Genomic DNA, 225,667 nt, shown 5'->3' with positions numbered 1-225,667 from the left:
AAGTCGGCGCCGAGCAGTGCCGTGTGCTGAGCGAGAATTTCGTCGAGCTGTGGCAGCTCCGTCACCAGAGCAAGCGGCGGCCTTTGCGCGGGCAAACTCATTTCGGTAAAGCGGCGGGACTCTGGCCAAGCGATTCGAGCAACTCCGCCGTGGTCACGATGGCATGCGCAAACGTCGGTCCGTTGATCTCGTGGGCGGCGTGCATGCCCTCCGGACTGAACGCGGCGGTCGCATCCTTGACCAAGGTGACGTGGTAGCCCAGCTCCATGCCGAACCGGGCCGTGGATTCCACGCAGGTATTGGCGACCATGCCTACCAGGATGATCTTGCGGATGCCGTGGAGCTTCAGCTGCGCATCGAGGTCGGTGTTGGCGAAACCGCTTTGCGCCCAATGCTCGTGCACCACGACGTCGCCTGGCCTGGGACCGAACTGCGGATGGAATTCGCCGCCCCAGGTTCCTGCCGCGAACAGCTGCGTTCGCCTGACCCCGGCCTGGGAGTGGTTCAGGTGCGACCATCCCTCGTAGTCACCTTCGCGCCAGCGCCGGTGCGGGACGATGAAAACGCGGATGCCCGCGGCACGGATGCTGTCGATGACCCGCGGCAGGTTGGCATAGAAGCCGCACGCCGACGCCGTCTCCTTGGTCCTGTCATAGAGCTTTCCGCCCTCGCTCATGAAGTCGTTGTACGGATCGACGACCAGCAAGGCGGTCTCGTTGGCGGCGTAGTTCGTGCTCATGGGCGATCTCCCGCGTGGCCGACGTAGCTCAGGTGGTCGCAGCGACCCGGCGCGAGCGCCGGATGCGCATGACTTGCACTGTCGCGCCGGCTAGATAGACCAGGAAGCCGACGCCGACGAGCGCCTTCAGCGTGGGATCTTCCGGACCGGTGAAGGCGGGATGGCCCAGCGGCACCCGAGTTCCGGTTTCCGTCAGTCCCGGAATCAAATGGAAGAACAGCGTGAGCGAATAGCCGAGCACGGCCAGGTATCGCGACACACCGGTACTGCTGTGGCGTTCGGCGGCATAGGCGATCGCCAGCACCACGAGCGTGAGTATCGCCAGCACGTGCGGTGGGCCGAAGCCGCCATGGTGGAAGATGAAGAGACCGGTGACGGAAGTGGCCGCCGTGAACCAGAAGTACAGCAACCCGGATCGGGTACGCGTACCGATCTCGCCGTAGTTGAACAGCGCGATCAGGCCAGCAACCACCGCGATCAATGCGATCGCGGTGTGGAACATGCCGAAGGGCGTGAGGTTGAGCATGACGGGAGCTCCAATTGCGGCGAACGGCGGCGCTGGCTCAGGACTTCGCGAATGCCAGCAGATCCGCGTTGAGGCGATCCTTGTGCGTGTCGGTAATGCCGTGCGGCGCACCTTCGTACACGATCAGCTTGCTGTTCTTGATCAGCTTGGCCGAGGCACGGCCGGCGGCGTCGATCGGTACGATCTGGTCGTCGTCGCCGTGGATGATCAGCGTCGGCACATCGAACTTCTTCAAGTCTTCGGTGAAATCCGTTTCTGAGAAGGCCTTGATGGAGTCGTAGGTGTTCTTGTGTCCACCCATCATTCCCTGCATCCACCACGCCTGGATGACGCCCTGCGACGGCTTCGCTCCCGGGCGGTTGTAGCCGAAGAACGGGCCGCTGGGGATGTCGAGGAACAGTTGCGAGCGGTTGGCGATCAGGCCGGCGCGAATGCCGTCGAATACGGAGATCGGCAAGCCGCCGGGATTGGCGTCGGTCTTCACCATCAGCGGCGGTACCGCGGAGACGAGCGCGGCCTTCTTCACCCGCTTGGTGCCGTGGCGGCCGATGTAGCGCGCCACCTCGCCGCCGCCGGTGGAGAAGCCGGCCAGCATCGCGTCCTTGACGTCGAGCTTGTCCAGCAACTGCGCCAGGTCGTCGGCGTAGTGATCCATGTCGTTGCCGTCCCAGGGCTGGCTGGAACGGCCGTGGCCCCTGCGATCGTGCGCGATGCAGCGGAAGCCGTTCGCCGCCAGGTGGTACATCTGCGATTCCCAGCTGTCGGCGTTGAGCGGCCAGCCATGGCTGAAGACGACGACCGGGCCGCTGCCCCAGTCCTTGTAATAGATGTCGACGCCTTCTTGGGTGGTGAACGTGCTCATGGTCCGGGTAACTCCTGCGGTGGGGGTGGCAGTGGTGGAGGACGCTACGGTCGCGGCCGGCGGCTCGGAGGAGGAGCAACCGGCGAGCGGAAAGAGGGCGGCCGCGGCGAGTGCCGTGCCCCCGATGAGTAAGTTGCGGCGGTCTGGGTCGACCGGATGCTGTCGCTCTTTGCTGGACATGCTCGCCTCACGGTGGGAGCGGCGACGCCGGTACCGCTGGCATACGCCGGAGAAGCGGTGGGGTATTCGGACGGAAGCATGCTGCTGCCGCTTCCGCCAGTGTGGCTACGTAAAAACGGCAAATGTATGACGGTCGCGCGAGCCGCCCACGGTGCGAACACTTGCCAGATTTACGTAGCGGATCGTGGCGCACGGGGAAACGATGGCGGGGACGGCCGGCCGACTCACGCCTGCGAGACCACCATGGATCGTCTTCCCGCGCGCGACCTGACTGGTTCTGCCAGGAAGGCATCGATGGACAAGGTCATCGGCCTGCTCCGACGGGAGGAAGGGCGAGCGCTTTCCATAGCGGACCTGTTGCAGGTGTCCGGCGTGAGCGAGCGGACATTGCGCTCGTACTTCCAGGAATGCTTCGGCATTGGCCCGCATCGCTACCTCCATATCCGCCGGATGTATCTGATACGCACTGCGCTGATCCTTTCCGAGCTGCACCACGAAACCGTGTCGAACGTGGCGAAACGTTTCGGATACTCCGACGCCGGGCGCATGGCAGCCGAGTATCTGGACATGTTCGGCGAGTACCCTCACCAGACGCTGGAACGGCACCTCAGTGAATAAGCGGCTCCAGTCGCCGGGCATGCGATCCCAGCGCCTGCGACGGCAATAAGCCGAAGTAGTCGCGATACTGCCTGGCGAACCGTCCGAAATCCCAGACGCCATAACGGGCGCACACATTGGTGACAGTTTCGCCGGGAGGCGCGCGTTTCAGCGCGGCATGAATGGCTCTCAGACGATGTCCTATCAAGTATTGATGCGGGCTGATGCCGAGGTGGCTCTTGAAGACATTGCGCAAGGTGCGTTCGGAGGCGCCTGTTGCTGCGCACAGGTCTTCCGTAGAGAGCGCGGTATTGGACATCGAGTCGATCAATTCCAGCGCGATCCGAAGCACGCGGGAGTAGTCGATGTAGCCCCTGGTGTGCAGCACGCTGCGGCCGTTCACCGGCAACAGCAGCGTGAACACCGCGTCCAGCAACTCACTGCGCGCCGCGGCTTCCGCAAGCTCGCCATGGAGTTCTTCCGGCGCGTCGATTTCGACCTGAAAAAGCCGTCGCACCAGGCGGATCAACATGGCGATGCGATCGGTCGAGCGCATCACCAGGTTCTTGCCGAACAACAAGGGGTCGAACTCATCGTCGTGAAGCGAGGCCCAGCGCATCACCAGATCGCTCGACATGGCGATCGTAATCCAGCTCGCGGGCCGGGTGGCGTCGATGTGAAACATGGCGCCGGGAATCATCCAGCCGACGGTACGTTTGTCGAAGCGATTCCCGTCGACCGTGGTCATCTCGTGGCCGCTCAGCGGCACGAAGATGTTGAAGTAATCAGGCAGGCCGGTTCCGTTGTATACCGTGCCCGCACCCTCGCGTCCGGCCATGACGGCAATGCCGCCGAGATCGACGATCCGCAGGCGCCAGTCGCGTTGCTGTCTCGTCTTGAGAATGTAGCGCCCTTGCACGCCGTACAGCGCTTCCTCGAACTCGTCGAACTCGCTGCAGATGAGCTTGAGCATGGAGCCCCTCCCGGAGTGGGTCTCCGAACGCTACTCCGGTCCGCAGCCGGCTTCATCCCCCGCCGGGGGGATCGCACTGCGCTGCCCTACCGCTACGGCACTCGCGCACACACCCACGCATCCACACGCTTTACGCCGGCTCGCTTGAGCGCCTCGGCCGCGGCATGCAGGGTGGCACCTGTGGTCATGACATCGTCGATCAGTACGACATGTGCCGGCAGCGCGACGCCCGGCCTCACCATAAAGGCGCGCCTGAGATTGCGCCGTCGCGCCGCCGCACTGAGTTCCGACTGCGGCGCCGTCGCGCGCACGCGTTGCAGGAGGTCGTCGCGAAGCGGCAGTTCCAGCGCGCGGGCGAGCGGCCGCGCGAGTTCCAGCGCCTGGTCGTAGCCGCGACGACGCAGCCGGGCGCGATGCAGGGGTATCGGGACGAGCGCGTCCGGACGCGGCAGATCCTCCGTGGCTTCCGCCATCAGCTGCGACAGCAAGGCGCCCGCCGCGAGATCACGGTGGAACTTGAACCGCGGCAGCAAGCGGTCGATCGGCGCGGCATAGACGAAACTGGCGTGCACCCCATCCAGCGCCGGCGACAAGTCTGCCGGCAACCGGCCCCGCTGGCGCAAGGCCGCTTCCCGTCGCAGGCAGTCGCCGCAGGTCTCCGCCACTGCCGACGGCAGGGCGCAGCGGGGACAGGCGCAGGCGTTCCAAGGCAGTTCGTCGCAGCAGGCCGGGCACAGATCCATGCCTTCGATACCCGGCGCCTCGCACACCAGGCAGCGGCTGGGCCAGAGCAGGTGGGCGGCATCGACCCGTAGCCAGTGCCCGAGGCGGCGGCGGAGTGCGGCGAGCGAACCGGCATCCGACGATCCGGGGGCGCGCGGGCCCCCGTCAACTGAAAATGCCCTCGCTTGGTTGACAGTGGTGTCCATGGTTTCCAGACTGCCCGCCCCGGTTCGCTTCGTCTGTCGGAAAACCCCCATGCCTGCCGTCAGCAATACCCCCGCCGCGTCCCTCAATGGCGCGCTTCGCCACGACTGGAGCCGCGAGGAAATCCGCGCCCTGTTCGATCTGCCCTTCCCGGAGCTGCTGCACCGCGCCGGCACCGTCCACCGCGAGCACTTCGACCCCGCCCAGGTCCAGGTCAGCACCCTGCTCTCGATCAAGACCGGCGGCTGTCCCGAGGACTGCGGCTACTGCCCGCAGGCCGCGCGCTACCACACCGGTGTGGACGCGACCAAGCTGATGACCACCGAGGCCGTGCTCGAGAAGGCCAAGCAGGCCAAGGCCGCCGGCGCCAGCCGCTTCTGCATGGGCGCGGCCTGGCGCTCGCCGAAGGACCGCGACATCCCCAAGGTCGCCGCGATGATCCGCGAGGTGAAGTCGCTGGGCCTGGAGACCTGCGCCACCCTGGGCATGCTCTCGGGCGAGCAGGCGCAAGCGCTGCGCGCCGCCGGCCTGGACTACTACAACCACAACCTGGACACCGCGCCGGAGTTCTACGGCGAGATCATCCATACCCGTGAATACCAGGACCGCCTGGACACGCTCGCCCACGTCCGCGACGTCGGCATGAAGACCTGCTGCGGCGGCATCGTCGGCATGGGCGAGCAGCGCGAACAGCGCGCGGGCCTGCTGCAGACCCTGGCCAACCTGCCGGCGCACCCGGATTCGGTACCGATCAACCGCCTGGTCCAGGTCGAGGGCACCCCGCTGAACGGGACGGACCAGCTCGACCCCTTCGAATTCGTGCGCACGATTGCCGTCGCGCGGATCCTGATGCCCCGGTCCATGGTCCGCCTCTCAGCGGGTCGCGAGACCATGTCCGACGAGCTGCAGGCCCTGTGCTTCCTGGCCGGCGCGAATTCGATCTTCTACGGTGAGAAATTGTTGACGACGGGCAACCCTGACACCGAACGGGATATGGCATTGTTCGGTCGCTTGGGGCTGGTTCCCATGCCGGTCGTTGAACAGGGGGAGACCGTGCACGCCGACATTCTTGAAACCGCGGGCACCGCTGTCCGCGAAAAAACCATTCCCTGCGCGGTGGCCTGAGATGGCACGCGCGTCCTGGCGTGAGCGCATCGCAGCGGCGCGTGCCGAACGCATCGCCGCGTCGCGCCTGCGCGTCCTGCGGCCGGTCACGCACCGCGATGGCGCGCGCGTCGAAATCCTCGATGCGAACGGCAAACCGCAAAAGCTGTTGAACTTCTGCAGCAACGATTACCTCGGCCTGTCGCAACACTTCGCCGTGGTGAATGCGCTGCAGGACGCGGCCTCGCGCGAAGGCGCCGGCGGCACCGCTTCGCACCTGGTGTGCGGCCACCACGCGCTGCACGAAGCGCTGGAAAAGGAACTGGCCGACTGGCTCGGCGCGCCGCGCGCGCTGCTGTTCGGCAGCGGCTTCATGGCCAACCTCGCTGTGCTCCAGTCGCTGCTCGGCGACGACGACGTCTGCGTGCAGGATCGCCTCAACCACGCCAGCCTGATCGACGCCGCGCGCCTGGCTGGCTGCAAGCTGCGCCGCTATCCGCACGGCGACGCCAACGGCGCACTACGCCTGATGCGCGAAGCCGCCGATGGCGTCGCCATGCTGGCGACCGATGGTGTCTTCAGCATGGACGGCGACGTGGCACCGCTGCGCGAACTGGCGCTCGCCGCCCGCGTGCAGAAAGCGTTGATGTACGTCGACGACGCCCACGGCGTCGGCGTGGTCGGACCCGAAGGCCGCGGCAGCGTCGCCGAAGCGCAACTCACGGCCACACAGGTGCCGCTGCAACTGGTCACGCTCGGCAAGGCGCTGGGCGGCTACGGCGCGGCCGTGGTCGGCGATGCGGACATCATCGAACACCTGATCCAGAACGCACGTCCCTACATCTATACGACGGCATTGCCGCCGGCACAGGCCGCGGCGACGCTCGCCGCGGTGAAACTCGCACGCGGCGAAGACTGGCGCCGCGGCAAGCTCTACGACTTGATCGCGCATTTCAAGGAACGCGCGGCCCAGGCCGGCCTGGTGCTACTGCCGTCGGACACGCCGATCCAACCGGTGATGTGCGGCAGCGACAAGCGTGCGTTGTCGATGTCGGCGACGCTCGAGCAGCGCGGCTACTGGGTGGCGGCGATCCGTCCGCCGACGGTGCCGGAAGGCCGTGCGCGTTTGCGCGTCACGCTGTCGGCGTTGCATACGCATGCCGATATCGACGGTCTGGTGGATGCGCTCGGACGCGCTCGCGACAAGGCGGAAGCCGAGGCACGCGTCGCCGAGATGCTCGCGCAGCCGCGCTGAGGAAGATTCCGATGTACATCGAAACGCGCGGGCAAGGTCCCGCGCTCGCACTCATCCATGGCTGGGCGATGCACGGCGGCCTGTTCGCGCCGCTGGTCGAGCGGCTGCAGGACCGCTACACGCTGCACTTGGTCGACCTGCCGGGCCATGGTTACGCACGCGAAGACGACACCCCGCTGGTGCCGGAAACGCTGGCGGCCGAATTGGTCGCGCGCGTGCCCGATGCCGCATGGCTGGGCTGGTCGCTCGGCGGGCAGTTCGCTCTGCGCGCGGCGCTCGATCATCCGCACGCGGTGCGCGGCCTGATCATGGTCGCGTCTTCGCCGCGCTTCGTGGTGGGCGAGGACTGGAGCCATGGCGTCGGCGCACAACTGTTCCGCGATTTCGGCGAGGCGCTGGCGAAGGATTTCCGCGGCACCCTTGAAGGTTTTCTCGCGCTCGAGGCCCTGGGTTCCGCGCACGCGCAGGAAGAACTGCGCAGCCTGCGCGCGCAGGCGTTCGCGCGCGGCGAACCGGCGGCGCGCACGCTACTGGAAGGCCTGCAGCTGCTGGATCGCCTGGACGTGCGCAGCGAACTGCCGATGCTGTGCGTGCCGAGCTTGTGGATGTCGGGTCGGCGCGATCGGCTCGTCCCCGCCGGCGCGATGCCTGCCGCGGCCGCGCTGGCGCACAACGCGCGCAGCGTGGTGATCGCACATGCCGGACATGCCCCGTTTCTTGGCGCATCGGACCAGGTTGCCGCGGAGATCACGCAATTCATGGAGGCGCTGCCGTGAGCGACCTCTTCGATCACCGCCAGGTCCGCCGCGCCTTCTCGCGCGCGGCGCATCATTACGACGATGCCGCGGCCTTGCAGCGCGAGGTCGGTTCGCGCCTGCTCGAGTCGCTCGACTACTACGACGAACGCGCGCAGCGCGAGGCTGAAGGCGGCAAGCCACGTACGCCGCAGGTCGCGCTCGATATCGGCTGCGGACCGGGACACGCCACGGTCGAAATGCAGAAGCGTTGGCCGAAGGCGCAGGTGATCGCACTCGACCTGGCCTTGCCGATGTTGCAGGAAAGCCGCCGCAACGCCGGCGGCTGGCGCCCGTTCAAGCAGCGCCCGCACGCCGTTTGCGCCGACGCGCGCGCGTTGCCGCTCGCGGATGGCAGCGTCGACGTGCTGTTCTCCAATCTCTGCCTGCAGTGGATCGAGGATCTGCCGGCGGTGTTCGCCGGATTCCGTCGCGTGCTCAAGCCCGATGGCCTGATGGTGCTGTCGACGTTCGGCCCGGACACGCTGTGGGAATTGCGCGAAGCCTTCTCGCATGCGGACAGTGCTCCGCATGTGAGCCCGTTCGCAACGATCGCGCAGTTCGGCGATGCGCTGATCGCCGCCGGCTTCAAGGATCCGGTACTCGATCGCGATGAGTTCCGCCTGCAGCACGACTCGCTCGGCGATCTGATGCGGGAGTTGCGCACGTTGGGCGCCACCAATGCCTTGCGCACGCGCCGGCGCAGCCTCACCGGTCGCGAACGCTTCGCCCGCGCCGCGCAAGGCTACGAGCCGCTGCGCCGCGAGGGCAAGCTGCCGGCGACGTGGGAAGTCATCACCGCGCATGCCTGGGGTCCGCAGCCGGGCACGCCGATCCGCATCGGTGGCGTCGACGAGGTCTCCGTGCCCGTGGCGAAGATTCCGATCCGGAGGCGCGGGTGACGCGTTCGGCGCGCGGCGTCGCCCTGGCGGCGGTGGGCATCGCGCTGTTGTCGGCGTTGTTCTTCACCTGCACGTATGTGCTCAATCGCGCGGCCGCAACGAGCGGCGGCCATTGGGCATGGACGGCGACGCTGCGTTACCTGATCACGCTGCCGATCATGCTCGCGGTGATGCCATGGCAGGGCGGCATGAAGCCGGTCTGGCGCGCGATCCGCACCCATCCCGGTCCTTGGCTGTTGTGGAGCAGCGTCGGCTTCGTCCTGTTCTACCTGCTGCTCAGCTATGCGGCGGCGAGCGGGCCATCCTGGCTGGTCGCGGGGACGTTCCAGCTCACCGTCATCGCCGGGATGTTGTGCGCGCCGTTCCTTTACCGCGATGCGCGCGCACGCATTCCCCTGCCCGCGCTCGCGGCCGGAGTGGTGGTGATTGGTGGCGTCCTGCTGATGCAGATCGGACACAGCGGCGGCCGACTCGATCGCGATGCATGGTTCGCACTGGTCGCCGTCGCCATCAGCGCGTTCGCCTATCCCCTCGGCAATCGCGGCCTGCTTTTGCACCTGGAACGCGTGGGCGTCGAGCTCAACGCCACCCAGCGCGTATTCGGCATGACGCTGGCCAGTCAGCCGCTGTGGTGGCTGGTGGCGGCATTCGCCTTCGCCGGAACCGGCGCGCCGCCCGCGGACCAAGTATGGCTCGCGGCCGGCGTCGCGCTCGGCGCCGGCGTGATCGCGACCGTGCTGTTCTTCCAGGCCACAGGCATGGTCCGCAACGATCCCACCGCGCTCGCGGCGGCCGAAGCGATGCAGGCGGCGGAGATCCTGTTCGCCACGTTCATCGGCGCGCTATGGCTGCATGAAGCCTGGCCGCGAGGCTCCGCACTGTGGGGCGCGCTGCTGGTGATCACCGGCATCGTGTGCTTCAGCATCGTCGCCGCGCGCGCCGCGGCCGGCGACCGCAAGGCGACCCAGGACCTGCGCAGCGATCGCGGCGCCTGACGCCGCGGCTAGGACCGCGACACTCGGAAAATGATGCGACCCTGGTACGGGGTGCCCAATGGCTGCGCGCGATATCCCAATGCAGCGAAGCGGGGCTGCAGCTTCGGCCACAGGGCCTGCTTGCAGATCCAGATCGCGTCGGGCTCGTGCTTCGTCAGTTCCTGCGCCAGGGTTTCGTCATAGCTCGGGTTGAATCGCGATTGCGGCTCGGGATCGAGCGACAACTTCTCGATCTCGGCATCCAGATGCAGGTGCAGGCCGTAGCGGGCCATGTCTTCGACGAACAAGACCTCGTGTACCGGGCCACCGGCGCGCGCGTGGATCTCCCGCGCCCACTCCGACGCATCCTTGTGGGTAGGCCATAGCGACGAAGCGAATTTCAGCGCCAGCAACAGCGCAGTCCAGGCGCCGAGCCAACGCCACGACAATTCCCGCCCTTCGCCCTGGCGCTGCGCGGCCACGATTACGGCCAGCGGCAGGAACAGCGGCAGGATGTACAGCGGCAGGCGCGAACGTGCGATGCAGAACACGAGCAGCGGCAGCAGCAGCCATAGCGCCAACAGCAACATCGCGGCGTCGCGTTCGCGCTGCCCTGCATCGCGCCAACCGCGCACGCGCGCCGGTAGCGCGCGGGCCCAGCGCAGCAGCGCCGGCGTCCACGGCAGCGTGCCCAGCAACAGCGTGGGGCCGTAGGCGACCAGCCAGCCGTACCACTGGCCGTTGCGGCCGAATTCGTCGGTGGTCACGCGATTGACCACTTCGTCGCCGATGAAGTAGCGGAACAAGCCCGGATGATTGGCGATAACGGCGACATACCACGGCAGGGCAAGCAGCAGAAACAGCAGCAGCCCCGACCACTGGAACACACGGCTGCTTTTGCGTGCGGGCATCAGCTGGTCGAAGGCGAGTACCACCAGCAGATGCACCAGTGCCGGCGGCCCCTTGGTCAGGAACCCCAGCGCGAAAGCCATCCACATCAATGCGGTCCAGCGCTTGGATGATGCCCTGTTTCCGAAACGCGCTTCTACGAAGGCCCACATCCCCATGCCGGTGCAGGCCGCCAGCACGTAATCGGTCGTGATCATCTGCGCCGCGCCAACTGCGAATGGCATGGTGGCGTATGCGGCGGCCGCAGTGAGTTCGCTCCCGGGCGCCAGGCGGCGCGCGACCCGCCAGGCCAGCCACACGCACAACAAATAGGACAGGGCTACCGGCAGCCGCGCGGCGAAGGCGTTCTGTCCGAACACGGCCACGCTGGACGCGATCGCCCAATAGGTGAGCGGGGGCTTGGTCCAGTGTCCGACTTCCTCACTGCGGCGCGGGTTCAACCAATCGCCGCTGTCGAGCATGTTCAAGGCGACGTTGGTGTAACGCCCCTCGTCCGGATCCCAGATGCCACGCGAGCCGAGGAAGCCCAGCGCGAGCACGATCGCCATCGCGGCGATCCAGAATGAGGGCCTGCGCAACACAGCGTGCATGCGGACTCCGGAAGCGGGCGGGGCGCAGACTGTAGGGCTGGATCGGAGAAGAATGCGTTACAAGGCGCGCCCGCGGAAGACGGGCGAAGAATAGAGCCCACCATGGGCGGGCTTCTAACCCACTGGGGCGAACGGGGCGTTACGTCCGCCGCAACAACGGTCAGCCCTCGTTCGCGAACAGCGCAGCCAGCGCCGGCAGGTCGACGTTACCGCCGGAAAGAATCACGCCGACGCGCTGGCCGGCAAAGCGCTCGCGATTGGCCAGGATCACCGCCAGCGCGATCGCCGAAGACGGTTCGATCATTTGTTTCGTCCGTTGCCAGAACACCTGCAGTGCGCGGATCGTGGCGCCATCGTCGGCCAGCATCACCTCCACCTGGTGCTGGCGCAGCAGAGTGAAGTTGGGGGCGCCGAGCAAGCCGCGCAGGCCATCGCAAATGGTATCGGGGACGAGTTCGGTGACGCGCTCGCCGCGCTGCAGCGAGGCGTAGCCGTCGGCGGCGCCGGCAGGTTCGGCGCCGAACACGCGGGTGCCGGGCGACACGGCCGCGGTCGCGATGGCAGTACCGCTCAACAATCCGCCGCCGCCCAGCGGCGTCACCACCGCATCGAAGCGGCCATCGTGCCCGACCAACTCCAGCGCGGCAGTGCCCTGGCCGGCGATCACGCGCGGGTCGGTATAGGGATGAACCAGTTCCGCGCCGGTGTTGGCCTGGATCTGCGCGCATGCCGCTTCGCGCGCGGCGATCGTGGGCTCGCAGTAATGCAGCGTGGCGCCGTAGGCACGGATCGCCGCGACCTTCGCCGCCACGGCGTTATGCGGCACCACCACGTGGCAGGGAATGCCGCGGGTGCTGGCGGCCAGTGCGAGCGCGCCGCCGTGATTTCCGGACGAATGCGTCACCACCCCGCGCGGCGCCGTCGCCTGCAGCAACGACCACACCGCGTTGCAGGCGCCGCGGAACTTGAAGGCGCCCGCACGCTGCAGGTGCTCGGCCTTGAAGTGCAGTTCGCAGCCGGCCAGCGCGTCGAGCGAGCGCGAGCGCAGCACCGGCGTGTGGTGCGCGTGTGGGGCGATGCGCGCCGCCGCGGCGAGTACGTCGTCGAAGGTCGGCAGCGCCGCCGGGGCGGCTTCGACCACGTTGCGGCCGGCGGCCGCGAAATCGGGAGCGGAGTTCATGCGCAGATGCTAGCGCGGCGGCCGTGCTTAACGGCTTCGCGCCGGCTTCGCCGGGGGCCGGCGAGTTAAGCCCGAGTTCAAAGCCGCGGACCGAATCTGGCGAACACACACGGGGGCTCCGCCATGATCCGCAAACTTCTTCTACCCACCCTGCTCGTCGGGCTGCTTGGCGGGTGCGTGACCGACTACGGCTACCGCGACGGTTATTACTACGGGCAGCCGAGCGTCGAATACCGCTACTACGACTACGGCTACCCCTACGGCGGCTATGGCGGGTACCCCGGCTACGGCTATTACCCGTACTACGGCTCCGGCTACTACGGCTATCCGTACTACCGCCGCCCCTATTACTACTACAACCCGTACTACTACCACCGGCCGAGGCCGCACGGTCCTGGTCATAACGACAACGACGACGACCACGACAACCCGCCGCCGTGGCGCAACCTCGACCCGCGCCGACGCGTAGAAGACCGGCGTCGCGACTACCGCGCGCAGACGCCGCCGCCCGGCGCGACGATGCCCGGCCCGTCGGCGCCGCGCCATGAGGATCGTGGAGACGGGCCGCGGGTACGCGAGGCTCCGCACCGCAATCAGGAAACTCGTCGCCCACGGACCACGACGCAGGAGCCGTGACCACCCGTCGCCGCAAAGGCGGCAACGCATCACAGAACGGCGCTGCCAGGCGCTTGCGCTACTTCTGAAGTGACGGCAAGCTGCAAACCACTGACCGGTTACGTCGCATTTCGACGCTCCGGGCCAGGTCGGTGGTGGCAAGCGCCCATGTCGGCGTCCGACGGAGAATCACGGATCCCCCCTGTTCCGCCTTCGTTGGACGCCGGCTCCTACCCTCCAGACGCGCCGGCTTAGCCACTCACTCCCGCTTTCGACCACGCGTATTCGCGACACAGGTCGCGCGGCGACCGCCAACACGGTCACGATTCCGGCGTCCGGGCAATAAAAAAGGGGCCGAACGTCCCCCGACATTCGACCCCCGTGCTTCCCCGCGAGCGCTTGGCCAGCCCCTGTTCCAAATCTAGCCGGCGTCGAGCGCCTGCCCCGCTGGGTGCAGGGAGGTATCGCAGGTTGCATGCCAACATTTCGCCCCAGCAGGCGACGGTCGCGACCGAGCCGCAGCGCGGAACCGGCAAGCAACTGATTGCTCTAGTAAAATTGCCAGCCATATCGCCGCTGCCCCGGCGTTCCCACACACAGGCACGACCTTGTCCCAGTCCTTCTACCAATACGACGTGATCGTGGTCGGCGGCGGCCATGCCGGCACCGAGGCGGCGCTCGCCGCGGCACGGGCCGGCGCGCGCACGCTGCTGCTCACGCATTCGGTGGAAACCGTCGGCGCGATGAGCTGCAACCCGGCCATCGGCGGCATCGGCAAGGGTCACCTGGTCAAGGAAATCGATGCACTGGGCGGTGTCATGGCGCGCGCCGCCGACGCCGCCGGTATCCAATGGCGGCGGCTCAACGCGAGCAAGGGCCCGGCCGTGCGTGCGACCCGCTGCCAGGCCGACCGCTCGCTCTACCGCGCCTTCATCCGCCGCACGGTAGAGAGCCAGCCCAATCTGACCCTGTTCCAGTCCGCCGTCGACGACATGCTGTTCGAAGACGGCAAGGTCATCGGCGTCGTCACCCAGACCGGCCTGACGTTCGCGGCGCCCGCCGTGGTGCTCACCGCCGGCACGTTCCTCGCGGGCAAGATCCACGTCGGCCAGACCACCTACGCCGCCGGCCGCGCCGGCGACCCGCCCGCGGTCGCGCTCGCGCATCGGCTGCGCGAAGGCCCGTTCGTGGTCGATCGCCTGAAGACCGGCACGCCGCCGCGCATCGACGGTCGCACGCTCGATTACTCGGTGATGGAAGAGCAGCCCGGCGACGACCCGCGTCCGGTCATGTCCTTCCTGGGATCGACCGCCGATCATCCGCGCCAGGTGTCCTGCTGGATCACGCACACCAGCGAACGTACGCACGAGATCATCCGCGGCGCGCTCGACCGCTCGCCGCTGTACACCGGCCAGATCGAAGGCATCGGCCCGCGCTACTGTCCCTCGATCGAAGACAAGGTCGTGCGCTTTGCCGAAAAGGCCTCGCACCAGATCTTCGTCGAGCCCGAAGGCCTCGACGTCGCTGAGATCTACCCGAACGGCATTTCCACGTCGTTGCCCTTCGACGTGCAGCTGGAGCTGGTGCGTTCGATCCGCGGCTTCGAAAACGCGCACATCACCCGCGCCGGCTACGCGATCGAGTACGACTTCTTCGATCCGCGCGGGCTGAAGGCGACGCTGGAGACCAAGGCGATCGCCGGCCTGTTCTTCGCCGGCCAGATCAACGGCACCACCGGCTACGAGGAAGCCGCGGCGCAGGGCCTGCTCGCGGGCGTCAACGCCGCGCGCTTCGTGCGCGGTTTCGACGGCTGGTCGCCGCGTCGCGACGAGGCCTATATCGGCGTACTGGTCGACGACCTGATCACCCACGGCACCTCCGAGCCATACCGCATGTTTACCTCGCGCGCCGAGTACCGCTTGCAGTTGCGCGAAGACAATGCCGATCTGCGCCTGACGCCGATGGGCCGCGAGCTGGATCTCGTCGACGACGCGCGCTGGGCCGTTTTCGAGGCCAAGCGCGAGGCGATCGAGCGTGAGAACACGCGCCTGTCCGCCGTATGGGCCGCACCCAACAACGCGCTGGGCCGCGAAATCAACGCGACGCTCGGCATCGAGATCACTCGCGAGACCAGCGCGCGCGACCTGCTCAAGCGCCCGGAACTCGACTACGCGAAGCTGATGCGGATCGCCTCGCTAGGTCCCGCGGTCGCCGATGCGGCCGTGGCCGAGCAGGTCGAGATCGGCGTGAAGTACTCCGGTTATCTCGATCGCCAGCGCGAGGAAATCGAACGCCAGCAGCGGCACGAGAGCACGCCGATTCCCGCCGGCTTCGACTACGCCGCGGTGCGCGGCCTCTCCGCGGAAGTCACGCAGAAGCTGCAGCGCGTGCAACCGCAGACGGTGGGACAGGCGCAACGCATTCCCGGCATGACGCCGGCGGCCATCTCGCTGTTGCTCGTGCATCTTGCGCGGCACGGTCGGACGCGGGTCGCCTGATCCGATGGCGGCGTGCGTTACGCTAGCCGGATGAAATCCTCGATCGCATTTCTCCTGCTGCTCACCGCGCCGCTCACTGCCTGCGATCGCGAAGGGCCCGTTGCCGGCCAAGCCACTGCCGCCGTACAGGCTCCTTCCGCACCGGCCAAGGTCAGCGTCAAGACGTGGCCCTTGCCCGTCGAAACGGCCGCGGCGCAGCCCGATCTGATCGCCACCCGCGATGGCCGTCTGCTGCTCGCCTGGGTCGAACCCCAAGGCAAGGACCATGCGTTGAAGTTCGCCACGTATGCGAACGGCACATGGAGCGCGCCGCAACAGATCGCGCGCGGCGACGACTGGTTCGTGAATTGGGCCGACACACCGCACATCGCCGCCACACCGGATGGTGCGTTATGGGCGCATTGGCTGCAGAAATCCGCGACCTCGAGCTACGCCTACGACGTGGTGCTCACGCATTCGAGCGACGGTGGCCACAGCTGGTCCGCACCGATGCGGGTGAACGATGACGGCAAGCCGGCCGAGCACGGTTTCGTTTCGCTATGGCCCGCATCGAACGATCGCGTGGGGATTGCCTGGCTCGACGGTCGCGAAACCGGCGGCGGCGAGGAACATGGCGGGCACGAAGGCCACGGCGGCGCGATGACCCTGCGCGCGGCCGCGATCGATGCGCAGGGACAGCGGCACGACGAAACGCGCGTTGATGCGATGACGTGCGACTGCTGCCAGACAGACGTCGCGACGACGGCGCGCGGTCCGCTGCTGGTGTTCCGCGATCGCACCCCCGAGGAAATCCGCGACATCTACGTCGCGCGCCTGCAGGCGGGAACCTGGAGCGAACCGCACGCGGTGCACGCCGATCGATGGACGATGCCCGCGTGCCCGGTCAACGGCCCATCGGTGGCGGCGAATGGCAACGAAACGCTGGTCGGCTGGTACACCGCTGCCGGCAACGTGCCGACGTTGAAGCTGGCGCGTTCCCATGACGCAGGCGATTCCTTCGCTGCTCCGGTGACGCTGGATTCGGGCGAAGCCGTGCAGGGCCGCGTCGACGTTGCACTGGGCGAAGACTCCGCCTGGGCGCTGTGGCTGCGCGAAGATGAAGCCGGGCAATCGCTGCAGCTGGCGCGCTATGCCACGGACCTGTCGCACGAACTTCAACGCATCGAGGTTGCAAAGCTGCAGGGACGGGGTCGCGGCACCGGTTTCCCGCAGCTGGTCGTGATCGGCGGCCAGGTTCAGGTGGTCTGGACCGACGTCATCGACGGCAAGCCCCGGCTGATGGGCGCGACCGTCGCGCAATAGGAAGCCAAGTCGCTGGATGCACTGCTACTTTTCCTTGCGCCAGTTGACCGAAGCACGGTTCTCCACCGTGCTCGACTCGATCTCGATGTCGAAGCCCTTGCGTAGCAGGTACTTCAGCGTCAGCACCTGGCCGGTGCCTAGCAGCGACACGCCGTAGCCGACGTACATGCGCGGCGAAAGGAACTTGCCGACGCCGAAGACGCTGCCGCCGAGCGCACGGCTCTCCATCACGCCGGCATCGTCGAGGCCGATCTTCGCGCCTAGCTGCGACGCAAGCAGGCTGCCGCCGGCCGACAGTGCGGCGTTGGCGGCGTTGAGCTGGCGGCTTTCGTCGCTGCTCGCGCTCGACAACGGGCGGCCCAACGCGAGATACGACAGTGCTTCCGATTGCGAACTCGCCGGATTGCTCCACACCTTCGCCTGGGGCGAGGCCGCGCGTCCGGTCACGTCGATGCCGGCCGTGACTCCGCCTACTTCGCGCTCGGCGCGGATGTTGAGGATGGGATCGGCGACCGGGCTGTTGGACCACACCAGTTCGCCGCGCGTGATTTGCAATTTCTGACCGTAGGCGCGATAGCGGCCATCCACATCGAGGCGTCCCGACGCGATCATTTCGCGGCCCGGCCGCGCACGCACGCGCATCTGCCCGCCTAGCGTGCCGTCGAGGCCGAATCCGGTCAGCGTGACTGCGTCGCCGAGCTTGATCGTCAGATCCATGTCGAGCGGTGAGGCGCCGGTGTCCTCGGGATTGACCGGATCGAGCACGACCACGTCGGGCGACGCCGAAACACCTTCGTCCAGGCGCTCCAGATCGATGCGCGCCGACGGCACGGTGACCGTTCCGGTGACTTGCAGCGGCTGCTTCGCGGCGTAGCGCACCTGTACGTCCGGATTGGCGACCGCGCGCAGGTCGCGCGTGTCCGACAACAGCACGTTGTCGCCCTTCAACGAAAGCACGAGCGGTGTGTCGTCGCCCTGCCAACCGAGCGTGCCGTTGATGTTGAGCGTGCCCTCGCCCGAACGCACGCTGCCGGCGATGCGCGCGCTGCCGTCGGGCAAAGCATCAAGGCGCACGTCGCCATCGCGCAATTGGATCGCGAGCGCGGGAAGCTCGGTGGCGAACCGAGTCAGTCGAGCGTTGCCGCCGAGCAGCGGCTTCGCCCGCGTTCCGCCGAGCGTGATGTGGCCCTGAAGCTGGCCGGTGGGCTCGACGATGTCGGGCGAGAACAACTCCATCCACGTGAGCTCGTCGGTGTCGATCCCGACTTCGCCCGACAGCGGTGCGTACCCATCCCAGCCCGTCGCGATGCGGGCATCGACGTGGCCATCTTCGTTGAGCGAGCTGTGCAGCTCGGCGGTGATCCGTTGCGGATCGAAGGTCGCACTGAGGTTCAGGCCGCCGTAACGCATGATCTCCGTTCGCGAGCGCTCGCTGAACTTCAGGCCGCCGCTGGCCGAAGTGATGTGCGCGGAGCCACTCCAGTGATTGCCGGCAGGGCGCAACTGCGCGGTCAGATCGATGTCGCCGCGCACGATCCATGGGCGTCGATCGCTGCGTTCAGGCAGATAGGGCACCAGCAGCGTCAGCGGCAGCTTGTCGCCGCGCACGTCGAGACCATGACGCGGCCAGTCGGCATTCGCGCACAGTGCTCCGCCGCCGCTGGAAGCAAGACAGGCATTGGACAACGCGCCGTTGCGGCCATCCCAGCGGAATTGCGCCGGTTGCTGCAATCGCCACTGCGCGCCCTTGACCGGCGAGAGCTGCAGCGATGCCAGCGCGCCCTGCCAGGTGTTGCCGCGCTTGGCGGCGTTGCCGCTCAACGCCAGCGTGCCGATCTCGCCGCGCGCCTCGCCTTGCAGCTGCAGGTTTTCCACGACGCCGCGCGCATCCAGGATGAGCGAATCCACCGGCGTGCCGACATCCAGACCGCTCGCGCGCACGGCGAGCGAGCCATTACCGCCGCGCCACGGCAGGCGACCCTGCGCGCTCATGCTCTGCGCGCGGTAGCCGGCGTAGCTCAGGCCGCTGCCGGTGATGTCGGCATCGACGTTCGGTGCATTGCGCGCGCCGGTGAGCTTCAACGTGCCTTGCAACGTGCCCGCGCCGTCGGGCAGCAGATCGTTGAGATGCAACGGGGCGAAGCTGGCCACGACGTCGAGTGCGTGCGCGACCTTGCCCTTGGCTTCGATGCGGCTGCCGCCGAGCGTCAGCGCGACGTCGCCCTCGTAACTGTCTGAAGCCGCAGGCGTGGCCGCACCGCGCATGAGGAAGCGACCGCGGCCCTGCAACGGACGCCCACGCAGACGTCCGCCGATCTGCGGCGCATCCACGGCGATATCGAGGCCGCCATCGCTGCGGGTCGTGCCGCGCGTGCTGAAGCGACCGCGCAGCGCGCCCGGCCAATCGGGTGCGAAGTAACCGGGGTCGAAACCAGCCAGCGTGGCCTCGATAGTCCAGCCGAGCGCCGGCTTCCAGGCCACGTCGCCGCGCGCATCGAGCGCGCCGCTCGGCATCTGTGCGTGCAGGTTCTTCAGATTCACGTGCGCGTCGTTGCCGCGGCCGTCGAAGTACACCAGCGCGCGCTCGCCATCGCGCGTGAGCGTGGCGCGACCGATTGCCGCCCAGTTCTGCAGAGTTCCGGCCAGGCCGAGGTCGGCATCGGCTGCGATCATCGGCGTATCGCTTGCCGCCTGCGTGGGCGTCTTCGGCGTGGTCTTCGCGCCGCCCCACTTCAGGCCGCGCGCGTTCACCGCGAAGCGCAGCGTCGCGTTCTCCGGATCATTGAAGTCGGCGCGGCCGCGCAGCACGACGTTGCCGTCGAACACCCGCAACGCCAGCGGCTTGGCTTCGAGGATCTGGTTCTCGATGCGTAGCTTCGACGGCAACACGGTCGCGGTGAAGCCGCCGCCCTGCGCGTCGCGCTGCGCGAACTCGCCCTGCAGATTCATCTCGCCGCCGACACCATCGGCGTCGAAGCGAAGGGCCATCGGTGTATCGGATGGCTTGCCTTCGGTGAGCAGCGCGATGTCGAGCGCTTCGGAGTGTGCACGCAGTTTCCAACGCGGCTGCTCCTTGCCGTGCAAGGTCAAGGTGGCGCGCACGGGCCCCGGCGCACGGCCGGCGACGCCTACATCCATGCGCGACAGATCGCCGCGCGCCACCAGACCCAGCCGCGGCGCGGTCGTGCCCGCCTGCGCCGGCAATACGGCCGTAGCGACGAGATCCATCTTATAGTCGTCGCGCGGCGCGTAATCGCCGTGCAGGGTGAAGCGGCCGCGATCGGTGTCGGCATCGAGCGACTCCACATGCAGCCGTCCCGCACTCGCATCGAGGCCGGCGCGCAAGCGGCGCACGTCGATCATCGGCTTGCGCTCCTGCGTCACCCGCAGCCCGTCGATGCGCACGTCGTCGGCTTGCAGCGCGAGCGGGGGGTTGATCGCCGGCAGCGACTCGGGCCAGCGCGGCAGTTCGAACGGCTCGTCGCTCTCGGGGATCTCAAGCGTCGCGCCTTCCAACTGCAGTGCATCCAGACGCAGGCGGCGGCCGAGCAGCGGGCGCAGCGCAGGGTCGAGCGTCACCCGCTGTGCGGTGAATTCAAGCAGACGAGGATGCGCCGGATCGCGCTGGCCGTGCCGGTCGGCCATGACGTAGGTGAAGCGCACGCCATGCAGCACCAGTGGTCCCGAGGCCGGCCCCTCCGCGCGTTGCCACGACAACTGCGCCTCGGCCGGCAAGCGCTGTTTGATCTGCCCCAACAACACATCGCGGCCACCGACGGTCCCCAGTAGCCAGTACAGCGCTGCAGCGAATGCCAACGTCAACGCGCCGGCGGCGATGCTGCTGCGGATCGCCAGCCAACGCATGCGCGCGCGGCGCTTGGCGCGGAGTTCGGCGATGCGCGCTTCGTGCGCGTCCCGCTCATCCTGAGCTTGTCGAAGGAGCTCTTCCGGCGTCATCGTCGTCGGCCGCTTGGTCGCCATCACAGATCCGCGCCGATGTTGAGGTAGATCTCGTACTGCGAATCCGGGTCATACAGGCCGTGCGCGATATCCAGGCGCACCGGCCCCACCGGCGAGCGCCAACGCACGCCGAAGCCGACGCCGGTGTGGAAGTCGGGCGCGTCGTTGTCGAACGCATCGCCGCTGTCGACGAACGCCGCCGCGCCCCAGCTGTCGTTGAAGTAATGCTCGAACTCGACGGAGCCGGTGAGCACGTTCTTCGCACCCAGCGCGTACTTCTTGCCGGTGTCGTTCATCAGCGTCGGGCCGACTTCGCGATACGCGTAGCCGCGGATACTGCGGTCGCCGCCGGCGAAGAAGCGCAGGCTCGGCGGCATGTCGACCAGGCCGTTGGTGAAGGTGTAACCGGCCTCGCCGCGCATGATCAAGCGGTTGCGATCCCCCATGCCGCGATACCAGCGGCCGAGCGCCCACGCCTGCAGGAAGCTCGCATCCGAACCCAGCCCACTGAGGCCGCCGCGCAGCTCGAGCGTGAGGCCGAACGCATCGCGCGGAAACAGACGATTGTCCGCATCGACGTATTCGCCACGCAACGACGGATACACGAAGGTCGCGTAGTTGTACGCAACCGGCGCAAGCGCCGCATTGGTGGTGTTGGAAGTGGTCACATAGGCCCAACGCTCGCGCAGCGCGTGCAGCGAAGCGACCGCATTGAGGCGATCGTTGACCTGGCCGCTGCGGCTTCCCACCAGCTCGATCTTGCGCGTATCGATGTAGTCGGTCTGCTCGTCGTTGAACTGCGCGCTGATGGTGTACCAGCCGTCGAGCCAGGCGAACGCGGGAATGCGGTACTGCACCGTCGCGGTTTTGCGCTTCTCCGCCCAGTCGATCTGGCTGAGCAACTTGTGGCCGCGATTGTTGAGATAGCGCCGCTCGATGCCGAAGCGCACGCCGGCGCCGCTGTCGGTACCGTAGCTGAGGCCGGCGGTATAGATGCTGCGCTTGGCCGGGGTCAGCGTGACCTTGATCGGCACGCGGCCGTCGACGGCGTTCTCCGGTTGCGGCTCGATGTCGATGCCGGCGAAATAGTCGAGCCGCGCCAGCGACTCGCGGAAACGATCGAGCTTGCCCTGGTGGTAGTAGCTGCCTTCGTCCCAATAGATCAGGCGCTCGATCAGGCTGTCGCGAATGATGCGCTTGGGCGTCTGCGTGATCGTCATCGGCCCCATGTCGTAGCGCTCGCCGCTGGTCCACACCAGGTCGATGTCGGCGGCGTTCTCCGCGCGCGTCACCGCGACCTGGCGCGTGGCGAAATCGGCATCGAAGTACCCGCGCTCGGCCAGGCGGCGGGTGACGCGCGCCTTGCTCGCCTCGTACAGGGTGTGATCGAAGACGTCTCCGGTCTGCGGTAGGAACTTGCCCAGGTCCTCGCGCAGGTATTTATCTTTTCCGCCCTCGCCTTCGATGGCGACATTGGCGCGACGCACGGTGACCGGTTCGCCGAGCTCCACGGTAATCGTCACGCTCACCGGCGACGTGTTGGCGCGGCGCTCGCCCGGTGGCGGCGTTTCGCCGGTGGCGGACGGCGGGGTGGCGGCATTCTCCTCCGGTACGGCGCTCGGAGCGGCGGCGCCGGTGTTCGCGCCCGCGGTTCCATTCCCGGCCGGCGCCGGCGTCGATGCCGAATCGTCGACCACCGTGGTCACGCCGTCGCGGGTGCGTTCGACGGTAATGTGCGGCGAGTAGTAGCCGAAGGGCTCGAGTGCTTCGCGGGTTTCGTTCTCGGCTTCGCGCAACAGATAGGCGAGGCGCCGGCCGGAGACGTCCTTGCCGATCGCGTCTACGAGCGACAGCGACACGCGCACGTTCAAGGCCATCGTTTCATCGAGGCCGCGCACGTCGACGCTGGCGACCGTAGCCGCTTGCACGCCGCCGGCGAGAGGCAGAGACAGTAGGCCGGCGGCGAGCAATCGGGGGAGGCAGCGACGCATCGCGCGAGGATACCGGGGGCAGGTCAAGAGAGGATTAACAAGCCGGGATCCATTTTTGATTTTGTCATTCGCGATCAGATCGACAGATGCTCGATCGCCGCCACACTGCCCAGGCGGTCGCTCAAACGCTTCAGCAAGGCCAGGCGGTTATTGCGCACGGCCATGTCGTCGACGTTGACCATCACCTTGTCGAAGAAGGCATCGACCTGCGGGCGCAGGCGCGCAAGGCGGCCGAGCACGGCGACGTAGTCGCGGCTGCGCAGTTGCGCCTCGGTCTCGGCGACCGCAGTGTCCACCGCCTCGGCCAGCTCGCGCTCGGCCGCTTCGGTGAAGCGCGAGGGATCGATCGCGGTGGGCAGTTCGCCTTCGGCCTTCTTCAGGATATTGCGGATGCGCTTGTTGGCCGCGGCGAGTGCTTCGGCCTCGGGCAGGCGCGCGAACGCGGCGATGGCCTTGAGGCGGCGGTCGAAGTCAAGCAGCGAGGCGGGACGCAGCGCCGCCACGGATTCGAACTGCTGCACCGGCACGCCCCGATCGGCGTAGTAGCCACGCAGGCGGTCGATGATGAATTCGCGCAGCTCTTCGATGTTGGCCGGCGCCGGGCCAGCCTTGTCTAGTGCGATCGCGCCGACGGTGTCGCGCGCCTTGGTGAGCATGGCATCGAGATCGAGATCGATGCCGCCTTCGATCAGCGTGCGCGCCAGACCGAGCGCATTGCGCCGCAGCGCAAACGCATCCTTGTTGCCTGTCGGCTTGAGGCCCGCGGCGAAACCGCCGGTGAGCGTGTCCAACCGCTCCGCAATCGCCAGCAACTGCCCCAGCTTCGACGGCGCAATCGCATCGCCCGCAAAACGCGGCATGTAGGCCTCGTCGATCGCATTGGCGACTTCGAGCGGTTGGTTTTCCACTGCGGCGTAGTAACGGCCGGCGATGCCCTGCAATTCCGGGAACTCGTTGACCAGGCGCGACTGCAGGTCGGCCTTGGAGAGTTCCGCGGCACGGCGCGCAAGCTGCGCATCGACGCCGACCTGCGGCGCAATCGCCTCGGCCAGCGCAGCCACGCGCGTGACCTTGTCCGCGACGGTGCCGAGCTTGGCCTGATAGGTGACAGTCTTCAGGCCTTCGGCCATCGAGGCCAGGCCCTGCTTCATGTCCTCGACGAAGAAGAACTGCGCGTCGGCGAAGCGCGGGCGGATCACGCGCTCGTAGCCCTTGCGCACTTCGGCTTCGTTCTTCGATTCGATGTTGGCGATGCCGATGAAGCGTTCGCTGAGCTTGCCGTCGCCGTCTAGCACCGGGAAGAACTTCTGGTTGGCCTCCATCGTCGCGATCAGCGCTTCCTGCGGCACGGCGAGGAAGTCGCGATCGAAGCTGCACGCGATCGCCTTGGGCCATTCGGTCAGGCCGTTGACCTCTTCGAGGATGCCTGCGTCGATGCGCGCACTGCCGCCGCCGGCCTGCGCGCTGTGCTCTACCTCACTGACGATGCGCGCGCGGCGCTCGTCCGGATCGACCAGCACCTTCGCGCCGAGCATCGCCTCCACGTATTCACCGGCGTTGTTGATCCATACCGCCTTGTCGTGCAGAAAGCGGTGGCCGCGGCTCATGCGGTCGGCACGGATGCCGAGCACTTCGCCGGGGACGACGTCCTTGCCCAGCAGCAGCACCAGCCAATGCATCGGCCGGGCGAAACCGTAGTCGTGATCGCCCCAGCGCATCGGCTTGGGGATCGGCATCGCCGCGATCGCTTCGTTGATGATTTCCGGCAGCAGCGCCGCGGTCTCAGCACCGGGCTTCACCGAACGGTGGACGAAACGCTCGCCCTTGTTGTCGCTGGTCTTCGCAAGCTGGGTCCATTCCACGCCCGCCTTCTGCGCGAAGCCCTGCAGCGCCTTGGTCGGTTCGCCGTTCGCGTCGAGCGCGATGTTGAGGTACGGCCCCAACACTTCGGACGTCTGTTCCGGCTGCTGCGTGGCGACGCCGGGCAGGCGCACAGCCAGGCGGCGCGGCGTGTACAGCGGCTTGGCTTCGCCACGGTCGAAGGCGACGCCGCGCTTGGCAAGACCGTCCAGCACGCCGTCGAAGAACGCCTGCGCCAGACCCGGCAGGGCCTTGACCGGAAGTTCTTCGGTGCCCAGTTCAATCAACAGAGGCTGCATGCTCATCACGCGGCCTCCTGCGTCGACTTCGACTTGTTCAACACCGGGAAGCCGAGCTTCTCGCGCTGCGCGTAGTACGCCTCGGCCACGCCCTGGGCGATCTTGCGCACGCGCAGTATGTAGCGCTGGCGTTCGGTCACCGAGATCGCGCGGCGCGCGTCGAGCAGGTTGAACGAATGCGAGGCCTTGCAGACCTGGTCATAGGCCGGCAGCGGCAGGCCCAGCTCGATCAGCTTCTGCGCTTCCTTCTCGCAGGCGTCGAAGCGGTGGAAGAGTTCTTCCACGTCGGCGTGCTCGAAGTTATAGGTGCTCTGCTCGACTTCGTTCTGGTGGTAGACGTCGCCGTAAGTAACAGGCGTGCCATCCGGGCCGTACGTCCAGATCAGGTCGTAGACGTTGTCGACGTTCTGCAGGTACATGCACAGGCGTTCGAGACCGTAGGTGATCTCGCCGAGCACCGGCCGGCACTCCAGACCGCCGGCCTGCTGGAAGTAGGTGAACTGAGTGACTTCCATGCCGTTGAGCCAGACCTCCCAGCCCAGGCCCCAGGCGCCCAGCGTAGGCGACTCCCAGTTGTCCTCGACCAGGCGCAGGTCGTGCACCAGCGGGTCCACGCCCAGCGCCTTCAGCGAATCGAAGTACAGCTCGACGATGTTGTCGGGCGAGGGCTTCATCACCACCTGGTACTGGTAGTAGCGCTGCAGGCGGTTCGGGTTTTCGCCGTAGCGGCCGTCGGTGGGACGGCGGCAGGGCTGCACATAGGCGGCGTTCCACGGCTCCGGGCCCAGCGCGCGCAGGAAGGTGGCCGGGTGGAAGGTGCCCGCGCCCACTTCCAGGTCCAGGGGCTGGATCAGCACGCAGCCGCGCTCGGCCCAATAGGCGTTGAGGCGCTGAATCAGTTGCTGAAACGTGGGCGGCTGCGAGGCCGGCGCGCTGGGTTGTGACATGGATTCGGAAAGGCCGCGGGGCAAAGCGCGGTAGTATAGCCGCGAGGCTCGCCGCCACTGGTTTTCCGCTGCTTTTCCACGCTTTGCTGCCGTCGTGAACTCTCCGTTCCTTATCCTCGAAACCGGCCAACCGGTCGCGTCCATGCGCCGCCATCGCGGCTTTCCCCATTGGATCCGCGTCGCCGCCGGCTTGGAGCGCGACGAAGCGGTGGTGGTGAACGTCGAAGCCGGCGAGGTGTTGCCCTCGCGCGAAGGCTTCGCCGGGGCGATCGTCACCGGCTCGGGCGCGATGGTCACCGACCGCCAGGCATGGAGCGAGCGCTCCGCCGCATGGTTGCGCGACGCCGCCCACGATGGCCTGCCGCTGTTCGGCATCTGCTACGGCCATCAGCTGATCGCGCATGCGCTCGGCGGCGAAGTCGATTACCACCCGGCGGGCCGGGAAATGGGCACTGTGCAGTTGGAGCTGCATCCACAGGCCGAGCATGACCCGCTGTTCGCGGGACTGCCGACGCAGTTCCCGGCGCAGGCCACGCATCTGCAGAGCGTGCTGCGCACACCCGAAGGCGCGACGGTGCTGGCGAAGTCGGATCACGATGCCTGCCACGCCTTCCGCTGGGGCGATCGCGCCTGGGGCGTGCAGTTCCATCCCGAATTCTCCGCGACGCACATGCGCGGCTACGTGCGTGCGCGCGAAGAGGCGCTGACCCGCGAAGGTCGCTGCCATAAGCAGGTGGCGCGCGGCGTAAGCGCGACGCCGCACGCGCGGCTGGTGCTGCGCCGGTTCGTGCGCCACGCGCGCGGGCTGTCGCGCTGAACTGAACTTGGACTTTCCCGAACGTGGCCCCATCTTGCGGCTGCTTCCTTTCCCCCTGGAGCCGATTCATCGATGAGCACTCGCGCCAACGGACCGCTGGCTGGCCTGGCCTGGCTGAAGCGCGGACTCAATGTCGGGCGGTACAACCCGCGCGCGATCTTCGGCGGGGCGGCGGTGCTGATGATGGCGGCCATGGTGCCGACCGTCCTGCAGGTGCTCGCGCATTCCGCGCTGCAGCCGGGCCCGGGCGCCGCGGCGGTCATCGCTGCATTGGCTACCGTGCTCAGCGTGCTCCTGCTCGGCCCGCTGATGGGCGGCTACCTGCGCGTGATCGATGCCAGCGAACGCGGCGCGTCCGCGCATGCGGCCGACGTGCTGGCGCCGTTCCGCGACGCGCACGACCTCCGGCGCATGATCGCCTTCAGCTTCGTCATGTTGCTGGTGCAGCTGGGCGCGTTCTCGCTGCTTATGGCGATCTTCGGCAGCGTGCTGGAGGCGTTGCAGGCGTGGTCGGCAAACCTGGCCGAGCTGGTGCAGAGCGCGAAGCCCGGTCAGCAACCGCCGCAGCTGCCGGCGCCGCCCGAAGGCCTGGGCGGGCTTTTCAGCCTGGCCGGCCTGTTCGCGTTGTTCGTGGCGGCGGTGTTCGCGATCGGACTGGGACAACTGGCCCTGCGCGGCCGCAGCGTCGGCGCGGCCCTGCTGGAAGGGCTGTCCGGAGCCGCACGCAACCTGTTGCCGCTGCTGGTACTGGCCCTGGTCGCCTTCGCCGCGGTGATGGCGGCGAGCGTCGCCGCGGTGCTGGTCGTCAGCATCCTCACCTTGCTGCATCCGGTGCTGGGCGCGCTCGGCCTGCTGCTGTTCTATCTGGTCGCCATGCTGGCGCTCTATGCGGTGATGTTCGGGGTCATGTACCACTTCTGGCGGGACGTGGCCGGCGACACCCCGCCTGCGGCCGCGATTGCCGGCTTCGAGGCCTGAGCGCCCCTCCGCGCGCCGCGTTTTTATGGATCGGGCGCCCCATCGCAGCGGAAAACTCGCGCCCGCCCCGTGCTTCTGGAATAATTCGCGCTCTTTGACCCGTCGGGCGCCGCCCGATCGCGGCCCGGAAAACACGTCTCAGGCATTGCTGTAGGAACCCGTCCCTCGTGCGCAATTACGACCTCGAATTCCTCAAGAAATTCTCCATGGTGATCGGCTTCCTGGTGATGGTCACCTTGGGCCTGATCGTTGGTGCCTACTACGTGCACCAGAAGCTGCCGGTGGAAGTGAACCCGGTCGCGGTCAAGCGCCAGCAGGAGCGCATCGCTCCGGCCGGCGCCGTCTACGCGGGCAGCACCGGCGCCGCGGCCCAGGCTTCGGCCCAGGCGGCCGCCGCCGCGAAGGCCGCTTCGCAGGTCGCCTACGGCGGCACCACCGACGGCTCGGTGATCTTCGGCCAGCTGTGCACCGGCTGCCACACCTCCGGCGCCGGCGGCGCTCCGACCCTGGACCAGGCCCATTGGGGCCCGCGCATCGCCCAGGGCAAGGACACGCTGTACAAGCACGCGCTCGAAGGCTTCACCGGCAACGCCGGCGTGATGCCGGCCAAGGGCGGCAACCCGGCCCTGAGCGAAGCGCAGGTCAAGGCCACGGTCGACTGGATGGTCTCGAACCTGAAGTAAGCGATCGCTTCGCGATCCAGCAACGCCGCCTCAGGGCGGCGTTGTCGTTTGTGGGGAATGGACTGCGCGGGTCAACGCCATGCCCCTGTACAGCCGCGCCCGTAGAATGAACGCCATGAACGCCCCCTCGTTCCCCAACGAATCGATCACGCTCGCCCTGCCCGGTCCCGTCGGCGACCTCGAGACCGCCGTCGACCTGCCCGAAGGCCCGGCCCAGCCGATCGTCGCGATCGTGTGCCATCCGCTGCCAACCGAAGGCGGCACGATGCACAACAAGGTGGTGACGATGGCGGCGCGCGCGCTGCGCGAATCGGGCATCGCCACGGTGCGCTTCAACTTCCGCGGCACCGGCGCCTCGCACGGCCACTTCGACCACGGCCAGGGCGAATCCGACGACCTGCGCGCCGTCGCGCAGTGGGTGCGCGAGCACCGTCCCGACGCGCAGTTGTGGTTGGCCGGCTTCAGCTTCGGCTCGTACGTGACGATCAAATGCGCGGCCGAACTCCAGCCGGGGATGCTGATCTCGATCGCACCACCCGCCGCAGGCCGCAGCTGGGACTTCAGCACGATCACGCTGCCGGACTGCCCGTGGCTGGTGATCCAGGGCGATGCCGATGAAGTCGTCGATCCGCAGGCCGTCTACGACTGGCTGGAATCGGTGCAGCCGCAACTGCGGCTGCAGCCGGAAGTGGTGCGCATGCCCGACACCAGCCACTTCTTCCATCGTCGATTGATGGACCTGCGCGGCGCGATCAAGACCGGCGTGCGGCCGTACCTGCCCAACCCGGTCGCCGATTGATGGCGTCAGGCGCTTCGCTGCCTTCGCAGCGCTACGCCGAAGGCGTTGCGCGCGGCGACTGGAACGACGATCCCGCGCAGCATGGCGCGCTGCGCGAGCTCGACCGCCTGCACGCGCTGCTGGTGCAGCCCGTGAAGCGCGGGCTGTTTGACACCCTGCTCGGCAAGAAATCCGAAGCACCGCGCGGCCTATACCTATGGGGCGGCGTCGGCCGCGGCAAGACCTTCCTCATCGATCTGTTCTTCGACGGATTGCCGATCGCGGAAAAGCGCCGCACCCACTTCCACCGCTTCATGCGCGAGGTGCACACGGCGCTGCGCAAGCACGCCGGCGAGAGCGACCCGCTGGCGAAGATCGCCCACGAATGGCGCGGCCAGCTGCGCGTCCTGGTCCTCGACGAATTCTTCGTCAACGACATCGGCGACGCGATGCTGCTCGGGCGCCTGCTCGAACGCCTGTTCGCCGAAGGCGTCGCCCTGGTCACCAGCTCCAACACCGCGCCGCAGAACCTGTACGCGCACGGCCTGCAGCGCGAGCGTTTCCTGCCGGCGATCGCGCAGTTGCAGGCGCACACAGTCGAACTGCTGCTCGACAGCCCCAACGACTACCGCCTGCGCGCGCTGACCAAGTCGCCCGTCTACCGCGCACCGCTGGATACGCAGTCCGACGACTGGCTGGCCGCGCGCTGGCGCGAGCTCACCGCCGGCCTACCGCAGGATCCGTGCGTGAATGCCGCAGGCATGATCGAGATCGATGGCCGCGAGATCCCCGTGCGCGCCACCTGCGAAGGCCATGCCTGGTTCGACTTCGTCGCCCTATGCGAGGGCCCACGCGCGGCCAGCGACTACATCGAAATCGCGACCGAACATCACACCGTGCTGCTCGGCGGCATCCCGCAACTCGACGACACCCGCAACGATGCGGCGCGTCGCTTCGTCCATCTGATCGACGAGCTGTACGACCGCCACGTCAACTTCGTCTGCACCGCCGCGGCTGCGCCGACCGAGTTGTATGTGGGCAGCAAGCTCAACCATGCGTTCGAGCGGACGACGTCGCGGTTGATCGAGATGCAGTCGGCGGAATACCTGGCCCTGGAACATCGCGGCTAAGCAGCGGCGCCCCACATTCCCTCGTTCGCGGATTGGCAACCTCGTGTTGCGCGAATCCGCTCTATCGAGAACGTTCGGCTCAGCCAGGATTGCTGGGCGGGATGTCCAGTAGCCCCGCCTACATTCGAGCAGAACGACAGGGGATTCCCATGAACCGACCCATCACCGCATTGATCGCCGCAGCACTATTGACCGCCCTCGTTGGGTGCGGTGAGAAGAACGGTCACAAGGGGGGAGTGGCCTCCATTCTCGCCTCTGCCCAGGCTGGCGCGGAAAGCGCCAAAGGCACCGACACGGATGACGCTTGGGACGAGAAGGTCCAGGCCTACATCACGGTGGGCAACGGCATGCGTCCGTCTTACGGAAACGCAACCCTCGCCCAATTTGCTGAAGAACGAAACGCCGAAGGGGCCGCGCAAGTCGCTGCTGGCAATTTCAAGGCGATCCGCCAAAACAACTTTTTCACTGACTTCCACCTGCAGGAACTCAAGAAGGCGAAAGCCATGCCGGGTAAAACCCCGGAACTGGATCACGCCGCCGAGGCCATGATTGCGCTAGTGGACCAGTACGTGCCGGCATGGAACGAGCTGGCCGAATACAACGAGGCCAAGCGCTACGAAGACGACGGCGGTGCCAAGGGCAAGGAGCTACTGCTCAAGTACCGGGAAGGCCTGCCTAAGCTCGACGCCGCCATGGCCGCATTTAGCGCGCAAATCGATGTTGCCTCCAAGATTGCGGGCCAAAAGTCGCTGGCCAAGTTCAAGGCCCAAGGCAAGCTGCTGGAAATGAACACATGGGAGGCGCTGGGATCGGCGGAAAAGGTGGTCGATCTGTTCGACGAGGCGGAAGACTTCAGGAACGAGGCGAAGGTCAAGGAAGCCAACGGCCACATCGCCGCTATGGAAACCAGCTTGACCGGGTTGCGCACTGAGCATGAGAAGCGAAAAGCGCAGAAGGACTCTTTGCCGACGATAGATCACTACGACAGAATCGGGGACTATTTGACCAAGCTCGCTGGCCATTACCGCGAAGCGAGAAAGGATCCTTCAAAATTCAACGACGTCGTGGCTGACTACAACAATGCAGTCGACGAGCTGAACGGGATGAGTCGTTAGAACGGGCGAAACAGCAGTTGCAGGTGTCACGCCCGTTTTCGCTCTGCCGGCGACAATGCGCCAAACTCCACCGGAGCACCCGCATGCCCAAAGACCAAGACGCAATCCGACAACTGGTCGCCACCTGGATGAAAGCGACCCAAGCCGGCGATACCGCCACGGTGCTCGATCTGATGTCCGAGGATGCGGTGTTCCTGGTGCCCGGCCGCCCACCATTCGGCAAGCGCGAATTCGCGCAGGCCGCGCAGACGCAGTCGGCTTCCGCCATGAAGTTCGATGGCCGTAGTCAGATTGAAGAGATCCAGGTGCATGGCGACTGGGCCTTCATGCGCTCGCACCTGACCGTCACCGCGACGCAGCCCGGGCAGGCGCCGGTCGTGCGTGCCGGACACACGCTGACCGTGCTGCGCAAGGAGCAAGGCCGCTGGCGGTTGGCGCGCGACGCGAACCTGCTGGTCGCGCAGCCATCGCCATAGGCGTCCTCCCGCTACACACGGCGCTTCCACCGCGTGGCGGTTGCGCGCGTCGTTCCGATCAGGCGGCGCGGTTGTCCGGGGCGCGATTGCGCAAACGCAGCAAGGCGTAAGTCACTACCAGCACGGCGAGCGCAATGCCGATCGCCGTCCATTCCTTACGCGTGAGCGTGGCAGTGATCGCCACCATGGCCGCGATAGCCAGCAGCGGAATCAGGAAGCCGCCCGGCAACACGAACGGCCGGTCACCACGCTCGCGCAGATCCAACGCCTGCGCACGCCATGCGGCGAGGCTGACCAGGCCGTAGACCAGACAGATCGCGCCACCGGAGATCAGCGCGAGCGCGTCGAAGTTGCCCGCGATCGCCAGCGCCCAGGCCAACAGCGCGTGCACCGCCAACGCCCACAGCGGCACGCGATGCGCCGCGCTCACCGAGCCGAAGATGCGCGGCAGATAACCATCGCGGCCGAGAGCGAACACCAGCCGCGCCGTGCCGAAGAGGTTGCCCATCAGGAAGCCGGCCATCGAAATGCACGCCGTGATCAGCAACAACACGCGACCCGGCGCCCACAACGCGCCGGCGGTGTCGGCGACGGGTACGCCGCTCTTCGCCAAACCTGCACCGAGCAAACCCTGGCCGACGATCTGCAACGTCAGATATAGCAGCACCACCAGGAGAATGGCGATCAATGTGGCGCGCGGCACGTCACGTGCGGGATCGTTGATCTCGCCGGACGGCACCAGCGCGGTTTCCATGCCGGAATACGCGAACATCACCAGCACCATCGACGCACCCAGGGCGCCCCACGACGGCACGTCGCCGATCGCGAAGCTCACCTGCGACCAATCCACGAAGAACAACCCGATAGCGGCCAACGCGAACAGCGGCGTCAACTTCAACGCCGCCAGCGTGGTGATGGCGCGCGCGCCCAGCTTCACGCCGAACGCGTTGAGTGCGAACAGCCCGCCGTACACCGCCGTCAGCAGCAACGCCCGCGGCAACGGCGGCGCCAAGGCCGGCACGAGATTGGCGACCTGCACCGACAGCGCCGCGGCGACGCCCGCGCTGGAAGTGAAATTGCTGATCCACATCAACGCGCCGCCGACGAAGCCAGCGAACGGGCCGAAAGTCGCACTGAGATAGCTGTACGGCCCACCGGTCACCTGCACGCGGCTGCCGACCGCGGCGAAACACAGCGCGATCGGAATGATCGCCAGCGCACCGGCCACCAAGGCCAACGGCGCGGCCGCACCCATCTGCGTCGCCAGTGCCGAGGGCATGCGGAAGATGCCGCCGCCGACGATCACATTGATCACCGCCGCGGTCAGCGCGAAGGAGCCGACCGCGCGCAGCAGCGCCGCATCGCCTTGCAGCGCCGAGGGACGGGGGGATGCGGAATCGTTCATCGGCGGACGCCTGGCGGAATTGCCGGCAGGGTCGCATGCGGCCGCGCCGGCTCCAAGTGCGGACGCAGCATCTGCTCATGCACGATGCCCGCTAGAGGGATTGCAGGAAGCGATCCACCGCCGCCGTGTACGCGGAAGTCTTCCCGAGTTCGGCATTGATTTCGCCGTGGCTGAGGTCCTGCTCGAGCACCTGCGCGCGGCGACCGAGCGCTTGCGCCTTCGCGACGAAGGCGTGCGCCCGTGGGCACGAGTCCGCGCGCCGCGACGAGCACACGGCGAACACGGGCACGCCCGGCGCCCTCAGTTGCGCGTAGGGCGAGGCGGCGCGCCAGTAGGTGCGGTCCTGCCCGAAGGCCTCGTCATACAGTTTCGGGTGCCGTTGTGCCATGAGTGCTTCGGTATCGAGTGCGGCGCTGTCGAGCAGCACCACTCCACGCAAAGGCTTCGCGTTCGCCTGCACCAGCATTGCTGGCGCAGCCGCCAGCAGCGCGCTCAAGTGCGCACCGGCGGAGTGCCCCATCAGCACGAAGCGGCTCGGGTCGCCGCCCCAGCGCGCGCTTTCGCGTTGTGCCGCGCCGATAGCATCGGCGACGTCGCGCGCCTGGGTGAGCGGATCGGCGTCGGGCAGCATCCGGTAGTTGGCCGAAATCACCACGTAACCCTGCGCGGTCCAGTGCTGGACCTTGGCCGCCACCACGTTGGCCGCCTCCTTGTCGCCACGCTTCCAGCCGCCGCCGTGCACCAGGAAGAGCGTAGGGGCCTGCTGCGCGCCACGCGGCGCATAGACGTCGTAGCGCTGGGCGCGATCGCCGCCATAGGCCTGATCGCGCCACACCTGCACGTTGCCGGGAATAGCCGCCGGATCGACCGGCGCCGTGCGTCGCTGGGCCATGCGCTCCATGATCCGTTCGCGCAGGCGGCCACGCGCCTCCGCATCCGGCAGCGAAACCGCCGCCGCGATGCACAGACCGATACCCACCGCCGCTACCCGCCAGGAAATGGCCATCCGCATTCTCCGCTGCGCGCGCTACGCGCCCGACGATGGCAACGCACGGCCGCGCATCCGGTTGACGCCGAGCACGGACCGGCGCTCCGGCCACATCGGGCACGGGCGCACGCGGGCTTTGGCGGTAGCATCAGGCCTTTCCATCCACCGGGATCCCTATGCGCCGCCTTGCCGTCCTGCCCCTCGCGCTGTGTGTGCTCGCCGTCCACGCGCAGACCGCGCAGCGGCCCGAAGTCGCCGCTGCCGCCAAAGCCGAACAGGCCAAGGTGGTCGCGTGGCGCCGCGACTTCCACGAGCACCCGGAACTCTCCAACCGCGAACAGCGCACCGCGGCCAAGGTCGCCGAACACCTGCGCTCGCTCGGCCTGAAGCCGCAGGTCGGCATTGCCCATCACGGCGTGGTCGCGATCATCGAGGGCGGCAAGCCCGGGCCGAAGCTGGCGTTGCGCGCCGACATGGACGCGCTGCCGGTGACCGAACAGACCGGCCTGCCGTTCTCGTCCAAGGTCACGGATACGTTCAACGGCCAGACCACCGGCGTCATGCACGCCTGCGGCCACGATGGCCACACCAGCATCCTGCTCGGCGTCGCCGACGCACTGGTGGCGATGCGCAAGGACCTGCCCGGATCGGTGATGCTGATCTTCCAGCCCGCTGAGGAAGGTGTGCCGCCCGGCGAGAACGGCGGTGCGCCGATGATGCTGGAAGAAGGCGTGTTCAAGAACTTCAAGCCCGACGCGATCTTCGGCCTGCACGTGTTCTCGACCCTGCAGGCTGGCCAGATCGGCGTGCGCCAGGGACCGATGCTGGCCGCGTCGGACCGCTTCACCATCAAGGTGCACGGCCGGCAGACGCACGGCTCGCGTCCGTGGGGCGGCATCGATCCGATCGTCGCGACCGCCGACATGATCGGCACCGCGCAGACGATCGTGTCGCGCCGCACCGACCTGGCGAAGCTGCCGGCGGTGGTCACCTTCGGCACCATCCATGGCGGCATCCGCTTCAACATCATTCCCGACGACGTCGAAGTCAGCGGCACCATCCGCACCTTCGACCTGGGCATGCGCGAGAAGATCTTCGCCGACTTGAAGAACGTCGCCGAACACGTCGCCGCCGCGCATGGCGCCACCGCCGAAGCCAAAGTACCCGACGCCAAGGGCAACCCGGTGACCATGAACGATCCCGACCTCACCGCACGCATGCGCCCGAGCCTGGAAGCCGTCGCCGGCAGGGACAACGTGGTCGAGCCGCCGCTGCAGATGGGTGCGGAGGACTACGCGTACTTCGCCAAGGAAGTACCGTCGATGTACTTCTTCGTCGGCGCTACCGCCAAGGGCATCGACCCGATCACCGCGCCGAGCAACCACTCACCGCAGTTCAACATGGACGAATCGGCGCTGGATCTTGGCCTGCGCGCGATGTTGCAGGTGACGTTGGATTATCTGCATGGCGGCCGTGCGAACTAGCTTCGTCGCAGGGCCGGTACGCGCGTTCTAGCTTAAGCAGATGGTCGACGCTCTGGGTCGAGGCGGCCCAGCGCGGACGCCACGACTAGAGCCACAGCCATGCCCAGGAGTTGCGCGATCACGAACTGCGGCACATCGTCGGGCCGGATCCCGGCAAACGTTTGGGTCAGCGCGCGCGCCACGGTGACCGCAGGATTGGCGAACGAAGTGCTGGCGGTGAACCAGTAGGCAGCGAAGATGTAGCTGGCTACCAGTGCCGGAATCGCCGTTGGACGGTGACGAATGCCCAACAGAATCGTCAGCAGCAGGCCGAAGGTGGCGACCGCCTCGCTGATCCCCTGTGCTACGCCGGTGCGCACGTGCGTACCCGGCTGGAGCAGCGGCAGATCGAACATGGCGTGCGCCAGCAAGACGCCGGTAATAGCGGCCACGATCTGCACGGCGATGTAGGCCACAGCTTCGCCGTTGCCAATTTCACCGCGGAAACGCATCGCCAGAGTCACAGCCGGATTGAAATGCGCGCCGGAGATCGGTCCGAACAGAACGATCAGGACGTACAAGACGCCGGCGGTCGCACCCGCATTCGCCAACAGCGCGATGGCGTCGTTTCCGCCTGCGAGGTTGACGCCCATGATGCCGGAGCCGACCACGGTGGCCAGGAGCAATGCGGTGCCGATGAATTCGGCGATCAGCTTGCGCGACAGGTTCATCACAGCTCCGCCAGCAGCGACTTCACGCGCGACGAGATTTCATCGCGAACCGCGCGGTAGCCGTCGTCATCCATGTGCTTGGGATCGGGGAGACCCCAATCCTCGCGGCGCTTGGCCGGCACCCAAGGGCAGTTGTCGCCACAACCCATGGTGATCACCGCATCGAACTCGCCATCGATCTGGTCGAGCGACTTGGAGTCATGCGTCGTCAGGTCGTAGCCCAGCTCCGACATGAAGCGGATCGCCTTCGGGTTGATCACGCCGGACGGTTTGGAGCCGGCGCTGAGGGCCTCGACTTGGGCACCGCCGTGGATGTGGGCGAAGGCCTCCGCCATCTGGCTGCGGTTGGCGTTCTCGACGCAAACGAACAGGACGCGTTTCTTGGTGGTCATGGAGTCGAATCAAGTGGTTTGGGCAATCTGTAACGGGGTGTTCGGTTCGAATTTTCTGCACGAACGAACGGAGCGTGCTTCATCAGCAGCAGGCCGCCTTCGGCGAGCAGCAGGACGCGCCCTCTTCGACCTTCGGCTTCATCGCGGCGACGTTGGGCGTGCATGCCGCGCCATCGGTGGCGCAGGCCGCGTCGCCAGCGTAATAGGTGGTCGCTTCACCGAAGGTGTGGAAGGTTTCCCAGCGCGTGCCCTGCGGATCTTCGGTCCAGTTCTTGTCGGACCTGGCGTAGCAGCAGATCGTCGCTTCTTCGGGCACGACCGTGCCGCCAGCGCTATCCAGGCGCTTGCCCAGCGCGACGAGTTCGTCGTTGCTGTCGACCTGGAGGCCGAGGTGGTCGACGCCTGGTGTGCGTCCCGTGTTGGAGATGGCGAAGTTGACGCGCGGGTCGTCGAGCATCCACTTCGCGTAGTCGTCCTTGACCACGGCAGGCGGCGCGGCAAAAAGCTCGGTGTAGAAGCGGATGCTGGCGGCGAGGTCAGTGACGTTGAGGTGCACGTGGAAGCGGTTCACTTCGAGACTCCTTTCTTGCTGGGCTTGCAGGCGGCTATCGGATCGCATGCGCCGGAGCCGGCGCAGCAGTTTTCGGTCAGGTAGGCGATCAGGGCGTTCATGCGCTCGTAGTTCGCGCGCACGCGGATCACCCGCCCCTCGCGCTGGTCGATCGCGAGGCCTGCCGCGCGCAGGACGTTGAGGTGCGCGGTCAGCGTCGCGGCAGGCAGTTCCAGGTAATCGCGGAGCTCTCCGACCGACATGCCGTCCGGGCCGGCCTCGACGAGGCGGCGAAAGGCGCGTAGGCGCGACTCGTGGCCGAGTGCGGCAAGGCTGGCGAGGGCATTTGGCATTTCCATAATTCCAGTATTTTGGAAATATTGAATCGAGTCAACCCCCTTGCTGGTGACGCCCTACTGCCGGAAGACTGTTCTCCATGGATATCCGCCTCGCCACCAATGAAGACGCGGCCGCCGTTGCCGCCATCTACAACCCCTATGTCGCGAGCACCTGCATCACGTTCGAAACCGAAGCGGTGTCGGAGGAAGAAATGCGCGCACGGATCGCGGAAGCGCACGATGCGAATCTCCCCTGGCTCGTCGCGGCCGATGACGGCGTCGTGGTGGGTTACGCCTACGCTTCCAAGTGGAAAGGACGCTGCGCCTATCGACATTCCGCCGAATCGACCGTCTACCTGGATCCGTCGAGCAAGGGCAAGGGCATCGGGCGGATGCTGTACACCGCTTTGATCGACCGCCTGCGTATCCGCGGCATTCATGCCGTCATCGGCGGCATCGCCTTGCCCAACGACGCCAGCATCGCACTGCATGAGCGGCTGGGTTTCGAAAAGGTTGCCCATTTCAAACAGGTGGGCTTCAAGCAGGATCGCTGGATCGACGTGGGCTACTGGCAATTGCTGCTCGAGCAATAGCCGGTGAACACGCCCAGTCCTTCATCGCCGCTTAGCGAACGGTGATGGACCCTGTAGCGCCACGATCAGGCACCGCCGGACCGGCGTTGCGCAAGGCGCGTGGGCGATGCTGGCGCTGACCCTGAGCGTTCCGTTCATCCACGAGGAGAACGAAGATGACGCACACCCTCCTGATCTCGGCTGTCCTGGCGATTGGCGCCGTTAGTTTCACCGCCAGTTCGCAAGCCGCACCTGCTCCCTCCGACAAGTGGCCAAGTACTAAGGCCGGCCAGGCTGCGCCGAAAGTGAAGGGAGTCCCCCCAGAACTCGCGAAGAATCTGGCGAACTTCGACGACCTCGACTTCCGCGTGTATACGAACCAGCAATGGCAAGACCTGCACAAGTCACACACCAAGGATGTGATCGTTCACTGGCCTGATGGCCATACGACGCATGGCATCGAAAAGCACATCGAAGACCTCAAGTACATGTGGACGTTCGCACCCGATAACCGGATCGAAGAGCATCCGGTTCGATTCGGGACACAGGATGCCGAGTGGACTGCGGTGACTGGCTGGTTGGAGGGCACCTTCACCAAACCGATGGTTCTCCCGGATGGAAAGACCATCCAACCCACCGGTAAGGCTTATCGGATCCCGATGGCCACGATCGGCCACTGGAACAAGCAAGGCATCATGTTCGAGGAGTATCTGTTCTGGGACAACGGAGAGTTCATGAAGCAGATCGGACTTGGCGACTGATCCCGAAACATCGGATTGCATGGCGAATGGGGGTATAGCGCACGAGCAGATACTGTCCCTTGTCGGCGGTCGTCACGACGGTCAGGTCTGCGCGCAGATCGGCGGGAAGATGGTCGAAGGTGGGGCGCTGAACGCTGATGTAGGCAACTTGGCGTTCCGCCAGGACCTGACGTAGTTGCTCGTTCCCGTCGACATGTTGAGTTCGTCCTCGCGCGTAAAAATCAGCCGAATACTGGCGGCGCTGGTCGAAGATGAAGAGTGGCCGCGTCGTGAGCGACGCCTGATAGGCCGCGACGACATCCTTCTGCGACTGGAAGCCCACGCGCGGCCACACCACCGTGACCAGCAACGCAACGAGAATCGGCGCCCAGGCACTCAATTGCAGTATCCAGGGTGAGGGCCTTTGCGAAATGCGCTGCTCCCACGCTTCGGCCACCAGGCAGCCGAAGCCCGCCAGTCCAGGCAGCACGTAGCTGGGCAGGATGTTGCGGCACATCGTGAAGAAGACGGGTGGTGCCAGCATCCAGCAAATCAGGTAGAGGCTCCATCCATCGCCGGCCCGAAACGGCCGAATCGCGAGGTTCACTCTGCGCCGGAGAAGCTGCCACAACAACCAAGCCGACCACGGCAGCGTTCCGAGAAACGCGTCGACCCAGATCGTGCCCCGCGGGTATGCATGACCGGATCCGTACAGGTCGCCCTTCCATCCACTGATGGTGTAGCGCTGCCAATGTTCTCCGACGAGGAAGTAATGCAGAAACCCTGGACTGCGAACTTCGACCGCCCAGTACCAAGGGACGACCAGAACTGTCGTCAGAATCGCGCCGTTCACCCATGGCAGGCGCTGCCATGTTTCCCGGACGCGCCCGCTCAATAACGCCCAGGCGCTTATTGGCGCCAAGGTCAGTACCGTCGCAACGGGTCCTTTGGCCAACAGGCCGATGACCAGGCCCGCGAAGAACAGATAGCCCCAGGTCCGCGATTGCGTAGTCATCGCCCGCCAGAACGCAGCCATCGACAACGTCGTGCCGAACACCATGGCCGGATCGGTCATCACCGCCCCTGCGCTCACCACCATCAGCAACGTCGTCGCCATCACCAAGCTGGCCCTAAGCCCGAAATCCACGCCGCGCCGGCTGACTGCAAGCAGGTACGTCAGGCCACACGCTCCGGCGCCAAACAGCAACGAAGAAATGCGTGCGGCGAATTCGGTGATGCCGAACAACTTGAAGGAAGCCGCCGTCAACCAGAACGACAGTGGCGGCTTGCCCCAGAACGGAACCCCATATTCGATCTGAGGCACGATCCACTGGCCGGTTTCGAATATCTTGCGCGCGATCTCCGCGTAGCGTGCCTCGGTCGGGTCCGTCAGCGGATAGGCGTCGAGCGTAAGAAGACGCACGATGAAGGCGAAGGCGAGCAGGCCCCACAATTGCTGTCGCGAAGAAAGCCGCATCATTCGACTTGCCCCAGGACGATAACGAGCCCTTTCCACATTCCGATTCGGCGGATGAAGTGGGCGCAGCTGTGCAAGCTGCGCGAACGGTGTACCCACTTTCATTAGTGCGATGTCGTAATTCTGTCGTGCGCTGCCCGGGTCCAGGCTAGTTCACGATCGGCCTCTGACTGCTTTCCGACATGCCATCCAAGAGCATCGGCCCCGGCGAAAAGGGAGGCTTACCGTGGTGGACACCTCGGTTGGTATTGCGGCGCCGCGCGCCGCGACAAGCAAGGTTCCGGAAATCACCCTGGGGTTCTGGGCCATCAAGGTGCTCGCCACCACGCTGGGTGAAACAGGCGGCGATGCCGTTTCGATGTCCATGGAGCTGGGCTACGTAATAGGTACCGCGATCTTCATGACGTTGTTCGTCATGGCCGTCGCGGCGCAAATTTCCAGCAAACGCTTCAGCCCCTTCCTCTACTGGGCGACGATCGTCGCCTCGACCACCGTGGGTACGACGCTGGCCGATTTTGCCGACCGTTCGCTTGGCATCGGCTATTCCGGAGGCTCGTTGCTGCTGTTGGGATTGTTGCTTGCGTCCTTGTTCGTATGGCACCGCGTGCTGGGCTCGGTGGACGTACGCTCCGTGAGCACGCCGCAATCGGAGTTCTTCTACTGGACGACGATCATGTTCTCGCAAACGCTGGGCACGGCGCTGGGCGACTGGACGGCTGATACCGCGGGGCTGGGCTATCTGGGCGCGGCCCTCATCTTCTGCGGGCTTCTGCTGCTGGCAGCGGCGTTCTATTTCTGGACGACGATATCGCGCACCTTGCTGTTCTGGGCGGCGTTCATCGTTACCCGGCCGCTGGGGGCCGCGGTGGGCGATTTTCTGGACAAGCCGGTCGCCAAGGGCGGCCTCGAGATGAGCCGCTATTCCGCGACGCTGGTCCTGCTGGCTTTGATTGCGGCTGGGATCGTCTTGCTGCCGCAACGGGCGGCGCGCGTAGCGCACTGAGCCACACGCAAGAAACGATCTGGACGGCATGGAGCCTCGCTGATGCAATCTGGCGTAGAGGAAGATCGCAAGTTCACCACCGATCCACGTGCCCAGCCGGAGACCCGCACATTCCGACAGTTTTATGCGGGTCACTTGGTGATACCACTGATTGCATTCGCGCTGACGGCATTCGTGCTGGCCTGGTTCGACATCGATCGCTGGTGGGGCTCGAAGTTGTACGCGTGGCAGGGGCATGCCTGGGCATGGAAATCTTCCTTCGTCACCGAGACCGTGGTGCACTCCTGGGGCCGCGTGCTAAGTGTGACGACGTGGCTTGTCGTGATGGGACTGTGGATAGGTGCAATGGCGCGGGAAACGCGCGCCCAGTGGCGGCGGCCCCTGCTTTATCTCCTGCTGGCGACGGCCATGGCCGCGCTGACCGTCGCCTGGATGAAATCCTGGACGAATGTGAACTGTCCGTGGGCACTGACCGACTTCGGCGGTGATCGCCACTACCACGGGCTTTTCGCCGCGCGGCTTGCCGAGCCCAGAGGCACTTGTTTCCCTGCCGCCCATGCGAGTGCCGGCTACTGTTGGTTGTCGCTGTATTTCTTCTTTCTGAAAACACGTCCGCATCTGCGTTGGCTTGGCTTCGGCGTCGCGGCTGGCTTCGGCCTGCTGTTCGGTTTCGTCCAGCAACTGCGGGGTGCGCATTTCCTTTCGCATGACCTTTGGGCGCTTGCCGTCTGCTGGCTGGTCGCTCTCACGATTTACGTCGTGATGCTCAAGGATTGAAACCGGCGAATCAATCTTCGATTGCCTCGATGCCCAATCGTCTGAGGTTCTCGAGGTGCTCGTTCATTGTGCGCAACGCTTCGGCTGAATGTCCCTGCCACTGCGTGATTTCACCCGTGACCAGCAGGGGTTCGCGTGTGCGGTAGGACCGCGTGGGGTTACCCGGAAACTTCTTGTCGGTCAGATTCGGATCGTCCTGGATCGGGCCCGTGGGCTCCACGATGTAGATCCGGCCGCGCCCTTCACCGAGGGCCAGCTCCGCGCCCCAGGTCGCGGCCTCCAGCGTGGCGGTCAAATAGACGTACTTCGCCTTGTTGCGTTTGCCGTAGTTCGAGGGATAGCCGGGCTGGAGCAGATCGCCCGGGCTCAGGTCGGCGCGCGTGCCGTGATAGAAGCGTTGCGGAATCTTGCCGTCGGTAGCGTCGTTCATCAGCTTCTCCCCATCGTCGTGCCAGGTTTGGCCGGCGATTGGGCACTACCGTCGGGGGCTTGCCGCAAGCCCCGGGGCTGGTAGGATATTGAAACGGGAAGACGCCGCAGGGCGCTTCCCGTTTTTTTTTTGCCCGCCGGCGGCGGGCAACCGGACCTAGGTGATCACTGTCCCGTCATCGACACGATCATGCACATCTGGTTCTCGAAGGCACCGCTATCGGGTTGGTCGCCCTTCGGCTCGGCGCGGGCGACGTCTTTGAGCGATTCGCCGAGTGCTGTACGTATGCGGCCGTAACGCTCCTTCAGCGCGGCAACGGTTTCGTCCGCGCTCACGCCGCGACGCCGCATTGCATCCACTTCCGCCTTCATCAGGCCGATTTGCGGGCAGCCCTTCTGGCCCTGCCGGGTGAACGCCTCGCCATGTTCCTTCGCCCGCAGGCAGTCGGCATTGGTGTCGCCCGCCGCGACGAAGACGTCGCGCAGATCCTTGGCGTACACCTGTTCGGTGATGTCCGCGATCAGGGCGTACTGGCCATCGCTGAGCGACGCCTTGCGGCGTTCCAGTTGCGCGTCCTTGGTCTGCCCCTGGTTGCGCAGCTGCACGGTCGAGGCCGCCAAGGCGCTGACGCCGTAGCAGAAGTCGACGTCCTTGAGCAGCTTGTCGATCTTTTCTTTGTCGGCCGCGTCTGCCGCTGTGGCCGACAGAGAAGTTGCAGCCATGCAGACCAGCAGTACACCTGTCACGAAATGTTTCATCGCGTCCTCCCCTTGGATGCTTGGATTATTAACTAGTTGGTGCGTCGCTTCCCCTCACCCTGCGTCGCATTGCGACGCTGTCCCTCTCCCCGCAAGCGGGGCGAGGGAGTCACAGCGAACATCCTTACAGAATCGGCGCCAGCCCCGCGCCAAACGCGGTGAACATGCGCGTGGTCAGCGACTTCAAGCCCAGATTCACTTCGGGGAAATCGCCCACCGGCCGGTAGCACGCGCGGAAGCGCGGGTGGCTGCGCGGTAACGGCTCCGTGCACGTGGGGCCGGGCACGAATTCGTAGCTGGTGGCATAACGCGTCGGCCACAGATCGAACAGCGGCAATTGTTCCGACATTTTGCCGATCGAGTACTCCAGTCCGGAGAACACCGGCGGCTTGTCGCGCGCTGCGATCACCCAGGCGTTCTCGGGAAGGGTGTCGCGGCGGATGCTTTCCGCCAAGGCGTGGGCGAACGCCGCGTCTTCGATCACCAATGCGCTCTCGGTGTTGTAGTTGTCGCCGCGCGGATCGAAGTTGTGGGTGCCGATGACGCCGATGCGCTCGTCGATAACCACGGACTTCGCATGCAGGCCGACGCGCACGCCGGCGCGCTTGAGCGGCACCGGCTCGTTGGAGCGGCGGCGCGCGTAGCGCTTGGCGGCGTACTCGCGCGACAGCGGCGCGTGATAGGGGCGATACAGGGCGCTGCGCCTGTCATACACACCAGGGATGGTTCGATTGCTGGCCTGATGGCGACGCGCTTTCCCATAAAAGGGACTGCCCGGCTCACCGGAGCCCGAACCCGGCCCGGGTCGCGGCAAGACTTCGCTGGGACCGTGATCCTTGCCGAACAGGTCAGGCAATTCCGCGCCCGTCGCGGCGATATCGATCGGCGCGTCCAGCGGGAAAGGCTTGTACTCGTAGATGTCGAAACCGAACTCGCGCAGGTAGCGGCGCTTGTACTTGTACGACAGCGCGTAGGCGATGAAGGCGTCGGTCGAGGCCAGCGAGTTGGTCGAGACCGTCACCCGCGGCCGCTGGCTGCGTTCGCGCGCGTGCATGCGGCGGAACATCGCCTGCGCCGGCTTGGACATCACCAGGTACGGCGTCTGGAGCATCACTTCCTTATTCGCGGTTTCGATCAGTTGCCGCAGCTTGTCCGACGTCCATTCCTTGTCGCGGCCGGAACTGCGTTGTTTCTTCGGCGTATCGGATACGTAATGGACGTCGCCGACCGCGATCGCGTTCGCGGCCAGGCGCTGTGCGACCAGCTCGCTGTCGGCCGCGTCCTTGCGCATCGCCTCGGCGCGTTGCGGGTGTTCGAACGTCGTCGCCGGCAGCGCCGGCACTCCACCTGCTATCAGCAGCTTGCCGACATCGGTGAGGTACTCGATCGGCACGCTGCGGCGGTCGCTCCAGAACGTGACGAAGGCTTCGTCCATGGTCGCCGCGACCGGGCCGGCGACCAGCACGTCACGGTCGCGGAAATTGAATTCATGGTCCCAGTCGTAATAGTCGTCCTGGTAATTGCGCCCGCCTGTGATGCCGACCGCACCGTCGATGAGCAGCATCTTCGAATGCATGCGCTGGTTGAGCTTGCGCCAGCAGCAGGCGGCGGCGAGCGCGTATTGCGGGTAGTTGATGCGGGCGCGGTGCAGCACCGGATTGTAGATGCGCACCTCGAAGTTGGCGTGCGCGCCGGCTAGCGCCGCCAGCGTTTCAACACGCCTGAGGGCGGACAGCTGGTCGAGCAGCATGCGTACCCGCACGCCGCGGCGTGCGGCGGCGATGAGTTCGTCCAACACCAGTTTGCCGGCGTCGTCCTCGTCGAAGATGTAGGTCTGCAGGTCGATGCGCGTGGTCGCGGCACGGATCAGGTTGATGCGCGCGAGCATCGCGTCCGGGCCGCGATCGAGGATCAGCGCGTAATGGCGCGGCTGTGCGGGCGTCGATTCCGCCAGAGCCTGCGTGGCCAGGTCGCGCAACGGCGAAGGCTGCGCGCATTTGTTCAGCGCCTCGCAGTCGACGGTGACGGGACGCGCGGCGGCAATGATCCGCGCGCTGTGGTCGCGCTGCGCCGGCGACAGGCTGGCGCAGGCGGCCAGCGCGAGCGCCCAGATGGCGAGGGAGAGACGAGGGAGGAAACTCATGGCGCGCGATTTTACGGGGACGCTTCCTGAACGCGGACGCGCAGCCGGAAACTCACGTCGTCGGTCAGCGCCCAGCGCCAGCTTTCGACGCCGTAGTCGGTCCGCACCACATGGCCCTGCGCGACCACGTCGCAATCGTGGGCCGGGTGCACGCAAGCACTGGGCGCGACCACGAAAGCCTCGCGGCGGCTGACGCCGTGCATGGTCAGCGTGCCGTACATCCGGCCGCCGTCGATGAGCAATTGCACCGGATACGGATCGGAGCGGAACTCCACCCACGGGTGATGTTCGGCGTCGAGGAAGTCCTCGCCACGGGCGAACCGCGTGTAGCGACGCGAGCCGGCGACTTCGACGGCGCCGGTCGCCAGGCGGATGCGCACTTCATGCTGGCCGTCCGGCCGCTGCAGAACTTCGCCGTCGTAGCGCGGGAAATGGCCCGTGATGGTCTGACCCCAACGCGTCTGCAGGTCGAAATCGATGCGGCTGCGCGAATCCAGCGCCTGCGCCGACCCGACGAAAGGCGCTGCCGCCAGGGCGCAGGCGATCAGCGGGGGCAACAAACTTCGCAGCACTGTCAGGTCGCGATCACGGCCACCAGAAGGCGCTGAGCTGCGCCGCACCCGGCTCCAGCGGGGCACCGATGGGCAGGGTCAGTACGGCGATGCCTGCGGGCGGCATGCCGCGGTAGTCGCCGGACTGGCCGCTGTGCAGCAACGCGGCGAGCTGCTCGAAGCCCGGATTGTGGCCGACCATCAGCAGACGCTCGGACTGCGCATGCGACTCGGCCAGGTCGATCAGCGCGCCGGGCGTGGCTTCGTAGATGCCCGGTTCGATGCGCTGGTCGACGTAGCCGATCGCACCGAGCACCGACTCCAGCGTCTCGCGGGCGCGCCGCGACGGCGAGCACAGCACGCAATCGGGGACCAGCCGGTTCTCGGCCAGCCACCGCCCCGCGGCTTCGGCTTCGGCGTGGCCTTCGGCCGACAACGGCCGGTCGAGGTCGGCCTGGCCGGGCGAGGCCGGTTCGGCGTGGGCGTGGCGGAGCAGGATCAGTTCGCGCATGGGCTTGGAAACCGGGTAGAGGGAATAGTCACTTCTTAAGCCACTTCAGCAACGGCTGCCAATCCGCCTGGTGTTCGCGCACGTTGGCCGAGTGGTAGTCGAACAGGCTCTTGCCCAAGGCGGTCGTGACCACGTAGCCCTGGCTGTCGCGCAGTTGCGCGACCAGCGGATACGGCCACTGCTTGAGCAGATCCAATGCCTGCTGGGAGATGTTCGTCCACGGCTTGAGCTTGTTGCCGACCAGGCCGACGCGCAGTGCGCCCTTGCGCACCCGCGGGTGCTTGGCCAGCGAGTCGAGGAAGGGCACGGTGGCTTCGATGTCGAAGGAGGACGGCACCACCGGCACGATCACGGCGTCGACGGTTTCCAGGAACGGATCGAGCTCATCGGCCATGGCGCCCGCGGCGCCGTCGACGATCACGCGCTGGGAATCGTCGGGTACGTGCTTGCGCCAGGTCTTGCGGCGGGTGCCGTCGACGGCCAGCACCGCGGCATCCAGCCCGGCCCGCTTCTGCGCCCAGCGAGTGGACGAGGCTTGCGGATCGGCATCGACGAGCGTGGTGCGCAGGCCGTCGAGGGCGGCGTGCGCGGCGAGGTGGGTGGCGATCGTGGTCTTGCCCGCGCCCCCCTTGGAAGAGGCCACCAGAACGGTCTTCATCAACCCCCCTTATTGGCACGAGCCCGTTTGGGCGCGAGAGCCCGCAGCGTACAACGGTCAGGCCAGCAGCGGCAGCTCGGCCACCAGGGCCACGCGGCCTTCGCCGTCGGCTTCGGCGCGCAGCTGCCCGTCGTGCTCGCGGGCAATGGCCGCCGCCAGGGGCAGCTGCAGGCCCAGGCCCGGCCCCAGCGCCGCCGGCAAGGGCGCCTCCAGCAGGCGCGCGGGCTCGTCGATGAAGTCCGGCAGGCAGGCCAGGCGCCGGTGCAGGTAGGCGCGGCCATCGCGACGGCTCAGGAACAGTGGCGCCGGCAGCACTTCCTCCGGCGACAGGCGCAGTTCGCGCAGGATGCGCAGCAATTGCAGCAGGCGGCGATCGTCGCCGAGCATCGGCAGGGTCGTCGCATCCGCGTCGGCATCGAGCTTCAGCGGCGCGGCATCCGCGCGGGCGATGCCCAGCGACGCCAACACCATGAGATCGACCTGGACGCGCCTGGCGAGCAGGCTGCCGCGTTCGGCGCGCAGGCAATCGGACAACTCGTCGATCATTCCCGCCAGGCGGACGCCCTGGCGTTCGATCAATTCGAGCATGCGATTGCGTTCTTCATCGCTGATCTCGCCGCTGCGCAGCAAATAGACCGCCGTCTGCAACGGCGACAACGGATCGCGCAGATCATGGGCGACGCGCTGGAACCATTCGGGGTGCGTCATTCCACCTCCGTCTGGCGATCGGAACGCCCAGGTTGGCTGGCACACAGCTGCTTCACGGCTTCGAGGTCGGGTGGCTTGACCAGATGTTGATCAAATCCCGCATCAAGGGAGCGTCTACGATCCTCGGCCTGACCCCAGCCGGTCACCGCCACCAGCTTCATCGCACGGCCGCTTGCCTGCGTGCGCAAGCTGCGCGCGACGTCGAATCCGCTGCGTCCCGGCATGCCCAGATCGAGAAACACCAAGTCAGGTTGCAGGCGCTGCACAGCCGCTTCGACCATCAACGGGTCATAGATCGCATCGGCCTGATGGCCGAGCATGCGCACCATCTTCGCCAGCGTATCGGCCGCATCCTGGTTGTCGTCGACCACCAGCACGCGCAGCGGAACGGTGATCTTGGCGATCATGTCCTGCGGCGCAGGTGCCGCCACGGCTTCATGCATCTCGCCGCTGCAGGGCAGGACCACCGTGAACGTGCAGCCCTGACCCGGGCCCTCGCTGTGCACGGTGACGCGGCCGTCGTGCAGGCGCGCCAATTGCTGCACCAAGGTCAGGCCGACACCTAGCCCGCCGTGCGAGCGCTCCACCCGCGTGTCGATCTGGCGGAAGAGGTCGAACACGCTTTCCTGATCGGCCCGCGACAGGCCCACGCCGTGGTCAGTGACGTGCACTGCGACCTGGCGCATGCCGCCTGGGGCACCGTGCAGCTGCGCGCGCACTTCGATGGGCGTACCCGGCGTGGAGTACTTCGCCGCGTTGTTGAACAGATTGGCGAAGACCTGCGCCAACCGTGCCGGGTCCGCGTACAGCGTTACGACGTCTGGCGGCAGGTCCAGCACCAATTCGTGCGACCAGCGCGAGAACAGCGGCTGCGCCGTGTCGATGGCCGTGCGCAGGATCGCCTGCAGTGATGTCGGTTCGCGCCGCAAGAGCATCTTGCCGCGGGTGATGCGGGCGACGTCGAGCAGGTCGTCGAGCATGCGCACCAGCAGGGCGAGCTGGCGCTCCATCACGTCCTGCAACTCGTCCTCGCTGCCGGCCAGCGAGAGCCGCCGGATCGTCAGCGCGTTCTGCAGCGGCGCCAGCGGATTGCGCAGCTCGTGGGCGAGCATGGCGAGGAATTCGTCCTTGCGCGTGTCCGCGTCCCGCAGCCGCTGCTCGGCGCGGGTGCGCTGCGCGATCTCCATCTGCAGCGCGGCGTTGCGCGTGGCCAGCTCGGCATTGGCGCCGCGCAGCGTGTCGTTGAGCAATTGCAGCTCGCGCGCCTTTTCCGCGCGCAGCGCTTCATTCGCGGCGGCGAGCTGGACGTTGACCCGCTCCAGCTCGCGGCGCTTGCGGTACAGCTCGGCGAGTACCTCGACCTTGCTGCGCAGGATCTCCGGGATGATCGGCACCATCACGTAATCGAACGCACCCAGCGTGTAACCGCGCAGGCGATCGAGGTCGGTGACGTTCACCGCGGTGACGAAGATGATCGGGGTCTTCTCGAAACGCGGGTGCTGGTGGATCAGCGTCGCGGTCTCGAAACCGTCCATGCCCGGCATGTTGACGTCGAGCAGGATGACGGCGAATTCGTCCTCCATTAGCCGCTTGAGCGCCTCGGTGCCCGAGCGCGCGTCGACCAGGTATTCGCCCAGCGGGTCGAGGATGGCGCGATAGGTGAGCAGGCGCCCGGGCTGATCGTCGACCAGCAGCACCTTCACCGGCTCGCGCGCGCCGTCGTGCGGCTCCGAAGCAGCGCCCGGGACGTTGGTCAGCGGTGCAACCATTGCCGCAGCATCCCCAACAACTGATCGGTGACCACCGGTTTGGCGAGATAGTCGGACGCACCCGCTTCCAGGCATTTCTCCCGGTCGCCCTTCATCGCCTTCGCGGTGAGCGCGACGATCGGCAGCGAGCGCGACTCCGGCTGCTCGCGGATCGCGCGCATCGTGTCGTAGCCGTCCATGCCCGGCATCATGATGTCCATCAGCACCAGGTCGATCTCCGGATCGTTGGCGACCTTCTCGATCGCCTCCTGGCCGGTGCCGGCGGTGACCACGTCCATGCCATGGCGCTCCAGCACGCTGGACAGCGCGAAGATGTTGCGCACGTCGTCATCGACCACTAGCACGCGCTTGGAGCGGATCGCATCGTCGGATTCGTGCAGGCGCTGCACCATCTGCTGCTTCATCGGCGGCAGCTCGGCGATCACGCGGTGCAGGAACAGCGCGGTTTCGTCGAGCAGGCGCTCGGGCGATTCCACGCCCTTGATGATGACGCTGCGCGCGGCCTTCTTCAGGCGCTGGTTCTCCTCGGAGGTGAGCTCCTTGCCGGTGAACACCACGATCGGCAGATTCTGCAGATGCTCGATCTCCCTGACCCGGTCGAGCAGGTCGAAGCCGCTCATGTCCGGAAGGCGCAGGTCGAGGACGGCGCAGTCATACGTCCCGCTGCGCAGCGCGGCGAGCGCTTCTTCGCCGGTGCCCACGGTGTCGATGCTGACGTCGTCGTGGCGGATCAGCTCTTCGATGCTCATCCGTTCGCCGGCATCGTCCTCGATGACCAGGAGGCGCTTCACCCGCGGCAGCGTGTAGTCCTTGATGCGCTGCAAGGCCTGCCCGATCGATTCGGTCGTGGCCGGCTTGGCCAGGTACGCGAATGCACCACGCTCGATGCTCTGATGGCGCTCCTCTTCGATCGTGACGATCTGCACCGGGATGTGGCGCGTGGTCGAGTCCTGCTTCAGCCGCGCCAGCACGGTCCAGCCGAGCATGTCGGGAAGGAAGATGTCGAGCGAGATGGCGGTGGGCTTGTACTCGCGCACCAGCTTGAGCGCATCGCTGCCGCGGTTCGCGGCGATGACGCGGAAGCCCTGCGATCGCGCCAGGTCGCGCAGTACGGCGGCGTAGCGCGCGTCATCCTCGACCACCAGCAGTGTGGGCTCGCCGGCCTGGACGACGTCGCGGTCGTCCTCGATCTGTTCCGGCTCGGGCAGCAGGCCGGCGCCTTCGCTGGCCAGTGCCGCCGCCGGCAGGATGCTGGCGGCGCGTGCGGCGTGCGGCGCGTCCGGGCCGACGTAACGCAGCGGCAAATAGAGAGTGAACACGCTGCCCGCGCCGACCTCGCTGTGCAGCCTGAGTTCGCCGCCCAGCAGGCCGGCGATTTCGCGGCTGATCGCCAGGCCCAGGCCGGTGCCGCCGTACTTGCGCGAGGTGCCGGCGTCGGCCTGCTGGAACGCTTCGAACACGATCTTCTGCTTCTCCGGCGAGATGCCGATACCGGTATCGCGCACTTCGAACGAGACCACGGTGGGCGCGTTGTCGAGAATCGTGTGCCCCGGCGTCCAGCCGGTCGCCGCCGCGCTCACGCGCAGGCGTACGCTGCCGTGCTCGGTGAACTTGAGCGCGTTCGACAACAGGTTCTTGAGGATCTGCTGCAGGCGCTTGGGGTCGGTGGTGAGCGCATGACCCAGGCCGGGCGCGACGTCGACGGAGAAGTCGAGGGTGCGGCGCTCGGCTTCGTGGTGGAAGCTGCGCAGCATGTTCTCGCGCAGGTGCTCGAAGGCGATCTCCTCGCTCTCCACCGTCACCGTGCCCGATTCGATCTTGGACAGATCGAGGATGTCGCTGATCAGATGCAGCAGGTCGGTGCCGGCGGCGTGGATGGTCTTGGCGAACTCGACCTGGCGCCCGCTGAGGTTCGCATCCGGATTCTCGGCCAGCTGCTGGCCCAGGATCAGAATCGAGTTGAGCGGCGTGCGCAGCTCGTGCGACATGTTGGCGAGAAACTCGGACTTGTAGCGCGAGGTGAGCGCGAGCTCGGCGGCCTTGTCCTCCAGCGCGCGGCGGGCGTGCTCGATCTGCAGGTTCTTGCTTTCGACTTCGCGGTTCTGTTCGGCCAGCAGGGTGGCCTTGAGCGCGATCTCTTCGTTGGTCTGTTGCAGCTCCTTCTGCTGCGACTGCAGTTCGGCGGCGAGCTGCTGCGATTGCGACAGCAGCGTCTCGGTCCGCATCGAAGCGTTGATGGTGTTGAGCACGATGCCGATCAGGCCGGTCAGCTGCTGCAGGAAGTCGCGCTGGCTGGGCGAGAATTCGCCCAGTGAGGCGAGCTCGAGCACCGCCTTGACCTGGTCCTCGAACAGCACCGGCAGCACGATCACATTGCGCGGTATGGCGCTAAACAGGCCCGACGAAATCTGCACCGAGCCGGCCGGAACGTTGTCGAGCAGGATGATCTCGCCCTGCGCCGCGCACTGGCCGATCAGGCCCTGGCCGAATTCCAGCGTGCGCTGGGCGTCGCTGCCGCTGTCGGCATAGCCGGCCAGCTGGCGAAGCACGTTGCGGCCCGTCACTTCATTGATTTCGACCACGTACATCACGCCCTGCTGCGCGTTGACCAGGGGCGCCAGTTCCGACAACAGCATGTGGCCCAGCGTGATCAGGTCGCGCTGGCCCTGCATCATGCCGCTGAACTTGGCGAGGTTGGTCTTCAGCCAGTCCTGCTCGCGATTCGACTCGGTGGTCGCGCGCAGGGTGCCGATCATCGCGTTGATGTTGTCCTTCAGGTCGGCCACTTCGCCGCGCACGTCCACCTGGATCGAGCGCGTCAAGTCGCCCTGCGTCACCGCGGTGGCCACTTCCGCGATCGAGCGCACCTGGTTGGTCAGGTTGGCAGCGAGCTGATTCACGTTGGCGGTGAGGTCCTTCCAGATGCCGGCAGTGCCGGGCACCTTGGCCTGGCCGCCAAGGCGGCCTTCCACGCCGACTTCGCGCGCCACGGTCGTCACCTGGTCGGCGAAGATCGCCAGCGTGTTGGTCATCGAGTTGATGGTGTCGGCGAGTTCGGCCACCTCGCCCTTGGCTTCCACCGTCAGCTTCTGGTGCAGATCGCCGTTGGCGACCGCGGTCACCACCTTGGCGATGCCGCGCACCTGGGTGGTGAGGTTGGATGCCATCTGATTGACCGAGTCGGTCAGGTCCTTCCAGGTACCGGCGACGCCGGGCACCTGCGCCTGGCCGCCGAGCTTGCCTTCGGTGCCCACTTCGCGCGCCACGCGCGTCACTTCCGCGGCGAAGCCGTTGAGCTGATCCACCATCGTGTTGAGGGTGTTCTTCAGTTCGAGGATTTCGCCCTGCGCATCGACCGCGATCTTGCGTGAGAGGTCGCCCTTCGCCACCGAAGTCGCCACCTCGGCGATGTTGCGCACCTGGGTGGTGAGGTTGGACGCCATCGAGTTGACGTTGTCGGTGAGATCCTTCCAGGTGCCCGCGACGCCCGGCACCTGTGCCTGGCCGCCGAGCTTGCCTTCGGTACCCACTTCGCGCGCCACGCGGGTCACTTCCGCGGCGAAGCCGTTGAGCTGGTCCACCATCGTGTTGATGGTTTCCTTGAGCTGCAGGATCTCGCCTTTCACGTCCACCGCAATCTTGCGCGACAGGTCGCCCTTCGCGACCGCGGTGGTCACTTCGGCGATGTTGCGCACCTGTGCGGTCAGGTTGGACGCCATCGAGTTGACGTTGTCGGTGAGGTCCTTCCAGGTGCCCGCCACGCCCGGCACCTGTGCCTGGCCGCCGAGCTTGCCTTCGGTACCCACTTCGCGCGCCACGCGCGTCACTTCCGCGGCGAAGCCGTTGAGCTGGTCCACCATCGTGTTGACGGTGTCCTTCAGCTGCAGGATCTCGCCGCGCACGTCCACGGTGATCTTGCGCGACAAGTCGCCGCGCGCCACCGCGGTGGTCACTTCGGCGATGTTGCGCACCTGCGAGGTCAGGTTGGACGCCATCGCGTTGACCGAGTCGGTCAGGTCCTTCCAGGTGCCGGCGATGCCGGGCACGACGGCCTGACCGCCCAGACGGCCTTCGGAACCGACTTCGCGTGCCACGCGCGTCACTTCCGCGGCGAAGCCATTGAGCTGGTCCACCATCGTATTGATGGTGTCCTTCAGTTCCAGGATCTCGCCGCGCACGTCCACGGTGATCTTGCGCGACAGGTCGCCCTTCGCCACCGCGGTGGTGACCTCGGCGATGTTGCGCACCTGCGAGGTCAGGTTGGACGCCATCGAATTGACGTGGTCGGTCAGGTCCTTCCAGGTGCCGGCGACGTCGGGCACCTGCGCCTGGCCGCCGAGCTTGCCTTCGGTGCCCACTTCGCGCGCCACGCGCGTCACTTCCGCGGCGAAGCCGTTGAGCTGGTCCACCATCGTGTTGACGGTGTTCTTCACCTCCAGGATCTCGCCGCGCACGTCCACGGTGATCTTGCGCGAGAGATCGCCCTTCGCCACCGCGGTCGTCACTTCCGCGATGTTGCGCACCTGCGAGGTCAGGTTGGACGCCATCGCGTTGACCGAGTCGGTCAGATCCTTCCAGGTGCCGGCCACGCCGGGCACGATGGCCTGGCCGCCGAGCTTGCCTTCGGTACCCACCTCGCGCGCCACGCGTGTCACTTCCGAGGCGAAGCCGCGCAGCTGGTCCACCATCGTGTTGATGGCCTCCTTCAGCTGCAGGATCTCGCCGCGCACGTCCACGGTGATCTTGCGCGAGAGATCGCCGTTGGCCACGGCGATGGTCACTTCGGAAATGTTGCGCACCTGGCCGGTGAGGTTGGACGCCATCTGGTTGACCGAATCGGTCAGGTCCTTCCACACGCCGGACACGCCCTTCACCTTGGCCTGGCCGCCAAGCTTGCCGGCGGTACCGACTTCCAGCGCGACGCGCGTCACCTCGGACGAGAACTCGCCCATCTGCTCGATCATGCGATTGACGATCGTTGCCGAACGCAGGAACTCGCCCTGCAACGGGCGGCCGTCGGCTTCCAGCGGCACCGTGCGGGTGAGATCGCCCTTGGCCACACCGGCCATCGCTTCGGTCATGGTTTCGACCGGGCGCACCAAGTCGTCGATGAGATCGTTGACCGACCGCTCCATGCCCGCCCACGCGCCCTGGCGCGCACCGGCGACCAGGCGCTGGCGGGTCTGGCCTTCGCGGCCGACCTTGACGCCCACGCGCTGCAGGTCCTCGGCGAGGCGGCGGTTGGAGGTGACGATGGAGTTGAACGCTTCGGCCAACTTGCCTTCGACACCGCCCCAGTGCACCGGCAGCGATACCGAGAAATCGCCGGACCTTACCGCCTGCATCGCGGCCAGCAGCGCCAGCAGCGGATCGGTACTGGCGTCCGCTTCCCGCGAACGCACGCGTCGCTTGAGTTCCGTAGCCACGTGTAACCCCCCGTAGGCCCGCCGCCGTGGTGCACGGACGCCGCGGCGGGCCGGTCTAGTCGACAACTTTGGTGAATCGGCGAAACGTAGCGGTCACGGCGTGATGGCTGCCTTCACAGGCCGTGACGCGTGGCTGCCCCCGCTAAAATGCGGGGTCCGCCGTCTGGCGGGAACCGGCCAGCCGCATGTCTGAACTGCAGGATCTCGTCGCCCTGATCCGGGCGAACACGCCATTGATCGTGATCGAAACCCGCGACGAGGCGCGCGTGGTCGAGCTGTTCCGCCAGGCGCTGATGCAGGTCTGGCGCGCGCTATACAGCTGGTCGATCACCGAGGGCCTGCGCCGGATCGACTTCGACCGCGAGGAGGCGACCGACACCGCGCCGGATGCCTCGGCGACCCTGGCCGCGATCCGCGCCGCCGAGCAGCGCGGCATCTACCTGCTGTTCGACTTCCACCCCTACCTGGGCTACGCCAGCACCCAGCGGCAGTTGCGCGACATCGCCCAGCGCCGCGACGGCCAGCCGCACGTGCTGGTGCTGATCGGACACGAGGTGAAACTGCCGCCGGAACTCGACCAGCTCGCGGTGCGCTACACGCCGCGCCTGCCCGATGCCGCGGCGCGCCTGAAGATCGTGCGTGAGGAGGCCGAGGCCTTCGCCCGCGAGAACGGCGGCCGGCGTGTGGAAGCGGACGGCGAAGCGGTGCAGCAGATCGTGCGCAATCTGCGCGGCCTGGACCCGGTCGACGTGCGGCGGATCGCGCGGCAGCTGATCTATAACGACGGCGCCCTCGGGGTGAACGATCTGCCGGAGCTGGCGCGGCTCAAGTTCGAGCTGATCAATCGCAGCGGCCACCTCCATTTCGAGTTCGACACCGCGCGTCTGGACGACGTCGCGGGCGCACGGCGGCTGAAGCGCTGGATCGACCAGCGCCGCAACGTGTTTCTCGGCGCCGAGGCGCCGCCCGGGCTCGATCCGCCCAAGGGCGTCCTGCTTCTCGGCGTGCAGGGTTGCGGCAAGTCGATGCTGGCCAAGGCGGTGGCCTCGGGCTTCGGTGTGCCGCTGGTGCGGCTGGACTTCGGCACGCTGTACGACAAGTTTCACGGTGAGACCGAGAAGAACCTGCGCACCGCGCTGGCTTCGGCCGAGCAGCTCGAACCGTGCGTGCTGTGGATCGACGAGGTCGAGAAGGGCGTCGCCCACGATGGCGGCAACGCCGACGGCGGCGTCTCGCGGCGCGTGCTCGGTTACCTGCTGACCTGGATGGCCGAGCGGCGCTCGCGCGTGTTCCTGGTCGCCACCGCCAACCAGATCGATGCGTTGCCCGCCGAGTTGCTGCGCAAGGGCCGCTTCGACGAAATCTTCTTCGTCGACTTGCCGGACGAAACGACGCGTCAGCAGTTGTTCGCGCTGCATCTGCGCAAGCGCAAGCTCGAGCCGAATGCGTTCGATCTGACCGGACTCGCCGCGGCCAGCGAAGGCTTTTCCGGCGCGGAAATCGAACAGGCCATCGTCGCCGCCCTATTTTCCGCGCACGCGACGCAAGCGACGCTGTCCGACTTCCTGTTGCGGGCCGAACTCAAGCAGACGCGGCCGCTCTCGGTGTTGATGGCCGAACAGGTTTCAGCGCTGCGCGAATGGGCGCGGGGTCGCACTGTGCCCGCGGACTGACGACGTGGGGCCAGCCCCTTACAAGCCCCACTGCGCCCACAAGGGCAGCGTCAGCAACGACAACAGCAGCCCATAGCCGACCATTGCCGCGGCCAATCGCGGCGCGAGGTTGTGTGCGATCGCGAGTGCGCCGGCCGTGACCATCGAAGGCATCGCCGACTCCAGCACGGTCGCGCGTGCCATCGCGCCTTGTAGGCCCAGCAGCGGTACCAGCACGGTAGCCAAGGCCGGCATCAGCACCAGCTTCATTAGGAGGCCCGCGCCGAGCGGCTTGAGTTCCTCGCGCGGCAAGGTCAGGCGCACCGACAGGCCGATGGTGAGCATCGCCAACGGCAGCAGCGCGTCGGACAAACGTTGCAGGCCGCCCGCGATCCACGTCGGCGGATCGACAGGCATCACCGTGAAGCCTGCCAGCAAGGCCCACAGCGGCGGGAACTTCACCACGCGCAGCAACATGTCCCTGGGCGCGGGACGATGCTCACCACCGTAGCGCGCCAGCACCCACAGACCGAAGGTCGACAGGATCAGGAACGCGCCGAACTGGTCGTACACCACCGCATACGGCAGCGCGTGCTCGCCAATCAGGGCGCGGGTCAGCGGATAGCCGAGGAAACTCGTGTTGCCCAGCGCCACCGTGAGCAGCAGCACCGCCCGCTCCTCGTTGCGCAGGCGCAGCCAGCGCGAGATCGCGGCCACGCACACGACCGTCGCCGCCAGCAGCAGCCACGGCACCGCGGCCACGCCGAGCAGCGCGGGCTCCAGATGCAGGCGCGGCGCGTAGCGCAGCACGGCCGCCGGCAGGCACACGTACAACACGACCAGATTCAGCGTTTGCGCGGCGTTGTCCGGCAGCACGCGCAGGCGCTGGAAGACGTAGCCCAGCACCAGCATCGCCAGCACCAGGGCGAAAGCATCAAAAGCCACGGGGCAAACTCCTGGTTAGAAGCGTCACCGCAGAAACCAGCCGGTGATCGCCAGCCTGTCCGCGCCCGCCCACGGCGCCACCAGCGAAACCGCATGCCCGCGGGGCACGGCAAACAAGGACAAGGTATTCCAGCGCGGCAGGAAGGTATCCGCGATGCGGCCGTCGGGATCGATGAACTGCAGCAGCCCACCCCAGTCCGCCTGCCAACCACGACTGAGGTTCAGGACGTAGGCATAGAGGCGGCCTTCCGTCTCGTCTTCATCGAAATGCAGACGCAGGAAATGACCGGGGCGATAGCGCGTGGCCTGCGCATTCACCCGCCGGATGCGCGTATCGCCGGTGAGATGCTGTGCGAACGATACGTAGTCGGGCGAATTGAACAGCTCCACCACCCGGTGCAACAGCAGGCCGGGATCGCGCTGCTCCTTGTATGCCCGGATCATCATGTAGCTGTCGTAGGCGAAGCGGAATTCGTCGTCCGCACCGCCACCGGACCGCGTCGCTGCTTCCTGCAGTAGGCGCGTCATTGCCTCGGCGGACATCGCCCGATAAGTCGCGTTGTCTATCGTGCGCGGCCCCTCGCTATCGCGGATCGCGAGCGTCCAGGGCACCTCCTGTTCGAGGCAGACCCTCAGGCGCTCGGCCGCCGCTTCCTGCAGATAGTTCTCGATCTGCACGCGGCCGTTGCCTTGCAACTGGCCGCGCCATTTGTCCAGGTCGAGCTGCTCGTTGATCACGCGCTCAGTACCCCGCCGCCTGTCCGTCCTTGCGCGACTCACTGGCGCCGATGTAGCCGCCGTTCGGATTCACCATGATCGCCTGATAGCCGCCGTAGGGGCCGTCGGCGAAACGCACGCTGTGGCCCTTGCGCATCAGCGCGCGCACGGTTTCGTAGGAGAAGCCGGATTCCAGATCGAGTTCGCCGCCGTCTTCCATCGCGGTGTTCTGTCCCGCCGGTTCGGTCGAGCCGTCGTGCTGGATGCGCGGCGCGTCGCCGGCTTCCTGCAGGTTCATGCCGAAGTCGATCAGGTTCATCAGGATCTGCGCATGACCTTGCGGCTGCATCGCGCCGCCCATCACGCCGAACGACAGCCAGGGCTTGCCGTCCTTGGTGACGAAGGCGGGAATGATGGTGTGGAACGGCCGCTTGCCCGGCGCGAACGAATTGGGATGACCCGCCTTCAGCACGAACTGCTCGCCGCGGTCCTGGAAGATGAAGCCCAGGCCGGGCGGCGCCATGCCGCTGCCCATGCCGCGGTAATTGGACTGGATCAGCGAGACCATCATGCCGTCGGCGTCGGCGACGGTCATATAGATGGTGTCGCCTTCGTTGAGCTGCGGGATCACGCCGGGCTCGGCGGCCTTCATCGCCTTGTCCATAGAGATCAGCTTGCCGCGCTCGCGCGCGTATTCCTTCGAAATCAGTTTCGCCACCGGGGTCTTGTAGAAATCCGGATCGGCGTAGGACGCCGCGCGGTCGGCGAAGGCGAGCTTCTTCGCCTCGGTGAACAAGTGCACGTGCTCGGGACTGCCGAAGCCGTACTTTTTCAGGTCATAGGGTTCGAGCAGGTTGAGGATCTGCAGCGCGGCGATGCCCTGGCCATTTGGCGGCAGTTCCCACACGTCGTAGCCGCGGTAGTTGGTGGAAACCGGGTCAACCCATTCGCCATGGTGCGCGGCCAGATCGTCATACGACAGGAAGCCGCCGTTGGCCTTGAAGTAGGCGTCGATGGTGCGCGCGATGTCGCCCTTGTAGAACGCGTCGCGACCGCCCTTGGCGATCTTCTCCAAAGTGTTGGCGAGGTTGGGGTTGTGCCACATCTCGCCGGTGCGCGGACCGCGTCGCTTGCCGGCGCCGTCGGCGACAGTGAACTGTTCGGTGAAGCCCGGGTACTGCGACAGCGTCGGCACGCTACGGCCCCAGTAATAGGCAATCACTTCGTGCACGGGATGGCCTTCGCGCGCGTAGCGGATCGCCGGAGCGAGGTCGTCGCTCATTGGTTTGCGGCCGAAGCGGTCGTGCAGGGCGAACCAGGCATCGACCGCACCCGGCACCGTCACCGGCAGCGGGCCGTACTTGGGCACGTCGGCCAGGCCGCGCTTCTGGAATTCGGCCAGCGTCAGCGACTTGGGCGAGCGCCCGGAGCCGTTGTAGCCATAGAGCTTCTTCGTCTTGGGATCCCACACGATCGCGAACAGATCGCCGCCGACGCCGCTGCCGGTCGGTTCCATCAGACCTAGCGCGGCATCGGCCGCGATCGCGGCATCGACCGCACTGCCGCCGCCCTTCATGACGTCGAGCGCGATCTGCGTAACGAGCGGGTGCGAGGTCGCCGCCATCGCATGCGGTGCATAGACCTCACTGCGGGTGGCGAAGGGCTTGCCGGTGATGCGGTCGGCGCACATAGCGGTGACGCTGCTGAGGGTGAGCGGAAGGGCGAGGATGATGCCAGGCAGGAAGCGACGCATGGAGTCTCCGGGTCGGGTGCTTCAAGTCGGAATCCCGCATCCTAACGCTGCGCTCGCGACCCCGCTTTTCTCCATCAGTGCGCAGCGCTGGGACTGCGGTAGCGCTCCTCAATGTGGAGCTTCAGCCGTTCCGCCGCCGTCTCCACATGCGTCACCAGCGGCAGGATGGCGGACCACTCGCCGCCTTGGCCGGCGGCTTCGAGCTCGTCCGCGGCCAACGCCAGTTCGCCGGCGCCGACCAGGCGCGCGGCGCCTTTGATCTTGTGGGCCTGGCGGGTGATGGCGGGAATGTCGCCGTCGTCGCGGGTCTTTACCAGCAGCGCCAGATCGTGGGTGGTGGCGTCGAGGAAATCGCGCAGTACGGCGGCGGCATCGCTCTCGTCGCCGCCGCTGAGCTCATGCAGGGCGTCGTAGTCCAGGAGCGCCGGCGCATCGTCCAGTGCGCCTGTAGCCAGCGCCGCGTTCGCGTTGCCGGCCGCGAGGACATCGTCGAAGCCATCGTCCGCCGGCACCGTATGCGGCAGCCAGCGCTGCAACGTGCTCGCCAGCACGGCCACCGCGACGGGCTTGGCGAGGTAGTCGTCCATTCCGGCGGCGAGGCAGCGCTCGGCTTCGCCTTTCAGCGCGGAAGCGGTGAGCGCGATGATCGGCGTGCGCGGCAGGCTGCGTTGCTGCTCTTCCGCACGGATCCGGCCGGCCAGGGTGTAGCCGTCCATCTGCGGCATGTGGATGTCGGAAAGCACCAACGCGTAACGGCCGCTGCGCCAGCGTTGCAGGCCCTGCACGCCGTCTTCGGCGGCTTCGCTGGCGAAACCGGCGAGCGCGAGCTGGCGCGCGATCACCATGCGGTTGGTGGGATGGTCGTCGACCAGTAGCACCAGGCTGTGCTCGCGTTCGGCTTGCTCGACGGTCGGCAAACGCCGTGGCCGGAACGCTTCACGCTTGCTCTTCGGCAAGCTCTCCGCTGGCAGGTCTTCGACCGCCGCGCGCGGCAGCGTGATCGCCAAGCGCATCGTGGTGCCCACGTGCGACACCGAGTCCATCGTCACCAGTCCGCCCATCAATTCGGCCAAACGGACGCAGATCGCCAATCCCAGGCCGGTGCCGCCATAGCGGCGGGTCGTGTCCCCTTCGGCTTGGGCGAACGGCTGGAACAGCCGCTGCTGGGCTTCGGCGCTGACGCCGATGCCGGTGTCGGTGACGCGGAAGCTGAGCAGATCGGCGCCGAGCGGATGCGCCGCATCGGGCGCCGCCTGCCCGCGCCATTCCAGCGCGACTTCGACGCCGCCCTTGGCGGTGAACTTGACCGCGTTGGAAAGGAAATTGCCGAGGATCTGCCGCAGGCGCAGCGCGTCGGCGCGATGCGCGGGACCCAGGCGCTCGTCCACTTCGCAGGTCAGCGACAGGCCTTTGCTCGACGCGGCGCCGGCATAGTTCGACACGATGCTGCGCACCAGCGCGCCCAGGTCGACCGCGCTGGGCGAGAGCTCCAGGCGCCCGGCCTCGATCTTCGAGAAGTCGAGAATGTCGCCGATGATCTGCAGCAGCGATTGCGAGCTCTGCTGGATCACGTTGAGCGCATGACGCTGATCGTGGTCCAGCTTGGAATGCGCGAGGATCTCGATCATGCCGGTCACGCCGATCATCGGCGTGCGGATCTCGTGGCTCATCGCGGCCAGGAACGAAGATTTGGCCCGGTTGGCTTCCTGCGCGCGCGCTTCGCTTGCGCGCAGTTCCGCTTCAAGCTGCTTGATCCGGGTGAGATCGACGGCGACACCGAGCAGGCCGTTGCCGCCGTGACGCTCATCGGGGATGGGGGCGAGTGCGATCAAGGCGGACACCAGGTGTCCATCGCGATGCAGCATCTGCCCTTCCATGGTCATCACACCCAGTTCGGCGGCGGTACGCATCGCGCGCCAGTCTGCGGGAACCGGCTTTCCGGTCTGCTCGGTGAGCCGCTTCGCCAAGGTGTCATGCACGTCCTGCGGCACGAGCAAGGGCGCGAAGTCGCCGACATGATCCTGTGTGGGCGCGTCGCGGCCAAGGAACTCTTCTGCGCGATACCCCAGCAGTCGCTCGGCCGCCGGGTTGAACAGGAAATAGCGGCCTTCGCTGTCGATCGCGGCGATGGCGGTCGGCGCAGCTTCCATCAGCAGCCGTTGTAGCGCTTCGCGGCGCACCAGTTCGGCGTTGACGCGTTCGTTGCGCGCGAGCTGTTCGGTGAGTTCGGTTTCGAAGCCCAGTACGTCGCGGCGCATTTCCAGGAAGGCTTCGGCGACCATCGCCAGTTCGCCGGTCTCCGGCAGGTAGCGCGGCATCGCGGCGTAGTCGTGCTTGCGCATGCGCCGCGCGAGGAAGGCCAGACTCTCTACGCCGCGGTATGCGTTGCGCAGTACGAAGCGCCCGATCAGCGCGATGACCAGCAGCGCGGACAGCGACAGGCCGATGCGCACGGCGCTGACGCGGCGGTTGTCGCGCAGGTTTTCGCGCACCACGGCGTCGGCCTTGACCGTCGCCAGGTCGGACAGCAGTTTCAGGCGCAGCGTCACCGGATCGATGGCGGGATACAGACGCGTATCGGCGAAGCGGCCGAGCGCCTTGATGTCGTGGCGCTCCAGGATGGCCGCCAGTTCGGCCATCGCCTGGTCGGCGGCGACGCGTTCGCGTTCGGCGGCGCGGAAGTGGGTTTCCTCTTCCGCGGTGCGCGGCAGGTGCGCGAGTGTGGCCCAGCTGATATCGATGCGCCTGCGCGCTGCATCGAGCGTGGCCTCGCCCTCTTCCCAGGTGATCAGGTAATTGCGGGCGCGGAAGGTCGTATCGACCACGTCCAGGCCGTAGGCGTCGGACACCGACTTGATCTCGCGCAGGCCCAGCAGCGAGTCGCCGCGCAGCGCCAGCAACGACTGCCGCGCGCGGTACTGCGCGATCTCGTCCACCACCAGCACCGTGGCGCCGGTCAGCAGGAACAGGCCGAACAGGATCCAGAGCTGGTGACGGATACCGAGCTTCATCGGCGCCTGCGGAGTCGGCTCAGTATTCGGGGCGCCGCCACCGTCCCAGCGCGGCGAGCAGCTCGTTGCCCGGCACCGGCGGTGAGATCAGATGGCCTTGCGCCATGCCGCAGCCGAGTTCGGCGAGCATCTGCCAGTCCTCCACTGTCTCCACGCCTTCGGCGACGACGTCGAGCTGCAGTTTGCGGGCGAGGTCGAGGCTGGCCTCGATGACCGCGCGCTTGCGCGGCTGCGTGTGCGCGCCGGAGACGAAACCCTGGTCGATCTTGAGCTCGGTGAACGGAATCTGCGAAAGCTGCGCGAGCGACGAATAGCCCGTACCGAAATCGTCGATCGACAGGCCGAAGCCTTTCAGCCGCAAGCGCGCCAGCACCCCCAGCCCGCGCGCGGCGTCGGCCATCACCGAGCTCTCGGTGATTTCCAGCACGACTTCGTTCGGTTCGACGCCCTGTTTGCGCACGATCTCCTGATAACGGTCGGCGGCGCTTTCGTCGGCGAGCAGCCGCGGGGACACGTTGATAGCCACTTTTACGCGGAAGCCGTGCTGATCCCAATGACGCTTCCAGCGGCACGACTGCGTGAGCATGTGATCGGTGAGTTCGCCGACCAGGCCTTCGCGCTCCATCAGCGCGACGAAATGCAGCGGACGCACGACGCGGCCATCGCGCCGGCACCAGCGCGCGAGCGCTTCCACCGAGACGGCCCGGCCGTTGCCGAGCTCGACCTGCGGCTGGAACCACGGTTCGATCTCGTTGTTCGCCAAGGCCTCGCGTACGCCGGCGACGGTGACGTCGACCACTTCATCGTCGTCGTAGGCATGCAGTTGGTCGTCGTAGCCGCCGAGCACATGCGCGAGCTTGTCGCGGGTCAGCGGCTTTTCCACGCTGCCGAGCACGCGCAGGCCGTAGGCGCGCGCCATGGTCTGGACCGTAATGAGCAAGGCCGGATCGAGCGCGCTCGCCACGATCACCGCGCGCGCCAGCTGGCGCTGGGCGACGTGGCCGATGAATTCGATGCCGTCCATGCCGGGCATGTCCAGATCGACCAGCAGGACATCGGGTGGCTGCCCAGTGCCTTCGAGCAAGTGCAGCGCGCTATGCCCGTCTGCGGCTTCGCTGACTTCGCCGATCCCCAGGTCGGTCAACAGGCGCAGCGCCATGCGGCGCTGGAAGCCGTGATCCTCGACCACCATGACGCTCAGTTCCGACAAAGACATCCGGTCGCCCCCTGGACCTGGCTGCCGTGCGCCGCGGTCCTGCGGCGCTTTCGGTTCCCTCAGACCGGCACTGTAGCCCGGGTCTCACCGTTGCGCGATAGAAAAATCGGGGGCCTGAATACGGCGGCGCGAAGCCGCCGTGCGAATCCGTGCGGCGGCCCTGCGGTTCGGCGATTCAGCAGGTCACGGCCAGCTGGGAGGATTGGCGACCCAGGCCGCCTGGATTTCGGCGAGCGTGGCGCGCTCGCTGTCGCGCCAGTCGGGCAGCAGGCGCGGATAGTTGGCCGGATCGCGCCACAGCTGCGGCTCGGTGCGGACGGCGGCCGCGTACCACTGCACCGCTTCGTCCTTGCGACCCGCGGCCCACAGCGCGAGCGCCATCGTCGGCGGCGCCCAGCTGGCGTTGTTGCGCCGCGTGCTGACCAGCTGCTGCCACTGCGCCAGGGCGCCGGCGGCATCGCCGCTGCGGTACAGGTCCCAGCCGTAGTTCCACACCAGCGGGCGCCAGAGCGCGTCGCTGTCGCTGATGCGGCCGAAAGCGCGCGTGTAAAGATCCTTGCCCAGGTCGGTGCGCCCGCCTTCCATCGCCAGGTGGGCGAGCTGTGCGTGCTCGGCTTTCGCGCGCGGATTGCGTTCGATCGCCTTGAGCAGCTTCTGCACCGCGGCGTCGCCGGTTTCCTTAATCGCGACGATCGGGCGGGTGGTGGTGGGATCAGCGTCGAAGTAGAACTCGACCGGCTTCGGCAGCGCCTGCGCCGAAGCGTCAGCCGCTATTACGCCCGCGAGAATCGGGCCCGCGAGAAGCAGGCACAGCGTACGGAATTTCATGAATGGAGGCCCCCTGTTTTGCACCCACATCGTAACGCCGTTGCAACATTGGGGCATGTCCCTCCGTCGCCCAGACTTTGCCGAATCTGGTATCAAGGTTCCAAAACGACCTCGTCGATCGCCCACAACGGGTCGTAGCTCCCGGACGCGAAGACGAAGCACAGGTCGTGCCGCCCGGCGTTCGCCGGCAACGGCGCCTCCAGCACCGTCAGCGCATCCGAGGCACGGGCCGGGGCCAGCGGCAGCGTGACCAGTGGCGGTCCGTCATAGCGGTCCATGCGCACTTCCAGCGCGCCGCCCGGCACCGTCGCCGAGCGGGTGACGACCTGCTTGATGTCGCGCCAGAGCTGGAAATTGAACGGCAGTTGCCCGACGCGCACCGACAGCCGCTTCACGCCGTCGAGATCGGCCCGTTCGTACAGCCAGCAGGGGTCGAAGACATCGGCGGTCATCACCGCGCGTGTTCCCTCGCGCGGGGCATCGTCTTCCATGCGCAGGGTCAGCCCGCCTTTGCAGGAGCGCAGCTGCGCACTGTTGCGTGCGCTCAGGCCTTCGCCGTCCAGGCGCAGCCGGCGCGGCGCACCGAGCCTGCGTTCGCCATCGAAGGCGGCCGCGGCGATCGTTTGCCCCGCTACCGCCAGATCCAGCGGCGTTGCGTACGTGGGCGATTGCGCGGTCGGCTCGCTGCCGTCCACTGTGTAGCGCAGCGTGCCGAAGCCGGACTGGTTACTCAGCGTCACCATCGCACGCTCCTTGCCGCTCGGCACGGCATCGATGCGCACCGCAAAGGCGCTGTCCGCAGCGGTGAAGCCGCTGTCGCGATAGCGATCCAGCATCGGCGCCAGGCGCTGCAGGAACCCGTTCCAGTCGCGGCGCGCGGCCGGCGTCCACACCGCTTCGGCGAGCGCCGCGGCACGCGGGAAGGCAGCGCGCTGCACGCGTTCGTTGGTGCGCAAGTGTTCCGTCCACAGATTGGCCTGCGCGCCGAGCACATGGCGCTGCTGCTCCGCGGTGAGCTCCTTCGGCGCGGCTTCGAAGGCGTACACGCTCTTGAGATCCCGCACGCCCAGGCGGCCGGGCGTCTCGTCGGCGCGATCACTCTGCACATGATCGAAGTAGAGATCCGGCGCGGGCGACAGCACCACGTCGTGGCCCGCGCGGCTCGCGTCGATCGCGCCCTGCGTACCGCGCCAGGACATCACGGTCGCGTCCGCCGGCGGGCCGCCTTCGAGGATCTCGTCCCAGCCGACCAGACGGCGGCCATGCGCCTGCAGGTAACGGCCCAGGCGACCCATGAACCAGCTCTGCAACTGCATGTCGTTCTGCAGCTTGAGCGTCTCGCGCTTGGCCTGCACGGCGGCGGACTGCTGCCATTGATCCTTCACCGCCTCGTCGCCGCCCAGATGCACGTAGCGCGAGGGAAACAACTCGATCACTTCGCCCAGCACGTTCTCCAGGAACGCGAAGGTGCCGTCGTCGACATTGAACAACCAGCTATGGACACCCCAGTCCGGCGACACCGGCGGCGTCTGGCCGGTAACGCCCAGCTGCGGGTAGGCCGCGATCGCCGCCTGCGCATGGCCGGGCAGATCGATTTCCGGCACGACGGTGACGTAGCGCTGCGCGGCGTAGGCGACCACCTCGCGAATCTGTTCCTGCGTGTAGTAGCCGCAATACGGCCGCGGCGACCCGTCGTCGTTGCGGCCTGCAGCCCCAGCGGGAATGCGGCAGCCGCCGACGTCGGTCAGGCGCGGATAACGCCGGATCTGGATGCGCCAGCCCTGGTCGTCGGTGAGATGCCAGTGCAGCGTGTTGAGCTTGTGCACCGCCATCTGGTCGATCAGCGCCTTCACTTCCTCGACGCTGCGGAAATGACGGGCGACGTCCAGCATCAGGCCGCGCCAGGCGAAGCGCGGCGCGTCTTCGATGCGTTGCGCGGCGATGCGGGCGCTGCCTTGCTTGCCGTCGGCGCTGGCCAGTTGCCAGAGCGTCACGGCACCGTAGAACAGGCCTGCGGGTTTGCGCGCGGCGATGCGCACGCCTTTGGGCGTGACATCCAGCGTGTAGCCCTCGTCGCCGGACAACTTCGTCTTGGGATCGAGCGTCAGTGTGATCGCTTTGCCCTTGTACGACTTGACGACGGCGGGGGCGAAGCCGCGGCTGCGTTCGATCCGAGCCGCCAGATCCTTCGCGATCCGCGTCGCCTCGCCGCCGTTCGCGACCAGACGCGTATCGGCGTCGAGCACGAAGCTTCCCTTCGCCACTTCGACCTTCGCCGGCAGAGGTATCACCGGTGTGGTTTGCGCCAGCGCTGCGTCCGCATCCGCCGCCAGGGCGTGCGGCGCGGGGGCGATCAGCAATAGCGCCGTTGCAGCCAAGGTCAGGAGTTCATGCCGTCTCATCGCAGCTCCATAGGTTCGAGTTGCCACTCAAAGCAAGCGGGCCCGGCATGCACCGGGCCCGCGGCCACGCACTTACGTTACAGCCCTACAACAGCCCACCGATCAATACTTGAAGCGGAAGTTGAGGTAGTACTGGCGGCCGTTCTCGTAGATCGAGCGCGGACGATCCCGGTTCTCGGCGTAGTACTTCGTCTTCGGGTTGTTGAGATTCATCGCGTCTAGTGTGAGGTTGAAGTTGTCGTTGATCTTCCAGCCGAACGACGCCGACACGCTGTCGATGTCGTCCTGGAAGAACGCCGAGTTGCGATCCAACCCGCTGTAGAACTTCGAGCGATAGTTGTAGTTGACACGCGCGTTGAACATCTCGTTCTCGAACCAAACGCCGACGTTGTAGGTGTTCTTGGAAGTGCCCAGCATCGGCGTACCGTCGTCGACGTCGGCCTCGGTGTAGGTGTAGTTCGCGAACGCACCGAAGTACTGACCGATCGGGCCCTGCCATGCCAGCTCGAAGCCGTTGACCTCGGCCCCGGTGCCGACCGGGATCGTCATGTCGTAGACCACCGGCACGAGCACCGGATTAAGCGGATTGGTGACGCTGTCCTCCGTCAGGTGCGTCTGCTGGACGTTTGTCAGCGACACGTAGTCGTCGATCTCCATATGGAAAGCGCCTACCGACAACAGCGCACGCTCGGCGTAGTACCACTCGACCGTCGCATCGACATTCGTCGATATGATCGGCGCCAGGTTCGGATTGCCGCCGGTGCCGGAGCCCGTGCCTGGGAAGGAGGAAGGCGCATTCAATTGCACCGCGCCGCTCAGCGCCGAGAAGTCCGGGCGGGTCAACGTCTGGCTGGCGGCCAGGCGCAGTACCAGGTCGTCGGTCATGTCCCACTTCAGGTTCGCGCTCGGCAGCCAGTCCTTGTAAGTGTTCTTGGTGACGACGATGTGGTACGGACCGAAGGCCGACGTGTTGATTACGTCCGGCGCGTTCGGGTCGGTGGGGTTCACGTAACTCGAGACTTCCTCCTCGGTGCGCACATAGCGCATGCCCAGGTTGGCCGTCCAGCGCTCACCGCCGAAGTTCAACTGCGCGTAGGCCGCCTCGCTGCGTTCTTCCAGGCCGTATGCGCCGTGGTAGTCGAAGCGCCCGATCGGATCGCGGTTGGCATAGATCGCATTGAACCGGGCGAGCTGGTCCTCGGTGAAGAACCAGATGTTCCGCGGGAAATTGCCGCCCAAGCTGGAGCCGAAATCGCCCGGATAGTTTTGGAAACCCTGCGGCCAGGCGGCCGGATCGAACGGCGAGATCGCTGCGGCGAAATTCGGGCCCTGGTTGGTGAACTGCGGCAGGTTGCGCTCGTGCTTGGCGGCGCGGATGCCGAAATCCACCGACTGCAGTACGCCGCCGTCGGTGAAGTAGGTACCATCGATCTGGCCCCAATCCTCCTTGTCTTCGACGTCGATGTCCTGCGCGCCGAAGATCCAATCGAGGCGGTAGTCCACGTTGGGCGTGCCGGGTGCGCCGGTGTTGGCGTTGCCCAGGTGCCAGTCGGCGGCGCCCACACCGTTGAGCTGCCAGCCGGCGCCGGTGTTGAGGCCCACGTCCCACTCGGCCACGTCCTGCGTCGGTGTCTCACCGTGCCCTTCCGAAGTGCCGGCCTGGCCGCTCAAACGCAGCTTCTCGCTGACATCCCACTTGCCTTCAACGCTGAAGGACTCCGTGCTGGACTTAGCTCCCGGACGCGAGATCTGGTCGTAGACGCCGAAGGCATTGTCTCCGCCTGGCGTCGCCGCGAACTCGGCCGACACCAGCGTGTTGTTGCGGACCACGTAACCAGCCAGTGGGACTTGGCCGTTGGTACCGTTGGTGCCGTTGATGATGCGCCGGCCCCATAGCATGTAGTTGCGGTTGTAGTTGTCCGCGTCCATGTCGGAACGGAAGTAGTTGGCTTCCAGCTCCACGGTGTCGGTCGGCTTCCACTGCGCGCTGATCATGCCGCCGGTGCGCTTGCGCTCCTGTTCGAACATGGCCGAGCCGATCAGCACCGGGAAGAACACACCAGCCAAATCAGGATGGGCCTGGGCCGCAGCCGTGTTGGCGCCGATCTGCTCGTAGCCCAACAGTTCCTGGCCGTCGCGGCGCAGGTGGCGCTCTTCGCTGAAGGCCTGCAGCATGATGCCGAAGGTGCCATCGGCGTTCTTCCAGTTACCCAGCACCGAGATCTGCGGGTCCCACTTGTCCGGCAGGTCGGCGTACACCGCCCCAGCCGTACCGAAGATGCTGAAGCCTTTCTCGAAGTTGAGCGGGTTGCGGGTGATGATGTCGACGGTGCCCGTGGCGCCGCCTTCGACCAGCTTGGCCTCGGACGACTTGTGCACCACGACTTTGTCGACCAGTTCCGACGGCAACAGCGAATAGCTGACGCTGCGGCCGACGGTGCCGGATTGGTTGAGCACGAACCAGTCGCCTGTGCCGATGTTGTGGCCGTCGATCATGGTTTGGGTGAAGCTGGGACTGGTGCCGCGCATGGAGACGCGGTCGTTCTCGTCGAACGCGCCTTCGTTGGCGCTGGCGGCACTGATGGTGATGCCCGGAACGCGCGCGAGCGAGTCGGCGACGTTCTTGTCCGGCATTTTGCCGATGTCTTCGGAGGTGACGACCTCGACACGGCTGTTCTCGCCGCGCTTGCTATCCAGTGACGCCTCGATGGCGCCGCGGATGCCCTTCACCACCACGGTATCCAACGTGGTCGCCTTATCCGGCGCCGCTGGAGTCGGTTGCGGGGTCGTTGTGGTTTCCTGCGCGGCTGCCGCGCCGGCGACGCCGAGGGCAGCGACGATACTTATCGAAAGTGCTTTCTTGCGAAGTTGCATTGCTTCCTCTCCCACGGGCTGTTGTGGCCGCTCCCCCGGATCCGGGTGGTTGGCTCGCTTGTTATGCCGCCCCGGCTTGTTCCTTCAGGCCGGACCAGTGCTGACTTGATCCTCTAGGTGCTGCAGGTACCAGCTCGCCGCGCCGATCACGCCGAGCCGTTCGTTTTCGATGAGCCGCACGGGCATGCGCTCGAGTACGGCGCGCATGGCGCCGCGGTCGACCAGGCGCGTGCGGAATTCGCTTTGCGGCAGAAAGTCGATGAGCTGCGGCACGATCCCGCCGGCGACATGGACGATGCGCGCACTGCTGATCACGGCAAGATCGCCGATGACGCTGCCGAGCAGGTCGCAGAAGGTCAGCACCGCGTCACGCGCCATGGCGTCGCCTTGCCGCGCCGCGTCGCTGATGGCGGCGGGCGCGCGCAGCACCGGTTGTGCGCCACCGATCGCGCACAGCGCTTCATACACGTTGACCAGGCCCGGGCCGGAGACGAAGTGCTCGGTCGTCACGTGCCGGGTGCGCTGCTGCAGCCAGCGCAGCATGTCGATTTCGCGCGCGTTACCGGGAGCGAAACCGGCCATGCCTGCTTCGGTCGGGAGCACCACCGTGCCGCGCGGGTGCGGAATGCAGATCGCCGCTCCCAGGCCGGTACCGGGACCGATGACCAGCGCCGGACCCGGTTCGGCGACTTCGACACCCGGTGTGAGCAGACGCGAGTCGGCCGGATCCAGGCGTTGCGAACCATGCGCGGCGGCGGCGAAGTCGTTGATGACGTGCAGCTCGCGCAGGCCGAGCTCGCGGCGCATTTCCGGCAGGGAGATGCGCCACGGCAGATTGGAGTTGATGACTTCCTCGTCGAGGACCACGCCGGCACTGGCGATCGCCATGCGGTCGACGTCGGCGTGATCGCTGCCGCCGGCCTGGGTGGCGACGAACTCGGCCAGGATCGCGGCCAGGCTCGGGTACTCATTGCAGGGGTACTTGCGGTAGGCGAGCACGGCGATGCGGCCGTCGTCGCCGGCCTGGACCAGGGCAATGCGCGCGTTGGTGCCGCCGACGTCGGCGGTAATGAAGCGCTGGGTGGCCGCGCTCATGCCCGGCCTCGCGACGGCGAACGCCGGCCGCAGCAGGTGCTGCGTCCCCGATGAATCTGCGATGCCCCGAAGCTCGACCACATGCCTGCCCTGCCGTCCCCACGTTGTCAGCGCGGCCGAGAGTGCTCCGGTAATGACAACGTTGTCAACAATCGGACAGAAATACCCCGCCGGGATCGATTGCTCGCGGGAAATCCCGCGTTTTCATGCTGCGCGGCAGCATTGTCTCGCCCTGGCTCAGGCCTCGGTTTTCCGCCCATTCCTCGCGTTTCGCGGGCCCGAAACACCCCTGGCCGCCGCCAGCCCCTGACAACGTTGCGCCTGGCGTTGTCGTGTGCGTCAATCAGGACGGCTGCCACCCGGCAACCGTCACTGCGGGCAGGCCCGCATTCCTTAGGGAGGGGATACCGCAATGTCCACGACGTCTTCCACCGGCAGCTCGCGCACCCGTTACGGGTCGATCGCGATCGTCGGCGCGCTGTTCTTCATCTTCGGCTTCGTCACCTGGCTCAACGGGCCGCTGATTTCGTTCGCCAAGCTAGCGTTCAACGTGAGCGACCGGATCGCGTTCCTGATCCCCTTCGCCTTCTACATCTCGTACTTCTGCCTGGCAGTGCCATCGTCGGTGATCCTGCGCCGGACCGGCATGAAGAAGGGCATGGCTCTCGGCCTGTTCCTGATGGCGATCGGTGCCGTGGTGTTCGGCCAGTACACGACGGCGCGCGTGTATTCGGGCGCGGTGACGGGCATCTTCGTCATCGGCGCCGGCCTGGCCATCCTGCAGACTGCCTCCAATCCGTACATCAGCATTCTTGGCCCGATCGAGGGCGCTGCGCAGCGCATCGCGATCATGGGCATCTGCAATAAGACCGCCGGCATCCTGGCGCCACTCGTGATCGGTGCGTTGGTCATGCACGGCATGGGGGACCTCACGGCGCAAGTGGCCGCGGCCGATCCGGCCACGCGCGAGGCGCTGCTCAACGAGTTCGCCGCACGTATCCATGGGCCGTACATGCTGATGGCAGGCCTGCTGGCGCTGCTGGCGGTCGGCATTCTCTATTCGCCACTGCCCGAGATTCGGCCGGAAGAGGTCAACACCGAAGGCACGGCCAACGGCGACGGCGGCAAGACCAGCATCTTCCAGTTTCCGCACGTGTGGCTGGGTGCGCTGTGCATCTTTGTCTACGTCGGCGCGGAAGTCATGGCGGGCGACGCGATCGGCACTTACGGCCAGGGCTTCGGCCTTCCGCTCGATCAGACCAAGTTCTTCACCTCACTCACGCTGGGCGGAATGCTGTTGGGATACGTCACCGGCCTGATCACGATTCCCCACTTCATCTCGCAGGAACGCTACCTCAGCCTGTCCGCCGTGCTCGGCATGCTGTTGGCGCTGGGCGCCTTCCTCACCAAGGGCTATACCTCCGTGTACTTCGTCGCCGCACTCGGCTTCGCCAACGCGATGATGTGGCCGGCGATCTTCCCGCTCGCGATCCAGGGGCTGGGCCGTTTCACGGAAAAGGGCTCGGCGCTGCTGATCATGGGCATCGCCGGCGGCGCGGTGATCCCGCAGCTGTTCGTGCACCTGAAGCAGGTGTTCGACTTCCAGCTGGTGTTCCTGCTGCTGATGGTGCCCTGCTACCTCTACATCCTGTATTTCGCGCTGCGCGGACACCGCATCGGGCATGGTGCCCCGGCGGTGCGCGCCGCACCTGTGTCATCGAGCTGATCCAAGCTGTCGGGATTCACCGTTTCTGAGAAAAGTCCGGTGGTGCGCTTTTCATCCGTGCGCACTCGCCCTAGGCTACCGGGCCCACGGCGTCGCAAGGCGCCGCGGACCTCGGATGAATCCCCCCACGAGGCCACGTTGCGCAGACCCACGATCAAAGACGTCGCCGCCAGCGCCCAGGTTTCGCTGAAAACCGTGTCGCGCGTCATCAACGACGAACCCAGCGTGCAGGCGCGAACGCGCGAGCGCGTCCGCCAGGCCATCGCCGAACTCGGCTATCAGCCGGACCCGTCGGCACGCAGCCTGCGCAGCGCGCAGTCGTATGCGATCGGGCTGATCTACGACAACCCGAATCCCTACTACGTCATCGCGGTACAGAACGGCGTGCTGTCGGTGTGTCGGGAAACCGGCTACGGCCTGCAGATCCACCCCTGCGATTCCGCTTCGCCCGACCTCGCGAACGAGATCGTCTCTCTGGTCAAGCACGCGCGCCTCGCCGGGCTGGTGTTGGCGCCGCCGATGTCGGAGCGGCACGAACTGGTGGATGAGCTCGTCGCGCACGGCGTGAAGCTGGTGCGCATCGTCTCCTCCACCGCCGACCCGCAGGACGGCAGCGCCTGCATCTATGTCGACGACCGCGACGCGGCGTACGAGATCACCGAGCACCTGATCCAGCTCGGCCACTCGCGCATCGGCTTCCTCTGGGGCGGCAAGTCGCATGGCTCCTCATGGGAACGCTACAAGGGCTACGAGGACGCGCTGCGCGATTACGGCATCGGCGTCGATCCGGAATTGGTGGTCGAAGGCGACTACTCCTTCGACGACGGCTTCCGCGGCGCACGCCGCCTGCTCGCGCTGTCGAGCCGCCCCACCGCGATCTTCGGCAGCAACGACGAAATCGCGGCCGGCGTGCTGGCCGCGGCCCGTTCCAGCGGCATGAACGTGCCCTACGACCTGTCGATCGCCGGCTTCGAGGACAGTCCGTTCTCCAAGCAGAGCTGGCCGGCGCTCACCACCGCCAAGCAGGCCACCGAAGACATCGCGCGCCATGCCGCGCGCCGGCTGTTGCAGGAAATCCGCGAAGACGCGAATGCGCAGCCGCTGCCGAACGAAGGCTTCAGTCCGCAGCTGGTCGTGCGCGGCTCGACCGCGCCGCCGCGACCCAAGAATTGAGGCGCAGCACCGAAGCCTGGCGATGTAACCCACTCTGGGTCGGCGCCATCCTAACCCTTGGCCGTAGCGCCGCCCTACGTTGCACATTACGCAACGAACTGTGACTGAGCAGGCCACCTGCCGCGACTGAAGGCGCGGGTATAGTGGCCGAACATTCGGACTAGGGACCTCGGCCCGCAATGGGCTGAAAAGGAAGGGGATGAAAAAGTTACAAGTGGCTAGCGCCGTAATGGCGCTACTTGTTTCGCCTGTTGTGTTCGGCCAGGCCGCGAAGATTGGCTATGACTACGCAGAGCTAACCAAGCCCAAGGTTGAGTCGCTGGGAACTTCGCTATTTGGGGATCGCACGAACTTGTATTCAGGGGCGACGGAGTTTGTCACCACTGACATCTCGATACCCGGAAACAATGGTTTAAAAGTTGAACTCGGCAGGCGTCATGAGGTGACGGACAGCGCTTATAACCCCTCTCTAAGGAATCTCGGGGATTGGGAGCTAGACATTCCTCATCTTCACGGTGTGTTCTCCACTTCCAAGGGCTGGCAAGTATCAACGTCTACGCCAGACGCCAGGTGCTCGGTAGACAGCGCCGACCCCTCCCTGGGCCAGCCACCTCTTGTCTTTGGCTCCGACAACATGATTGGCTTCCAGCCGTACCAGTACTGGTATGGAAACAGCCTGTACGTCCCTGGATCCGGCGACCAAAAAATGATGGTTATAGCCGGTAACGCCCCGCGACCCAGTGATGGAGCGCAGTATCGTTGGATAACGGATGGCCAGTGGGTGATGTCGTGCTTGCAAAGCACTGCCAACGGCACTGGCGAGGGGTTCCTGGCAACAGCGCCAGACGGAACAAAATATACGTTCAACTGGTTTTCCAAGCGGCCGATGCCATCGCTGAGCGTCACCGCAGGCTCTTTCCCATTTCAAACGCTTTCGTATTTGGATCGTTATGAGATCTACATCTATCCGACACGTGCCGAGGACCGCTTCGGAAACTACGTTACGTATACGTACGATGACGCCCACCCTTGGCAGCTGCTTTCTATTCAAAGCAGTGATGGGCGCTCGATAGCGCTGACGTATAACGCAACGGGACTTTTGGCAACCGCGACCGCAGCATCGCGAACGTGGCGATACACGTATTCCACCGATTTCAGGCTGACCGAGGTCCTGCTACCAGATTCGAGTAAGTGGGTCTACGACTTTTCGCAGAAGCCGGCAAATTTTGGTGGTTCGGGATGGCATGACTGTGCCGATATGTATCCGGTACAGTCAGGGAGCGCGATCAAGACAATTACGCATCCATCCGGGGCGATCGGCGCCTTCACGTTCGAACGCAGGCGCCACGGCAGGTCAAACGTACCCTTCTCCTGTCTATGGGCAGGGTCTAGTTCTGCGCCTTATGATTCTAAGTACGTCGATGCCTTTGCTTTGATTAGCAAGAACATCTCCGGCCCTGGCCTGACTGCAATGACATGGGGCTTTAGTTACGCGCCTTCGACAGGGACGTGGGAATCTGAGTGCCCGGGGGGAACGTGCTCCGCGACTCGCTCCGTCACCGTCAACCAGCCCGATGGCAGTTGGCAGCGCAGCACCTTCAGCAATCGATACGGGGTGAACGAAGGGAAGCTGCTACTACGCGAAATTGGCTCAGGCAGTCAGACGCTCTATAGCGAAAATCTGTCGTATCAAAACGATCCAACTGGTCAGCCATATCCCGCGAAGTGGGGAACCATTCCCTGCTATAGATGTGATCGCAGCGGAGAGGGAGCCGTTCCCCTGAAGTCGCGTTCAGTTACTCAAGACGGGGTGACGTTTAACCGACAAGTGAACGCTTATGACAGTCTCGCAAGAGCGACAAGCGAAGCAAAGTCGAACACACTCGGATATAGCAAGACTGATACGACGGAGTATTTTGATCACTTTGGCAAGTGGGCGCTTGGCCAAATTAGTCGCGCGACGACCAATGGGGTTGAATCTAGTCGTATCGATTATGACTTGGCGTCGGCCCTGCCAATTCGATTTTATGCGTTTGGAAAGCTAACTCAGACTCTTACCTACAATGCTGATAGCACTATTGCGTCTGTGTCAGACGGCCGTGATGGCATCGTGGGTGCGGAAACAACAATCAGTTTGTCTGCGTGGAAGCGAGGCGTTCCTCAATCGGTTCGGTATCCGGCCACGACAGAATCGCCAAGTGGCGCTACAAAGTCGGCAGTTGTGAACGATGATGGAACATTAGCTTCTACCACCGATGAAAACGACTACGTTACCTCCTTCGCATACGACGCCTTGGGCCGACTGGCGCATATCGCCTACCCGCCGAATGACACGGTCGCCTGGAACGCTAAGGACATCGAGTTTCGCCCACTGACGGCCGCGGATTGGAAGCCGGCTGGAGTGGTGGCTGGACAATGGCGTCAGTCCATTACCCAAGGTAAATACGCTAAGGTCACGTACGTCGATGCTATGTGGCGGCCAGTCCTCGTCCATGAGTACGACATCGACAACACCCCAGGCACCTTGCGATCCACTTCGACCACTTACGATGTATCTAGCCGGGTGGCGTTCCAGTCCTACCCGAGTACGGACCTGATCCCCTCGGCCACCGGCACCTGGAGCTTCTACGACGCCCTCGACCGCGTCACCAGCGTCAAGCAGGACTCCGAGCTAGGGCAGCAGCCACTGACCACTTCCACGGAGTACCTGGCGGGCTTCAAGACCCGCGTCACCAACCCGCGTGGCTTTTTCACCACAACTAATTACCTGGCCTACGACCAGCCCATCACGGATTGGCCGGTTGCGATCACGCACCCGGAGGGAGCCTTCACTGACATCACCCGCGATGTCTTCGGTAAGCCCAAGTCGCTGGTGCGCCACAACGCCGACAACAGTCAGAGCGTCGCGCGAAATTACGTCTATGACGGCTATCAGCAGTTGTGCAAGACGGTCGAGCCGGAAACCGGCTCGACCGTGATGCTCTACGACGAGGCCGGCAATCTCACCCACACTTGGTCCGGGCTGCCGCAAAACAGTACGGCCGACTGCAGCTATGACGCCGCTTGGTCGAGCGGCCACTTGGCCTGGCGCCGTTATGACGCACGCAACCGGGTCGACGCCTTGCGCTTCGCGGACGGTCATGGGGATCAAAACCTCGCCTATACCAAGGATGGTCTGCTGTCGGAGATCACCACCTACAACGACCCGGGCAGCACTACGCCGGTGGTCAACACCTACACCTACAACAAGCGCCGCCTGCTCACTGGAGAGAGCATGAGCCAACCGGGCTGGTACACCTGGGGGCTGGGCTACACCTATGACACCAATGGGGCACTGCTAGGACAGTCGTACCCAACAACCGGCCTATACGTGGACTATGCGCCGAACGCGTTGGGCCAAGCGACGAAGGCTGGCACTTATGCCACCGGCGTCAGCTACTACCCCAACGGCGGCATCAAGCAGTTCACGTACGGCAATGGACTCACCCATACGATGACGCAGAATTTGCGTCAGTTGCCGGCGCGAGTGACAGACGGTGGCGGAGCGTTGGACTATGACTATGGCTATGACGCCAATGGCAACGTCGATCACGTTTACGACTACATTCCGGATCTAACGCCAGGAACTACTGCTCGCCATCGATGGATGCAGTATGACGAGCTGGATCGCCTAACCGCTGTGCAATCAGCGATGTTTGGCGGCGATCAGTGGCACCGCTTCGCGTATGACACGTTGGACAACCTCAAGTCGTGGAAGCTGACAGGCGTCAAGGACTACGCCAATTACTACTACGATGCCAACAATCGCCTGACCAACATCCAGAACAGCAGCGGCGCGAGCATCGTCGGCCTGGGCTACGACGTGCAGGGCAATCTGCAGAACAAAAATGGGCAGAACTACTCGTTCGACTACGGCAATCGCCTGCGCGAAGTCACCGGCAAGGAATCCTACCGGTACGACGCGCAAGGGCGTCGCGTCCTGGCCTGGAGCCCCACGCAAGGCAGCATCCTGTCCCAATACAGCCAAGTCGGTCAGCTGCTTTATCAGAACGACGAACGGAAGGCCAAGGCGCTTGAGTACGTCTATTTGGGCGGCAGTCTCGTGGCGATCCGCGAACAGGCCTATGGCGGTGCCTATACGACTAAATACCAGCACACCGATGCGCTGGGCAGCCCGGTGGCCGTAACGGATCAATCCGCACAGGTGATCGAGCGGACGCAATGGGAGCCCTACGGTGCTGCGATCAATAAGACGGTCGACGGCGTGGGTTACTCCGGTCAGGTCATGGATGCGGCGACAGGCCTGATCAATATGCAGCAGCGGTACTACGATCCGCAGGTCGGGAGGTTCCTAAGCGTCGATCCTATTACCGCCTATACCAGCCTTGGAGCCAGCTTCAATCGGTATTGGTATGCCAGCAATAATCCGTACTCTAGGACCGACCCCGACGGTAGGCGGGATATTTATATCGGGGGCGCGTCCGACAAGGACAGTAGCAGGCTCGTCCAGAACTACGCCGAGACGCAAAAGCAACTGCACCCTGATCGAGATATCCAATACTTCGGTTGGCACGAGAACGAACGGATTCAGGCCGCGCTGGAGGCGCCCCTGGCAAAGGGTGAACCGCTGAACGTCATCGGCCATAGCCTCGGCGGCGGCGAAGCCGTTTCGCAAGCAAATGAAACTTCGGCGCGAATCACCAATTTAGTAACAATTGATCCGGTCGGCGGTGCTGGTAGTGGGTCGAAGCCAGAAAACGTATCTAATTGGGTCAACGTTATCGCGCAAACGACTACTAAGGTGAATTTTTCGGACGCGATTGCCTATGCTGGGCGTGTATTCCAAGGTGTTACCAATCTCTCTGGGGCGGACATTTCCAAGACTTCATCAGCTAACCATGGTGACTTTACGAAGATGATGAAGGACGCCGACGCGAGCCAGCTCATTAATTCTTCATATACGGACAAGCCCCAAAAATGAAGAATGCGATTGTGGAGATTTCAAGCATTGGTCTTTTGTGCCTTGCGGCATGCGCTTTGACTGGATGCGAGCTCCGTCCGCATGTCACATCTGCGGCTGCACGCCGGACTGGCGATGCTGAACTAGTCCAAGTTGAAATCCCCATGCGCGACGCTGCGAGGATAAAGCGCCGTCAGTTATATTTTTCCATCGTGGTCATTAATTGCGAAGGGACCAAAAAACGGTTTGCCATGGACCCCTATATTGACGGGCAGCGGGCGGTGGAGTTTGGGTTTGCTACCACTGGAGACGTCGCAAAAATCGCTGGGACTATGCCAGCTCATATCTTTGATAGGTATGTCCGCCCGTGCGCAGTTCTCGAAGGCGGCGGCTATTTTACAGGGCGGTTAAGATCAGATCCTGTTCCGATCGCGAGCGACCCGGACGAAGTCCGTGAAAAGTAGAAAGCCTGCTGGGCGTTAGCGCACCACGTGTATCGCACGTGGTGTCTTCTTTGAACCGACCAGGGTTTCTAGGCACTGAGATCCCCGACAATCTGCGCCCGGCACTCTACCTGAGCCATCCCGACGCTCGCTCCGTGCTGTCGTTTGTAGAAGATATCGACGTAATCGAAGACATCGGCCTTTGCCAGCTCCCTCGTCGAGCAGATCTTTCGCCGGATCCGTTCGCGTTGGGGCAGTTGGAAGAAGCTCTCGGCTACGGCGTTGCCATGGCAGTAGGTGTCGCCGGCTCATTTTTCAATCGGATTGCGATAGGCACACTGCGGCTTGCTCCGCGCTTGCGCGGAATGCTCGGCAATCAAAGCTGCATCTGAATGCGGGTCGCGATGGTCTCTTAAGCGAGTTGCACCCGAGCTGCACAGCAAGGGCGACTCGGTCGGCCGAGGCAATGGTGGCCCGATCGCATCGCATGCGGTCGCATCGGCGCACCAGAACACCTTCGGCGCCACCGGCGCCTGCGCGACGAAGATGCGGATCGGCAGGCGACAGCGCGGGTCGGCGATGGCCGCTTCGAACACGCGCCGCTTGGCGTCTCCCTCGATGTGCAGATACAGCGAAGGCGCGGTGTAGATCGCGCTCAAGGTCAGCGTCATCCGCGGCTCGGGCGCGGCGGCGCTGCGCACCGCCAGCAACGGCGCACGTCCCGACGGATGCAGGCCGATGTCGCGGCGGCTCCTGTCGTATACGCCCAGGTCGGGGAATAGCGAGGCGATGTGTCCGTCCTCGCCCATGCCGAGCACGGCAACGTCCAGCGGCAGCACCTGCAGCGCGACCTGGGTCAACACCGACTGCAGCGCGCGTTCGGGTGTGGCAACCGGGCGGAACAAGGGCAGCAGTTGCGCGTCCGCCGCGGCGTTGCGCAACAGGTGCTCGCGCAGCAGGCGTTCGTTCGAACGCTTGTGCACGGGGGGCAGCCAGCGCTCGTCCACCGGCAGGACGCGCACGCGCGATCAAGCCAGCGCTTCGCGCGACAGCGCCTGCAGGAAGCGCCGCGGCGTGCTGCCGCCGGATAGTGCTAGCTTGGCGACACCGTTGCGGGCGATCGCATCACGCAGATCGTCGGCGACGCAGCGGGCGAGCGCCTCGGCCAAAGCATCGGCGTTCGCGTGAACCGAGGTTTCGAGCGGCGGCTGCGCCGGCGAAATCACTCGTAGCGCCTCACGCGGCATCTTCATGCCAGGTCCTGTTGTCGCGTTCGATCAGTGCGACCGCGGCGCTGGGACCCCAGGTGCCGGCGGTGTACGGCTTGGGCGCGTCGTTGTGGGTTTGCCAAGCCGCGCGGATCGGGTCGATCCATTTCCATGCCGCTTCGACCTCGTCGCGGCGCATGAACAGCATCGGGTTGCCGCGCACCACGTCCATCAATAGGCGTTCGTACGCATCGGCCTGACGGCCGCCGAAGGTCTCGGCGAAGCTCAGGTCCATCGGCACGTGGCGCAGACGCAGGCCGCCGGGGCCGGGCACCTTATTCATCAGCCACATCGTCACGCTCTCGTCGGGCTGCAGGCGCAGCACCAGGCGGTTGGGAGCGAGCGCGCTGACGCCTTCGAAGATCGAATGCGGTACCTGTCGGAACGTCACCACGATTTCCGAGACCCGCGACGGCAGACGCTTGCCCGTGCGCAGGTAGAACGGCACGCCGGCCCAGCGCCAGCTGCGTACTTCGGCCTTGAGCGCGATGAAGGTTTCGGTGTGGGAGCCGCGGCCGAGTTCGTCGGCATAGCCGGGCACGGCGCGGCCTTCGGCGGCGCCGCCGCGGTACTGGCCGCGGATCACCAGTTGCGCGGCGTTGTGCTCGTCGATCGGCCGCAACGCACGCAACACCTTGAGCTTTTCGTCGCGGATCGCATCGGCGTCGAGCGAAGTCGGCGGTTCCATCGCCACCAGGCACAGCAGCTGCAGCAGATGGTTCTGCACCATGTCGCGCAACGCGCCGGCACGGTCGTAGTACGGCGCGCGGCCTTCGACGCCGATGGTTTCGGCGACGGTGATCTGCACGTGGTCGATGTGCTCGGCGCGCCACAGCGGTTCGAACAGCGCGTTGCCGAAGCGCAGCGCGGTGAGGTTCTGCACCGTTTCCTTGCCCAGGTAGTGGTCGATGCGGAAGATCTGCCGCTCGGCGAAGACGCGGCCGAGTGCATCGTTGATCGCATCGGCGCTGGTGCCGTCGGTGCCGATGGGTTTTTCGACCACCACGCGGGTATCGGCGTCGATCAGCTTCCAGGCGTCGAGCTGATGCGCGGCCTGCGCGAACAGCTGCGGCGCGACCGCCAGGTAGAACACGCGCACGCGCCCTTCGCGGCGCAGCGATTCGCTGAATTCCGGCCAGCCGGCGTCGTCGCCCAGATCCAGGCGCTGGTAGTGCAGCAGTTGTAGGAAGCGGGTCAGTACGGCGTCGCCCTCGCTCTCCTTCGCCGCGATCGGGGCGAGCGCCTCGCCCACCTGCGCGCGGTAGTTGTCATCGCTGCGGGCATCGCGGGCGACGCCGAAGATCCGGGTGCCATCGACGATCTGGCCGTCGTAATAGCGGTGGAACAAGGCCGGCAGCAGCTTGCGCAGGGCGAGGTCGCCGGAGCCGCCGAAGATCACCAGGTCGAAGGCCGGCAGCGGCATGGCGTGAAGCAGCGGCTCGGGGCCGACGGGGGCGGCGGGGGTCATGGGCGTTCCGGTAGGGCGGACGGCGGGACCTTACCACCACGAGATACCACTTGCATACCACTACCGGTGATATCTATGTAAACAAGGCGTTATTTGCCGTCGCTGGTCTGTCACTGGTATTGTTTCGCAATGCACGACTATCTGGTCGCCGAATTCCACCGCCAGGCCGCGGCCCGCCGCGCACCCGCCTACCAGCACCTGCGCCGGACGCTTCAGCACGCCATCGAAAATGGCGAACTCAAGCCCGGCCAGGCCCTTCCCGGCGAACGCGAGCTGGGCAAGCGGCTGGACCTTTCGCGCGTCACCGTGCGCAAGGCGATCGCCGGCCTGGTTGGCGACGGCCTGGTGATGCAGCGGCAGGGCGCGGGCACGTTCGTCGCCGAGCGCATCGTCAAATCCTTTTCGCAGCTCACCAGCTTCACCGACGACCTGCGTGCGCGCGGCCTCGATCCGCAATCGGTGTTCCTGGAGCGCGGCATCGGCGAGGTGACGCCGGAAGAGGCGATGGCGCTGAATCTGTCGCCGGGCTCGCAGGTCGTGCGCTATTACCGCCTGCGCACGGCCGGTGAGCAGCCGCTCGCGCTCGAACGCACGGCGGTGCCGCAGTCGGTGCTGGCGGATCCGGCGCTGGTCGGCAATTCGCTGTACGAAGCCTTCGCCCAGCGCGGCATCCGTCCCGCGCGCGCGCTGCAGCGCCTGCGCGCGATCGCGTTCGATGCCGAACAGGCGCGGCTGATGCACCTGCCCGAAGGTAGCCCGGGTTTGTTCATCGAACGCCGCACGTTTTTGGAAGACGGGCGTGTGGTCGAGTTCACGCGTTCGTTTTATCGCGGCGATGCGTACGACTTCGTTGCGGAGTTGCATGCGGAATGAGCGCGGCAACCCTCCGCCTGTATGACGACAAGGGCGACGATCATGCTTGATGCCACCACGACCAAAATGCACGCCGAAGCGGCAGAAGCCGCGGACGCCGTCGCCCGTCAGTTCGCCGCCAATGCGCCGGTCATCGATGCGCTGGTCGAACGCCTGCGCCGGCAGCCGCCGCGCTTCATCGTCACCTGCGCGCGCGGCAGTTCCGATCACGCCGCGACTTACGGCAAATATCTGTTCGAAACCACGCTGGGCCTGATCACCGCTTCGGCCTCGCCATCGGTCGGCTCGGTGTATGCGGTGCAGCCGCAACTCGCGGACGCGCTGTTCGTGGTGATCTCGCAATCGGGCAAGAGCCCGGACCTGCTGCGTAATGCGGAGATCGCCAAGGCCGCGGGTGCCTGCGTCGTCGCGCTGGTCAATGTCGCCGACTCACCGCTCGCGAAACTCGCGGACACCGTGATTCCGCTGCACGCCGGCCCGGAAAACAGCGTCGCCGCGACCAAGAGTTATCTGTGCTCGCTGGCGGCGCTTTTGCAGCTGGCGGCGCGCTGGAGTGGCGATGCGGAGTTGCTCGCGGCGACCGACGCGCTGCCCGGCGCGCTGCGGGTCGCGTGGCAGCAGGACTGGTCGCCGCTGGTGTCGGGGCTGCGCCTGGCCAGCAATCTGTTCGTGCTCGGTCGCGGTCTCGGCCTGGCCGCGGCGCAGGAGGCCGCGCTCAAGTTCAAGGAAACCTGCGGCCTGCATGCCGAAGCCTTCTCTTCCGCAGAAGTGAAGCATGGCCCGATGGCGATCGTCGGTCCGGATTTTCCCGTGCTCGTCTTCGCCCAGGACGACGATACTGGCGCGGGTGCCGCGGCCGTCGCCGATGAATTCCGCGCGCGCGGCGCGCCGGTGTGGCTGGCGCGGCCGGGCGCTGCGGGGCCTGGCGTGCTGCCGTTGCCGCCGTCGCTGCATCCGGCTTGCACCCCCTTGCTCACCGTGCAGGCGTTCTACGGGGCGGTGAACGCGCTCGCCGTCGCACGCGGGCACAATCCCGACGTGCCGCCGCATCTCAACAAGGTTACCGAGACCGTCTGACATGACTTCGCCGACACGCCCGCTCGTCTTCCGCAATGGCCAGGTGCTGACCGAACGCGGCTTCGAGCGCGACATCAGCGTCGTCGTCGAAGACGCGCACATCGTCGCGGTACTGCCGGGCGAAGCGGCTAGCGACGCGCAGGCGATCGACCTGCAGGGCGGCTACCTGGTGCCCGGCTTCATCGATACGCAGGTCAACGGCGGCGGCGACGTGCTGTTCAACGACACGCCGACGGTCGAGGGCCTGCGCCGGATAGCTATTGCGCACCGCCGCTTCGGCACCACCGGCCTGATGCCCACGCTGATCAGCGACGACGTCTCGGTGATGGCTCGCGCGATCGACGCGGTGCGCGAAGCGATCGCGCAGGGCGTGCCAGGCATCCTCGGCATTCATCTGGAAGGGCCGTATCTGTCGGAAGCGCGCAAGGGCGTGCACGATCCGCACAAGTTCCATACGCCCGATGCGGGCGAGCTCGATCTGGTCGCGTCGCTCGGCGTCGGCCGCACCATGGTCACGCTGGCGCCGGAGCGCTTTTCGCCCGAGACGTTGCGTGCGTTGGCAGCGCGCGGCGTGATCGTGTGCGCCGGACACACGGCCGCGACTTATGAGCAGCTCAGCGCGGCCTTTGCCGCTGGCGTGCGCGGCGTGACCCACCTGTTCAACGCGATGACCCCGCTGCAGAGCCGCGACCCCGGTGCGGTCGGCGCGGCGCTCGACGAGCCCGATAGTTGGTGCGGGCTGATCGTCGACGGCTACCACGTCCATGACGCGGCGCTGCGCGTCGCCATCAACGCCAAACCCATCGGCAAGACCATGCTGGTGACCGACGCGATGCCGCCGGTCGGGGGCGAGCGCGAGGACTTCGCCCTTTACGGCGTGCCTATGACCTGCCGCGACGGCAAGTGCACCACCGCCGACGGAACCCTGGCCGGCTCGGCGCTCGACATGGCGACCGCCGTGCGCAACACGGTGGAGCGACTGGGGCTGCCGCTGGCCGAGGCCTGCCGGATGGCGTCAGCCTATCCGGCGCAATTCCTGGGTCTGGGCGACGAACTGGGGTGGATCGCCCCGGGTTATCGGGCCGATCTGGTCCTTTTGGACGCTGGATTGCAGGTTCAGGGTAGCTGGATCGGCGGTCGCTAGATCACGCGGGGCTGCGCCCCGCGCCCCTCATCACGCCCCTTCGGGGCACCTTCTCCCCGCACGCGGGGAGAAGGGAGGCGCCCGGTGGCGCGCTGCTATAATTCCGAGTCTTTGCTCGGGACTTTCCTCGCGACCTGCCCGGTCGTGAGGCGCAGTGCCGGGCGCCCGCAGCCACCCGCGGCTCCCCCGCCGCGCGCCACGAGTCACGCCCCATGACCAGCACAGCCGAACTCAGCTCACCCTCCTCGGCGAACACGTCGCTCACCAATTCGGTGGTCGATCCCGACTACACGCTGGATCACAAGTACAGCCGCGTCGAAGGCCGCATCTATCTGTCCGGCGTGCAGGCGCTGGTGCGCCTGCCGCTGATGCAGCGCCTGCGCGACCAGGCCGCTGGCCTCAACACGGGCGGTTTCATCTCCGGCTATCGCGGTTCGCCGCTGGGCGGGTTCGACCTGGAGCTGTGGCGCGCACGCAAGTACCTGGAAGCCTCGGGCGTGAAGTTCACCCCGGGCCTCAACGAAGACCTGGGCGCGACCATGGTCTGGGGCACGCAGCAGACCAATCTGTTCCCCGGCGCCAAGGTCGATGGCGTGTACGGCATGTGGTACGGCAAGGGTCCGGGCGTGGACCGCTGCGGCGACGTGTTCAAGCACGCCAACGCCGCCGGCACCGGCAAGTTCGGTGGCGTGCTCGCGCTGGCGGCGGACGACCATGCCTGCCGTTCCTCGACGCTGCCGCACGGTTCCGAACACGAATTCGTCAGCGCGATGATGCCGGTGCTCAACCCGGCCGGTGTGCAGGACATCATGGACATGGGCCTGATCGGCTGGGCCATGTCGCGCTATACCGGTCGCTGGGTAGGCTTCAAGACGATCGCGGAAACCGTGGAGTCCTCGGCGTCGGTCGACGTCAATCCGCTCGCGCTCGACATCGTCATCCCGACCGATTTCGAGATGCCCGAAGGCGGCCTCAACATCCGCTGGCCCGATCCGCCGCTCAACCAGGAAATGCGCCTGCACCAGTACGCGGTGAAGGCCGCGCAGGCGTTCGCACGCGCCAACAAGATCGATCGCATCGTGATCGACTCGGCCAATGCGCGCCTGGGCATCATCACCACCGGCAAGTCCTACCTGGACGTGCTGCAGGCGCTGGAATACCTCGGCCTCGACGCGCGCGCCTGCGCCGACCTGGGCATCCGCGTCTACAAGGTCGGCATGACCTGGCCGCTGGAGCCGGTCGGCCTGCGCCAGTTCGCGCGCGGCCTGCAGGACATCTTGGTCGTCGAAGAAAAGCACGCCTTCATCGAGAGCCAGATGAAGGAGTCGATGTACAACTGGGACGGCGGTGGCCGTCCGTCGATCGTCGGCAAGTACGACGAAAGCGGCGAATGGATCCTGCCGTCGACGGGCGAACTCACGCCCGCGCGCATCGCCGGCGTCATCGCCAAGCGCATCCAGCGCTTCCACAACAGCGAGCACATCGAGAACGTGCTGCGCTGGATGGCCGAGAAGGAATCCGAACTCGCCCTGCCGCGCGCGCAGTTCCCGCGCGTGCCGCACTACTGCTCGGGTTGCCCGCACAACACCTCGACGGTGGTGCCGGAAGGTTCGCGCGCGCTGGGCGGCATCGGCTGCCATTACATGGTCACCTGGATGGACCGCAACACTGACACCTTCACGCACATGGGCGGCGAAGGCGTGACGTGGGCGGGCCAGGCGGCGTTCACCGAAACCCCGCACGTGTTCCAGAACCTCGGCGACGGCACCTACTTCCATAGCGGCTCGCTGGCGATCCGCCAGTCGATCGCGGCCGGCGTCAACATCACCTACAAGATTCTCTACAACGACGCGGTCGCGATGACCGGCGGCCAGCCGGTCGACGGCACGCTGTCGGTACCGCAGATCGCGCACCAGGTGCGCAGCGAAGGCGTCGACACCATCGTGCTGGTGTCCGACGACATCGCCAAGTGGAACAAGCGCGAGCTCTTCCCGTCCGGCGTCGAGTTCTTCGACCGCAAGGAACTGGATGCCGTGCAGAAGCGCCTGCGCGAAGTGAAGGGCGCGTCCGTCCTGATCTACGACCAGACCTGCGCCACCGAAAAGCGCCGCCGCCGCAAGCGCGGCAAGATGGTCGACCCGCAGAAGCGCGTGATGGTCAACTCGCTGGTATGCGAAGGCTGCGGCGACTGCGGCAAGAAGTCGTTCTGCGTGTCCGTGCTGCCGAAGGAAACCGAGTTCGGCCGCAAGCGCGAGATCGACCAGTCCAACTGCAACAAGGACTACAGCTGCGTCAACGGCTTCTGCCCGAGCTTCGTCACCGTCGAAGGCGGTGCGCTCAAGAAGAAGAAGGGTTCCTCGGCCAAGGATCGCTTGAGCGATCTGCCGATGCCGACCCTGCCCGCGCTCGACCAGCCCTGGAACATCCTGCTCACCGGCGTCGGCGGTACCGGCGTGGTCACCATCGGTGCGCTGCTGGGCATGGCCGGCCACCTGGAAGGCAAGGGTTCGACCGTGCTCGACCAGACCGGTCTGGCGCAGAAGGGTGGCGCGGTCACCACGCATATCCGCATCGCCAAGACGCCGGCCGACATCCACGCCGTGCGCATCGCCGCGGGTGAGGCCGACCTCGTGCTCGGCTGCGACATGGTCGTCGTCAACGACTACTGGGTGCTGTCGAAGATCCGCACCGGCCGCAGCCACGTCGTGCTCAACAGCTACGAAGCGATGCCCGGCACGTTCACCACGCGTCCGGACATGCAGTTCCCCGCGACCGACATCGTGGCCGCGATCTCCAAGGCGCTGGGCACCAGCGAGCAGGCCGCCGACAAGCTGCACGTTGTCGACGCGACCCAGCTCGCCACCGGACTGCTCGGCGATGCGATCGCGACCAACCTCTTCATCCTGGGCTACGCCTGGCAGCAGGGCCTCGTGCCGATCGCGTTCGACTCGCTGATGCGCGCGGTAGAACTCAACGGCGCAGCTGTCGAGATGAACAAGACCGCATTCGCTTGGGGTCGCCTTGCCGCGATCGATCCGACGGCCGTCGCCGAAGCCGCCGGTCTGATCCGCAACGCGCAGACCGCCGCCGAAGCCACGCCGCGCGAACTGCCGATGCTCAAGGCCGGCGAGTGGGAAGGCCACGAGTGGGGCGCGAACGCCGCGCCGTTGAAGACGCGCGACGGCGACGACCTGCGCCACGTGCCGGCGCACGGCAGCGACAACGTGGTGTTCATGCCGCTCGACGATGCGCGCCTGTCGCGCTCGCTCGACGAGCTGATCGCGCGACGCATCGCCTTCCTCACCGACTACCAGGACGCCGCCTACGCCAAGCGATACAGCGACTTCGTCGCCCAGGTGCGCGAAGCCGAAGAGAAGAAGGCCGCCGGCTCCACCGACCTGGCCGAGGCCGTCGCGCGTTATGCCTTCAAGCTGATGGCGTACAAGGACGAGTACGAAGTCGCACGCCTGTACACCAGCGGCGACTTCCAGAAGAAGCTGCAGCAGCAGTTCGACGGCGACTACAAGCTCAAGTTCCACCTCGCGCCGCCGCTGCTGGCGAAGAAGGATGCGCAGGGCCACCTGATCAAGGGCGAGTACGGTCCGTGGGTGTTCACCGCGTTCAAGTGGGTGGCGAAGTTCCGCAAGCTGCGCGGCACCGCCTTCGACATCTTCGGCAAGACCGAGGAGCGCAAGATGGAGCGCCAGCTGATCGTCGATTACTTCAAGACGATCGAAGGGCTGCTGGGCAAGCTGGATCGCGGCAACGTGGATCTGGCAGCCGAGATCGCGTCGATCCCCGAGCACATCCGCGGCTACGGCCACGTCAAGGAAGAGCACCTGCACAAGGCCAAGGCGCGCGAGGCTGAGTTGTTGAAGGAGTGGAGCAACCCGCTGCGGATCGTGAAGGTGGCCTGATACGGCTCGACCCTGTCGGTTCCGAGAAAGCCCCGCTTCTGCGGGGCTTTTTCTTCTCCCGCGCGTCTAACCGCGCCGCCACACCAGCGTGCGGTTGTTCGCCGGCATCGCCACGTCCTCGATCAAGTCCAGGCCTATGTCGCGCGCGAGCGCATCGACCGCTTCGAAATCGCGGATGCCCGAGCGCGGGTCGCGCGCCTTGAGCCAGCCGTCGAAGTCGCGATTGCTCTCGCTTGTGTAAGCACCGCCGTAATTGAAGGGGCCGTAGACGGCGAGGATGCCGCCCGGTGCGAGCACGCGGTCGACTCCGCCGAAGAAGCGCTCCACTTCCGGCCAACCCATGATGTGCAGCGTATTGGCGCTGAATACCGCGTCGTATTCGTGCACCGGCCATTCGCCGCGCACGTCCAGCGCCAGCGGCGGCGGCGTGTTCGGCAGCGCCGCTTCATCCAGCCACATCCGCAGGCCGGGCAGGTTTTCGCCGACATCGGCGCATTGCCACGTCAGCCACCGCATCGATTGCGCGAAGTACACGGCGTGCTGGCCGGTACCGCTGCCCACTTCGAGCACCCGATGCGCGGCTGCGAAATGCGTACGTAATACGTCCAGGATCGGATCGCGGTTGCGATCGCAGGCGGGCGCATAGGGCTTCTCGGTCACGTCGCCCACGCTAGACCTTGCGTCCGCTTTCACGCATCAGCTGGTCGAAGCGCTCCCAGCGCAGTCGGCGCCGGTAGACCTTGTTGGTCGGGCGCCATTCGACCGCACCCTTCGATACGAGCAAGGTGCCGAAGCGCACGCCGTCGCGCTTCACCACGAATTCGATGTCCTCGCGTCCCAGCGCGCGTTCGGGAACGCTGAAGGTGACGGTATGCGCCATGACCGGCTCCGCAAAGCGGGCGGCAGCCCGCGATGGCCGCACTGTAACGCCCCACCGTGGAACGTAGTGGCGAGGCGTCTTCGACATCGTTGTCCACTGCAGCGATGCAGCGGCTTGGCACGAAAGATGATTGCACCGAAGCTCGGCCGCACAGCCCACGTTGACTTACGACAAACAAACGCGATGCCACACTGCCGTCTCCCTCCCCACGGAGTCGTGCGCATGTTCCGTCCTGTCCTTCCCCTAGCCGCCGCGCTCGTCATCGCGCTTGCCGCGTGCCACACCACCGAGCCGGCAAGCCAGGCCTCGGCCTCTTCCGAAACCAGCGCGGCCGCAGACACGGCAACCGCCGCCACCGCCAGTACCGATGCCAGCACCGGCGCTACCGGCGGCGTCAGCAGCTCGACCGCTGCGACCGGTACCACCGACAGCAGCTCGAGCGGCACCACCAATTCCGCGGCCAGTAACTGCAATGCCGACGCCGCGCGCAGTGTGATCGGACAGACCGCATCCGCCGGAGTCATCGACCAGGCGCGCGCGGCCGCGGGCGCCGAGACCGCACGCGCGCTCAAGCCGGGCCAGGCGACGACCATGGAGTTCAACGGCAGCCGCCTCAACCTGGATGTCGACGCCGGCAACAAGATCACCAACGTCCGCTGCGGGTGACGCGTAGCGTCCAAGTTCGCGGCGGCCAAGGGCTGAAGCTGCCGCGACGGCCGCCGCAGCGCAGCGCATGGCGGCCAGAAGCGGCAAAAACCCCGGCTTTCCGGCCTGATTTCGGCGCGGACAAGGCTGGCACCGCATTTGCATAACTAACACGCATGCGGCGTCATTTATGGATCCTCGTTGCCCTGTTCGCGCTTGGCCTGTGGCTGTGGGCGCAGCCGCGTATGCCGGCGCCCGACGCCCCGGCGTCGGCTCCGGCGGCCATCTTCGCCCCGGACGCGAAGGGCCCGGCAGCCCCGGAACCGCCGCACTACCCCGCCTTCCTGCCGATCGAGGCACATGCGGTCCTCGACCGCATCGCGCACGGCGGCCCCTTCGACTACCGGCAGGACGGTGGCGTCTTCCAGAACCGGGAACGCCAGCTACCGCCGCAGCCGCGCGGCTATTACCGCGAGTACACGGTGGAAACGCCCGATTCGTCCGATCGCGGCGCGCGCCGCATCATCACCGGGGGCGAGCCCCCGCACGAGTATTGGTACACGGATGATCACTACCGCAGCTTCCGGCGGTTCGAGGTGTCGCCATGATGCCGGTTGACGTTCGCGAGGTGCTGGCCGATCCCACCCAGGGCGGCGCCTATTTCGTCGATGCGCGCGAGGGCGGATCGCTCGCCGAAGCGGCGCATGCGCTCGATTTCGCCGTCGTCCGCATCGATCTTTCGCATCGCGCGAACAAGGCGGGCGTATTGCAGCGGTTCGAGCAGGCGATGCGCTTTCCGGCCTGGTTCGGCGGCAACTTCGATGCGCTGGCGGACTGCCTGGGCGACCTGTCGTGGCTACGCGCTGAAGGCTATGTGCTGTTGATCGAGCATTCCGATGCCTGGCGTCAGGCCGACGACGACAATTTCGCCGCCCTGCTGGACATCCTCAACGAAGCCGCAGTCGTCTGGGGCGACCGCGGCGTGCCGTTCTGGGCGCTGATGCTGCTGCCGCAGAACGAGCTGGAGAAACTGGCTATCTGACTACGCGGGTTGCGGCACCGCCTGCGGCGCGCGGGCGAAGCGCCAGGCCATGCCCAGTGCGACCACCAGCAGCAGCCCGGCCGCCCAGAACGGCGCGCCCGGCTGGTGCATCGGTGCGTTCTTGCCGATGAACCAGGCGAAGATGCCGGTGTAGAACTGCGGCGCGAGAATCCCGGCCAGGCTCATCAGGCTGCTCAGCGCGCCCTGCACGCGGCCCTGCACGGTGCGGTCGACCTGCTTGGTCACCAGCGCCTGCGTGGACGGCATCGCGAAGCCCCAGAACGCCATGATCGGAATGCCGACCAGGAACATCATCCCCGTCGGCGCCCAGCCGTAGATGGTGAAACCGACGATGCCGGCGCACAGTCCGAACATCAGCGCGCGGCGTTCGCCCCAGGCGGCGACCGCGTGCTTCACCAGGCCCGCCTGCACGATCACGCCACACACGCCGACGATCGCGAGCACGCTGCCCACCGTTTCCGGACCCCAGTGGTAGCGGTAGTCGGCGAACAGGACGAACACGTTCGGATAGACGAAGTGGGCGAGGTTGATCAGGAACACCACGGCGGCCAGGCCCCAGATCTGCGGATAGCTGCGTAGCAGCTTCAGCGAGCCCAGCGGATTGGCGTGGCGCCAGTCAAAGATGGACGAGCGATGCTCGCGCGGGTGCGACTCGGGCAACACGAACCAGCCATAGACGAAGTTGCACAGCGCCAGGATCGCGGCACCCCAGAACGGGAAGCGCAGATCGATCACGCTCAACCAGCCGCCGAGTACCGGTCCGACGATGAAGCCCAGGCCGAAGGCGGCGCCGAGCATGCCGAACGCCTGCGCGCGCTTTTCCGGCGGCGTGATGTCGGCGATGTACGCGTTGGCGGTAGTGAAGCTGGCGGAGAAGATCGCCGAGACCACGCGGCCGACCAGCAGCCAGGCCATCGATGGTGCGATCGCCATGAAGATGAAGTCCACGCCCAGGCCGAAGCACGACAGCAGGATCACGGGGCGGCGGCCGAAGCGATCCGACAGCGCGCCTTGGATCGGTGCGCAGACGAACTGGATCGCCGAGAACAACACGCCGAACACGCCAATCCAGTGCGCGGCACTGACCGTACTGCCGCCGGCGAACTGCTTCACCAGCAGCGGCAGCACCGGAATGATCAGACCGAACGCAAGGATGTCGATCAGGACGGTGACGAAGATGAAGATCAGCGCGGCCTGGCGCGCGCCGTGGGTCGGTTCGGTCACGGGAGTGCTTCGAAAAATGCGAGCGCGGAGTTTAGCGCGCACGCGGTCGCACCCACTGCGACGCTCGAATGAGCGCGAAGCAGAAAAGGTAGAGCCGAAGCTCGGAAAACAGTTTCAGTTTCAACTACTTATCCGAACAAAAACTAATTTGCGGCGGCGCACAAAACATGTTCTATTCGGGCCATCCAGGAGTCAGGCCGGCCGGACCGCGCGAGCGAACCGCGGGCGCCTGTCCCCGCCCTCCAGAGAACGCGACACCGATCCAACGACAGGGAATTCCCCGCACCACCGCTGCCGCTTTGCCGTCGTCCCACCTGCTTCGCCGGTACTCACCGAGTAATGCAATCGAGGAACGCCATGGACTCCAGCCCCCAACCGGGCCCGCAAGGTTTGTACGACCCGCGCGACGAGCGCGATGCCTGTGGCTTTGGCCTGATCGCACAGCTCGACGACACGCCCTCGCGTGAACTGGTGCAGCGCGCGATCGACGCGCTGGTGCGCATGACCCACCGCGGCGGCGTGGCGGCCGATGGCCTCAGCGGCGACGGCTGCGGTCTGCTGATTCGCAAGCCCGATGCCTGGCTGCGCGCGCTCGCGAACGAAGCCGGCATCCACGTGGGCCAGTTGTATGCCGCTGGCCTGGTCTTCCTGCCGCACGAAGAAGCCGCCGCGACACGCGTTCGCGACACCCTGGCCGCTGCTTTGCGTGAAGTGCAGCTCGCCGTCGCCGGTTGGCGCGTGGTGCCGGTCGACACGGCGGCCTGCGGCGAACGCGCGCGCGCTTCGATGCCGCGCATCGAGCAGTTGTTCGTGGTCCCCGCGCTGGACATCGACGGCGCGCGGCCGACGCCGGAACGTTTCCAGCACGCGCTCTATCTCGCCCGCCGGCGCGCCGAGCAACGGTTGCACGACATCGCGGCGAATCAGGACTTCTACGTGGTGTCGCTGTCGGCGCACGCGATCGGCTACAAGGGCATGGTCCTGCCCGACCGCCTCGCCCAGTTCTATCCCGACCTGCAGCGCGCCGAACTGGCCAGCAGCGCTGTGGTCTTCCACCAGCGCTTTTCCACCAACTCCGCGCCGCGCTGGCCGCTGGCGCAGCCGTTCCGCCTGCTCGCACACAACGGCGAAATCAACACCATTTCCGGCAACCGCGCCTGGGCGCAGGCGCGTGCGCATGCCTGGCGCACCAAGGATCTGGATCTGCGCGAGTTCGATCCGGTGATCACCACCGACGGCTCGGATTCGCAATCGCTCGACAACATGCTCGAGCTGCTGCAGGCCGGGGGCTGGGATCTGCTGAAGGCGATGCGCGTGCTGATTCCACCGGCCACGCAGTCGCTGGAGTACAAGGACGCCGACCTCGGCGCCTTCTACGACTACTACGCGATCAATTCCGAACCGTGGGACGGCCCCGCCGGCATCGTCACCACCGATGCGCGCTACGCCGCGTGCACGCTCGACCGCAACGGTCTGCGGCCGGCGCGGTGGGTGAAGACACGCGAGCGCTTCATGATCGCCTCCGAAGCGGGTGTCTTCGACATCGACGAAGGCGAGGTCGAAGCCAAGGGCAAGCTCGGCCCCGGCGAGATGATCGCCGCCGACCTGCAACAGGGCGTGGTGCTCGACAGCGAAGCCATCGACGCGATCAACCGCGCCCGCGCGCCGTACAAGCGCTGGCTCAAGCAGGGCATGACCTACCTGCACAGCGAGCTGATCGATCCTAGCCTGGCGGCCGAGCCCTTCGACCACGAAACCCTCAGCCGCTACCAGAAGCTATTCCAGCTCACCCGCGAAGAGCGCGAGCAGGTGTTGCGCCCGCTCGCAGAATCCGAGCAGGAAGCGGTCGGCTCGATGGGCGACGACGTACCGATGGCGGTGCTCTCGCAGCAGGTGCGGCCGCTGTACGACTGCTTCCGCCAGGCCTTCGCGCAGGTGACCAATCCGCCGATCGACCCGCTGCGCGAGGACTGCGTGATGTCGCTGGTCACGCAGCTCGGACCGGAAGGCAACATCTTCGCCGATGGCATCGAAGGCGATCGCGGTGCCGCCGCGGTGCACCACGTCATGCTTAACTCACCGGTGCTGTCGCAACGCAAGCTGCGGCAGTTGCTGGCAATGGATCCGTTCGCCGGCGCGCATCGCTTGATCGACCTGAACTTCACCGCCACCGAAGGCATGGAAGCCGCACTACGCCGGATTTGCGAGGAAGCCGAGCAGGCGGTGCGCGACGGCGCGATCTTCCTGCTGCTGAGCGATCGCTACCCGCAACAAGAATGCTTGATGCTGCACGCCCTGCTCGCCACCGGCGCCGTGCACCAGCACCTGATCCGCGCCGGATTGCGCTGCCAGGCCAACCTCGTGGTCGAAACCGGAACGGCGCGCGACCCGCACCACTTCGCCTGTCTGATCGGTTTCGGTGCGACGGCGGTGTATCCGTACCTGGCGTACCAGACCCTGCACGACCTGGGCGTGCGCGGCATCCTCAAGACCAAGCACGGCGAAGTCGCGCAGATCGGCCGCAGCTACCGGCGCGGCGTCAAGAAGGGCCTGCTGAAGATCCTGTCGAAGATGGGCATCGCCACCGTCGGCAGCTATCGCGGTGCGCAACTGTTCGAGATCATCGGACTGGACCGCGTCGTGGTCGATCTTTGCTTCACCGGCGCACCCGCGCGCATCGGTGGCGCCGGCTTCGACGCGCTGCAGTCCGACGCACAGGACCTCGCCGATCACGCGTGGAACGCGAATGCGCTGCCGGAGATCGGCGGCCTGCTCAAGTATCTGCCGGGCGGCGAGTACCACCTGTTCAATCCGGATGTGGTGACGTCGTTGCAGCGCGCGGTCGTCACCGGCGAATGGAGCGACTGGCAGCGCTATGCCGCCGCCGTGAACGAGCGCCCGTCGGCGGCACTGCGCGATCTGCTGCAACTGAAGCCGGCGGTTGCACCTGTGCCGCTGGAAGAAGTCGAGCCCGTGGAAGCCATCGTCCGCCGCTTCGACACCGCCGCGATGAGCCTGGGCGCGCTGTCGCCGGAGGCGCACGAAGCGCTCGCCATCGCGATGAACCGGCTGGGCGGCCGCAGCAACTCCGGCGAAGGCGGTGAGGATCCGGTGCGCTATCGCAGCGACAAGGTGTCCAAGATCAAGCAGATCGCTTCGGGCCGCTTCGGCGTCACGCCCGAATACCTGGTCAACGCCGAAGTGCTACAGATCAAGATCGCGCAGGGCGCCAAGCCGGGCGAAGGCGGGCAGCTGCCTGGGCACAAGGTCAACGAGCTGATCGCGCGGCTGCGCTACGCGATGCCGGGTATCGGCCTGATCTCGCCGCCGCCGCATCACGACATCTATTCGATCGAAGACCTGGCGCAACTCATCTTCGACCTGCGCCAGGTCAATCCGGACGCGCTGATCTCGGTGAAGCTGGTGTCGCACGCGGGCGTGGGCACGATTGCGACGGGCGTGGTGAAAGCAGGCGCGGATCTGGTGACCATTTCCGGCCACGACGGCGGCACCGGCGCGAGTCCGCTGTCGTCGATCCGTTATGCCGGCACGCCGTGGGAACTGGGCCTGTCCGAAGCGCGGCAGGCGCTACTCGCCAACGGGCTGCGCGAACGCGTGATCGTGCAGACCGACGGCGGCCTGAAGAGCGGCCTCGACGTGATCAAGGCCGCCTTGCTCGGTGCGGAGACGTTCGGTTTCGGCACCGCGCCGATGATCGCGCTGGGCTGCAAGTATCTGCGCATCTGCCACCTCAACAATTGCGCGACCGGCGTGGCCACGCAGGACGAGGCGCTGCGCCGCGATCATTTCACCGGCCTGCCCGAGCGCGTGGAGAACTTCTTCCGCCTGCTCGCAGAGGAAGTGAGGCAGTGGCTGGCGCAGCTGGGCGTGCGTTCGTTGGGCGAGATCGTCGGCCGCACCGATCTGCTGCAACAGATCGACGGCGACAACGTGCGCGGCCGCGTGCTGGATCTTGCACCGCTGCTCGCGAGCGATGGCCTGGTTCACGGCGGCCATTGCGGCGCGCCTGCACCGGCACCGGAAGCGAGCGGCCTGGCCGCGCAACTCGACCGCGAACTCACGGCGGCAATCGCGCATAAGCGCGGCGGCGACTACGCCTTCGCCATCCGCAATACCGACCGCAGCATCGGCGCGCGTCTGTCCGGCCGCATCGCGCGCACGCATGGCGATCGCGGCATGGAAGACGCGCCCATCGCGGTGCGTTTCCGTGGCGTCGCCGGACAAAGCTTCGGCGCCTTCCAGGCTGGCGGCCTGCACTTCGAACTGACCGGCGAAGCCAACGATTACGTCGGCAAGGGCATGGCCGGCGGGCGCATCGTACTCAAGCCCGCACCGGAAGCACGCTACGACACCCACAGCGCACCGATCATCGGCAATACCTGCCTCTACGGCGCCACCGGCGGCGAGTTGTACGCCGCGGGCCGGGCGGGCGAGCGCTTCGGCGTGCGCAACTCCGGTGCCATCGCGGTGGTGGAAGGCGCCGGCGACCACTGCTGCGAGTACATGACCGGCGGCGTGGTGACCGTGCTTGGCCGCACCGGCCTCAATTTCGGCGCGGGCTTCACCGGCGGACTGGCATATGTGCTCGATATGGATCGCGACTTCGTCGACCACTACAACCACGAACTGATCGACATCCAGCGCATCGCCGGCGACGGCATGGAGAACTACCGCTCGCACCTGCGCGACCTGCTGCTGGCGCACGCGCAGCACACCGGCAGTGCGTGGGCCACAAAGATCGTCGACGAGATGCGCGACTTCCTCGGCAAGTTCTGGCTGGTGAAGCCGAAGGCGGCGAGTCTCGAAGCACTGGCAGAAAACCTGCGGAGGGCCGCGTGAGCAAGATGGAAACGAAGAAGCCCGCCACCAAGCCTGTGTTCGGCTTTCGCGATCAGCCGCGGCAAATGCCCGCGCGCATTCCCCTGGCCTTGCGACAGGACGGCGATTGGAGCGAGCTGTACGGCCGTTTCGATCATGCCGAGGCCAAGCGCCAGGCGGGCCGCTGCCTCGACTGCGGCAATCCCTACTGCTCGTGGAAGTGCCCCCTGCACAACTACATCCCGCAGTGGCTGGAACTCGCACGCCAGGGGCGCGTCAGCGAAGCCGCCTCACTGTGCCACGAGACCAACCCCTTGCCGGAAATCTGCGGCCGCGTCTGCCCGCAGGATCGCTTGTGCGAAGGCAGCTGCACGCTCAACGACGGTTTCGGCGCGGTGACCATCGGCGCGGTGGAGAAGTACATCGTCGACGCCGCGCTGGCCGAGGGCTGGCGGCCCGATATGTCCAACGTCGTGCCCACCGGCAAGCGAGTGGCGGTGATCGGCGCGGGGCCCGCGGGGCTCTCGTGCGCGGATCGTCTTGCACGCGTTGGCGTGCACGCCACGGTGTTCGATCGCTACGAAGCCATCGGCGGGCTGCTGCATTTCGGCATTCCCAGTTTCAAGCTGGACAAGACCGTGCTGCGCGCGCGCCGCGAAATCCTGGACGACATGGGCATTGCATTCCGCCTGGGCGTCGAAGTCGGACGCGATGTGACGCTGGAATCCCTGCTCGATGAGTTCGACGCCGTGTTTCTCGGCCTGGGCAGCTATCGCTATACCGATGGCGGCCTGCCGGGGCAGGACCTGATCAATGTGCTGCCGGCGCTGCCGTTCCTGGTGCAGAACGGCCGCATCGTCAGCGGACTGCACCCCGAAGGCGCACCGATCGCCGGCTGGGAAGACCACATCGCGCTGCCCGATCTCAAGGGCAAGCGCGTGGTCGTGCTCGGCGGCGGCGATACCGGCATGGATTGCGTGCGCAGCGCGGTCCGCTTGGGCGCGGCGAGCGTGAGCTGCGTGTACCGGCGCGACGAAGCCAACATGCCGGGCTCCACACGCGAAGTCGCCAATGCGCGCGAGGAAGGTGTGCAGTTCCTGTTCAATCGACAGCCGCTGGGTCTGCTAGGGACCGAAGTCGTCACCGGCGTGCGCGTGGCCGAGACCGTGCTCGGCGAACCCGACGCACGCGGCCGCCGCAACGCGGTGGTCGTGCCCGGCAGCGAATCGGTGCTGGCGGCGGACGTGGTGATCATCGCGTTCGGGTTTCAGCCGGACCCGCCGCAGTGGCTTGCGGAGCATGGGGTCGAGTTGGAGCGCGATGGGCGCATTCGCGTCGGTAAGGAGCGGACCGGCTGCGGACGCGGTTGCCAGGACACATCAAACAATACGTTGCTGCCATTCCAGACGACGCATCCGAAGATCTTTGCTGGTGGCGATGTGGTGCGCGGCGCGGACCTGGTTGTGACTGCCGCTTATGAAGGCCGCGAGGCGGCGGCGGCCATCGTGCGGGCGCTTGCAGCCAAGTAAGCGACGACGCTGTCCCCTTCTCCCCGCGCAGCGGGGAGAAGGTGGCGCGAAGCGCCGGATGAGGGGCGCTTTTCGCGGTGACCCGACGTCCCCTCACCCTGCGTTGCTACGCAACGCTGTCCCTCTCCCCGCAAGCGGGGCGAGGGGAAGGCGCCAACTACCGCGAATACAGATCGATGATCTCCGCGATCGCGTCCTGGCACACCTGACAGAAACGCTCGCTGCGGCTGAACATCGTGCACTGCATCTCCGAGCGGTAATAGCCGCTGGCCTGATAGTTCGCGCCTTCGAAGGCGCCGATCAGGCCGCGGTTGGGCTGGCGGGCGATCAGTTCGTCGGTGAACTTGCGCTCGGCGGCGAATAGTGCGCTCATCTCCGCTTCGGGCCGATTTGCCTTGCGCAACGCTACGCGCTTGGCCTGATAGTCGCGCTGATACGCCTCGTATTCCGCCTTGGGCCACGGGGTCGGCAAGGGCGTGGTCGGCGCGACATGGCGCTTCCACTTCAGGTTCGCCGGATCCAGCAGCGCGGTGACGTTGGGTTCCCACGGCTCCGGGCGCTCCTCACCGGCGGCATAGGCCACCGGCGAGGTGTAGTACTCGTCGGCGAGCGCGGCGAAGTGGTGGCCGAACTCGTGCACGAACAGATAGTTCGCCCAGTCGTTGCTCGCGGCGGCGGTGCTGAACTGGCCGAAGATGCCGCCGCCGCCGTAGGTCTCGTTGTTGACGAGGATTTCGATGAACTCGTTCGGCGCGTACTGGGCCAGCTCGCGCAGCGCACGGTTGTCGAGGGTGAGCACATAGCGCTCGCTGCCGAAGATGTCGTAGCGCGTGCCCAGTGCCGAGGTGTGGAAGGTGCCGGTGGACGGCCGCGATACACCGGATTCGCGCGTGGGCAGGGCCAGCGCCCAGACATTGAAGTCGCGCTCGCGTTCGCGGAACGGCGACACGCTGAACAGATGGTCGGCGAGACGGCGCGCGTCGGCCTCGAACTTCTTCAGTTCCTTCTGTGTGTAGCCGTCGCCGAGGATCAGCAGGTCGACCTTCTGCGCCGACGGGCCGTTGTCGCGGATCGCGATCGGCTTGGCGGGCGCAGGACGCTGCTCGCGTTCCACGTCCATCGCGGCGGGATCGACGTCGACGCTCCACACGACCGAGAATTCATTGCGGTCGTCGCGTTCGAGCACGCGCACGCGCACCGGTTTGTCGGGCAGCGGGAAGCGCAGCGACTCCTGGAAGCCACGGCTGTGCTTGAGCGCCTCGTCGGTAGTGCGCCATTCGCCGAAGATCGTGCTGTAGCCGCGCGAATACAGCACGCGGTTGGTCTTCGGATCGACCACTTCGAAGCGGTTGAGGCCGCGGTTGGTGTCGTCCAACGGACGCGCGGGATTGCCCGGCCAGGGCAGCGGCTCGATCACGACGCGGTCCAGCGCGTATTGCTGGCTCGTCGCGTTGCCGGTGTGCAGCAGATCCACGCGCAAGGTCCGCGGCGGTGCGGCCTGTGTCGAACCGGTCCACAACGACGCCAACAGCAGCATGACTCCGGTCAATCCGCGTGGCGTCATCGGCTTCACTCCATGGTCTGACAGTATTTCGGGCCCTTGCACGACACCGGCGCCATCGTCTGCGACTGCAGCCGCCAGCGGCCGCTCTGGAACTTCCACAAGGCGTAGTAGCTGCCGCGGATCTCGACCGACTCGCCGTCTTCCTGCCAGGACTCCGTCCAGTGCCCGCTCTCGGCGGCGAACTTCCAGCGCGGATTGCGCTCGACGCGTTCGGTGGTGAAGGCGAGCACGACGTCGGGATGCTTCTGCACCAGCGCCTCGTGGTAGCGCACCAGGTTCTTCTTGCCGGTGGTGACGCGCGAAGGCGTGGTGAGCTGAATGTCGTCGGTCACCACGTTGGCCAGCTCGCCCATGCGCCGGTAGGCGAAGGTCTGGTCGAATTGCTGGCGCTGGCGCCGGATTTCGGGGTCGGTCGACCCCGTCGGCAGCGGAAAGTGTTCGCAGGCGCCGAGCAGCGCAGGCAGCACGAGCGCGAGCAGCCAGCGTCCGCGCCGCATCCCCTCGTCCCCCCGCGACCGGCGCGCGGCGCGCATCAGCGCCCCGGACCGACGTCGATGAACTGCAGGAACTCGGCGCGGGTGCGTGCATCCTCGCGGAAGCTGCCGAGCATCTTCGAAGTGATCATGCTCACGCCGCGCTTGTGCACGCCGCGCGTGGTCATGCATTCGTGCGCGCCCTCGATGACTACGCCGACGCCGCGCGGCTGCAGCACGTCCTGGATCACCTGCGCGATCTGCGCCGTCAGCTTCTCCTGCACCTGCAGGCGGCGGGCGTAGGTCTCGACCACGCGCGCCAGCTTGCTGATGCCCACTACCTTGCCGTTGGGCAGGTAGCCGACGTGAGCCTTGCCGATGATCGGCGCCATGTGGTGCTCGCAGTGGCTTTCGAACTCGATGTCGCGCAGCACGATCATCTCGTCGTAGCCCTCGACTTCCTCGAAGGTGCGCTTGAGATATTCAGTCGGGTCGTCGTCGTAGCCGCTGAACCAGTCCCCGAACGCGGTGGCGACGCGCTTGGGCGTGTCGATCAGGCCTTCGCGGGCCGGGTCGTCGCCGGCCCAGGCGAGCAGGGTGCGCACGGCGGCTTCGGCCTGTTCGCGGGAGGGCTTGTCGTTGGCCATGCAGTCACCGGCAGCGATGGCCGGCCTCGTGTAGCGGGGACGGGCATCGTACTCCAGCGGCCGGCATGGACAGAACCGCGGGGCCGTGTGGCCCCGCGGTCGCAGGCTTTTCGTGGGTGGCGCTCCTTGCGGCCGGCGCCGCCGCTCAGGCGCCTATCGGCCGTCCCGGTCGGCGTCGCCCGGCAAGGCGCGTTCGATGTAGTGCCAACCGTCGCGTACGGCCTGGCGCGCGTCGTTCCATTCCAGGCGCGAATTGGCGCGCGCGGCATTCCAATTGCGCTCGAGTTCGGGCTCGATCTCCTCGAAGCGGCGGCCGCGATTCTGGCCGTAGGCGTCGTAGCTGTACTTGTAAGCCGGCTCGTAGTCGCGCCACTCGCTGCCGTTGATGTAGTACGGCGTCGCGGTGTACTCGCTGCGGAAGTGGTCGCTGTATTCGGTGGGATTCACCGCTTCGGCGATCGAATCGCCCGCCTTCGCACCAACCAGGCCGCCGACCACGGCGCCGACCGCCGTGCCGGCGGGACCCGCGGCCGAGCCGATGGCGGCACCCGCCACTGCACCGGTCATCGCGCCCGTACCCGCACCAATGTTGTGGTCCTTTTTGATGTCACTCATCGCTCGCTCTCCTGCAGGGGGAAATCGGCGCCACGCGGCGCCGATGCAGGGCACGCTAACCAAGCGAGCGTCCAGCGAAGATCAAGAATCGCTGAATGCGCGGCCTAAAAAATTCATCAAGCTAACTCTCGCTCTCGCAGGCGCCAAGCCAGACCCGACACGCGCTGAGCATGGCGAGCCACCGCGGCGCGCAGCACGGCTTCGCCCGCACACACATGCAGTTCGCGGCGGCCACGAGTGAGCGCGGTGTAGATCAGCTCGCGCGACAGCGAACGCGCGTCGTGACGCGGCAGCAGCAGCCACACCGTGTCGAACTCCGAGCCTTGCGCCTTGTGCACGGTCATGGCGAAAGCGCCGCTGTGCGCGGGCAGCGAGGCCGGATGGAAACCGCGCACGCCCTCACTGCCGCCAGCGAACCAGGCCACCGGCACGCCCGCGGAATCAAGCTGGCACACGCCGATGTCGCCGTTGAACAGGCCATGGCGATAGCTGTTCTCGGTGATCAGCAGCAGGCGGCCGTGGAAGTACGGATCGCGCTGCATGCCCGCAAGTGCTTCTTCGATGCGTTGATTGAGCACCTGCGCGCCCTGCGGGCCCTCGCGCAGCGCAGTGAGCAGGCGCAGCCGCGCGGCGTGCTGCAGGGCCTGCAACGGATCGTCGAGCTGCTGCAGCGCGCGCCACGGAGCGAGCAGGGCCTCGCGAGTGGCGCCGGTGAGCGGATCGCTGAGGTCGGCGTGAAAGCGCACGCCGGCCAGGCCCGTGCGCAGGCGCTGCAGCGCGGCCTCGGCGTCGCCCAGGCGCAAGGCTTCGGCGAGCGGTGCCAGATCCAGCGCGGCCGCCTGGCGATAGCCGCGCTGCAGCTGCACACGATGGCCGGCGAGCGCGCCGCCCGTGTCCGCATGCACGGGCACGTCGCCCAACAATGGCGCCAATGCCGTCGCCACCGCCGGTGGCAGAGTTTCGCCTTCGCCAGCGGCATCGGTGATGGCCGCCAGCACATCGCCGGCCTCGACCGAGGGCAGCTGGTCGTGGTCGCCCAACAAGATCAGGCGTGCGCCGTCGGGCACCGCTTCCACCAGCCGGCACATCAGCGGCAGGTCGACCATCGAGGCTTCGTCGATCACCAGCACGTCGAACGGCAGCGGGTGGTCGGTGTCGTGGCGGAAGCGCGGACTGTCCGGCAGCGTGCCGAGCAAGCGGTGCAGAGTGCTCGCCGCTGCCGGCATCGCTTCTAGCAACGCGGCCTCGATGTCCGGCACCGCATCCAGCTGCGCCGTCGCCGTGCGCAAGCTCTCCGCCATGCGTTCGGCGGCGCGGCCGGTGGGCGCGGCCAGGGCGATGCGCGGTGGCGCCGCACCCGCCAGCCGTGCCTGCGCGAGCAGCAACAGCAGCACGCGGGTGATCGTGGTGGTCTTGCCGGTACCGGGTCCGCCCGTCACCAGCAGCAGCGAGCGCAACAACGCCAGCGCCGCCGCGCGCGCCTGGCGATCGCCTTCGCGCGCATGCGGGAACAGCGCAGCGAACAACGGAGCGAGCGCGGCGTGATCGCCCGTTGCGGGCGCGGCATCGGCGATGCGCCGCAGCCCCGCTGCGAGTCGGCGTTCGAACTCGCGATAGCGGCGCAAATAAAGCATGCCGCGTTCGAGCGCGAGCGGCGCCTGCGCACTGGCCGCGTGCGCATCGGGCTGTGCGACCCAACGCGAATCGCGCAGCGCCGCTTCCCATTCGCCGGCATCGGGCCACTCGGCCTCCGCCGCACAGACCAGCTGCGGCCGCGCGAGGTCGAGTCCAGCGTGACCCTGCGCCACCGCGGAAGACGCCAGCGCAGCCGCAACCAGCACACGCTCGTCCGTGCTGCCGTCCTCGTCGCCGAGCCGGCGCAGGCTCTGCGCCAAGGCATGATCGATCGGACGCAGCGCGCCCTGGCGCAGCAAGGTGTCGAGCAGGCTCATGCCGCGCCCTCCGCTGCCACGTCGTGTCCGAACAACGCGTCCAGGCCTTCGATCAATGCGCGCGGCGGCAGCCACGCGTAGATGCCCGGCGAAGCCGGATTGGACGCATCCAGGCCCCGACAAAACAGATAGCGAATGCCGCCGAAGTGCGTGTCGTAGGCGTAGCTGTCGCCGAGGCGGAAGCGCAGCCAGCGGTGCAGCGCCAGCGTGTACAGCAACGCCTGCAAGGTGTACTCGCTGTCGTCCATCGCCGCGGCGAGCGCATCGGGGTGATAACCGGCGAGACGATTGGACTTGTAGTCGAGCACATGGAAGCGTCCGGCGTGCGCATAAACCAGGTCGATCTTGCCGGTCATCAGCCCTTCCAGGCGCTGCCGCGTGCCGAACGCCTGCCGCTGCTGCAGCAGGCCGTGTGTGTGCAGCAACGCGAGCAGATCGGCGACCGCGGTGGGACGCAGGGCGAAGTGGAATTCCATTTCGACTGCGCGCTGGTCGGACGGCACCGCGCACAGGCGCGCACCTTCCGGCAGCGGCACGGTCAGGGTGTGACCGATCAGTGGCTCCAGTACCGCGACGCCGTCGTCGATGTCGGCGTCACCGTAGCCGCCGGCCTGCAAGGCAGCGCGCAGATGCGCTTGCTCTTCCGCTGCCGGCGAGAGCTGCGGCCACTGCGCCCAGGCGGCGAAATCCACGCGCTCCAGCGCGCCGTGCAGCACATTGCCGAAGCGACTACCGGCGAAGCGCGCATCGCCTTCGAACAGCGCCGGCGTGGGTTCGTCCTGTGCGCCGCCCTCCTCGCTCACCGCACGCGGCGCGGCCTCTACCGTGGCGGCGGCTTCGTTGGCGAGCTGGGTGAAGCTGTAGACCCACCAGTCGCGCGGCACGGTACGGCGCGCACTGCGCGCGGGAGGCACGGCGTCGCGCCGTTCCGGCGCGAGTGTGTCGGGCAGGGTCAGCGGGAGCGCAAGCCGCTGCACGTCGACGGCATCGCCCAGCTGCGCGGCGAGCGCGTCGGGATCCTCGAGCATCCGCGCCAGCGGGCTGAGCTCGGCTTGCGCGAACGGGCCCGTCGCCAGCCACAGCGCATGCCGCGCACGGGTCAGGCCGACGTAGAGCAGGCGCGCGTCCTCGCCGCGCTCCTCGCGCTCCTGCGCATCCTTGGCGTGATCCCATGCGGCCCGGGTCACGGGCGTCGCCTCGCTGCGCAATTGCAGCACGCGCTGCGCACCATCGTGGTACTCGCACAGATTGCCGTTGCGGCTGTCGCGGCCGATCGCCACGAACGGCAGGAACACGAACGGAAACTCCAGGCCCTTGCTCTTGTGCAGGGTCAGGATCTGCACACAGCGCGCGTCGGATTCCAGGCGCAGCTGCTGGGTTTCGTCGCTGTCGTCGGCTTCGGCAATCTGCGTGCGCAGCCAGTCGACCAGGCCGTGCTCGCCGACCGCGTGCGCATCGGCCTCCTGCAGCGCTTCGGCCAACTGCAGCGCGTTGGTCAGACGGCGCTCGCCATCGCCGAGCGCGAGCAGGCGCGGTGCCTGTTCCGCGCACACCGTGTTGAGCAGGGCCAGCGGGCCGTGCCGGCGCCAGCGGTCGCGCCACGCCAGTGCGCGCAGCTGCCATTCGCGGTGCAGCGCCGGCATGGTGTCGAAGCGCACCAGCGTGGCCGCGTCCAGACCGACCAGCATCGTCGCCAACGCGCCGCGCAGGCGCGCATCGTCGTCCGGGTGCAGCAGCGCCTCGAGCAGTGCGAGCACGTCGCGCGCTTGTTCGGTGGCGAACAGACTGTTGCGGCCCGCGGCTACCGCGGGGATGCCGCTGCGCACCAGCGCCTCGCGCATCAGCGTCGCTTCGGCGTGGTTGCGCACCAGTACGGCGATATCGCCTGGCTCGGGCGCGCGGTCGCGGTCTTTCTCGCGCAGCGCGGTGCCGCCCTCGCGTGCGTCCGCGAGCAGCGCATGCATCGCGGTGACGCAGGCGTGCGCGGCGAGCGTGCGGGCCTCGCCGACGCTCCATTGCGGCTTCTTGCGGCCGTCGCCGGGCGGCGGCAATACCGCCAGAGTCAACGCCGGGGCGATACGGCCATGGTTGTGGAGATCTTCATCGCGCACCGTATCGCCCGCATGCACGTCGCGGAAGCGGATGCGCGGATCGACGAAGGCGGTTTCGCCAGCCTGCGTGTACAAGGTTGCGATCGCGCGCAGCAGCGACGGACGCGAGCGGAAGTTGCGATCCAGCGCAGGCGCACGCTGCGCACGCTCGGCCGCGGCGAGATAGGTGTGCACGTCGCCGCCGCGGAAGCGGTAGATCGCCTGCTTGGGGTCTCCGATCAGGAACAACGCCGGCCGCGCGTGCGCATCGCCGAAAACCCGTTCGAAGATCGCCCATTGGCGCGGATCGGTGTCCTGGAATTCGTCGACCAATGCGAAGGCGTACTGCGCGCGCAGGCGTTCGACCAGATCCGCCGCGTGCGGGCCTTCCAGCGCCTGGGCGAGATCGGCGATCAGGTCGTCGAAGGTCTGTTCGCGCCGCAGGCGCTTGAGCGCGGCCAGGCGTTGCGCGCCCTGCTCGCGCAGGCGATGCACCAGCGCGATGCGCTGCGCGCCCAGCCAGGCGACGCGCCGTTCGGCGGCGGCGAGATAGACGGCAACGGCGTCGAACAACGGCGATGTCGGTGTGGGCGACGGCGCGCCGGCATTCTTGGGCTTGTTGGTTTTGTCTGCCAACGTCTGCGGAGTGAGGCGCTCGATGCGCTCGTGGATCGCGGCGGTCGGGTCGCCCTGCCGGCACCATTGCGCGAGCGCGCGCTGCAGTTCGGCGGGCAGGCCTGGCTTGTAGCTGTTGCCGTTGAGTGCCTTCGCCTCGATCGCCGCGGTCAGGGCGGCGAAGGCTTCCTCGCCGTGTTCGCGGAACGCATGGCGCAGCGCGCTCGCGGCGGCGCACAACGGCTCCAGCGGATCGGGCGCATCCGCCTCAGGCGCCGCCGGTTCGATACGCGGCGCATGCAACAGCCGGCCGAGGTCGGCCGCGAATTCTTCGGGCGTGCGCCACTGCGCCTGCAACAACTCCGCCTCGGCCACATTCGCGCTTAGCACGCGCCACAGGTCGGTGGCGACCGCATCGACCAGCTCGCGTTCGCTGCCGATCAGTTCCGGCGCAAGCAGCGGCTGTCCAGCTTCCACGGCGTGCTCGGCCAGGGCGCGCGCGCAGAAGCCGTGAATGGTGAAGACCGCGGCGAGATCCATCTCGCGCGCGGCCTGGCGCAAGCGTCGCGCCAGCGCCACCGGGTTCTCATGTCTGGCCTGGCGTTCGATCAGCGCGCGGGTGATCGCGGCGTCGCCGTCGTCGGCGAGCGAGGTCGGCATCAGCGCGACTTCGTTCGCCAGGCGCGCTGCCAGTTCCAGGCGCACGCGCAAGCGCTCGCGCAGTTCCTGCGTCGCCGCTTCGGTATAGGTGACTGTGAGGATCTGACCGACGCGCAACTGGCGCTCGATCACCAGCCGCGTGACCAGCGTCGCCAGAGTAAAGGTCTTGCCGGTGCCGGCGCTGGCTTCGATCAGGCGCACGCCGTCCAGCGGCAGGTCGAGGAAGTCGCGCGGCAGTGCGGGCGTCGTGGCCGGTGCGTTCATGCCGGCGCTCCCGTGCGTCCGTGCACCACGGCATCGAACAGACGCGTGGCCAGTGCGCGAAAGCGCACGCCGTCGGCGTCATCCAGATCGTCGTCGAAGGGATCGCGGCCGCGCAGCGCCAGCTGCACCGCGGCCAAGTCGACCTCGCCCCATTTGCGCTCGCTGCCGAACCACTGCTCGCGCGCAGCCTTCCACGCCGCCGCCTTGTCGGCGTCGTTGTCGCGCGGCGCGGCATACCACAGCCACGCGGAGCGGGCCTGCAGCGGCAGCGGTTCGCGCAGGCCTTCGCGGCGCAGCGCCAGCAATGCGCTCAAGGCCGTGCGCGCCTGCGCAGGAGCAATCGGTGGACGCAAACGCACGTCGGGGCCGTCGTCCCACTGCGCCAGCTGCGCCAACGGGCGCGCATCGCCGAGCGCGGACAGGACCAGCCAATCCAGGCCATGCGCGATCTGCGCCGGCCCGTGCAGCGTGTCCAGACGCAGCCGCAGCGCTCCGTGTGGATAGAGTCGATCGAGGTGGCCGTACAGACGCACGCCATCGAGATCGAGTTCGAACGCGCGTGCTTCTGGCAAGAATGGCCCCGCCGCGCCTTCGCGCCAGCGCCGCATCGCCGCCGCGTACGGCTCGACCTCCGCGCGAATCCGTGCGAGCTGGCGTTCGCCCAGCGCGCCCGAGGGGAGCAGCGCCCGCGCGCGCAAGCGCCGGGCAAGGTCGGCGGTGTCCTCGTCCACGCAAGCATCGAACACGAGTTGCTGCAGGCGCCAGCGTTCCAGGCCGCCGGCCGGCGCCACCAACGGATCCAGATCGGAATGCACGGCGATGTCGTCGGGCAAGCGCAGGCCCATGCGCGTGCGCAGGAAATGCTCGGCCGGATCGGCGAGGAATCGGCGCAGCGCCACCAGCGGCAATTCCGTCTCCGCTTCGGCATCGGGCAGCACGTCGTTGAACCAAGGCCGCGGCTCGCTGCGTGGACCACGCAGCGCATCGGCGGCCGGATGCCACGCCGCCTGGTAGCTGAAGTGGCGCGATTCCTCGCCATCGCCGAACGCACGCGGCGCGAACGGCTGCAGCGGGTGGTGCAGTACCAGCGCGCGGCGCGCATCCGGGTCGTGGTGATACGCGGCGGCGGCATCGAGCAGTTCCGAAACCAGCACCGACGGTTCGCGTGCACTGCCGTCGCGCGGGTCGGCGCCGATCCAGCTGACGTAGAACACCTCGCTGGCCGCGGCGAAAAGCTGCAGGAACAGGAAACGGTCGTCTTCCCGCAGCGAGCGGTCGCCGAAGCGCCGCGCCGGCGTGGTCAGTTCCTGGGTCAGCTTGTTGAGGCCACCGGCGGGATCGCGACGCGGGTAATCGCCGTCGTTCATGCCGAGCACGCAGATCACGCGGAACGGCAACAAGCGCATCGGCACCATGCGCGCGAAGCTGACGCCACCGGTGAGCAGCGGCGCGCGCGTGTCGGATTCGGCCAGTGCCTGCTGGAACCAGGCGCGTACCACTTCCGGCGGCACCGGCTGCGCGATGCCGGCCGCGGCCGCGCTGGTGGCGAAGGCGTCGATCTGCTGGCGCAGACGCTCGATCGCACGCAGATCGGCGGGCGCACGCGGGCGTTCCGGCAACAGCGCGTCGAGCAGCGCGCACAGCGTCTCGCGCCATTGTCCGGGCGGCATCGCGCGGCCGAGCAGGCGCTCATGCCGCGCGAGCACACGCAGCACGCGGATCAGCGCATTGAGCGCATCGAGCGCGCTGCCTTCCAGTTCGGTCCATGGTGCGATCCCGGCGAGATCCGCGTCGTCGCCGCTGGCATGGCCGAGCAGCAGGCGATCGAGAGCGAAGCGCCAGGTGTAGGCCGCGTCCGCCGGTGCGTCGTGGCGAGCGCGATGATCCGGATCCAGTCCCCAGCGCGCGCCGGCCTCGTGCAGCCAGCCCTGCAGGCGCTCGATGCCGGCGGCGTCCAGGCCCGCCGCTTCGGCCACCGCGGGTGTCGCCATCAGGTCGAGCACTTCGCTCACGCCGAAGCGCGAGGTCGGCAGGGCGAGCAGGCGCAGGAACACTTCCGCCAGCGGTTCGCCTGCCAGCGGGCTGAGATCGGCGAGGGCGTAGGGGATGTAGTCGCGGCTACCGGCGAGTGCGCCGAACACCGCTTCGATATGCGGGCGGTACAGATCGATGTCGGGCGCGAGCACGGCGATCTCGCGCGCCTGCAGCGGCGGATCGAAGCGGCGGCCATCGGGGAGTTCGTTGTCGAGCAGCGCGCGCAGGCGGTCGTGCAGTACCTGCACCTCGCGCAGCCGCGTGTGGCAGGCGTGCGCCTGCAGGCTCGCGTCGGCACGATCGAGCACCTTGCGCCACGGCCGCGGGGCGCGCCGGTGCAGCAGGTCGCGCTGCAGGCGGCCGAGCAGCGAATCCTGCGCGGGCGCATCGTCCGGGAGCGCTTCGGGATCGGCGTAGCGTTCCAGTTCGCACGAGGGGTGTACTACTTCGTGGCCGCCGAGCACGGCCATGAAGTCGCGGCCGGCCGCGCCCCAGGCGGCGAGCAGCGGATTCTCGTCCTCGTTCGCTTCCGGATCGTCGCGCAGGCGCTGGGCGTAGCTGGGCAGATCGCCCCAATAGCGCCGCGATGGCGTGGGCACATAGAAATGCAGCGCGCCCACGCGTGCCTGGGTGGCGATCACACGCAGCACGTCCGGCGAGATGTTGAGCGTGGCGAAGGCGAACAGGCGGGCCGGCAATGCGCGCGGAAGCGGAGCATCGGGCGCTCCGAAACGCGCCAGATAATCGTCGATGCGGCGCGCACGATGGCGTTGTCCCGCAGCGACACGCCGCCACAACTCGGCCTGTGCGTCGTAAGGATCGCGTCCGGATTCCCAGGCCAGCAGCCAATCGCGGCGCCAGGCCAGGTACTTCTCGAAGATGCCGGCGAGTTCACCGGCGAGCGCCCACGGCTTCAGCGGATCCTCGCCGGCAAGATAGTCGCGCAGCGGTGTCAGCGCGCGACCGCTGAGGGCACCGGGTTCGGACAGTTGCGCATACAGGCGCCACTGCACGGCAGCGGCGTCGAGGTCCTCGCTGGCGCCGGGCACGTTGGCATCGAGCGCGTGGCGCACGAATTCGCCCGGGGTCAGGAACTGCAGATGCGCGGCGATGCCGTGTCGCTGCGCCAGCGTGGCCTGCAGCCAGCGCCGCATCGCCACCTGCGGGATCAGCACCACGTCCGGCGTCAGCAGCGGGCGGCCAGGCACCGGTTCGCGCAGCTCCCGGGCAAGCAGTTCCGCCAGCACGTCCAGCGCATTGGAGTAGTAGAGGCGAAAGTCGGGCGCGGCGGGCATTGCCGCGCATCTTGCCGGATGGGGGTCGCAACGGGCGAGATAAGCAAAATGACTTCCGGCAAGCCCGCCCCGCGCCCCGCCTCTGCCACAATGCCCGCCGCCACCTCCCGTTCAGCCGCGCACCCCCATCCTTGCGCGCGTTTTGCTCGCGCGCGTAAACCTACTTTTTCGGCATGACCGACACTGCACCCATCGTCCGTATCGACAAACTCCGCCTGGACCGTGGCGGCCGTACGGTGCTGCGCGACATCGATCTGCTGGTGCCGCGCGGCAGCATCGTCGCGGTGCTCGGACCGTCGGGCAGCGGCAAGTCGACGTTGTTGTCCGCGCTCACCGGCGAACTCGCGCCGGCGGCCGGGCGGGTCGAAGTGCTGGGCCAGGAAGTGCCGCGCTCGTCGCGCGCGCTGCTGGAACTGCGCAAGGGCATCGGCGTGCTGCTGCAAGGCAATGGCCTGCTCACCGACCTGACCGCGGCGGAAAACATAGCGTTGCCGCTGCGCATGCATACCTCCTTGCCGCCCGCGCTGATCCGGCGCCTGGTGCTGATGAAGCTGCACGCGGTCGGCCTGCGCGCCGCCGCCGATGCGTATCCGCGCGAACTTTCCGGCGGCATGGCGCGCCGCGTAGCGCTGGCGCGCGCGCTGGCGCTGGATCCGCCGCTGATGATCTACGACGAGCCGCTCACCGGCCTGGACCCGATCGCTTCGGGCGTGGTCATGGACCTGGTCAAGCGCCTCAACGATTCGCTCGGCCTCACCAGCATCATCGTCACCCACCACGTGCACGAGACGCTGCCGATCGCCGACCACGCGGTGGTGATCGCCAATGGCGGCATCGTCTTCTCCGGCACGCCGGACGCACTGCAGGCAAGCGAGGATCCGCTGATCCGTCAGTTCCTCAACGGCGAGCCGGACGGTCCGATTCCGTTCGAAAGCCGCGCCTTCTCGTCGGCGGAGGCCGCCTGATGCCCTTCGTTGCCGCCACCCGCGCCATCGGCCGCGCCGGGCTGTTCACCCTGTCGGTACTGCGCTCCAGCAAGCCCACCGCCGACTTCTTCCGCGAGCTGGTGCGCGAGATCTACAAGATCGGCGCGCGTACGCTGCCCATCATCACCGTGGGCGGCGCGTTCGTCGGCCTGTCGGTGACGCTGCTGGGTTATCGCGCGCTGGACACCTACGGCGCGGCCAATCAGGTCAGCGCGATGCTCGGCCTGGGCATGTACCGCGAACTCGGCCCGGTGCTGACGGCCTTGTTGTTCATCGGCCGCGCCGGCTCGTCGATCGCCGCCGAACTGGGGCTGATGCGCGCCACCGACCAGATCACCGCGCTGGGCCTGATGGCGATCGATCCGATCGGCAAAGCGGTCGCGCCGCGTTTCTGGGCCGCGGTAATCTCGATGCCGTTGCTCACCGCCTTCTTCTGCAGCCTGGCGATCAGCGCCGGCTACTTCGAAGCGGTGCATGTGATCGGCATCGACCAGGGTTTCTTCTGGCAGGTGCTCAAGGACAGCGTCGACTTCGGCGACGATTTCCTGATGGCCTTCGTGAAGTCGGGCGTGTTCGGCGCGGTCGCCGCGCTGGTCGCCGCGCACGTGGGCTATCACGCCGAGCCGACCATCGAGGGCACCTCGGTGGCGACGACGCAGGCGGTAGTGAACGCGTCGCTGCTGGTGCTGATGTTCAACTTCGTGATGTCGGCTCTGCTGTTCCGCTAATCGTTCAGACAATCGGTGGGCCCAGGCCCACCCCTACGGGTGAGTTATGCGTAGTCCGAGAATCGAATTCGCCGTTGGTGCCTTCCTGCTCCTGGCTCTGGCCTCGGTGCTGGTGCTGGCACTGGCCTCGACCAACCGCAACTGGGGCTTCGGCCACCACAACTACGAGCTCAAGGCGCGTTTCACCGCGATCGGTGCGCTGCGCCCGAACGCGCCGGTGAAGATCGCCGGCGTCGCGGTCGGCAAGGTGGCCGATATTCAGGTCGACCCGGTTAAATACGACTCCGTCGTGACCCTGGCCATCGACGACAAGTACAAGGATCTGCCCGGCGACACCTCCGCGGGCATCTTCACCAATGGCCTGCTGGGCGAAAGCTACATCGGCCTGTCGCCCGGCGGCGATCCGCAGCCCTTGAAACCGGGCGACGAGATCTTCATGACTCAGCCTGCGGTCGACCTGATCCAGCTGGTCGGCAAGTACATGTTCTCCGGCGGCAAGCCTGCGGGCGACGCCGCGCAAAGCGACGCCGGTACCCCCAACAACGAATCTCCCGCCCCCACGGAAGAGCCCAGCAAATGATGAAGAACAAACTCCTGCCCCTAGCCCTCGCCGCCGCGCTGGTCGCTGCGACGCCCGCCATCGCTTTCGCGCAAGGCACCGCGCAGGCCGCCGCCGCCACCCGAGCCGGCACGCCGAGCAAGATGGTGCTCGACAACAGCACCCGCATTCTTACGACGCTGGAATCGCGTCGCGCCGAATTCACCAAGGACCGCGCCGCGCTGCGCACGTTCGTGTCGAGCGAATTCAATGCGATGTTCGATCGCGACTATGCCGCGCGCCTGGTCCTGGGCACGCACGGCCGTGGTGCCTCCGACGGCGACGTCAAGCTGTTCGCCGATGCGCTGGCCGACAGCCTGATGAGCCGCTACGGCTCCTCGCTGCTCGACTTCAACACCAAGTTGAAGGTGCGGGTGAAGTCGGAAACCTCGCTGCCCAACGGCCGCGGCGTGCGCGTGTCCAGCGAATTCCTGCGCCAGGGCGGCGAACCCATTCCGGTCGATTACCTGATGCGCAACACCGGGACCGGCTGGAAGGTCTTCGACGTGATGGTCGAAGGCGTGAGCTTCGTGCAGACCTTCCGCGCGCAGTTCGACGGCCCGCTCAATCGCAAGTCGATCCCGCAGGTCGCCGCCGATCTCAAGGCCGGCAAGCTGCAGGCCGACGCCAGCAAGGAATGAACGATCGAAGGGCGGCGTAAAAGTCGCCCTTCGCTTCTACTGCGAACCGCTGCCATGACCGCCACCTGCGCCCGCCACGACGACATCCTGCAATTCACCGGCCTGCTCGACCGCGCCGCGGCCGCCGCGTTGTGGCCGCAGTTGCAGAAGAACATCGCGGGTGTCCGCTACTTCGACCTGAGCGCGGTGACCGGCGTGGACAGCGCGGGACTCGCGCTGTTGGCCGAACTGGCCGAACTGGCCGGCCGCGTCGAACTGCGGGGCCATCCGAATGGCCTGGACGAGCTGCGCACTGCGTATCGCCTGCAGGACGATCTTTCCTTCGCGGCCTGAGTCATCGCCTCCCCCTTTTGCGGTAGCGTTGCCGTTGCCGCCCTCCCCTGGACAGCACCCCCAATGCGTTCGAACGGATTCCCTCTGGCCTTGGCCGCGTTGCTTGCGCCTGCCGCCGTCTTCGCCCAAACGGCGACGACGCCGGACACGCCTGCGCAAAGCAATCTGGCGCAGAACCTGCAGGCGCAGAGCGCGCCGACTCAGGACATGCCAAGCGCGGCACCCGTAGCCACGGCCCCGGCAGCCGACCAGGCCCAGACCGCGCCTGTCCCTCCGACGGAACCTGTCGCGACCGAACCGACCTCGACCGACGCGACGGCAGCGGCCACAGCAGACGCACCGGTCGCGGAAGCCTCCGATGCGAACGCGCAGTCCGCGACCGGGCAGACCGACGCCGAACAAGCCTTCTCGGATATCTACGGCACGCAGGAATACGCGGATCCGAATCTTCCCGCTGCCGCGGAGATGCCGGGCACGTTCGATCCCTGGGAGAAGTACAACCGCCGGATGCACCGCTTCAACAACGCGGTCGATCGCCGTATCGCCAAGCCCTTGGCGCGCGGCTACGTGAAGGTGGTGCCGCGTCCGCTGCGCCTGGGCGTGAGCAACTTCTTCAACAACCTCAGCCAACCGCTGACCATGGTCAATAGCCTGCTGCAGGGCAAGCCGAAGCAGGCCAGCCAGTCGCTTGGGCGCTTCCTGCTCAATTCGACGGTCGGTGTGGCCGGCATCTTCGATCCGGCCACGCGCGCGAAGATTCCGCAGCGGAGCGAGGACTTCGGCCAGACGCTGGGTGTGTGGGGCTGGAAGCGTTCGCGCTACTTCGAACTGCCGCTGTTCGGCCCGCGCACCGTGCGCGACGTGTTCGGCATGGCCGGCGACGCGCCACTGAGCCCGCTGCGCCGCGTCGAGGCCGACCGCGTGCGCTACCCGCTGCAGGGCCTGCAACTGGTCGACATGCGCTCGCAGCTGCTGTCGACCGACTCGCTGCGCGAAGGCGCCGAGGACGACTACACGCTGGTGCGCGATGCCTGGTCGCAACGCCGCGACTATCAGATCTTTGGCGACCGCAAGAAGTACGACGGCCGCGACCTGCCGGAGTACCTGCAAGAGGAAGAAGACGATTCCACCGTGCCGGTGGATGCGATGCCGGTGGTGGTGCCGGGCAACGGCTAAGCGCCCTCAGGTTTCCTCGTCCGTCGCCTCTAATTCCGCACCGAGCAGACGCTGGCTGTCTTCCAGCGGTAGCGCTTCCACCTCGCGCAGCTTGCGCGTCAGCACGCGCGTGCGGCGGCCGGTCTCGTCGATCTTGCTGCTGGCCTCGTCGAGCTTCTTCTTCACCCCGTCGAGCACCGCGCCGAACTTGGCGAACTCGGTCTTCACCGCGCCCAGGGTGCGCCAGACTTCGCTCGAACGCTCCTGGATCGCCAGGGTGCGGAAGCCCATCTGGAAGCTGGTCATCAGCGCCAGCAGCGTGGTCGGGCCGGCGACGGCGATGCGCTGGTCGCGCTGCAGCGCTTCGACCAGGCCAGGCCGGCGCAGGGTTTCCGCGTACAGGCCTTCGGTCGGCAGGAACAGGATCGCGAACTCGGTCGTGTGCGGCGGCGCGATGTACTTCTTGCGGATGCGGGCGGCCTCTTCGCGCACGCGTCGCTCCAGCGAATCGCCCGCCGCGTGCGCCGCCACTACGTCGCCGCGTTCCTGCGCATCGAGCAGGCGCTCGTAGTCCTCGCGCGGAAACTTGGCGTCGATCGGCAGCCAAACCGGCGCTTCGCCACTGGAACCCGGGAAGCGCACCGCGAATTCCACGCGCTCGGCGCTGCCGGGGACCGTCGCCACGTTCGCCGCGTACTGGTCCGGAGCGAACACCTGCTCCAGCAGACCCGCGAGCTGCACTTCGCCGAACACGCCGCGCGACTTCACGTTGGTCAGCACGCGCTGCAGGCCGCCGACGTCGGCGGCGAGCTTGTTCATGTCGCCCAAGCCCTGGTGCACCTGCGCCAGCATCGTCGTGACGTTGCCGAAACTCTCGGTTAGGCGTGTTTCGAGCGTGGCGTGCAGCTTTTCGTCGACGGTCGCGCGCATCTGTTCGAGCTTGGCCGCGTTGTCGTGCTGCAGCTCGCGCAGCTTCTGTTCCAGGGTCGAGCGCATCTCGCCGATGCGCTGTTCGTTGTTGCGGGTCAGCTCGCCGACGCGGTTGTCGAGGGCCGCGGCGAAATCCTTGAGCGCCAGCGCCGTCTCCTGGCGCGCCTTGCGTGCGTCTTCGGTCAGCGCTTCGCGCAGGTCTTCCATGCGCTGGTCGGTGCGGCCGGCGGCCTCGTTCAGGCGGTTGGCGAAGCCGTCGATCCGGCGCTCCTGCTGGGTCGAGAAGCTGTCCAGCTGTTCGCGCAGTTCGCTGCGGCCCTCGCGCTGCTCGTCGCGCAGTGCCTGCTGCAGCCCGGCATCCGGTCGGCGCATCAGCAGCAGGATCAGCAACGCGATCGCGACCAGGACGGCGACCAGCAACAGCACGAGGAGCAGGGATTCGGACATGCCGACAGTGTAACGGCCGGCGTCGCGCCGCATGAGACCGCGACGGGGCATACGGGGCGGCCCGGGCTGAACGGGTATGCTCCCGCGCAGACCGCAACCCAGGAGAATGTTCATGACGACGCACCAGGGCAGTTGCCACTGCGGCCAGGTGGCCTTCGAGGTGGATGGCGACATCGGCGGCGCGATGAGCTGCAATTGCTCGATGTGCCAGCGCAAAGGCTCGCTGTTGTGGTTCGTGCCACGCGCGCAGCTGCGGATCACCCAGGGCGAGAAGGCGATGGCGACTTACATGTTCAACCGCCACGTGATCAAACACCACTTCTGTCCCGCCTGCGGCATCCATCCGTTCGGCGAGGGCACCGATCCCAAGGGCAACGCGATGGCGGCGATCAACATCCGCTGCCTGACCGACATCGAGCTCGAATCGGTGCCCGTGCAACACTACGACGGCCGCTCCAAGTAGCAGTCGGCGTCAATCCGGCAGCGTCAGCCGCTCCGGATAGGCGTACAGGTTGAGCGCTTCGCCGCGCGCGAAAGCGGCCAGGGTGATCCCGGCCGCTTGCGCGGTGCGGATCGCCAGGTCGGTCGGCGCCGAGATCGCGATCACCACCCCGATCCCGGCCATCGCGGCCTTGTGCACGATCTCGTACGACGCACGTGAGGTGATGACCAGGAAGCCCTGCGCCGGATCGCGGCCTTCGCGCCGCATCGCGCCGATCAGCTTGTCCAGCGCGTTGTGGCGGCCGACGTCTTCGCGCACGAGCAGGCCGTCCGCATGCGCGAAGCCGGCGGCATGCACGCCGCCGCTGCGGGCGTTCAAGGGCTGCTGCGCCGCCAGTGCTGCCAACGCGACGCGTACCTGCTCCAGCGCCACGGACTTCGGTTCGGGAACGCGCGGCACCGGCCGCAGCGCATCCTGCAAGCTCTCGATGCCGCACAGGCCGCAGCCGCTGCGGCCCTCCAGCGCGCGCCGCCGCATGGCGTCGTAGCGCGCCTGCGGGATCGCGGCGTGCAAGGCAACGCCGGCTTCGTTGCGCACGATATCGACCAGGCGGAATTCGTCGGCCTCCGCGACGACGCCTTCGGTCAACGCGAAACCCAGCGCGAAGTCCTCCAGGTCGCACGGCGTGGCCATCATCACCGCGAACGGCTCGCCGTTGCACAGCAGCGCGACCGGCACTTCGGCAACGGCCACGTCCTCGCGTTCGCTGCGCGACGCGCCTTCCACCCGTAGGGCGCGCACGTTCGCGAGGGCGTCGCTCATGCGGTCGCGCACAGGCGCCGGCCCTTCTCGGTCAGCCAGAGCAGAACGCGCTCGCCCTCGGCGCGTTGCTCGATCAGATCCAGGCCGTCGAAGCGTGGGTCCGGACCGAGCGCCGTCAGCAGGCGTTGCAGTTCGCTCAGGCTCAGCTCCAGGCGCTTGGCGACGCGGTGGATCGACTGGCCGTCTTCCGCCGCCAACAGTCGCAACAGCGCGAGCGCGTGCTCCTCGCTCATGCGCTCGCCTGGGTACGACGCAGTCGAACCGGAATGGATTTGGACGCCGGCGTGCGTGCGCGCTCGGCATAGCTGTCCAGCGGCACCAGCGGGTTGGTCTCCGGGAAATACGCCGCCAGGCAGCCGGCGGGAATGTCGTACTCGACCAGACGGAAGTCGAGCGCTTCGCGTTCCTGCACGCCTTCGCCGTCGCGCCACACCGACACCAGGTCGACGCGATCGCCGTCGGCGAAGCCCAATCGCTGCAGGTCGGCAGGCGAAATGAAGCACACGCGGCGCAGGCCGTGCACGCCGCGGTAGCGGTCGTCGAACCCGTACACGGTGGTGTTGTACTGGTCGTGCGAGCGCACGGTCATCAGCGTCAGCAACTCCGCACTCCAACCGACCGCGCCGACCAGCGGATGCGCGAGGAAATGCGCGCGGCCGTCGTGGGTTGGGAATGCGCGCTCGCGGTTGGGATGGTGCAGGTGGAAGCCACCCGCGGTGCGTACACGCGCGTTGAAACCGTCGAAGCCATCGATCACGCGCGCGATGCGATCGCGGATGCGATCGTAATCCTCGACCAGAGCGAGCCACGGCGTCGCGCTGCGCGGCAGCGTCGTCGCGGCCAGGCGCGCAATGATCGCGGGCTCGGACAGCAGCTGCTCGGAAGCGGGTGGATTCATCCCGGCCGACAGGTGCACCATGCTCATCGAATCCTCGACCGACACCGCCTGCGGACCCGCGGCCTGCACGTCGATCTCGGTGCGGCCCAGGCACGGCAGGATCAGCGCATCGCGGCCGTGCACCAGGTGCGAACGGTTGAGCTTGGTGCTGACGTGCACGGTGAGCGCGCAATTGCGCAGCGCGGCCTGGGTGAGCGCGGTGTCGGGCGTGGCGGCGGCGAAGTTGCCGCCGAGCGCAAAGAAGACCTTGCCGCGACCGTCGCGCATCGCCGCGATCGCGTCGAGCGTATCGAAGCCATGTTCACGCGGAGGCCGGAAAGCGAACTCGGCGCCCAGCTTGTCCAGGAACCCATCCGACGGCTTCTCGTAGATGCCCATCGTGCGGTCGCCCTGCACGTTGGAGTGTCCGCGCACCGGGCACGGGCCAGCGCCCGCCTTGCCGACGTTGCCGCGCAACAGCAGCAGATTGCCCAGCATCTGAATGGTGGCCACGCTGCGGTGATGCTGGGTGATGCCCATGCCCCAGCAGAGGATCGTGGCCTGGCTGTCGATGTAGATCTGCGCCGCGTACTCGAGCTGGTCGCGGGTCAGCCCGGACTCGCGTTCCAGCTCATCCCACTCCAGCGCGCGCAGGCTGGCGGCGAACAGGTCGTAGCCGTGCGTGTGCGCGGCGATGAAGTCGCGGTCGATGGCATCGCGCTCGGTCACGACCTTCGCTATCGCCATCGCCACGGCCAGGTCGCCGCCGATCCGCGGTTGGAAATAGTCCGAGGCGATACGCACACCGGGTCCGCCCGGGCGCATATCGACCGGCGACTTCGGATCGGCGAAACGCTCCAGGCCGCGTTCGCGCAAGGGATTGAAGGCGACGATGCGGCAGCCGCGCTTGGAGGCCTCGCGCAATTCGCCGAGCATGCGCGGATGATTGGTGCCGGGGTTCTGGCCGAAGATGAAGATCGCCTCGGCCTGGGTGAAATCGTCGAGCAGCACCGACCCCTTGCCGCTGCCGAGCTGCTCGGTGAGCGCCACGCCCGACGGCTCGTGGCACATGTTCGAGCAGTCGGGCAGGTTGTTGGTGCCGAATTCGCGCACGAACAGCTGATAGAGGAACGCGGCCTCGTTGGACGCACGCCCGGAGGTGTAGAAGATCGCCTCGTCGGGCGAGGCGAGCGCATTCAGCGCCGTGGCGATCGTCGCGAACGCCTCGTCCCAGGTAAGCGGCACGTAGCGATCGCTGGCCGCGTCGTAGCGCATCGGTTCGGTGAGCCGGCCCTGCGCTTCCAGGAAATGATCGTCCTGCGCCAGCAGCTCGGCCACGCTGTACGCAGCGAAGAAGTCGCGGGTGACGCGCTTGCTGGTCGCTTCGTTCGCGACGGCCTTGACCCCGTTCTCGCAGAACTCGAAGGTCGAATGCGCATTACGGTCGGGCCAGGCGCAACCCGGACAGTCGAAGCCGGCCGGCTGATTGGTGCGCAGCAGGGTGCTCGCGCCCTTCATCACCACCTGTTGCTCGCGCAGGGCGTGCCACGAGCTCTTCAGTGCATCCCAGCCGCCCGCTGGCTTGAGGTAGACGTCGATGGATTTGCGCTGGGACATGCATCACGGGCGTGAATGGTTCACGGCGATTCTAGCGCTGCCGTCGTCCCGGAGCGGCGCCGCGCGCGTTCACGCACCGGCGCTTCATTCCGCTCGCACGCGCCGTAGCGGATGCTTCGTGTCATGCATTCGCTGATCGACACTCCCATGACGCCCTACCGCAACCGCAACGGCAACTCCGGCGTGGCCGCCTACGCACTGCTGGACGACGGCATTCTCGTGCGGTTCGTGGATGGCAAGACCTACCGCTACGGCCTCACCCAGCCGGGTCGCCACCACATTGGCCAGATGAAGTCGCTGGCGCTGGGCGGGCGCGGGCTGGGCGTCTACATCAGCCGCTACGTGCGCGACAAATATGAGGAACAGGCCGACGCCGACTGAATCCGCGCCGGCGCAATCTGCGCCGGCGCCATCGCATCAGTCCAGCACGCGGCAGAACACCGCCTTGAGATAACGCGATTCCTGCACCTGGGCGAGGAAGGGGTGATCCGCGCCGGCGCCGGCGACCTTCAATACCTGCACGGTGCGGCCAGCATAGAAGGCGGCGCGGCGCAGCATGTCGAGGAACTGCTCCTCGCTCACCAAACCGGTGCACGAGAACGTGGCGAACAGACCGCCCGGCTTGACCACGCTGAGCGCGAGCTTGTTCATGTCGAGATACTTCTTGAGCGCGCTGATGACCTGTTCGCGATCGCGCGTCATCTTGGCTGGATCGAGGATCACCACGTCGTACTGGTCGCCACGCAGGCCCGCGTCGCGCAGCCACGGAAAGATGTCGGCCTGGACGAAGCGCGGGCGCACGCTGTTCAACTTCGCGTTGCCCTTGGCGATCTCGATCACGGCTTCGTCGATGTCGACGCCGATCACCTCGCTGGCGCCGCGCACGGCCGAGTAGACCGCGAAGCCGCCGGTGTTGCAGCACAGGTCGAGCACGCGCTTGCCTTCGACCTGCTGGCTCAGCCACTGCCGGTTCTCACGCTGGTCGGCGAAGAAGCCGGTCTTGTGCGCGCCGGCGGGATCGGCGCGGAACTTCACGCCGTATTCGGTGATCACCGCCGGTTGCGCCGGTTCGGAGCCGCGGAAGTCGAAGGACTCCTGCTTCTGCACGTGTTCGTCGGCGGAGGCGTGGAAGCGGCAACCGGGGAAATGCTGCCGCAGCGCGTCGTAGATCCATTCGCGGTAGCGGAACGCGCCGGCGCTGAAGAATTCCACCACCAGCAGATCGTCGTAGCGGTCGACGACCAGGCCGCTGATGCCGTCGCCTTCGCTGTGCACTACGCGCCAGGCGTTGCTGATCGCGTCCAGCTTGAGGATGTCGCGGCGCAGGCTGACGGCCTCGCCGATCTTGCGCGCGAACCAGGCGGCGTCGATCTGCACATCCGGATCGCGTTCGAGCATGCGCAGGGCGATGCGCGAGTGGCCGTTGTAGAAGCCGCGGCCGATCCAGACGCCGTCGACGCCCACCACGTCTACGATCTGCCCGGACTTGGGGCGCTGCACGGGCTTGTCGACGAGGCGTTGGAAGATCCAGGGATGGGTGGAGTTCCAGGCGTTTTTGAGGCGGACGGTGGGGTATGCATCGGTATTCATCGCGGCATTTTACGCGGTGGTGGAGCGCGGCCCGCCACCGCCCCTCACCCTGCGTCGCGTGCGCGACGCTGTCCCTCTCCCCGCAAGCGGGGCGAGGGGGAGCAACTAGGGATCACCTTCTCCCCGCTCGCGGGGAGAAGGTGGCGCGCAGCGCCGGATGAGGGGCAGCTTTCCGTCACGGCGGGACGCACTTTCCCGAACCACAGCCCTTGGATCGCCCCTAAGGCGCCGCCACTCCTTTTCCATGCACCTGCCCACGCCCGAACTCCCCGCCGACACCCCGGCCCAGCGCGCGCACGACCGCGGCCGCTTGCTGCGCGCCTTCAACCTCAGCTTCGGCTTCGTGCTGGCCTTGGGCGCCGTGTTCATCGCCCAGCCCGCCTTCGACGTCGCCGCCTGGAGCGTGCAGCCGCACGACCTGGCCGGCTTGGTCGGGGTGCTGACGGCGCCGTTGCTGCATGGGTCGATCGAGCACTTCGCCGCCAACGCGATTTCCCTGCTGCTGCTGGGCACGCTCGCCGGCACGGTCTATCCGCGCGCGACCGTGCGCGCGCTGCCCTTGCTCTGGCTGGGCTCCGGGCTCGGTGCCTGGGTGCTGGGCGAGGCCGGATCCCACCATCTGGGCGCGAGCGGGCTCACCCACGGCCTGATGTTTCTGATCTTCAGCCTCGGCGTGCTGCGGCGCGACCGGCCTTCGGTGGCGGCGGCGATGATCGCGTTCTTCCTTTACGGCGGCATGTTGCTGACCGTGTTGCCGCGCGAAGCCGGCGTGTCCTGGCAGGCGCACCTGGGCGGCGCGGCGGCGGGCATGGCGGCGGCCTGGCTATTCCGGCGCAGCGACCCGCTGCCGCCGCGGCGCAAGTACAGCTGGGAACTGGAGGAAGAACTGGCCGCGCAGGCCACGGACGACGAACTGGAGCCCCGCACGCCGCAGGACGTGCCGGTGCTATGGAACCGCCCCACGCCGGATCATCGCGGCGTGGTGTTGCCCTTCCCGCCGCGCGACGGCGGGCGCGGTTCGTGAACCGCCGCTTTAACGCAAATTTGACAAAACAGGGTCGAGCCCGCACCTTGGCGCCCGCCCGCCACGCCTGTGGCGGGCCTTTCACTCTTTATGGATAGATACGAATGAAGAAGACCCTGATCCTTTCCTGCGCGCTGGCCCTGGCCTCGCTGTCCGCCAACGCGCTGGCCGCCGAAGGCGCCCACGGCTTCGTGCGCGCTGAAGTCGGCAACAGCAACATCGAAATCGACAACACCGACGGCGACGACACCGCCTACGCGGTGCGCGGCGGTTACTTCTTCAACGCCAACGTCGGCGTCGAAGGCTTCTACAGCAACTTCGGCGAAGACGAAGATGAAGGCGTGTCCGGCAAGATCACCGGCTACGGCGTCGGCGTGGTCGCGAAGAAGAACTTCGGCCCCGACAACACCGGCGTGTACATCGATGGCCGCGCCGGCGTGGTCCGCGCCAAGACCGAAGTCTCGGTCACCGGCCTCGGCAGCGCCGACGACACCTCGACCAAGCCGTACTTCGGCGTGGGCGTGGGCTATGACTTCTCCGACGCGTTCGGCCTGAGCCTGAACTACGGCTACGTCAGCGCCGACGCCTTCGGCGAAGACGTCAACGTGCAGACGCTGACCGTCGGCGGCGAATTCCGCTTCTAAGCGGTTCGTTCTGTGCTTGGAAACGGCCGCCTCGTGCGGCCGTTTTCTTTTGCGCGCTCACCCGCGCGGCAACGGTAGCCCGCGGAACGCCTTGACCGTGCGCAGCACGAAGCTGGAGTTCACATCGGCGACGCCGGCCTGGTTGAGCAGGCGGTCGAGCAGGAAACGCGAGAAGTGCTCCAGGTCGCGCACCGCGACCTGCAACAGATAGTCCATGTCGCCGGTGAGCGCGTGGCAGGCCACGACTTCGTCCCACTGATTGACGAAGCCGGCGAAGGCGGCGATCGAGGCGGCATCGTGCTCGCGCAACTGCACGCGGACGAAGGCCTGCAGGCCCAGGCCCAGGCGCTCCGGATCGACCTCGGCGCGGTAGCCGCTGATCACGCCTTCGCGCTCCAGCCGTTGCAATCGGCGCAGGCAGGCCGAGGCGGACAGGTGCACGCGTTCGGCCAGTTCGGCGTTGGTCTGGCGGCCGTTGCGCTGGAGCTCGGCCAGCAGGAGCAGGTCGATGCGGTCGAGTTCGACGGCGGTCATGGCGGTTTGCTGCAACGATTTCGTTAAAGACGCAAGAATCATGCGCTTACGGGCCCAGACCGCGCAACAACGCAAGCTTGTTGCGCCGTTCCCCGGCTACAGTGCCCGATAGCGCCTTCCCCCTCCGCGCGCCTCCAGGATCCGGCCCGTGAATGCCATTACCCCCAACCGCGTCGAACACCAGCTCACCGACAAGGGCTACGTCCCGGTCTATACGACCGCCGTGGTCGAGCAGCCCTGGGCGAGCTACAGCGCGAGCGACCACGAGGTGTGGGCCACGCTGTTCGAACGCCAGCAGCAGATCCTTGTCGGACGCGCCAGCGACGAGTTCCTGCGCCAGCAGCGCGCGATGGGGATGACGCCCGACCGTATTCCGAAGTTCGAGGACCTCAACGCGGTCCTGCGCAAGGCGACCGGTTGGGAACTGGTCGGCGTCGAGGGCCTGCTGCCCGAACTCACCTTCTTCGATCACCTCGCCAATCGCCGCTTCCCGGTGACGTGGTGGATCCGCAAGCCCGAGCAGCTGGATTACCTGAGCGAACCGGACCTGTTCCACGACCTGTTCGGCCACGTACCGCTGCTGATGAACCCGGTGTTCGCCGACTACATGCAGGCCTACGGCCGGGGTGGCGTGAAGGCGCACGCGATCGGCCCGGAAGCGTTGGTCAATCTGACCCGCCTGTACTGGTACACGGTCGAGTTCGGCCTGATCCGCCAGCCCGACGGCCTGCGCATCTACGGCAGCGGCATCGTGTCCTCGAAGGGCGAGAGCATCCACTGCCTGGAGAGCAACGCGCCCAACCGCATCGGTTTCGATCTCGAGCGGATCATGCGCACGCGCTACCGCATCGATACCTACCAGAAGACCTACTTCGTCATCGACAGCTACGAGCAGCTGATGGAAGCGACGACGCCGGACTTCACTCCGATCTACGCGAAGCTGGCGCAGCAGGAATCCATTCCCGCGGGCAACGTGCTCGACAGCGACACGGTGTTCAACCGCGGCACCGGCGAAGGCTGGCTGAGCGACGGCGACGTGTAAGCCGATCGCGGCAGCGCGCGGCTCTTTCGCGGCGGGCTCACCGGGCCGCCGCTAGGCTCACGGCATGGATGCGCATGTCACGCTCGCGGTCCACGTGGACATCGATCTGGGCCCGCTGCGGCTGCGCGGCGTGTTCACCCGGCCGCGGGACGCGCGTGGTGTCGTCCTGTTCGCGCACGGTTCCGGCAGCGGACGGCTGAGTCCGCGCAACCAGTTCGTCGCTGCCACGTTGCAGCACGCCGGCTTTGCGACCTTGCTGTTCGACCTGCTCACGGCGGACGAAGAGTGGCGCGAGCGCGACACGCGCCATCTGCGTTTCGACATCCCGCTGCTGGCCGCGCGCCTGGTCGCGGTCACCGCCTGGCTGCACGCGCGGCACGAAGCCGCCGACCTGCCCGTTGGCTATTTCGGCGCCAGTACCGGCGCCGCCGCCGCGCTGGTCGCCGCGGCGGAAGCCGCTTCCGGTGAACATCGCCACCTGCCGCGCATCCACGCCGTGGTGTCGCGCGGCGGACGTCCCGACCTGGCCGACGGCGCGCTGGAACTTGTACTTGCACCCACGCTGTTGATCGTCGGCGCCGACGACCACGGTGTGATCGAGCTGAATCGCGAGGCGCTGGCGCGACTGCACTGCAAGAAGGAACTGACGCTGGTGCCGGACGCGACGCATCTGTTCGAGGAGCCGGGCACACTCGCCGTAGCGGCGCGCCTCGCCGCGGAGTGGTTCGCGCGCTATCTGGGCGGCGGTGGCTGACTGCCCTGAGCATGTCGGCATGAGTTACCGCGACCGCCGCCACGCAGGTGTCCTACTCGCGCAAGCGCTCGCCGACTATCGCGACCGCGACGATGTGGTGGTGCTGGGTTTGCCGCGTGGCGGCGTGCCGGTGGCGTTCGAAGTGGCGCACGCGCTGTCGGCGCCGCTCGACATCTTCCTGGTGCGCAAACTTGGCGCGCCCGGTCAGGAGGAATTGGCCGTCGGCGCCATCGCCAGCGGCGGGGTGCGCGTGCTCAACCTGGCGATAGTGCGCGCGCTGCACCTGGACGACGCGCAGATCGAGGCGATCGCCCGTCGCGAACAGGCCGAACTCGAACGCCGCGAACACGTCTACCGCGCGGGGCGCGATGAGGTTCCGCTTGCCGGCCGCACCGTCATCGTCATCGACGACGGCCTGGCCACCGGCGCGACCATGCGTGCGGCCGTGCACGCGCTGCGCCAGCGCGGACCGGAGCGAATCGTGGTCGCCGTCCCCGTCGGCGCGGTCGACTCCCGCGCGCTGCTGCGGCGCGAAGCCGACGAAGTCGTCTGCCTGCAAGCACCGGAACCCTTCGGCGGCGTCGGCCTGTGGTACGACGACTTCAGCCAGACCTCCGACGACGAGGTGCGCGCCCTGTTGTTGGCGGGCCGTGCCCAGACGGCTAGCAAACCCGAAACCCCTTACCACCGCCACCACTGATGTCGCCGGCCGTCGGCCGGCCTTGTGGTGCTGGAAGTCACTTTCTGCACCGGCGGCATTGCGGGCAGCCGGCGTGCGTCGCAGCATGTCCGCATGCCGCGCCACAACTCCATGCTTTCGCACCGATGCGGCCTGTCCCTGCGGGATAGGCTGCGCACGCTGCTGCATCCGTTCAATCTCGCCGGCCTGTTCACCTGGGGCGCCGTTGCGCTGTCGATGCGCTGGATGCACGCCGAATCGCTGCCCCTGGCGTGGACGCTGCTTGCCGTCTATCTGCTCGCGCTGCTCGCCAACGATCTGCTGCGCGAGGACTACCCGCGCACCGCCACCACGCTGTTGTGGCTGGAAGCGGTGGCGGCGCTGGTGCTGGTCTGGCTCGATCCGGGTATCGGCACCGCGCAGGTATTGCTGGTGGTATGGACCGCGCAGATCGCCGCGGCGTGGGCGCCGCGCCGCGCGCTGTTGGCGGTCCTGGTGGCGGATGCGATCGTGTACGCGATCCTGGTGGCCAACGAGCAGCGCTCTCCATTGCTGGTCGTCGCGATGTACGCCGGCTTCCAGGCCTTCGCGGCGCTGTGTGCTTTCTATGCGGTCGCGGCGGAACGCGCCCGCGACCAGCTGGTCCTGGTCAACGCCGACCTGCTCGCCACGCGCGCCCTGCTCGCCGATTCCGCGCGCGATGCCGAGCGCCTGCGCGTAGCGCGCGAGCTGCACGACGTCGCAGGCCATAAGCTCACCGCGCTCACCCTCAACCTGCGCGCGCTCGGCTCGGATCCCGCCTTCGCCGATCGGCACGAACTTCAGGTGGCGCAACAGATGTCGGCGGAGCTGCTCGGCGATATCCGCAGCGTGGTACAGGCATTGCGCGATTCCAGCGGTCTCGACCTGGGCACGGCGTTGCGCGCACTTGCGGCGCCGATGCCGAAGCCAACGCTGCAACTGGCGATCGGCGACGACGTGCACATCAACAATCCAACGGTCGCCGAAGCCGTGCTCCGGCTGGTGCAGGAAGCATTGACCAATAGCGCCCGGCACGCCGAAGCCGAGACCGTGCGCGTCCACCTGGCGCGCGACGGCGCACGCCTGAGCGTCCGTGTCGAAGACGACGGCTACGTGCGCGGCACGATCCACGAAGGCAACGGCCTGTCCGGCATGCGCGAGCGCCTGGCCGCGGCCGGCGGCACCCTGGCCTTGTCGACCACGGCGCGCGGCGCATTGCGCATCGACGCGAGCCTGCCGCTATGAGCAAGCTTTTCTCTCCTTGGTGCTTTGCATGACCGCGCCTTTGCGTATCGCCCTCGCCGACGACCAGGCGCTCGTGCGTGCGGGCCTGCGCGCTCTTCTGGAGCGCCAGGGCATCGCCATCGCCTTCGAGGCCGACGACGGCGAACAATTGCTCGCGCAACTTGCCGCGCAGCCGGTCGACGTCGTGCTCAGCGACATCCGCATGCCGCGCATCGACGGCATCGAGGCCTTGCAACAGCTGCGTGCGCGCGGCGACAGCACGCCGGTGCTGTTGCTGACCACTTTCGACGACAGCGAGCTGCTGTTGCGCGCGACCCAAGCCGGCGCGCAGGGCTTCCTGTTGAAGGACGCGGCGCCGGAAGACCTCCGCGAGGCGATCCAGCGCGTGGCGCGCGGCGACACCCTGCTGCAGCCGGTGAGTACCGAAGCGGTGCGCACGCGTTACTCATTCCAGGCGCAGGACGCGCCGAAGGAACGCTTCAGCGAACGCGAGGTGGCGATCCTGCGCCTGCTCGCCGGCGGCTATTCCAACAAGGAGATCGCGCGATCGCTGTTCCTGGCCGAGGGCACGGTGAAGAACTACGTGTCGGTGATCCTGGAGAAGCTCGACACGCGCGATCGCACACGCGCGGTATTGAAGGCGATTACGTTGCGGGTGATTTAAGGGGCAGCTGTAGCAACCGCCTCACCCCATCCGCGGCTTCCACCAGCGGTCGAATCCACCCAGCATCTTCTTTACGCCCCGCGAGAAACGGCCACGGCGTGTCTTGCGCGCAAGCGCTTCGGTATCGGCGAGCCAGGCGATCTGGATGGTGAGGCGTTCGCCTTCGAACGGCAGGTGGCCGTGGAAGGAGTGTTCGCTGCGCCGGAATGCCACCAGATTTCCGTACACCGGCGTCACCTGCGGCGCGACCTGCACTTCGATGTCGTTGACGTCGGCGAGAAAGCGCAGGGCGCCGGCATCGCCATGCGGCCAATCCGCATTGAGGTAGACCAGGGCGGTGACGATCTTGGATTGGCTGTCGGTATGGATATTGCCGTGACGACGGTTGAGCGAGCTGCACAGCGTGACCAGCGCCGGATAGCGCGACAGGCCTTCGATGCCGAGGCGTTCGCCGATGGCGTCGGCGAACGGTGTCGCGGTGAGTTCCTCGATCAGCCCGTTGATCGCCGCGCCGCAATCGGCCGCCTCGTGCGGAAAGAAGCCGGCACCGCGATAGCGCGGAAAGTCCGCGCGCAGCCGCTCGGCATCGGCCGGATCGAGCAGGCCCTCGCCGCACAACAGGGGAAACGGCGCGGCCAGTGCGGAAGCGGGCAGGCGATCGGCAAGCAGCATGACGGTCGAGCTGAAGTGAAAATCCGAGTCTAGTCGCGCGCGCTTACGTACGCACTACTCGCTACGTGCCCGCATCCAGTGCGCGGCCGTGTCGAGCACGTCCTGCAGGACCTCGGCATCGCGACGGCCACTGCGCGCCGGCACGTGGAACGAGTGATCGGCATCGGCAAACAAGGCCAACGTCCCGCGCGCACCCAGCCGCTCGACCACAGGCTGCAGCAGCGCCACCTCGGCGAGCTCGTCGCGCGTGCCCTGCAGAAACAGCATCGGCACGGCGACCTCGTCCAGGTGCGCCGCGCGCTCGATGGACGGCTTGCCCGCCGGATGCAGCGGGAAGCCGAAGAAAACCAGCCCGCGCACGCCCGGCAACGGCGTATCGGCCTGGGCCTGCGACGTCATGCGCCCGCCAAAGGATTTGCCGCCCGCGAACCACGGCACGCCGGGCAGTCGGCGCGCGGCTTCCGCCACGGCGGCGCGCACGGCGGCATGCGCTACCCGCGGTGTGTCCGGGCGGCGCGAACCGCGCTCCATATACGGGAACTGATAGCGCAGCGTCGCAATCCCGCGCTCCGCCAGGCCCTGCGCCACCGCGGCCATGAACGGATGCGCCATGCCGGCGCCCGCACCATGCGCGAATACGTAGCCCGCCCACGCCCGCGCCGGTACCCGCAGCAAGCCCGACACGCTGTCGGCGCCCTCGATTTCGATCGCGATGGCTTCGCTCGAATCGGCTGCGCCTTGCTTCATGGCGCAGGCTCCTGCCCGCCGGTCGCCTGCCGCAACGCCTGCGCGTAGGCGGGCGCGGTCGGCTCATGCATGAAGTAGGCGTATGCGTCGCCCCAGCGCGTCGCCGCGATGCGCTGCGCCCACTGCGCGAAGTCGGTGTCGCGATATTCCTCCAGCCGCAGGCGCAAATAGCCCCAGGGTGCGGTTTCGACCAGCGGCGGTGGCTGGTCGTCCTCGCGCTCGGACAGGCACAGCGCGGCGCCCGCGTCTTCCAGCACGCCATAGACCGCGTCGTCGAACCAGCTGGCGTTGCGGAACTCGAATGCCGCGCGATGATCGCCCGGCAGCAGTTGCAGGAATTCGCCCAGCCGCACCAGGTCCTTCTTCATGAACGGCGGCAACTGGAACAGCACCGGCCCACGCTTGTCGCCCAAGGTTTCCAGCGTGCGGTAGAGGTAGGCGACCGAATCGGCCACGGCCTCCGCCTTCAGCCGCGCCTCGTGGGTGATGCGGCGCGGCGCCTTGATCGCGAAGCGGAAGCCGTTCGGCACCACCTCGGCCCAGTGCGCCAGCACCGACGCCTTGGGCATCTGATAGAAGGTATTGTTGATCTCGACCGTGGGCAGGCGCTGCGCATACCAGGCGAGCATGTCCTCGGGCTTGATCTTCTCGGGATAGAAGCCGCCCTTCCATTCCTTGAAGGCATAGCCGCTAGCTCCCGACCACACGCGTGCTGTCATTGTTCGTCCCTTCCTGTTCGTTCCTTGCCGGATCCGAGGATGGCGAAGCTCAGCGAATATTCCGCCAAGCGGCGTTTCGAGGCCACCCCCGAGCCCGCGCCCGCGGAACGGGCCCATGAACACGGGCCGCTGCTGTTCGTGGTGCAGCAGCACGCGGCCACGCGCCTGCATTACGACTTCCGCATCGAGTGCGACGGCGTGCTGTTTTCCTGGGCGGTGCCCAAGGGGCCTTCGTCCGATCCCGCCGACAAGCGCATGGCGGTGTTCGTCGAGAACCATCCTTACGACTACGCTTCGTTCGAGGGCGTGATCCCGCCGAAGCAGTACGGCGCGGGCGAAGTGATCGTCTGGGATTGCGGCGTATACAGCCCCGACGAGGACGGCGTGTTCTTCCACGACCGCGCCCAGGCCGAGCAGCGCGTGCGCGAGGGACTCAAGGCCGGCAAGCTCAGCCTGCAGCTGCGCGGTGAGAAGCTCAAAGGGTCCTACGCGCTGGTGCGCACCAAGGAAGCCAAGAGCTGGCTGCTGATCAAGCACAAGGACCGCTTCGTCTCCACGGCCGACATCACGCAGCACGATCAGTCGGTGCTGTCGGGTCTTCGCGTGCGCGAACTCAAGTTCGTCGCGCCGCCGCCGCAAATGCCGGCCGCGCAACTGGTGCCCGCGGGCGAAAGCACGCCGATGCCCTCGAAGCTGGCGCCGATGCTCGCCGAAAGCGGCGACGCCGCGTTCACCCACGAGGACTGGGGGTGGGAACCCAAGTTGGACGGTTACCGCGTGCTCGCTTTCATCGACGGCGATCGCGTGCAGCTGAAGTCGCGCCGCGGGCTGGAATTGGCGGGTACGTTCCCCCGGCTTGCCGAAGAACTGCGAGCGCAGGCCGGAGGCGGCACGCTGGTCCTCGACGGCGAGATCGTCTCCTTCGATGGGCAGGGTCGGCCGTCCTTCAACGCCCTGCAGAACCGCTTCCAGCTCAAGGCGGCGACCGACATCGCGGCCGCCGATCGCAACGTGCCGACGCTGTTCTTCGCCTTCGACCTGCTGTACTTCGCCGGCATCGACCTGCGCGCGCGGCCGTACCGCGAACGCCGCCGTTATCTCGCGCAGTGCCTGCTGCCCTCGCCGCTGGTGCAGCTAGTGCATGCGGCGGCCGACGGCGAGGCCATGCAGGAGGCGGCGTTGGCGAGCGGCTTCGAAGGCATCGTCGGCAAGCGCCTGGACAGTCGTTACGAAGCCGGCAAGCGTTCGAAGGCCTGGCTCAAGGTGAAGCCGACCCAAGGCGCCGAATTCGTCATCGGTGGTTACACCCGCGGCAAGGGCTCGCGCGAAAAGCTCGGCGCGGTGCTGGTGGGGTACTGGGACGGCGATGCGCTGCGTTTCGCTTCGGGCGTAGGTTCCGGCTTCGACGATCGCACGCTCGCGGCGGTGTTCGAACCCCTGCAGCCGCTGCGCATCGAACGCAATCCCTTCGCCGAGAAGCCCGACGTGCCCGGACCGATCACGTGGGTGCGGCCGGAGCTGGTGGCGGAAGTGAACTTCCACGAATGGACCGGCGACGGCCACCTGCGCGCGCCGACCTTCGTGCGCCTGCGCGACGACATCGATCCGCAGACGGTGAGCCGCAACGAAGTCGCTCGTCCCGCCGAGTCGGCACCGCGGGGAGCCAAGCGCGTCGCCGCCGCACGCGCGGCCACATCGCACGCGAAGCCCTCGTCATCCTCTACCGAAGTCGCCGCGGTGCTCGCGCAACTCGACAACACCCGCAAGATGCTCGAGCTCGCGATCGGGCCGCATCGCATCAAGCTCAGCAATCTCGACCGCGTCTATTGGCCGGCAAACGACGAGCTCGAGCAGGCCGCGCTGACCAAGCGCGATCTGCTGATCTATCTCGCGCAGGTGTCGCCGCTGATGCTGCCGCATCTGGCCGACCGGCCGCTGACGATGATCCGCATGCCCGATGGCATTCGCGGGCAGCGCTTCTTCCAGAAGCATTGGGATCAAGCGCGCCCAGACTTCGTCGAAACGGTGACCGTCTTCTCCGGCAGCAAGGACGAAGAGCACGAGTACCTGCTGTGCAACAACCTGCCTACGCTGTTGTGGCTGGCGCAGTCGGGCACGCTGGAATTCCACGTCTGGCACTCGCGCGCCAAGGTCGGTCCGGACTGCGCATCGAAGTCGACCGATTACGCGACCTCGCTGGAGTCGCTGGAAGCGTCGGTGCTCAACTACCCCGACTACGTGGTGTTCGACATCGATCCCTACATCTATTCGGGCAAGGAAGCCAAAGGCGCCGAGCCGGAGCTCAACACCGTCGCCTTCGAGAAGGGCAAGGAGATCGCCTTCGCCCTGCGCGAGCTGCTGCTGGGCATGGGCCTGGAGCCCATCGTCAAGACCTCGGGCAAGACCGGCTTGCATGTTTTTGTCCCGATCAAGCGGACGCTGGACTTCGATGCGGCCCGCCACGTGTCCGAACTGGTCAGCCGCCACCTCATGCGGCAGCGCCCCAAGGACATCACCATGGAGTGGAGTGTCCCTAAACGTAGTGGAAAAATTTTCATGGACCACAACATGAACGTGCGGGGCAAGACCTTGAACGTCGCCTACTCCCCACGCGGCGAGCCCGCCGCACCGGTATCGATGCCGCTGACCTGGGACGAGCTGGCCTCCGCGTATCCACTCGACTTCCGCATTCCCGGTGTTATAAAGCGGCTTTCACGTATGGGCGATCGCTGGAGCGATGCCTTAACACGCAAACAGGACCTCGAGCGGGCCCTCAAAAAACAGGGCGGCGGGGTCTGAAACATCGGAGAGCAGTCATGGCTGCACGCTCGATTGCGTCACTCACCGTTTCCTTCGGCCTGGTCGCCATTCCGGTCAAGCTGTACACGGCGACCGAATCCAAGGGCGGCATTTCCTTCAACATGCTGCACAAGAAATGCGGCTCTCGTGTGCGCTATCAGGTGATGTGCGCGCGCGAAGAGATTCCGATCGATCGCGACGAGATCGTGAAGGGCTACGAGTTCGCCAAGGACCAGTACGTGATGTTCACGCCGGAGGAGCTGAAGGCGTTGGAGGAAGTGGGCACGCATAGCGCGGATATCGTCGAGTTCGTGCCGATCGCCGCGATCGATCCGGTCTACTTCGACAAGGCGTACTACCTCGCGCCGGACAAGGGCGGTGCCAAGCCCTATGCCCTGTTCGCCAAGGCGCTGCGCGAATCCGAGCGTTGCGCGATCGGCCATTGGGCCACGCGCGGCAAAAGCTACATCGTGATGATCCGCCCGGTCGAAGATGGACTAGTGATGCAGCAGCTGCTCTACCAGAACGAAGTACGTGCGATCGGCGATCTCGACATCCCGCGCACCGACGTGAAGCCGGCGGAGTTGAAGCTGGCGCAGCAGCTGATCGATTCGCAGAGTTCCGAGACCTTCGACCCATCGCAGTACAAGGACGAGGTCACCGAACGCATCGAGGCCGCAGTACAGAAGAAGGTGGAAGGCGAGCAGATCACCTTGGCCGAGGAACCCGAGGGCGGCGCACAGATCATCGACCTGATGGAAGCGCTGCGCGCGAGTCTCGAGAAGAAGGGCGGTGCCGCGCCGGCGCGCAAGGGCGCGGCCGCGAGCAAGGCCACGCGCAAGCCGGCCAAGCGCGTGCAGGCACTGGAAGTCGAACATGCAGCGCCTGCGCCCAAGCGCAAGGCCAGCAAGCGGTCGAAGTAGCAGGACGACCACTGCATGCACTCCTACGGCATGCGCGACGTCGAGAAGCTGCTTCGACTGTCGCGCAGCACGCTCCGCTCGCTGATCGCCGCGGGTTTCGTCACGCCCGAGCGCGGTCCGCGCAACGCGTTGCGCTTCTCTTTCCGCGACCTGATCGTGCTGCGTACGGCGCAGACGTTGGCGGCAGCCAAGATCCCGCACCGGCGCATCCTGCGCGCCTTGCGCGAGCTGCGCGGTCGCCTGCCCGAGGAGATGCCGCTGTCCGGGTTGAGCATCGGTGCGGTCGCCGATCACGTCGTGGTGCGCGAAGGCCGCAGCCGCTGGGTCGCCGAGTCGGGCCAGTACCTGCTGTCGTTCGAAGGCGATCCGGAGCAGGGCACGCTGCAGGTGATCGAGACGCCGCCTGCCGCGGCGCCGCAGGATGCCGCGGGCGACGACTGGAACGCGCAAGGCGCCGCGCTCGAACGCAGCAATGCCGAGCACGCGCTGCTGGCGTACGAGCGCGCCGTCGCCGGCGATCCACTGCGTCTGGACGCGCGCATCAATCTCGGCCGCCTGCTGCACGAGCTGGAGCGTTTCGACGAAGCCGAACGCGCCTATCGCGACGCGTTCGCCATCGTGCGTTCCGAGCGCAACTATTCCGATCGCGGCGATAACGCCCTGCTCCACTTCAATCTCGCGGTGCTGCTCGACGACCTGGATCGCGCGGACGAGGCGATCAACGAATACGAGGCCGCGCTGCGCGTCGATCCCGATCTGGCCGATGCGCACTACAACCTGGCGCTGCTGTACGAAGAGCAGGGTGAGGCGAAGCAGGCCTTGCGGCACATGTCGCAGTACCGGCGCCTGATTAGAGAGTGAGCGCGCCGCGGCGGCGGGCGCGATCATTCAATTGAACAAGGCGCGCAGGATGTGCGTGATCTGCTCGGCCGCCAGCGGCTTGGTGAGATGGGCGTGGAAGCCGGCCTCGCGCGTGGCGGACATATCGCCGGCCTGGCCGTAGCCGGTCACGGCGATCAGGGGCGTTGGTTGCGGCAGTTCCTCGTTCAGTCGCCGGCCGAGTTCGAAACCGTCTATGTCGGGAAGACCCAGATCGATGAGGATCGCGTCGTAGGTTGCCGCGCGGGTCGCTTCCAGTGCGCTGGCGGCGTCGTACACCGCTTCGCAAAGGTAGCCCGAATGCTGCAGCAGCATCCGCATCGAATCGGCCGCGTCGCGGTTGTCGTCGACGATCAGCAGGCGCCGCGACGCTACCTGCGCGGCGGGTGCGTTCTCCGGCGCCCTGAAGCCGGGTTCCGCTGCCGCCGGCAAGCGGATGCGGAATTCGGCGCCTTCGCCCGGCTGGCCGCTGCTGGAGGCGCTCACCTCGCCGCGGTGCAGCGTCACCAGCTGCTGCACCAGGCTCAATCCCAGGCCGAGACCGCCATGCGAACGCGCCGCGTCCTGATCGCCTTGCACGAACGGATTGAAGATGTCCGCGATTTTCTCCGGCGCGATGCCGGGGCCATTGTCACGGATCACGATCTCGACTTGCCCTTCCAGCCGACGCAGCTTGGCCGAGATTTGCCCGTGCGGCTGCGTGAACTTGACCGCGTTGTGCAGCAGATTGCTCAGCACCTGGACCAGACGCACGCGATCGCCGACGACCCACGCCGGTGTTGCGGTCGTTTCCACGTACAGCGACTGCGAGCGCCGGCGCGCCTGCACATCGACGGTTTCCACCGCGTCGGCGAGCGCCGCGCGCAGATCCAGCGTCTGTTGCAACAGGCGGATCTTGCCCTTGGTGATGCGGCTTATGTCGAGCAGGTCGTCGACCAGTCGCGACAACTGGCCCAGCTGCCGTTCGATCACATCGCGGCAGCTCTTCACCGCCGGTGATTCGATCGGTTCCATGTGCATGATGGAAACGGCGTTGGCGATGGGCGCCAGCGGATTGCGCAACTCGTGGCCCAGCATGGCGAGGAACGTGGTCAGCCGCTCACCTTCGTCCTCCAGCGCGCGGATGCGGCGGTGCGAGGTGAGATCGCGGGTGATCTTGACGAAACCAGCGTGGTTGCCGTCGCCGTCGTACAGCGCGGAGATGATGACATTGGCCCAGAAGCGCGTGCCATCCTTGCGCACGCGCCAGCCTTCGTCTTCGATGCGCCCTTCGGCGAGAGCGATCTCAAGTTCGCGCGCGGGCCAATTCTTTGCGAGCGCCTCGGGCGTGTAGAACACCGAGAAGTGCTGGCCGATGATTTCGCCCGCGCGATAGCCCTTGATGAGTTCTGCGCCGGGGTTCCAGCTGGCGACGCGGCCTTGGGTGTCGAGCATGAAGATCGCGTAATCGCGTACGCCCTCGACCAGCAGGCGGAAGCGCTCTTCGCTGCGGCGCAACTGCTCTTCGTGTTCGCGGCGATCGGTGAGGTCGCGGGTAACCTTGGTGAAGCCGCGCAGCGTGCCGTTGGGATTGTCGATGCGCGAGATGATCACGTTGGCCCAGAAGCGCGAGCCGTCCTTGCGCACGCGCCAGCCTTCGTCCTCGAAGCGACCGAGCGCGCGGGCCATGGTGAGCTCATGATCGGGCCATCCGGCCGCGACTTTTTCGGGGGGATAGAACAGCGAGAAGTGCCGACCTATCACTTCGTCGGCGCTATAACCCTTGATGCTCTGCGCGCCGCGGTTCCAGCTGCAGATATGCCCCTGCGGGTCGAGCATGAAGATGGCGTAATCGGGCACCGACTCCACCAGCAAGCGAAACGGAATGTCGTCGCCACTGCAGACTTTGCCGACTATGTCGGCAGCTGGTCGGAGCCCCTGAGTCATCCGCTAGAGAACACGCATTCCGGGTATGTGCAGTGTGAAGGCGGCCGGGATCAGCCCGCGTGCCGCTCCCAGGGCGGTACATCGCCCAACCGCTGAGCCAGGAAGTCGACGAACGCGCGAACGCGCGGCGGCACCAGCCGGCGCTGCGGCATCACCGCGTGGATGCCGGTATCGGCGAGCGGATAGTCGGGCAGCAGTACGCGCAGGCGGCCGGCGCGCAAATCGCCGTTGACGTGCCAGGTCGAATGCAGGGCGATGCCCAATCCGGCAACGGCGGCGTCGCGCAGCAGTTCGCCTTGATTGCTTTCCAAGCGGCCGTGCACGCGCACGGAGATTTCGCCGCCGTCGCTTTGGAATCGCCATAGGTCGTTGCGGCCCTGCGCGCCGACGAGCAGCAGGCATTCGTGCTGCGCCAGTTCGGCCGGTGTGCGCGGCTCGCCATGTGCGCGCAGGTAGTCCGGCGAAGCGCAGAGCACGCGCCGGTTGTTGGCGATGCGGCGCGCGACCAGGGTCGAATCGTCGAGCGCGCCGATGCGGATGCCCACGTCCATGCCGGCGCTGACCAGGTCGACCTTCTGGTCGTTGAGGTCGACGCTGACCCGGACCTCGGGGTGCAGCGCCAGGAATTCGGGCAGCAGCGGCGAGATATAGAGGCGGCCGAAGGTCGACGACATCGTCACCCGCAGTGTGCCGGCGACGCCGCTGCCGGTGCGGCGCAGTCCTCCGGCCAGGGCTTCGAGGTCTTCGACCAGGACGCGGCCTTGCTCCGCGAGCAGCAGGCCCTCGGGCGTGGGATGCAATTGCCGGGTGGTCCGGTGCAGCAGGCGCACGCCCAGGTCGCGCTCCAGCCGCTTCAGGCGCTGGCTGGCCACTGCGACCGACAGGTCCAGGCTGCGGGCGGCGGCGCTGATCGAGCCCAGGTCCAGAACCCGCAGGAACAGGGCGATGTCGCCGATCCGGTCCATATTCTCAACGCGATGTTGAAAGTGTTTGGAGATATGCCCGGTTTTTGGCGAGGATGCAACGGACCAGACTGGCGGCCTTCCCTCTTGGAGGCTGCCATGCACCTCTCTCCCGCTGCTTCTGCGGCCGCCGCGCCCGGCCGTCGCCTGCCCCTGGCCCTGTACGCGCTGACCGTCGGCGCTTTCGGCATCGGCACCACCGAGTTCGTGATCATGGGCCTGCTGCTGCAGGTCGCCGCCGATCTGAAGGTGACGATCGCTTCGGCCGGCCTGCTGATCTCCGGCTACGCGCTGGGCGTGTTCGTCGGCGCGCCGCTGCTCACTGCCGCCACCGCCAAGCTGCCGCGCAAGGCGGCGCTGGTCGCGCTGATGGTGATCTTCACGCTCGGCAACCTCGCCTGTGCGCTGGCGCCCAACTACGCGGTGCTGATGGCGGCGCGCGTGCTCACCTCGCTCGCGCACGGCACCTTCTTCGGGATCGGTGCGGTAGTGGCGACGAATCTGGTCGCGTCCGATCGCAAGGCGTCGGCGATCTCGATCATGTTCACCGGCCTCACCGTGGCGACATTGCTGGGCGTACCCGCGGGCGCGTGGCTCGGCCTGCACTTCGGCTGGCGCGCGACGTTCTGGGCGGTGGCGGCGATCGGGGTGATCGCCACGGCCGTGATCGCAGCGCTGGTCCCCGCCGATCATGGCGCGCGCGACGCCATCGCGCTGCGCGACGAAGCGAAAGTGCTGGCGCGTCCGCAAGTCCTGCTCGGCCTGGCCGCCACCGTGTTCGGCTATGCGGGCGTGTTCGCGGTATTCACCTATATCCAGCCCCTGCTCACGCAGATCACGGGGTTCAGCGAAGCCGCGGTGTCGCCGGTGCTGCTGGTGTTCGGCGTCGGCATGATCATCGGCAATCTCGTCGGCGGCCGCCTTGCCGACCGGCGCCTGGTGCCGACACTGATCGGCACGCTGGTCGCCCTCGCGCTGGTGCTGGGCGTGCTGACCTTCGCGCTGCATCAAGCCGTGGCCGCAGTGCTGTTCACCGGTCTGCTCGGCGCTGCGGCCTTCGCCACCGTCGCACCGCTGCAACTGCGCGTGCTGCAGCACGCGCAGGGAGCGGGCGAAAGCCTGGCGTCGAGCTTCAACATCGCCGCCTTCAATCTCGGCAACGCGATCGGCGCGTGGCTGGGCGGGGCGGTGATCGTTCACGGTCCCGGCCTGGGCGCGGTGCCATGGACCGCAGCGCTGATGACGCTCGCCGGCCTGGCCATCGTGCTGTGGAGCCTGCGCATCGAAGGGCGCCGTCCCCAACCTTCCGCGCTGCGCGAATGCGTGGTGGTCGACTGACCCTTAGGAGATCGAACATGGAAACCCGTTTTCTCGGCCATTCCGGATTCAAGGTGCCGGTGCTCGGCTTCGGCGCAGGCACATTCGGCGGCAAGGGCCCGCTGTTTTCCGCCTGGGGCAACAGCGATGTCGACGAAGCCACGCGCCTGGTCGATGTGTGTCTCGATGCCGGCGTCAACCTGTTCGATACGGCCGACGTGTATTCCGACGGCGCGTCCGAAGAGATCCTTGGCGCGGCGATCAAAGGCCGCCGCGACCGGGTGATCCTTTCCACCAAGCTCTCGCTGCGTGCGGACGACGGGCCCAACGACGTCGGTGCCTCGCGCCATCATCTGATCCGCGGCATCGACCGCGCGCTGCAACGCCTGGGCACCGACTACATCGACGTGCTGCAGTTGCATCACTTCGACGCGCAGACTCCGGTGGAGCAGGTGATGCGCACGCTCGACGACCTCGTTCGCGCCGGCAAACTGCGCTACCTGGGCGCGTCCAACTTTTCCGGCTGGCAACTGATGAAGTCGCAGGCGGTCGCCGATCGCCTGGGTTATTCGCGCTTCGTCGCCAACCAGACCTACTACTCGCTGATCGGCCGCGATTACGAATGGGAGCTGATGCCGCTCGGGCTGGATCAAGGCATCGGCGCGGTCGTGTGGAGTCCCCTCGGTTGGGGTCGCCTCACGGGCAAGATCCGCCGCGGCCAATCGTTACCGGAAGGCAGCCGTCTGCACGACACGGCCGGCTTCGCGCCGCCGGCGGACGAGGAGCGGTTGTACCGCGTTGTCGATACGTTGGCGGCGATCGCCGCCGACACCGGTCGGTCGATTCCGCAGATCGCGCTCAATTGGCTGTTGCAGCGGCCCACGGTGTCGACGGTGCTGATCGGGGCGCGCAACGAAGCGCAACTGCGCGACAACCTCGGCGCGGTGGGTTGGTCGCTGGATGCGGCGCAGATGCAGGCACTGGACGACGCCAGTCGCGTCACGCCGCCCTATCCGTATTACCCGTACTGGAACGGCATGTTCGCTGAGCGCAATCCGCCGCCGGTGTAACTCGTCCACGCGGGCGGCCAGCCCTTCGCCACGACCAACAGGTCTACCATCGGTGGTCCGCTCCCCTTTGCGGGGAAGTGGACTGCCATTGGACCCTTCCGCACGTTCCAATGGCCGCCGGAGGAACGAAATGGACCTGGTGCTAGACGGAAACGGACCGCTGTACCTGCAATTGGCCCGCGCCCTGCGCGAGGCCATGGCCGCGGGTCGCCTCGCCAACGGCACCCGGCTGCCGTCCAGCCGCGAGCTGGCCTACGACCTGGATCTGTCGCGTACCACCGTGGTCGCCGCGTACGAACACCTGCGCGCGGAGGGGTACATCAGCGGGCGCGTGGGTTCGGGCAGTTACGTGACCTCGCCCTGGACCGCGCCCGTGCGGCTGCCGCCGCCGCGGCGAGCGGTCGTGGCGCAGTCGCGCTACAGCCAGCGCACGCGCGAGGTGTGCATGCTCGGCAACATTCCCGGACATCGTCCGCCGGGCATGCGCTATGCCTTCCAGTTCGGCGTGCCGATGGTCAACACCGCATTGACCGCGCAGTGGGTGCGCGAACTGGCCCGCGCCGCCCCCTACGTGCAGCCGAACTATCCGCGCATCCAGGGCCTGCCCGCGCTGCGCGAAGCGGTGGCGCGCCACATCAATCGCACGCGTGGCGTCGCCTGCGTCGCCGACGACGTGCTTATCGTCAGTGGCACACAGCAGGCACTGACGCTGATCGCGCGCGTGCTGCTGGACGAAGGCGATGCGGCGGCGCTGGAAGAGCCGCACTACTTCACCGCGCGCACGATCCTGCAAGCGCATGGCGCGCGCCTCATCGGCGTGCCGGTCGATGCCGACGGTCTGCAGGTGGAGCAGCTGCCCGACCCGGCGGTAAAGCTCACCTATGTGACGCCTTCGCATCAGTTCCCGACCGGTGCGGTGCTGTCGTACGAACGCCGCCTGGCCTTGCTCGAATACGCGCGACTGGGCTCGGGCTGGATCGTCGAGGACGACTACGACGGCGAGTTCCGCCACGACCGCCAGGCCGTGCAGGCCTTGCAGCAGCTGGATCGCGATGGTCGCGTGCTGTATGTCGGCAGCTTCTCCAAGACGCTGTTTCCGGCGCTGCGCCTGGGCTACATCGTGATGCCGCCGGGCTTGCGCGACGATCTGCTCGCGGCGAAGTGGGCCGACGATTTCGGTTCGCCGCCGCTGGATCAGGCGGCGCTGGCGAACTTCATCGCCTCGGGCGCCTACGACCGCCATCTGCGCCAGGTGACGCGCAAGCTGGCGGAGCGGCGCGCGTTGCTGCGCACCCTGCTCGAACAACACTGCGGCGATCGCCTGGAGCTGATGGACTCGCACGCGGGCATGCATCTGGTCGCATGGATCCGCGACATGCCCGCCGCCGAAGGCGATGCGCTGATCCGCGCGGCGCATGAGCGCAAGCTCGCGCTGTATTCGATCGCGCCTTGCTATCTGCAGCCGCCGGATCGCACCGGCCTGATCATGGGCTTCAGTGCGATGTCGCCCGGCGAGCTTCGCGATGCGGTGGCGCTGTTCGCGCAATGTCTGGCGCTGTTTCCGCGTCATGCCGGTGGTACGCGGCGGCCGGCGCTGTATCTGGCGCGTAGTTCCGGCTAGGGCTGCGGCCTCGTCACAACGCGCCGCGGCTGCCGACCGCGCGCATATAGGCGTCGAGATTGCGCGCAGGATCGTCGGCGAAGGTTTCGCCGGTGGCGACGTAGGCCGCGATGCGGTCCGGCCGGAAGCTGCGGAAATCGCCGCGCAATCGACACCACGCGCCGAGCGTCCAACTGCCGCCCCAGAAGGCGAGCGCGAGTGGCTCGATCTCACGCTCGCTGGTCGTGCCGTTGCCGTCGCGGTAGTCCAGGCGCAGTACCTGCATCTTTTCGATCGCGGCGTGCAGCACGTCGATCAGGCCGGAATTCTCGATGCGGTTCGACACCTGCGGCGCGTAGATGCGGGTGCGCTGGCTGCGTTCGCGCAGCGCTTCGGGCAGCACGGCCTCGATCTTCAACAGCGCCGCGGTCGCGCCCCGGCCGAGGCGTTCGCCGCCGAAGGCACGGACGAAGCGCGTGCCGACGACCAGGGCTTCGAGCTCGTCTTCGGTGAACATCAGCGGCGGAATGTCGGCGCCCTTGCGCAGCATGTAGCCGACGCCGGCTTCGCCTTCGATGGGCACGCCCGACAGTTGCAGGTCGGCGACGTCACGGTAGACCGTGCGCAGCGAGACCTGCAGCGTCTGCGCGAGTTGCTGCGCGGTGATCGCGGAACGGCGTCCGCGCAGGGCGTGGATGAGCAGGAACAGGCGGTCGGCGCGGCGCATGCGGCATGATCGCGTGTCCGGCCCGCATGCACCAACCTCAGCGCAGCTCCGAGCGCGCGGTCGGCAACAGCCGGCGCAGTTCCGGCGGCTCGCGCAGCTCGTCCAGCAATGCGCCCGCGAGCGCGTCCCTCCAGGCGCCATGGTTCTTCAACGCGGCCAGATGCGCGTCGAGTGCCGCGGCATCCGCGAAGTGCGCGAGCCAGACGAATACGCGCTCGCCCTCGCGCACCGGCAGCCGCGGGAAGGTGTTCTCGCTGGCATCGGTGAGGTAGCGCGCGACGATCCGTGCGCCCTGCGCTTGCAGCAGCGGCGCCAGTTCGCGATCAAAGCGCGCGGCGAAACCTTCCTCCGCGAGCGCATGCAGTGCGCACACGCCCAGGCACAGCGCACTCCCGGCGGCGGGCAAACTCGTGCCCAGCTCCGGCCGCGGCGCCACGGCGCGGGCAACGCCGCTGTCCGCCTGCGCGGGCCGGAGCAGCAGGACGTTGTCGCTGTCGATCATCGTCGCGTTCGCCGCGTCGCGGTGGCGCTGCCACACCGGGCCGAAGTAGAACGCCTGCAACGCATCACGACGCGCCTGCATCGACGGGAAGCCGCGCAGCCAGACGAAGCGATCGGGATCGTCGGCGTCGCGGTAGGTGCCGATCACGTGGATGCCGACCGCTTCCTGCGTCTCGACGAATTCGCGTTCGAACAGTTCCACCAGCACATCGCGCTGCTCGGGCTGGAGCGTGTACTGCCGCAACTCGACGACGTTGTCTTCGTGCAGCAGGCGATCCTCGGCGTCGAGGCGGCGGAACCACATGTGCCAGTTGGTCTCCCAGCTCGCGCCGTCGTCGATGGAAAACGCCTGCTGCCAGTGCGCGGTGTTCGCGCTGCTGTGTTCCCAGAGAAAACGCACGCGCACGGGTCGGCCTTCGTGGTGGTCCTGGCCATAGAAGGTGCCGACGCCGTTCTCGAAGCGCCCGCTGACCGGCGGGTCGAGCGTGCCGCTGCGGTCGCTGGACCAATGGATGCGCCATTGCCCCGCGGCCAGGTCGTACAGACGCAGGGCGATGCCCTGGTAGCCACCGGCCCAGGCGGTACGGAATTCCTCCAAGTTGCCCAGGCCACCCAGCAAGGGCCGGCACTCATCGTGCGCGGTGAAGACCTCCCAATCGCCGTTGCCGACGAGGCGTTCGGCCAGGCGCTCGTTCTGCACCCGCCAGCGTCCGTGGATGAAGTCGAAATCGTGGCGGCCATCGGATACCTGGTCGGCGGCGGCCGGCGCAGGCGCGGAATCGGCGACGGCGGAACGCTGACGGGTCATCACGCGGCCCACACGTCGGCAAGCGGGGCGACGAAGGTCGGGCATTGCTGGGCTGAAGGCATGGGTCGGGCTCCGCGAAGCGAGGATCGCTCGATGCAGGCAGCCTGCGCCCTCGCTCCTGCCAGCCTGCTGTCAGCACGCCGCGCCGGCTAGCCATCGGTCGGCTGAACGCTACATTCCGACCTTCACCGGTCCGCCACCGGCCGCCCTTCACGCTGCTCTTGGTCCACGACGCTTGTCCGCCATCGCCCCCTCAGTGCGTACTTCGGATAGCCGTCGACGGCGATTTTCCGGATAACCGTTGTCCGCTTCTCAGCTGATGCGACGGCCCGTAACGAGACTGATGCCATGAACACGCCCTACTCCACCGCCACCGCCGAAGAACTGCTGCACGCACTCGCCCGGCTGGACGCGGCGATGGCAACGGTCGTACGCCGCGCCGGCCGCGGCTGCGGACCCGATTGCGAGCGTCATCTCGACAGCGCCTCGCGCGGACTGCGCATGTTGCTCGGCGCGGACGCCGGGCAAATGGTCTACGACGTGCTGGACGCGGCCCGGCGCGTACTCAACTCGGCCGATCCGGCCGCGCCGCTGCTGATGCTCACGATGGCGCGGCAGAACCTCGCGACTATCGTTCACCGCCACGCGGCGCGCGCGACCCGCAAAGTCGCCTGACTGCCTCCCCCGATCGGCTGATTCGCGCCGCGGTTGCGAAGCTCGACGCGGCACGCGCCGCGGACACGGTGTCGCTGTCGGTACCGTTTTCATGGCGTCTTTTTGCGGGCGGCTTCGCCCCGCATCGGCGACAATGACGGCCCCTTGCCGTCACCTGCCCCGCCCATGTCCAACGCCGCCATTTCCCTGACCCGTTTCCTCATCGAAGAGGAGCGCGCCGGTCATATCAACGCCGACCTGCGCCTGCTGATCGAAGTCGTCGCCCGCGCCTGCAAGACCATTTCGATCGCCGTCGGCAAGGGTGCGCTCGGTGGCGTGCTGGGCGACGCGGGCACTGGCAACATCCAGGGCGAGGCGCAGAAGAAGCTCGACGTGCTGAGCAACGAGATCCTGCTCGAAGCCAACGCCTGGGGCGGCCACCTCGCCGGCCTGGCGTCGGAAGAGATGGATACCTCGCACCCGATTCCGGACGTCTATCCGCGCGGCAACTACCTGCTGCTGTTCGATCCCCTCGACGGTTCGTCGAACATCGACGTCAACATCTCCGTGGGCACGATCTTCTCGGTGCTGCGCTGCCCGGATGGCGTGACCACGCCGTCCGACGAACACTTCCTGCAGCCGGGCACGGCACAGGTCGCCGCCGGCTACTGCACCTATGGGCCGAGCACGATGCTGGTGCTCACGGTCGGCCACGGCACGCATTCCTTCACCCTCGATCGCGAGGTCGGCAGCTTCATCCTGACGACGCGCGGCATGCGCATTCCGGAAGAAACCAAGGAATTCGCGGTCAACATGTCCAACCAGCGCTTCTGGGAAGCGCCGATGCAGCAGTACGTGGGCGATCTGCTGACGGGCAAGGAAGGTCCGCGCGGCAAGGACTTCAACATGCGTTGGGTGGCCTCGATGGTAGCCGACGTGCACCGCATCCTGACCCGCGGCGGCTTCTTCAGCTATCCGCTCGACAGCAAGTGCCGCGACAAGGGCGGCAAGCTGCGCCTGATGTACGAGGCCAACCCGATGAGCTTCCTGGTCGAACAGGCCGGCGGCGCCGCCACCACGGGCCGCGTGCGCATGCTGGAAGTGCAACCCACCGGCCTGCACATGCGCGTGCCGGTGTTCCTGGGCTCGAAGCAGGAAGTGGAGGTGGCCACGCGCTATCACCGCGAGCACGACGCCACTCACGTCGCTGCGGCGGTCGCCTGACGACCAAGGCGGGGAATCTGCTCTACTGGTGCAGTCCCCGCCCATCACGCGCGACGCATGAGCCAAGCCGACTTCATCGAGGTGTCTGACGATGCACTGCCGCGCGCGGCATGCGCGGCGCTGGTCGAACGCTTCGTCACGAGCAACGCCGCGCTGCCCGGCCGTGTCGGCGGCGGCGTGCTGCCGGAGCTGAAGGACAGCCTGGACATCTCCATCAGCGGCAAGCCGGAATGGCGCGATGCCGAGGCGCAGCTCAACCAGGCCGTGTTCCGTGGGGTGATGGCGTATCTGCGCAAGTATCCGCACACGCTGATCGCGCCGTTGATGCTCGAGGTCCCCGGCGAGGACGGGGCACGTCATCGTTTGACCGCCGAGCGCTTGCAGGCCATGGACGATGCGGAGCTGGGGCCGGTGGTGCAGACGGTGCTGCGCCCCGGCGTGATCAATCTGCAGCGCTACACCGGCGGCCGTGGCGGCTACCCCTATTGGCACTGCGAGCTGTATCCGCGCGACCCGCGTGCGGAGACACTGCATCGCCACTTGCTGTGGACGATCTATCTCAACGACGGCTTCGGCGAAGGCGAGACCGAGTTCCTCTACCAGCAGCGCAAGATCGTGCCGCGGGCGGGCTCGCTATTGATCGCGCCGGCCGCGTTCACCCATACGCATCGCGGTAATCGGCCGCAGGGCGGCGACAAGTTCATTGCGACGAGTTGGATTTTGTTTCAGCGGGCCGAGGCGTTGTTCGGGCAGCCCGCGTAGTTACGCCACGCGCGGCTGATTCAGCACGAGCCAGTAGAGCCCGACCTGGCGCACGGCGCCGACGAACTGTTCGAAGTCCACCGGCTTCTGGATGTAGCTGTTCACGCCCAGCGCATAGCTGGCTTCGACATCGAAGGGCTCGACGCTGGTGGTCAGCACGACCACCGGCAGTTCGCGGGTGGCGGGTTCGGCGCGGATCGCCTGCAGGACTTCGCGGCCATCGAGCTTGGGCAGGTTGAGGTCGAGCAGCACGATCGACGGCAATTCGCGAGCGTCGCGGTCCGCATAGCGGCCACGGGCGAACAGGTAGTCGAGCGCTTCGGCCCCGTCGCGTACGACGACCATGTCGTTGGCGACATTGGCCTCTTCGAAGGCGAGCCGGGTCAGCTCGACATCGTCGGGGTTGTCTTCGACCAGCAGAATATTTTTGTTTGCCATCCCAGCGTCCCTCACGCGTCCGGCAGCTCCACAGTGAAGCTGGCACCGTCACCGGGTTGTGAAGCCGCCGTGATACGGCCGCCGTGACGCTCGGCGATGCATCGGGCGATCGCCAGGCCCAGGCCGTATCCGGCGCCCTGCTCCACGCTATGGAGGCGCTGCAGAGGTTCAAACAGCTTGCCGGCATAGCGGGGATCGAAACCAATGCCCGCGTCGCGGATCGTCAGCCATAGGCGATCGATGCCGCGCTCGCCGCTGACCTCGATGCGCGTCGGCGGCAGGGGGGCGGAGAACTTCCAGGCGTTGTGCAGCAGTTCGACCAGCATCTGCCGCAACAGACGTTCGTCGCCGCGCACGATCAGAGCCGGCTGCACGTGCAGCTGGCAGGGGCGATCGGGCTCGGCGTTCTCCAGATCGGATAGTGCCCATTCGGCCAGCAGACTCAGGTCGACCTCGGCCGGATGCAGCTCGGCATGGGTCGCCCGCGACAGTTCTCCGAGTTTTTCCAGCAGGCCGCCCATTCGCGTGGCCGCGGCGCGGATGCGTTCCAGCTGCTCGCGTTCGCGCGGCTCGAGCCGGTCGTGGGCGCTGGCCGCAAGGTGTCCGGCGAAGCTGTCGATGGTGCGCAGCGGCGCACGCAGATCGTGCGTGATCGTGTCGGTCAGCAGCTGCAATTGCCGGCGCGCGGCATCGAGCTGGGCCAGGGAATCGTCTTCGGTCATGGGGCAACGGCGGGGGCGGTCGCCCCGATTATCACGCCGCCGCTGTCTGAATGTCGCCTTTGCGTCCGCGCTGGAGCGGTCGCCTCAGAACAGTTGGCCTTGCGGCGAAATCGCCTGCGGCGGCGTGAAGCGGCTCGCATCCAGGGGCGGCAGCCGGCCGAAGCCGATCCGTGCGTGCGCCTTGGCGAAGCGTTGCTGCAGCAATTGCGCGAACGGTCCCTGCCCGCGCATGCGCTTGCCGAACGCGCTGTCGTAGTCCTTGCCGCCGCGCATCTGCTGGATCAGGCTCATCACGTGCGCAGCGCGATCGGGATAGTGCAATTCCAGCCATTCGCGCCAGATCTGCTTGAGCTCGTGCGGCAGGCGCAGCAGCACGTAACCGGCGGCACGCGCGCCGTGCTCGTAGGCGGCTTCGAGGATGTGCTCGAGCTCGCGGTCGTTGATCATCGGGATCATCGGCGCGGCCATCACGCCTACCGGCACGCCGGCGTCGAACAGCGCCTTCATCGCGCGCAGCTTGGCGTGCGGTGCCGAGGCGCGTGGTTCCATTTTCGACGCGAGTTTGTTGTCGAGCGTGGTGACCGAGAAGTACACGTTGACCAGACGCTCGCGCGCCATCGCCGCAAGTACGTCGATGTCGCGTTCGATCAGGGCGTTCTTGGTGATGAAGCTGAGCGGATGCTTGGTCTCCGCAAGCACTTCCAGGCATTGCCGGGTGATGCGGTAGCGGCGTTCGATCGGCTGGTAGGCGTCGGTGTTGATGCCCAGCGCGATCGGCGTGCAGCGATAGGAAGGCCGCGCCAATTCAGCGCGCAGGCGCTCGGCGGCGTTGGTCTTGGCGAACAGCTTGGTTTCGAAGTCCAGGCCAGGCGACAGGTCGAGATACGCGTGCGACGGCCGCGCGAAGCAATACACGCAGCCATGCTCGCAGCCGCGATACGGATTGACCGAGGCGGCGAAGCCGACGTCGGGCGAGTCGTTGCGGCTCACGATGCTGCGCGCGTGCTCCTCGGTGACGGTAGTCGCCGGTCGCGAGGGTTCGTCCGCACCTTCGTACACCGAGCCCCAGCCGTCGTCGGCGCCTTGCGTCGTCGTCACGGCGTAGCGGCCGTGCACGTACGACGCTGCGCCGCGGCCTTTGATGGGCGCTCTGGGTTTGTTGGCGTCTTCCATAGCGATCGGGCCGCGGAGTCCGCGGCGACAGACTGGGGCCTGTAAGGGTATTAGTAATAATACTAACTGGCAACGGACGCTTTCTGAATGTGTGTTGGGAGGGCTGAACGCGGCACTTCGCGCTGCTTGGGATACGCTCGCCGCGTCGCGCATCGCGACGATCCTTCCTCTGGCGCCAACCCGCATGCCCGACGCCCTGCGCGACTTCTGGACGGCCCTGCTCGCCCTGCCGCATCTCAAGCTGTACCTGAGCATCGCGTGGGCGGTGTATCTGCTGTGGCTGGGCGGCTGGATCGTGCTGCAAAAGCGCGAACCGGTGGCCACGCTCAGCTGGCTGGTGAGCCTGGCCGCGCTGCCGTACGTCGGCTTCCTGATTTATTACCTGCTCGGCCCGCAGCGCATCCATCGCCAGCGGCTGCGCCGCGTGCGTGCCAAGGCAAAATTTCCGCCCCTGCCCGACGGCTTCAAGCCCACCCCCGACGCACTCGAGTTGGCGCGCGTGGGACAGGCGACCACCGGCCTGCCGCCGACGTCCGCCACCGATGCGCGCCTGCTGATCGATGGCGGCGCGAAATACACCGCGCTGCTGCGCGACATCGCGACGGCGCAGGAGCATGTGCATCTGGAGTACTACATCTTCTATCCCGACCACACCGGCCAGGCGCTGCGCGATGCACTCGTGGAGCGGGCGCGGGCTGGAGTGAAGGTGCGGCTGCTGCTCGATGCGGTCGGCTCCGGCAAGACGCCGCGGCGCTTCTTCCGTGAGCTGCTGGAGGCGGGCGGTGAACTTGCCTGGTTCCATCCCGCGCGCTTTGGCCAAGTGTGGAAGCGGCCGTGGCTGAATCTGCGCAGCCATCGCAAGATCGTGGTGATCGACGGGTGCATCGCCTACACCGGCGGCATCAACATCACCGACGAGGAAGACGAGCGACTGCGCGAAGATGCCTACCGCGACCTGCATCTGCGCGTGGAAGGCAATGTGGTGAGTTCGCTGCAGCTGGTCTTCATCGAGGACTGGGCTTATGCCACCGGCCTGCCGCCGATCGCCCTGCCCTCGCCTACGCCACATCGTGGCCAAGTCCCGGTGCAGGTATTGGTGTCCGGGCCGGATTCCACTTGGGAGGCCATTCACCGCCTGCACGTCGGCGCCATCCACGCGGCGAAGCAGCGCGTGTGGTTGGCGACGCCCTACTTCGTTCCCGGCGAAGCCGCGCGCATGGCACTGACGTCCGCGGCGCTGGGCGGGCTCGACGTGCGCCTGCTGGTGCCGCGGCAGAGCGACAGCCGGCTGGTGACCCTCGCCGCGCGCTCCTATTTCGATGAACTGTTGGCGGCGGGCGTGCGGGTCTACGAATACGGCCCGCGCATGCTCCACTCCAAGGCGCTGCTGTGCGACGACGACTTCGCGATCATCGGCAGCGCCAACTTCGACCATCGCAGCTTCCGTTTGAATTTCGAGGTATCGCTGATGTTCGCGGATGCGGCGCTGTGCCACGACTTGGCGACGCTGCTGGAGCAGGAGTACGCCGTTTCGCAGCAGGTGCACCGGGAGCGCGCCCGGCCGCTGCTGCGCTCCCGCCTGCCCGAAGCACTGGCCCGTCTGGTGTCTCCGTTGCTTTGAGGTCGCGCCCAGAACGGGGCCGGCGACCGGCAGTCGGGCCCGCGCGCTGGCGCACAAACCGGTGGCGGGACGGCGCGCTACACTGGCTCCAGTGCGGATTTTTGGAGTTGCCCATGGCCTGGTTGTTCCTCCTGCTCGCCCTCGGCGCCCTGTGGGTGGGGTTCACCTCTTCCTCGACAGCCATCCTGGCTATTTCGCTGCTGGTGGCGCTGCTGCTGTTGGTCGCCTTTGTGCTGAAGCTCGCGTCCGATCGCGTCGGCAGCCGCGCCCGCGACGAACAGGTGATGCTGGATCCGGCAGAAATGCGCCGCCTGCGCGAGCAAGCCGAAGCCCGCAAGCTGGCGGCGGCAGCGCAGAACGACGCGACGCGCTGACAGCCGCTCATCGCGATTTCGACGCGGCGCGATATCGCACCGCCCTGGCTTAAACTGCGGCGATGACTGTCCTCAGCGTCAACGTCAACAAGATCGCCGTGCTGCGCAATTCGCGCGGTGGCCGCGAGCCCGATGTGGTTCGTGCCGCGCGTGCCTGCCTGGACGCGGGTGCCCATGGCATCACCGTGCATCCGCGGCCCGATGCGCGACATATTCGCGCGGACGACGTCTACGCTCTGGCCGAAGTCACGCGCGAATACGGTGTCGAGTTCAATCTCGAAGGCAATCCCTTCGCACCGCCGCGTGCGGGCTATCCGGGCTTTCTCGCGCTGTGCGAGCAGGTACGTCCGGCGCAGGCGACCCTGGTGCCGGACAGCGATGCGCAGTTGACGTCGGATCACGGCTTTGATTTCGCACGCGACGCACAGACCCTGCGGCCGCTCGTCGCGCAGCTTAAGTCGTTGCACTGCCGCGTCAGCCTGTTCGCCGATGCGCACGGCGAGGCGAGCGCGGACGACATGCAGCACGCGGCCGCGACCGGCGCCGATCGGGTGGAGCTCTACACCGGCCCGTATGCCGAGGCGCACGACGCCGGCGCTGCACAAGCGATGCTGGCGCGTTTCGCCGCTACCGCGCGCCGCGCGCAGGCGGCGGGACTCGGCGTGAACGCCGGGCACGACCTCAGCCAAGCGAACCTCGGCGATTTCCTGCGCGTCGTACCGGGTGTGCAGGAAGTCTCCATCGGGCATGCGCTGATCAGCGAGGCCTTGTACGCCGGGCTGGAAGCTACCGTGCGCGGTTACCTCGGGATTCTGGCGAAAGCTTAAGCCGCGTCACTGCGACGGGCATTGCTGGGGGCGCGGCGGCGAACCACCGCGTCCCCGTTCGCCGCCACCAGCGATCAGTGTTGCAAGGCGATATTGCCGATGCCGCTGCGGCGAGCCGTGGCCACGGCCGTGGTGAAGGCTTGATAGTCGGCGTTCTCGCTCACCTTCACTTCGAGCACGGTGTTGGGCGCTTGGTGCGCGACATTCGCCAGAGCGGTCGCCAGGCTGCGCTCGCTCAGCACCGCACCATCCAGCGCGAAGCTGCCGTCGCTGGCCACGACGAGGGCCATGTGCGGGGGCTTTTCGTTCGTGCGTTGCCCCGGACCCGGCAGACGCAGATCCAGCGACCGCGTCGCCATCGGCGCGGCGACCATGAAGATGATCAGCAGCACCAGCATCACGTCGACGAGCGGCGTGATGTTCATTTCCGCCATCGCCCGTGTGGACGTTCCCCGTGAATCGCCTGCAAACATCGAAGTGGCCATGATCCCCTCCCGTGCTCGTTGAGTGATCCCGTCGCACCGGCCTTCGGGCCGGCCTGAGTAATCGCGCCGGCGAATCCGGAAGGCCCGGATTCACGCTACGCCTGGATTCCCAACGTAGGCAAGCCCGGAATGGGGTTGCGCTCGGTTTACTGCGGCCAGGGGCTGACACCGAGACATAAAAAAACGCCGCCCGGAGGCGGCGTTTTCACGACTTGTAGCGGTAAGCGGTAAAGCGTTTGCCAGGCTTATTGCGGCTGGACGAAACCGATCTTCTGCATGTCGGCATTCTTCGCCCGTGCCAGCACCTTGGCGAGGATGCCGTAATCGGCATCCGGGTTTACATCGATTTCGAGCAGCGGCTGGTTGGTGGGGTCCTTGGCGACCTCGTTCTTCATCTGCTGCTCGAGCGCGCGGATGTCGATCGGCGAATCGTTCCAGTAGATGGTGCCACTGGCATCGACACGCAGCGCGATCGGCGGCGGCGGCGTCTTGTTCTGCTGCGGCGGATTCAGCGAACGCTGCGGCAGGTTGACGTCGATCGGGTAGGACAGGATCGGGGCGGTGACCATGAAGATGATCAGCAGCACCAGCATCACGTCGACGAGCGGCGTGACGTTGATGTCGGCCATCGGACCGCCGCCGGAACCACTTGCAAATGCCATGTTCTGTTTCTCCGGTTAGCGGTTACTGCTGGCCCGAGCGATCCTTGATCGCCACGAACCCAACCTTGCGCATGCCCTGACTCTGGGCGATTTGCACCACTTCCTGCACCAGCTTGTACTTGGCGGTCTTGTCGCCGCGCACGTTGACCTGCGGTTGCGGGGTCTTCTGCGCTTCGACCGAGAAGCGGCTTTCGATCACGCCCTTGGTCACCGGCTCGTCGTTCCAGTACAGCGCACCCGTGTCTTCCACCGCGATGGTGATCGGGGTGACCTTGACGACGTCGTCTATGCGGTGATCCAGGTTCGCTTCCGGAAGATCGACCTTGACCTTATGCGTCATCAGCGGCGCGGTGATCATGAAGATGATGAGCAGCACCAGCATCACGTCGACGAGCGGCGTGACGTTGATTTCCGCCATCGGGCGGCCACCACCACTATCAGAACTGAAAGCCATGTTCGAACTCCGGAGCGACTACTGACAGACCTGTGGGATCAGCGCTTGGCGACTTCGCCGACGCGCGCGCCGGTGGCGAAGAAGTCGTGCAGGTCGTGAGCGAACGTGTCGAACTTGTTGTTCGTCACGCGGTTCAGGCGGGTGAAGAAGTTGTAGGCCAGCACGGCCGGGATCGCGACGAACAGGCCGAGCGCGGTCATGATCAGCGCTTCACCCACCGGGCCGGCGACGGCGTCGATCGACGCGTTGCCCGAAGCACCGATGCGGATCAGGGCGCCGTAGATGCCCCACACGGTACCGAGCAGACCGACGAACGGAGCGGTCGAACCGACGGTGGCGAGCACGGTCAGGCCGTTTTCCAGGCGCGAGGATTCGCGGGTCACACCCTGGCGCAGGGCGCGGTCAACGAACTCGGAGCGGTTCAGCGACTCGACCAGGCGCGAACCTTCGTGGCGCTGGTGGTGAGCGGCGGCCTGGGCGGCGTCCAGGGCGATCTTCGAGAACGGCTCGAAGCGCGGCTGCTCTTCCATGAAGCGGATCGCGTCCTGCGCGTTCGGGGTTTCCCAGAACGTGCTGATGACGCGGTCGGACGTGCTCTTCAGGCGCACGTTCTTGATGAAGTTGGTGACGATCCAGTAGATCGACAGGACCGACATCAGGGTCAAGGTGGTCAGCACCGCCCAGGAAACGGCGTAGTGACCCGGGTTGCTGAGCATTTCCTGCAGCAGATTGCCGAAGCCCATCTGCGACAGAGCGGCGGCGTTGGAGCCCCCGGTTTGAGCCGTGGCGGCGGCGGTGGTTTCCTGCAACATGACGCTTACCTTTTAGTCGTGGAAGGTGGGATTGCTAATTACAACAGTCTCCCGACCGCGCACGGCCGGGGTTTGAAACTTAGAGGTTGAAGACCACCGGGACGCGCACGGTGCTGGGCACCGCCGTACCATTTTCCTTGGCCGGGTTGAAGCGCCACTTCTTCCTCTTCGGTGCGTCCTGGGCGGCTCGGTCCAGATCGCGGTTGCGGCTGGACTTCTCGACGCGGACGTTCAGGACGTTACCCTGCGCGTCGATGTCGACCAGGATCACCACCGTACCGGTGATGCCGGCACGCACGGCCGCGGCCGGGTAATCCGGCGGGTTCATGCGCTGCGAGGACGGGTCGATCGAACCGGCGATCGTTTCCGACGGACGCGGCGGCGCCGGGGGCGACGGCGGGACCGGCGGGAGGTCGACCGGACTGGGGTCTTCGACCTCGATCGGCGGCTGTTCCGGCGGCGGCGGCAGCGTGGTGGGCTGCGGCGGCGACAGCTGACGGATCACCTGCGGCTTGGGTTCTTCCGGCGGCGGCGGCGGCGGCGGCGGCGGGGGCGGCGGCGGACGCACGATGTTCACAATCGTGGTCTCTTCTTTCGCCTTTTCGCTCGGCGGTGCGGCCAGCGGAGCAAGCAGCAGCAGCAGGGCGCCGACGTGGACGGCGAGCGCCATGCTGATGCCGGTGATACGGGCCCAATTAAGACCTTCGGGCTCGTCGTCGTGAGTATGGATTTCGAGGGCTTGCGTCATTCGCCGTAGCTCGGGAAGTTATTCCGGACGCCAGGGCGCCGCGGGCGATGTTCAATTCCTGCGCTCAAGAGCGAGATCGCAGGAACCTCCTAGCATATACCAATTCGCGCCAGGCCTTCCAAGCGCGAATGGGCATTTTTGTGCGGTGTGGCTCTTATTTTGCAGGGAGTGCCAGGATCTTCTTGGCGTCTTCCGGCTTTTTCAGGCCTTTCGCAATAGCTTGCTTGGCAGCTTCCTTTGCCTCGGGGATGCGCTCTTCCTGCCACAGCAGGCGGGCGAGGTTGAGATAGGTCTCGCCGTCGTCGTCCAGCGGTGCGGCCTTGCGGAACGCGTCGATGGCCGGGCCCGGCTGGTCGGAGTAGTAGTAGGACTGCGCCAGGGCGACGTAGCTGTTGAAGTCCGGCTTCAGGACGCCCTTCTTCAGGCCGTCGTTGACCACGTCGATGATCTGCTTTTCCTTGCCATCCATCTGGCTGTAGGAGGCGATCAGGATCTTGTAGTTCTTCTCTTCCTTGAACTGTCCGGCGGCACGCAGCTTTTCCAGCACTTCGGCGGCCTTGCCGTACTGTTCCACGTTGTAGAGCGTGTTCGCCAGGTTGAACTGCGCGTTGGGATCGTTGGGCGCTTTCGCGGCGATCGCTTCGGCGAGCTTGGAGGCTTCGGCCGGCTGGTTGGATTCGGCGTAGCTCGCCATCAGCAACTGCTGCGCGTTGGTGAGGGTGGCTCCTTCCGGATTGGCGGCCAGCACCTGCTTCAACACGGCGATCGCTTCGGGAAAGCGGTCGAGCCGGAACAGGGCATTGCCCTTGACGAGCATGTGCTCCGGCTTCTGCGTGCTCGTCTCTTTCTCCAGGCGTGCGTACGTCGCCAGCGCCTCGGTGTACTTCTCTTCCTGCAGCTGGATCTGGGCGACCGTGTACATCAGGTTGTAGTGGGCGTTGTTGTCCAGCCCGTTGAATTCCAGCGCCTTGTTCCAGTAATCCAGGGCAGCCGGAGTTTCGTTCGCCTCGTAGGCGATCTGGCCCGCCAGCTGCGCGGCGAAGGCGTGGTCGTAGGGGTTGAACGCGGTGTTGGCGATGATTTCGTCGGCGATGGCGCGAGCCTCGGCGCCCTTGTCGTCGTCGTACAGCTTCACCATCTTCTGCAACTTGGGGCTGGCCTTGGCCGACGCCTTCGAGTCCACCTTGCGCGTGGCATTGGGGTACTGCTCGGCGGCGGCCGGCTTCGTGCCTTCCTTAGCGGCCTTCTTGGCTTCGCGCTCCTCGCGGCGCTGTTGCGCACGTTCGGAAGCGCTTTGCGCGTTTGCCGACGGAATGGCGCCCAGGGCGAGCACGGCAGCCACAGCGGCAGCCAGGACGGTGCTACGGGAGGAAGTGGAAGTCATTGCAATCACCTTTGTTGCTGCCCGGAATGGGGAGGTGGCGGGCCAGGGGGCCGTCACGCTAGCAGAACGGCCGCCTGGACGATATGGGGTTTGGGTGCGTGTCTGCTGCTACGGTCAGCCACACTTGGGCGTATGGCCCGACGCACGCGCCTGCTGGTACACAGGCACCAGGCCCGCGGCCCGGTTGTTCAGTTCCTGGATGCGGTTTTCCGGATCGGGATGGGTCGACAGCCATTCCGGAGGACGGCTGCGGCTGGCCGCGATCATGTTCTCCCACAGGTTCACGGCCTGGCGCGGATCGAAGCCGGCCTGGGCCATCAGTTGCTGGCCAACGATGTCGGCTTCGCTTTCCTGGGTGCGGCTGTTGGGCAGCAGGAACAGCGCCTGCGCCGCCGCGCCGCCGAGCTGACTGGTCGCGTCGGCCGCGCCTTGTCCGTAGCGGCCGCCCAGAAGCGCCGCCGCGATGTTCAAGCCGAACTGCGCTTGCAGCTGGCGGGTAATGCGTTCGTCGTGATGATGCGAGTAGACGTGACCCACTTCGTGCGCCACTACGGCGGCGAGCTGGTCCTGATTCTTGGCGACGGTGAAGATGCCGGTGTTGACGCCCACCTTGCCGCCAGGCAGCGCGAAGGCATTGGGCGAGCTGTCCACGAATACCGCGGTTTCCCAGTTCGTCCGCTGCCAGTCGGGAGGCAGCTGCGCGACGATCTGTTGCACCACGCAGCGCACATAGCCTGCCTGGCGGTTGTCGGTGGTTTGCGGCGTCTTCGCCTTGGTTTCGGCGAACGCCTGCGCGCCCAGTTGTGCGAGTTGTTCTTCGGAGACCCCGCCGACGACCTGCCTGCGCCCAGTAGGTGAGGTGGTGGTAGCGCAACCGGCGAGCAACAGGGTCACCGCGGCAACAAGCAGCAGACGTTTCATCGCAATCATCCTGAATGGGTGATCCGGTTGTAGTCCCGGCTGTATTAACACTTCGTCAACGAATGAGGCCGTTTCCGCGATCCCGGGATAACGGCTCCGCGCTTGCGAAACAGGGCGGGGGAAGCCGCCCGGTTGGCGCGATTAAACGTCCAGATTGGCGACCTTCAGCGCGTTCTCTTCGATGAACTCGCGGCGCGGTTCAACCACATCGCCCATCAGCGTGGAGAAGATCTGGTCGGCGGCGACGACGTCTTCGATGCGGACCTGCAGCAGGCGACGCGTCTCCGGATTCACCGTGGTGTCCCACAGCTGTTCCGGATTCATTTCGCCCAGGCCCTTGAAGCGCTGGATCTGGCGGCCCTTCTTCGCTTCTTCCATCAACCACGTCTGCGCTTCGGCGAAGCTCTGCACGGGCTGCTCGCGGTTACCGCGCAGGATCTTCGCGCCATCGCGAACCAATCCGTGCAGCAGCGCGGCGGCTTCGCGCACGGCGCGCAATTCGCCGCTGTCGAACGCCGCCATCGGCAGCACTTGGGTATGTTCGACGCCCATGTGGGTGCGATGCACGAGCAACGCCGCATGGCGCGAATCCGTCGCGCCCTGTTGCGCGTGGTGGACTTCCAGTCGATAGCGCGGCTTGCCCAGCCCGGTGCGGTTGAGGCGCGACTGCAGTGCGTCGAGTTCGGCGCGCTCGTCGGTGTTGCTGGCAAGCGTGACCGCATCGAGCGGGGTGAAATCGATCAGCGACTCCAGCACGATCGGATCGTAGCGGTGCGCGTTGCGCGCGATCGCCTCGCGTGCGCCTGCGTAGGCGAGCAGCAGCTTTTCCAGCATCTCGCCGGCGATCGGCGGTTCGCCGTCGGCGGGGATCAGCGACGCGCCTTCGACCGCATTGCCGGCGAGGTAGGCGTCGAGCGCTGCATCGTCCTTCAGGTACAGCTCGGTCTTGCCTTGCTTGATCTTGTAGAGCGGCGGCAAGCCGATATAGACGTGGCCGCGTTCGATCAGCTCCGGCATCTGCCGATAGAAGAACGTCAGCAGCAGCGTGCGGATGTGCGAGCCGTCGACGTCCGCGTCGGTCATCAGAATGATGCGGTGGTAGCGCAGCTTGTCCGGGTTGTACTCGTCCTTGCCGATGCCGGTGCCGAGCGCGGTGATCAGCGTGCCGACTTCGGCGCTGGACAGCATGCGGTCGAAGCGTGCGCGTTCGACGTTGAGGATCTTGCCCTTGAGCGGGAGGATCGCCTGCGTCTTGCGGTTGCGGCCTTGCTTGGCCGAGCCACCCGCCGAGTCGCCCTCGACGATGAACAGTTCGGACAGCGCCGGATCCTTCTCCTGGCAGTCGGCCAGCTTGCCGGGCAGGCCGGCGATATCCAGGGCGCCCTTGCGGCGGGTCAGGTCGCGGGCCTTGCGCGCAGCTTCGCGGGCGCGGGCCGCATCGACGATCTTGCCGGCGATGGCGCGGGCTTCGTTGGGGTGTTCTTGCAGGAACTCCTCCAAACGTGCACCGAACGTAGCCTCAACTACCGGCCTAACCTCTGAACTGACCAACTTCTCCTTGGTCTGCGAGGAAAAACTCGGGTCCGGCACCTTCACCGACAGCACCGCGATCATGCCTTCGCGCATGTCGTCGCCGGACAAGGTGATCTTGGCCTGCTTGGCGATGCCGTTCTGTTCGATGTAGTTCGACAGCGTGCGCGTGAGCGCAGCACGGAAGCCGATCAAGTGGGTGCCGCCGTCCTTCTGCGGGATGTTGTTGGTGAAGCAGAACATCGTTTCCTGGTAGGCGTCGGTCCATTGCAGGGCGACGTCCACTGTGATGCCGTTCATCTCACCGGACACCGAGATCACGTTCGGGTGCAGCGGGGTCTTGAGCTGGGCCAGGTGCTCGACGAAGGAGCGGATGCCGCCTTCGTACTGGAAGACATCCTTTTTCCCTTCGCCGCGCTCGTCGATCAGGGTGATCTTCACGCCCGAATTGAGGAAGCTCAGTTCGCGCAGGCGCTTGGCCAGGATGTCGTAGTGGAATTCGACGTCGGTGAAGATCTCCACCGACGGCTTGAAGCGGAGCAGGGTGCCGCGCTTGTTCGAATCTTCCAGGCGCTTGAGCGGGTAGAGCGGTTCGCCCAGGGCGTATTCCTGCTTGTGGTGGCCGCCGTCGCGCCAGATCTCCAACCACAGGTGCTCGGACAGCGCGTTGACCACGGACACGCCGACGCCGTGCAGACCGCCGGAAACCTTGTAGCTGTTGTCGTCGAACTTACCGCCGGCGTGCAGCACGGTGAGGATCACTTCGGCCGCGGAGACGCCTTCTTCCTTGTGGATGTCGACCGGAATGCCGCGGCCGTTGTCCGAGACCGAGCAGGAGCCGTCCTCATGCAGGGTGACGATGACTTCGTTGGCATGTCCGGCCAGGGCTTCGTCGATCGAGTTGTCGACGACCTCGAACACCATGTGGTGCAGGCCGGTACCGTCATGCACGTCACCGATGTACATGCCCGGACGCTTGCGCACGGCTTCCAGACCACGCAGGACGGTGATCTTGCTGGAGTCGTAGGTCTGGGAGGGTTCGACCGGGGTCGAATCTTGCGCGGGGTCGTGCTCGTTCTGGATCGTCATGGGGTGCAGCAGGCTCCGGCGGCGCGGGGATTCCGAGGACCGGAAGCTCGCGCCGAGACTCTTAGATATATGTGGACGAAGTATAACGGCGCCGGGTGCCCCCCGGTGGGCGGCGTCGGGCCGTCGCGGACCCGGCGTCAGGGAGCGGCCAGCTTCCCGCTTAGCTAACCGGCTCGATTCGACTGTGTTCCACGTGAAACACAGCAGCGGGCGCCTGGAGGCCCTCCAGGCCGGGCGGCCGCTCGGTGCCGGTAACGAAGATCTGCGCCCCGGAGGCTAGCAGCCGCTCCAGGACGCGCCGCTGGTGGCCGCGGTCGAGTTCGGAAGCGAGGTCATCCAGGGCCACCACCGGCCATTCACCCCTTTGCGAGGCGTAGTGCTCGGCCTGGGCAAGCAGGGCCGCGAGCGCGGTGAGCTTGGCCTGCCCGCGCGACAGCGCCTCGCGCCCGGGCAAAGCCCCGAAACTCAGGACCCAGTCGGCCCGATGCGGACCTACGGAGGTATGGCCGCTGGCCAGGTCCCGCTCGCGATGAACCAGCAATGCATCGGCCAGGGGCATCTCCTCCCGACGCCAGCCAGGCAGGTATTGCAGGCCGCCGACACCCAAGGTCGGCGCGAGATCAGCAAGCAACGCCGTGTAGTGGGGCAGCACGGCATCGAGGTAGCCCTGGCGGTATCGGGTCAGCGGCTCCCCAGCGTCTGCAAGTTCGGCGTCCCACGCGTCCAGCTGCGCACCCGGCGCTCGCGACTTCAGTAGCGCATTGCGCTGGCGCAGCGCCCGCGCGTATCGGCGCCAAATGGGCAGAAAGGTAGGTTCCACGTGGAACAGCCCCCAATCGAGGTAGCGCCGCCGCGGCTCGCCGCCTCCACTGATGAGTACATGGCTGCCGGGATCGAAGCTGACCACAGCCAGCGCGGCACAGAGTTCCCCCAGCTGATCCACTGTCTGGCCATCGAGCCGTCCGGTCCAGTCCTGGCCGCTATGGCGCAGACCCGCCCGTCGCGTGCGCAGGGCACTGGCCATCGAAGGCTCGGTGACGCTGAGCCCTGGCCTGAGCTGGGTCGCCACTGCCTCGGCCCACTCGACAAACACCTCGAGCGCCGGAGTGCCAGCGCGCACCAAGCCATCGCGAACCCGCCCCCGGAAGCTGCGCCCGTAAGCCATCAGGTGCAACGCCTCCAGGAGGCTGGTCTTGCCGGCACCGTTCTCTCCCGTGATCAGGTTGAGTCCCGGGGCGGGGCGCAGGCTCGCGTCATTGAATCGGCGCAGATTGCGGAGGTCCAGGCGTGTCACATGCATGGGCGCACTCTAGGGGAGGAGTGGGGAGGCCACAAAACAAAACGCCCGGCCGAAGCCGGGCGTTTCACGTGGAACATTGCGCGAATCAGAGCCGCAAGGGCATGACCACGTGGCGGCAGCGTTCATTGGACGCTTCCCGCACCAGCGCCGAGGAATTGGCGTCGCGCAGGGAAATCACCACCGTCTCGTCGCGCAGGGCGGTCAGGGCGTCCAGCAGATAATTCACGTTGAAGCCGACAGCGAGATCGCCCACGCGGGTATCGGCCTCCACCTCTTCCTGCGCCTCTTCCTGCTCCGGATTGTGGGCGCTGATCTTCAACTGGCCCGGAGAGACCTCGATACGCACACCGCGGTACTTCTCGTTGGAAAGAATCGCCGCACGCTGCAGGGAGGCACGCAGGACCTCGCGGTCGATCCGAACCTCCTTGTCCGCCCCGATCGGGATGACCGCCTCGTAATCCGGGAAACGACCATCGATGAGCTTGCTGGTGAAGGTGACATCGTCGCGCTTCACCCGCAGGTGGCTGCGGCCCATCTCCAGTTCCAGTTCGCGCTCGCCGCCTTCCAACAGGCGCTGCAGCTCGGTCACGCCCTTGCGCGGCACGATGATCTGGCGCTTGGTGCTGGCGCCTGCGTCCAGCGCCGCTTCGCACAGCGCGAGTCGATGGCCGTCGGTAGCCACGCAGCGCAGGCTGGCTTCGCGCAGGTCGAACAACAGGCCGTTGAGGTAGTAGCGCACGTCCTGCTGAGCCATGGCGAACGCCGTGCGTTCGATCAGTTCCTTCAGGCCGGCCTCCGGAACGCGGACGCGTTCGGTCGCCTCGACTTCGTCGATCGACGGGAAATCGTTGGCCGGCAACGAGGACAGGGTGAAACGGGAGCGCCCCGCCTGGACGGTGATCTTGTCCGCCGTCTGCGAGACCGTGACCTTACTGCCGTCGGGCAGGGCGCGAACGATCTCGAACAGCTTGCGTGCCGGGATCGTGGTCTCGCCGTCCTGCGCATCGTCTACGCCGATGCGGGACACCATCTCGACTTCCAGATCGGTGCCGGTGAGCGACAACTGTCCGCTCTTCACCTGGACCAACAGGTTGGCGAGGACCGGCAGGGTCTGCCGACGCTCAACGACATTGACGACTTGCGCCAAGGGCTTCAGAAAGACTTCGCGTTGCAGGCTGAAACGCATTCGATGCCGCTCCCCGGTACCAAAACAAAGGTAGTGAATAAATCAAAAGCATGGTGATGATGGAGCCGCGAAAATCTGCGGAAAACAGCATCAAGCCTTTGATTCAAAAGGAAAATCTGTAACTAACAAGCCTAGTGGAAACCGACCGTGAGCCGGGGCACAAGCTGTGGACAACTCTGCGGGCGATTCGCCGCGTCCGAGTTGTCCACAGATTGCGCGCAAGGACTCCGCACAGGGCTGTGAGCAAGTGGCGGCGTCCACCGCTTGTCCACAGGTTTGTTCGCGGCGACGCGCTCGGTCCCTTCGGACCCGGAGCGGGATATCCACCGGTCACACCTGCATATGCGAACGATACCGCGCCTGCAGGCGGCTGCGCAGGGGCGAAGCGGAAAATATTGCGTCGGCCGGCGACCGGACGGCTACAGGTTGGGGGAGCGGCCGGCGCGCCGCGTTTACTCGCTGAGCTTGCGAATCAGCTTGTCCCAGTCTTCGCGCAGCTTGCCGTCGGTCTCGAGCAGGCCGCGGATCTGGCGGCAAGCATGCAGGACGGTGGTGTGATCGCGGCCAGCGAAGGCGTCGCCGATCTCGGGCAGGGAGTGTTCGGTCAATTCCTTGGCCAGCGCCATCGCCACCTGGCGCGGGCGCGCCAGTGAGCGGGTGCGGCGCTTGCCCAGCAGGTCCTTGATCTGCAGGCCGTAGTAATCGGCCACGACCTTCTGGATGTTGGGAATGCCGATCGCCTGTTGCTGCGCGCGCAGCAGGTCGCGCAGCGTTTCCTGCGCGAATTCGGTGGTGATGGCGCGGCCGGTGAAGTTGGCGCGTGCGGCCAGCGTGTTGAGCGCGCCTTCCAGGTCGCGCACGTTGCTGCGCATCTTCTTGGCGAGCAGGAACGCGACGTCCTCGGGAATATGCGCGCCGCGCTCGCGCGCCTTGCTCAACACGATCTGCGCGCGCGTTTCGAAGTCGGGCGGATCGATCGCGACCGAAAGACCCCAGCCCAGGCGCGATTTCAGCCGCGGCTCCAGGCCGTCGACCTCGCGCGGGAAACGGTCGCAGGTCAGGATGATCTGCTGCTTGCCGTCGATCAGCGCGTTGAAGGTGTGGAAGAACTCTTCCTGGGTGCGGTCCTTACCGGCGAAGAACTGGATGTCGTCGATCAGCAGCGCATCGACCTGCTGGAACTGGCGCTTGAACGCCGCCATGCCGTTGGTCTTGTCCTGCAGCGCCTTCATCAGCGAGGCCAGGAACTGTTCGCTGCGCAGGTACAGCACGCGCATGTTCGGATTGGCCACGCGCATGGCATTGCCCGCGGCGAACATCAGATGGGTCTTGCCCAGGCCGGTGCCGCCATAGAGCAGCAGCGGGTTATGCGCGCGGTCGCCCGGTCGCGCCGCCGCCTGCATCGCCGCGGCACGGCCAAGCTGGTTGCTGCGGCCTTCGACGAAGTTGTCGAAGGTGTAGTGCGCATCGAGGTTGCCTTCGAAGGGTTCGCTGCGGGCCGGTTCGGCCCCGCCACGCACCGGAATGCTCTCCACCAGGGCGGCCGGAGCTGACGCACGCGGCAGGGCGCCGATTTCCAGCTGCACTTCCGCGCTGCCGGCGAAATGGCTCAGCAGCTCGCGGATACGGCCGAGGTAGCGTTCGCGAACGTGCTCGACGACGAAGGCGTTGGGTGCATACAGCACGGTCACATCGTCGCGACGTGCGGCCTGCAGAGGTTTCAGCCAGGTGTGGACGTCTTCGACCGGGTATTCGGCTTCCAGGCGTTCGAGGCAGCGGGGCCAGGCTTCCATCAGGTGGGACTACTCGCTATCGGCGGCCCGCGACCAAAGTCGCGGCGAAAAAAGGGCTCAACGCGATGCGTTAATCGCGCCGGGCAGAGGGGAGGAGGGGCGCCAGCCTATCACCGCAGCGGGGGCGCGGAACAGGACTTGTCCACAGGCTGCGCACCGGTTCCACAATGTCGGGAGAAGTCGCAGAACGACATCAATTCCGAGCGTCAACACGCGGTCTCGGGCGGGTGCTCATCGGTCCGAAGTAGGGGAGGGTTGCTTCCGGCGCGCACCGCCGATAGAATCCCCAGTCTTTTCCGTCGTTTACGCCGAGCCGACCATGGCCACCAAGCGCACCTACCAGCCCAGCAACCTCAAGCGCAAGCGCGACCACGGCTTCCGTGCCCGCATGGCGACCGCCGATGGCCGCAAGGTCCTCGCCCGTCGTCGTGCCAAGGGCCGCAAGCGCCTCTGCGCCTAAGCGCAGACGGCTGCGCCTGCTTCGAGTAAGCACGCCCACGGCCGCCTTCGCCTTGTCGGCGGCCGCATGACTTCGATGACCTCCCGCTTCCCGCGCACCGCGCGGGTACGTGCGCGCGCGGATTTCGATCGCATCTTCGAACACGGCCGCCGCCAGGCCACGCCGCGGCTAGCCGTGCATTGGCACGCGATCGAGACGCCGGCCCGGCTCGGGCTCGCGGTATCGCGCAAGGTCGATCCCAATGCAGTGGGCCGCAACCGCATCAAACGCGCCCTGCGCGAAATCTTCCGCCAACATCGCACCGCGCTGGCCGCCGGCGACTACGTCGTCGTGGCGCGCCCGAGCGCGCGCGAGGCGTCGCGCGAACAGCTCGAACGCCATTTCCTCGATTTGCTGCGTCGCCTGGGCGCACTGCCGGCCGCTGCGTTGCCGGTGACTGCGGTGCCCGGCACAATGCCGCCCGCGCCGGACGCACGCGCTGCCAGCGATGGTCTTGCCTCGACCGGGCCAGACCCCACCTCCCTCTGACTGCGTCGACCTACACGTCGGCCGAGCCTGCCTTGCTCTCATGAACCAGACCCGCATTTTCCTGATCTTCGCCTGGATAGCACTGGCGACCCTGCTGTGGATGGAATGGGGCAAGGAGAAGGCGGCGCCCGCGACCCCGGTCGCTACGGAAAGCGCTTCCCCCGCCGTGCCCACGGCGACTCCGTCGGTACCGGCCGCAGGCGGCGCGATTCCCACCGCACCGGGCAGCGCGCCCACTGCGGCTGCGGCTGTCACCGGCACCGGCCGTGGCCAAGCCGTGAACGTCACCACCGACGTACTGCACGTCGTGCTCGACGGCGGCGAAGTGCGCCAGGCCGATCTGCTCAAGTATCCGAGCCTGGCCGCCGCCAACAGCGAACCGGTGCGTTTGTTCGCCGAAGACGCTGCCCACTACTTCGTGGCGCAGTCGGCCTGGACCGCTGACAGTGGCGTGGCGCCCGGGCAACAGGGCACGTTCGAGCCGGAGGGTGGCAACCGCGATTACCGCCTCACCGACCGCGAACTGGTCGTGCCCTTCGTGTGGACCGGCAGCAATGGCGTGACGGTGCGCCGCCAGTTCGTTTTCCAGCGCGGCAGCTACGTCGTCCAGGTTCGCGACGAAGTCGTCAACGCCAGCACGGTGCCGTGGAAGGCCTACGTCTATCGCGGCCTCAGCCGCGTGCCGCGCGCGATCGCCAGCAGCGGTCCGATGAGCGCGGAGAAGTACAGCTTCCAGGGCGCCGCCTGGTACAGCGACGCCGACAAGTACGAGCGGCACAAGTACGACGAATTCGCCAACAGCGCGCTGAACAAAGAAGTCACCGGCGGCTGGATCGGCATGCTGCAGCACCACTTCTTCGCTGCATGGATTCCGCAGAAGGACCAGGGCGCGCTGTTCGCGCTGCGCGAACAGGGCGGACGCTACACCGTCGAGGCGCGCGGCCCGGCGTTCAATGTCGCGCCCGGCGGCAAGGCCGAAACCAGTGCGCGGTTGTGGGTCGGCCCGAAGCTGGTGAAGCAGATCGATGCGCAGCAGGTGAAGGGCCTCGATCGCGCGGTGGATTTCTCGCGCTTCAGCTGGGCCGCCACCCTCGCCGGCTGGCTGTTCTGGGTGCTCGACAAGCTGCACGGTCTGATCGGCAACTGGGGCTGGTCGATCATCGGCCTGGTGGTGTTGCTCAAGGCGCTGATGTATCCGCTGTCGTCCGCGCAGTACGGCTCGATGGCGAAGATGCGCAAGTTCCAACCGCGCATCAAGCAGCTGCAGGAGCGCTACGGCGACGACAAGCAGAAGCTGCAGATGGCGATGATGGAGCTGTACAAGAAGGAGAAGATCAATCCGGTCGGCGGCTGTCTGCCGATCCTGGTGCAGATGCCGGTCTTCCTCTGCCTGTACTGGATGCTGTCGGAATCGGTGGAGCTGCGCCACGCGCCGTGGATCGGCTGGATCACCGACCTGACCTCCCGCGATCCTTTCTTCATCCTGCCGGCGATCAACCTTGGCGTGATGTGGCTGACGCAGAAGATGACGCCGCCGGCGCCGGGCATGGATCCGATGCAGCAGAAGATGATGCAGTTCATGCCGCTGGTGTTCGGCGTGCTGTTCGCTTTCATGCCAGCGGGCCTGGTGCTGTACTGGATCACCAACGGCAGCCTGGGTCTGTTGCAGCAGTGGTGGATGGCCAAGCGTCACGCCGAAGAGCCGGCAAAGGCCGCGGCCTGATCCTGCCTTCATGACGAACGAAGCCCGCCGCAAGGCGGGCTTCGTGTTTTCGGTACGGGCTACGCGCAACGGCGCTATCTTTCCCTGATCGGATGCAGGCCTCCCCATGTCGCAGAGAGAAACCATCGCCGCGATAGCGACAGCGCCTGGAGCCGGGGGCGTCGGCATCGTGCGCCTGTCCGGTGCGCATGCTCGCGCGATCGCCGAAAGCATCAGCGGCGTCTCGCTGATCCCACGCCACGCGCACTACGCGCGCTTCGCCACACGCGGCGGCGACGTCATCGACGACGGCATCGCGCTGTGGTTCAAGGCCCCCGCAAGCTACACCGGCGAAGACGTGGTCGAACTGCAGGCGCATGGCAGCCCGGTGGTGCTCGAGCAACTCGTGCAGCGCTGCGTCGAACTGGGTGCCCGCCGTGCGCGCCCGGGCGAATTCAGCGAACGCGCCTTCCTCAATGGCAAGCTCGATCTCGCCCAGGCCGAAGCGGTCGCCGACCTCATCGCCGCGGCCGACGCCAACGCCGCGCGTGCGGCGCGCCGTGCGCTCGAAGGCGAGTTCTCGCGCCGCGTCGAAGCCATTGCCGCTGACGTACTGGCGATCCGCGTGCATGTCGAAGCCGCGATCGATTTCGCCGACGAACCCATCGATACCCTGGGCGGCGCACAACTGCGCGCGCGCTTCGCCACGACTGCACACGCATTGGACGAACTGCTGCAAGCCGCCGAACGCGGCCGTCGCCTGCGCGACGGTTTGCATGCGGTGATCGTGGGACCGCCGAACGCCGGCAAGAGCTCGCTGCTCAATGCCCTGGCCGGCAGCGACCGCGCCATCGTCACCGATATCGCCGGCACCACGCGCGATCTGTTGCAGGAGGTCGTGCGCATCGACGGCGTCGAACTCACTCTGGTCGACACCGCCGGCCTGCGCGAGGGCGGCGATGCGATCGAGCGCGAAGGCATGCGCCGTGCGCGCGTCGAACTCGCACGCGCCGACCTCGCCCTGATCGTGCTCGACGCGCGTGAAGCGCAGGCCGGTCGCAGCGCGGTCGCCGACGCGATTGCCGCCGTGCCGCAACGGCTGTGGATACATAACAAGGCCGACCTGTTGGCGACCGCGCCGACGCCCGCAGCCGACGATCCCGCGAGCACCGATCATCTCTATGTATCGGCACACACCGGCACGGGACTCGACTTACTGCATGCACGCCTGCGCACCTTGGCCCAAGGCGAGGCGGCGGTGGGCGAGGGCACGTTCACCGCGCGCGCGCGCCACGTCGATGCGCTGCAGTTGGCCCGGGCCGAGTTCGCCCTGGCCCGCGAACAGCTCGAGGCCGAGGCCCTGGATCTCGCCGCCGAGTCGCTGCGCCATGCGCACGACGCCCTCGGCGAGATCACCGGCCATGTCCGCGCAGATGACCTTTTAGGTCACATTTTTTCCAGCTTTTGCATCGGAAAGTGAAGCCAGGTCGCAAAAACCCGGCCCAGGCAGCGGACCGCACCGGGTGAATGCGCGACGCGCTTGACAAAGGGTCTGGCGCGCGTCTCACTTGCGCGGTGCGCACTAGATCGCCGCACTCCAGGGGACCCAAAAACATGATTTCCAAGTACTTCGAGGCCCGGTCCGTGCGCCGGCCCGCCACACTCCAGTTCATTGCCGTGCTGACGGTCGGTCTGCTGCTCGCTGCATGCGGCAAAGAACAGCCCGCCGAGCAGGCCGCCGCGCCCACGACGACGGCGCCGGCACCGACGCCTGCGACCGCCGTGTCTTCGCAGGTCGCCGCAATGTCGGCCGACCAGCTGCGCGAAGCCGCCAGCAAGGCCTACGCGGAAAACCGCCTGTACGCGCCGGCCGGCGACAACGCCGTCGAGTACTACCTCGCCCTTCGCGACAAGACCCAGGGCGACGCCGCAGTCGCCAGCGCGCTGACCGACCTGCTGCCGATGACGGTGATCGCTGTCGAGCAGAGCGTCAACCGCGACGACTTCAGCGAAGCCAAGCGCCTGTCGGCCCTGTTGGAAAAAGCCGATCCGCAGCATCCGGCTCTGGCCCGCCTGAAGGCCAGCATCGCCGCGCAGGAAGCCACCGCCGCCCAGCGCGCGCAGGCCCTGACCGCCGAGGAAGAAGCCAAGCGCCAGAAGGAACTCGAAGACAAGCGCCTGGCCGACCAGAAGAAGCAACAGGAAGACGCGGCCAAGAAGCTCGCCTCGCAGCAGGCCGCCAGCGACAAGGCGGCAGCGGACAAGGCCGCCGCCAACAAGGAGGCTGCGGACAAGGCCGCTGCAGACCGTGCCGCCGCCGACAAGGCCGCCGCGGACCGCCGCGCCGCTGAGCAGCGCAATACGGCCGCCGCCGCCGCACCGTCCGCTTCGGATCTGCGCCCGATCTCGATGCCGGCGCCGAAGTTCCCGCCGGAAGCACTGCGCGCCGGCCAGTCCGGTTCGGTGCTGGTCGAGTACACCGTCGGCACCGACGGCACCGTCACCGCCGCACGCGTGGTTCGCTCCAACCCCGCCCGCATCTTCGATCGCGAAGCGGTGAACGCCGTGCGCAAGTGGCGCTTCCAGCCGGTGGCTGCACCGGTGACTACGCGTCGTGAGATCAGCTTTAACCCGCAGGGATAAGGCAGGCCGCTTACGCGGCGCTGCCGTAAAAGAAAAAGCCCGCGATTGCCGGGCTTTTTTGTTGGTTCTTGCTGCCATCCATGGCGTCGCTGATCGGGCTACGGAACGTCCTCACCCAGATATAGCCAACCGCTCCTGGTGATAGCGCCGCACCGCCGCAAACCACAGCACTGCTGCTATGCCGAAGCCGGCGGCAAGGTAGATGACCCACACCTGCATCGGAATGAACTCGGCGCGGATCACCTTCAACAGCATCTGGTTCTGCGCCAGGAACGGCACCGTGTACTGCCACGACTGTTCCTTCAGCGGATTCACCATCAGCATGATCGTCGGCACCATCGGCAGCAGCATCAGCCACATCATGTGGCTCTGCGCTTCCTTCATGCTCTTGGCCGTGGCCGACAGATAGGTCAGCAGCGAAGTGCCGATGAACAGCATCGGCAGCAGCACCAGCAGCATCTTGCCGATCGCCATGAAGGTGACGTCGATGACCATGCCGGCGTCGCTGCTGAACTGCGCGCTGAGCTTGAACGCCAGCAGCGTCAGCACCAGCGAGGCGATGCCCATGGTGCAGGCGGCGGCAATCTTGCCGCTGACGATGGAGCTGCGCGCGGACGGCGTGGCCAGCAGCGGTTCCAGCGACTGGCGCTCGCGCTCGCCGGCGGTGGCATCCATGATCAGGTACGCGCCGCCGAGGAACGAGGTCAGGATCAGCAGATAGGGCAGCAGTGCCGCGGCAAGCGCGCCGCGTTTGGCTTCGGCCGAAGCGAGATCGCGGTTGCCGATGCTCAGCGGCTTGGTCACGCCCGGGTCGATGCCGCGCGCCAGCAGACGCAGCGTTCCGACCTGACCGCTGTAGGCCTCGAGCGCCGAGCGCAGCCGCGCCATCGGAATGTCCGCCGCCTTGCGCGTGCTGTCGGCGACGATCTCGATCTTCGCCGCGTCGCCCTTGCGCCATTGCGCGCCGTAGTCGGCGTCGATGCTCAATGCGACGTCGACGTCTTGGCGTGCGATGGCCGCATCCAGGTCCTTCGGCGGCGCCACCGCCTTGATCCCGCGCGTGGCGAGGAACGCAACGAGATTCGGTGCGCGCTCGGCGCCCGTCACCGGCACTTCCATGACTTTGTCGAGTTCGGTGCGCGCGCGATTCTCCGCAAGCTTGCCGACGCCCAGCATCAGCACCGGATACAGCAAGGGGCCCAACAGCAGCGCGAGCATCAGCGTGCGGCGATCGCGCGAGATGTCGCGCAGTTCCTTGCGCATCACCGCGAGCATCGTGGACATCATTCCCGACTTCTTGCTCATGCGTGCAGGCCCTCCTCCGAGCCGATGGCCTTGACGAAGGCGTCTTCCAGATTCGACTCGCCGGTCTGCGCGCGCAGCTCGTCGGCGCTGCCGGCGGCGACGACGCGCCCCTTGGCGATGATCACGATGCGGTCACACAGCGCGGCGACCTCCTGCATGATGTGGCTGGAGAAGATCACGCAGCGGCCCTCGGCCTTGAGTTGTTGCAGGAAGGCGCGCATGGCGCGCGTGGTCATCACGTCCAGGCCGTTGGTCGGTTCGTCGAGGATGACGTTCTTCGGATCGTGCACCAGCGCCCGCGCGATCGCGGTCTTGGTGCGCTGCCCTTGCGAGAAGCCTTCGGTCTGGCGATCGAGGATGTCGCGCATGTCCAGGGCGGAAGACAGCACGTCGGTGCGGCGGGCGATATCGGCCGCCGACATGCCGTGCAGCTCGCCGAAATAGGCGATGTTTTCACGCGCGGTCAGGCGCTTGTACACGCCGCGTGCATCCGGCAGCACGCCCAGTGCGCGGCGTACCGCTTCGGGCTCGCGTGACGCGTCGAGCCCGTCCACGGTGATGCTGCCCTGCTCGGGCTTCATCAGCGTGTAGAGCATGCGCAGCGTCGTGGTCTTGCCGGCGCCGTTGGGGCCGAGCAGGCCGGTGATTTCGCCATCGCGCGCGGTGAAGCTGACGCCGTCCACCGCCTTCACTATGCCGGTGCGCGTCTTGAAACTCTTGTGCAGATCGTTTGCGTTGATCATGAATGCGTTCTCCTAAACACCACGGCGCGGCTCACGGCTCCCAGCCGTTGAACGAAGTGAAGGGGGGCACGTAGCTGAGGCTGTCGAGGCAGGTCGCGTCGAGCGCCTTCGCATCGGCGGTCTCGAAGAACCGGCCCAACAGCTTGGGCATGCAACCCAGGTTCATCGCGCCGTGGCCCTGGCCGCGCAGCACGAGATGGCGGCCGTTGGGCAGGCTCTTCACCACCTCCTCGCCATACACGGGCGGCGTGACCGGATCGAGTTCGCCCGAGGTCACCAGCACCGGTACGTTGGTCTTCAAAGGCGCAGTGAAGTCCGCGGCCATCTTGCCGCGCGGCCACTGCTGGCAGGCCAGGAAGAATGTGCGCGCCATGTCGGGGCCGAGCACCGTGTTCGCATCCTTGGGATCGGGCTGGTAGCGCGGTGCGTCCTCGGCGCAGATTACCGACCACTGCATGCCGCGGTTGAGCTCGCCGCTGACCTGGCTGCTCCAGAACTTCGCGATCGACATCAGCGGTTCGTAGCGGCCCTGTTCGGCTTCGCTCACCACCAACGGCAGCAGCGAAGACAATTGCGGCACGTACGAGACGCCGTGGGTCAGGCCGATCAGCGTATCGGCGGTGAGCATGTCCTGCTTGGGCTCGTTGGTGTCGGGGTCGCGATAGCTCACCTGCACCGGCGCCGTGGTCAGGCGCGTCTTGAGTGCGTTCAAGCGCGCGATCAAGTCGCCGCCGCCGTTGCCGGAATAGCGGGCCTTGCAGGCCGGCAGCTTCGCGCACTGCGTGTCCTGCTTGCGCAGCGCTTCTTCCAGGCGTTGCGCGAACTCGCCGCCGACCACCAGCCGGTTCGGCGCGACGCCGTCGAGCACGACGCTGCGCGTGTGCTGCGGAAAATGCATCGCGTACTGTTGCGCGACGCGCGTGCCGTAGGAACCGCCGATCACGTTGATCTTGTCGGCACCGATGGCTGCGCGCACGGCATCGAGGTCGGCGATGGCATCGCCCGTGGTGTAGAAGCGCGGATCCGCACGGCCCGCCAGCGATTTCAGGCATTGACCGACATAGGCCGACAGTGCCGCGTCATCCAGCTGGGCGCTGTCGTCGAACGTGAGCGGCCCGCCCTTGGCGTCGCGGCAGTCCAGCGGATTGGACTTGCCGGTACCGCGCTGGTCGATCAGCACGATGCCGCGCTGCTTGCGCGCCTCGTGCAGAGCCATGTCGATCGGCGCGGCCAGCGTGGTCGCGGCCTGTCCGGGGCCACCGGCGAGGAAGAAGATCGGGTCGGGCGTGCCGCCCGATTTGTCTTCGGCGGGCAGCCAGGCGATGTTGAGCGCGATGCTGCGCGCCTTCGGATTGGCGCGATCCTCCGGTACCGAGAACGTCGCGCACTGTGCTTCGACCGGCGGCAGTCCCTGCTCGCTCGTCAGCACGCAGGGCTTGAAGCCGATGCGCCCGTAATTGCGGACCGGGGTGGAATCACTGGCGGTGCTGCCAGTGGACTGCGGCGATTGCGCAGCGGTTGCCGTGTGGCCTTCCGTGGCGAACTGCCGGTAGCCGAAAAAGCCCAGTGCCGCGGCGACGGCTAGAGCGATGCGGAGCTTGCGGGACATCGTGCGGTTTCCCCTTTGCAGGATGTGGAGCGAGGTGGCGCGAGGTTTATCGGTCGACTTGTAGCGGTAGATCCATGTGAAACGAAGGACTCAGCCCTCATCCGGCAGAAAGACGTATTCGATCGGCTTGCCGAACAGCCGCGCGATGCGGAAGGCGAGCGGCAAGCTAGGATCGTACTTGCCGGTTTCGATGGCGTTGACGGTTTGGCGCGACACTTCCAGCCGCTCGGCGAGCTCGCCTTGCGACCAACCGTGGCGTTCGCGTAGTTCGCGGATTCGGCTGTGCATGGCGCGGCGTCAGGAATAGCGACGCGAGACGACCACTTTGGCCACGACGTACACCAGGCACAGCATGGGCAGCACCCAGATCATGGCGGCGCCCGCCGGCACGGCGATCACCTTGGCCACCTGCAACAGCCCCGCGGCCAGATAGGCCACCGACACCCAAGCGGCGGCGAATGCCAGCGCCTCCACTTCGATGCGCCGCTGCAGTTCGTCCGCATCACGGACGTAGCGCACCATCGCCCGCACGGCCAGCGCCACCGGCGGCACCGGGAGCAGCGCGATCACCGTGCGCAACACCACGCCGTCCACGCGCTTGAGCAGCCACACCGAGAGAAGGATCGTGACCACATACAGCACCATCGCCGGCATCAGTTCGCGCAGGTAGCGGCGGCGCAGGGCGGGCGTGGTGGTGTCGCAGGGTGCGGGCAGGCGCCAGCGCAACAAGGCGGCGAGCAGCAGACTGCCGCCGGTGCCGTAGAGCACGCCGAGCAGGAAATCCGGGACGCGGCCGGCGGCCAGCAGGCTCAGGCCGATCGCCGCAGCGAGAACGAGGACGCCACCGGCAACGAGCGAGCGGGTCGACATGGCGGTCCTGTCAAGGAAGGTTGACAGGACGATACGGCCGCCCAAAGCGGCGTGTCAAGCACCCTTTACAGGGCCTGCGGCCGGGGCCTTATTTGCTGCTGACGTACTTCTCGCGGCGGATCTGCGGCACCGGCAGGCCATAGCCCTTCAGCGACTCGAAGCAGGCATCGACCATGTTCGGGTTGCCGCACAGATAGGCGATGTCGTGCGCCGCATCCGGCGCGAATTCGGCGAGGAACTGCTGCACGTAGCCGTGGCGCACGTCGGCATGCGCGTGCGGCGAATCCGCCGCGGGCAGCTCGCGCGACAGGCAGGGCACGAAACGGAAGTGATCCGGATGCTTGTCGGCGAACGCGCGGAACTCGTCGCCATAGAGCAGCTCGCCCGGGTTACGCGCACCGAACAGCAGCACCACCTTCACGCCGCGCTGGCGGATCTGCGTCTCCAGCTGCGGCAGCATCGCGCGGTATGGGGTGACACCGGTGCCGGTGCCGATCAGCAGGTAGCGCCGGTTGCTGTCCGCGGGCATCAGGCAGAAGCGGCCGAAGGGACCGCTGGCATCGACGGTTTCGCCGGTCTTGAGGCCCTCGAACAAGGCCGTCGCCGCGCCACCGACCACGTAGCTCACCGCGATCTCCACGCCTTCGCCAGGACCCAGCGCATGGTCGTGGATGGTCGCCAACGAATACGAACGCTTGGTCGCCGTGCCGTCGCCGTAGCTGAAATGGACCTGGATGAACTGGCCGGGGATGAAGTCCAGCGGCTGCTCGTCCGCACGGACGAAGGTGTAGTGGCCGACGGTGGGCGCCAGCATGCGGCGCGATACGAGCTTGAGCGGGAAATGCTGGATGGCCACGTTACGAGGTCTGTTCCTGGAATCGGTCCGGTCGGATGGAACACTGCGTGGCGAAGGGCTCGCCATCGGGCCGCCTATACTACCGGGGTTCGCCGCGCGGCTCCTGGTTGGGTTCACAGACTCCCTAATGAGCGGCCCGGCCATCCGCGCCGGCTCATTTTCACAGCGAGCCCAACCCGAGTACGCCGTCCTGAGCCCGCCGAAGGACGCACTTCATACGAAGCCCCATGACCGAGCCATCCCAAGCTCCCGCGCTTTCCATCCGCGACCTGCGTAAGACCTACGACAACAAGGTCGAAGCCCTCAAGGGCGTGTCCCTGGACGTGAAGCCCGGCGACTTTTTCGCCCTGCTCGGTCCCAACGGCGCCGGCAAGTCGACCCTGATCGGCATCGCCAGCTCGCTGGTGAACCTGAGCAGCGGCTCGGTGTCCATCTTCGGCACCGACCTGCTCAGGCACCGCGACGAGGCCATGCGCCTGATTGGCCTGGTGCCGCAGGAACTCAACTTCAACATGTTCGAGAAGCCGCTCGACATCCTGGTCAACTACGCCGGTTTCTACGGCGTGCCGCGCGCGGAAGCGCTGGTGCGCGCGGAAGAAGAGCTGCGCCGTGCCCACCTGTGGGAAAAGGCGACGATGATGAGCCGCACGCTGTCGGGCGGCATGAAGCGCCGCCTGATGATCGCGCGCGCGATGATGACGCGGCCGCGCCTGCTGATCCTCGACGAACCCACCGCCGGCGTCGATATCGAGATCCGCCGCGGCATGTGGAAGACGCTGAAGGAAATCAACGCGGCGGGCACCACGATCATTCTCACCACGCATTATCTGGAAGAAGCCGAAAGCCTCTGCCGCAACCTGGCCATCATCGACAAGGGCCGCATCGTCGAACAGGGTCCGATGAAGGCGCTGCTGGCCAAGCTCGATGTCGAGGGCTTCCTGTTCGACATCGACGGCACGCTGCCGTCGACGCTGCCGGCGATCGCCGGCACCACCATCCACGCCACCGACGACCACACGCTGGATGTGGAGATGCCGCGCGCGATGGATCTCAACCGTGTCTTCGGCGCGTTGAACGACGCCGGCATCCGCGTGCGTTCGATGCGAACCAAGAGCAACCGCCTGGAGGAATTGTTCGTGCGCCTGATCAGCGAGGGCACGCAGAGCAATGGCGTACAGGTCCAGCCGGAGGAATCGGTATGAGCACAGCCATCGACAAGCCCATCGAACTGACGTCGAGTCAGCGCAACTTCACCGCCTACGGCACCATCGTCCGCCGCGAAGTCACCCGCATCCTGCGCATCTGGGGCCAGACCCTGGTGCCGCCGGCGATCACTATGACGCTGTACTTCCTGATCTTCGGCGGGCTGATCGGCCGCCAGATCCGGGCGATGGACGGCGTGCGCTACATGGATTTCATCGTCCCCGGCCTGGTGATGATGAGCGTCATCCAGAACAGCTACGGCAACATTTCCTCGAGCTTCTTCGGCGCCAAGTTCGGACGCCACGTCGAGGAGCTGCTGGTCAGCCCCATGCCCAATTGGGTGATCCTCTCCGGCTACGTCACCGGCGCAGTACTGCGCGGCCTGATGGTCGGCGTCATCGTGCTGGCGATCTCGATGCTGTTCACCCGCGTCAGCATGCCGCACCCGCTGATCACGTTCACCACCGTGCTGCTCGGCGCAACGATCTTCTCGCTCGCCGGCTTCGTCAACGCGGTGTACGCGAAGAAGTTCGACGACATCGCGATCGTGCCGACCTTCATCCTCACGCCGCTCACCTACCTCGGCGGCGTGTTCTATTCGGTGAAGCTGCTGCCGGTGTGGGCGGAGGCCGCCACGCATATCAATCCGGTGTTCTACATGGTCAATGCATTCCGCTACGGCCTGCTCGGCATCACCGACGTGTCGATGTGGACGGCCTACGGATTGATGCTGGCCTTCATCGTCGGCCTCAGCGCGCTCGCGCTGTGGCTGCTCAAGCGGGGCGTCGGCCTGCGTAGCTGACACCTTCGCCTGTACCGCAGGAACGGCCCGCTTCGGCGGGCCTTTTCTTTGGGCGCGCGCAGGAGGCCTGTAATTGGTGCCGGTGGTTTCCGAATCCATGAACAAGGCATGGGCACACCGGGTGCCCACGGAGGTGCCCCATGAACGCGCGATATGCAATCGTCCTGGCTGCGCTGATGTTCCCGTTGGCTGCCGCCGCGGCACCGCCCACATCGTCCCCCATCATCGTCAGTTGCGAGCAACGCAACTGGCCGAGCCTGGAGCGCGTCGCCCACGAGGTCGGCGTCAATGCGTTCGATCCGGTTCCCGATGTTCGCAAGCGCGCGATCATCGCGGGCCTGCGCGCCTGCCGCCATGGCGCCACCGATCTGCTGGTCGTCTTCGAATCCCCGCGCGTGCGGGTGAAGGAAATGGAAGTCGCGCAGGTCTCCGGCCAGCGCTAGGAGAATTTTATGAACGCAGGGATCCGCATGGTCCTCGTCGGCCTGGCCCTGACTTGCCCCGCGGCGGGTGCGGGCGAGAGGACTGCCGCTTCGCTGCCGCCGGTCACCGCCCAGGCGGTCCTCTACGTCACCGACTGCGCTCAGCGCGCTTTGCCTTCCCAGCAAGCGGTCGGGGAATGGACCGGGCAGCACAACTTCAGCCAGGTCTATAACACCCGCCAGCGCCTGATGGCGGAAATCGGTCGGGCCTGTCAGCGGACCGGCGTTGAACAAATCCACGTCGTCGCGCGCATGCGTGCACGCAGCGCAGAGCTGGTCGCGCTGGCTGACCTCGATAAGTGACCGGCCCGACTAAGGCGCAGGCAGACGGAAGAACGCCTGCGCCGCAGCGGTGGTGGCCGCCGCCATCTCGGTGACGCTCTCGCCACGGTCGCGCGCGAGTTCTTCGACGATGTGCGCCAAGTAGAGGGGCTCGTTGCGCCGATGCGACGGCGCCGGCTTCACCGTGCGCGGCAACAGATAGGGCGCATCGGTCTCGATCATCAAACGATTGGCCGGAATGTGTTTCACCAGTTCCCGCAGATGCTGGCCGCGGCGCTCGTCGCACAGCCAGCCGGTGATGCCGATGTGCCAGTCCTGGTCGAGGTAGTCGAACAGCTCCTCGCGTGTGCCGGTGAAGCAGTGCACGACCGCCGGGCCGAGGCGACCTTCGAAGTTGCGCATCATCGCCATGAAGTCGGCGTGCGCGTCGCGCTGGTGCAGGAACAGCGGTTTGCGGGTGTCCACGGCGATCTGCAGTTGCAGCTCGAACGCGCGGCGCTGCGACGGGCGTGGCGAGAAGTCGCGGAAGTAGTCCAGACCGCACTCGCCGACCGCGACGACTTCGGCATGCGTATGTAGCGCACGCATCTCCGCATCGCATTCGGCGGTGTATTCGCTGGCATGGTGCGGGTGCACGCCGGCCGTGGCGAACAATTCACCGGGATGCTGCTTGGCCAGCTTCAGCGCCAGCGGCGAATGCTCGCGCGATGCCCCCGTCACCACCATCTGCATGACGCCCGCCTCGCGCGCGCGCTGCAGCACCGCGTCGCGGTCGTGGTCGAAGCTGTCGTGGGTGAGGTTGGCGCCGATGTCGATCAGTTGCATAGAGGAATTGTAGCTTTGCCATCGCCCCGCTTGCGGGGAGAGGGACAGCGTCGCGTAGCGACGCAGGGTGAGGGGACGTGGTGCTCGGCGAAAAGCTTCCCCTCATCCGCCCCTTCGGGGCACCTTCTCCCCGCTCGCGGGGAGAAGGAACGAAGTGGACAGGCGACGCACCCATTATTCTTCACTGGTGAATCGTCCCACCTTCCCCATCGACGAACTGCTACCCCGCATCCGCGACTCGCTCGCCGTGCATCCGTGCCTGGTCCTGGAAGCTCCGCCCGGCGCGGGCAAGACCACCCAGGTGCCGCCGGCGCTGCTCGACGCCGCCTGGCTGGGCGACCGCAAGATCGTGATGCTGGAACCACGCCGCGTCGCCGCCCGCGCCGCTGCGCAGTTCATGGCGAAACAGCGCGGCGAAGACGTCGGTGGCACGGTCGGCTATCGCATCCGCTTCGAGAACAAGGTGTCGGCGGCGACGCGGATAGAAGTGGTCACCGAGGGCATCCTGACCCGCATGATCCAGGACGACCCGATGCTGGAAGGCGTCGGTGCGCTGCTATTCGACGAGTTCCACGAGCGGCATCTGTCCGCCGATCTCGGTCTCGCCTTGGCGCTGGACGTGCAGGCCTCGCTGCGCGACGACCTGCGCATCGTGGTGATGTCGGCGACGCTGGATGGCGAGCGCCTGGCGCAGTTCCTCGACGCGCCGCGGTTGAGCAGTGCGGGCCGTAGCTATCCAGTGGCGATCGCGCACTTTCCCGCGCGGCGCGAGGAGGCGCTGGAACATCAGATGAAGCGCGCGGTGGAGCACGCGCTCACGCAACATCCCGGCGACGTGCTGGTGTTTCTGCCGGGCCAGCGCGAAATCATGCGCACCGATGCCGCACTGGCCGGCAGCGAGGCCACGCGTCGCGTCGATGTGCTGCAACTGCATGGCGAACTGCCGGTGGAGCAGCAGTCGCGCGTGTTGCAACCTGATCCCGAAGGGCACCGCCGCATCGTCCTCGCCACCAATGTCGCCGAATCCAGCGTGACCTTGCCGGGCGTGCGAGTCGTGATCGACAGCGGTCTGGCGCGCGAGCCGCGCTACGACCCGAACAGCGGGTTCGCGCGCCTGGATGTGGTGAACATCGCGCAGGCATCCGCCGACCAGCGCGCCGGTCGTGCCGGTCGCGTTGCCGAGGGGTTCGCGTATCGGCTGTGGCCCGAGTCGCAGCGCTTGGAAGCGCAGCGTCGCGCGGAGATCGGACAGGTCGAACTGGCGGCGCTCGCGCTTGAACTGGCGGCTTGGGGCGATGCCAATCTGCGCTTCGTCGACACACCGCCCCCAGGAGCGTTGGCGGCGGCGCGCGAATTGCTGCAACGACTGGGCGCGCTCGATCGGTCCACGATCACGCCCTTGGGCAAACGCATGCTCGCGTTGGGTACGCATCCGCGTCTGGCCGCGATGCTGCTGGCGCCGGAAGACAGAGCTGAGCGCGCGCTGGCCTGCGATCTGGCCGCGTTGCTGGAAGCGCGCGATCCGCTGCGCTCGCGCTCCGACGCGTTGGTCGAACGATGGCAGGCACTGGCGGCGTTCCGCCAGGGTCGCTTGGCCGCCGACGCTTCGCGCTCGGCACTGGCCGCACTGGATCAGGCCAGCAAGCAATGGCGCCGCCGTTTGCGCGTGGACGCACCGCCGCCCTCGGACCTGCCTGCGCACGTGCTGGGCGATGTGCTCTTGCACGCCTACCCCGATCGCATCGGGCGGCAGCATCCGACCGATCCCTATCGTTACCAGCTCGCCAATGGCCGCAGCGCCCGGCTGTTCGACGACAGCGCTCTCTATGGCGAACCTTGGATCGTCGTCAGCGAGCTGCGTTCGCTGCGCAACGATGCCCAGGTGCTGCGCGCCGCGCCCTTGGACGAAGCGCGCCTGCGGCGCGACTTCCCCGAGCGCTTCGTGCGCGAAGACCGCGTGGTGTGGGATGCGCAGGCACGCGGTATCGCGGCCGTGCGCGAAACCCGCTTCGATCGCATCGTGTTGGAGAGCAGGCCGCTGGCGAAACCCGATCCCGCTCGCTATGCCGATGCGCTGGTCGACGCCGTGCGCCAACTCGGCTTGTCGGCGTTGCCGTGGAGCGAAGCCTTGTCGCAGTGGCGTAGTCGCGTGCGGTGTCTGCGCGTGTGGCTGCCCGAACTCGCCGACACGTTGCCGGATCTCTCCGACGCCACGCTGCTGGACACGCTCGACGATTGGCTCAAACCGGCCCTGACGGGCAAGACACGCCTGGACGCGCTCGACGAACAGGCGCTGGGCGAAGCGCTGAAGTCTTCCGTCGACTGGGCGACACGGCAGAAGATCGATGCCCTCGCGCCGACACGGATAGTGGTTCCGTCCGGCATGGAGCGGCGCATCGATTACGGCTTCGACGCCAGCGCCGACGACGGCCAGGGCGCGCCGGAAGCACCGGTGCTGGCGGTGAAACTGCAGGAACTGTTCGGACTGGCGGACACGCCGCGCATCGCCGACGGACGCGTGCCGCTGACGCTGCATCTGCTCTCGCCGGGCGGCAAGCCGCTGCAGATCACGCGCGATCTGCGCAGTTTTTGGGATCGCACGTACCCGGAGGTGAAGAAGGAGATGAAGGGTCGGTATCCGAAGCATCCTTGGCCGGATGACCCATGGAGTGCAACTGCGACGCATCGGGCCAAACCTAGGGGCACCTAGCGCTTCCAAACCGCGGCGGCGCCTTAAACTCCGCCCATGGCGCCTCTGACCGATCCGCAATTCCTACCCTACAAGCTCGATCTCATCGCGCGGCGCGCGCTGGTGTTGCGCATGGACGCCGCGCAGCGCGCCGAGGCGGCCTTTCTCGACGAGCGCGCGTTGAAGCCCAACACCGAAGGCGGTTGGATGCCGCTGGAAATGCTCCTCGACGCCAGCCTGGGCGAAGTGCGAGCGGCCGATGCCATTTTTCATATCGGCCATTGCGGCTCCACGCTGCTGAGCCGTGTGCTCGAAGCCTGGCCAGGCGTGCAGGCCTTGCGCGAACCCTTGCCCCTGCGCACCCTCGCCGAGGCCTGGACGCAGCTTGCCCAGGTGGATTCGCGCTTATCGCCGCAGGAAGCGCGTGCGCTGCTGCGTCAGTTGTGGATGGCCTGGTCGCGACCGTTGGCCGGGCAGCAGCGGACCTTGATCAAGGCCACCAGCAGTTGCAATGGTCTGATCGCGCCCTTGCTCGAATCGCAGCCTGCGATGCGCGCCGTGCTGCTCGACATGCCGCTGCGACCTTATCTGGCCACGCTGCTGAAGTCGCCCGATTCCGTGCGCGATGCCGCGATGGCGGCGGGCGAGCGTCTGCGCGACCTGCACGCTCGCGGCCTAGCCGACGGCGTCGCGCTGTACGCACTGTCGCTGCCGCAGCAATGCGCCATGGGCTGGCTGGCCGAGCGCGTGCGCTTCGCCGCACTGGCGCAGGCGCACTCGGGCCGCGTGCTGCGCGTCGATTTCGAAACCCTGCTAGCGCAGCCTGCCGTGGAACTGCGCCGCATCGCGCAGCATTTGCAGCTCGATCCCGAGCACGTTCCCATCGCGCTGCAGTCGTCCGCGTGGACGCGCTATTCCAAGGCGCAGGACCATGGTTACGGGCGCCAGGATCGCGCACACGATCTGCTACTGGCGCAGGAACGCTACGCGGCCGACATCGAGGCCGGCGAGGCATGGTGCAACGCCCTCATCCAACGGCATCCGCAGTTGGCGACCGTGGCAGCCTGATCGCCGCGAGGCGCTGCCTCAGGTATCCGCCCACATTCGAAACAGATTGGTCTTCAGCGATTCCAGCAGAACTTGAAGGCGTGGGTCGGGCGCGGGCGCGCGCGCAGCGATCGCTCGGGCTTCGTCGAGTTGCACCAGCAGCTCGCGCTGGTTCGCGTCGGCGATCCAGCTGTGCAGCCAGGTGATCGCGGCGACGCGCACGCCGCGGGTTACCGGGGCGACCTGATGGATGGTCGTCGATGGATAGAGGATCGCGTCGCCGGCATTGAGCTTGTAGGCCAGCTCCTGCGCGCCCAGCTGGATGATCAGCTCGCCGCCGTCGTACTCGCCCGGATCGTTAAGGAAGATGGTGCACGACAGATCGCTGCGCATCGGCGGGGTCGACGGGAACAAGGCTTCGTCCACGTGCCAGCCGTAGGTCATGCCCGGCTCGTAGCGCACCACCGTCGCCCGCGCCATCGTGCGCGGCAGCGCGTAGCTGCGCAGGTCCGGGTGCCGCGCCAGCGCATCGCGTGCCAGCTGGGCGATGCGGGTATTGACCGGATCCTCCTGCGAGGCCTGCAGGTTGCGCTTCACGTTCGAAGACTGATTGGTCATGCGACCGTCGCCGAAGGCGACCTGCGGCAGCCATTCGCGGACTGCCTGCAGTTCCGCGGCGTTGAGGACTTGGGGCAGGATTCGGATCATGGTGTGGCAATAATCCGCGCTGGCCGTCGCCGCGGCAACCGCTCACGCCGAGTCAACGAATCGCGGGGGAGACTGATCGCCGGTTTTTCGAAAGGGAGCGAGGCGCCATGAACAGGATCGAAGCGATTTCCGGACGCGCGCTGGAGCTGGCCAGCTCGGTCAGCGACAACGTCCGTCACGCCCTGCCCAAGGCGGGCCAGCTCTTGGAAGCCGGCGCGAAGCTGGGCGTGCTCAAGCAGGGGGCGCGCGTCGCCGGGAAGTTCGTGCGCCGCAATCCGGTGGTGATCGCCGCGGCGGTCGCCGGTGCGGGCCTGCTCTGGTACGCGGCGCATCGTCGCGCCAAGCGTGCCGAACAGGGCAACGGCAAAGAGGCGATCGAGGGCAAGGCGCGCCGCGTCGAAGCCCGCCGCGGCGACGGGCGCCGCACACGCAACGCACGCACGACGCGCAGTGGCGGCTCGCGCAGTCAGCCTTCCGCGGAGAGCTGATAGCGCGGGACGCGCAGCGTCCCGCCTCAGGTCTCCTGGGGAATCGGTTCGCTGCGGATGGGAAGGGCCGCTTCGGGCAGTTCGATGACGAACTGCGCACCGCCGCCTTCGCGTGTCTCGTACCACAGCTGGCCGCCCGCCTTGGCGACGATCTGCTTGGCCAGCGACAGGCCCAGGCCATGCGACATGCTGTCGTCGCCTTCGCGAAGACGCGTGAACGGCTTGAACAACAGCCGCTGCTGCTCAGCCGGAATGCCCGGGCCGCGATCGGCCACGACCAATTGCCAGTAACCGGGCGCGCCGCTACGCGCGGCCAGCGTGAGCTCGCTGTCGGGGGCGTACTTGAGGGCGTTGGACACCAGGTTCTCAGCAACCTGGCGCAGCACGCGCTCATCGATGGCGACGTGCACGTCGGCCGGCGGCGGTGTCGCGAGCACGCGGATACCGCGCGCTTCCAGCTGCATTCCGTAGCGGCGGATCAGCCAGTCCACGGTGTCGGCGAGCGAGGCGCTGGTATCCCCAGCACGCGCGGATGCCGCGCCCATGCGGCTTTCCAAATACTCGCGGATATAGCCGAGCGCGTCGTGCACGCTTTCGTGGATGACGGTGAGATAGTGCGGAACGCGCTCGGGCCGGCAGCCCTCGCTGCGCAGCAGGTCGCTGGCGAACAGGACGCTGCTGAGGGGATTCTTGAGATCGTGCGCGACCAGGTTGACCAGTTCCTCGCGTTCGCGGGCAACGCGTTCGAGGCGGTCGCGGGTGAGCTTGAGGCCGATGTGCGCGTTGACCCGGGCGAGCAGCTCCTCGGGCAGGAACGGCTTGGTCACGTAATCGACCACGCCGGCATCGAAGGCGCGCAGCAGCATGTCGCGATCCTGCGCCGCGGTCACGAACACCACCGGCGCCACCGGCGGCGTCAGGGCCTGCAGCGAGCGCAGCACATCGAAGCCGTCCATGCCCGGCATGATCATGTCGAGCAGCACCAGGTCGGGTGCCGTCTCCCGATACCGCTCCAGCGCCTCGGCGCCATTGCTGGCGACCACGACCTCGTAGCCTTGCCGCGACAGCAGGCTGCTGACGACGCGCAGGTTCACGGGTTGGTCGTCGACCACGAGGATGCGGCCGTTTTGGGCGACGTAGCTCATCGATGGCGGTAGCCGAATTCCCTGCCGGCGGATGGGCCTGCACCGTATCAGAATGCACTGAACCCGCGATGGCGTTGCGGTCAGTTTCCTGAACGAGACAGCATAGGCCGCTCAGCGAGGTGAAGCCGCCGTGATTACAGGCCTCGCCAGGTGCCGGGCTGCAACGCCTCCAGCCGGTGCGGTCCGATGCCGATGCGCACCAGGCGCAGGGTGGGCAGTCCCACCGCGGCGGTCATGCGCCGCACCTGGCGGTTGCGGCCTTCGCTGATCGTCACTTCCAGCCACGCGTCGGGCACGCTCTTGCGATAGCGCACCGGTGGATCGCGCGGCCACAGGGAGGGCGCGTCGATGCGCCGCACTTGCGCCGGTCGCGTACGACCATCGTTGAGGTCAACGCCATTGCGCAGTGCGGTCAGCTGCGCGTCCTGCGGGTCGCCTTCGACCTGCACCCAGTAGGTCTTCGGCTGCTTGTGTTTCGGATCGGTGAGGCGATGGGCCAGTCCGCCATCGTCGGTCAGCAGCAGCAGGCCTTCGCTGTCGTGATCGAGCCGACCCGCCGCGTACACATCGGGCGGCAGCCCGAACTCGGCCAGGGTGCGCCGCGGCGGCACGCTGCGATCGGTGAACTGGCACAGCACGCCGTAGGGCTTGTTGAAGGCGATGAGCATGGCGTGCGGGTGGGCGGTGACATGCGATTGTCGCAGCCGCCGCTGCGCACCGTCATCCGGGCGCGAGGCCTTTAGCTCTCCCTCTCCCCGTCGCTTTGCGACGGGGAGAGGGTGCCGAAGGCGGGTGAGGGGCTTTTGCTTTTGCTGTTGCTTTTAAAGCGTGGTCATTCGCCGCTATCACCCGCCGCCGCGGCCCGAATCGCGCCGTAACCCACTTTAACCGTGGGGCGGCTTTCGGAAGCGCAACGTCATCCGATCGCTTTCCCCGATCGCCTTGTACTTCGCATCGTCCTTCGGGTCGTGATCGTTGCTCGGCGGCAGCGTCCACACGCCATTGGGATGATCGGTGGTGTCCTTCGGGTTGGCGTTGACCTCGCTCTTCGCCTCGAGCACGAAGCCCGCCTTGGTCGCGTAGTCGATCACCAGCTTCTCGGTGAGGTAGCCCGACTTCTTCATCGTCTCCAGATCGGTGCCGGGCTTGGCGCGATGATCCTCCACGCCCAGGATGCCGCCCGGCTTGAGCACGTCGAAGAAAGCCTTGAAGTAGGCATCCGCATTACCGTCCGCCACCCAGTTGTGGGCATTGCGGAAGGTCACCACGACGTCGGCGGAACCCGGCGCGCCGAACACCGGCGCCTTGGGATCGAACATGCGCACTTGCGGGTCGCGGTACACGTCGGCATTCGACGCGAACTTCTCGCGCAGCTCCTTGTTGAGGCGGTAGCGATAGCCGGGCTGGCCCGGAATCGCGTCGTCCCACACCGCGGCGATGTAGTGGCCGTTGCTGCCGATCAGCGGCGAGAGGATCTCAGCATACCACCCGGCCCCCGGCGTGATCTCGATGAGCGTCTGGTGCTGGCGCACGCCGAAGAAACGCAGCGTCTCCAGCGGATGGCGGTACACGTCGCGGGCGACGTTCTTCGGATCGCGCCATTGGCCCTGCACGGCGAGCTGCAGCATCTGGTCTTCGGCCGCCTCGACCTTCTGCGCGGTCTTCGCATCCAGGCCGTCGGTACCGCCGGCGGGGTCGCGCACCGTTTCGCCGGCGCAGGCGGAGAAGGCAAGCGGAAGCAGAGTGGCAAGCAGCAGACGTTTCATGAGGAGCTCCATGCGGGGAAAGGGCGCAGCCTACCGCCACGGCATGACGCCGGCCATCGCAGTCGTTGTCCGCAGTGTTCCGCTCTAGTCCGTGCCGGCCACCGCAGATGCGCGCCCGCGCGGGGCCTTGCCGACCGCGCGCGCATGCACGCATTCGGCGGAAGCCGCGTACTCGTGGGCTTCCTGCAGCAACCACTCACGGAAGGCGAGCAGGCCGCGATGCCGCGCGGAGCGCTCCGGAAACACCAGGTAATGCGCGTACTCGGCTTTGAGGCGTTCCTCGAACAGGGTCGTCAAGCGCCCGGCCTCGACCATCGGCCGCGTCAGCGTGAGCCGGCCCAACGCGATGCCGAGGCCTTCGACCGCCGCGCGGTGCAGCGTCTCGGAGTCGTCGAAGTTGGCGACGAAGCGCTTGGGCGCGGTGCCGCCGAACTCCGCAAACCAGTCGCTCCAGCGTCCGCCGGGCGCGCCGAGCAGCGGAAATTCGCCGAGCGTTTCCAAGGTCGGCTGGCCCAGGCGAGCGATCAGTTCGGGGCTGGCCGTCGGCGCCACCCAGTCGTCAAACAGATGTACGGCGTGCAGGCGCGGCCACTCGCCCGGGCCGTAGCGCAGGCCCGCATCGATGTCGGTCTGGCGCTCGAAGTCGACCTTGTTCACCGTGGACTGCAGATTGATCTCGATCTGCGGGTGCGCAACGAGGAAGCGCGGCAACCGCGGCACCAGCCAGCTCGACGCGAACGAAGGCATCAGGGTTATCGTCAGCACGTCGTCGCGGCGCGCGCGGTAGGGCTGCAGCGCTTGTTCGATCGCGTCGAAGTGCGGCGATACCCGGTCGAACAGGCATTGGCCGTCGGCGGTGAGTTCGACGCCCCGCGCCACGCGCACGAACAGGCGCTGGCCTAGCCGCTCTTCAAGTCCGCGGATCTGGTGACTGAGCGCGCTCACGGTGAGGTGCAGCGACTCGGCGGCGCGTGACAGGTTGCCGACGCGCGCGGCGATGACGAAGCCCTGCAGGGCATGCAAAGGAGGCCGGTTCATGTTGAATCTCTTTCAACACAGACTTGCAGAATGGTCGCTTTTTCGGGGCTGTGCAAGGGTTTAGATTCTCTTCTCACTCAAGACAGGGCCGGAACCGGCCGAGGAGCGGGGAATGAATATTTGGACCGGATTGCTGTTTCTGGACGGCGCTGTCGCCGATGTTCGCCTCGCCCAGGAACTGGCGGGCGATGAATTGGCCGCCGCCGTGCCCACCGCCGCCGGGCAGGTGGCGGCCGACGGGTTGCCGCCCGCCGCCCAGCCGCCCGACCCCTCGACACATGAGCGCGCGCATTGAGCGCCGCCGCAAGCATCTTGCTCTGGAGACGACCATGAACCTGTTCAAAGGCCTGCTGTACCTGCTCGAAAACGACACCCCGGCATCGCCGGTCCTGATCGACGCGCGGCACTACGGCGCCGCGACCGCCGCCAATGAGTTCGCCAACGAACTCGGCAACCGCGCGGCTTCGCAACGCCGCTTCGGTGCTCGCTCGGAGGGATTCGACGACGACGCGCGCTTGAGCGCCGTCGGCGGCTGTCGCTGAGCGGCCAGCTCAGCGGTACGGGAAGGGCGCGGCTCATCGCCGCGCCCTTTTTTGCGCGAGCGTCTGGGGGCGGGGTTTGACAGACGGCCAGCAAATGCGAATCATTCGCGTTTCATATCCTCCCCTGACCATCCATATGCCTTCGCTTCGCCTCCTTGCCGCCCTGATCGGTCTGTCGCTCCTTCCTGCGCTCGCCCAGGCCGATGAAAACTACTTCGGCTACTCCTACGGCGCCGAAACCCTGCCCGCCGGCGGCAACGAAGCCTATGTCTGGCTGACCCAGCGTACCGGCAAGGGCGAAGGCCATTACCGCGCCACGGATGTGCAGTTCGAATTCGAGCACGGCATCACCGACCGGTTCCAGATGTCGTTCTACCTGACCGGCCGTGCCTACAACTATGGCGGCGGCGCGATCGAAGACGAAGAAACCGGCGAGCCGATCAAGCTCGACCGCGGCCTCGATTTCGACGGCGCGAAGGTCTCGATGAAGTGGAATCTCAAGAGCCCCGAGCGCGATGGTTACGGCCTCGCGCTCTACCTGGAGCCCGAGTACTCCACGCTGCATCGCCCGGACGGCGAGCGCTTCAAGGAAGTCGGCCTGGAAAGCAAGCTGATCCTGCAGAAGAACTTCCTCGACGGGCAGATCGTCACCGCCTACAACCTCACCCTCGAGCCCGAGTGGGAGCGCGAAGACGGCGAGTGGGAGGAAGAGCTCTACGTCGAAAACAGCGCCGGCGTTTCCTACCGATTCGCGCCGAACTGGTTCGCTGGCGTGGAGACGCGCGTGGATATGGCCTACCCCGAATACAGCTCGCGCGAGTTCTGGGCCTGGTACGCCGGCCCCACGCTGCACTACGGCGGCGAGAAGTACTGGGCCACGCTGACCTGGATGCCGCAGATCAAGGGCGGCCCGATCGACGCAGAACGCTCCGATCGCCTGCACCTGGAAGAGCGTGAGCGCAGCGAAACGCGCCTGAAGTTCGGCGTCAATTTCTGATTACGTAAACCCCGACGCCCGCCGGATCGAAGCGGGCGCATTCCTTCCGCATGGACCTCGCCTGATGATTCGCCATTGTCTGTTCGCCGCGCTGTGCGGCACCGCTTTCCTCGCCCCCGCGGCGCACGCCGATGAAAACCTGTTCGGCTACGTCCGTGGTTCGGAACTGATCCCTGACGGCGGCTGGGAGCTGTATCAGAAGGTCACCCAGCGCGCCGACAAGGGCCAGGGCGACTACACCGCGTACGACTACGAAACCGAGCTGGAATACGGCGTCAGCGACCGCTTCAACGTCGGCGGTGCGCTCCAGGCGATGTCGCTCGACACCAGCGGCCTGAGCATCAATGGCTACCTGCCTGGCGATCGCGACATCACCAAGTTCTCGGGCGTCGAGGTGTACGGCAAGTACAACTTCCTGCGCCCGGCCGCGGATGGCATCGGCCTCACCACGCGCTATGCGCTGGAATACCAGTGGATCGACAAGCACTCCGGCCAGGACAAGAAGACCGTCACCGGCGAATTCGATCTCCTGTTGCAGAAGTACTTCCTCGATGCGCAGCTGGTGTGGGTTGGCAACCTGGGCATGGAAGCGACCTGGGCCGACCGTGAGCCGATCGCCAACCTGCCGGCGGATTTCGAATGGCCGACCGATCCGGAAGTCGAACTCGAGCTGAAGGCTGGTACCGGCTTGAGCTACCGTTTCGCGCCGAAGTGGTACGTCGGCGCCGAAGCGCTTTACGAAACCGAATTCGAAACCGAAGTCGGCCAGGAACGATGGAGCGTATTCGCCGGCCCGAGCCTGCATTATGGCGACCAGAAATGGTGGGCGACGCTGACCTGGCTACCGCAGATCCGCGGTGGCGGCGAGCAATACGACGGCCAGCGCGACACCGATCTGCATCTGATCGAAAAGACCGAACGCGAAGCCCGCCTGAAGGTCGGCTTCAACTTCTGAGCAGCGAAAGGAACAGGCCATGCGTCGCGACTTCAACGTGCAATGGTTGTTGCCCGCTGCCACCGTGCTGGTGGCAGCGCCGGCGATGGCTGCGACCTATTTCACCGTCGAGCAGGCGCAGCAGAAGCTGTTTCCTGGCCAGGCGTTGTCTCCGGTAGCGGTCATGCTCACCCCGGCGCAGGCCAAGGCCGTGCAGAAGGCCAGCGGCCTGCGCGTGCGCGAGCCGGCATTGAAGGTGTGGCGCGCGGCCAACGGCGGCTGGTTCTATCTCGATCAGGTGCTCGGCAAGCACGAGATGATCACCTACGCGCTTGCGCTCGACGCGGACGGTGCGGTGACCGGTCTGGAGATCCTCGACTACCGGGAAACCTACGGCGGCCAGGTGCGCAATCCGAAGTGGCGCGCCCAGTTCACCGGCAAGAAATACGGCGCGCCGCTCAGGCTGGACGTCGACATCGTCAACCTTTCCGGCGCGACTTTGTCGAGCGCCCATGTCACCGAAGGCGTGCGCCGTTTGCTGGCGACGCATTCCCTGGTCGTCGCGGCGAAGTAGGCCCATGGGCGCGAGCGCCGCGCTGCTGTCAGAAGTGCCTCGCCGCGAAGGCGGGGCGCTACAGCGTGTCCTACCCTTGCTGGGCACGTTCGTCGCGATCCGCATCGACGCCTGCGCGAAAGACCCGGAAGTGGCGATCGAAGCCGCGTTCGCTCGCATCGATGGCGTCCACCGCGCGATGAGCTTCCACGACGCCGGCTCCGAACTCTCCCGACTCAATCGCGACGCCGCCGCTTCGCCACAACGGGTCGGGGCCGACGTGTGGCGCGTGCTGCGCGCCAGCCTCGCATTCGCCCATGCGAGCGAAGCACGCTTCGATCCGACAGTCGCGGGCCGCCTGGTGCGGTCTGGCCACCTGCCGCACCCCGACGCGCCGGCGCCCGATCCCGCTGCCACCTGGCGCGACGTCGATCTGCTGCGCGATCAGCGCGTGCGCTTTCGCCGCCCGCTGTGGCTCGACTTCGGCGGTATCGCGAAGGGATACGCGGTCGACCTCGCTGTAGCCGCACTGCGCGCGAATGGGGCTGAATCGGGAGTCGTGAACGCGGGCGGCGATCTGCGGGCATTTGGTGCCACCCAGGAAGTAGTGCACGTACGCGATCCACGCGATCCCGCCCGCGCGATGCCGCTGCTGCAACTGCGCGAAGGCGCGCTCGCGACCAGCGCCGGCTACTTCAGCACGAACCATGGCCGCAGCGCCCTGGTCGATACGCGCGGCGACACAACGCTCGGCCATGGCGTTTCGATCAGTGTGTGCGCGCCGCGGGCGATATGGGCGGATGCCCTGACCAAGGTCGTGGCGAGCGATGCCGCGGACGCGGTGCCGTTGCTGCGCCGCCTGCACGCCCAGGCGGCGCTGGTTGACGCCACTGGCGGCGTCCGGACACTGTCCTGATGAAACTTCACGGCCACGAGCGCCTGCGCCTGCCCGGTTGGGTGCGCGCCTATGTCTACGTCGCCGGCGCGCTGTGTGCGCTCAGCGGCAGTGCTTGGCTGCTGCTGCATAACTTCGTCCAGCACGAGGGCGAGTTCGGCCCGGAACCTTCCCGGTTCGAGCACCCAAGCCTGGTCCTGCACGGCGTTTGCGGACTGCTGCTGCTGTGGGTATTGGGCCTGGTCTGGTTGCCGCACGTGCGCCGCGGCTGGAACAAGCCCCAACACCGCTGGGTGGGCGGAACCATGGCCGCGCTGATGCTCTGGCTCGCGCTGAGTGCTGCCGGCCTGTACTACCTCGGCGACGAGCAATGGCGCGGCTGGATCAGCCTCGCGCACTGGTCGCTGGGGCTATTTGCAGCACTCTGGCTGCCGCTGCACATCTGGATCGGCCGACGCCGCATGCGCCGCGGCGGCTGATGCGCGGACGGTGGCATGATGCCGCGCATGCAAGGCGTTCCTCAGCAGTTCGAGCATCCTCAGGACAGCGCGCAGTTCCGGCGCCCTGCGCATCGCGATGGCATCGAGCTGTACCGCGCGCACATCGTCCGCCATGCGTTCGAGCCTCATACGCATGAAGCCTTCGGCCTGGGTGCGATCGAAGCGGGCGTGGAACGGTTCCGCTATCGCGGCAGCGACCATCTCGCACCGCCTGGCTCGCTGGTCCGAATGAACCCCGATGTGCTCCACACCGGCCGCGCCGAAACTGCGGGCGGCTGGCGCTATCGCATGGCCTACATCGATGCCGACGTGGTCGAAGCGGTGACCGGCGATCGTGGCTGGTGGTTCGACGAGGCGGTACTCGCCGATACCGCGCGTGCGTGGCGGGTGACCACGTTGCTCGATGCGCTGTGGCAGGCAGAGGAACCGCTTGCCTTCGACAGTGCGCTGCTCGGCTTGCTGCAGGAATTCCGCGGGCAGGCGCGAATCGCCGCGCCGGCGCGCAGCGATGCCGTGCCGCGTTTCGCGCGCAGTGTCGATTACCTGCGCGCGCACCTGGCCGAGAGCATCACCTTGGAAGAACTCGCGGCGGAGGCGGGGCTGAGCCCGTTCCATTTCCTGCGTTGCTTCCAGGCCGAGCAACACGCAACGCCGCAGCAAGTGCTGATGGCGCTGCGCCTGTTCGAGGCCAAGCGCCGCCTCGCCGCCGACGAAGCCCCGGCGCAGGTCGCTGCCGCCGTCGGCCTGAGCGACCAGGCGCACCTCACCCGTGCCTTCGCCCGCCGTTACGGCGTGACTCCCGCGCGTTACCGGCAGCAGATGCGGCGCTGACCGCAATCTGGTGCAAGACGGCCGTGCGGCCAGGGTGCAGGCTGCGCGCATGCAGACGCAAATGTGGACAGGAACGACCTTCGCACTCACGGCCGGGCTCATGTGGGGCCTGGTCTTCATCGCCCCGTTATTGCTGCCGGAATATCCGGCGGCCTTGCTGTCGGTCGGCCGCTATCTCGCCTTCGGGCTCATCGCCCTGCCGCTGGCGTGGCTGGATCGTGGCGCGCTGGCGCGCCTTGCGCGCAACGACTGGATCGAAGCGCTGAAGCTGGCCGCGATCGGCAACCTGCTCTATTACGTGTGCCTGGCCGCCGCGATCCAACGCGCCGGCGCCCCGCTGCCGACGATGCTGATCGGCACGCTGCCGGTGGTGATCGCGATCAGCGCCAATCTGCGCAGCGCCGGCGGCGAGCGCGCCCGGCGCGACGGGCGCCTGCCCTGGCGCTGGCTCTTGCCATCGTTGCTGCTGATCGCGGCGGGCATCGCCTGCGTCAACCAGGTCGAACTGCAGGCGCTGCGGGCGACGGCGCGACTGGACACGGCGCGTTACCTGCAGGGCGGGTTGCTGGCCCTGGTCGCGGTCGCGTGCTGGACCTGGTACCCGCTGCGTAACGCCGACTGGCTGCGTGCACATCCTGAGCGCAGTCCGCGCACCTGGGCGACCGCGCAGGGCGTGGCCACGCTGCCGCTGGCGGCCTTGGGTTACGCGCTGCTGTGGGCCTGGATGGGGTGGTCGGACGCCACGTTCGCGATGCCGGCCGGACCGCGGCCGCTGGTCTTCGCCGGGTTGATGGCGACCATAGGCCTGTTCGCGTCCTGGCTGGGCACGCTGTGCTGGAACGCCGCCAGCCAACGTCTGCCCCCCGCGCTGGCAGGGCAACTGATCGTGTTCGAGACCCTGGCGGCGCTGGGTTACGCCTTCGCTCTGCGCGGCCGGGTACCGGAACCGCTGACGCTGCTGGGCATCCTGCTGCTGGTCGCCGGCGTTGCCTGGGCGCTGCGGATCCGTCCGGAGGCCGCGGTCGCGCAGGAACATGCGGCTTAACGTCCGCGCGACCTGACGCGGGAATGTTCCGCGCTTCACCCGGACTCGCTACGATCCACACAAGGCGCCGTGCGCGCGCCTGCGCGTGGGGAACGCAATGAAGCTCAGATTGATCGTGCTGCTGTCGATGGCCTTGGGCCTGGTCAGTGGCGCCTTCCTATATTCGCTGCTGTCGGTGAAGCAGCACCAGAAGGAACTGGTTGCCGCGCGCGCGCAGGGTCGCGCCGACGCCGAGAAGGCGATGGCCGACGAACTGGCCGCGCTCAAGCCGGTGGTACTGAAAAAGGTCGCCAACGCGGAGAACAAGTCCGACGGCGTCCATTTCACCTACGAATACGTCAAGCCGAAGAACGCTGAGCTGGAGCCCTTCTATCAGCTCGCCCACGACGGCGACCTGCTGCGCCAGTTGCCGGAGATCAAGGCCATCGACGGCCTGTTGATGCTGCCGCGGCCGATCAAGTTCGTGATGGCCGAGTGCCGCGAGCCCAACGCCTTCTATATGGCCGAGCGCGGCGAAGTGGTCATGTGCTACGAGACGATGAAGGTGCTGCTCGACCGTGGCCAGCAGCTGGCCAAGGACCAGAAACTCGGCGACGAGTACGCGCAGAAGTACCTTGCCGCCAACGTGCGCTTCATCCTGCTGCACGAAACCGGCCACGCGCTGATCGACATGCTCGACATCCCGATCACCGGCCGCGAGGAAGACGCTGTCGATCAGCTCGCGACCACGCTGATGCAGCGCTTCGCCGGCATGAACGAATCCTCGCGCCAGGTCAGCGAGAACCTGCGCATGGCCTCGAACTGGTTCCTCGCCCGCAGCACCGGCGCGTACAGCCTCGATGCCTACGCCGATGAGCACGCGTTGGGCGAGCAGCGCTACTTCAACCTGCAATGCCTGGTCTACGGCAGCAATCCGGCGCGCTACATCGGCATCGTCACCGACGGCGATCTTCCGGAGGCGCGTGCGAAAACCTGCCCCGCCGAGGCCCGCCGCGTCGACAAGGCCTGGCTGCGCCTGTTGCTCCCGCACGTCGCGCCGAAGTACGAGATGACCGAGGAGAAGGCAAACCGGTTGTTCGAGCAGCGCGAGCGCGAACGCAACCGCAACGCCGAGCTGCCGTACGTGCGCTGACCAAGGACGCGTATGCGCGCCGCATGGTTGGCCTTGATCCTTGTCCTGAGCGGCGCGGCGAGCGCCGCCGAGCCGATGCGCGCAACCAAAGTCCGGGTCGATAAGTCGGACCGCAGACTTTACGTCTACAACGGCGAGCGCATGGTCGCATCCTATCGCGTGGCGCTCGGCATCAATCCCGTCGGGCACAAGCAGCAGGAAGGGGACCGGAAGACGCCCGAAGGGCGCTACGTGTTGGACTACAAGAATCCCAGCAGCTTGTATTACCGCTCGATCCACATCTCCTATCCCAACGCCACCGACAAAGCCGCCGCACGCAAGCGCGGCGTCGCTCCAGGTGGCGCGATCATGATCCACGGCCAGCCCAACGACCCCGTGGTCCGTCGGCGCGTTCGCCTGTATCCCTGGCCCGACTGGACGGATGGCTGCATTGCGCTATCCGACCAGGACATGGATGCGCTTTGGAAGATGGTGCGCGTTCCTACACCCATCGAGATCACGCCCTAGTGATCCGGCGATAGCCGGGCGTTCGCAAATCACGAACGAAGCGTTCGCTGAAGCAGCGATTTCCCTATGGAAGCGGGGTCAGTTCCGATTCCACGAACAGCATGTTGCAGTTCAAGCCGACCCAATCACGCGGGTTGCTTCTACGTTGCGCAGACGTCCACCGTCTTGAGGTCGCAGGGATGCTCGACTTACATAAGCGCATATGGCTGGCGCGGGCCATGAATCGACGGAGGCTGTCGGGTGGCGCGATGCTGGTGGGCCTCGCCGCTCTGGCTGCATGCACCGAGGCGGTTCCGGACCTCACCACTTACGTGCACATGAGTCACCGCTTCGGCGTCTGCATGCGGCCGCTCGAAGGCGCCTCTTATCGCTTGATATCGCACGGCATCGACAGCGACGACGGAGAATTCGTCCTGGCCGATGCCAGGATCGAAACCCAGGTGACCTACAACCAGCCGTTTGACGCCGAGCTGCCATCAGGCGAGGGGCCGGCGTTTCGCTATATGGGCATGCAGCGCCTGCGGGGTGAGGATCACCTCTTGCTGGGCTACGAGGCCGAGCCCAATGGCAACGAGACGTACGTGGTCTTCATAGCGCCCGACCTGAGCGAGGCCGAGCCGATCCTGCGTGCGCAGGACTTCGTCGTCACCTGCGAGGGCGCAATGACGTATTGATCGCGCCAGTTGCGGATGCCGATATACGAAAAAGCCCGGCGATAGCCGGGCTTTTTCGTGAAGGGTCGCAGCAGGTCAGCCGGCGAGTCCCGCCAGCGCTGCATTGAGCGTGACGCTCGGGCGCATCGCCTTGGACAACTTGTCCATGGCGGGCTTGTAGTAGCCGCCGATGTCGACGGGCTTGCCCTGTACCGCAATGAGCTCTTCGACGATCTTGGCTTCGTTGTCGGTCAGCGCCTTCGCAAGCGGCGCGAACTTGGCCTGCAGTGCGGTGTCGGCCGTCTGTTCCGCCAAGGCTTGCGCCCAGTACATCGCCAGATAGAAGTGGCTGCCGCGGTTGTCGATGCCGCCAACCTTGCGCGAGGGCGACTTGTCGTTGTCGAGGAACTTGGCATTGGCCGCATCCAGCGTGTCGGCCAGCACCTGCGCGCGCTTGTCGCCGTAGCGGTTGGCGAGGTGTTCGAGCGACGCGGCCAGGGCCAGGAATTCGCCGAGCGAATCCCAGCGCAGGTAGTCCTCTTCGACGAACTGCTGCACGTGCTTGGGCGCGCTGCCACCGGCGCCGGTTTCGAACAGGCCGCCGCCCGCCATCAGCGGCACGACCGACAGCATCTTCGCGCTGGTGCCCAGCTCCATGATCGGGAATAGATCGGTGAGGTAGTCGCGCAGCACGTTGCCGGTGACCGAGATCGTGTCCTGGCCCTTGCGGATGCGCTCGAGCGAGAACTTCATCGCGTCGACCGGCGCGAGAATGCGGATGTCCAGGCCGGCGGTGTCGTGGTCCTTCAGGTAGCGCTCGACCTTGGCGATGACGTTGCGGTCGTGCGCACGCGCGCTGTCCAGCCAGAACACCGCCGGGGTGTGGCTCAGGCGCGCGCGATTGACGGCCAGCTTCACCCAGTCCTGGATCGGCGCGTCCTTGGTCTGGCACATGCGCCAGATGTCGCCGGCATGCACGGCGTGCTCCATCAGCACGTGGCCGGCGTCGTCGCTCACGCGCACCACACCGTCGGCCGCGATCTGGAAGGTCTTGTCATGCGAGCCGTATTCCTCGGCCTTCTGCGCCATCAGGCCGACGTTGGGCACCGAGCCCATCGTCGCCGGATCGAATGCGCCGTGTGCCTTGCAGTCCTCGATCACGGCCTGGTAGATGCCGGCGTAGCAGCGGTCCGGAATCACCGCCTTGGTGTCCTGCAGCTTGCCAGCGGCGTTCCACATGCGGCCGCTGTCGCGCAGCATCGCCGGCATCGAGGCGTCGACGATCACGTCGGACGGCACGTGCAGGTTGGTGATGCCCTTGTCGGAATTCACCATCGCCAGGCCCGGACGCTGCGCATAGATCCCCGCGATGTCGGCTTCGATCTGCGCGCGCGTGTCCGCCGGCAGCGAGGGCAGGCGCGCGTAGAGGTCGCCGATGCCGTTGTTGGCGTCGAAGCCGACCTGCTCCAGCGCGGCCGCGTGCTTCTCCAGCACCGGGCCGTAGAAGCGCTTCACAGCGACGCCGAACATGATCGGGTCGGAGACCTTCATCATCGTCGCCTTCAGGTGCAGCGAGAACAGCACGCCCTGCGCCTGCGCTTCGGCGATCTGCGCATCGACGAAGTCGGCCAGCGCCTGCGTGCTCATCACCGAGGCGTCGACGACTTCACCGGCCTTCACCTTCAGGCCGGTCTTGAGCATGTGGCTGCGGCCGTCGTTGCCGACGAATTCGATCTTCAGCGTGGTGGCGTCGCCGATCACCGCGGATTGCTCGCTGCCGTAGAAGTCGCCGTTCGCCATGTGCGAAACATGCGACTTCGAATCCGCCGACCAGGCGCCCACCTTGTGCGGATGCTTGCGCGCGTACGCCTTCACCGAGGCCGGCGCGCGGCGGTCGGAGTTGCCTTCGCGCAGCACCGGGTTCACCGCGCTGCCCTTGATCTTGTCGTAGCGGGCCTTGATCTCGGCGTCGCGCTCGCCGCGCGGCTCTTCCGGGTAATCCGGCAGCGCGTAGCCCTGCGCCTGCAGCTCCTTGATCGCCGCTTTCAGCTGCGGCACCGAGGCGCTGATGTTAGGCAGCTTGATGATGTTTGCGTCCGGCGTGGTCGCGAGCTGGCCGAGTTCGGCCAGGTCGTCGGCGATCTTCTGCTCGTCGCGCAGGAAGTCGGGGAACTGCGACAGGATGCGGCCGGCCAAAGAGATGTCGCGGGTTTCGACCTGGATGCCGGCGGTGCCGGTATACGCCGCGACGATCGGCAGCAGCGACGCGGTCGCCAGGAACGGCGCTTCGTCGGTCAGGGTGTAGAGGATCTTCGGGGCGCTGTTCGCGGAGTCGGACATTGGGGGCTCGTTGGCTCGGTCGTTCGGATGAGAGGGCGGCGGGGCGGCCGCAGGCCCGGCGGCGTACGGCCGCGGGCAGACAGACCCGCCATTGTCGCGGTTCAGGTGGGCCCGGGCCAAGCCGCCGCCAACCGCACGGGCGCGTACGCAGCGTTCCGTCCGAGTCCGCCGCGCCGCCGCGTTTTGTCTAAACAGGGAGGGCGTGAAAGGGTCAAAGCAGGTTCATGGGCGGTTCGCGACACTCGTTTCCGCATTCATGGACACCGCCTTCACAAATGCTCAACAAGTGCCTTGCCGTCGTGGCCCTGGCGCGTTGTACTGGCACCGCGGATGCAGGGTGGGCACCGTAGTTCCGGTGGTACGGTCATGCTGAAGAAATTGCTGCTTCTATCGTTGTTTCTGCTGGTTACCGCCTGCCAGGCGAAGACGCCCGAGCGCGCGCCGGTGACGCTGGGCGATGACGCCAGTACAGGGCCGGCCAAGCCGGTCGTCGCCCAGCCGCTGCCGGAAATGGCACCGGGCGATTACCTCAAGACCACTTACTGGCCTGAAGCCGAGCTCGACACCGGCGAGGCCTACATCAGCTGCGACTACGACTACCTCCAGTACGGCGACGGCGAGAAGCTCGAAGAGCTCACCTTCTTCGCGGTGGTCGACGCGCTCACGCCGTGCCAGCCCAAGGGCGTGGTTCGCTTGCGCTACGAGGGCAAGATCGGTTCAGGTTTCACCGCCCTGGTGCAGCGCATCGCGGCGGTCGCCGATCGCATGGAAATTCCCGTGCGCATCCTCGACATCAACTCCTCCGGCGGCCACGTCGAAGAAGCCATCCGCGCCGGCGACAGCATGGCCGAGCAGCGCTGGGCGATCTGGGTGCGCGACGGCTCGTACTGCCACAGCTCGTGCGTGTTGATTCTGGCCGGCGGCGATACGCGTTCCATCGCCGGCGACGTCGGCATCCATCGCTTGTTCCGCGATCAGTCCAAGGCCACCTCGCGCGCCGAACTCAGCGCCGAGCTCAAGGACGTCAGCAGCCAGGTGCGCGACTACCTGATCCGCAATGGCGCGGATGTGCGCATCGCCGATCTGATGATGACCGTGGCCAACCGCCGCCTGCGCCTGCTCAGCGAAAGCGAGCTGCGCGAATACGGCCTGTCGGGCAGCAACGCGGTACAGGACGACCTCGACCGCATCCGCGTGACGCGCCGTTGCGGCGAAGACTTCGCGCGCCGTCGCGATGCCTGGCTGCGCGCGTTCGAAGGCGAGTGCCTGGAGCCGGGCAAGGCGTTCGAGGTGCTCGACCAGTGCGGCCGCGCGCTGGAGCCGCGCTTCGGCTTCCCCGATGCGAGATGTCCGTCCGACAGCCCCACCGCCGATCGTCGCGGCCTGCCTACCGGCACGGCGGCCAAGGCGTTCCTGGTGCCGCCGCTGAAGCTGGAAGGCAGCCGCAAGCCGGTGGACGTGGCGAAGAAGTAAGCCGCTACTCGACGTCGTTCGCGGCGGCGCCGCAGCATTTCTTGTACTTCTTGCCGCTCCCGCACGGGCACGGTTCGTTGCGATCGGGCGTGGCGGCCTTGCGGATCGGTTCGCGCGGGGTCAGCGCATCGATGCGGTGGTGGTGCAAGTCGGCCAGCATGCCCGGCAGCGAGGCGATGATCTCCAGCCGTTCGCGGTAGCCCACCGGCGTGCCGGGCGCCTCGGGATCCTCACCGATCACCTCGCCGCTGGCGAGTTGGTCCAGGCGGGCGAAGATATCGTCGATCCATTCGTTCTCGTCCAGCCACTTCTCCCAGGCCGCTTCGCGCAGCTCCACGGCGCGGAAGAAACCGAAGGCCCAGTCGCGGCCGACGTCGAGTTCGTCGGGGTGCTCGGCCTCGGCTTCCTCTGGCAGCCACAGCAGCGGCGCCAGGTGTTCGGGCAGGTCGTCGTCGCCGTAGCGCACGCGCTGGCTGGCCATGTTCCAGTGGCCCTGCAGCAGAGCTTCGACTTCGCCGCGTTCGGCCTCGTCGGCCCAGCGCGGCGGCTTGCCCCAGACCGCGGGCTGCCATTCGGCGGCGGGTACGTCTTCGGGTGCGACCACCAGCGCGGACAGGTAGCCGTCGAGCGCCTCCAGGTTGAAACCCTTGAAGGGCACGGCGCGCTGGTCGAGGAGGTCGGACAGGCGTTCGATCTGTGCGTCGTCGAGGTAGTTGGGGGCTTTCATGGCGGCGGGGGCGGTTCGGGGTGCACAGGGTAGTCGTTCGCGCGCAGCGTGGCATTTGTTGGCTGCTGGCCGGCACGGATACGCCGATTCGACGCTCCGCCCTAGACTGCGGAGCCGAGCGGCCGCGACCGGTCGCGAAGCCGAGGTGCGCCATGCGCTTTCGCTATCCCGTCATCGTCCTGGCCTTGCTGCTTGGAGGTTCGAGCATGAGCACGCAAGCGGCACCGGCCGCATTGATGCGGTGCGAAGCGGCCGAGCATCGCCAGTTCGATTTCTGGCTGGGCGAATGGGAGGTCTTTGGTGGCCCGCGTGGCGACACGCGCGTCGGCACCAATCGCATCGAACGCAGCGAAAACGGCTGCTGGCTGGTGGAGCACTGGCAGGGCGCCAGTGGCAATCACGGCACCAGCACCAACGCCTGGGATGCGCAGTTCAAGGTATGGCGGCAGTTCTGGGTCGGCGGCGACGGCGTGGTGCTGCGCCTGGAGGGCAGACGCCAAGGCGACGCGATGGTGATGAGCGGCGAGTTGCCCGATGGCAAAGGCGGCATGCAGCGGCAGCGCATCAGCTGGACGCCGCAAGCGGACGGCAGCGTGATCCAGCAATGGGATACGTCCGACGATCAGGGCGCGAGCTGGCAGACCAGCTTCCGTGGCGTGTATCGGAAACGCGCGAAGAAGTCTGAGTAGCGCGACGGGCAATCGCCGACAATGGCGGCATGAACCCGAACACTTCTGCGTGCCCGTGCGGGTCCGGCCGCGCCTATTCGCTCTGCTGCGAACCATTCCATCGCGAGGCCGCGTCGGCACCGACCGCCGAGGCGTTGATGCGATCGCGCTACTGCGCCTATGTGCACGGGGACGCCGATTACCTGCGCGCGACCTGGCATGCTTCCACGCGTCCGGCGACGCTGGACTTCAGCGATGCAGCGAGCACGCGCTGGCTGGGCCTGGAGGTGAAGCGGCATGTGCTGCAGGACGCGGATCACGCCAGCGTAGAGTTCGTTGCGCGCTATAGGATCGGCGGCGGCTCGGCGGTCCGCCTGCACGAGATCAGCCGCTTCGTGCGCGAAGACGGGCGCTGGTATTACCTCGACGGCGAGTTCCCGGCACGCTGAGCCAAACAAAAAAAGGGCGTGGTATGCACCACGCCCGGGCTTGCCCGTCCCCGCTAATTGCGGGGCGGAGAGAGGCGGTTACTTCACTTCGAATTCGCGCGTCTGCACGACGTTGCCGTCCTGCGACACTTCGACCTTGTACTTGCCCTTCGGCCAGCCGTCAGGCTTGGCGATATGGAATGCCGTGTTGCCCGTGCCGGTGAGGTTAGCGTCGGCGCTCTCCTCCTTGACCACCTGGTTACTGTCGACGTGAGTCCACTTGACGCCGAGCTTGGCCGGCACGCTGGCAGCAGGATCGCTGGTGCTGGTACCGATCGACGCGTAGATCGTGTCCTTCGGCGCGAAAGTCGTGGCCGGCGTCGCCACCTTGTTGTCGGCTCCGACGGCAGTACCGAGATCGACGCTGGTGACGGAGGCGGTGGCAGGTGCCGGCGCGGGTGCGGGCGCCGGAGCTGGCGTGGTAGCCGGCGGCGGCGTGGTAGCGACCGGTGCGGGCTCTTCCTTTTTCTTGCAGCCGACGATCGCAACGGCACCGATCACGGCGACCAGCAGGGCGGAAGAAATGCGATGACGATTCATGCTTCTGGTTCCTTGGGCAAAGGTGGTCATGGGGTGCAAACGGTGTGCGATCACTCCGCGTCGAGCGCGGGGATCTTCAGCACCTGGCCGGGATAGATCTTGTCGGGGTCGTCGAGCTGGTCGCGGTTGGCCTCGAAGATCACCTGCCACTTGCTGGCCTTGCCGTAGTGCTCCTTGGCGATATGCGAGAGCGTGTCGCCCTTGACCACGGTGTAGGTCATCTCGCCGCCTCCGCCGGTGCCGCCACTGCCACCGGTGATTTCCTCCGTGGAGGAAACGCCCGAACGCACATTGGAAAAGTCGGGCCGGAGTTGCTCGGTGCTACTGACACCGCTCTGCACGTTGGAAAAGTCGGGTTTCTTCTCGTTGCTCATTGAGGGGGCTCCTCCCCGGCGTCGTAATCGACGCGGCAACGGTGGCACGCGACCTGTTAAGGAAATATGGCGGATTCAGGAAGGTCGCCGCGATGCATTCAGCGGGACGCTCATTGGCGAAGGTCGCGGCCCACGGCCGGCCGGGATGCCCCAGGCGTGGCGCGCCACGGATTGATGTCGAGGCCGCCGCGCCGGGTGTACCGCGCTTCCACCGACAGCCATTGCGGCCGCGCACGCGTCAACAGATCGGTGAAGACGCGTTCGACGCACTGCTCGTGGAATTCGGCGTGGTCGCGGAAGGACACCAGGTAGCGCAGCAGCGACGCCCGATCCAGGCGCGGCCCGCGGTAGGCGATCTCGATCCGCGCCCAGTCGGGCTGGCCGGTGACGGGGCAGTTGGACTTCAGCAGCGAACTGCTCAGCGTTTCCTCGACGACGTCGCCCGCATCGGCCGCGAGCAGCGCAGCATCGGGCGGTCCGTAGCAATCGATGGCGACCGGCAGCGCGTCGATGGATTCGCCGGTTTCGATCTCGTCGATCCGGGGCAGGCCGAAACGCACGTCCACCGCCGCGCCGGCGGCATGCGACAGATCTTCGGCGATGCGCGCGAGCACCGCATCGTCGCTCTCGAAGCGCGTCGCGTTGAACGAATTGAGATAGAGCTTGAGCGACTTGGATTCGATCAAGTGCGGCGAATGCGCCGGCACCTCGAAAGTCGCGGTCGCCACGCGCGGCTTGCCCTGCGCGTCCAGCCAGCTCAGTTCGTAGGCATGCCAGCGATCGACGCCGCTGAAGGGCAGGGCGGCGTCGTCGACGCCGATATGTTCGCGGCCGAGCGTGCGCGGGATCGGGCAAAGCAGCGACGCGTCGAATTCGCGCGGGTAGTCGATGTGGCGGCCGAGCGGCAGGTCTTGCGGATTCATGCCGCGATTTTACCGGGGCAATGCACGCCGGCGCAGAAATCGGATATCGCGCCGGGCGGGCGGCACGGACACTGCGTCCACCCACACAGCGCCGAAATCACCATGCTCACGCTCTACGACTACCTGCCCTCACAGAACGCCTGGAAAGTCCGCCAGTTGCTTGCGCACCTGCAGCGCCCGTACCGGACCGAGCTGGTGAGCATCTTCGAGGGCGAAGGCGCCAGCGCGGCCTATCGCGCGATCAGCCCCACCGGCACCGTGCCCGCGATCGTGCTCGACGATGGCCGCACGCTGGCCGAGTCCAACGCGATCCTGATGTTTCTCGCGCAGGGCACGCCGTACCTTCCCGACGATGCATTCGGGCAGGCCAAGACCTGGCAGTGGCTGTGCTTCGAGCAGGAGCGCATCGAAAGCCAGATCGGCGCGCTGCGGCACTGGACGCTGACCGGAAAGCTGGCGCGGCGCCCGGAGGCGCTGGTGGAACTCAAGCGCGCGGCCGGCGCCAACGCGCTGGCGATCCTCGATCGTGAGCTGGGCACGCGGGACTTCATGGTCGGTGACTGCTACGGCATCGCCGACATCGCCCTGTTCGCCTATGCCAGCCGCGCCGACGAAGCCGGGTTCGACCTGGAGACCTACCCGAACGTGTCGGCCTGGGTCGGGCGGGTGCGGCAACAGCCTGGTTTCCTCGCCGCGATGCACCCGTATTCGATCGATCCCCATTCCAGTCGGGAATTGGGTGCTCCGGTACCCGCCCGCGAGCCGGCCTGACAGGCACTGAGGCCGGATTCCGCCTCCTAGCGCCCGAAAGCCTTCCCCCAAGTGGGGGAGGGCCAGGCCCATAGGCCATCAGTCACGGCAACGGTTCCGGCCAAAAACGCATCTGAATCAGTGAGTTCCGCAGTGGTCGGCCCCGCCAGGGAATTTAGGTCTTCGGTGGGGTGACTTCCGGCACAGGTGAATGATCGAGGTGGTGTTGTACTTTACCAACACACCAAGGCACACCCACTCAGCACCACCCCACGAGGAAACCACCATGAACGTCATCCGCACCTTCGAAGCCCGCCGCCAGGACAACGCCAAGTCCGCCCCCGCCACTCAGCCCGCCCCTGCCCGTCATCTGCACCGCGAACGCGATTTCGGCGTCGGCTACGGCAACAGCAGCGGCTATGCCAGCAACCGCCGCTATTCCAGCAGTGGCTTCGCCCCCCTGTTCCGCTGCGCGTAACGCGCACCCACTCCGGCGGCTGTACCCCCCAGCAGCCCCGAGGAGACCGTCATGAACGCCCGTTTTGCCGAAGTCCGCACTTCCAACTCGACCACCCAGGCCCCGATCGCCACGGCTGCCCAAGGCGCCGCGCAGGCCACCTCCACCCGCCATGTGCACCGCGAACGCGATTTCGGCGTCGGCTATGGCAACAGCAGCGGCTATGGCCGCGAGCGCTACACCAGCAACGGATTCGCACCGCTGTTCCGTTGCGCCTGAGATGAAATTTCCGCGGCATCGCGCCGCCCCCGCGCGATGACCGCTTAACCCTTCCCCGTGGGTGCGGCCCCCGGCCGGCGCGTAAGGACTCCTCCCCACCTTCGCGCTGGCCGGCGGGAACCGCCGTCCCCTGAGCCGGCTGCTTCGAACCGGCCGCTTCGAACCGGCCTTTTCGGCTCGACCCGGGCCGCGTGTATCGTCGCGCGATGACCGAATCGACCCCCGCCACGCGCAGCGCGCGCCCGCTGTTCCGCAGCGAAACCACCCTTGCCGATCTCAACGCCCTGTCCAAGGACACGGCCATGATCCCGCTGGGTATCGTCTTCACTGAGATCGGCCCCGACTACATCCGCGCCACGATGCCGGTGGATGCACGCACGAAGCAGCCGTATGGCCTGCTCCACGGCGGTGCTTCGGTGCTGCTCGCCGAGACCCTGGGCAGCACGGCCGGCGGCCTGTGCGCGCCCGAAGGCAAAGGCGTCGTCGGCATCGAGATCAATGCCAACCATCTGCGTGGCGTGCGCGACGGAACCGTCACCGGTACCGCGCGGCCGCTGCATGTGGGTGCCAGCACGCAGGTGTGGGAGATCCGCATCGAAGACGAAGCCGGGCGGCTCGTGTGCATCTCGCGGCTGACGCTGGCGGTAGTGGGGCGCCCCGCGCAGAGTTGAAAAGCGGCCGTACGAAGTCTGCTTCCGTACGCCGACGTGTTGTGACTGCGGGATGCGATTGCCCCCCACTGCTTCAGCGCAAATTAGTCATTGTTCCCGGCCGCGGACGCGGCAGTTACGCATAACTGTTTCATTGCAGTCGTGGGGTCGGTATCGTCCGCACATGACTGCGCCGTCCCCCACGATCGGCGCCAACGCGCCCGGGGCGCGAATGGCGCGCGCCCTGCGATATCTCTATCGGCTTCCCTTGTTGGCCTGGCACATCCTCGTGCACCTGCCGCTGGCGATGCTGATGACCACGCCACTCACCGCGCGCCTGCGCTGGGGCGACGAATCGCTGGAGCATCGCGTGATCCGCGCCTGGTCGGCGGGCCTGATGCGCGTGTTCGGCTTCCGTCTGCGCCGCGTCGGCAAGCCGGTGCCGGGTGCGGCCATGTTCGTCGCCAACCACGTCAGCTGGATCGATATCGAGACGCTGCACAGCCAGCGCATGATGGGCTTCGTCGCCAAGCGCGAAATCCAAAGCTGGCCCGTGGTGGGCTGGCTGGCCGAGCGCGGCGAAACCATCTTCCACGCGCGCGGCAGCACCGAGTCACTCGGCGGCGTGTTGCACGAGATGCTCGCGCGCCTGCGCAACGGCCGCAGCGTCGGCGTGTTTCCGGAGGGCGGCACGCGCGGTGGCCGCGAAATCGGACCGTTCCACGCGCGCATCTTCCTCGCCGCGGTCGAAGCCGGCGTGCCCGTGCAGCCGGTCGCGCTGCGCTATGGCGAGGGCGCAAGCGCGCAGCACGTAGTGGCGTTCCAGCCGCGCGAAAGCTTCTTCGCCAACTTCGTGCGTCTGCTGGGCGAGCCCGCACGCGTGGCCGAGGTGCATTTCCTGGCGCCGATCGCGCCGGGCGAAACCGATGGCCGCCGCCGTATTGCCGAGCTGGCCCGCTCGCGCATCGTCGACGCGATGACGGGCGCCTAGATGGATGAGCGGGCGCCCCATCCCGATCCCGCGGCGGACGCGCTGTCCGCCGCCGAATCGAGTGCCCGCTCCAATGGACAGGATTATGGTCAGCCGATGCTGACCGCCGCCGACTACCGTCCGCCGCGCTGGTTGCGCAACGCGCACGTGCAATCGCTGCTGGGCACCAGCGCCTTGCGCCGCTGGCACGGCGAACGCGCGCTGCGCGACTGCGGCGCGGTCACCACCCAACACCTTATCGACGGCGGCGAAGGCATACGCCTGCACGGCCTGCACAGCATCGTGCCCGGCACGGCACCGCGCGGCCTGGCGCTGCTGCTGCATGGCTGGGAAGGCAGTGCCGATTCCAGTTACATGCGCCTCACCGCGGCGCAGCTGCTGCGTCGCGGCTTCGAAGTGTTCCGCCTCAACTTCCGCGACCACGGCAACACCCACCACCTCAACGAAGGCATCTTCCACTCCAACCGCATCGACGAGGTCGTGCACGGCGCTTGCGACGTCGCCCGCCGCTTCCCGCGGCGGCCGCTGGTGGTGGCGGGCTATTCGCTCGGTGGCAACTTCGCCCTGCGCCTGGCCTTGCGCGCCCCGGCGACGGGCCTGGAGATCACCCACGTCGCCGCCGTGTGCCCGGTGCTCGATCCGGCGCGGACGATGGAATCCATGGAGCACGGGTTGCCCGTCTACATGTGGTACTTCGAGCGCAAATGGCGCGAGTCGCTGGCGCGCAAGCGCGAGCTGTTTCCGCAATTGCACGCGTTCGACAACCAGGTGCTGGCGATGCGCATGCGGCCGTTGACGCAATGGCTGGTGGAGCGGCACACCGACTTCGGCACCTTGGACCGCTACTTCGACGGCTACTCGATCGCCGGCAACCGCCTGGCGGGCCTGCAGGTACCGGCCAGCCTGCTGATGGCCGCGGACGACCCGGTCATTCCGGTCGAAGGCTTCCATCAGCTGCAGCTGCCGCAGGACGCGCAGGTGGAAATCGCGCCCTGGGGCGGCCATTGCGGGTTCCTGGAGAACGGCCGGCTGGAAGGTTTCGCCGAGCGCTGGACGGCCGAACGCCTCGCCGCGGCGGTCATGGCCGCCGCGCCCGCCGCAGCCTGATCCGATCAGGAACCCGGCAGTCCGCGCGGGCCGGCGCGGCGGCTTACAATCGCCGACTGTCCTGCATTTCCGATCGAAGCCTCCCATGTACGAACCCATCATCGACGCGCTGCGCCGCGGCGCCGCCGACGAAGCCCTGTCCGCCGCACGCGAAGTCGTCGCGGCCAATCCGCAGGACGCGACCGCCCACCGCCTGCTCGGCGCCGCCCTGCAGCTGAGCGGCGACCGCGCCGCCGCGCTGGCCGCCGTCGACGCCGCCCTGGCCCTGACACCCGACGATGCCGGCTTGCACGTGGAGCGCGCCGGCCTGCTGCTGGGCGAGCGCCAACTGGACGAAGCCCAGGCGTCCCTGGCTCGGGCGACGGGACTCGATCCGAACCAGTTCCCGGCCTACATCATCCAAGGCCAGCTCGCGCTGACCCGTGGCGATCTGACCGAGGCCGAGCGCCTGGCCAAGCTCGCCTCGCGCATCGCCGCGGACCATCCGCAGGTCGCCGCGATCGAAGGCATGGTCCTGCTGCGTCGCGGCGATGCCGATCGCGCACTGGCGGTCCTGTCGCAGGCTTACCAGACGGCGCCGGAAGATCCGACCGTGCGCAACGCGCTCGGCTTCGCGCACATCGCCAAGGGTCACTTCGCGTTCGCGGAGCAATGCTTCCGCAAGCAGCTGGAAACACAGCCCGACTCCGCACCGCTGCGCGGCCTCATTGTCGATCTCGTGCGTCGCCAGGGTCGCTTCGTCGAAGCGGCGGACGAGGCGGCGACGCTGATCGAATCCGACAACGCCTCGCCGGGCCTGAAGCGTGTGGTCGGCGAACTCGAACTGCAGGCCGGTCGCATTGACCGCGCCCTGCCGCCGCTGAAGGCCGCCTTCGAGGCGATGCCGCGCGACCGCCGCACTCTCGAAGCCTTGCTCGCTGCGTGGCAACGCACCGGCGACCCGGCCGACGCGCGCGCGACGCTGGACGCCGCCGTCGCCGCGCATCCGCAGGAGGACGACCTGTGGCGTGCGCGCCTGGTGATCGAGCCGTTCGCCGGACCCGAAGCGCTCGCGATCGTGGAGCGCTGGATGGAAGTGGCACCGGACTACATCCCCGCGCTGCAGGCCCGCGCGGCGATCCACGACCACGCCGGCGAAACCGAAGAAGCCGACGCGATCGCCTATCAGATCGTCGCGATCGAGCCCGGGCAGACCCAGGCGGAACTGCGCATCGTGCACCGCCTGATGCAGACCGATCCGGCCGCGGCCATCGCCCGTGTCCAGGGCTTGCTGGACCAGGCGACCGACCCGGGCATCAAGCGCTCGTTGCGCCAACTGCTGGGCCGTTGCCATGACGCCGCCGGCGACACCGCACGCGCCGCGGCGGAGTGGTCGGCATTGCATGCCGAAGTGATCGACCAGCGCCTGCCTTTGCCGCCGCTGACTGATGACATCGGCGAACTGCCGCCGCTGGCTCCGCTGCCGGAAGACCCGGCGGGCGTGCTGCTGCTGTGGGGGCCGCCGGGTTCGCAAGTCGAACGCATCGCAATGACGTTCGACGTGCCCGGCTCGCCCTTCGTCGCCGACCGCTACAGCATGCAGCCGCCGACCGATCCGCTGCAGCGCTACGGCACGCCGCAGGAACTGCTGGATGGCCGGCTCGACGGACAGTTCCTGGTGAATCAGTGGCGCGCCGCGCTACCGAACCGTGGCGTTCGCGGCAATCAGGTCTTCGATTGGCTGGTGTTCTGGGACAACGCACTGCTGCACGCGCTGCGCCCGTATCTGCCCGAAGGCATGCTGATGATCGCCGTGCGCGATCCGCGCGACATGCTGCTGGAGTGGCTTGCCAATAGCGCGCCGCAACGGTTTGCGCTGGAGTCGCCGAAGATCGCGGCACAGTGGCTGGCGCATGCCCTGCAGCAGATCGCCGATCTGCATGAAAAGGATCTCTTCCCGCACCGCTTGCTCAAGCTCGACGCACTGGTCGCCGATCCCACGGCCATGGCACAAGCGCTGGCCGAAGCGCTGGAAACGACGGTGCCCGTCCCGCCGGCGCTCGGAGCGCAGAGCTTCGCCCCGGATCACTGGCGCGCCTATGCACAGCCGCTGGCCGAAGCGTTCGCTCTGCTCACGCCGGTCGCGGTACGGTTGGGCTATCCGGAAAACTGACGCGACGGCGGTCGTCGTCTTTTTGCCGCCCGCTCATGCGGGCGGCGCCGCAAGGACCAGGAGCGCAGATCATGCAGATCCACAGCGACAGCTTCGAGCACCGCCAGCGCATTCCCGCCGAGTTCGCCGCGGGCCAGCCCACGGGCGACAGCTACGGCTTCGCGCCGAACCGCAATCCGCACCTGGCGTGGCGCGACGTGCCCGAGGGCACGCGGTCCTTCGTGCTGCTGTGCATCGATCCGGATGTACCGACCGATGCGAGCCCGTCGCCGATTCCGGTCGACCAGCCGCGCACCGACTTCACCCATTGGGCGATGGCGGACATTGCCGCCGACGTGCGCGAAATCGCGGCCGACAGTTGCAGCGATGGCGTGGTGCCGCACGGCAAGGCCGCGCCCAAGGGTCCCGCGGGCAGCCGCCAGGGGTTGAACGACTACACCGGCTGGTTCGCTAACGATGCGGACATGAGCGGCGACTGGCGCGGCTACGATGGCCCGTTCCCGCCGCCGCACGACCTGCGCCTGCACCGCTATTTCTTCCGCCTGTTCGCGCTGGACGTGGCGAAGTTGGACGTGCCCGATCGCTTCACCGCCGGCGAAGCATTGCAGGCGATGCAGGGTCATGTGCTGGGTGAGGCCTCGATCTACGGGACGTACTCGCTCAATCCCGCCGTGGTGGGATAGCGCGCCCGCGCCTGTTACCGTTTGGTCTCGGGGGAGACCACATGAACGAGCACAACCCATACGCCGCTTCCAGCGCAGCGCTGGAACGCACGCTGCCGCGGCTGGACATCGATTCGGCGCCGAAGGGGCGCCGATTCCTCAACTGGCTGATCGACAAGCTGGTGATCTACGGGATGTTCGCGCTGCTCGGCGTCGTGCTGGCTTTCACGAACAATCTGGTCGCGATTGAGTGGTTCGACAAGCTCAACCGGCTGACTGACATGCTGCTGACTTGGACGGTGCTGGTGACGTACTACACCGTCATGGAAGGCGCGTTCGGCTTTACGATCGGCAAGCTGATCACGAATACGCGCGTCGTGGACGAATACGGCCAGCCGCCCTCGTTTCGCAAGGCGTTTCTACGCAGCCTGTGCAGGCTGATCCCGTTCGACGCGCTTTCGCTCCTGATGAGCGATGAGGGGACGCGACGCGGATGGCACGACTCGCTTCCCAAGACGTATGTCGTCACGCGGCCGCGGCGCGGTGCGCCGGTAGGCAAGCCGCGCCATTCCGTCAGCGAGCAGTTCGGCGAAAGCGCGGTATCGCCGGCTCAGGCCGCAAACCCGATTGCCGACCCGCTGTAATCGAGATCGGTGGGCAAGCCGGTGTTACTGCCCGGCGGGTACCAGCAACAGCAGAGCAATACCCAGCACCACGCGGTACGCCGCGAACACCGTGAAGCGGTGGTTCTGGATGTAATGGAGCAACCACTTCACCGCGACGAAAGCGGTGATCGCCGACGCGACGAAGGCGACGCCGAGCGCCGACCAATCCTCGTGCGCCGCCTCGCCGCTGCCGACCACGGAGAGCAGCTCGTAGCCGGTTGCGGCAAACATCGTGGGAATACCGAGCAGGAACGCGAATTCGGTCGCGGCCGCGCGCTGGGTGGTGCCGGCGAGCAGGGCGACGAAGATCGTCGCCGATGAGCGCGAGGTGCCCGGGAATACGCCCGCCACCACCTGCGCAAGGCCGACCAGAATGGCGACCAGCCAAGTGATCTTGGCGCGCTCGCCCAACGCCGTCGCGCGCTTGGCCGCGAAATACTCCGCCGCCACCATCCAGATCGCGCCGACCACCAAGGCGGTTGCGATCGGCGTGACCGTTTCCGGCAATTGGTAGCCCAGCTTCTTGACCAACAGGCCGAGCACCGCGGTGATGCCGAACGCCAGCGCCAGCTTGGCCGCGTAGTCGCGACTCTCGTGTTCGGTGAAGAACTGCGTCGCCAGCTGCCACAGCCGCTGCCGGTAGATCAGCACCACCGCGAGGATCGCTCCGGCCTGGATCGCCACGTTGAACAGATCGCTGCGATGGCCCAGCCAACGCTCCGCGATCAGCAGGTGACCGGTGCTGGAAATCGGCAGGAACTCGGTGATGCCTTCGATGATGCCGAGCAGCAGCGCGGCGAGGAGATCGGTCATGGGGCTGGCGATACGGCGGGCGGGAGACGGCGGCCGCTGATTACGGCCGGCCAAAACGGTGCGCAGCATAGCCCAAGCGATGTCGGCACCAGGTTGGTGCCGATCACGTTCTGTTGCACCTACTTGGTGCGATTGGGCGCCGGCTGGCGAGGCATGCGCAAAGAAATCAAATAGTTATGGCCTCGAAGAAGTTGGCACGCCGCTTGCTTCCTAGTCCCTGTCGCACGCGTTTGCGTAAGCCCATCCCGTATCCCCAATCCCGGACCCAAGCCATGTCGATCGAACACGTCGAAAAACTCATCAAGGATCACAAGGTCGAATTCATCGACCTGCGCTTCGCCGACATGCGCGGCGTGCAGCACCACGTGACCTTCCCCAAGTCGATCGTCGAACCCTCGCTGTTCGAGGACGGCAAGATGTTCGACGGTTCGTCGATCTCCGGCTGGAAGGGCATCAACGAATCCGACATGGTGCTGCTGCCCGACCCGAGCACCGCCTTCCTGGATCCGTTCACCGCCGATCCGACCCTGGTGCTGACCTGCGACATCCTCGACCCGGCCACCATGCAGGCCTACTCGCGCGATCCGCGCGGCGTCGCCAAGCGCGCCGAGGCCTATCTGAAGTCCTCCGGCATCGCCGACCAGGCCTTCTTCGGTCCGGAGCCGGAATTCTTCATCTTCGACAGCGTCCGTTTCGCCAATGACATGGGCCACACCTTCTTCCACATCGATTCGGAAGAAGCGCATTGGAACTCCGGCCGCGAATACGAAGGCGGCAACACCGGCTACCGTCCGATGGTGAAGGGCGGCTACTTCCCCGTCGCGCCGCTGGACTCGCTGCACGACATCCGCGCCGAGATGTGCAAGACGCTGGAACAGGTTGGCATGGAAGTGGAAGTACACCACCACGAAGTGGCCAACGCCGGCCAGTGCGAAATCGGCACCAAGTTCAACTCGCTGGTGAAGAAGGCCGACGAACTGCTGACGATGAAGTACGTCATCAAGAACGTCGCCCACCGCAACGGCAAGACCGCGACCTTCATGCCCAAGCCGATCGTCGGCGACAACGGCAGCGGCATGCACGTGCACCAGTCGCTGGCGAAGGACGGCAAGAACCTGTTCTCCGGCGACGGCTACGGCGGCCTGTCGCAGATGGCGCTGTGGTACATCGGCGGCATCTTCAAGCACGCCCGCGCGATCAACGCGTTCGCCAACTCGACCACCAACTCCTACAAGCGCCTGGTGCCGGGCTACGAAGCGCCGGTGATGCTGGCCTACTCGGCGCGTAATCGCTCCGCGTCGTGCCGCATTCCGTACGTCGCCAACCCGAAGGCACGCCGCATCGAGATCCGCTTCCCCGATCCGATGAACTCCGGCTACCTTGTCTTCGCCGCGCTGATGATGGCCGGCCTGGACGGCATCAAGAACCAGATCGACCCGGGCGCCCCGAGCGACAAGGACCTGTACGACCTGCCGCCGGAAGAAGAGAAGAACATCCCGACCGTGTGCCACTCGCTCGACCAGGCGCTGGAAGCGCTGGACAAGGACCGCGAGTTCCTCAAGGCCGGCGGCGTGTTCACCGACGACTTCATCGACGGCTACATCACGCTGAAGATGCAGGAAGTCACCCGCTTCCGCGCGGCGACGCATCCGCTTGAGTACCAGATGTACTACACGATCTAAGGCTTCACGCTGCAAAGCCCCTCTCCTGCCGGGAGAGGGGTTGAACCACCACTAGCAACACCATCACTGCGCGGCCATTCCCCTCGCAGTGCATGCAGGCTCCGGTTCGCGGCCATCCCCGCGTTCCGGCGCGTCCGCCTCGCGACGATCGCGAGCGCCACCATCGCCTCGCGGCTCGTCCCTGCGCAGCGCATCCCGGTCTCCGCGGCATCCCCTGCGGCACCACGACGGCTCAAGCCGTCGCCCTGGTACACCCCTTGCACAAGCGCACAAGAACACCGCGAAGACGGTGCGGGCCGCTGCACGCCCGCGATCGGCAGGGAACGCGAATACGCCGCGACTCACGGACTATCAGACGAAGTACCCGACCGGGGAGGGTCACATGAGGGTTTACGCCATGACACATCGTTACATCGCCGCCGCTTCATCCATCGCGGTTTCCGCTCTGCTCCTGCTCGCACCCGCGAGCGATGCGCAGGCAGGCACCAGTGGTTCCATCGCCCTCACCAGCGATTACCTGTTCCGCGGCATCTCGCAGAACGATCAGGACCCCGCACTGCAGGCGGGCGTGGAATACGCCGCCGACAGCGGCTTCTACGTCGGCACTTGGGGCAGTAACGTCAGCTGGCTATCGGACCTCAGTGCCGCCGGCACGTCGGTGTCGAACAGCCTGGAGCTCGACGTTTACGGCGGCTACCGCGGCAAGTTGTCCGAAGCCGTGAGCTACGACGTCGGCGCGCTGTACTACTGGTATCCGGGCGACTATCCCTCCGGGTTCAACAGTCCCGATACCGGCGAGATCTATGCCGGCGTCACGGTCGCCGCGTTCAAGGGCGCAACGATCGGCGCGAAGTACTCGTACGCCGTGACCGACCTGTTCGGCTACACCGACTCCGACGGCAGCGGCTACCTCGACGTCAATGCGAACTGGGAGTTCGTGCCGAGCTGGACGCTCAACGTCCACGGCGGCAAGCAGTGGGTCGAGAACAACGACATCGCCGAATACGCCGACTGGAAAGTGGGTGTGACCAAGGCGTTCGCCAACGGCTTCTCGGCGGCGATCGCCTATGCGGACACCGACGCCGACGAGCCGTTCTACACCAACGCCTACGGCCACTTCCTCGGCGAGGACACGGTGGTGTTGACGGTGACGAAAGCCTTCTGAAGAACCTACCGGGACACCGTTCGAACCATCCGCCAGCAACACCATGGGAGCCGATCGATGAAGTTGATCACCGCGATCATCCGCCCGTTCAAGCTCGACGAGGTGCGCGAAGCGCTCACCGAAGTCGGCGTGTCGGGCATCACCGTCACCGAAGTCAAAGGCTTCGGACGGCAGAAGGGCCACACCGAGCTGTACCGAGGCGCCGAGTACGTAGTCGATTTCCTGCCCAAGCTGAAAGTGGAATGCGCCGTCACGGAAGAGGCTCTGGAGGCCGCGCTGGAAGCGCTCGCCAACGCCGCGCGGACGGGCAAGGTCGGCGACGGAAAGATCTTCGTCCAGGCGCTCGAGCGCACGGTGCGCATCCGTACCGGCGAACTCGACGACGACGCGCTATGAACCCCTTACTGCGAGATTCGATATGAACACTCTAGTGATCGAACCCCGCGCCGGCGGGGTAATGGGTACGGGAAGCGACGGACGGGCAGGGCGGTGGGCGCACGCGCTTGCCCGTCTTGTTCTCTCTATCGCCGTTTTGGCATTGCCGGCGACCGCGTTCGCCCAGGAAGCCGCAGCCGCGGCCGCACCGGTAGCGAACAAAGGCGACGTCGCGTGGCTGTTGGTGTGCTCGGCGCTGGTCATCTTCATGACCTTGCCGGGGCTGGCGCTGTTCTACGGCGGGTTGGTGCGCAGCAAGAACGTGCTGTCGGTATTGATGCAATGCCTGCTGGTGTTCTCGCTGGTGGCGGTACTGTGGGCTCTGTACGGCTACTCGTTGGCATTCACCGGGGGCAATGCCTTCGTCGGCGGCTTCGACCGGGTGTTCGCGAAAGGACTCACGGCGAGCGCGATGGCGGCGACGTTCACCAAGGGCGTAGTCATTCCGGAGCTGGCGTTCTTCGTGTTCCAGGGCGCCTTCGCCTGCATCACCTGCGCGTTGATCGTCGGTGCGTTCGCCGAACGGGTGAAGTTCGCCGGGGTGCTGGTGTTCACCGTGTTGTGGTTCACCTTCGCCTACGCGCCGATGGCGCACATGGTGTGGTTTTTCCCAGGGCCGGATGCGTTCACCAGCAATGATGCCGTGCCCGGAGTGCTGGCGCAGTCGGGCTTCCTGTTCGCGAAGGGCGCGCTCGACTTCGCCGGCGGCACGGTGGTGCACATCAATGCAGCCGTCGCCGGCCTGGTCGGCGCGTACTTCACCGGCAAGCGCATCGGCTATGGACGCGAAGCGATCAAGCCGCACAACCTGACCCAGACCATGGTCGGCGCATCGATCTTGTGGTTCGGCTGGTTCGGCTTCAACGCCGGCTCCGCGCTGGAAGCCAATGGCGTGGCTGCGCAGGCCTTCGTCAATACCTTCCTCGCCACCGCGGCGGCCGTGCTCGGATGGACCACGGTGGAGTGGATCGGCAAGGGCAAGCCATCGATGCTCGGTGCGGCATCCGGCGCGGTTGCCGGACTCGTCGCGATCACGCCCGCTGCGGGCTTTGTCGGACTGTGCGGTGCGCTGATCATCGGCGCCGCCGCGGGCGTGGTGTGCCTGTGGGGCGTGAGCGGGTTGAAGCGGCTGCTTGGCGCGGACGATGCGCTCGACGTATTCGGCGTACATGGTCTGGGCGGCATCCTCGGCGCGGTACTCACCGGGGTATTCGCGGCACCGTCGCTGGGCGGTTCGGGCATCTGGGATTACGTCACCGAAACCGCGCTGCCCGACTACTCGATCGCATCGCAGGTGTGGATCCAGGTGCAGGGTGTTGGCATCACGATCGCGCTGTCGGGCGGTGTCGCGCTAATCAGCTTCCTGATCGTGAAGTACACCGTCGGCCTGCGCGTGAATGAAGAGGCCGAGCGCGAAGGCCTCGACATCACCTCGCACGGCGAGACGGCATACGAGAACTGACGTACCGGAACGACGCAGGGCGGGCGCAAGCGCGCCCTGCGTCATTGCGCGGTAGCGCAATGAAAAACGGCGGGGCTTTCGCCCCGCCGTTGGATAGCTCACAGCACGACATTCATTGCTTGGTCGGCATGTTGACCTTGTCGATACCGTGGATCACGCCGTTGCTCGAGTCGATGTCGGCCGAAGTGACCAGCGCGCCGTCGATGCTGACCTTGTCTTCGGTCATCTTGATCGGCGCGGACTGCCCGCCGAGGGTCTTCGCGGCCTGCCACTTGCCAATGTCGGCCACATGCTTGCGACCGCTGACGACGTGGTAGTTGAGCAACGAAATAAGTTCCTTCTTGTTCTCGGGATTGAACAGTTCTTCAAGCTTGCCTGCCGGCAACTTCTCGAACGCAGCGTCGGTCGGGGCAAAGATGGTGAAGGGGCCGGCGCCACGCAGCGTATCGCTGAGGCCGGCCTGTTCGATGGCCTTGCCGAAGGTCTTGAAGGACCCGTTGGCGGCGGCGGTATCGAGGACGTTCTTGCCGGTGGTGGTGGTGTTGGTCAGGGTATCCATGAGATTGAGTGCCTTTGAAATACGATTCGCAGATGTGCGAAATCGAGAGCGGCCGAAGCCATTACCCTGCTGCAAGCAGGGTTGCGGGGCTCAGTGCGAAGGGGGAGGGGAAAGAAGTACCGCGCGGCTGAGTGGCCGTTACGACGTTGCGTCGTAGTGCGAGTAGAGAGTGCGCCTTATCTTGTTACTTGGATGTTATCTGGCGACGCACTTCGAGCGCTTCGTTGACGGCGCACAACCGCGTACGGGTTCAGACTCGAAGATTGCAGGAGGATCGTCATGGGAAACGAGTCGAACAATCGAAATGGTGAAATCGAGGCCGAAGCGCACATCGCCGCGACCCTGGCGGCAGCATTGATCGCGCGCGGCTTCAACATGCCCGCCGCATCCAATACCACCATGGCCGCCACGCAAGCCGTGGATATCTACCGACTGGTCCTGGAGAGGTTGAGAAATGCGGGCGAAGCGCCCGATGCGGAGTAGAGCTGCTATCCGTAGCTCGACTCAGCTAACGAGCGGATGTCGGCGCATCGACGCCGATGCCGACCTCGCAGGAAGATGTTGATCGGATACTCAACGGTAGATGGCGATATGCCGTTGCGATGGGCCAGCCCTCGTTCTCGGCCACGGCCATCGCTCGCGCGATGCTCTTGCCAGCTGATCGAGCAATCGGACCACACGTACTGACGTAACGATGTCGCTTGTCTCGCTTCATACAACGGCTCCTGGTCGGTGATGAACGTTGACCGTACTCCTGGGCCCGTTAAAGGGATGAACGGCAACGCTCCCACAGCTGCTCGAACTGCCCTCAGAAAGTGATGCTCCAGCTGTCGATGTAGCCCGTGTGCGTCTTCGCGTAGTCGTGGACGCGCAGTTTCCAGGTGCCGTTGATGGGTTCGCTGGACAGGTTGAGGGCGACCGTCTTGATGATGTTGTCGGTGCCTTTGCCGGTGCGGTTGTGGAGGTTGTACAGCGATCCGTCCGGCGCAACCACGTCGACCCGCAGGTCGCCGATATAGGGATGGATGATGCGGACGGTGACCGACGTGTTGCTCGGTGCGTTGCCGGTGCGGCCGCTCACCTTGATCGGACTGCTGACGGTGCTGTAGTCGGCAATCGGGTAGTCGGTGGTGTTGCGGTAGGTGCGCCTGACGGTCACGGGCCGGGTCACCGAACCCGTGGCGTTCTGGTTGTCGGTTACGGTCAAGGTGACGTTGTAGGTGCCCGCCGCCGCGAAGGTGTGCGAAGGATTGGTCGCGGTCGACGCGCCGCCGTCGCCGAAGTTCCACTGGCGCGCGACGATCGTGCCGTCGCTGTCGACGGAGCCATCGGTGAAGCTGGCGGTCAGGCTGTTGGTAGCGAAGCTGAAGTTGGCGGTCGGCGGCACATTCGCCCCTCCGTTCTTGGCGTTGCACGTATCGGTCACCGTGTCGGTATAGGTGCCGTCCGATGGCACAAAGTCGGCGGTGTAGCCGGTCGCGGTGAGTGTCAGTTTGAGCACGCCGTGCGTGTCGTCGTTGCTGGCTTCGAGCAGCGCACTGCTGCTGGTAATGGCGTAGAGCGCGCGGCCGCCGGTACCGACCAGGATCTGGCGCAGGCCATCGGCGCGGGTGGCCTGGTTGCCGTCCATCTTCTTGTAGCGTTGATAGTTGTGGTCGTGGCCGACCAGTACGAGGTCGGCGTGCGCCGCATACAGCGCGTCATAGAACGGTTTTACCTGGCTGTAGCCGGTGTAGTTGCCGACGCTGATCAGCGGATGGTGGAAGTAGGCGGCGATGCAAGGCTTGGTGGTCGTGGCCAGGTCGGCCTTGAGCCAGTCGATCTGCGCGGTGGCGACGGTGCCGCCCGACATGGTGTTCATCGCGATGAAATGCCAGTCGCCGACGTCGTAGCTGTAGTAGCCCTTGCTGCGGTCGCCCGCGGGCCCTGTGGGATTGCCGACGCCGTTGAAATAATCGAAGTAGCCGCTGGCGCCGGTGCTGTTGTAGTCGTGATTGCCGGGCGAGGGACTGGTCAATGGCTTGAAGCGGCCCCAGGTCGGTTCGTAGCGCGTGTTGTATTCGCTCAGGGTGCCGTTGTCATAGGCATTGTCGCCGGCGGTGAACACGGCCGTCGGGTTGATCGCGACGATCTGGTCGGATGTGCCCTGGCACTTGGTTCCGGTGCTGTCGCAGATGTCGCCGGCGCCCGCCACGACCACGGTCGTCGCTTCCAGCGCCTGTGTGCCGAATTGGTAGCTGTCGACTGTGTAGTGGCTGTCGGCACTGCCGAAATACGGCTGGATGTCCACGCACGAGCCGCGCAGCGCACGCGTGGAGAAGCTGCGGCCTTTCCAGCGATCGCCGGCGAAGACGTATTCATCGCCGCCGGAACTGCGCAGCACCAGCGTGTCGTAGCTACGCAGGGTCAGGTTGCTGAAGTCGAGGCGGATCCACTTCGCATGGGGCTCGCACACGCGGGTCGGCGGCGCGTCGGCCAGCGGCCCCGACGAAGCGGCGATCTGGCGCGTCTGTGCGCTGTCTTCGGCCAATTGCAGGATGCGTTGTCTGGCCTGCGCGATGGGTGCGAGCGCCAGCAGAAGCCCAAACGCCATCAGTCCGCGATAACTCCAGCGCTTGAGCATCCTGTTCATCGGTTCCCCACCGTCGAGTTGGGAGCGGATCAGGCAGAGCCCGCATGGTGCGAACGGAGGCGTGACTACTAGGTGACGTATTCAAAAACAAACAGCCCGGCTTGAGCCGGGCTGTTTGGTCGGTCGCACGAACAGGTAACGATCAGAAGGTAATGCTCCAACTGTCGATATAACCCGTATCGGTCCGCGCGTTGTCGCTCACGCGCAGCTTCCAGGTGCCGTCGAGGGGCTCGCTGGACAGGTTGAGCGTGACCGTCTTGCTGATGTTGTCGGTGCTTTTACCGGTGCGGTTGTGGATGTTGTAGAGCGAGCCGTCCGGTGCGACCAGGTCGACTTTCAGATCGCCGATGTAGGTATGCACGATGTTCACGGTCACCGACGCGTTGCCGGGTGCGTTGCCGGTGCGGCCCGCCACGGTGATCGGACTGTCGACCGTCGCGAAATCGGCCACCGGGTAGTCGGTGGTGTTGCTATAGGTCTGCGTGCCTGTGGCGGCGACGGTCACGGCCTTGGTCACCGTGCCGGTCGCGCCCTGATTGTCGGTTGCGGTCAGGGTGACGTTGTAAGTACCGGCGGTCGCGTAGACATGCGAGGGGCTGGTCGCGGTGGAGGTGCTGCCGTCGCCGAAATTCCAGCTGCGCGAGGCGATCGTGCCGTCGCTGTCGGTGCTGCCATCGGTGAAGTTGGCCGTCAGTCCGCTGGTGGCGAAGCTGAAGTTGGCGACCGGCGGCGCGTTCGTGGCGCCGCCCTTGGCATTGCAGGTATCGGTGACGGTGTCGGTGAACGTGCCGTCCGACGGCACGAAGTCGGCGGTGTACCCGGTCGCGGTGAGCGTCAGCTTCAGCACGCCATGGGTGTTGTCGTTGCTCGCTTCGAGCAGCGAGCTGCTGCCGATGATGCCGTAGAACGCGCGGCCGCCGGTACCGACCAGGATCTGGCGCAGACCATCGGCTTTGGCGACCTTGTTGCCGTCCATCTTCTTGTAGCGCTGGTAGTTATGGTCGTGGCCGACCAGTACGAGGTCGGCGTGCGCCGCATACAGCTCGTCATAGAACGGTTTTACCTGGCTGTAGCCGGTGTAGTTGCCGACGCTGAGTAGCGGGTGATGGAAGTACGCTGCCACGCAGGGCTTGGCCGTCGCGGCCAGGTCGGCCTTGAGCCAATCGATCTGCGCGGTGGCCACGGTGCCGCCGGACATCGTATTCAGCGCGACGAAGTGCCAGTCGCCGACGTCATAGCTGTAATAGCCCTTGCTACGGTCGCCCGCGGGGCCGGTCTGATTGCCCGTTCCGTTGAAGTAGTCGAAGTAGCCGCTGGCGCCGGTGGTGTTGTAGTCGTGGTTGCCGGGCGACGGACTGGTCAGGGTCTTGAAGCGGCCCCAGGTGGGCGCGTAGCGCGCGTTGTATTCGCTGAGCGTGCCGTTGCTGTACGCATTGTCGCCGGCGGTGAACACCGCGGTCGGATTGATGGCGACGATCTGGTCCGACGTGCCCTGGCACTTCGTGCCGGTGCTGTCGCAGATGTCACCGGCGCCCGCCACGACCACTGTCGTCGCTTCCAGCGCCTGCGTGCCGAACTGGAAGCTGTCGACCGTGTAGTGGCTGTCGGCGCTGCCGAAATACGGCTGGATGTCCACGCACGAGCCGCGCAGCGCGCGCGCGGAGAAATTGCGGTCGTTCCAGCGATTGCCCGAGAACACGTAGCGGTCGCCGCCGGAGCTTTGCAGCACCAACGTGTCGTAGCTGCGCAGCGTCAGGTCGTTGAAGTTGAGGCGGATCCACTTGGCATTGGGCTCGCAAACGCGGCTCGGCGGCGAGCTGGCCAGAGGTCCTTGCGCAGCGGTGAGTCGGCGCGTCTGCGCACTGTCTTCCGCCAGTTGCAGGACGCGCTGTTTGGCCTGAGCGGCCGGTGCGAAAGCGAGCACGAGCGCGAGCGACGTCATGCCGTAACGGCAGCAACGGTTGAACATCATGTTCATTGGATTCCCCGGGGTCGAATTGGGAGCGAAAGCAACCAAGCACCGCCCCGGCCCGGGGCAGTGGCGCGCATGGTGCAAAGCCAGGGGTTACAGGGATGTGACCGCCATAATGCATGGCGCGCGCGATTGCATCGGACACGGGGGGCGCCGCACAGTACGCCTCCCTCTGGAAGTTGCGCCTGCGATGGAAGATCGCGTTCGACGCCGTCTGCTGCTGGGCCTGTCCGCGACGACCGTCGCGGCCGCGGTGCCGTGGCTGTGGTGGCGCCAAGGCCATCGCGGATCGCATGGGCACGCCGAATCCGCGCGGGCCGTGCCTGCATCGGCCCAGGCAACCATGACGCCGTTCCAGCAACCGCTGCGCCTTCCCGGCGAGGATGGCTTGCTCGCCGAAGTCTCCTTGTCCGGGCCATTGCAGCTGCAAGCGCGGATCAGCGAATTCCCGGTCTTTCCCGGTGCCCGCACGCGCGTTTGGCACTACGCAGGCACGCATGATGGCCGCTCCGTCGCCAATCCCCTGTTGCGCGCCGCGCGCGGTGACGACGTCGAAGTCACCGTCGCGAATGCATTGGACGAAGACACCACCCTGCATTGGCACGGCTTGCACGTCGACGAAGCCAACGACGGTAGTGGCCTGCATCCGATCGCGCCCGGCGCGCACCACGACTATCGCTTCCGCATCGACAACCGCGCCGGGATGTACTGGTACCACGCGCATCCGCACGGTCGCACCGGCTTGCAGCTGCAGCATGGCCTGGCCGGATTGCTGCTGATCGAAGACGAGGAAGAGCGCCGCCTCCGCGACCGCCTCGGCTTGAAATGGGGCGAGCGCGACCTGCCGTTGCTGATCGGCGACAAGCAGGTGGACTCGCACAACGAGATCGTCTATCGCGTCGGCGCCGATGACTGGATCGGCAACCGCATGCTGGTGAATTGGACGCCCGAACCCACGCTCGAGACGCTGCCCGCGCTATACCGCCTACGCCTGGCCAATGTGTGCAACGCGCGTCTGCTGAGACTCGCCTTCATCCACGAAGGGCAGTCGCTGCCGTTCCAACTCATCGGCACCGACGGCGGCCTGCTGGCGCAACCCTGGACTATCGAAGACCTGTTTCTCGCGCCGGCGCAGCGCGCCGATGTGCTCGTCGACTTCAGCCGCGTGCCTGCGGGCGCGCGCGTAGTGCTGCGCAGCCTCGACTACGTACCGATGGAGGACGAGGACGAATCCGGCGCCTTCCTGCCCGATCCCATGCGCGATCACCCGGGAGCGGCACCGATGGGTGCGCCCCTCGACGTGATGCAGTTCTGCATCGCCGGTTGCGATGGAAATGCATCGTCCTCCCCCGCGCCGCCGCCGCGGATTCCGACAGCGTTGTCGGATCTGCCGCCGCCGCCCGACACCGCCGATTGGCCGGTGCGCGCATTGCGTCTGCGCATGGACGAAGCGGGCGCTTGGTACATCAACGACTGGAACTTCCACCGCGATGGCCATGCACCGGCGTTCTCGGTCAAACGTGGCTCGCGCGAGGTGTGGGAAATCCGCAACAGCATGACCAGCATGCCGCACCCGATCCACCTGCACGGTTTCCAGTTCCGTACCGTCTCGCGCAGCATCAGCCCGCACGACGTGCGCAGCCGCCAGGTCGCGCCGAACGGACTGGGGCCGCAGGACCTGGGCTGCAACGACACGGTGCTGGTGTGGCCTGGCGAGATCGTGCGCATCGCGCTCGACTTCAGTCAGCCCTTCCACGGCACGCAGCGCTACATGCTCCATTGCCACAATCTCGAACACGAGGACATGGGCATGATGCTCACGTTCGCAGTGACCGACTGACTCCATGGACAAGACCCAGATGGCCGCTTCGATTCGCGTCGCCGTACTCAGCCTCCTCGCCATTTCGCTCCTGGCCTGCCAGGCGCGCACGCCAGCGCAGACAAGCGCGCCCGTCACCAAGCTCGACGACGAGAAGGCCCGCATCAGTTACATGGTGGGCCTCGACGTCGCCCGCGACCTAGAGCCGATCAAGGACGAACTCGACCTCGCCATCGTC

General features: G+C 66.6%; 201 protein-coding genes and 2 pseudogenes (2 of these 203 cut by a window edge). 105 read left to right on the top strand and 98 right to left on the bottom strand.

Features of this window, described 5'->3' with window-relative positions; translation table 11 throughout:
• The 4 genes in view from ACYVJ8_RS13280 to ACYVJ8_RS13265 are tightly spaced (at most 37 nt apart) and all read right to left on the bottom strand, a layout consistent with a single transcriptional unit that may run on beyond the window.
• On the bottom strand, positions 1–101 hold the 5' end (the start) of the coding sequence (locus ACYVJ8_RS13280) for a hypothetical protein (protein ID WP_460713151.1). Its footprint begins 460 nt before the window's first position; 101 of the gene's 561 nt are visible here — the first part of the coding sequence; its start codon is at positions 99–101; its stop codon lies beyond the left edge, outside the window.
• Positions 98–739 (bottom strand): cysteine hydrolase family protein, encoded by a 642-nt coding sequence (locus ACYVJ8_RS13275; protein ID WP_460713149.1) that lies wholly within the window; start codon positions 737–739, stop codon positions 98–100. Before ACYVJ8_RS13275 ends, ACYVJ8_RS13280 begins: the two co-directional genes overlap by 4 nt.
• Positions 740–767: 28 nt before the next feature.
• Entirely contained in the window at positions 768–1,265 is a 498-nt protein-coding gene (locus tag ACYVJ8_RS13270) for a hypothetical protein (RefSeq protein ID WP_460713147.1), read from the bottom strand.
• 37 nt (positions 1,266–1,302) lie between these two features.
• Entirely contained in the window at positions 1,303–2,307 is a 1,005-nt protein-coding gene (locus tag ACYVJ8_RS13265; protein WP_460713145.1) for an alpha/beta fold hydrolase, read from the bottom strand.
• 294 nt (positions 2,308–2,601) lie between these two features.
• Here ACYVJ8_RS13265 and ACYVJ8_RS13260 point away from each other — a divergent pair, with 294 nt between their 5' ends.
• The gene (locus ACYVJ8_RS13260; protein ID WP_460713143.1) at positions 2,602–2,925 is read left to right on the top strand and encodes a helix-turn-helix domain-containing protein; all 324 of its coding nucleotides are present in this window, start codon (positions 2,602–2,604) and stop codon (positions 2,923–2,925) included.
• Here the strand turns inward: ACYVJ8_RS13260 and ACYVJ8_RS13255 are convergent.
• Together ACYVJ8_RS13255 and ACYVJ8_RS13250 are read right to left on the bottom strand one after the other, a co-directional pair.
• Positions 2,915–3,877, bottom strand: a complete 963-nt coding sequence (locus ACYVJ8_RS13255; RefSeq protein ID WP_460713141.1) for an AraC family transcriptional regulator — start codon at positions 3,875–3,877, stop codon at positions 2,915–2,917. The genes ACYVJ8_RS13260 and ACYVJ8_RS13255 overlap by 11 nt on opposite strands.
• A gap of 92 nt (positions 3,878–3,969) precedes the next feature.
• Positions 3,970–4,872 (bottom strand): ComF family protein, encoded by a 903-nt coding sequence (locus ACYVJ8_RS13250; RefSeq protein WP_460713139.1) that lies wholly within the window; start codon positions 4,870–4,872, stop codon positions 3,970–3,972.
• Between ACYVJ8_RS13250 and bioB the strand changes: the two genes are divergently transcribed.
• From bioB to ACYVJ8_RS13225, 5 genes are read left to right on the top strand one after another with little or no spacing between them, the layout of a single operon-like run.
• The gene (gene bioB / locus ACYVJ8_RS13245) at positions 4,856–5,929 is read left to right on the top strand and encodes a biotin synthase BioB (RefSeq protein ID WP_460713137.1); all 1,074 of its coding nucleotides are present in this window, start codon (positions 4,856–4,858) and stop codon (positions 5,927–5,929) included. The genes ACYVJ8_RS13250 and bioB overlap by 17 nt on opposite strands.
• A gap of 1 nt (position 5,930) precedes the next feature.
• Positions 5,931–7,163 (top strand): 8-amino-7-oxononanoate synthase, encoded by a 1,233-nt coding sequence (bioF, locus tag ACYVJ8_RS13240; RefSeq protein WP_460713135.1) that lies wholly within the window; start codon positions 5,931–5,933, stop codon positions 7,161–7,163.
• A gap of 11 nt (positions 7,164–7,174) precedes the next feature.
• Positions 7,175–7,939 carry a pimeloyl-ACP methyl ester esterase BioH gene (bioH, locus tag ACYVJ8_RS13235; RefSeq protein ID WP_460713132.1) on the top strand — a complete coding sequence of 255 codons (765 nt, stop codon included), beginning with the start codon at positions 7,175–7,177 and terminating at the stop codon, positions 7,937–7,939.
• Positions 7,936–8,859 (top strand): malonyl-ACP O-methyltransferase BioC, encoded by a 924-nt coding sequence (gene bioC, locus ACYVJ8_RS13230; protein WP_460713130.1) that lies wholly within the window; start codon positions 7,936–7,938, stop codon positions 8,857–8,859. Before bioH ends, bioC begins: the two co-directional genes overlap by 4 nt.
• Positions 8,856–9,854 carry a multidrug resistance efflux transporter family protein gene (locus ACYVJ8_RS13225; protein WP_460713128.1) on the top strand — a complete coding sequence of 333 codons (999 nt, stop codon included), beginning with the start codon at positions 8,856–8,858 and terminating at the stop codon, positions 9,852–9,854. Before bioC ends, ACYVJ8_RS13225 begins: the two co-directional genes overlap by 4 nt.
• Before the next feature lie 8 nt (positions 9,855–9,862).
• Here ACYVJ8_RS13225 and ACYVJ8_RS13220 read toward each other — a convergent pair whose 3' ends face one another.
• Complete coding sequence (locus ACYVJ8_RS13220; RefSeq protein WP_460713126.1) at positions 9,863–11,332, bottom strand: ArnT family glycosyltransferase; 1,470 nt, start codon at positions 11,330–11,332, stop codon at positions 9,863–9,865.
• Positions 11,333–11,492: 160 nt separating this feature from the next.
• Complete coding sequence (locus ACYVJ8_RS13215) at positions 11,493–12,512, bottom strand: pyridoxal-phosphate dependent enzyme (protein WP_460713124.1); 1,020 nt, start codon at positions 12,510–12,512, stop codon at positions 11,493–11,495.
• A 123-nt stretch (positions 12,513–12,635) separates the two neighbouring features.
• On the opposite strand from ACYVJ8_RS13215, the gene ACYVJ8_RS13210 reads away from it, so the two are divergent.
• From ACYVJ8_RS13210 to ACYVJ8_RS13200, 3 genes are all read left to right on the top strand, one after another.
• Positions 12,636–13,148, top strand: coding sequence for a hypothetical protein (locus ACYVJ8_RS13210; RefSeq protein ID WP_460713122.1), 513 nt, complete (start codon positions 12,636–12,638; stop codon positions 13,146–13,148).
• Positions 13,149–13,735: 587 nt separating this feature from the next.
• Positions 13,736–15,625 carry a tRNA uridine-5-carboxymethylaminomethyl(34) synthesis enzyme MnmG gene (gene mnmG / locus ACYVJ8_RS13205; protein ID WP_460713120.1) on the top strand — a complete coding sequence of 630 codons (1,890 nt, stop codon included), beginning with the start codon at positions 13,736–13,738 and terminating at the stop codon, positions 15,623–15,625.
• A gap of 30 nt (positions 15,626–15,655) precedes the next feature.
• Positions 15,656–16,927, top strand: a complete 1,272-nt coding sequence (locus ACYVJ8_RS13200; protein WP_460713118.1) for a sialidase family protein — start codon at positions 15,656–15,658, stop codon at positions 16,925–16,927.
• Between the two features lie 24 nt (positions 16,928–16,951).
• On the opposite strand, the gene ACYVJ8_RS13195 is transcribed toward ACYVJ8_RS13200, so the two are convergent.
• From ACYVJ8_RS13195 to glyQ, 4 genes are all read right to left on the bottom strand, one after another.
• Positions 16,952–20,791 carry a translocation/assembly module TamB domain-containing protein gene (locus ACYVJ8_RS13195; protein ID WP_460713734.1) on the bottom strand — a complete coding sequence of 1,280 codons (3,840 nt, stop codon included), beginning with the start codon at positions 20,789–20,791 and terminating at the stop codon, positions 16,952–16,954.
• Between the two features lie 116 nt (positions 20,792–20,907).
• Complete coding sequence (locus tag ACYVJ8_RS13190) at positions 20,908–22,878, bottom strand: autotransporter assembly complex protein TamA (RefSeq protein ID WP_460713116.1); 1,971 nt, start codon at positions 22,876–22,878, stop codon at positions 20,908–20,910.
• Positions 22,879–22,952: 74 nt separating this feature from the next.
• On the bottom strand, positions 22,953–25,043 hold the full coding sequence (gene glyS, locus ACYVJ8_RS13185) for a glycine--tRNA ligase subunit beta (RefSeq protein ID WP_460713114.1): 2,091 nt from the start codon (positions 25,041–25,043) through the stop codon (positions 22,953–22,955).
• Positions 25,043–25,984 carry a glycine--tRNA ligase subunit alpha gene (gene glyQ / locus ACYVJ8_RS13180; RefSeq protein WP_460713112.1) on the bottom strand — a complete coding sequence of 314 codons (942 nt, stop codon included), beginning with the start codon at positions 25,982–25,984 and terminating at the stop codon, positions 25,043–25,045. Before glyQ ends, glyS begins: the two co-directional genes overlap by 1 nt.
• 94 nt (positions 25,985–26,078) lie before the next feature.
• Here glyQ and ACYVJ8_RS13175 point away from each other — a divergent pair, with 94 nt between their 5' ends.
• The 7 genes from ACYVJ8_RS13175 to ACYVJ8_RS13145 all read left to right on the top strand — a co-directional run bounded on the left by ACYVJ8_RS13175 (position 26,079) and on the right by ACYVJ8_RS13145 (position 31,961).
• Complete coding sequence (locus ACYVJ8_RS13175; RefSeq protein ID WP_460713110.1) at positions 26,079–26,801, top strand: glutamine amidotransferase; 723 nt, start codon at positions 26,079–26,081, stop codon at positions 26,799–26,801.
• 72 nt (positions 26,802–26,873) lie between these two features.
• Positions 26,874–27,779, top strand: coding sequence for a hypothetical protein (locus ACYVJ8_RS13170; protein ID WP_460713108.1), 906 nt, complete (start codon positions 26,874–26,876; stop codon positions 27,777–27,779).
• Positions 27,780–27,946: 167 nt separating this feature from the next.
• Positions 27,947–28,462 (top strand): c-type cytochrome, encoded by a 516-nt coding sequence (locus ACYVJ8_RS13165; RefSeq protein WP_460713106.1) that lies wholly within the window; start codon positions 27,947–27,949, stop codon positions 28,460–28,462.
• Positions 28,463–28,577: 115 nt separating this feature from the next.
• Positions 28,578–29,261, top strand: a complete 684-nt coding sequence (locus ACYVJ8_RS13160) for an alpha/beta hydrolase (protein WP_460713104.1) — start codon at positions 28,578–28,580, stop codon at positions 29,259–29,261.
• Positions 29,261–30,370, top strand: a complete 1,110-nt coding sequence (gene zapE, locus ACYVJ8_RS13155; protein ID WP_460713102.1) for a cell division protein ZapE — start codon at positions 29,261–29,263, stop codon at positions 30,368–30,370. The genes ACYVJ8_RS13160 and zapE overlap by 1 nt, the downstream gene beginning before the upstream one ends.
• A 149-nt stretch (positions 30,371–30,519) precedes the next feature.
• Positions 30,520–31,485 carry a DUF3829 domain-containing protein gene (locus ACYVJ8_RS13150; protein WP_460713100.1) on the top strand — a complete coding sequence of 322 codons (966 nt, stop codon included), beginning with the start codon at positions 30,520–30,522 and terminating at the stop codon, positions 31,483–31,485.
• A gap of 83 nt (positions 31,486–31,568) precedes the next feature.
• A complete protein-coding gene (locus ACYVJ8_RS13145) occupies positions 31,569–31,961 on the top strand; it encodes a YybH family protein (protein ID WP_460713098.1) in 393 nt (130 codons plus the stop codon).
• 58 nt (positions 31,962–32,019) lie between these two features.
• On the opposite strand, the gene ACYVJ8_RS13140 is transcribed toward ACYVJ8_RS13145, so the two are convergent.
• Both ACYVJ8_RS13140 and ACYVJ8_RS13135 read right to left on the bottom strand, forming a co-directional pair.
• Entirely contained in the window at positions 32,020–33,366 is a 1,347-nt protein-coding gene (locus tag ACYVJ8_RS13140) for an APC family permease (RefSeq protein WP_460713096.1), read from the bottom strand.
• Between the two features lie 91 nt (positions 33,367–33,457).
• On the bottom strand, positions 33,458–34,372 hold the full coding sequence (locus ACYVJ8_RS13135; protein WP_460713094.1) for an alpha/beta hydrolase: 915 nt from the start codon (positions 34,370–34,372) through the stop codon (positions 33,458–33,460).
• A gap of 158 nt (positions 34,373–34,530) precedes the next feature.
• Between ACYVJ8_RS13135 and ACYVJ8_RS13130 the strand changes: the two genes are divergently transcribed.
• Positions 34,531–35,838: an amidohydrolase gene (locus tag ACYVJ8_RS13130; protein WP_460713092.1), complete on the top strand. Its 1,308-nt coding sequence runs from the start codon at positions 34,531–34,533 to the stop codon at positions 35,836–35,838.
• 32 nt (positions 35,839–35,870) lie between these two features.
• Here the strand turns inward: ACYVJ8_RS13130 and ACYVJ8_RS13125 are convergent, their stop codons facing one another.
• The 4 genes from ACYVJ8_RS13125 to ACYVJ8_RS13110 form a co-directional block, all read right to left on the bottom strand.
• Positions 35,871–36,548, bottom strand: a complete 678-nt coding sequence (locus ACYVJ8_RS13125) for an aquaporin (protein ID WP_460713090.1) — start codon at positions 36,546–36,548, stop codon at positions 35,871–35,873.
• Positions 36,548–36,940 (bottom strand): arsenate reductase ArsC, encoded by a 393-nt coding sequence (locus tag ACYVJ8_RS13120; protein WP_460713088.1) that lies wholly within the window; start codon positions 36,938–36,940, stop codon positions 36,548–36,550. The genes ACYVJ8_RS13125 and ACYVJ8_RS13120 overlap by 1 nt, the downstream gene beginning before the upstream one ends.
• 82 nt (positions 36,941–37,022) lie before the next feature.
• Positions 37,023–37,511, bottom strand: a complete 489-nt coding sequence (locus tag ACYVJ8_RS13115) for an ArsI/CadI family heavy metal resistance metalloenzyme (protein ID WP_460713086.1) — start codon at positions 37,509–37,511, stop codon at positions 37,023–37,025.
• Positions 37,508–37,843 (bottom strand): ArsR/SmtB family transcription factor, encoded by a 336-nt coding sequence (locus ACYVJ8_RS13110; protein WP_460713084.1) that lies wholly within the window; start codon positions 37,841–37,843, stop codon positions 37,508–37,510. Before ACYVJ8_RS13110 ends, ACYVJ8_RS13115 begins: the two co-directional genes overlap by 4 nt.
• A gap of 83 nt (positions 37,844–37,926) precedes the next feature.
• Between ACYVJ8_RS13110 and ACYVJ8_RS13105 the strand changes: the two genes are divergently transcribed.
• Positions 37,927–38,421, top strand: coding sequence for an arsinothricin resistance N-acetyltransferase ArsN1 family B (locus ACYVJ8_RS13105; RefSeq protein WP_460713082.1), 495 nt, complete (start codon positions 37,927–37,929; stop codon positions 38,419–38,421).
• 155 nt (positions 38,422–38,576) lie between these two features.
• The gene (locus ACYVJ8_RS13100; RefSeq protein ID WP_460713080.1) at positions 38,577–39,161 is read left to right on the top strand and encodes an ester cyclase; all 585 of its coding nucleotides are present in this window, start codon (positions 38,577–38,579) and stop codon (positions 39,159–39,161) included.
• Here the strand turns inward: ACYVJ8_RS13100 and ACYVJ8_RS13095 are convergent.
• A complete protein-coding gene (locus tag ACYVJ8_RS13095; RefSeq protein ID WP_460713078.1) occupies positions 39,133–40,722 on the bottom strand; it encodes an ArnT family glycosyltransferase in 1,590 nt (529 codons plus the stop codon). The two genes, ACYVJ8_RS13100 and ACYVJ8_RS13095, sit on opposite strands and share 29 nt — an antisense overlap.
• A 121-nt stretch (positions 40,723–40,843) precedes the next feature.
• Between ACYVJ8_RS13095 and ACYVJ8_RS13090 the strand changes: the two genes are divergently transcribed.
• Both ACYVJ8_RS13090 and ACYVJ8_RS13085 read left to right on the top strand, forming a co-directional pair.
• Complete coding sequence (locus ACYVJ8_RS13090; protein WP_460713076.1) at positions 40,844–41,620, top strand: COG4705 family protein; 777 nt, start codon at positions 40,844–40,846, stop codon at positions 41,618–41,620.
• A 42-nt stretch (positions 41,621–41,662) separates the two neighbouring features.
• Complete coding sequence (locus ACYVJ8_RS13085) at positions 41,663–42,397, top strand: phosphatase PAP2 family protein (RefSeq protein WP_460713074.1); 735 nt, start codon at positions 41,663–41,665, stop codon at positions 42,395–42,397.
• Between the two features lie 10 nt (positions 42,398–42,407).
• Here ACYVJ8_RS13085 and arr read toward each other — a convergent pair whose 3' ends face one another.
• The 9 genes from arr to ACYVJ8_RS13040 form a co-directional block, all read right to left on the bottom strand.
• On the bottom strand, positions 42,408–42,827 hold the full coding sequence (gene arr / locus ACYVJ8_RS13080) for an NAD(+)--rifampin ADP-ribosyltransferase (protein WP_460713072.1): 420 nt from the start codon (positions 42,825–42,827) through the stop codon (positions 42,408–42,410).
• A 164-nt stretch (positions 42,828–42,991) separates the two neighbouring features.
• Positions 42,992–43,549: a hypothetical protein gene (locus ACYVJ8_RS13075; RefSeq protein WP_460713070.1), complete on the bottom strand. Its 558-nt coding sequence runs from the start codon at positions 43,547–43,549 to the stop codon at positions 42,992–42,994.
• Positions 43,550–43,709: 160 nt separating this feature from the next.
• Positions 43,710–45,728, bottom strand: coding sequence for a phospholipase D family protein (locus ACYVJ8_RS13070; protein WP_460713068.1), 2,019 nt, complete (start codon positions 45,726–45,728; stop codon positions 43,710–43,712).
• A gap of 11 nt (positions 45,729–45,739) precedes the next feature.
• Positions 45,740–46,285 carry a YceI family protein gene (locus ACYVJ8_RS13065; RefSeq protein WP_460713066.1) on the bottom strand — a complete coding sequence of 182 codons (546 nt, stop codon included), beginning with the start codon at positions 46,283–46,285 and terminating at the stop codon, positions 45,740–45,742.
• Between the two features lie 28 nt (positions 46,286–46,313).
• A complete protein-coding gene (locus ACYVJ8_RS13060; RefSeq protein WP_460713064.1) occupies positions 46,314–46,790 on the bottom strand; it encodes a SixA phosphatase family protein in 477 nt (158 codons plus the stop codon).
• 28 nt (positions 46,791–46,818) lie between these two features.
• Complete coding sequence (locus ACYVJ8_RS13055) at positions 46,819–47,448, bottom strand: nucleotide-binding protein (protein WP_460713062.1); 630 nt, start codon at positions 47,446–47,448, stop codon at positions 46,819–46,821.
• Between the two features lie 57 nt (positions 47,449–47,505).
• Positions 47,506–48,156, bottom strand: a complete 651-nt coding sequence (locus ACYVJ8_RS13050; RefSeq protein WP_460713060.1) for a histidine kinase dimerization/phospho-acceptor domain-containing protein — start codon at positions 48,154–48,156, stop codon at positions 47,506–47,508.
• Positions 48,153–49,925: a response regulator gene (locus ACYVJ8_RS13045; RefSeq protein WP_460713058.1), complete on the bottom strand. Its 1,773-nt coding sequence runs from the start codon at positions 49,923–49,925 to the stop codon at positions 48,153–48,155. The genes ACYVJ8_RS13050 and ACYVJ8_RS13045 overlap by 4 nt, the downstream gene beginning before the upstream one ends.
• Entirely contained in the window at positions 49,910–55,351 is a 5,442-nt protein-coding gene (locus tag ACYVJ8_RS13040) for a HAMP domain-containing protein (protein ID WP_460713056.1), read from the bottom strand. The genes ACYVJ8_RS13045 and ACYVJ8_RS13040 overlap by 16 nt, the downstream gene beginning before the upstream one ends.
• Before the next feature lie 185 nt (positions 55,352–55,536).
• Here ACYVJ8_RS13040 and ACYVJ8_RS13035 point away from each other — a divergent pair, with 185 nt between their 5' ends.
• Entirely contained in the window at positions 55,537–57,024 is a 1,488-nt protein-coding gene (locus tag ACYVJ8_RS13035) for an AAA family ATPase (RefSeq protein WP_460713054.1), read from the top strand.
• Between the two features lie 18 nt (positions 57,025–57,042).
• On the opposite strand, the gene ACYVJ8_RS13030 is transcribed toward ACYVJ8_RS13035, so the two are convergent.
• The 9 genes from ACYVJ8_RS13030 to ACYVJ8_RS12990 form a co-directional block, all read right to left on the bottom strand.
• Positions 57,043–57,948, bottom strand: a complete 906-nt coding sequence (locus tag ACYVJ8_RS13030) for an AEC family transporter (protein ID WP_460713052.1) — start codon at positions 57,946–57,948, stop codon at positions 57,043–57,045.
• Positions 57,949–57,972: 24 nt separating this feature from the next.
• Positions 57,973–58,686 (bottom strand): 2OG-Fe(II) oxygenase, encoded by a 714-nt coding sequence (locus ACYVJ8_RS13025; protein WP_460713050.1) that lies wholly within the window; start codon positions 58,684–58,686, stop codon positions 57,973–57,975.
• A 4-nt stretch (positions 58,687–58,690) separates the two neighbouring features.
• Positions 58,691–60,355, bottom strand: a complete 1,665-nt coding sequence (gene ggt, locus ACYVJ8_RS13020) for a gamma-glutamyltransferase (RefSeq protein WP_460713732.1) — start codon at positions 60,353–60,355, stop codon at positions 58,691–58,693.
• 137 nt (positions 60,356–60,492) lie between these two features.
• Entirely contained in the window at positions 60,493–63,429 is a 2,937-nt protein-coding gene (locus tag ACYVJ8_RS13015; RefSeq protein WP_460713048.1) for a response regulator, read from the bottom strand.
• A 19-nt stretch (positions 63,430–63,448) separates the two neighbouring features.
• Positions 63,449–64,645, bottom strand: coding sequence for an EAL domain-containing response regulator (locus ACYVJ8_RS13010; protein ID WP_460713046.1), 1,197 nt, complete (start codon positions 64,643–64,645; stop codon positions 63,449–63,451).
• A 183-nt stretch (positions 64,646–64,828) separates the two neighbouring features.
• Positions 64,829–65,473, bottom strand: coding sequence for a tetratricopeptide repeat protein (locus ACYVJ8_RS13005; protein ID WP_460713044.1), 645 nt, complete (start codon positions 65,471–65,473; stop codon positions 64,829–64,831).
• Between the two features lie 92 nt (positions 65,474–65,565).
• On the bottom strand, positions 65,566–67,875 hold the full coding sequence (locus tag ACYVJ8_RS13000) for a family 20 glycosylhydrolase (protein WP_460713042.1): 2,310 nt from the start codon (positions 67,873–67,875) through the stop codon (positions 65,566–65,568).
• A 102-nt stretch (positions 67,876–67,977) separates the two neighbouring features.
• Positions 67,978–70,749: a TonB-dependent receptor gene (locus ACYVJ8_RS12995; RefSeq protein WP_460713040.1), complete on the bottom strand. Its 2,772-nt coding sequence runs from the start codon at positions 70,747–70,749 to the stop codon at positions 67,978–67,980.
• 84 nt (positions 70,750–70,833) lie between these two features.
• Entirely contained in the window at positions 70,834–71,844 is a 1,011-nt protein-coding gene (locus ACYVJ8_RS12990; RefSeq protein WP_460713038.1) for a glucokinase, read from the bottom strand.
• 412 nt (positions 71,845–72,256) lie between these two features.
• Between ACYVJ8_RS12990 and ACYVJ8_RS12985 the strand changes: the two genes are divergently transcribed.
• The 4 genes from ACYVJ8_RS12985 (at position 72,257) to ACYVJ8_RS12970 (ending at position 80,167) form a co-directional block, all read left to right on the top strand.
• On the top strand, positions 72,257–73,570 hold the full coding sequence (locus ACYVJ8_RS12985; RefSeq protein ID WP_460713036.1) for a sugar MFS transporter: 1,314 nt from the start codon (positions 72,257–72,259) through the stop codon (positions 73,568–73,570).
• Positions 73,571–73,708: 138 nt separating this feature from the next.
• Positions 73,709–74,743: a LacI family DNA-binding transcriptional regulator gene (locus tag ACYVJ8_RS12980; RefSeq protein ID WP_460713034.1), complete on the top strand. Its 1,035-nt coding sequence runs from the start codon at positions 73,709–73,711 to the stop codon at positions 74,741–74,743.
• A 199-nt stretch (positions 74,744–74,942) separates the two neighbouring features.
• Complete coding sequence (locus ACYVJ8_RS12975) at positions 74,943–79,724, top strand: RHS repeat domain-containing protein (protein ID WP_460713032.1); 4,782 nt, start codon at positions 74,943–74,945, stop codon at positions 79,722–79,724.
• Positions 79,721–80,167, top strand: coding sequence for a hypothetical protein (locus tag ACYVJ8_RS12970; protein ID WP_460713030.1), 447 nt, complete (start codon positions 79,721–79,723; stop codon positions 80,165–80,167). Before ACYVJ8_RS12975 ends, ACYVJ8_RS12970 begins: the two co-directional genes overlap by 4 nt.
• 68 nt (positions 80,168–80,235) lie before the next feature.
• Here the strand turns inward: ACYVJ8_RS12970 and ACYVJ8_RS12965 are convergent.
• From ACYVJ8_RS12965 to zwf, 3 genes and pseudogenes are all read right to left on the bottom strand, one after another.
• Positions 80,236–80,439: pseudogene (locus ACYVJ8_RS12965) on the bottom strand (IS3 family transposase); the annotation flags it as partial.
• A 15-nt stretch (positions 80,440–80,454) separates the two neighbouring features.
• Positions 80,455–81,393: pseudogene (gene pgl / locus ACYVJ8_RS12960) on the bottom strand (6-phosphogluconolactonase).
• Positions 81,383–82,882, bottom strand: coding sequence for a glucose-6-phosphate dehydrogenase (zwf, locus tag ACYVJ8_RS12955; protein ID WP_460713028.1), 1,500 nt, complete (start codon positions 82,880–82,882; stop codon positions 81,383–81,385). The pseudogene pgl and the gene zwf overlap by 11 nt, the downstream one beginning before the upstream one ends.
• A 129-nt stretch (positions 82,883–83,011) precedes the next feature.
• On the opposite strand from zwf, the gene ACYVJ8_RS12950 reads away from it, so the two are divergent.
• The 4 genes from ACYVJ8_RS12950 (at position 83,012) to ACYVJ8_RS12935 (ending at position 89,893) form a co-directional block, all read left to right on the top strand.
• Positions 83,012–83,755 (top strand): GntR family transcriptional regulator, encoded by a 744-nt coding sequence (locus tag ACYVJ8_RS12950; RefSeq protein WP_460713026.1) that lies wholly within the window; start codon positions 83,012–83,014, stop codon positions 83,753–83,755.
• Between the two features lie 42 nt (positions 83,756–83,797).
• Positions 83,798–84,832, top strand: a complete 1,035-nt coding sequence (locus tag ACYVJ8_RS12945; protein WP_460713024.1) for an SIS domain-containing protein — start codon at positions 83,798–83,800, stop codon at positions 84,830–84,832.
• A gap of 1 nt (position 84,833) precedes the next feature.
• Complete coding sequence (gene nagA / locus ACYVJ8_RS12940; protein ID WP_460713022.1) at positions 84,834–85,976, top strand: N-acetylglucosamine-6-phosphate deacetylase; 1,143 nt, start codon at positions 84,834–84,836, stop codon at positions 85,974–85,976.
• Between the two features lie 212 nt (positions 85,977–86,188).
• The gene (locus ACYVJ8_RS12935) at positions 86,189–89,893 is read left to right on the top strand and encodes an indolepyruvate ferredoxin oxidoreductase family protein (protein WP_460713020.1); all 3,705 of its coding nucleotides are present in this window, start codon (positions 86,189–86,191) and stop codon (positions 89,891–89,893) included.
• 66 nt (positions 89,894–89,959) lie between these two features.
• On the opposite strand, the gene ACYVJ8_RS12930 is transcribed toward ACYVJ8_RS12935, so the two are convergent.
• Both ACYVJ8_RS12930 and ACYVJ8_RS12925 read right to left on the bottom strand, forming a co-directional pair.
• Positions 89,960–90,553: a DUF938 domain-containing protein gene (locus tag ACYVJ8_RS12930; protein WP_460713018.1), complete on the bottom strand. Its 594-nt coding sequence runs from the start codon at positions 90,551–90,553 to the stop codon at positions 89,960–89,962.
• Between the two features lie 10 nt (positions 90,554–90,563).
• Positions 90,564–90,773, bottom strand: coding sequence for a hypothetical protein (locus tag ACYVJ8_RS12925; RefSeq protein WP_386755817.1), 210 nt, complete (start codon positions 90,771–90,773; stop codon positions 90,564–90,566).
• A gap of 222 nt (positions 90,774–90,995) precedes the next feature.
• Between ACYVJ8_RS12925 and ACYVJ8_RS12920 the strand changes: the two genes are divergently transcribed.
• From ACYVJ8_RS12920 to ACYVJ8_RS12910, 3 genes are all read left to right on the top strand, one after another.
• Positions 90,996–91,439, top strand: coding sequence for an I78 family peptidase inhibitor (locus ACYVJ8_RS12920; protein ID WP_460713016.1), 444 nt, complete (start codon positions 90,996–90,998; stop codon positions 91,437–91,439).
• 155 nt (positions 91,440–91,594) lie between these two features.
• Positions 91,595–92,026, top strand: a complete 432-nt coding sequence (locus ACYVJ8_RS12915; protein WP_460713014.1) for a guanyl-specific ribonuclease — start codon at positions 91,595–91,597, stop codon at positions 92,024–92,026.
• A complete protein-coding gene (locus tag ACYVJ8_RS12910; protein WP_460713012.1) occupies positions 92,023–92,460 on the top strand; it encodes a barstar family protein in 438 nt (145 codons plus the stop codon). Before ACYVJ8_RS12915 ends, ACYVJ8_RS12910 begins: the two co-directional genes overlap by 4 nt.
• On the opposite strand, the gene ACYVJ8_RS12905 is transcribed toward ACYVJ8_RS12910, so the two are convergent.
• Positions 92,461–93,723 (bottom strand): TCR/Tet family MFS transporter, encoded by a 1,263-nt coding sequence (locus tag ACYVJ8_RS12905; RefSeq protein WP_460713730.1) that lies wholly within the window; start codon positions 93,721–93,723, stop codon positions 92,461–92,463.
• A 339-nt stretch (positions 93,724–94,062) separates the two neighbouring features.
• Here ACYVJ8_RS12905 and gltB point away from each other — a divergent pair, with 339 nt between their 5' ends.
• Both gltB and ACYVJ8_RS12895 read left to right on the top strand, forming a co-directional pair.
• A complete protein-coding gene (gene gltB, locus ACYVJ8_RS12900; protein WP_460713010.1) occupies positions 94,063–98,565 on the top strand; it encodes a glutamate synthase large subunit in 4,503 nt (1,500 codons plus the stop codon).
• A gap of 5 nt (positions 98,566–98,570) precedes the next feature.
• Complete coding sequence (locus ACYVJ8_RS12895) at positions 98,571–100,073, top strand: FAD-dependent oxidoreductase (RefSeq protein WP_460713728.1); 1,503 nt, start codon at positions 98,571–98,573, stop codon at positions 100,071–100,073.
• A 157-nt stretch (positions 100,074–100,230) separates the two neighbouring features.
• Here the strand turns inward: ACYVJ8_RS12895 and ACYVJ8_RS12890 are convergent, their stop codons facing one another.
• From ACYVJ8_RS12890 to recC, 7 genes are all read right to left on the bottom strand, one after another.
• Positions 100,231–101,637, bottom strand: coding sequence for a M64 family metallopeptidase (locus ACYVJ8_RS12890; protein ID WP_460713008.1), 1,407 nt, complete (start codon positions 101,635–101,637; stop codon positions 100,231–100,233).
• A gap of 5 nt (positions 101,638–101,642) precedes the next feature.
• Positions 101,643–102,134, bottom strand: coding sequence for a nuclear transport factor 2 family protein (locus ACYVJ8_RS12885; protein WP_460713006.1), 492 nt, complete (start codon positions 102,132–102,134; stop codon positions 101,643–101,645).
• A 35-nt stretch (positions 102,135–102,169) separates the two neighbouring features.
• Positions 102,170–102,757, bottom strand: a complete 588-nt coding sequence (gene folE / locus ACYVJ8_RS12880) for a GTP cyclohydrolase I FolE (protein ID WP_460713004.1) — start codon at positions 102,755–102,757, stop codon at positions 102,170–102,172.
• Positions 102,758–102,910: 153 nt separating this feature from the next.
• Entirely contained in the window at positions 102,911–103,372 is a 462-nt protein-coding gene (locus tag ACYVJ8_RS12875) for a glycine zipper domain-containing protein (RefSeq protein ID WP_460713003.1), read from the bottom strand.
• A gap of 116 nt (positions 103,373–103,488) precedes the next feature.
• Entirely contained in the window at positions 103,489–105,324 is a 1,836-nt protein-coding gene (recD, locus tag ACYVJ8_RS12870; protein WP_460713001.1) for an exodeoxyribonuclease V subunit alpha, read from the bottom strand.
• Positions 105,321–108,953 (bottom strand): exodeoxyribonuclease V subunit beta, encoded by a 3,633-nt coding sequence (gene recB, locus ACYVJ8_RS12865; protein WP_460712999.1) that lies wholly within the window; start codon positions 108,951–108,953, stop codon positions 105,321–105,323. Before recB ends, recD begins: the two co-directional genes overlap by 4 nt.
• A complete protein-coding gene (gene recC, locus ACYVJ8_RS12860; protein WP_460712997.1) occupies positions 108,950–112,282 on the bottom strand; it encodes an exodeoxyribonuclease V subunit gamma in 3,333 nt (1,110 codons plus the stop codon). Before recC ends, recB begins: the two co-directional genes overlap by 4 nt.
• A gap of 173 nt (positions 112,283–112,455) precedes the next feature.
• On the opposite strand from recC, the gene ACYVJ8_RS12855 reads away from it, so the two are divergent.
• From ACYVJ8_RS12855 to ACYVJ8_RS12830, 6 genes are all read left to right on the top strand, one after another.
• Entirely contained in the window at positions 112,456–113,247 is a 792-nt protein-coding gene (locus ACYVJ8_RS12855) for an ABC transporter ATP-binding protein (protein ID WP_460712995.1), read from the top strand.
• On the top strand, positions 113,247–113,996 hold the full coding sequence (locus ACYVJ8_RS12850; RefSeq protein WP_460712993.1) for an MlaE family lipid ABC transporter permease subunit: 750 nt from the start codon (positions 113,247–113,249) through the stop codon (positions 113,994–113,996). The genes ACYVJ8_RS12855 and ACYVJ8_RS12850 overlap by 1 nt, the downstream gene beginning before the upstream one ends.
• Before the next feature lie 46 nt (positions 113,997–114,042).
• Positions 114,043–114,576: an outer membrane lipid asymmetry maintenance protein MlaD gene (gene mlaD, locus ACYVJ8_RS12845; protein WP_460712991.1), complete on the top strand. Its 534-nt coding sequence runs from the start codon at positions 114,043–114,045 to the stop codon at positions 114,574–114,576.
• Entirely contained in the window at positions 114,576–115,235 is a 660-nt protein-coding gene (locus ACYVJ8_RS12840) for an MlaC/ttg2D family ABC transporter substrate-binding protein (protein WP_460712989.1), read from the top strand. The genes mlaD and ACYVJ8_RS12840 overlap by 1 nt, the downstream gene beginning before the upstream one ends.
• Before the next feature lie 54 nt (positions 115,236–115,289).
• The gene (locus ACYVJ8_RS12835) at positions 115,290–115,568 is read left to right on the top strand and encodes an STAS domain-containing protein (protein ID WP_460712987.1); all 279 of its coding nucleotides are present in this window, start codon (positions 115,290–115,292) and stop codon (positions 115,566–115,568) included.
• 207 nt (positions 115,569–115,775) lie between these two features.
• On the top strand, positions 115,776–116,744 hold the full coding sequence (locus ACYVJ8_RS12830) for an MlaA family lipoprotein (protein ID WP_460713726.1): 969 nt from the start codon (positions 115,776–115,778) through the stop codon (positions 116,742–116,744).
• Positions 116,745–116,750: 6 nt separating this feature from the next.
• Here the strand turns inward: ACYVJ8_RS12830 and ACYVJ8_RS12825 are convergent, their stop codons facing one another.
• Positions 116,751–118,100: a DNA recombination protein RmuC gene (locus ACYVJ8_RS12825; RefSeq protein ID WP_460712985.1), complete on the bottom strand. Its 1,350-nt coding sequence runs from the start codon at positions 118,098–118,100 to the stop codon at positions 116,751–116,753.
• 112 nt (positions 118,101–118,212) lie between these two features.
• On the opposite strand from ACYVJ8_RS12825, the gene ACYVJ8_RS12820 reads away from it, so the two are divergent.
• Positions 118,213–118,563, top strand: a complete 351-nt coding sequence (locus ACYVJ8_RS12820) for a GFA family protein (RefSeq protein ID WP_460712983.1) — start codon at positions 118,213–118,215, stop codon at positions 118,561–118,563.
• 9 nt (positions 118,564–118,572) lie between these two features.
• Here ACYVJ8_RS12820 and fdhD read toward each other — a convergent pair whose 3' ends face one another.
• From fdhD to ACYVJ8_RS12805, 3 genes are read right to left on the bottom strand one after another with little or no spacing between them, the layout of a single operon-like run.
• Positions 118,573–119,364 carry a formate dehydrogenase accessory sulfurtransferase FdhD gene (fdhD, locus tag ACYVJ8_RS12815; protein WP_460712981.1) on the bottom strand — a complete coding sequence of 264 codons (792 nt, stop codon included), beginning with the start codon at positions 119,362–119,364 and terminating at the stop codon, positions 118,573–118,575.
• Positions 119,361–119,597, bottom strand: a complete 237-nt coding sequence (locus ACYVJ8_RS12810) for a helix-turn-helix domain-containing protein (RefSeq protein WP_460712979.1) — start codon at positions 119,595–119,597, stop codon at positions 119,361–119,363. The genes fdhD and ACYVJ8_RS12810 overlap by 4 nt, the downstream gene beginning before the upstream one ends.
• A complete protein-coding gene (locus ACYVJ8_RS12805) occupies positions 119,594–121,858 on the bottom strand; it encodes an FdhF/YdeP family oxidoreductase (RefSeq protein ID WP_460712978.1) in 2,265 nt (754 codons plus the stop codon). Before ACYVJ8_RS12805 ends, ACYVJ8_RS12810 begins: the two co-directional genes overlap by 4 nt.
• 123 nt (positions 121,859–121,981) lie before the next feature.
• Here ACYVJ8_RS12805 and ACYVJ8_RS12800 point away from each other — a divergent pair, with 123 nt between their 5' ends.
• Positions 121,982–122,239 (top strand): hypothetical protein, encoded by a 258-nt coding sequence (locus tag ACYVJ8_RS12800; protein ID WP_460712976.1) that lies wholly within the window; start codon positions 121,982–121,984, stop codon positions 122,237–122,239.
• 36 nt (positions 122,240–122,275) lie between these two features.
• Here ACYVJ8_RS12800 and ACYVJ8_RS12795 read toward each other — a convergent pair whose 3' ends face one another.
• On the bottom strand, positions 122,276–123,448 hold the full coding sequence (locus ACYVJ8_RS12795; protein ID WP_460712974.1) for a class I SAM-dependent rRNA methyltransferase: 1,173 nt from the start codon (positions 123,446–123,448) through the stop codon (positions 122,276–122,278).
• 244 nt (positions 123,449–123,692) lie between these two features.
• Between ACYVJ8_RS12795 and ACYVJ8_RS12790 the strand changes: the two genes are divergently transcribed.
• Positions 123,693–124,472 carry a rhomboid family intramembrane serine protease gene (locus ACYVJ8_RS12790; protein WP_460712972.1) on the top strand — a complete coding sequence of 260 codons (780 nt, stop codon included), beginning with the start codon at positions 123,693–123,695 and terminating at the stop codon, positions 124,470–124,472.
• 104 nt (positions 124,473–124,576) lie between these two features.
• Positions 124,577–125,116, top strand: coding sequence for a porin family protein (locus tag ACYVJ8_RS12785; protein ID WP_460712970.1), 540 nt, complete (start codon positions 124,577–124,579; stop codon positions 125,114–125,116).
• Positions 125,117–125,173: 57 nt separating this feature from the next.
• Here ACYVJ8_RS12785 and ACYVJ8_RS12780 read toward each other — a convergent pair whose 3' ends face one another.
• Complete coding sequence (locus ACYVJ8_RS12780) at positions 125,174–125,650, bottom strand: Lrp/AsnC family transcriptional regulator (RefSeq protein ID WP_460712968.1); 477 nt, start codon at positions 125,648–125,650, stop codon at positions 125,174–125,176.
• A gap of 148 nt (positions 125,651–125,798) precedes the next feature.
• Here ACYVJ8_RS12780 and phhA point away from each other — a divergent pair, with 148 nt between their 5' ends.
• The 5 genes from phhA to ACYVJ8_RS12755 all read left to right on the top strand — a co-directional run bounded on the left by phhA (position 125,799) and on the right by ACYVJ8_RS12755 (position 130,055).
• Positions 125,799–126,692: a phenylalanine 4-monooxygenase gene (gene phhA, locus ACYVJ8_RS12775; RefSeq protein WP_460712966.1), complete on the top strand. Its 894-nt coding sequence runs from the start codon at positions 125,799–125,801 to the stop codon at positions 126,690–126,692.
• A gap of 64 nt (positions 126,693–126,756) precedes the next feature.
• Positions 126,757–127,446: a dienelactone hydrolase family protein gene (locus tag ACYVJ8_RS12770; RefSeq protein ID WP_460712964.1), complete on the top strand. Its 690-nt coding sequence runs from the start codon at positions 126,757–126,759 to the stop codon at positions 127,444–127,446.
• Positions 127,447–127,465: 19 nt separating this feature from the next.
• Positions 127,466–128,146 (top strand): phosphoribosyltransferase, encoded by a 681-nt coding sequence (locus ACYVJ8_RS12765; protein ID WP_460712962.1) that lies wholly within the window; start codon positions 127,466–127,468, stop codon positions 128,144–128,146.
• A 93-nt stretch (positions 128,147–128,239) separates the two neighbouring features.
• Positions 128,240–129,391 (top strand): sensor histidine kinase, encoded by a 1,152-nt coding sequence (locus ACYVJ8_RS12760; protein ID WP_460712960.1) that lies wholly within the window; start codon positions 128,240–128,242, stop codon positions 129,389–129,391.
• A gap of 28 nt (positions 129,392–129,419) precedes the next feature.
• Complete coding sequence (locus ACYVJ8_RS12755; RefSeq protein WP_460712958.1) at positions 129,420–130,055, top strand: response regulator transcription factor; 636 nt, start codon at positions 129,420–129,422, stop codon at positions 130,053–130,055.
• Between the two features lie 21 nt (positions 130,056–130,076).
• Here ACYVJ8_RS12755 and ACYVJ8_RS12750 read toward each other — a convergent pair whose 3' ends face one another.
• Genes ACYVJ8_RS12750 through ACYVJ8_RS12740 form a run of 3 tightly spaced genes read right to left on the bottom strand, consistent with a single transcriptional unit; the run spans position 130,077 to position 132,193 of the window.
• Positions 130,077–130,727, bottom strand: coding sequence for a 2OG-Fe(II) oxygenase (locus tag ACYVJ8_RS12750; RefSeq protein ID WP_460712956.1), 651 nt, complete (start codon positions 130,725–130,727; stop codon positions 130,077–130,079).
• Between the two features lie 54 nt (positions 130,728–130,781).
• Positions 130,782–131,474: an alpha/beta hydrolase family protein gene (locus ACYVJ8_RS12745; RefSeq protein WP_460712954.1), complete on the bottom strand. Its 693-nt coding sequence runs from the start codon at positions 131,472–131,474 to the stop codon at positions 130,782–130,784.
• Entirely contained in the window at positions 131,471–132,193 is a 723-nt protein-coding gene (locus tag ACYVJ8_RS12740) for a DUF72 domain-containing protein (RefSeq protein ID WP_460712952.1), read from the bottom strand. The genes ACYVJ8_RS12745 and ACYVJ8_RS12740 overlap by 4 nt, the downstream gene beginning before the upstream one ends.
• A gap of 39 nt (positions 132,194–132,232) precedes the next feature.
• Between ACYVJ8_RS12740 and ligD the strand changes: the two genes are divergently transcribed.
• Genes ligD through ACYVJ8_RS12725 form a run of 3 tightly spaced genes read left to right on the top strand, consistent with a single transcriptional unit; the run spans position 132,233 to position 136,776 of the window.
• Positions 132,233–134,992, top strand: a complete 2,760-nt coding sequence (gene ligD / locus ACYVJ8_RS12735) for a DNA ligase D (RefSeq protein ID WP_460712950.1) — start codon at positions 132,233–132,235, stop codon at positions 134,990–134,992.
• Positions 134,993–135,009: 17 nt separating this feature from the next.
• Positions 135,010–135,915, top strand: coding sequence for a non-homologous end joining protein Ku (gene ku / locus ACYVJ8_RS12730; protein WP_460712948.1), 906 nt, complete (start codon positions 135,010–135,012; stop codon positions 135,913–135,915).
• Between the two features lie 15 nt (positions 135,916–135,930).
• Positions 135,931–136,776: a tetratricopeptide repeat protein gene (locus ACYVJ8_RS12725; protein ID WP_460712946.1), complete on the top strand. Its 846-nt coding sequence runs from the start codon at positions 135,931–135,933 to the stop codon at positions 136,774–136,776.
• 27 nt (positions 136,777–136,803) lie between these two features.
• On the opposite strand, the gene ACYVJ8_RS12720 is transcribed toward ACYVJ8_RS12725, so the two are convergent.
• Both ACYVJ8_RS12720 and ACYVJ8_RS12715 read right to left on the bottom strand, forming a co-directional pair.
• The gene (locus ACYVJ8_RS12720) at positions 136,804–138,720 is read right to left on the bottom strand and encodes a PAS domain-containing hybrid sensor histidine kinase/response regulator (protein WP_460712944.1); all 1,917 of its coding nucleotides are present in this window, start codon (positions 138,718–138,720) and stop codon (positions 136,804–136,806) included.
• Between the two features lie 50 nt (positions 138,721–138,770).
• Positions 138,771–139,685, bottom strand: a complete 915-nt coding sequence (locus tag ACYVJ8_RS12715; RefSeq protein WP_460712942.1) for a LysR family transcriptional regulator — start codon at positions 139,683–139,685, stop codon at positions 138,771–138,773.
• Between the two features lie 96 nt (positions 139,686–139,781).
• Between ACYVJ8_RS12715 and ACYVJ8_RS12710 the strand changes: the two genes are divergently transcribed.
• The 3 genes from ACYVJ8_RS12710 to pdxR all read left to right on the top strand — a co-directional run bounded on the left by ACYVJ8_RS12710 (position 139,782) and on the right by pdxR (position 143,690).
• Positions 139,782–141,020: an MFS transporter gene (locus ACYVJ8_RS12710; RefSeq protein ID WP_460712940.1), complete on the top strand. Its 1,239-nt coding sequence runs from the start codon at positions 139,782–139,784 to the stop codon at positions 141,018–141,020.
• A 17-nt stretch (positions 141,021–141,037) separates the two neighbouring features.
• Positions 141,038–142,069 (top strand): aldo/keto reductase, encoded by a 1,032-nt coding sequence (locus ACYVJ8_RS12705; protein ID WP_460712938.1) that lies wholly within the window; start codon positions 141,038–141,040, stop codon positions 142,067–142,069.
• Between the two features lie 130 nt (positions 142,070–142,199).
• The gene (gene pdxR / locus ACYVJ8_RS12700; protein WP_460712936.1) at positions 142,200–143,690 is read left to right on the top strand and encodes a MocR-like pyridoxine biosynthesis transcription factor PdxR; all 1,491 of its coding nucleotides are present in this window, start codon (positions 142,200–142,202) and stop codon (positions 143,688–143,690) included.
• Positions 143,691–143,703: 13 nt separating this feature from the next.
• Here pdxR and ACYVJ8_RS12695 read toward each other — a convergent pair whose 3' ends face one another.
• Together ACYVJ8_RS12695 and ACYVJ8_RS12690 are read right to left on the bottom strand one after the other, a co-directional pair.
• Positions 143,704–144,396, bottom strand: a complete 693-nt coding sequence (locus ACYVJ8_RS12695) for a helix-turn-helix transcriptional regulator (protein WP_460712934.1) — start codon at positions 144,394–144,396, stop codon at positions 143,704–143,706.
• Positions 144,397–144,433: 37 nt separating this feature from the next.
• The gene (locus ACYVJ8_RS12690; protein ID WP_460712932.1) at positions 144,434–145,705 is read right to left on the bottom strand and encodes an NIPSNAP family protein; all 1,272 of its coding nucleotides are present in this window, start codon (positions 145,703–145,705) and stop codon (positions 144,434–144,436) included.
• Positions 145,706–146,053: 348 nt separating this feature from the next.
• Here ACYVJ8_RS12690 and ACYVJ8_RS12685 point away from each other — a divergent pair, with 348 nt between their 5' ends.
• From ACYVJ8_RS12685 to ACYVJ8_RS12675, 3 genes are all read left to right on the top strand, one after another.
• Positions 146,054–146,380, top strand: coding sequence for a hypothetical protein (locus ACYVJ8_RS12685; RefSeq protein WP_460712930.1), 327 nt, complete (start codon positions 146,054–146,056; stop codon positions 146,378–146,380).
• Between the two features lie 165 nt (positions 146,381–146,545).
• On the top strand, positions 146,546–147,583 hold the full coding sequence (locus tag ACYVJ8_RS12680; RefSeq protein ID WP_460712928.1) for a class 1 fructose-bisphosphatase: 1,038 nt from the start codon (positions 146,546–146,548) through the stop codon (positions 147,581–147,583).
• 57 nt (positions 147,584–147,640) lie between these two features.
• Positions 147,641–148,345, top strand: a complete 705-nt coding sequence (locus ACYVJ8_RS12675; protein WP_460712926.1) for a 2OG-Fe(II) oxygenase — start codon at positions 147,641–147,643, stop codon at positions 148,343–148,345.
• Here ACYVJ8_RS12675 and ACYVJ8_RS12670 read toward each other — a convergent pair whose 3' ends face one another.
• The 3 genes from ACYVJ8_RS12670 to ACYVJ8_RS12660 all read right to left on the bottom strand — a co-directional run bounded on the left by ACYVJ8_RS12670 (position 148,346) and on the right by ACYVJ8_RS12660 (position 150,678).
• Positions 148,346–148,783, bottom strand: coding sequence for a response regulator (locus ACYVJ8_RS12670; protein ID WP_460712924.1), 438 nt, complete (start codon positions 148,781–148,783; stop codon positions 148,346–148,348). It lies immediately after the preceding gene.
• A gap of 11 nt (positions 148,784–148,794) precedes the next feature.
• Positions 148,795–149,505 carry a sensor histidine kinase gene (locus ACYVJ8_RS12665; protein WP_460712922.1) on the bottom strand — a complete coding sequence of 237 codons (711 nt, stop codon included), beginning with the start codon at positions 149,503–149,505 and terminating at the stop codon, positions 148,795–148,797.
• Between the two features lie 84 nt (positions 149,506–149,589).
• Positions 149,590–150,678: a PA0069 family radical SAM protein gene (locus ACYVJ8_RS12660; protein WP_460712920.1), complete on the bottom strand. Its 1,089-nt coding sequence runs from the start codon at positions 150,676–150,678 to the stop codon at positions 149,590–149,592.
• Between the two features lie 184 nt (positions 150,679–150,862).
• On the opposite strand from ACYVJ8_RS12660, the gene cls reads away from it, so the two are divergent.
• From cls to ACYVJ8_RS12645, 3 genes are all read left to right on the top strand, one after another.
• Positions 150,863–152,299, top strand: coding sequence for a cardiolipin synthase (gene cls, locus ACYVJ8_RS12655; protein ID WP_460712918.1), 1,437 nt, complete (start codon positions 150,863–150,865; stop codon positions 152,297–152,299).
• Between the two features lie 113 nt (positions 152,300–152,412).
• A complete protein-coding gene (locus ACYVJ8_RS12650) occupies positions 152,413–152,673 on the top strand; it encodes a hypothetical protein (protein WP_460712916.1) in 261 nt (86 codons plus the stop codon).
• A 62-nt stretch (positions 152,674–152,735) separates the two neighbouring features.
• The gene (locus tag ACYVJ8_RS12645) at positions 152,736–153,500 is read left to right on the top strand and encodes a pyridoxine 5'-phosphate synthase (protein WP_460712914.1); all 765 of its coding nucleotides are present in this window, start codon (positions 152,736–152,738) and stop codon (positions 153,498–153,500) included.
• Positions 153,501–153,574: 74 nt separating this feature from the next.
• Here the strand turns inward: ACYVJ8_RS12645 and ACYVJ8_RS12640 are convergent, their stop codons facing one another.
• From ACYVJ8_RS12640 to dnaA, 11 genes are all read right to left on the bottom strand, one after another.
• Positions 153,575–153,985, bottom strand: coding sequence for an ExbD/TolR family protein (locus tag ACYVJ8_RS12640; protein WP_460712912.1), 411 nt, complete (start codon positions 153,983–153,985; stop codon positions 153,575–153,577).
• 245 nt (positions 153,986–154,230) lie between these two features.
• Positions 154,231–154,647 (bottom strand): ExbD/TolR family protein, encoded by a 417-nt coding sequence (locus ACYVJ8_RS12635; RefSeq protein ID WP_460712910.1) that lies wholly within the window; start codon positions 154,645–154,647, stop codon positions 154,231–154,233.
• A 22-nt stretch (positions 154,648–154,669) separates the two neighbouring features.
• Complete coding sequence (locus tag ACYVJ8_RS12630) at positions 154,670–155,101, bottom strand: ExbD/TolR family protein (protein WP_460712907.1); 432 nt, start codon at positions 155,099–155,101, stop codon at positions 154,670–154,672.
• A 38-nt stretch (positions 155,102–155,139) separates the two neighbouring features.
• Positions 155,140–155,913: a MotA/TolQ/ExbB proton channel family protein gene (locus ACYVJ8_RS12625; RefSeq protein ID WP_460712905.1), complete on the bottom strand. Its 774-nt coding sequence runs from the start codon at positions 155,911–155,913 to the stop codon at positions 155,140–155,142.
• A 79-nt stretch (positions 155,914–155,992) separates the two neighbouring features.
• Complete coding sequence (locus tag ACYVJ8_RS12620) at positions 155,993–156,661, bottom strand: energy transducer TonB (protein ID WP_460712903.1); 669 nt, start codon at positions 156,659–156,661, stop codon at positions 155,993–155,995.
• A 154-nt stretch (positions 156,662–156,815) separates the two neighbouring features.
• Positions 156,816–158,045, bottom strand: a complete 1,230-nt coding sequence (locus tag ACYVJ8_RS12615; RefSeq protein ID WP_460712901.1) for a tetratricopeptide repeat protein — start codon at positions 158,043–158,045, stop codon at positions 156,816–156,818.
• A gap of 114 nt (positions 158,046–158,159) precedes the next feature.
• Positions 158,160–158,966, bottom strand: a complete 807-nt coding sequence (locus ACYVJ8_RS12610) for a M48 family metallopeptidase (protein WP_460712899.1) — start codon at positions 158,964–158,966, stop codon at positions 158,160–158,162.
• 141 nt (positions 158,967–159,107) lie between these two features.
• Positions 159,108–161,585: a DNA topoisomerase (ATP-hydrolyzing) subunit B gene (gene gyrB / locus ACYVJ8_RS12605; RefSeq protein WP_460712897.1), complete on the bottom strand. Its 2,478-nt coding sequence runs from the start codon at positions 161,583–161,585 to the stop codon at positions 159,108–159,110.
• A gap of 160 nt (positions 161,586–161,745) precedes the next feature.
• Positions 161,746–162,885 carry a DNA replication/repair protein RecF gene (recF, locus tag ACYVJ8_RS12600; protein ID WP_460712895.1) on the bottom strand — a complete coding sequence of 380 codons (1,140 nt, stop codon included), beginning with the start codon at positions 162,883–162,885 and terminating at the stop codon, positions 161,746–161,748.
• Between the two features lie 85 nt (positions 162,886–162,970).
• Positions 162,971–164,071, bottom strand: coding sequence for a DNA polymerase III subunit beta (gene dnaN, locus ACYVJ8_RS12595; RefSeq protein WP_460712893.1), 1,101 nt, complete (start codon positions 164,069–164,071; stop codon positions 162,971–162,973).
• Positions 164,072–164,523: 452 nt separating this feature from the next.
• Entirely contained in the window at positions 164,524–165,864 is a 1,341-nt protein-coding gene (dnaA, locus tag ACYVJ8_RS12590; RefSeq protein ID WP_460712891.1) for a chromosomal replication initiator protein DnaA, read from the bottom strand.
• A 319-nt stretch (positions 165,865–166,183) separates the two neighbouring features.
• Here dnaA and rpmH point away from each other — a divergent pair, with 319 nt between their 5' ends.
• From rpmH to ACYVJ8_RS12565, 5 genes are all read left to right on the top strand, one after another.
• Positions 166,184–166,324, top strand: a complete 141-nt coding sequence (gene rpmH / locus ACYVJ8_RS12585; RefSeq protein WP_036139660.1) for a 50S ribosomal protein L34 — start codon at positions 166,184–166,186, stop codon at positions 166,322–166,324.
• A 75-nt stretch (positions 166,325–166,399) separates the two neighbouring features.
• Positions 166,400–166,852, top strand: coding sequence for a ribonuclease P protein component (gene rnpA / locus ACYVJ8_RS12580; protein ID WP_460712889.1), 453 nt, complete (start codon positions 166,400–166,402; stop codon positions 166,850–166,852).
• A 40-nt stretch (positions 166,853–166,892) separates the two neighbouring features.
• Positions 166,893–168,575: a membrane protein insertase YidC gene (gene yidC, locus ACYVJ8_RS12575; protein ID WP_460712887.1), complete on the top strand. Its 1,683-nt coding sequence runs from the start codon at positions 166,893–166,895 to the stop codon at positions 168,573–168,575.
• 106 nt (positions 168,576–168,681) lie between these two features.
• Positions 168,682–170,034, top strand: coding sequence for a tRNA uridine-5-carboxymethylaminomethyl(34) synthesis GTPase MnmE (mnmE, locus tag ACYVJ8_RS12570; protein ID WP_460712885.1), 1,353 nt, complete (start codon positions 168,682–168,684; stop codon positions 170,032–170,034).
• A gap of 134 nt (positions 170,035–170,168) precedes the next feature.
• Positions 170,169–171,197: an energy transducer TonB gene (locus ACYVJ8_RS12565; protein ID WP_460712883.1), complete on the top strand. Its 1,029-nt coding sequence runs from the start codon at positions 170,169–170,171 to the stop codon at positions 171,195–171,197.
• A 111-nt stretch (positions 171,198–171,308) separates the two neighbouring features.
• Here the strand turns inward: ACYVJ8_RS12565 and ACYVJ8_RS12560 are convergent, their stop codons facing one another.
• From ACYVJ8_RS12560 to ACYVJ8_RS12535, 6 genes are all read right to left on the bottom strand, one after another.
• The gene (locus ACYVJ8_RS12560; protein ID WP_460712881.1) at positions 171,309–172,502 is read right to left on the bottom strand and encodes an ABC transporter permease; all 1,194 of its coding nucleotides are present in this window, start codon (positions 172,500–172,502) and stop codon (positions 171,309–171,311) included.
• A complete protein-coding gene (locus ACYVJ8_RS12555) occupies positions 172,499–173,245 on the bottom strand; it encodes an ABC transporter ATP-binding protein (protein WP_460712879.1) in 747 nt (248 codons plus the stop codon). The genes ACYVJ8_RS12560 and ACYVJ8_RS12555 overlap by 4 nt, the downstream gene beginning before the upstream one ends.
• Before the next feature lie 31 nt (positions 173,246–173,276).
• Positions 173,277–174,854, bottom strand: a complete 1,578-nt coding sequence (locus tag ACYVJ8_RS12550) for an alpha/beta hydrolase (RefSeq protein ID WP_460712877.1) — start codon at positions 174,852–174,854, stop codon at positions 173,277–173,279.
• Between the two features lie 90 nt (positions 174,855–174,944).
• Positions 174,945–175,142, bottom strand: coding sequence for a helix-turn-helix transcriptional regulator (locus ACYVJ8_RS12545; RefSeq protein ID WP_460712875.1), 198 nt, complete (start codon positions 175,140–175,142; stop codon positions 174,945–174,947).
• Between the two features lie 9 nt (positions 175,143–175,151).
• Positions 175,152–175,724, bottom strand: a complete 573-nt coding sequence (locus ACYVJ8_RS12540; RefSeq protein WP_460712873.1) for a hypothetical protein — start codon at positions 175,722–175,724, stop codon at positions 175,152–175,154.
• An 88-nt stretch (positions 175,725–175,812) separates the two neighbouring features.
• On the bottom strand, positions 175,813–176,580 hold the full coding sequence (locus ACYVJ8_RS12535) for a ferredoxin--NADP reductase (protein ID WP_460712871.1): 768 nt from the start codon (positions 176,578–176,580) through the stop codon (positions 175,813–175,815).
• A gap of 227 nt (positions 176,581–176,807) precedes the next feature.
• Between ACYVJ8_RS12535 and ACYVJ8_RS12530 the strand changes: the two genes are divergently transcribed.
• The 4 genes from ACYVJ8_RS12530 (at position 176,808) to ACYVJ8_RS12515 (ending at position 179,370) form a co-directional block, all read left to right on the top strand.
• Positions 176,808–177,782, top strand: coding sequence for an ABC transporter ATP-binding protein (locus tag ACYVJ8_RS12530; protein WP_460712869.1), 975 nt, complete (start codon positions 176,808–176,810; stop codon positions 177,780–177,782).
• Positions 177,779–178,585, top strand: coding sequence for an ABC transporter permease (locus tag ACYVJ8_RS12525; RefSeq protein ID WP_460712867.1), 807 nt, complete (start codon positions 177,779–177,781; stop codon positions 178,583–178,585). The genes ACYVJ8_RS12530 and ACYVJ8_RS12525 overlap by 4 nt, the downstream gene beginning before the upstream one ends.
• A 140-nt stretch (positions 178,586–178,725) precedes the next feature.
• Positions 178,726–179,028, top strand: a complete 303-nt coding sequence (locus ACYVJ8_RS12520) for a hypothetical protein (protein WP_460712865.1) — start codon at positions 178,726–178,728, stop codon at positions 179,026–179,028.
• A gap of 9 nt (positions 179,029–179,037) precedes the next feature.
• Complete coding sequence (locus tag ACYVJ8_RS12515) at positions 179,038–179,370, top strand: hypothetical protein (protein ID WP_460712863.1); 333 nt, start codon at positions 179,038–179,040, stop codon at positions 179,368–179,370.
• Between the two features lie 9 nt (positions 179,371–179,379).
• Here the strand turns inward: ACYVJ8_RS12515 and ACYVJ8_RS12510 are convergent, their stop codons facing one another.
• The gene (locus ACYVJ8_RS12510) at positions 179,380–180,174 is read right to left on the bottom strand and encodes a TatD family hydrolase (RefSeq protein WP_460712861.1); all 795 of its coding nucleotides are present in this window, start codon (positions 180,172–180,174) and stop codon (positions 179,380–179,382) included.
• A 187-nt stretch (positions 180,175–180,361) separates the two neighbouring features.
• Here ACYVJ8_RS12510 and hrpB point away from each other — a divergent pair, with 187 nt between their 5' ends.
• Both hrpB and ACYVJ8_RS12500 read left to right on the top strand, forming a co-directional pair.
• A complete protein-coding gene (gene hrpB / locus ACYVJ8_RS12505) occupies positions 180,362–182,884 on the top strand; it encodes an ATP-dependent helicase HrpB (RefSeq protein WP_460712859.1) in 2,523 nt (840 codons plus the stop codon).
• 36 nt (positions 182,885–182,920) lie between these two features.
• Complete coding sequence (locus ACYVJ8_RS12500; protein ID WP_460712857.1) at positions 182,921–183,931, top strand: sulfotransferase; 1,011 nt, start codon at positions 182,921–182,923, stop codon at positions 183,929–183,931.
• Between the two features lie 18 nt (positions 183,932–183,949).
• On the opposite strand, the gene ACYVJ8_RS12495 is transcribed toward ACYVJ8_RS12500, so the two are convergent.
• Positions 183,950–184,618: a Fe2+-dependent dioxygenase gene (locus ACYVJ8_RS12495; protein ID WP_460712856.1), complete on the bottom strand. Its 669-nt coding sequence runs from the start codon at positions 184,616–184,618 to the stop codon at positions 183,950–183,952.
• Positions 184,619–184,725: 107 nt separating this feature from the next.
• On the opposite strand from ACYVJ8_RS12495, the gene ACYVJ8_RS12490 reads away from it, so the two are divergent.
• A complete protein-coding gene (locus ACYVJ8_RS12490; protein ID WP_460712854.1) occupies positions 184,726–185,106 on the top strand; it encodes a hypothetical protein in 381 nt (126 codons plus the stop codon).
• A gap of 26 nt (positions 185,107–185,132) precedes the next feature.
• Here ACYVJ8_RS12490 and ACYVJ8_RS12485 read toward each other — a convergent pair whose 3' ends face one another.
• The 4 genes from ACYVJ8_RS12485 to ACYVJ8_RS12470 all read right to left on the bottom strand — a co-directional run bounded on the left by ACYVJ8_RS12485 (position 185,133) and on the right by ACYVJ8_RS12470 (position 189,055).
• Complete coding sequence (locus ACYVJ8_RS12485) at positions 185,133–186,251, bottom strand: hybrid sensor histidine kinase/response regulator (RefSeq protein WP_460712852.1); 1,119 nt, start codon at positions 186,249–186,251, stop codon at positions 185,133–185,135.
• A 134-nt stretch (positions 186,252–186,385) separates the two neighbouring features.
• Positions 186,386–186,919 carry a pseudouridine synthase gene (locus tag ACYVJ8_RS12480; protein ID WP_460712850.1) on the bottom strand — a complete coding sequence of 178 codons (534 nt, stop codon included), beginning with the start codon at positions 186,917–186,919 and terminating at the stop codon, positions 186,386–186,388.
• A 216-nt stretch (positions 186,920–187,135) separates the two neighbouring features.
• Positions 187,136–188,017: a class I SAM-dependent methyltransferase gene (locus ACYVJ8_RS12475; protein ID WP_460712848.1), complete on the bottom strand. Its 882-nt coding sequence runs from the start codon at positions 188,015–188,017 to the stop codon at positions 187,136–187,138.
• Between the two features lie 84 nt (positions 188,018–188,101).
• Positions 188,102–189,055: a LysR substrate-binding domain-containing protein gene (locus ACYVJ8_RS12470; RefSeq protein ID WP_460712846.1), complete on the bottom strand. Its 954-nt coding sequence runs from the start codon at positions 189,053–189,055 to the stop codon at positions 188,102–188,104.
• Between the two features lie 112 nt (positions 189,056–189,167).
• On the opposite strand from ACYVJ8_RS12470, the gene ACYVJ8_RS12465 reads away from it, so the two are divergent.
• The 12 genes from ACYVJ8_RS12465 to ACYVJ8_RS12410 all read left to right on the top strand — a co-directional run bounded on the left by ACYVJ8_RS12465 (position 189,168) and on the right by ACYVJ8_RS12410 (position 197,665).
• Positions 189,168–189,350 (top strand): hypothetical protein, encoded by a 183-nt coding sequence (locus ACYVJ8_RS12465; protein ID WP_460712844.1) that lies wholly within the window; start codon positions 189,168–189,170, stop codon positions 189,348–189,350.
• Positions 189,351–189,384: 34 nt separating this feature from the next.
• A complete protein-coding gene (locus tag ACYVJ8_RS12460) occupies positions 189,385–189,597 on the top strand; it encodes a hypothetical protein (protein ID WP_460712842.1) in 213 nt (70 codons plus the stop codon).
• Between the two features lie 136 nt (positions 189,598–189,733).
• Positions 189,734–190,594, top strand: coding sequence for a DUF6662 family protein (locus ACYVJ8_RS12455; protein WP_460712840.1), 861 nt, complete (start codon positions 189,734–189,736; stop codon positions 190,592–190,594).
• Between the two features lie 64 nt (positions 190,595–190,658).
• Positions 190,659–191,549, top strand: coding sequence for a DUF6662 family protein (locus ACYVJ8_RS12450; protein WP_460712838.1), 891 nt, complete (start codon positions 190,659–190,661; stop codon positions 191,547–191,549).
• Positions 191,550–191,568: 19 nt separating this feature from the next.
• On the top strand, positions 191,569–192,102 hold the full coding sequence (locus tag ACYVJ8_RS12445) for an FMN-binding protein (RefSeq protein WP_460712836.1): 534 nt from the start codon (positions 191,569–191,571) through the stop codon (positions 192,100–192,102).
• Between the two features lie 4 nt (positions 192,103–192,106).
• Complete coding sequence (locus ACYVJ8_RS12440; protein ID WP_460712834.1) at positions 192,107–192,997, top strand: FAD:protein FMN transferase; 891 nt, start codon at positions 192,107–192,109, stop codon at positions 192,995–192,997.
• Positions 192,997–193,455 (top strand): hypothetical protein, encoded by a 459-nt coding sequence (locus ACYVJ8_RS12435; protein ID WP_460712832.1) that lies wholly within the window; start codon positions 192,997–192,999, stop codon positions 193,453–193,455. The genes ACYVJ8_RS12440 and ACYVJ8_RS12435 overlap by 1 nt, the downstream gene beginning before the upstream one ends.
• A 27-nt stretch (positions 193,456–193,482) precedes the next feature.
• Positions 193,483–194,307, top strand: coding sequence for an AraC family transcriptional regulator (locus ACYVJ8_RS12430; RefSeq protein ID WP_460712830.1), 825 nt, complete (start codon positions 193,483–193,485; stop codon positions 194,305–194,307).
• 49 nt (positions 194,308–194,356) lie between these two features.
• The gene (locus ACYVJ8_RS12425; protein WP_460712828.1) at positions 194,357–195,352 is read left to right on the top strand and encodes a DMT family transporter; all 996 of its coding nucleotides are present in this window, start codon (positions 194,357–194,359) and stop codon (positions 195,350–195,352) included.
• A gap of 97 nt (positions 195,353–195,449) precedes the next feature.
• Positions 195,450–196,484, top strand: coding sequence for a DUF4344 domain-containing metallopeptidase (locus ACYVJ8_RS12420; protein ID WP_460712826.1), 1,035 nt, complete (start codon positions 195,450–195,452; stop codon positions 196,482–196,484).
• A 12-nt stretch (positions 196,485–196,496) separates the two neighbouring features.
• Positions 196,497–196,991: a L,D-transpeptidase family protein gene (locus ACYVJ8_RS12415; RefSeq protein ID WP_460712824.1), complete on the top strand. Its 495-nt coding sequence runs from the start codon at positions 196,497–196,499 to the stop codon at positions 196,989–196,991.
• Between the two features lie 101 nt (positions 196,992–197,092).
• Complete coding sequence (locus ACYVJ8_RS12410) at positions 197,093–197,665, top strand: hypothetical protein (RefSeq protein WP_460712822.1); 573 nt, start codon at positions 197,093–197,095, stop codon at positions 197,663–197,665.
• Between the two features lie 75 nt (positions 197,666–197,740).
• Here the strand turns inward: ACYVJ8_RS12410 and ACYVJ8_RS12405 are convergent, their stop codons facing one another.
• Positions 197,741–199,984, bottom strand: a complete 2,244-nt coding sequence (locus tag ACYVJ8_RS12405; protein ID WP_460712820.1) for an NADP-dependent isocitrate dehydrogenase — start codon at positions 199,982–199,984, stop codon at positions 197,741–197,743.
• 366 nt (positions 199,985–200,350) lie between these two features.
• On the opposite strand from ACYVJ8_RS12405, the gene ACYVJ8_RS12400 reads away from it, so the two are divergent.
• Positions 200,351–201,457: a COG3904 family protein gene (locus ACYVJ8_RS12400; RefSeq protein WP_460712818.1), complete on the top strand. Its 1,107-nt coding sequence runs from the start codon at positions 200,351–200,353 to the stop codon at positions 201,455–201,457.
• A 4-nt stretch (positions 201,458–201,461) separates the two neighbouring features.
• Here ACYVJ8_RS12400 and ACYVJ8_RS12395 read toward each other — a convergent pair whose 3' ends face one another.
• Positions 201,462–202,184 (bottom strand): UPF0149 family protein, encoded by a 723-nt coding sequence (locus ACYVJ8_RS12395; protein WP_460712816.1) that lies wholly within the window; start codon positions 202,182–202,184, stop codon positions 201,462–201,464.
• 206 nt (positions 202,185–202,390) lie between these two features.
• Here ACYVJ8_RS12395 and ACYVJ8_RS12390 point away from each other — a divergent pair, with 206 nt between their 5' ends.
• Both ACYVJ8_RS12390 and ACYVJ8_RS12385 read left to right on the top strand, forming a co-directional pair.
• Positions 202,391–202,873, top strand: coding sequence for a hypothetical protein (locus ACYVJ8_RS12390; protein ID WP_460712814.1), 483 nt, complete (start codon positions 202,391–202,393; stop codon positions 202,871–202,873).
• 29 nt (positions 202,874–202,902) lie between these two features.
• Positions 202,903–203,301, top strand: coding sequence for a YchJ family protein (locus ACYVJ8_RS12385; RefSeq protein ID WP_460712812.1), 399 nt, complete (start codon positions 202,903–202,905; stop codon positions 203,299–203,301).
• A gap of 78 nt (positions 203,302–203,379) precedes the next feature.
• Here the strand turns inward: ACYVJ8_RS12385 and ACYVJ8_RS12380 are convergent, their stop codons facing one another.
• From ACYVJ8_RS12380 to queF, 3 genes are all read right to left on the bottom strand, one after another.
• Positions 203,380–203,880, bottom strand: a complete 501-nt coding sequence (locus tag ACYVJ8_RS12380) for a hypothetical protein (RefSeq protein WP_460712811.1) — start codon at positions 203,878–203,880, stop codon at positions 203,380–203,382.
• Positions 203,881–203,930: 50 nt separating this feature from the next.
• The gene (locus tag ACYVJ8_RS12375; protein WP_460712809.1) at positions 203,931–204,254 is read right to left on the bottom strand and encodes a LysM peptidoglycan-binding domain-containing protein; all 324 of its coding nucleotides are present in this window, start codon (positions 204,252–204,254) and stop codon (positions 203,931–203,933) included.
• A gap of 110 nt (positions 204,255–204,364) precedes the next feature.
• Positions 204,365–205,177 (bottom strand): NADPH-dependent 7-cyano-7-deazaguanine reductase QueF, encoded by an 813-nt coding sequence (queF, locus tag ACYVJ8_RS12370; RefSeq protein WP_460712807.1) that lies wholly within the window; start codon positions 205,175–205,177, stop codon positions 204,365–204,367.
• A 102-nt stretch (positions 205,178–205,279) separates the two neighbouring features.
• Here queF and ACYVJ8_RS12365 point away from each other — a divergent pair, with 102 nt between their 5' ends.
• From ACYVJ8_RS12365 to ACYVJ8_RS12325, 9 genes are all read left to right on the top strand, one after another.
• On the top strand, positions 205,280–205,948 hold the full coding sequence (locus tag ACYVJ8_RS12365; protein ID WP_460712805.1) for a glutathione S-transferase family protein: 669 nt from the start codon (positions 205,280–205,282) through the stop codon (positions 205,946–205,948).
• A 265-nt stretch (positions 205,949–206,213) separates the two neighbouring features.
• Entirely contained in the window at positions 206,214–206,405 is a 192-nt protein-coding gene (locus ACYVJ8_RS12360) for a hypothetical protein (protein WP_460712803.1), read from the top strand.
• A 51-nt stretch (positions 206,406–206,456) separates the two neighbouring features.
• Complete coding sequence (locus ACYVJ8_RS12355; RefSeq protein ID WP_460712801.1) at positions 206,457–206,663, top strand: hypothetical protein; 207 nt, start codon at positions 206,457–206,459, stop codon at positions 206,661–206,663.
• A gap of 302 nt (positions 206,664–206,965) precedes the next feature.
• A complete protein-coding gene (locus ACYVJ8_RS12350) occupies positions 206,966–207,334 on the top strand; it encodes a hotdog fold thioesterase (protein ID WP_460713724.1) in 369 nt (122 codons plus the stop codon).
• Between the two features lie 163 nt (positions 207,335–207,497).
• On the top strand, positions 207,498–208,304 hold the full coding sequence (locus ACYVJ8_RS12345; protein WP_460712799.1) for a lysophospholipid acyltransferase family protein: 807 nt from the start codon (positions 207,498–207,500) through the stop codon (positions 208,302–208,304).
• A 99-nt stretch (positions 208,305–208,403) separates the two neighbouring features.
• A complete protein-coding gene (locus ACYVJ8_RS12340) occupies positions 208,404–209,411 on the top strand; it encodes a YheT family hydrolase (RefSeq protein ID WP_460713722.1) in 1,008 nt (335 codons plus the stop codon).
• An 85-nt stretch (positions 209,412–209,496) separates the two neighbouring features.
• Positions 209,497–211,563 carry a tetratricopeptide repeat protein gene (locus ACYVJ8_RS12335; RefSeq protein ID WP_460712797.1) on the top strand — a complete coding sequence of 689 codons (2,067 nt, stop codon included), beginning with the start codon at positions 209,497–209,499 and terminating at the stop codon, positions 211,561–211,563.
• Between the two features lie 71 nt (positions 211,564–211,634).
• Positions 211,635–212,246 carry a YbhB/YbcL family Raf kinase inhibitor-like protein gene (locus tag ACYVJ8_RS12330; RefSeq protein WP_460712795.1) on the top strand — a complete coding sequence of 204 codons (612 nt, stop codon included), beginning with the start codon at positions 211,635–211,637 and terminating at the stop codon, positions 212,244–212,246.
• Positions 212,247–212,287: 41 nt separating this feature from the next.
• Complete coding sequence (locus ACYVJ8_RS12325; protein ID WP_460712793.1) at positions 212,288–212,869, top strand: RDD family protein; 582 nt, start codon at positions 212,288–212,290, stop codon at positions 212,867–212,869.
• A gap of 24 nt (positions 212,870–212,893) precedes the next feature.
• Here ACYVJ8_RS12325 and ACYVJ8_RS12320 read toward each other — a convergent pair whose 3' ends face one another.
• Positions 212,894–213,703: an undecaprenyl-diphosphate phosphatase gene (locus tag ACYVJ8_RS12320; RefSeq protein ID WP_460712791.1), complete on the bottom strand. Its 810-nt coding sequence runs from the start codon at positions 213,701–213,703 to the stop codon at positions 212,894–212,896.
• 272 nt (positions 213,704–213,975) lie between these two features.
• On the opposite strand from ACYVJ8_RS12320, the gene glnA reads away from it, so the two are divergent.
• The 4 genes from glnA to ACYVJ8_RS12300 all read left to right on the top strand — a co-directional run bounded on the left by glnA (position 213,976) and on the right by ACYVJ8_RS12300 (position 218,447).
• Positions 213,976–215,385 (top strand): type I glutamate--ammonia ligase, encoded by a 1,410-nt coding sequence (gene glnA / locus ACYVJ8_RS12315; protein ID WP_460712789.1) that lies wholly within the window; start codon positions 213,976–213,978, stop codon positions 215,383–215,385.
• Between the two features lie 397 nt (positions 215,386–215,782).
• Positions 215,783–216,550: a TorF family putative porin gene (locus ACYVJ8_RS12310; protein WP_460712787.1), complete on the top strand. Its 768-nt coding sequence runs from the start codon at positions 215,783–215,785 to the stop codon at positions 216,548–216,550.
• Between the two features lie 57 nt (positions 216,551–216,607).
• Complete coding sequence (locus tag ACYVJ8_RS12305) at positions 216,608–216,946, top strand: P-II family nitrogen regulator (protein WP_460712785.1); 339 nt, start codon at positions 216,608–216,610, stop codon at positions 216,944–216,946.
• A 61-nt stretch (positions 216,947–217,007) separates the two neighbouring features.
• A complete protein-coding gene (locus ACYVJ8_RS12300) occupies positions 217,008–218,447 on the top strand; it encodes an ammonium transporter (protein WP_460713720.1) in 1,440 nt (479 codons plus the stop codon).
• Positions 218,448–218,559: 112 nt separating this feature from the next.
• On the opposite strand, the gene ACYVJ8_RS12295 is transcribed toward ACYVJ8_RS12300, so the two are convergent.
• Positions 218,560–219,006, bottom strand: a complete 447-nt coding sequence (locus tag ACYVJ8_RS12295) for a fasciclin domain-containing protein (protein ID WP_460712783.1) — start codon at positions 219,004–219,006, stop codon at positions 218,560–218,562.
• A 279-nt stretch (positions 219,007–219,285) separates the two neighbouring features.
• Here ACYVJ8_RS12295 and ACYVJ8_RS12290 point away from each other — a divergent pair, with 279 nt between their 5' ends.
• Positions 219,286–219,489 (top strand): hypothetical protein, encoded by a 204-nt coding sequence (locus tag ACYVJ8_RS12290; protein WP_460712781.1) that lies wholly within the window; start codon positions 219,286–219,288, stop codon positions 219,487–219,489.
• Positions 219,490–219,814: 325 nt separating this feature from the next.
• On the opposite strand, the gene ACYVJ8_RS12285 is transcribed toward ACYVJ8_RS12290, so the two are convergent.
• Entirely contained in the window at positions 219,815–221,638 is a 1,824-nt protein-coding gene (locus ACYVJ8_RS12285; RefSeq protein WP_460712779.1) for a proprotein convertase P-domain-containing protein, read from the bottom strand.
• A 142-nt stretch (positions 221,639–221,780) separates the two neighbouring features.
• On the bottom strand, positions 221,781–223,616 hold the full coding sequence (locus ACYVJ8_RS12280; protein ID WP_460712777.1) for a proprotein convertase P-domain-containing protein: 1,836 nt from the start codon (positions 223,614–223,616) through the stop codon (positions 221,781–221,783).
• A gap of 184 nt (positions 223,617–223,800) precedes the next feature.
• On the opposite strand from ACYVJ8_RS12280, the gene ACYVJ8_RS12275 reads away from it, so the two are divergent.
• A complete protein-coding gene (locus ACYVJ8_RS12275) occupies positions 223,801–225,450 on the top strand; it encodes a multicopper oxidase family protein (protein ID WP_460712775.1) in 1,650 nt (549 codons plus the stop codon).
• Positions 225,451–225,454: 4 nt separating this feature from the next.
• Positions 225,455–225,667: the 5' end (the start) of an FKBP-type peptidyl-prolyl cis-trans isomerase gene (locus ACYVJ8_RS12270; protein ID WP_460712773.1), read on the top strand. It continues 525 nt past the right edge of the window; the window shows 213 of its 738 coding nt (coding positions 1–213); the start codon lies at positions 225,455–225,457; its stop codon lies beyond the right edge, outside the window.

This window comes from Lysobacter terrae (genome assembly GCF_054782215.1).
Note: the sequence above shows the minus strand (reverse complement) of the source record. Positions and strands in the feature narration are given on the sequence as shown.

What these genes read in the sequence shown, in the direction of transcription:
- ACYVJ8_RS13275 (WP_460713149.1), bottom strand. Translation starts at nt 739, where the DNA reads ATGAGCACGAACTACGCCGCCAACGAGACCGCCTTGCTGGTCGTCGAT.
- ACYVJ8_RS13270 (WP_460713147.1), bottom strand. Translation starts at nt 1,265, where the DNA reads ATGCTCAACCTCACGCCCTTCGGCATGTTCCACACCGCGATCGCATTG.
- ACYVJ8_RS13265 (WP_460713145.1), bottom strand. Translation starts at nt 2,307, where the DNA reads ATGTCCAGCAAAGAGCGACAGCATCCGGTCGACCCAGACCGCCGCAAC.
- ACYVJ8_RS13260 (WP_460713143.1), top strand. Translation starts at nt 2,602, where the DNA reads ATGGACAAGGTCATCGGCCTGCTCCGACGGGAGGAAGGGCGAGCGCTT.
- ACYVJ8_RS13255 (WP_460713141.1), bottom strand. Translation starts at nt 3,877, where the DNA reads ATGCTCAAGCTCATCTGCAGCGAGTTCGACGAGTTCGAGGAAGCGCTG.
- bioB (WP_460713137.1), top strand. Translation starts at nt 4,856, where the DNA reads ATGCCTGCCGTCAGCAATACCCCCGCCGCGTCCCTCAATGGCGCGCTT.
- bioF (WP_460713135.1), top strand. Translation starts at nt 5,931, where the DNA reads ATGGCACGCGCGTCCTGGCGTGAGCGCATCGCAGCGGCGCGTGCCGAA.
- bioH (WP_460713132.1), top strand. Translation starts at nt 7,175, where the DNA reads ATGTACATCGAAACGCGCGGGCAAGGTCCCGCGCTCGCACTCATCCAT.
- ACYVJ8_RS13220 (WP_460713126.1), bottom strand. Translation starts at nt 11,332, where the DNA reads ATGCACGCTGTGTTGCGCAGGCCCTCATTCTGGATCGCCGCGATGGCG.
- ACYVJ8_RS13215 (WP_460713124.1), bottom strand. Translation starts at nt 12,512, where the DNA reads ATGAACTCCGCTCCCGATTTCGCGGCCGCCGGCCGCAACGTGGTCGAA.
- ACYVJ8_RS13210 (WP_460713122.1), top strand. Translation starts at nt 12,636, where the DNA reads ATGATCCGCAAACTTCTTCTACCCACCCTGCTCGTCGGGCTGCTTGGC.
- ACYVJ8_RS13200 (WP_460713118.1), top strand. Translation starts at nt 15,656, where the DNA reads ATGAAATCCTCGATCGCATTTCTCCTGCTGCTCACCGCGCCGCTCACT.
- ACYVJ8_RS13195 (WP_460713734.1), bottom strand. Translation starts at nt 20,791, where the DNA reads ATGCGTTGGCTGGCGATCCGCAGCAGCATCGCCGCCGGCGCGTTGACG.
- ACYVJ8_RS13190 (WP_460713116.1), bottom strand. Translation starts at nt 22,878, where the DNA reads ATGCGTCGCTGCCTCCCCCGATTGCTCGCCGCCGGCCTACTGTCTCTG.
- glyS (WP_460713114.1), bottom strand. Translation starts at nt 25,043, where the DNA reads ATGAGCATGCAGCCTCTGTTGATTGAACTGGGCACCGAAGAACTTCCG.
- glyQ (WP_460713112.1), bottom strand. Translation starts at nt 25,984, where the DNA reads ATGTCACAACCCAGCGCGCCGGCCTCGCAGCCGCCCACGTTTCAGCAA.
- ACYVJ8_RS13170 (WP_460713108.1), top strand. Translation starts at nt 26,874, where the DNA reads ATGAGCACTCGCGCCAACGGACCGCTGGCTGGCCTGGCCTGGCTGAAG.
- ACYVJ8_RS13160 (WP_460713104.1), top strand. Translation starts at nt 28,578, where the DNA reads ATGAACGCCCCCTCGTTCCCCAACGAATCGATCACGCTCGCCCTGCCC.
- zapE (WP_460713102.1), top strand. Translation starts at nt 29,261, where the DNA reads ATGGCGTCAGGCGCTTCGCTGCCTTCGCAGCGCTACGCCGAAGGCGTT.
- ACYVJ8_RS13150 (WP_460713100.1), top strand. Translation starts at nt 30,520, where the DNA reads ATGAACCGACCCATCACCGCATTGATCGCCGCAGCACTATTGACCGCC.
- ACYVJ8_RS13145 (WP_460713098.1), top strand. Translation starts at nt 31,569, where the DNA reads ATGCCCAAAGACCAAGACGCAATCCGACAACTGGTCGCCACCTGGATG.
- ACYVJ8_RS13140 (WP_460713096.1), bottom strand. Translation starts at nt 33,366, where the DNA reads ATGAACGATTCCGCATCCCCCCGTCCCTCGGCGCTGCAAGGCGATGCG.
- ACYVJ8_RS13135 (WP_460713094.1), bottom strand. Translation starts at nt 34,372, where the DNA reads ATGGCCATTTCCTGGCGGGTAGCGGCGGTGGGTATCGGTCTGTGCATC.
- ACYVJ8_RS13130 (WP_460713092.1), top strand. Translation starts at nt 34,531, where the DNA reads ATGCGCCGCCTTGCCGTCCTGCCCCTCGCGCTGTGTGTGCTCGCCGTC.
- ACYVJ8_RS13125 (WP_460713090.1), bottom strand. Translation starts at nt 36,548, where the DNA reads ATGAACCTGTCGCGCAAGCTGATCGCCGAATTCATCGGCACCGCATTG.
- ACYVJ8_RS13120 (WP_460713088.1), bottom strand. Translation starts at nt 36,940, where the DNA reads ATGACCACCAAGAAACGCGTCCTGTTCGTTTGCGTCGAGAACGCCAAC.
- ACYVJ8_RS13110 (WP_460713084.1), bottom strand. Translation starts at nt 37,843, where the DNA reads ATGCCAAATGCCCTCGCCAGCCTTGCCGCACTCGGCCACGAGTCGCGC.
- ACYVJ8_RS13105 (WP_460713082.1), top strand. Translation starts at nt 37,927, where the DNA reads ATGGATATCCGCCTCGCCACCAATGAAGACGCGGCCGCCGTTGCCGCC.
- ACYVJ8_RS13100 (WP_460713080.1), top strand. Translation starts at nt 38,577, where the DNA reads ATGACGCACACCCTCCTGATCTCGGCTGTCCTGGCGATTGGCGCCGTT.
- ACYVJ8_RS13095 (WP_460713078.1), bottom strand. Translation starts at nt 40,722, where the DNA reads ATGAAAGTGGGTACACCGTTCGCGCAGCTTGCACAGCTGCGCCCACTT.
- ACYVJ8_RS13085 (WP_460713074.1), top strand. Translation starts at nt 41,663, where the DNA reads ATGCAATCTGGCGTAGAGGAAGATCGCAAGTTCACCACCGATCCACGT.
- arr (WP_460713072.1), bottom strand. Translation starts at nt 42,827, where the DNA reads ATGAACGACGCTACCGACGGCAAGATTCCGCAACGCTTCTATCACGGC.
- ACYVJ8_RS13075 (WP_460713070.1), bottom strand. Translation starts at nt 43,549, where the DNA reads ATGGCTGCAACTTCTCTGTCGGCCACAGCGGCAGACGCGGCCGACAAA.
- ACYVJ8_RS13070 (WP_460713068.1), bottom strand. Translation starts at nt 45,728, where the DNA reads ATGAGTTTCCTCCCTCGTCTCTCCCTCGCCATCTGGGCGCTCGCGCTG.
- ACYVJ8_RS13060 (WP_460713064.1), bottom strand. Translation starts at nt 46,790, where the DNA reads ATGCGCGAACTGATCCTGCTCCGCCACGCCCACGCCGAACCGGCCTCG.
- ACYVJ8_RS13055 (WP_460713062.1), bottom strand. Translation starts at nt 47,448, where the DNA reads ATGAAGACCGTTCTGGTGGCCTCTTCCAAGGGGGGCGCGGGCAAGACC.
- ACYVJ8_RS13050 (WP_460713060.1), bottom strand. Translation starts at nt 48,156, where the DNA reads ATGACGCACCCCGAATGGTTCCAGCGCGTCGCCCATGATCTGCGCGAT.
- ACYVJ8_RS13045 (WP_460713058.1), bottom strand. Translation starts at nt 49,925, where the DNA reads ATGGTTGCACCGCTGACCAACGTCCCGGGCGCTGCTTCGGAGCCGCAC.
- ACYVJ8_RS13035 (WP_460713054.1), top strand. Translation starts at nt 55,537, where the DNA reads ATGTCTGAACTGCAGGATCTCGTCGCCCTGATCCGGGCGAACACGCCA.
- ggt (WP_460713732.1), bottom strand. Translation starts at nt 60,355, where the DNA reads ATGTGCGCCGACCGCATCACCGGCAAGCCCTTCGCCACCCGCAGTGAG.
- ACYVJ8_RS13015 (WP_460713048.1), bottom strand. Translation starts at nt 63,429, where the DNA reads ATGAAGCTCGGTATCCGTCACCAGCTCTGGATCCTGTTCGGCCTGTTC.
- ACYVJ8_RS13010 (WP_460713046.1), bottom strand. Translation starts at nt 64,645, where the DNA reads ATGTCTTTGTCGGAACTGAGCGTCATGGTGGTCGAGGATCACGGCTTC.
- ACYVJ8_RS13005 (WP_460713044.1), bottom strand. Translation starts at nt 65,473, where the DNA reads ATGAAATTCCGTACGCTGTGCCTGCTTCTCGCGGGCCCGATTCTCGCG.
- ACYVJ8_RS13000 (WP_460713042.1), bottom strand. Translation starts at nt 67,875, where the DNA reads ATGAGACGGCATGAACTCCTGACCTTGGCTGCAACGGCGCTATTGCTG.
- ACYVJ8_RS12995 (WP_460713040.1), bottom strand. Translation starts at nt 70,749, where the DNA reads ATGCAACTTCGCAAGAAAGCACTTTCGATAAGTATCGTCGCTGCCCTC.
- ACYVJ8_RS12990 (WP_460713038.1), bottom strand. Translation starts at nt 71,844, where the DNA reads ATGAGCGCGGCCACCCAGCGCTTCATTACCGCCGACGTCGGCGGCACC.
- ACYVJ8_RS12985 (WP_460713036.1), top strand. Translation starts at nt 72,257, where the DNA reads ATGTCCACGACGTCTTCCACCGGCAGCTCGCGCACCCGTTACGGGTCG.
- ACYVJ8_RS12975 (WP_460713032.1), top strand. Translation starts at nt 74,943, where the DNA reads ATGAAAAAGTTACAAGTGGCTAGCGCCGTAATGGCGCTACTTGTTTCG.
- ACYVJ8_RS12970 (WP_460713030.1), top strand. Translation starts at nt 79,721, where the DNA reads ATGAAGAATGCGATTGTGGAGATTTCAAGCATTGGTCTTTTGTGCCTT.
- zwf (WP_460713028.1), bottom strand. Translation starts at nt 82,882, where the DNA reads ATGACCCCCGCCGCCCCCGTCGGCCCCGAGCCGCTGCTTCACGCCATG.
- ACYVJ8_RS12950 (WP_460713026.1), top strand. Translation starts at nt 83,012, where the DNA reads ATGCACGACTATCTGGTCGCCGAATTCCACCGCCAGGCCGCGGCCCGC.
- ACYVJ8_RS12945 (WP_460713024.1), top strand. Translation starts at nt 83,798, where the DNA reads ATGCTTGATGCCACCACGACCAAAATGCACGCCGAAGCGGCAGAAGCC.
- nagA (WP_460713022.1), top strand. Translation starts at nt 84,834, where the DNA reads ATGACTTCGCCGACACGCCCGCTCGTCTTCCGCAATGGCCAGGTGCTG.
- ACYVJ8_RS12935 (WP_460713020.1), top strand. Translation starts at nt 86,189, where the DNA reads ATGACCAGCACAGCCGAACTCAGCTCACCCTCCTCGGCGAACACGTCG.
- ACYVJ8_RS12925 (WP_386755817.1), bottom strand. Translation starts at nt 90,773, where the DNA reads ATGGCGCATACCGTCACCTTCAGCGTTCCCGAACGCGCGCTGGGACGC.
- ACYVJ8_RS12920 (WP_460713016.1), top strand. Translation starts at nt 90,996, where the DNA reads ATGTTCCGTCCTGTCCTTCCCCTAGCCGCCGCGCTCGTCATCGCGCTT.
- ACYVJ8_RS12915 (WP_460713014.1), top strand. Translation starts at nt 91,595, where the DNA reads ATGCGGCGTCATTTATGGATCCTCGTTGCCCTGTTCGCGCTTGGCCTG.
- ACYVJ8_RS12910 (WP_460713012.1), top strand. Translation starts at nt 92,023, where the DNA reads ATGATGCCGGTTGACGTTCGCGAGGTGCTGGCCGATCCCACCCAGGGC.
- gltB (WP_460713010.1), top strand. Translation starts at nt 94,063, where the DNA reads ATGGACTCCAGCCCCCAACCGGGCCCGCAAGGTTTGTACGACCCGCGC.
- ACYVJ8_RS12895 (WP_460713728.1), top strand. Translation starts at nt 98,571, where the DNA reads ATGGAAACGAAGAAGCCCGCCACCAAGCCTGTGTTCGGCTTTCGCGAT.
- ACYVJ8_RS12890 (WP_460713008.1), bottom strand. Translation starts at nt 101,637, where the DNA reads ATGACGCCACGCGGATTGACCGGAGTCATGCTGCTGTTGGCGTCGTTG.
- ACYVJ8_RS12885 (WP_460713006.1), bottom strand. Translation starts at nt 102,134, where the DNA reads ATGCGGCGCGGACGCTGGCTGCTCGCGCTCGTGCTGCCTGCGCTGCTC.
- folE (WP_460713004.1), bottom strand. Translation starts at nt 102,757, where the DNA reads ATGGCCAACGACAAGCCCTCCCGCGAACAGGCCGAAGCCGCCGTGCGC.
- ACYVJ8_RS12875 (WP_460713003.1), bottom strand. Translation starts at nt 103,372, where the DNA reads ATGAGTGACATCAAAAAGGACCACAACATTGGTGCGGGTACGGGCGCG.
- recD (WP_460713001.1), bottom strand. Translation starts at nt 105,324, where the DNA reads ATGAGCCTGCTCGACACCTTGCTGCGCCAGGGCGCGCTGCGTCCGATC.
- recB (WP_460712999.1), bottom strand. Translation starts at nt 108,953, where the DNA reads ATGAACGCACCGGCCACGACGCCCGCACTGCCGCGCGACTTCCTCGAC.
- recC (WP_460712997.1), bottom strand. Translation starts at nt 112,282, where the DNA reads ATGCCCGCCGCGCCCGACTTTCGCCTCTACTACTCCAATGCGCTGGAC.
- ACYVJ8_RS12855 (WP_460712995.1), top strand. Translation starts at nt 112,456, where the DNA reads ATGACCGACACTGCACCCATCGTCCGTATCGACAAACTCCGCCTGGAC.
- ACYVJ8_RS12850 (WP_460712993.1), top strand. Translation starts at nt 113,247, where the DNA reads ATGCCCTTCGTTGCCGCCACCCGCGCCATCGGCCGCGCCGGGCTGTTC.
- mlaD (WP_460712991.1), top strand. Translation starts at nt 114,043, where the DNA reads ATGCGTAGTCCGAGAATCGAATTCGCCGTTGGTGCCTTCCTGCTCCTG.
- ACYVJ8_RS12840 (WP_460712989.1), top strand. Translation starts at nt 114,576, where the DNA reads ATGAAGAACAAACTCCTGCCCCTAGCCCTCGCCGCCGCGCTGGTCGCT.
- ACYVJ8_RS12835 (WP_460712987.1), top strand. Translation starts at nt 115,290, where the DNA reads ATGACCGCCACCTGCGCCCGCCACGACGACATCCTGCAATTCACCGGC.
- ACYVJ8_RS12830 (WP_460713726.1), top strand. Translation starts at nt 115,776, where the DNA reads ATGCCAAGCGCGGCACCCGTAGCCACGGCCCCGGCAGCCGACCAGGCC.
- ACYVJ8_RS12825 (WP_460712985.1), bottom strand. Translation starts at nt 118,100, where the DNA reads ATGTCCGAATCCCTGCTCCTCGTGCTGTTGCTGGTCGCCGTCCTGGTC.
- ACYVJ8_RS12820 (WP_460712983.1), top strand. Translation starts at nt 118,213, where the DNA reads ATGACGACGCACCAGGGCAGTTGCCACTGCGGCCAGGTGGCCTTCGAG.
- fdhD (WP_460712981.1), bottom strand. Translation starts at nt 119,364, where the DNA reads ATGAGCGACGCCCTCGCGAACGTGCGCGCCCTACGGGTGGAAGGCGCG.
- ACYVJ8_RS12810 (WP_460712979.1), bottom strand. Translation starts at nt 119,597, where the DNA reads ATGAGCGAGGAGCACGCGCTCGCGCTGTTGCGACTGTTGGCGGCGGAA.
- ACYVJ8_RS12805 (WP_460712978.1), bottom strand. Translation starts at nt 121,858, where the DNA reads ATGTCCCAGCGCAAATCCATCGACGTCTACCTCAAGCCAGCGGGCGGC.
- ACYVJ8_RS12800 (WP_460712976.1), top strand. Translation starts at nt 121,982, where the DNA reads ATGCATTCGCTGATCGACACTCCCATGACGCCCTACCGCAACCGCAAC.
- ACYVJ8_RS12795 (WP_460712974.1), bottom strand. Translation starts at nt 123,448, where the DNA reads ATGAATACCGATGCATACCCCACCGTCCGCCTCAAAAACGCCTGGAAC.
- ACYVJ8_RS12790 (WP_460712972.1), top strand. Translation starts at nt 123,693, where the DNA reads ATGCACCTGCCCACGCCCGAACTCCCCGCCGACACCCCGGCCCAGCGC.
- ACYVJ8_RS12785 (WP_460712970.1), top strand. Translation starts at nt 124,577, where the DNA reads ATGAAGAAGACCCTGATCCTTTCCTGCGCGCTGGCCCTGGCCTCGCTG.
- ACYVJ8_RS12780 (WP_460712968.1), bottom strand. Translation starts at nt 125,650, where the DNA reads ATGACCGCCGTCGAACTCGACCGCATCGACCTGCTCCTGCTGGCCGAG.
- ACYVJ8_RS12770 (WP_460712964.1), top strand. Translation starts at nt 126,757, where the DNA reads ATGGATGCGCATGTCACGCTCGCGGTCCACGTGGACATCGATCTGGGC.
- ACYVJ8_RS12765 (WP_460712962.1), top strand. Translation starts at nt 127,466, where the DNA reads ATGAGTTACCGCGACCGCCGCCACGCAGGTGTCCTACTCGCGCAAGCG.
- ACYVJ8_RS12760 (WP_460712960.1), top strand. Translation starts at nt 128,240, where the DNA reads ATGCCGCGCCACAACTCCATGCTTTCGCACCGATGCGGCCTGTCCCTG.
- ACYVJ8_RS12755 (WP_460712958.1), top strand. Translation starts at nt 129,420, where the DNA reads ATGACCGCGCCTTTGCGTATCGCCCTCGCCGACGACCAGGCGCTCGTG.
- ACYVJ8_RS12750 (WP_460712956.1), bottom strand. Translation starts at nt 130,727, where the DNA reads ATGCTGCTTGCCGATCGCCTGCCCGCTTCCGCACTGGCCGCGCCGTTT.
- ACYVJ8_RS12745 (WP_460712954.1), bottom strand. Translation starts at nt 131,474, where the DNA reads ATGAAGCAAGGCGCAGCCGATTCGAGCGAAGCCATCGCGATCGAAATC.
- ACYVJ8_RS12740 (WP_460712952.1), bottom strand. Translation starts at nt 132,193, where the DNA reads ATGACAGCACGCGTGTGGTCGGGAGCTAGCGGCTATGCCTTCAAGGAA.
- ligD (WP_460712950.1), top strand. Translation starts at nt 132,233, where the DNA reads ATGGCGAAGCTCAGCGAATATTCCGCCAAGCGGCGTTTCGAGGCCACC.
- ku (WP_460712948.1), top strand. Translation starts at nt 135,010, where the DNA reads ATGGCTGCACGCTCGATTGCGTCACTCACCGTTTCCTTCGGCCTGGTC.
- ACYVJ8_RS12725 (WP_460712946.1), top strand. Translation starts at nt 135,931, where the DNA reads ATGCACTCCTACGGCATGCGCGACGTCGAGAAGCTGCTTCGACTGTCG.
- ACYVJ8_RS12720 (WP_460712944.1), bottom strand. Translation starts at nt 138,720, where the DNA reads ATGACTCAGGGGCTCCGACCAGCTGCCGACATAGTCGGCAAAGTCTGC.
- ACYVJ8_RS12715 (WP_460712942.1), bottom strand. Translation starts at nt 139,685, where the DNA reads ATGGACCGGATCGGCGACATCGCCCTGTTCCTGCGGGTTCTGGACCTG.
- ACYVJ8_RS12710 (WP_460712940.1), top strand. Translation starts at nt 139,782, where the DNA reads ATGCACCTCTCTCCCGCTGCTTCTGCGGCCGCCGCGCCCGGCCGTCGC.
- ACYVJ8_RS12705 (WP_460712938.1), top strand. Translation starts at nt 141,038, where the DNA reads ATGGAAACCCGTTTTCTCGGCCATTCCGGATTCAAGGTGCCGGTGCTC.
- pdxR (WP_460712936.1), top strand. Translation starts at nt 142,200, where the DNA reads ATGGACCTGGTGCTAGACGGAAACGGACCGCTGTACCTGCAATTGGCC.
- ACYVJ8_RS12695 (WP_460712934.1), bottom strand. Translation starts at nt 144,396, where the DNA reads ATGCGCCGCGCCGACCGCCTGTTCCTGCTCATCCACGCCCTGCGCGGA.
- ACYVJ8_RS12690 (WP_460712932.1), bottom strand. Translation starts at nt 145,705, where the DNA reads ATGACCCGTCAGCGTTCCGCCGTCGCCGATTCCGCGCCTGCGCCGGCC.
- ACYVJ8_RS12685 (WP_460712930.1), top strand. Translation starts at nt 146,054, where the DNA reads ATGAACACGCCCTACTCCACCGCCACCGCCGAAGAACTGCTGCACGCA.
- ACYVJ8_RS12680 (WP_460712928.1), top strand. Translation starts at nt 146,546, where the DNA reads ATGTCCAACGCCGCCATTTCCCTGACCCGTTTCCTCATCGAAGAGGAG.
- ACYVJ8_RS12675 (WP_460712926.1), top strand. Translation starts at nt 147,641, where the DNA reads ATGAGCCAAGCCGACTTCATCGAGGTGTCTGACGATGCACTGCCGCGC.
- ACYVJ8_RS12670 (WP_460712924.1), bottom strand. Translation starts at nt 148,783, where the DNA reads ATGGCAAACAAAAATATTCTGCTGGTCGAAGACAACCCCGACGATGTC.
- ACYVJ8_RS12665 (WP_460712922.1), bottom strand. Translation starts at nt 149,505, where the DNA reads ATGACCGAAGACGATTCCCTGGCCCAGCTCGATGCCGCGCGCCGGCAA.
- ACYVJ8_RS12660 (WP_460712920.1), bottom strand. Translation starts at nt 150,678, where the DNA reads ATGGAAGACGCCAACAAACCCAGAGCGCCCATCAAAGGCCGCGGCGCA.
- cls (WP_460712918.1), top strand. Translation starts at nt 150,863, where the DNA reads ATGCCCGACGCCCTGCGCGACTTCTGGACGGCCCTGCTCGCCCTGCCG.
- ACYVJ8_RS12650 (WP_460712916.1), top strand. Translation starts at nt 152,413, where the DNA reads ATGGCCTGGTTGTTCCTCCTGCTCGCCCTCGGCGCCCTGTGGGTGGGG.
- ACYVJ8_RS12645 (WP_460712914.1), top strand. Translation starts at nt 152,736, where the DNA reads ATGACTGTCCTCAGCGTCAACGTCAACAAGATCGCCGTGCTGCGCAAT.
- ACYVJ8_RS12640 (WP_460712912.1), bottom strand. Translation starts at nt 153,985, where the DNA reads ATGGCCACTTCGATGTTTGCAGGCGATTCACGGGGAACGTCCACACGG.
- ACYVJ8_RS12635 (WP_460712910.1), bottom strand. Translation starts at nt 154,647, where the DNA reads ATGGCATTTGCAAGTGGTTCCGGCGGCGGTCCGATGGCCGACATCAAC.
- ACYVJ8_RS12630 (WP_460712907.1), bottom strand. Translation starts at nt 155,101, where the DNA reads ATGGCTTTCAGTTCTGATAGTGGTGGTGGCCGCCCGATGGCGGAAATC.
- ACYVJ8_RS12625 (WP_460712905.1), bottom strand. Translation starts at nt 155,913, where the DNA reads ATGTTGCAGGAAACCACCGCCGCCGCCACGGCTCAAACCGGGGGCTCC.
- ACYVJ8_RS12620 (WP_460712903.1), bottom strand. Translation starts at nt 156,661, where the DNA reads ATGACGCAAGCCCTCGAAATCCATACTCACGACGACGAGCCCGAAGGT.
- ACYVJ8_RS12615 (WP_460712901.1), bottom strand. Translation starts at nt 158,045, where the DNA reads ATGACTTCCACTTCCTCCCGTAGCACCGTCCTGGCTGCCGCTGTGGCT.
- ACYVJ8_RS12610 (WP_460712899.1), bottom strand. Translation starts at nt 158,966, where the DNA reads ATGAAACGTCTGCTGCTTGTTGCCGCGGTGACCCTGTTGCTCGCCGGT.
- gyrB (WP_460712897.1), bottom strand. Translation starts at nt 161,585, where the DNA reads ATGACGATCCAGAACGAGCACGACCCCGCGCAAGATTCGACCCCGGTC.
- recF (WP_460712895.1), bottom strand. Translation starts at nt 162,885, where the DNA reads ATGCATGTGACACGCCTGGACCTCCGCAATCTGCGCCGATTCAATGAC.
- dnaN (WP_460712893.1), bottom strand. Translation starts at nt 164,071, where the DNA reads ATGCGTTTCAGCCTGCAACGCGAAGTCTTTCTGAAGCCCTTGGCGCAA.
- dnaA (WP_460712891.1), bottom strand. Translation starts at nt 165,864, where the DNA reads ATGGAAGCCTGGCCCCGCTGCCTCGAACGCCTGGAAGCCGAATACCCG.
- rpmH (WP_036139660.1), top strand. Translation starts at nt 166,184, where the DNA reads ATGGCCACCAAGCGCACCTACCAGCCCAGCAACCTCAAGCGCAAGCGC.
- rnpA (WP_460712889.1), top strand. Translation starts at nt 166,400, where the DNA reads ATGACCTCCCGCTTCCCGCGCACCGCGCGGGTACGTGCGCGCGCGGAT.
- yidC (WP_460712887.1), top strand. Translation starts at nt 166,893, where the DNA reads ATGAACCAGACCCGCATTTTCCTGATCTTCGCCTGGATAGCACTGGCG.
- mnmE (WP_460712885.1), top strand. Translation starts at nt 168,682, where the DNA reads ATGTCGCAGAGAGAAACCATCGCCGCGATAGCGACAGCGCCTGGAGCC.
- ACYVJ8_RS12565 (WP_460712883.1), top strand. Translation starts at nt 170,169, where the DNA reads ATGATTTCCAAGTACTTCGAGGCCCGGTCCGTGCGCCGGCCCGCCACA.
- ACYVJ8_RS12560 (WP_460712881.1), bottom strand. Translation starts at nt 172,502, where the DNA reads ATGAGCAAGAAGTCGGGAATGATGTCCACGATGCTCGCGGTGATGCGC.
- ACYVJ8_RS12555 (WP_460712879.1), bottom strand. Translation starts at nt 173,245, where the DNA reads ATGATCAACGCAAACGATCTGCACAAGAGTTTCAAGACGCGCACCGGC.
- ACYVJ8_RS12550 (WP_460712877.1), bottom strand. Translation starts at nt 174,854, where the DNA reads ATGTCCCGCAAGCTCCGCATCGCTCTAGCCGTCGCCGCGGCACTGGGC.
- ACYVJ8_RS12545 (WP_460712875.1), bottom strand. Translation starts at nt 175,142, where the DNA reads ATGCACAGCCGAATCCGCGAACTACGCGAACGCCACGGTTGGTCGCAA.
- ACYVJ8_RS12540 (WP_460712873.1), bottom strand. Translation starts at nt 175,724, where the DNA reads ATGTCGACCCGCTCGCTCGTTGCCGGTGGCGTCCTCGTTCTCGCTGCG.
- ACYVJ8_RS12530 (WP_460712869.1), top strand. Translation starts at nt 176,808, where the DNA reads ATGACCGAGCCATCCCAAGCTCCCGCGCTTTCCATCCGCGACCTGCGT.
- ACYVJ8_RS12525 (WP_460712867.1), top strand. Translation starts at nt 177,779, where the DNA reads ATGAGCACAGCCATCGACAAGCCCATCGAACTGACGTCGAGTCAGCGC.
- ACYVJ8_RS12520 (WP_460712865.1), top strand. Translation starts at nt 178,726, where the DNA reads ATGAACGCGCGATATGCAATCGTCCTGGCTGCGCTGATGTTCCCGTTG.
- ACYVJ8_RS12515 (WP_460712863.1), top strand. Translation starts at nt 179,038, where the DNA reads ATGAACGCAGGGATCCGCATGGTCCTCGTCGGCCTGGCCCTGACTTGC.
- ACYVJ8_RS12510 (WP_460712861.1), bottom strand. Translation starts at nt 180,174, where the DNA reads ATGCAACTGATCGACATCGGCGCCAACCTCACCCACGACAGCTTCGAC.
- ACYVJ8_RS12500 (WP_460712857.1), top strand. Translation starts at nt 182,921, where the DNA reads ATGGCGCCTCTGACCGATCCGCAATTCCTACCCTACAAGCTCGATCTC.
- ACYVJ8_RS12495 (WP_460712856.1), bottom strand. Translation starts at nt 184,618, where the DNA reads ATGATCCGAATCCTGCCCCAAGTCCTCAACGCCGCGGAACTGCAGGCA.
- ACYVJ8_RS12490 (WP_460712854.1), top strand. Translation starts at nt 184,726, where the DNA reads ATGAACAGGATCGAAGCGATTTCCGGACGCGCGCTGGAGCTGGCCAGC.
- ACYVJ8_RS12485 (WP_460712852.1), bottom strand. Translation starts at nt 186,251, where the DNA reads ATGAGCTACGTCGCCCAAAACGGCCGCATCCTCGTGGTCGACGACCAA.
- ACYVJ8_RS12480 (WP_460712850.1), bottom strand. Translation starts at nt 186,919, where the DNA reads ATGCTCATCGCCTTCAACAAGCCCTACGGCGTGCTGTGCCAGTTCACC.
- ACYVJ8_RS12475 (WP_460712848.1), bottom strand. Translation starts at nt 188,017, where the DNA reads ATGAAACGTCTGCTGCTTGCCACTCTGCTTCCGCTTGCCTTCTCCGCC.
- ACYVJ8_RS12470 (WP_460712846.1), bottom strand. Translation starts at nt 189,055, where the DNA reads ATGAACCGGCCTCCTTTGCATGCCCTGCAGGGCTTCGTCATCGCCGCG.
- ACYVJ8_RS12465 (WP_460712844.1), top strand. Translation starts at nt 189,168, where the DNA reads ATGAATATTTGGACCGGATTGCTGTTTCTGGACGGCGCTGTCGCCGAT.
- ACYVJ8_RS12460 (WP_460712842.1), top strand. Translation starts at nt 189,385, where the DNA reads ATGAACCTGTTCAAAGGCCTGCTGTACCTGCTCGAAAACGACACCCCG.
- ACYVJ8_RS12455 (WP_460712840.1), top strand. Translation starts at nt 189,734, where the DNA reads ATGCCTTCGCTTCGCCTCCTTGCCGCCCTGATCGGTCTGTCGCTCCTT.
- ACYVJ8_RS12450 (WP_460712838.1), top strand. Translation starts at nt 190,659, where the DNA reads ATGATTCGCCATTGTCTGTTCGCCGCGCTGTGCGGCACCGCTTTCCTC.
- ACYVJ8_RS12445 (WP_460712836.1), top strand. Translation starts at nt 191,569, where the DNA reads ATGCGTCGCGACTTCAACGTGCAATGGTTGTTGCCCGCTGCCACCGTG.
- ACYVJ8_RS12440 (WP_460712834.1), top strand. Translation starts at nt 192,107, where the DNA reads ATGGGCGCGAGCGCCGCGCTGCTGTCAGAAGTGCCTCGCCGCGAAGGC.
- ACYVJ8_RS12435 (WP_460712832.1), top strand. Translation starts at nt 192,997, where the DNA reads ATGAAACTTCACGGCCACGAGCGCCTGCGCCTGCCCGGTTGGGTGCGC.
- ACYVJ8_RS12430 (WP_460712830.1), top strand. Translation starts at nt 193,483, where the DNA reads ATGCAAGGCGTTCCTCAGCAGTTCGAGCATCCTCAGGACAGCGCGCAG.
- ACYVJ8_RS12425 (WP_460712828.1), top strand. Translation starts at nt 194,357, where the DNA reads ATGCAGACGCAAATGTGGACAGGAACGACCTTCGCACTCACGGCCGGG.
- ACYVJ8_RS12420 (WP_460712826.1), top strand. Translation starts at nt 195,450, where the DNA reads ATGAAGCTCAGATTGATCGTGCTGCTGTCGATGGCCTTGGGCCTGGTC.
- ACYVJ8_RS12415 (WP_460712824.1), top strand. Translation starts at nt 196,497, where the DNA reads ATGCGCGCCGCATGGTTGGCCTTGATCCTTGTCCTGAGCGGCGCGGCG.
- ACYVJ8_RS12410 (WP_460712822.1), top strand. Translation starts at nt 197,093, where the DNA reads ATGTTGCAGTTCAAGCCGACCCAATCACGCGGGTTGCTTCTACGTTGC.
- ACYVJ8_RS12405 (WP_460712820.1), bottom strand. Translation starts at nt 199,984, where the DNA reads ATGTCCGACTCCGCGAACAGCGCCCCGAAGATCCTCTACACCCTGACC.
- ACYVJ8_RS12400 (WP_460712818.1), top strand. Translation starts at nt 200,351, where the DNA reads ATGCTGAAGAAATTGCTGCTTCTATCGTTGTTTCTGCTGGTTACCGCC.
- ACYVJ8_RS12395 (WP_460712816.1), bottom strand. Translation starts at nt 202,184, where the DNA reads ATGAAAGCCCCCAACTACCTCGACGACGCACAGATCGAACGCCTGTCC.
- ACYVJ8_RS12390 (WP_460712814.1), top strand. Translation starts at nt 202,391, where the DNA reads ATGAGCACGCAAGCGGCACCGGCCGCATTGATGCGGTGCGAAGCGGCC.
- ACYVJ8_RS12385 (WP_460712812.1), top strand. Translation starts at nt 202,903, where the DNA reads ATGAACCCGAACACTTCTGCGTGCCCGTGCGGGTCCGGCCGCGCCTAT.
- ACYVJ8_RS12380 (WP_460712811.1), bottom strand. Translation starts at nt 203,880, where the DNA reads ATGAATCGTCATCGCATTTCTTCCGCCCTGCTGGTCGCCGTGATCGGT.
- ACYVJ8_RS12375 (WP_460712809.1), bottom strand. Translation starts at nt 204,254, where the DNA reads ATGAGCAACGAGAAGAAACCCGACTTTTCCAACGTGCAGAGCGGTGTC.
- queF (WP_460712807.1), bottom strand. Translation starts at nt 205,177, where the DNA reads ATGAATCCGCAAGACCTGCCGCTCGGCCGCCACATCGACTACCCGCGC.
- ACYVJ8_RS12365 (WP_460712805.1), top strand. Translation starts at nt 205,280, where the DNA reads ATGCTCACGCTCTACGACTACCTGCCCTCACAGAACGCCTGGAAAGTC.
- ACYVJ8_RS12360 (WP_460712803.1), top strand. Translation starts at nt 206,214, where the DNA reads ATGAACGTCATCCGCACCTTCGAAGCCCGCCGCCAGGACAACGCCAAG.
- ACYVJ8_RS12355 (WP_460712801.1), top strand. Translation starts at nt 206,457, where the DNA reads ATGAACGCCCGTTTTGCCGAAGTCCGCACTTCCAACTCGACCACCCAG.
- ACYVJ8_RS12350 (WP_460713724.1), top strand. Translation starts at nt 206,966, where the DNA reads ATGATCCCGCTGGGTATCGTCTTCACTGAGATCGGCCCCGACTACATC.
- ACYVJ8_RS12345 (WP_460712799.1), top strand. Translation starts at nt 207,498, where the DNA reads ATGACTGCGCCGTCCCCCACGATCGGCGCCAACGCGCCCGGGGCGCGA.
- ACYVJ8_RS12335 (WP_460712797.1), top strand. Translation starts at nt 209,497, where the DNA reads ATGTACGAACCCATCATCGACGCGCTGCGCCGCGGCGCCGCCGACGAA.
- ACYVJ8_RS12330 (WP_460712795.1), top strand. Translation starts at nt 211,635, where the DNA reads ATGCAGATCCACAGCGACAGCTTCGAGCACCGCCAGCGCATTCCCGCC.
- ACYVJ8_RS12325 (WP_460712793.1), top strand. Translation starts at nt 212,288, where the DNA reads ATGAACGAGCACAACCCATACGCCGCTTCCAGCGCAGCGCTGGAACGC.
- ACYVJ8_RS12320 (WP_460712791.1), bottom strand. Translation starts at nt 213,703, where the DNA reads ATGACCGATCTCCTCGCCGCGCTGCTGCTCGGCATCATCGAAGGCATC.
- glnA (WP_460712789.1), top strand. Translation starts at nt 213,976, where the DNA reads ATGTCGATCGAACACGTCGAAAAACTCATCAAGGATCACAAGGTCGAA.
- ACYVJ8_RS12310 (WP_460712787.1), top strand. Translation starts at nt 215,783, where the DNA reads ATGACACATCGTTACATCGCCGCCGCTTCATCCATCGCGGTTTCCGCT.
- ACYVJ8_RS12305 (WP_460712785.1), top strand. Translation starts at nt 216,608, where the DNA reads ATGAAGTTGATCACCGCGATCATCCGCCCGTTCAAGCTCGACGAGGTG.
- ACYVJ8_RS12300 (WP_460713720.1), top strand. Translation starts at nt 217,008, where the DNA reads ATGGGTACGGGAAGCGACGGACGGGCAGGGCGGTGGGCGCACGCGCTT.
- ACYVJ8_RS12295 (WP_460712783.1), bottom strand. Translation starts at nt 219,006, where the DNA reads ATGGATACCCTGACCAACACCACCACCACCGGCAAGAACGTCCTCGAT.
- ACYVJ8_RS12290 (WP_460712781.1), top strand. Translation starts at nt 219,286, where the DNA reads ATGGGAAACGAGTCGAACAATCGAAATGGTGAAATCGAGGCCGAAGCG.
- ACYVJ8_RS12285 (WP_460712779.1), bottom strand. Translation starts at nt 221,638, where the DNA reads ATGAACAGGATGCTCAAGCGCTGGAGTTATCGCGGACTGATGGCGTTT.
- ACYVJ8_RS12280 (WP_460712777.1), bottom strand. Translation starts at nt 223,616, where the DNA reads ATGAACATGATGTTCAACCGTTGCTGCCGTTACGGCATGACGTCGCTC.
- ACYVJ8_RS12275 (WP_460712775.1), top strand. Translation starts at nt 223,801, where the DNA reads ATGGAAGATCGCGTTCGACGCCGTCTGCTGCTGGGCCTGTCCGCGACG.